Genomic DNA, 224,997 nt, shown 5'->3' on the forward strand with positions numbered 1-224,997 from the left:
GGCGACGCCCTCTCCCCAATTCTATCTTACGGCACCGGCCACCTGCCCCTACTTGCCGAACCAGATGGAGCGGAAGGTTTTCACGCATCTGGTCGGCCCGCGTGCGTCGGAAATGAACGACCTTCTGACCCAGGGCGGCTTCAGGCGTTCACAGAACATCGCCTATCGTCCGGCGTGCGAAACCTGTCGAGCTTGCGTTTCCGTGCGCATCCTTGCCGAACAGTTCCAGCCGACGAAATCGATGCGGCGCGTTCTCTCCATCAACAAGGATGTCGTCGCTACCGTTCATGCCGCTGAGCCATCCACCGAACAGTTCTCACTGTTTCGCCGCTATCTCGACCATCGGCACCAGTCAGGCGGCATGTCCGACATGTCGGCGCTCGACTATGCGATCATGATCGAAGACACGCACGTCAACACCCGCATCATCGAATACCGTGTGCGAGAGCCCGGCTCCGGCATCGATTCCAGCAAACGAGGTGAACTTCTCGCCGTAGCGCTGAGCGATGTGATGAGCGACGGGCTGTCGATGGTCTATTCCTTCTTCAACCCCGATCTAGAAAAGCGCTCGCTCGGCACTTTCATGATCATGGATCACATCACCCGCACACGCGCGCTCGGCCTGCCGCACGTCTATCTTGGCTACTGGGTCGATGGTTCTGAAAAGATGGGCTACAAGACGCGCTACCACCCGCAGGAGCATCTGACACCGCGCGGGTGGGAGGTTTATAAGCCTACGGTAGAAGAATAGTTCGCCAAACAGTCAAAACCGTATGCTAAACTCCATTTAAACTTTGGAGTACTTCAAATGAAAGCAACGATTTGCGAGATTGGCGAAGACGCTGGTATTGTTATACCAAAGGATATGCTTGAACGGCTTGGATGGAAGACAGGCGACGTTCTTGATCTAAGTGTATACGGCAACATGCTTGAATTGCGTGCTGCCGGTGGTCTTGATGAAGAACTGACGGATGATTTTAATCGGCAGCTCGAACACGCGCGGATTGCGATGCGCAAATACCACGTTGCGCTAAGAACGCTCGCCAAGTCCTGAAACAGCGACCATCAAAGACGTCCCGAGTAATCGCTCGGGACGTCTTTCAGCTGTTACCCGCCAAATTTCCCGCTACGCGGAAAGCCCTTCGGTACGGTGCGGCCTACGGTGGCGCGGTCTGCCAGCCATTCGCGCAATTCCTCACCGACCTTGGTGAAGAGGCGCCCGGCCGTGTCGGACCAGCTCAAGCCGTCTGCGAGCGCGAAACATTTCACATCAACGACGCCGCCGTCCTTGTAGCGTTGCAGGCGCACGCCCTTGCCGCGTGACATTTCCGGCACCTGCGACAGCGGGAAAGCCAGAAGCTTGCGGTTTTCGCCAACGACGGCGACATGGTCGCCCGTAACAGGTACGGCGAGCTTGGCTTCGTCAGGCATGGCGACATTCATGATCTGCTTGCCCTTGCGGGTGTTTGCGACCATTTCGCTTTCGGCCACGATGAAGCCGTTGCCGCCAGTCGAGACGAGCAGAAGCTTGCGCGACGGATCGTGAACGAAGGCCGTCAGGATGTCCTGATCGTTCTCCATATCGACCATGATGCGGATCGGCTCGCCATGGCCGCGACCGCCCGGCAGCTTGTCTGCGCCGAGCGTGTAGGCCTTGCCACCGGTGGTCAGCAGCAGCAACTTGTCGGTCGTCTGCGCCGGGAAGGCGAGCTTCGGGCCATCGCCCTCCTTGAAGGTCAGAGCCGACGTATCGGACATATGCCCCTTGAGCGCCCTGATCCACCCCTTCTGCGAGATGACGATGGTGACCGGTTCCTTTTCGATCATCGCCTGCTGGATGGCCTCGATGTCGGCATCCGGCGCATCCGCAAACTGCGTGCGGCGACGGCCGATCTCCGTTGCCTTGGCATATTTCTTTTTGACCTCGCCGATTTCCCAGGCGACGGTCTGCCATTGCTTTTCATCGGAGGCGAGCAGCCCCTCGATTTCAGCCTTCTCGCTGCTGAGTTCGTCGAACTCCTTGCGGATTTCGAATTCCTCAAGCTTGCGCAGATTGCGCAGACGCATGTTGAGGATGGCTTCGGCCTGATTATCGGTGAGTGACCACTTGGCCATCATCACCTGTTTCGGCTCGTTCTCCTCGCGGATGATACGGATCACCTCATCGAGATTGAGATAGGCGACCAGCAGGCCGCCCAGAATCTCGAGCCTGCGATCGATGGCCGCAAGACGATGGCGGGAACGGCGGACCAGCACGTCCTTGCGGTGTGCCAGCCATTCGCTCAGAACCTCGTTCAGCGCCATGACCTTCGGCACCCTGCCAAGCGACAGTACGTTCATGTTGAGCGGCAGGCGGCTTTCAAGGTCGGACAGACGGAACAGCGATTCCATCAGCAGCGTCGCGTCGACGGTGCGGTTTTTCGGAACCAGCACGATACGCACGTCTTCGGCCGATTCGTCGCGGACATCCTCAAGCAGCGGCAGTTTGCGGGCGAGCAGCAGCTCGGCGATCTTTTCGATCAGCCGCGATTTCTGCACCTGGAACGGGATTTCGGTGATGACGATCTGATAGCCGCCACGTCCGAGGTCTTCCGTTTCCCATTTGGCGCGCACGCGGAAACCACCGCGCCCGGTCTTATAGGCTTCGAGAATGTTCTCGCGGCTTTCGATGATCACGCCGCCGGTCGGCAGGTCGGGGCCGGGAATGAATTCCACCAGCTTTTCAACCGTCGCATCCGGATGCTTGATGAGATGCAGAGCTGCGTCGCACAGTTCATGGGCGTTGTGCGGCGGGATGGACGTCGCCATGCCGACGGCAATGCCGGAGGCACCGTTGGCAAGCAGATTGGGGAACGCGCCCGGGAGGACGACCGGCTCCTCGTCTTCCTCATTATAGGTAGCGCGGAAGTCAACCGCGTCCTCGCCGATGCCTTCGAGCAGCAGCGCTGCCACATCGGTCATGCGTGCTTCGGTATAACGATAGGCGGCGGCGCCGTCGCCATCGATATTGCCAAAATTGCCCTGCCCGTCCACGATCGGATAACGCTGCGAGAAATCCTGCGCGAGACGGACCAGCGCATCGTAGACCGACTGGTCGCCATGCGGATGGAACTTACCGATAACGTCACCGACGATACGGGCGCATTTCTTGAAAGCCGAGTTGGGGCGGATGCCCATTTCGCTCATGGCGTGGATGATGCGGCGGTGAACCGGCTTCAGTCCATCGCGCACATCCGGCAGCGCACGATGCATGATCGTGGACAAGGCGTAAGCGAGGTAGCGCTCTTCAAGCGCCGCCTTCAAATCGACCGGATGAATGTTATCGTCTCCGCCTGACGGAGGTACAAGATTTTTTCCCATGGTGCTTGACTAGCGGAAATGCCGATTCCCGGCAAGGAACTCGGGGGTCTCGGCTGTGGACGAAACGACGCCTTTTGTGAGGATTTTTATTAACTGCGTTGCGAATGCCGCAATGCCGCCGTCATACGAATCGATCTAAATCCTGTAGACCTTTGAATAATCGCGAATATAAATGTCACCATTCACATTTAGAACACGGTGCACATCCGCACATTGAGGGAAGAAACACTATGAGACTGAAATCCACCCGGCAGATTCTTTTCGCAAGTGCCGCGCTTCTCGCGCTTTCCGCACCGGCATTCGCACTGGATGGCAACGACGTTCTGAAAAAGATCAACGCCGCCTACGCCGCGCAGGGCGGTGAAATCGCCGCCGGATCCGTCGCCGTCAACGGCGACACGGTGACGCTGAACGGCGTGACCTTCAATGCGGCTGCCGATCCGGCCAAAAAAATTCCGGTCGGCAACGTCACCCTTGAAGGCGTCGAGGAAAACAACGGCGGCTACAAGATCAAGAACGCGCGTTTCGACAATGTCGATTACAAGCAGGAAAACGTGGAGATCAAGGCCAACGACATCTACATGTCGGGTCTCACCATCCCTGCCGATGCGACGACGGGCACGATTGATGCGCTGATGTTCTACGACGAGGCGCATAGCGGTCCGATTTCCGTCTCCATCGATGGCAAGCAGGCTTTCTCGCTCGAGGAAAGCAGCGCAACGATGTCTGTCAGCGACGACAAGGCCTCGATCGGCTTCGATCTCGACGCATCCGGCTTCAAAGCCGATCTCAGCGAAGTCAACGATCCGGCCACGAAGGACGCAATTGAAAAGCTCAATCTGCAGGCCCTTTCCGGCAACATGACCATGAGCGGAAGCTGGGAAGTTGCCTCCGGCACCGTAGACGTCGAGGAATATGCCATCGACCTCGACAAGGTCGGCCGTCTCAACATGTCGTTCGGTTTCTCCGGTTACACACTCGCCTTCATCAAATCGATGCAGGAGACGGTGAAGGCGCAGGCTGCAAATCCGAACAAGGAACAGGCCGAACAGGCAGCGGGCCTTGCCATGCTCGGCCTGATGCAGCAGCTTTCCTTCGTTAATGCCGAAATCAGCTTCGAAGATGCCAGCATCACCAAGCGCGCCATCGACTACGCTGCAAGCCAGCAGGGTATGACCAGCGATCAGCTTTCCCAGACCATCAAGGGCATGGCGCCCATCATGATGGCTTCGCTCAACGTTCCGGAATTGCAGAACATGGTGTCGGCTGCGATCAACGCCTACATCGACAATCCGAAGAGCTTCTCTATCTCGGCCGAACCGGAAAAGCCGGTTCCCTTCCCGATGATCATGGGCGCCGCCATGGGCGCGCCGAACACCCTGCCGACAATGCTCGGCGTGACGGTGACGGCAAACGAATAGCACAACAAAAAGCCCCGGTTACGCCGGGGCTTTTTAATTCCGGTCAGTGGAGCGGGGCTGTCGCTCCATCCTGCTTGTCGTGCAGGGCGAAACGGTCGATCATATGGGCGCTCGCTTCGTTGACGCCGATCACCTCGACCGTCTTGCCGGTCTTGCGGAATTTCAGCACGACCTTATCCAGTGCACCGACAGCCGAGATATCCCACAGATGCGCCTTTGTGACGTCGATGGTGACCGTTTCCACGTCTTCGGCAAAATCGAAGGCGGCAATGAAGCTTTCCGTCGAGGCGAAGAAAATCTGCCCATCGACGCGATAGATGCGATGCCGTCCATCCGCGACAAGCTCTGGACGAACGTGGAAGAGTTTTGAAACCTTCCCCGCGAAAAACACGCCGGAGAGAAGCACGCCGGCGAGCACGCCTTTTGCGAGATCATGGGTCGCCAGCACGGTCCCGACCGTTACCAGCATGACGATGCTGGAAGACGGTGGATTGCGGCTGAGATCGAGAATCGAACGCCACGAGAAGGTGCCGATCGAAACCATGATCATGACAGCCACAAGAGCGGCCATTGGAATGATGCGGACAAGATCATCCAGCACCAGAATGAGGAACAGCAGGAAGGCGCCCGCCACAAAGGTGGAGAGCCTGCCCCTGCCGCCGGATCTGACGTTGATGACCGACTGGCCGATCATGGCGCAGCCGCCCATCCCGCCGATCAGCGCGGAGGCGATGTTGCCTGTCCCCTGCCCGATGCATTCCCGGCTCTTGTTGCTGCCGGTATCTGTCATGTCGTCAACGATCTGTGCCGTCAGCAGGGATTCCAGGAGACCGACGGCAGCCAGCGCTGCGGAATACGGAAAGATGATCTGCAGCGTTTCGAAAGTCAGCGGCACCTGTGGCAGGGCGAAGACCGGCAGCGTCGAGGGCAGCTCGCCGAGATTGCCGACGGTGCGGATATCCATGCCGAAAAACACCGCCACGCAGGTCAAAACGACGATGGCGACCAGCGGCGACGGGATGATTTTCGTGACCAGCGGGAAGAGATAGATGATCGCAAGACCAGCCGCGATCATGACGTAGGTTGCGATAGGCACGCCTATCAGCTCGGGCAATTGCGCCATGAAGATCAGGATCGCCAGTGCATTGACGAAGCCGGTCATGACTGAGCGAGAGACGAAGCGCATCACCCGCCCGAGCCTTGCAAAGCCCGCAGCGATCTGCAGCACACCCATGAGGATGGTCGCCGCAAAGAGATATTGCAGGCCGTGTTCCTTCACCAGCGTCACCATCAGGACGGCTGTGGCGGCGGTTGCCGCGGAAATCATGCCCGGACGGCCACCGGTGAAGGCGCAGACGCAGGCAATAGCGAAAGAAGCAAACAACCCCACCTTCGGATCGACGCCGGCGATGACGGAAAAGCCGATTGCTTCGGGAATGAGCGCGAGTGCGACGACGATGCCGGAAAGCACATCGCCGCGAATATTGGAAAACCACTCACGTCTGTAAGTCTGAAATCTGTTCATTTGATTTTTTCGCAAAGTATGACGCACCGGCCGGAAGCATGTCCGGTAGATTGAAAAAGAATGTCGGTGCTTTGCGTTGTCTGGCGGATCGGCGGCCAGAAGAGCCACCCGGAATTTCACCGGGTCCGTGGTGAGTGGTCCACCTATAGACGGCAAAAAAGCGGGCAGCAAGTTGCATGCCCGCTTTTCGATGCTGGCGATGCGCCTTACGAGGCTTCGCTGCGACCAATATTGGTGTTGTGCTGGGTTGGGCCGGTTCCCGACCAGTCGACCCTGCGGGTTGCGAACATGGTGGCAGCAATGGCGATGAAAGATATCAACGCGCCGGCCAGCAGCGCATATTCATCCTCATTCAGAACCAGATACATGACCCCATAAGCCACCGCCAGAACCGTGAACAGGGCTACCCCGTTCTTGCGGCTACGGGTTGCGCTTCCGAGATAGGAGGAGATCAGGAGCGCTGTCAGAAGCGACGCCGCAGCATAGGCGATGGTGAAGCCCGTCTGTTCCGCAAGTGCGAGCAGCAGCACGTAGAAAACGATCAGCGCCAGCCCCGTCAGCACGTACTGGATCCAGTGCACGCTGCTGCCGCCCCTCAGTTCGACGATGAAGACGGCCAGGAACACCAGAGAGATGAAGCCTATCGAATATTTGAGTGTCCGGGCGATGATCTGGTAGAATTTCACGGGCTCGACGAGGTTGATCCTCATCAGGCTGTCGGTCAGCGGCAGGCGCGAACTCTCGACCACGCGGTCTATGCCCCTTGCGAGATAGGGGATTGTCCAGTTGGCCGTGAAATCCGAGGCTGTGACGGTCTTTTCCTCCGGCAGGAACAGGCCTTCAAAGCCGGGATGCGGCCAGTTGGCCTTGGCCGCCAAACTGGTGGTCTGGCCGGCGGGCGCGACGGCAAAGCTGCCGGAACCATTCAGGGAGAAGGCTATATCGAAATCGAAGCCTTTCTCGACAAGGCCTCTTTCGATCGATCTGTGCACGCCGGCATCGGACCTGATGGACATGTCCTGCGCACCCGTGCGGGGCGCTATGACAGAGATATCACGCATGCCGGGATCGAACGGCAATACGGAACCGCCATCGATCCTGACACCGGCGCTCGAGCGAATGCCGGTCATATCCTGTATGCTGAGAACGAGAATGGCGCTGTCGAGGCGGGGCGTGCCGGAGAAGCGGGCGAGATCCTGAAGGATGCCGGCACCGAACCGGCCTTTGAGGACAAGGTCGCCATTATAGACCGGCAGGCTGTAGATCGACAGCCGCTTCTCCTCGGTCTTCAGATCGGCCGTGACATCAAGCGTTTCCGGCATGACCAGCGCCCATTCGGTCGTGCGATCGACGATGCTCTGGCCGTTCACCTCGCGGCGTCTTTCCACGTCGAAAGGCACGGCGAGATAAGGGCCGTTCACCACCTGATCGCCACCCCAGCCGCTGGCGATACGGCCCGAAACATCCTCGGCCCGCGAGGCGCGCTCTTCCGTCAGCGCCCAGACGAGAAGCAGCGGTACGAGCAGAACCATCGATATGAAACCGATCATCAGAAACTTGGCGCCCGGTGAGCGCAGGCTGACGGCGAAGCCGTTGCGAGGCGGGGCTGGCGGCATCTGCCCACCGGCCGGGGCGAGGTCTTTTTCCGATTCATGTGCCATTCTGAAATCCTTATAAATATGATCGCGCCGCAACCCCAAGCGAAGTTCGGCTGGCGCTGTCCCAAGTTTAAAATCCCCGATAGTCTTTGCGTCCCCAAAATGAGCGCAAAACTATACTGGGATCGGATTCCGGCTGATTACGTTCGGAATTCCGTTAAACTCGCGGTAAAATTGTGACTTTCCCACGTTCGTTGCAGAAACAGAAAGGGCCGGCGTCGCCGCCAGCCCTTTTGTTCAAAACCCGTGGCGGTTGAGATCAGTCCTTCTTGGACGGAACCACGCGCAGCGCCAGCTCGCGAAGCTGGGTCGGCGTTGCCGGGGACGGCGCGTTCATCAGCAGGTCCTGCGCCTGCTGGTTCATCGGGAACAGCGTGATTTCGCGCAGGTTCTTCGCACCAACCAGAAGCATGACCACACGGTCGATACCGAAGGCGCAACCGCCGTGCGGAGGCGCACCGTACTGGAAGGCGCGGTAGAGACCGCCGAAGCGCTCTTCCACGTCGCTCTGCGACAGGCCGACCTTTTCAAAAGCCTTGACCATCAGCTCGGGCGACTGGTTACGGATAGAGCCGGAGGCGATTTCGAAGCCGTTGCAGACCGCGTCATACTGGAAAGCCTTGATGGAGAGCGGATCCTGTCCTTCCAGCGCTTCCATGCCACCCTGCGGCATGGAGAAGGGGTTGTGGGCGAAATCGATCTTCTTTTCTTCGTCGTTATATTCGAAGAAGGGGAAATCGACGATCCAGCACATTTCGAAACGGTCGCGGTCAATCAGGTTCAGCTCGTCGGCGGCACGGGTGCGCGCCTCGCCGGCAAACTTGTAGAACTTGGCGGGATCGCCCGCGACGAAGAAGCAGGCGTCGCCCGCCTCAAGGCCGAGCTGCTGGCGCAGCGCCTCGGTGCGTTCCTCGCCGATGTTCTTGGCAAGCGGACCGGAGCCGGCAACCTTGCCTTCTTCTTCCTTCCAGAAGATGTAGCCGAGGCCCGGCTGGCCCTGGCTCTGCGCCCAGGCGTTCATGCGATCGCAGAATGCACGCGACCCACCGGTCTTGGCCGGGATAGCCCAAACCTGCACCTTGGGGTTGGAGGCGATCATGTTGGCGAAAACCTTGAAGCCCGAGCCATCGAAATGTTCGGTCACGGCTTCCATGACAATCGGGTTGCGCAGGTCCGGCTTGTCGGAGCCGTATTTACGGATCGATTCGTCATAGGGAATGCGCGGCCATTCTTTCGTCACCGGCTTGCCTTCGGCAAACTGTTCGAAAACGGCCGTCATCATCGGCTCCATCGTGGTCCAGACGTCTTCCTGGGTCACGAAGCTCATTTCGACGTCGAGCTGGTAGAATTCGCCCGGCAGACGGTCTGCACGCGGGTCTTCATCGCGGAAGCATGGAGCGATCTGGAAGTAGCGGTCGAAACCGGCCACCATCAGAAGCTGCTTGTACTGCTGAGGGGCCTGCGGCAGCGCGAAGAACTGGCCTTCGTGGATGCGCGAGGGAACGAGGAAGTCGCGCGCGCCTTCCGGCGAGGATGCGGTGAGGATCGGCGTCGTATATTCGGCAAAGCCCAGATCGCCCATACCCTTGCGCATGGAGGAGATGATCTGCGTGCGCTTGACGATGTTCTTGTGCAGGGTTTCGCGGCGCAGGTCGAGGAAGCGATACTTCAGGCGAACATCTTCGGGATATTCAGGCTCACCGAAGACGGGCAGCGGCAGTTCCTTGGCAACGCCCAGAACCTCGATCTCCTGCGCATAAAGCTCGATCTCGCCAGTGGCCATGCCCTTGTTGATGGTGTCTTCGGACCGCGCCTTGACGAGACCGTCAATGCGGATCACCCATTCACCGCGCACCGTCTCGGCAACCTTGAAGGCCGGGCTATCGGGGTCGGCCACGACCTGGGTAATGCCGTAGTGGTCGCGAAGGTCGATAAAGAGAACGCCGCCATGATCTCGCACGCGATGAACCCAACCGGAAAGGCGAACGGTTTCGCCGACGTCGGACTTGCGGAGAGCGGCACAGGTGTGGCTGCGGTAACGATGCATTTTAATATCCTGGAGCGTGTCGTGGGCCAGATGGGCGGCACTGTCGAAATTTGCCGGAAAAGCGCATGACCAGCCCGATTTGTCAAGGCAAAGCACAACAATGTCGCGTTCAGCCTGTCCTTTCGCGCACCTTCGCTTTAGATAGTGCTTATTCAGCCCGCCAAACCGAGTCGGCCCGCAATGAGCCAGATCAGACCTCTTATCCCGCTTCTCGTCACCGCCGGCATTCTGATTGGCGGCAACGGTCTGCAGGGAACCTATATCGCGCTGCGGGGCCTGTCCGAAGGGTTTTCGGCCAGCACCATCGGCCTCATCAGCGCCGCCTACAGCATCGGATTCGCGCTCGGCTGCATTTCGGTGACGCGCCTTCTGCGCAAGATTGGCCATATCCGCACCTTCGCCACCATGGCGGCGGTCGCATCGGCCGCCTCGATCGCCATGCCGCTTGTCCTTCATCCCTTGTTCTGGATGTTGATGCGCTTCGTCATCGGTATTGCGGTCGCCTGTCTTTTCGCCGCGATCGAAAGCTGGATCAATGCGCAGGTGACGAATTCCAACCGTGCGCGCACGCTGTCCATCTATCGTTTCGTCGATCTCGGTTCCGTGACGCTCGCCCAATATATCATTCCCGTCGCCGGCATTGACGGGCCTGTGGTGTTTTCGCTGATCGCCATGGCGCTCACGCTGTCGCTGGTGCCGATCTCGATTGCCGACAAATCCAACCCCGCGCCGCCGAAACAGATCCCGTTCAATCTTTTCGCGGTGTGGCGCATCTCACCGCTTGCCGTAGTCGGCTGCGTGGCTGTCGGCCTCAGCATGGCGGCTTTTCGCAACATCGGGCCAATCTATGCCGAACAGATCGGCCTTTCCGTCACCGCCATCGCCACCTTCATGAGTGCGGGCATCATCGGCGGCGTGGTCTTGCAATATCCGCTCGGCGTCTATTCAGACCGTTACGACCGCCGCATCATCATTCTCGCCACCACGGCGTGCTCCGTGATTGTCGGTCTGTTTCTCGCCCTGTTCGCCGGCTCGGACGAATGGAGCAACATCATAGGCGTCTTCGTGTTCGGCGCCTTTGCCCTGCCGCTCTATTCACTGAGTTCCGCCCATGGCAACGACCATGCCAAAGACGGCGAACATGCGATGGTGTCTGCCGGGCTGCTGTTCTTCTGGTCGGTGGGTGCAACCGTCGGGCCGCTGCTCGCCTCCGTCCTGATCGACCAGTTCGGTCCCAAAGCGCTGTTCAGCTACACGGCCGCGATCCAGATCGTCTTCATCGCCTACACCATATACCGGCTGCGGGTGCGCGAGGGAGTACCCGTTGAGGAGCGGAACTGGCGGTTCCGCCCGCTTTTGCGCACCTCGGCCTATTTTCAGAAGCTGGCCGCCCCTTCACCGCCCAAAAACGACGGGCCGACGCCAAAACCACCAGAGAAAAACGATCCTTGAGCCTTCAAAAGCGGGCTTTGTATTGACATGCGCCCGGCAAAGGGAAAGTAAGACGGATAATTTTCACGAGTGGCCATTTGCAATGATTGAAACGACTGCCGCCCTCGCCGAAGCCTGCACGGAACTGGCGAAATCGGAATTCATTACCATCGACACCGAGTTTCTGCGTGAGACGACCTTCTGGCCCGAGCTTTGTCTCGTGCAGATGGCGAGCCCTACCCTTGAGGTACTGGTCGACCCGCTCGCCAAGGGTCTCGACCTTACGCCGCTGTTCGAACTCATGGCCAATCCCGATGTCGTGAAGGTTTTCCATGCGGCGCGTCAGGATATCGAAATCATCTATCATCTTGGCGGGCTTATTCCGCACCCGATCTTCGATACGCAGGTCGCGGCCATGGTGTGCGGTTTCGGCGATTCGATCTCTTACGACCAGCTGGTCCAGAGGATCAAGAATGTGCAGATCGACAAATCCTCACGCTTCACGGACTGGAGCCGCCGCCCGCTGACGGAAAAGCAGCTGGATTATGCGCTGGCCGACGTCACCCATCTGCGCGATGTCTATCTGGCGCTCAAGGCGCAGCTGGAGCGTGAAGGCCGCTCGCTTTGGCTGACCGAAGAGATGGACATTCTGGAATCGCGCGAAACCTATGACATGCATCCCGACGATGCCTGGCTGCGGTTGAAATCGCGCCTGCGCAAGCCGACTGAACTCGCCATCCTCAAATTTGTAGCAGCATGGCGTGAACGTGAGGCGCGGTCGCGCAACGTGCCGCGCTCACGCGTGCTGAAAGACGATGCGATCTTCGAAATCGCACAGCAGCAGCCGAAGGACACCGAGGCGCTGTCGCGGCTTCGCACCATCCCGAAGGGCTGGGAGCGCTCCTCCTCCGGCACGGCCATCATCGAGACCGTGAATGCGGCGCTGGCACTTCCGAAAGAGGAAATGCCGAAGGCGCCACGTCACAGCCACGCACCGGAAGGCTCCGGCGCTGCCGTGGAGCTTTTGAAAGTTCTCCTGAAGCTAACGGCAGACAAGCACGGCGTCGCAGCAAAGGTCATCGCCAACAGCGAAGATCTGGACAAGATCGCTTCCGAGGGCGAGGCTGCCACCGTGGCAGCGCTGACCGGCTGGCGGCGCGAACTGTTTGGCGATGTGGCGCTGAAGCTCATCAATGGCGAAGTGGCATTGCGTTTCGCCGGCAAGAAGGTCGAGGCGGTTGATGTGGCGGTGAGCGAGGCCTGATCGCCCGCGCCTCGCGCAGTTTTGCGCATTGTCCGGACGCAAAAGCGTCTCTGCTTTTACTGGACCTGCGCCAACCCAAATTTTGCCCGCATCGCGGTCCATCTCTTTGCAGATGGTCTCGCTTTGAGGGTATTTCCATGAAACCTGCCCGTGCTCTGCTGTTGGCCGCATCTATTGCGGCCGCAGGCATTTTCCCTACTCTTTCATCCACGTCAGCGCGCGCCGATGACGGCAAGGTCGATCTTCAGGGCGAATGGACGACCGATTGCCTTGAGATCGGCAAGAACGATCGTCACGGCATCGTCACGCGCATCACCATACGCGGTGGCCGCATGCATGCTGTCTCACAGATTTACGCCCGCAGCAGCTGCCAGCAGCCCACGGTGCAGGTGCGTTACGAAGGCACGCTGGATGGTGGCCTGAAGGACAACGACAGCATGCTCTTTGCCCATACCGTCATCTCGATCGCCATGACACCCAACGACCCCGCGGTTGTCGAGCATTATAATGGCGACCCGAAGGGTACCGGCTGCGGGTTGACTGGCTGGAAAGAGAATATTCCCTTCGATGTCGATGGTCGGACCTGCGCGGCCATCACCTTTGCCAGCAAGGGAGAAACCCTGTTCGACCGGGCATGGATAGACGGCAACCGGCTGCGTTTTGCCGCCTTCCCCGTCACATGGTCGAACCGCTCGCCGGACGACCGTCCGCAATCGCCGCTTGAAACGGTCTATTACAGAACATCCTATTAAGTAGTAGAGCCGGGTGCACAGCCCTTTTGCGGCAACGGGGCAACAGCCTTTCCAATCCTTCATGTGACCTTACCGAATGGTCACTTTTTGCAGCGCATTTTCCACATTAATGTCGCATATGACTTGAACAGAAGCTTCGCCTGACGGGGGCACGACGCTTCCCTTCCCCGAGATCAAGAACCGACATGAGAAAATTGCTGCCCATTCTGGATTACGTGGTGCTCTTCGTTGCCGTGGCCGGCAGCGGGGTGGCCTACGCGTTTCTGGAATATGGCGGCGGCGCGCTCATTGGCGCCACCTATGCGCTGTTCGCCTGTGCGCCAATCCTCGCCTTCGAGCGTGGTTACGTGCTGCCCGGTCTGTCGCGGCAGGTAAGCGCATTGCCGACACCGGCCTATATTGCCGTCGGCCTCATCATCTACGCCGTCCTCGTCTTCTGTGGCTTCGGGCTTGGCGGTACCATTCTGTGGGTTAGCGGCATATTTCCCGGCACCTGGAAACGGGCGGTGCATGCCGAGGTGCAGACACTGATCTTCACCCTCATCGTCTGCGGCATCATCGTTTTCATCATGCGCGTGCGCGAACTGCTGGGCCGTGACATCTTCATCGATCTCATCCTTGGGCGCTATCGCCGTCCAGTCAGCGAAGACCGCGTCTTCATCTTCATCGACCTCGTCGGCTCCACTTCGTTTGCCGAAACCCATGGCGACCTGAAGGCGCAGGAGTTTCTGGGCGAAATCTTCGCGAGCTACGCAGCCCCCGTCAGAAGACATGGCGGCGTCATTGACGACTACATCGGCGACGCGGCCATCATCACCTGGCCCTATCACATGGCGATAAGGCGGGCAGCCTGCGTGCGCTGTGTTTTCGATATCCAGGCGACCATCGAGGACAAGCGCGACATGTGGCTCGCCCGTTTCGGCGAAGTGCCGCGCCTTCGCTTTGCGATTCATGGCGGGCCGGTCATAACAGCCGAAATCGGCGTCGATCACCACAAGATCACCTATTTTGGCGACACGGTGAACACCACTTCGCGGCTCGAATCACTGAGCAAGATGCTCGGCCATCCCGTGCTGATTTCTGCCGATCTCGCCCATCAGCTGGTGCTACCCAAAGGTGTTCGCAGCGAATATCTCGGCGAACATGCTGTCAAGGGACGCGGGCAGACGCTCGGCGTGTGTACGCTCAGCCAATATCAGGCCCCAGCCGCCTGAAAAAACCCCTGAAAACAAACGGGTAGCTTCGTTTCCGAGGCCGCCCGTCATCAAAATTCATCAAAGCTTCAAACTGCAATCACCTGCCTGTCATGTGGCACCCCTATCGCCTCAGTCCTGTCTTCAACAGGCATTGAGGGGTCTCCACCATGAAGCATATTCTTTTCGCACCTTTCGCCGTTCTTGCGCTCGCAACCGCATCCCATGCAGAGCAGGAGTTTCCGGCAAAGCTGGTCTCGCACGCCATTCTGCCCGCCAACACCATCATCGCAGCACCTGCCGATGCGCCGGAATACCTCAAGACATCCGCCAAGTTCACGACGGCCGACCGCAAGCGCGCCGAGGGTCTCGGCACCGTGCCCGGCAAGGATGGCGTTCGCCCGACCGGCCTCTCCATGCCGTTCAACGGCCAGGCCATGCAAGGCTTTTCCGGCATCAAGGCCATGGAGGACGGCAGCTTCTGGAGCCTTTCCGACAATGGTTTCGGCTCGAAGCTCAACTCCAGCGATGCCATGCTGATGCTCCACCACATCAAATTCGACTGGGATGCCGGCAAGGTCAGCGCGCTGGAGACCGTGTTCCTTTCCGACCCGGACAAGAAAGCTCCCTTCCCCATCGTCATGGAAGGTTCGACCAAACGTTACCTGACGGGCGCCGACTTCGACGTCGAATCCATTCAGCCCGTTGCCGACGGCTTCTGGGTGGGCGAAGAGTTCGGTCCCTACATCCTGAAATTCACCCGCGACGGCAAGCTGACCGACGTCATCGCCACCAAGGCCGGCGATATCGAGGTGAAGTCCCCGGATCATCCGACCCTGGCACTGCCCGGCAACCCCACGCAGAAAATGCCCGCCTTCAACCTGAAACGATCAGGTGGTTATGAAGGCATGGCGCTCTCCAAGGACGGCTCGAAGCTTTACGGCCTTCTCGAAGGCCCGCTCTACACCGCCGAAGGTCAGGTCGAAAAGACCGAAGACGGCTCAACCGCCCTTCGCATCATCGAGCTCGATACCGCCAAGAAGGAATGGACAGGCCGCACCTGGCTCTACCCGCTGGCGCAAGGTGGCGAAGCCATCGGCGATTTCAACATGCTGGACGAGAGCACCGCGCTGGTCATCGAGCGTGACAATGGCGCCGGCACCGCCGACAAGGCCTGCGCCGACCCGAAGAAGCCGGACGTAAACTGCTTTGCCGTACCTTCCAAGGTCAAGCGCATCTACAAGATCGAATTCAACGACGCCAATGCTGGCAAGGCGGCGCGCAAGATCGGCTATATCGATCTGCTGAAGATCTCCGATCCTGATAACAGGAAGCGTCAGGGCGGCGGCAACGGTTTCTACGACATGCCGTTCGTGACCATCGAGAATGTCGACCGTGTCGACGCCACCCATATCATCGTCGGCAACGACAACAACCTGCCCTTCTCGGCCGGCCGTGCGCTGGACAAGGCTGACGACAACGAGTTCGTCCTGCTGGAAGTCAAGGACCTTCTCGACGCGAAGTGAGGAAAGGAGTGCCGGAATTCGTTCCGGCACCGTCAGCGCATCGGCGCAATCTCAACTGAACGGAGCGTTCCTGCGGCCTGAAAAAGGAAGCGAGGCGCTCCGTTACTGTACCGACCCAACCTGACCCGGAACCCGGTTCCGAAACAGGAAAGACCCGTCATGCAGGACAATGCCGAACGACTGTATTACGCCCTGAGGAAAAGCTGGTCGCTCGAAACCAGCAGCCTGTGGTCGAGAGAAAACCCAGCCAGGGGGCAAGGCGGCGTTACAGCTCTTGTGGTGCAGGATATTTTCGGTGGCGACCTCGCCAAAACCGTCGTTAGCGGCGCCGACCATTTCTACAATATCGTCAACGGCACCCGCTGGGATTTCACCTTCACCCAGTTCGATATTCCGGTCGGTTACGAGGACAGGCCCGCCACCCGCACGGAGGCGATGGCAAGGGCCACGCCCCTGCAATATGCCTATCTCAGCGCCTGTATCAGGAAGGCGCTGGGGCACTGCTGATCTTTCAGAACATGAAGGTTGGAGCATCTTCAGTAGAAGTACGTGGCGATTTTACGCCCGGAAAATGCATAAAAACAAAGACACAGAACATCTCCGGCGATTCCGTTTAACCGGACGCACTCGGGTTGAGTGTCGGCAGGCCCCGCCAATTTCTGCGGAGAGACCTGCCTCTCGTGGCAATTCGCTGGAAGGGAATTCTACTTCAGGCAATCATCCAGACGCTGCTTGCCACCCCATGCAGCGAATGCCTTCTGAGAAGCACTAATCAACGCATTCTCGTTGTTTGCATCGTACTTTACCGCGGGTACTTTTTTCCCGAAAAATACCCATAAGACGTCCGCTGTATCGACCTGCCCGGCAAACCTATTGCTGCGCGTCACATTATCGGTGATTGGCAAACCAGCGAGCGATCTCGCTAGCGCGGGCGTTCCCTCTCCAATTCTCGGACCGGCATCACCCACGACAAATGGCACCGCAATTTTTGTATCCTTGCGGATGGCAACTCCGAAGGAGCCCATGACAACGCCGTTAGAAGAAAGAATAGCGCTTTCGGGAATGACCGCGGCGGGAATTCTCAAAGGATTGACGTAACGACGCTGAACGGCCTCGTCCTTGATGCTTTGATCGGCAAACTTAGTCGGCGAGACAAAAAAACCGCTTCCGTCCGCTTGCTCTACCGGAACAACCCCGCGAACGGTGCTACCATTCAAAGATACGGTGTCTTTACCGAGTATGCCGTACCAACGTACCACGCCGACGGATTTGTCTTTCCAGTGCGCTTTGCCAATCCGCGCGACATCGGTCATGAACTTGCCGGTACACGTCGCGTTGTTGACAGAGCCGTGGTATTTCGTGCCGTCCGATAAATATACCTGTCCTGCATTGCAAAGGTGAATAAGCGCACCCGCAGCGGCATTTTTCAGGTGGTAAGCTTTACCATATCCGTCAATATTAATATTAATCTTAGAATAACCAAGGACAGTACCGTCGCTGGTTATTTTCCCCGAACTCAAACCCGATACTTCACGGGTCTTTTTACCTTCACATGTTGATTGGGCATCAACGTGACCCGACGATAAAATACAGGCAGCAAACACCGTAACAGCACACAATATTTTCATGAGAAGCCTCCAAAAAAGAGATAATCAGTGAAGTATTGTGTTTAATCTTAAACTTTCTTCCATTGGTTGCAATACAAAAATCAACCTTCGGTTAAGTTGCCGATGATTTAACTTCAAATGACGTGAGACACCTGCCGCGCCCAGCCGAAACTCCGGAAATAGGGGACGAGGATTATCTCGACTCAAGCTGCGGGTTGGCAATTTTGGCCGCCTTATTCGAACACAAACGCCAACCGCTTGCCCGTCAGCTTCGCCAGTTGCTGCAGGCGTCCGTCCAGACGCTCTCCGGCAAAATCGCAATAGGCGTGTGGCACGACGAATTCCAGATCCAGATCCGGATTGGTGGATTTGCGGAATTTCAGGTGATCGACGACACCGGGCATGGAGGCTGAGAAGAGGTAAACGACGCGTAGCAGGCCGCCGAGCAACTTGCCGAGTTCCAGCAGGCGGTCACCCGCCATGGCGGCGAGCGGCTGTGTGGTACCGTTGTCGTTCAGCCCTTCGAAGCGGTAATAATTGGCAAGCGCAATATAGGCGCGGCCCGGATGGGTGATCGCCACGAAGGAGGAGTGGGCGATGATGTTGAGCGCCTGCAGGCCGCGATAGTCCGGATGTGCACGCCAGCTGATATCGGCCAGAAGGCAGGCCGCCTGCCGGTAACGGCTTTCCTCTTCCGTCTCCTCGATGCCGAAGACCGGAAAGGTGCGGCCGCTCCAGTCGGCCAGTTCGCGCGCATGTTCGGGCGAACGGGCACGCAGAATGGCAAGCTCGTCGGCCGTGACCAGCAGCGGGTCGGTATCCCGCTCCGCTTCCGTCAGCAGCGAATAAAGATAACCTTCGCGCACGCCCTGCGCCGAGAAGGCGATCGTTGCAGGCTTCATCGCCTTTAGAACTTCACGCATGGCGATGGCGCCGAACGGCAGAAGCGAACGGCGGTTCTTGGAGACCGCCTGCCAGGCCGGGTCCTTGCTATCCCTGGAGACGATGACTTCTTCCAGAAAATTCAGCATTTCCGCCAGCGGCAATTCATATCCCTGCATCATGTGCAGCGGATAACCCGTGATCTCCATGTGCAGCTTTGCAATGTTTCGCCACGTGCCGCCCACGGCATAAAAGGTACGCCCCTCGCCGGCCGCCAGCAGCTTTGCGAAGGATTTGACGTGCTTGCGGGCAATGGTCGTCGCCTTCTCCAGCGAGCCATCCGATTGCTCCGACAACCGAAGGCCGCCGAGCGGCAGGGTGATGCCCTCGCCGCAGTTCTTGCCCTTGATGTCGATGAGTTCCAGCGAACCGCCGCCCAGGTCGCCTGCAATGCCATCCGGGTCGTGGAAACCGCTGATCACGCCATAGGCGGAATAAAGCGCTTCCTTTTCGCCGGACAGGACCTCGATCTCGCAACCAAGTATGGCTTCGGCTTCACGGATGAAATCCGGGCCGTTTTCCGCTTCACGCGCTGCCGCTGTCGCCAGCACGTAGAGTTGCTGCGCCTGCGCCTGTTCGGAAAGCGCATGGAAGCGACGCAGCGCCATCAAAGCCCGGCTGACGCCTTCCTCATGCATCCGGCCCGTGAGGGCCAGTCCCTTGCCGAGACCGCAAAGGACCTTTTCGTTGAACAGCACGGCGGGCGCGCGGGAAAGACCTTCATATACGACGAGACGAACGGAGTTCGAACCAATATCTATGACGGAAACGGGGGCAAGGCCGGTCAGCCGCCCCTGTGCTTCTGATCGAGTCATTCAGCCTGTTTCTTGCGGGAAGAAATCAACCCGGCAATCAATTTGGGCGCACTTGATTTCAGGGCTTCACCACGTCCGGAAAGGCTGGGATTGGTCATGAAATAGTGCTGCGCGTTGAACGGTTCTTCGCCTTTACGCACCTCGATGCGCCTCGACGTTCCGTCCGCAAGTATCTCGTAGCTCTGCTGGTTGTCAATGAGATTGCCCAGCATAATCTGTGAAAGAACCTGCTCGTGCACGGTGGGGTTGGTGAGCGGCACCAGCGTTTCAACGCGGCGATCAAGGTTGCGCGGCATCATGTCGGCGGAGCCGATATAGACCAGCGCCTTGTCGGACGGCAGGCCGAAACCATTGCCGAAGCAGAAGATTCGGCTGTGCTCGAGGAAGCGGCCGACAATCGATTTGACGCGGATGTTGTCCGACAGACCCGCAACCTGTGGGCGCAGGCAGCAGATGCCGCGCACGACGAGATCGATCTCCACGCCAGCCGCACTGGCGCGGTAAAGCGTATCGATAATCTCGGGATCGACCAGCGAGTTCATCTTCATCCAGATCGCCGCCGGCGCACCGCGCTTGGCGTGCTCGATCTCTTCGTTGATGTGCTTCACGATGCGCGCACGCAGCGTATAGGGCGAAATGGCGAGCTTCATGCCCTCTTCCGGTTCGCCGTAACCCGTGATGAAGTTGAAGATATTCGCCATGTCATGGGCGATCTTCGGGTTGCAGGTGAAGAAGGACAGGTCGGTATAGATCTTGGCCGTGATAGGGTGGTAGTTGCCGGTGCCGAGGTGGCAATAGGTTCTGAGCTTGCCGTCTTCGCGGCGCACCACCATAGACATCTTGGCATGCGTCTTGAGTTCGATGAAGCCGAACACCACCTGCACGCCGGCCCGCTCCAGATCGCGCGCCCAGCGGATGTTCGCCTCTTCGTCGAAACGCGCCTTCAATTCGACCAGCGCGGTAACGGATTTGCCGGCTTCCGCCGCGTCGATCAGAGCGCGAACGATCGGGCTGTCGTTGGAGGTGCGGTAAAGCGTCTGCTTGATGGCGAGCACTTCGGGGTCGCGCGCAGCCTGCAACAGGAACTGCACAACCACGTCGAAGCTTTCATAGGGGTGGTGAACCACCATGTCTTTTTCGCGGATGGCGGCAAGGCAATCGCCGGCATGTTCACGCACGCGCTCGGGGAAACGGGCGTTGTAAGGCTCGAACTTCAGGTCGTCGCGCGGTGCGCGCACGATTTCCGAGATGGTGTTGAGCGCGAGCAAGCCGGGCAGAACGGCAACGCGATTATCAGGCACGCCAAGCTCGTGCACCACGAACTGGCGGAGCGACTGCGGCATTTCGCTGTCGGTCTCAATGCGGATAACCGAACCGCGGCGGCGGCGCTTCAGCGCGCTTTCGAAGAAGCGGACCAGATCTTCCGCCTCTTCCTCCACCTCGATATCGCTGTCACGGATGATGCGGAACGTGCCGAATCCCCGGACGGTATAGCCCGGATAAAGACGATGAATGAACAGGCCGACCACATCTTCTAGCGTGATGTAGCGGATGGCGTTTTTCTCATCCGGCAAACGAACGAAGCGGTCGAGCGCCGTCGGAAGACGCAACAGCGCTGTCATCGGCTCGCGGCCGTTGACGCTGTCGAGTTGCAAGCCCATCGAGAAACCGAGGTTCGGAATGAAGGGGAACGGGTGCGCAGGGTCGATGGACAGCGGCGTCAGCACCGGGAAAATACGTTCCTCGAACTCGGTGCCCAGCCAGGTACGATCCGCTTCGGAAAGTGCGGCAGGCCGCACGATGAAGATTTCTTCCTTGGCGAGATATTGCTGCAGAACCGCAAGCGAAGCCTGCTGCTCCATTTGAAGATTGTCGATTTCCTTCAGAATATCTTCCAGCTGCTCGGCTGGTGTCTTGCCGTCAGGTGTCTTGACCGTAATCTTCTGGCGCACCTGGCCTTCGAGGCCGGCGACGCGGACCATGAAGAATTCATCGAGGTTGGCGGCGGAGATGGACAGAAAACGCAGCCGCTCCAACAGCGGATGATCCGTGTTCAGCGTTTCTTCCAGAACACGGCGATTGAACTGAAGCCAGGAGAATTCGCGGTTGATGAAGCGCGCGGGGCTGTCCCAGAGGTTCTCGCCCTCGGTCATCGGCTGAACCTTGTTGAAGTCGTCCTGCACAATAGCGGCCATGTCCTGTACCATCCCCTGACTTTCCGTCCCGTGATCCTGCTGCATCCCGCGATCGTCCCTCTTGCCCGTATAACAGTTTGACGACGGAACTGTGACAGTCAATCGACCTCCAGCCCGCTACCTCTTGTCCCTTCGCCCATCGCGTTGAGGACTTCCGCCGCCAAGGGACGGGTTATCCTTGTTCCACGCGAGAGCGCCAGCCTGTCGATACGGTCCACAATCGTCTGCGCCGTATCGAGTGAACGCTCCATTCTGTTGACGATGTAGCCTATGAGTTTGTCATCCATATAAAGCTGCCGGTCGGCGAAGAGTTTCACCAGAACCTGTGCCAGAAGAGCCTCGTCGGGCTCGCCTGTCTCCACCACAGTCACGGCTTTCAGGCGTGAGCGCAGGTCCGGCAAGGTCACCGGCCATGCGGCCGGCCATTGCCGGCTGGTCATCAAAAGCGTGGTGCCGTGCTGGCGCACGCTGTTGATGACATGGAAAAGTTCGGTGTCGTCAAAACCGCGGCGATCGGCATCCTCGAACAGAACCGCTCCGGTTTCGGCAAGACGCGCAGCGCCAACACCGGCTTGCGGGTGGATATCCTGCGCGCTGCTGATATTTTTCCAGATATTGGCGAGATGCGATTTTCCCGAACCCGGAGGCCCGGCCAGCACCACCACGGGCGAAGGCCAGTTCGGCCATTCATCCACAAGGCTGACGGCAGCCTTGAGCGAGTCGGACACGAGAAGATCGTCCCTTCCAGAAGCGGACTGGTGTGAGAATGCGAGCGGCAGCTGCTCGGCCTTCGACCGGGCGTTGTCGTTTTTGATTTGGTCAGTCATCGTTAGCCCTGAGAGTCAACCTTGCCGGAGGACGTTTCCTGTTCTTCCCAGGGAAGGTTGGCGGCGTGCCCATGGTAAAGATCGCTTTCAAGATATCGCGACAATGCAAAGCGGACAAGCACGCCAACGGCTGCCGCCGCCGGCACGGCGACCAGAAGGCCGACGAAACCGAAAAGCGCACCGAAGGCGAACAATGCGAACATCAGCCATACCGGATGCAGGCCGACGCTGCTGCCGACGAGCTTCGGCTGCAGGATGTTGCCTTCGATGAACTGGCCGGAAAAGAACACGGCAAGTGTCAGAAATACATAGATATAATCAGGCCAGAACTGCACGATGGCAACGCCGACGGCAAGGATGAGGCCGACCATCGAACCAATATATGGAATGAAGCTGATAAGGCCGGAGAAAAGGCCGATCAGCAGGCCGAAATTCAGGCCCACCAAGGACAGGCCGACAGCGTAATAAACACCAAGGATGAGGCAGAGCGACCCCTGCCCGCGCACGAATCCGGCAATCGTCCTATCCATGTCGCGGGCGATCTGGCGGACCGTATGCACGTAGTCGCGCGGTATCCAGCTATCGACCTTGTCGATCATCCGGTCCCAGTCGAGCAGCAGGTAGAAGGCGACGACGGGTGTGACGACCAGCAGCGACATGACATCGACCAGCGATTTGCCGGAATTCCAGATCTGCGTCAGCAGGGTGCCAATGAAGCCCGCGCCTTCGGTCAGCAGCTTGGAAAAATTCTCCTTCACTGCATTGATCTGGTTGCTCACCCAGTCAGGCAGCAGATTGGCGTCCGCACCGGCGATCAACTGCTGCAGGGACGAGACATATTGCGGGATGCGCGTGATGAATTCGGATGCCTGGGCGGCAATCAGCGGAATGATGATGATGAGCGACAGCGCGAAAATCAGCACGAAGGAGACGAGGATAACGACGGTCGCCATCAACCGGCTGAGGCCTCGGCGCTCCAGCCAGTCGGCAACCGGATCGAGAAAATAGGCAAGCGCCATGCCCGCCACGAAAGGCAGGAGGATGGAGCTGAAGACCATCAGGAAAAAGATAAAGACGGCAAGCACGCCTATCCAGAAAAAAACCTGCCGGCGCAGGCTCGTACCGCTCACATGGGGTTGCATCCGTTCATCCTCTTGTCGCCGTGCCGTCATTGCCCATGATGGAGATAGGATGGGCATATGCACATGGTCAAGGCCGGTGGCCCGGCAGCGATAGACACGGCGGTTGCCAGGTCCGTGCAACGACGACGGGTTTTCAAGTCTGCGCTGCGCATATCGCCGTCGAGAGGCCCGAGGCACACAAAACGTCAAACCGTCGCAAAGCCGTTAAAAACCGGAGCTTTTGCCACTCAAACCCTTGCATCGGGCCCCGTCCCGTGCGAATGGCGACGCCAAAGGAACCAGCGGAGACGAGAGCGATGAGCCAGTCGGGCAAGAACGGTCTTACCTATAGTGACGCAGGTGTGGATATCGACGCCGGCAACCTGATGGTCGAAAAGATCAAACCGGCGGTGCGCTCGACGCGGCGTCCCGGCGCGGATGGCGAAATCGGCGGCTTCGGCGGCCTGTTCGATCTGAAGGCCGCAGGCTTTAACGATCCGGTTCTGGTGGCCGCCAATGACGGCGTCGGCACCAAGTTGAAGATCGCCATCGATGCAAATTTCCATGACACCGTCGGCATCGACCTCGTTGCCATGTGCGTCAACGATCTCGTCGTGCAGGGCGCAGAACCGCTGTTCTTCCTCGACTATTTCGCGACCGGCAAGCTCGACCCGGATCAGGGCGCTGCCATCGTTTCCGGCATTGCAGCCGGCTGCCGCGAATCCGGCTGTGCGCTGATCGGTGGTGAAACCGCTGAAATGCCCGGCATGTATTCCGATGGCGACTACGATCTCGCGGGCTTTGCCGTGGGTGCTGCCGAACGTGGCCAGCTTCTGCCCGCCGGCGATATTTCCGAAGGCGACGTCATTCTTGGACTTTCGTCCTCCGGCGTTCATTCCAACGGTTTTTCGCTGGTGCGCAAGATCGTTTCGATCTCCGGCCTTGACTGGGACGCCCCGGCACCCTTCGCAGATGGCAAGAAGCTTGGCGAAGCGCTGCTGACGCCGACGCGCATCTATGTAAAGCCGCTTTTGAAGGCAATCCGCGAGACCGGCGCGCTGAAGGCGCTGGCGCATATTACAGGCGGCGGCTTCCCGGAAAACATTCCGCGCGTTCTGCCCAAGCATCTCGCCGCCGAGATCGATCTCGACGCGATCGAGGTTCCGGCTGTGTTCTCGTGGCTTGCAAAAACCGGTGGCGTTGAAGCCAAAGAAATGCTGCGCACGTTCAACTGTGGTGTCGGCATGATCGTGGTCGTTTCGGCTGAAAATGCCGCCAAGGTCACCGATGCTCTGACGGCGGAAGGCGAGACCGTGTTCCCGCTCGGCCGCATGGTCGCCCGCGAAGAGGGTGCGCACGGCACGATCTACAAGGGCGCCCTCAGCCTATGATGAGCGCCGCCTCTCGATCTGGCCGCGCACGTGTCGTCGTTTTCATTTCCGGCAGCGGCTCCAACATGGTGTCGCTTGCCAAGGCCTGTCAGGAGACGGATTTTCCGGCCGAGATCGCCTGTGTAATTTCGGACAAGGCGTCGGCAGGCGGGCTGGAAAAGGCACAGGCGTTCGGTATTCCCACGCTCGTTTTCGAGCGCAAGACCTATGCCAGCAAAGCCGAGCATGAGGGCGCCATTCTGGCCGCACTTGGCGAGATTGCGCCTGATATCATCTGTCTTGCCGGTTACATGCGGCTGATCTCCGGGGATTTCATCGCCCCCTATGAAGGCCGCATCATCAATATCCACCCTTCCCTGCTGCCGCTTTTCCCCGGCCTGCACACTCACCAGCGCGCCATCGACAGCGGCATGAAGATTTCCGGCTGCACCGTACATTTTGTAACCGAAGGCATGGACGAAGGCCCGACGATCGCGCAGGGCGCGGTGCCGGTTCTTTCCGACGACACGGCCGAGACGCTGGCGGCGCGGATACTCACCGTCGAACACCAGCTTTATCCACTTGCCCTGAAGCAGCTTGCGGAAGGCAAGGTGCGGATGGAAGGTGGAAAAACAATTTCCAGCGGCGACGCAAGTAAATCCGAGTACCCCAGCCTGATTTCTATTTACTGATAAATATTTCACTAAAGTAAAAAGATACTTAAAGTGGTATTTCCTCTAAAATAAACCGAACGTTTACCATAATCATCTCTAATGCCCGCAACGGCCCCGCATTTTGGAGCCCTCCGGTCATTCAGGAGCGATTATGCTATTTTCGAGGTTTTCCCTGCCGCTTTCGGCCGTTTTACTGTTGGGTACGAGCCTGCCGCTCGCCGCCGAGCAAAGCGGCATCACAGCCTCATTGGATGCCGGCGTTCTAAACATCAAGGCCACCGAGACCTTTTACAACGGAAGCCACAAAAACAGTCAACTCGACTGGAAAACAACAAATGCCATGGCGTTACGCGGATCGCTTGGACTTGAGCTGTCGCCCGAGTGGCGCATAAAAACGGAAGGTCGAATCGGCTTTGCTGGCGATGGCTACATGACCGACTACGATTGGCTGCCTCCCTATTACAGGGATACATCGAAAACTGGATGGAGCGACCGCTCACAGCACGGCGATACCCGCCTCGACCACTACCTGACCGGAAGCATCGAACTCAACAGAACACTGCTGGAAGACCCGCTGCAGCACCTCAGTGCCGGTATCGGCTTTCGCTATACCGACGTGCAGTGGTCCGCCTATGGCGGTGACTACATCTACAGTTGGAGAGGATTTCGCAATAATGTCGGTGAGTTCAACAATCGCGAAAAAGCTATCAACTACCGGCAGCAAATCCCCGTATTTTACGGCAATGTGACCGGTGGGCGCAAATTCGGGAACTGGTCGCTGAATGCCGGCCTCGAAGGCGGCGCAATGATCTATGCGAAAGCCACGGACGATCACTGGATGCGTTCGATCCGCTTCACCGACAAATTCCATGTTGGCGGCATGTTCGGAGCAAAAGCGGGCATCGCCTATGCCCTGACTGAGAATGCCTCCCTCTACCTGGATGGCGCATACGAATATACGAGCTTCGGTCGCGGTGACAAAACCCTCACACCGACTGGCGGAACTACCGGCCTGTTTTATAAAGATACGGCGGGCGGCGATATGCAGTCGCTTTTCGTTGGGGCCGGCGTAAAGGGCAGATTCTGAGTTGAAGGCTTCCGGTTGAGGCGGGAGAAGATGTTATTATCGCACGCAGAACGAAGCTGTGGCATGCCTCGTAAAAGCGATCGATCCTCAATCTCGTCGACACCTCATCTCTGCGATGCGGACAGAACGGTCGCAACGAAAAAAGACAACTCCGGATGAGGTCAAGGCGTGGAAAGAAGAAGGCCGCAAGGAATGGCCTTTGTCGTGGACGCCTCGGTAGTCGCGGCTTGGTTCCTGCCTTACGAGGACGGCACAATCGCCGATCACGTCTCCATCATCCGCCTGGCACGAAACATGCGCTTCCCGCCTATGATGCTGCCTACCTCTCGCTTGCGATTTCGCACAATGTGCCTTTAGCAACACATGATAGGAAGCTTGCGGCTGCGGCAAAGTTGGAAAACGTTGCGTTCGCTTAAGGTTTGCGTAGAGCCGCTCGATTCAACATGGCCCACTGCAACAGAATAATCGTCTTGGAATCGGTGATTTCGCCGGACGCGATCATCGCGAAGGCTTCGTCGAGGCCGTAGGTCAGAACCTCCAGATCCTCGCCTTCGGTTTCCAGACCACCGCCGCTGCCAGCCTGCACGTCGAGATCGATGCGGGCGACAAAGAGGCTGACTTTTTCGGTGAGCGTTCCCGGGCTGGCATACATGTCGAACAGGTATTCGACCTTTTCCACCGCGTAGCCAGATTCTTCCATCGCCTCACGGCGAATGGCGTCGGCGGCGTTGTCGTCATCGAGGAGCCCCGCTGGCACTTCGATCATGAAGCTTGGATCGCCATTCACGAAGACGGCAGGGCGGAACTGGCGCACCATCACCACGCTGTCGCGTTTGGCATCGTATAGAAGGATGGCGGCGGCGCTGCCGTGATCGTGGACTTCCCTGATGATGCGGATTGTCTTGCCATCCGGCATGCGCTGGTCGAAAATGAGCTTCTGCATATGCACGAAGCCCTTCCACACCGTTTCCTTTTCTACCAGCCGGACCCTGCCGGAATCAGTGTCGGCCGGAACGTTTTTCGCTTGCGTCTGTGTCACCGGATATTCCCTTGCCTGTCGCGGAGGTGTTCAGCTTGGCCCTGTTGCGGTGCAATATCAAGCCCTTCAGGCTTCGTCGTCGCGGTGGAGCCACACCTTGTTGTCGTGGAAAGCCGCGCCGCCATAGGGGGCGACGGCATCGGCGCCCGTCAGAACATTGATACCCTCGCCGTCCAGATGCGCCTTGTTGGGCCACAACCCTTCGGCAACCAGAACGCCGGGCCTCGCACCCTCCACGATTTTCGCGTGAAGACGCACTTCGCCGCGGCCATTGCCGATACGCACGATGTCGCCATCGGCTATACCGTTGCGGGTGGCGTCCTCGGAACAGATCATCACTTCCGGACGGCCTTCCTTCTGCACGGAGGTTTTCGTTTCCGCGAAGGTGGAGTTGAGGAAGTTGCGCGCTGGCGATGTCGCCAGTCGGAAAGGATGCTCTCCGTCGGCGGTTTCGATGACATCTACCTGATCCGGGAATTTCGGAAATTGCGCAACCGGCCCCATAACGCCGATATTTTTCGGCGGTTTGTTTGGAGACGGCCCTGTCGCCCATTCGGGGCTGAAACGGAATTTTCCGTCGCCATAACCAAAGCCCTCGAGATAATGCGCCACCTCGAAAGCGGGCTGCGCATCGATCCATTTTTCTTCCGCCAACGTATCGAAATCGCCCCAGCCGCTGACTTTCAGCATATGATCGACATGGTCGCGGGCTGAAAGACCGAAGCCCGGCATATGGTCGATACCAAGACGTTTCGCCAGTTCTTCTATGACGAAGAGATTGGTGCGCACGGTTTCCGGCGGCTCCACCAGCTTGGGGCCAAGCAGAATGTGGTTCTGGCCACCGGCGCGGTAGATGTCGTCATGTTCAAGGAACATGGTGGCCGGCAGCACGATATCGGCCAACTCGGCCGTCTCCGTCATGAATTGCTCATGCACGGCAACAAAAAGATCGTTGCGCAGGAAACCCTGTTTCACCAGCCGCTGCTCGGGTGCGACATTGACGGGGTTGGTGTTCTGGATGAGCAGCGCCGTCACCGGGCCACCATGTCGCAGCGCTTCCGCATCCCCCGTCAGCACGCGGCCGATCTGCGACTGGTCGAGCTGGCGCACGTTGGGGTCGGCATAGGCTGTGCCCATCAGTTCCGCCTTGTTGAGCCGAAAGATATCGCCGTTATTGTGGAAGGCGCCGCCGCCTTCATATTGCCAGGAGCCAAGAACGGTGGCGATCGAAAGGGCGGCATGCATGGCGACCGCGCCGTTGCGCTGGCGCGCGAAACCATAACCGAGCCGGAAGAACGTCTTTTTCGTCGTGCCCACGAGCCTTGCTAAATCCTCGATTTCCTCCACGGAAAGACCGGTGATTTCGGACGCCCATTGCGGCGTCTTCGATTTCAGATGCTCTTCAAGTCCCACCGGATCGTCAGCGAAGCGCGCCATGTAATCGCGGTCGGCATAACCATCGCGGAAGGCAATGTGCATGATGGCGCAGGCGAGCGCCGCATCGGTGCCTGGACGCAGGACGATGCGCATATCGGCCTGTTTCATGGTCGGATTGTCATAGATATCGACGACGACGATCTTCGCGCCACGTTCCTTGCGGGCTTTTACCGCATGGGTCATGACGTTGACCTGCGTGGCGACAGCATTCGTGCCCCAGATGACGACGACATCGGCCTTGCCGATTTCGCGCGGATCGGGCCCGCGCAGCGCGCCTGTACCCATCACATAACCCGTCCAGGCCATGTTGGTGCAGATCGATCCGAAAAAGCCGGAATATTTCTTGGCGTGACGCAGGCGCTCGATGGAATCGCGCTGAACCTGTCCCATGGTTCCGGCATAGAAATAAGGCCAGACGGCCTCGGCGCCGTGCTTTGCCTCGGCTTTGACGAAGGCGTCGGCAACCTCGTCCAGTGCCGCCGCCCAGGATATCTCCTGCCAGTCGCCAGCACCCTTCGCACCCTTGCGGCGCTTCGGGGTCAAAAGACGGCCGGGATGATAGATACGCTCGGAGTAACGCGCCACCTTGGCGCAGATGACGCCGGCAGTGTAAGTATTGGCATTGGCGCCGCGCACGCGGCCGATGCGGCCATCGGCATTGATGTCCACTTCCAGCGCGCAGGCGCTCGGACAGTCGTGCGGACAGACCGTGTGGCCGATGCGCGTGGCACTTTCGGCTTTCGGGGCGGCGTTTTTAGCGGAAATCGGGGTCGCAAGGTTCATGTCTTTTCTATATTGCATCAGCGACGCGGCAAAAAGGCCGAAGTGACGTCCATCAAGAATATTCATCATCCCCATCGGGAAGCGAGACACATCCCATGAACTATCGCCACATCTACCACGCCGGCAATTTCGCGGATGTTCTCAAACACGCCGTTCTCGCGCGTCTCGTCCGTTACCTGCAGAACAAGGACAAGGCGTTTCGCGTGCTGGATACTCATGCCGGCATCGGCCTCTACGACCTGTCGTCGGAAGAGGCGCAGAAGACAGGCGAATGGCAGACCGGCATCGGCAAGCTGATGGACGCCGATCTGCCGGCCCCTGTCGCCGAATTGCTGGAACCCTATCTTTCCACCGTCAGGGAACTCAACCCCGAAGGCGGCATGCAGTTCTACCCCGGCTCACCGAAGCTCGCGCGCATGCTGTTCCGCCCGCAGGACAGGCTTTCGGCCATGGAACTGCACCCGGACGACGCACGCGCGCTGGCGCGTCTATTCGAGGGAGATTATCAGGTTCGGGTGACGGAGCTCGATGGCTGGCTGTCGCTTGGCGCGCATCTGCCGCCGAAGGAAAAACGCGGCCTCATCCTCGTCGATCCGCCTTTCGAGCTTGAAAATGAATATCAGCGGCTGGCGGATGGGTTGAACAAGGCATATCGGCGTTTCTCCACCGGCACCTATTGCCTGTGGTATCCGCTCAAAAAAGGCGCACCGATCAAGGATTTCCACGAGCGGCTGCAATCCTTCGATATTCCGAAGATGCTGTGCGCGGAACTTTCCGTGAAAAGCGACCGGCTGGAAGGCTTGAGCGGCTCAGGCCTCATCGTCGTCAACCCGCCCTACACGCTGAAGGACGAGCTGCACACGCTGCTGCCATTCCTGAAGACGGTGATGGCGCAGGACAGATACGCCTCGCACCGCGCCTTCTGGCTGCGCGGCGAGGAAAAGCCGGAAGAGGATTGAGGGCTTACCTCACCCCTTCCGCGCCTGTGCAAGCTGCGATCGCTCAAAGAACAGGATCACGAAAAGCGCCATGATGAACGGGATGATGAGGTAGAACAGCCGGAACACCAGCAGCGCTGCAATCACGTCAGCCGGGTTCATATCCGGCAGGCCGGTGACGAACACCAGCTCCAGCACGCCAAGCCCGCCCGGCGCGTGCGAGATGAGCGCCGCTGAAAAGGAAATCAGGAAAATCCCGAGAATGACCATGAAACCGGGATTTCCGGCTTCCGGCAGCGCGAAATAGATGATGCCTGCAGCTCCGATCAGTTCGATCGGACCGATGATCAGCTGTTGCGCCACCAGTTTCGGCACGGGATATGGCAGAAAAAACGAACCGATTTTCAGCGGCCGCAGCTTCAAAAGACTGCCGAGCACATAAAGTGCAACGATGGCGAGCAGCAGTACGCCGGTTGTCGTTGATGCTTCCACGGGCAGGATGCCAGTAAAGCGCTCGGTAATGTCCGGTTCATAGACCAGCACCAGACCGATGAGCATGATCGTTCCGATGATGAAGGTGAAGGAACAAAGGCCGACGAGAATGCCGACTTCGGCAGCGCTCAACCCTTTGGACGTATAGGCCCGGTATCGGACGACGGCACCGGAAAACACGGATGCCCCGACATTGTGGGAAAGCGCGTAGGTGGTGAAGGAGGTGAGCGTGATGAAGAACCAGTTTACCTTCCGGCCGAGATGCTGGAGAGCGATGCGGTCGTAACCGGCAAGGGCGGCATAGGCGACAAGCGTCGACAGGCCGGAGCACACCCAGTCCCGCGCGCGAATGGCCGTGAGGCTTTCCCATAGATCATCGAGTGAAAGACCGCGCAGCTCGTGATAGAGCAGCCAGGCCGAAAAACCGATCGTTGCCAGACCAATGACGGGCCAGATGTATTTCTTCAATGTCATGCGGTCATGCCCGCCTATTTCCCCCAGCTTCACCCCAACCCGATTTCCGCACTCCGCAGAAGATTCGTTCGACTCTATTCGTTATGCGGCGAAGCTTTCAACCTTTTTGCCCGTTTGCCTCGTTCACAAATTTATGTAAGACCGCTTTGTCGTCTGCGGGCGATACGAGGTCGTCCATTTTCCGGAGAACGTGCACGAAATGAAGCGTTATGCCGGTTTCATCGCCCTCGGTCTTCTGTCGCTTGCGGCCCTTTGGTTTTCGCGGGAAAATCCGGCCCCAACCGGTTCTGCAACCAACCGGCAGACCCAATCCCAAACGCAGCCCGCCGGCACTTCCAGGCCCGAAACATCCCAGCCGGAAATTGCCCGACGAGACACGGGCAAAAACCCTGTGCCCGCCGGAACAGGCTTCGATTTTTATGTGCTTTCGCTCTCCTGGTCGCCGGCGTTCTGCGCCAGCTCCGAAGGTTCCGGCAATCGCCAGCAATGCGGCAGCAACAGGCGGTACGGTTTCGTCGTGCACGGGCTCTGGCCGCAAAACGAAACCGGATACCCCGAATTCTGCACGAGCAGCGAGCCGGACCGTGTGCCCGACGCAATCGGCCGCACGATGTTCGACATCATGCCCTCCATGGGCCTGATCGGCCACCAATGGCGCAAGCACGGCGCCTGCTCCGGCCTTTCGCAGAAAGATTATTTTTCGGCAACACGAACCGCCTTCGAGGCGGTCAAGCTGCCGGAGACGATTGCCTCCGGCGCTAAAGGCGCCACCCTTTCCACCGACGCCATCGAAACCGCCTTCACCGACGCCAACCCCGGCATGTCGAAACGCGGCGTCTCGATCAGCTGCGACGGAAAACGCCTTGAGGAAGTCCGTATCTGCCTCAACAAGGACATGACATTCCGCGATTGCCCTGAGCTTGACCGCAAGGGCTGCCGCGTCAGCGCTACCGAAATCGTCCCCATTCGCTAATACCCACACATCAACATATGTCAGGACCCGACTATGGAACTGCTCTATTCCGTCACTTCCCCCTACTCCGCCAAGGTGCGCATGGCCGCCCGCCATCTCGGCATCGACATTACCAACGTCGCCGTCGACACCAATGCCGAGCCCGCGACGCTGGTTGACAACAATCCGCTCGGCAAAATTCCGGTCCTGCTTCTGGACGATGGCGGCTCGGTCTATGACAGCGTCGCGATCATGCACTATCTAGACCGCCTTTCGGGCGGCAAGCTCTACCCGAAAAAGAACGGCAAGCGCACCGAAGCGGAAATTCTGGAAGCGCTCTGCGACGGCATCATGGATTGCCTGCTGGCCATCGTTTACGAGCGCCGTTCCCGCCCGGAGGACAGAGTTCACCAGCCATGGATCGACAAGCAGTGGAAAAAGGCGGTGAAGGGTCTGGATCATCTCAACGCCAACCTGCCGAAAACCGGCAAGAAGCTGCATGGCGGACATTTCGCCCTTGCGGCGTTGATCGGTTATCTCGATCTGCGTTTTGCAGGTGAATGGGCCGAAGGGCACGAGGCGCTGGCGCAATGGCCGGAAACATTCGGCAAGCGTTTCGAAGCCTATAAGGACATGAGGGCTGCCGCCTGACGCCAATGTGAGCGCCATGCCTGGCCTGATCGCCGGGCATGGATGCTGTAACTGATGGCAAAAACAAAAAAAGCCGGGGCGTAAACCCCGGCTTTTCTTTTACCGATCCTTGAAGGATCAGAACTTGACGCCGATACCGGCCTTGACGGAGTGGTCGTCGAAGCCGCGCGAGAACGCGCCGGAGTCCAGGCTGTAGTCCTTCTTCTGGTAGTCGCTGTAGCGATATTCCAGACGGGCAGTGATGTTGTCCGTAACCATGGCTTCAACGCCGGCACCAACGGTGTAGCCGAGGGCGGTTGCGCTGTCCTTGGAGGTCGCGTCACGTACCTTGTTGTCGGAGGCTGCGAGACCAGCCGTACCGTACAGCAGGAACGGGTTCATGTCGTAACCGACGCGGGCACGCAGCGAGCCATTGACGCCCTGCTTGCCTTCGACGGCGTTGCCACCAACCGTACCAGCGGAACCGCGCTCGCGGCCGAGGTTAACGTCTGCTTCGGCACCGTAAACGATCTGGCCGTTCTGCATGTTGTAACCGCCGTAGATGCCGCCGCCGGCACCCTTGGCGTCACGGCCGTCGTTGCTGGAGCTGAAACGGCCCCAATCGTAGTTGGCGGTACCACCGAGGTAAGCGCCGGTCCAGTTCTTGACCGGAGCGGGCTGGTCGTAGGCTACCGGTGCCTGCGGCACGTCGTTTACGGCGTCAGCGGCGTGAGCAGCCGAGAAACCGGCGGCTGCAATGGTCGAAGCCATAATGGTTGCTACGAAAATACGCATGTTATTCTCCTTTCAGGACCGCGCCGTACTCAAAACATTGTTTTTAGACGCGGTAAATTCGTCGGGTTAATCGCCCCTCTGAAAATTGAATTTGATGGGAGAATGCGGAGATCAAAGAGCCAAAATGTGAATTGTTTGGGGCAGACACGTGACTAGAATTAGACGTTGCCTAATTGCCACAAGGGTTTTATTAACCCTACCGGAAACTTAATTTCCAATATATCGAATTTAAACTTAGTTATATTCAAATTAAATTTAAATTACATTACCAATAAAAATCCACACAATTCTTTTACGGCCCACGGACAGCTTGCGATTTGCGATTATATCCAGCAAATAGGGCGTGTATGAGCAAATGCAGGTCCGCTGTGAAAGAAAATATACCGAAGACAGTCTTGATAACGGGTGCCGCCCGGCGGCTCGGGCGGGCGATCGCCACGGATTTGGCCTCGCATGGCTTTGCGATTGCCGTCCACGCCAATGCCTCTATGGGGCAAGCCGAGGAATTCGCTAACGAAATAAGGCAAAAAGGCGGCAAGGCCGTTGCCGTTCAGGCGGATCTGACACAATCATCGCCAACAATGGCGCTTGTCGAACAGGCATCTTCGGCGCTCGGCCCGATAGGCGTCGTCGTCAACAATGCATCCATTTTTCTGGACGATTCGGCAGAAACGCCCGATCCGGCAATCTTCGACGCGCATTTTTCCGTGCACGTGCGGGCGCCTTCCCTCATCGCGGCCGCCTTCGTTCAGCAATTGCCTCAGGATAAATCGGGACTGATCGTCAACATCATCGATCAGCGCGTACTTGCGCTTACGCCGCGTTTTTACTCCTATACGCTTTCGAAATCGGCCCTTTGGACAGCCACACGGACGATGGCGCAGAGTTTTGCGCCGCGGGTGCGCGTCAACGCCATCGGGCCGGGTCCCTCCTTCAAAAGCGAAAGACAGGCGCCGGAGGACTTTCAGGCGCAGATCGACGGCCTTATATTAAAGCGCGGTCCGGAACCCGACGAGTTCGGGCGGACGATTCGCTTTCTTTTTGATACGCCGTCGATCACCGGACAAATGATCGCGCTCGATGGCGGCCAGCATCTTGGCTGGGAAACCCCTGATGTGGCGGAGATACCTGAATGAACGGAAAGAAGCTGCCTGACGGCGGTATTCTCTTCGATGAAACCGATGACGAAGACGACGATGCAAACCTTGCCGCGACAGACGCGACCGAGGCACCGCGCGACGTTGCCGGCATGGACTGGAATGCCGGCTGGAAAAACGAATCCGGCCTGAAGGGCATGGATCTTATCGGCGAATTCGTCAAACACCTGCCGAACTCGCCGGGTGTCTACCGCATGTTCAACGAGGCGAACGACGTTCTCTACGTCGGCAAGGCGCGCTCGCTGAAGAAGCGCGTCGGTAACTATGCCCAGGGTCGCGTGCATTCCAACCGCATTGCGCAAATGGTGCGGCTGACCGCCCATATGGAATTCGTCACCACCCGCACGGAAACCGAGGCGCTTCTCCTGGAAGCTAACCTCATCAAACGCTTGCGGCCGCGCTTTAACGTGCTTTTGCGCGACGACAAGTCATTTCCCTATATCCTGATCACAGCCGACAATCGTGCACCGGCGATTTTCAAGCACCGGGGTGCGCGGGCGCGCAAGGGCGACTACTTCGGACCCTTCGCCTCTGCCGGAGCCGTTGGACGCACGATCAACTCACTGCAACGCGCGTTCTTGATCCGCACCTGCACCGACAGCGTTTTCGAAACCCGCACGCGTCCCTGTCTTCTTTACCAGATCAAGCGCTGTTCCGGCCCCTGCACACATGAGGTGAGCGATGAGGGGTATGCGGAACTCGTCAAGGAAGCCAAGGATTTCCTGTCCGGCAAGAGCCAGAGCGTCAAGACCGCGATTGCCCGGCAGATGAACGAGGCGGCCGAGGATCTCGACTTCGAGCGCGCCGCCGTCTATCGCGACCGGCTGGCAGCGCTCTCGCACGTCCAGAGCCATCAGGGCATCAATCCGGCCGGCATCGAGGAGGCGGATGTTTTCGCCATCCATCACGAGGGCGGCATATCCTGCATCCAGGTGTTCTTTTTCCGCACCGGCCAGAACTGGGGCAACCGCGCTTATTTCCCGAAGGCCGACCCGTCCCTGCCCGGCTCGGAAATCCTCAATGCGTTCCTGGCGCAGTTTTACGACGACAAACCGGTGCCGAAGCAGATCCTGCTTTCCGAAACCGTAGAGGAACAGGAATTGCTGGCCGCTGCTCTTGGCGAAAAAGCCGGACATAAGGTTACGATCAGCGTGCCGCAGCGCGGCGAGAAGAAGGACATCACCGACCATGTTCTTGCCAATGCCCGCGAGGCGCATGGCCGCAAGCTGGCGGAAACCTCGTCTCAGGCGCGGTTGCTGAAGGGGTTCGCGGAAACCTTCAACCTTCCCTACGTGCCGCGCCGGATCGAGATTTACGACAACTCGCACATCATGGGCACCAATGCCGTGGGCGGCATGGTGGTGGCGGGGCCGGAAGGCTTCGTGAAAAACCAGTATCGCAAGTTCAACATCAAATCGACCGACATCACTCCCGGTGACGACTTCGGCATGATGCGTGAGGTCATGACCCGCCGCTTCTCGCGCCTGTTGAAGGAAGAGGGCAAGCCCGACCGCGCGCAGACGCTGACGCCCACACCCGAGGAAGCCGCGGACATGCCCTTCCCCGCCTGGCCGGACGTTATCCTGATCGATGGTGGTCAGGGACAGATGACGGCGGTGCGTGCCATCCTCGATGAGCTCGACATTCGCGACAGCGTGATTGCCATCGGCGTCGCCAAGGGTGTGGACCGCGAGGCGGGCCGCGAGCGCTTCTTTGCGGATGGCCGCAGCGATTTTTCCCTGCCGCCGCGCGATCCCGTGCTTTACTTCATCCAGCGCATGCGCGACGAGGCCCACCGTTTTGCCATCGGCTCACACCGGGCGCGACGCAAGAAGGAAATGGTGCGCAATCCGCTGGATGAAATTTCGGGGATCGGCCCAGGACGCAAGCGCTCGCTGCTGCAGCATTTCGGTACGGCCAAGGCGGTTTCACGCGCAGGCCTCAACGATCTGATGAATGTCACCGGCATTTCAGAAGCAGTAGCGCGGCAAATCTACAATCACTTCCATGAGAGCAGTGGCGATTGAAGGCGCACTGTCGCAACGAACTGCTAAAAAAACATAATAACGTGTTGACCCTATGCGTCAGGGGCGGCATCAAGGCAGCTTATCCAGACTGACAGGTTTCCCATGGCTTCGCGCGCATACAGCATTCCCAACCTTCTCACCTATGCCCGCATTCTGGCGGTTCCCGTCATCGTTTTGTGTTTTTACATCGAAGGAAAGCTGGAAAGCTCGGATTTTGCGCGCTGGACGGCCCTCTGGCTGTTCATCGTCGCCTCGCTGACCGATTTTCTGGATGGTTATTTGGCGCGTATCTGGAATCAGACCTCCAATATCGGCCGCATGCTGGACCCGATCGCCGACAAGCTGCTGGTCGCCTCGGTGCTGCTCTTGATGGCAGCCGACGGCACCATTGCCGGCTGGTCGCTCTGGGCCGCCATCACCATTCTCTGCCGCGAAATTCTGGTCTCGGGCCTGCGTGAATATCTCGCGGCGCTGAAGGTCAGCGTTCCCGTCACCCGCATCGCGAAGTGGAAGACCACCATCCAGATGGTGGCCATCGCCTTTCTTCTCGCAGGTCCCGCGGGCGACAAGGTTCTGCCCTACACGACCGAGATGGGAATTACGCTTCTCTGGCTTGCAGCAGCGCTGACCATGTACACCGGCTACGACTACTTCAAGGCTGGTCTCAAGCACATCGTGGACGAAGAATGATGGCGCGGATCGTTTATTTCGCCTGGGTTCGCGAAAAGATCGGCACGGCGGAAGAGGAGCTGGATATCCCCTCCTCCGTTACCACGGCCGGTGAGCTGATCGCCTATCTCTCAACCCTTGGTGAAAACTACGAAGCCGCCTTCGAATTTCCGGATGTGATCCGCGTTGCGGTGAATCAGGAACATGTTGAACATGACGAGAGCATTGCCGGTGCGCGCGAGATCGGCATTTTCCCGCCCATGACGGGGGGATAACCGGATGCAGCCGACGGTCCGCGTGCAGGCACAGGATTTCGACGCTGCGGAAGAAACCCGCAGGCTGACGGAAGGCGACAAGAGCATTGGCGCGGTGGTGGCCTTCACCGGGCTTTGTCGCGATGATGGAGGCACGCTCGCGGCGCTGGAACTCGAGCATTATCCCGGCATGGCCGAAGCGGAAATGACCCGCATCGCGCAACTCGCCATCGAACGCTTCGACCTCCTCGGCCTCACCGCCATTCATCGCCATGGCAAGATCGCCACCGGCGAGAATATCGTCCTCGTCATTGCCGCTTCCCGGCACCGGCAGGCCGCCTTCGACGGCGCAAATTTCGTGATGGACTACCTCAAGACGTCCGCCCCATTCTGGAAAAAGGAACACGGCAAGGATGGCACGAAGGGCGACTGGGTTGCCGCAAAGACGACCGACGACACGGCCAAGGACAAATGGCGGTAACGCTTTGTGTTTTCCCGCACTTCCGGACGAAAACCGGACGCCACCCCTCCTGGAAATGCTCTAGGGCGCTTCCACCCTGCTACGCATGACGATCAGCCAGCCCACCAGAAGTGCCAGAACCGCCGCATCACGCCAGATAACCGGGCCGTAACCGACCCATAGCGTTTCCGCGAACCCGACGGCAGCAGCCCCGAGCGCGCAGACGAGCGGGCTTGCATAACCGCCCGCTGCCGAAATCAGCACGACTTTCAGGCCGAACACCAGACCGGCACCGAAATCCATGGTGCCGTAATAAAACGTGGCGAGGACGCCGGCGATGGCGGCAAGCAGACCCGCTGCACAGTAGGACAGCAGGAACACCCTGCCTGCATTTACCCCGCACAGTGACGCGGCGAAAGCATCGTCCGACACCGCCTTCCAGCGTCTGCCAAAGCCGGAACGCTGGAGGTAGAAAGTGCCTGCGAGAATGAGCAGGCAGAAGACAGCCGTGTTCATCATCTGCATCGACGTCAGAGTGACGGCGAAGCTTCCATCGGCCCAGAATCGCACCGGTTCCGACAAAAGCGGTGGCAGCCATAATTGCCGCGTGCCGGCGGCAAGTCTGGCACTTTCGGTGAGCGCGATCAGCACGCCAATGGAGGCGACCGTCACCGCATTGGGGGAGGCTTTCGCCAGGGGCCGCATCACCGCCCTGCCGATGAAAGCCGCCGCCCACAGACCGCCGAAAAGACCGGCCCCTGCCCCAAGCGCGAGTGTTGCAGGCAAGATCAGCCACAGCCGGTTCCAGCCAAAATCGGCAAACAGCAGACAGGTCTGACCGGCGAAAGCGAAGATCGCGCCATAGGTGACATCGGCCCGTTTCGTGACCGAAAAGGCGATGGCATAGCCGAACGCCAGAACCGCATAAAGCGAGGCTACCGGTACGGCATTCAGCAATTGTTGCAGGAAATAAGCCAATCCGTCCTCCCCATCGCATTATAACTGTTAAAATCCATTTTGATAGTTATAATGTCGCCATGACATTTCGCTGGACAGAACATCGTTTCGCAGGCGGCGCATTGGCCCTCGATGTCGCCAATAGCGTCATCCTGCGCGCGGACGCGGCAAAATCGGTCGACCGTTTTGCTGTGCCTGAGCAGATCGCCACCTTTGCCGAGGCGTCGACCCGACTCGGAGCGGAGCGCGACAGGTTTCCCGCACTCATCGCGCCCGAAGCGGACATGAGGCAGGTATTTCTCGATCTTCGCGAGGCGATCGACGATTATTTCCGCTCTTCGATGACGAGTGGCGACGATGACGACGGTCGGCTGGCCGGGCTTCTCTTCGCATGCGGCACGGCACTACGGTTGTTTCCCCTGCGAGAGAGCCTTGCCAATGCGACCGCCCATTCAGCTCTGTCGCTGCTTGCGGCGGAGACGCGGAAACGGCTGCGGATTTGCGGCAATTGCGGTTGGCTTTTCATCGACCGCAGCAAGAACAGAAGCCGCATCTGGTGCGACATGACGGTGTGCGGCAACCGGCAGAAAGCCAGCCGGCATTATCACCGCAAGAAGGAAGCGCAGGCATGAAAGGAATAACCATTCCGTTGCTGGCGATCACTATGGTGCTCGGTCTTTCCGGTTGTCAGCGGGACGAGCCGCGCGATGTCGCGAAGGTTTCCGGCCGCATGTTCGTCTTTAACTACCGTGTGGCGATTGCCACCTACCTCGTGACCTTGCAGCGCATCGCCCCCATCCGCGACGGCAGCACACTGGAAGCGACCTTCGAAAATCCCCGCGGCGGCACCGAGCTGACGACCAGGGAGAAGATTTTCCCGGCAGATGAAAAGATCGCCGTTCAAAGTCCGCCGGTCGAATGCGTCAAACAGGACCGCCCCTACAAGGTCACGATCCGCATCAAAGGGCCGGAAGGCGATGTATTGCAGACGATAGAGACCACCATCCGCTCCGACACCGACCAGTCGCTCCTTCCCGCCAAACCGCTGACGGTAGGGCCGCTCTACACACCCAATCCGGACGTGTTCAAAGCGGACGGCACGACGGATATGCGGCCTGTCGAGGGGTGTCCGGCGTCGTGACGATCGTCGGAGGAGACGAAGCGAAAATTGAACCTCCCCTCATTCCTGTGCTTGTCACAGGAATCTAGCCAGCCCACGTCCTTGGGCTGGACAGACTATTTCGCCGCGCGGACGCGCGTCGGCTGGATTCCTGTGACAAGCACAGGAATGAGGGGGGGCGGATGCTCGGCACAGGAAACAATCTACCTGCAAATAATACAAAAAAACGGAGCCTTTCGGCTCCGTTTCATCGAGTCTTTTCAGCGGCTTCATGCCATCGCCTGAGAGGGCGATTCAAGCCGTTGATATTTTGAATCAGCCAACGATTTCGGTTTCGGCGAACCAGTAGGCGATTTCCTGTGCGGCGGTTTCAGGAGCGTCCGAACCGTGAACGGAGTTTTCGCCGATGGAAAGCGCGAAGCTCTTGCGGATGGTGCCTTCAGCAGCCTGGGCCGGGTTGGTTGCGCCCATGATTTCGCGGTTCTTGAGGATAGCGTTTTCGCCTTCCAGAACCTGAACGATGGTCGGGCCGGAGGTCATGCCTTCAACGAGTTCGCCGAAGAAGGGACGCTCTTTGTGAACGGCGTAGAAGCCTTCGGCTTCGCGCTTGCTCATCCAGACGCGCTTGGAGGCGACGATGCGCAGACCGTTGTCTTCAAATACCTTGGTGATCGCGCCAGTCAGGTTACGCTTGGTTGCGTCCGGCTTGATCATCGAAAATGTGCGTTCAATCGCCATGTGTCCGTTTCCTTTTCCTATAGAGAAAGTGGGCGGTCTTTACCCGCCCAAAGGCCCGAAAACAAGGGGGATCAACCACATTGCGACGATGGCTGCAGACATTTCACGCCGCTGTCACACTGCGGCCTCTGGCGTCGTGGAGGTCAAGGCAGCCTTCGAACCAGTCACGGACGGGGTCGTTTTCGGAAAACAGATCCGCTCCGGTGGTAATCCTTGCCCATTGCAGCGCACCGAAAACAATGTAATCCGCAAACAGCGGCGATGAGCCGCCGATGAAAGGCTGGAAGCCCAGCATGCGGCGGATCGGCGCCAGGAGCGCTGGGAAGGCCGCGATTTCCGCCTCACGGTTCGCCACCACATCCTCGAGTGTCCGGCCGAGCGCCTTCGTCCTGCTGTCGCGGAAATAAAGGCGGTCAGGCTCGTCAAGCATATTGTGGATATCGAGCACGGCAATGCGGGTGATGGCCGGGTGCAGCACCGTCTGCGACCAGCTTTCAACGAAACGCGCCATCGCCTTGCCGCCTTCCCCGTTAAACAGCGACGGCCGCTCCGGATAGGCCTCATCCAGATAAAGGGCGATCTCGAAACTGTCGCTCACCAGCTGGTCGCCATCACGAAGGATCGGCACGGTCCTCGAAAAACCGTCCTCCACCGTCGGGATGACCGTGAAGGGCAAGGGACGCTCCTCGAAATCCAGCCCCTTATGCGCCAGCGAAAGCACGGTTTTCCAGCAATGGGGAGAAAACGGCCGTGCGCTATCGCTTCCGCAAAGTGAATATAAGGTTCTGGAGGTCGTCATAGGCTGCACCCTCTTCTGCTACATCGATGATGCGATATAAAAACGACCGCCGCCTGAAATCAAATCAGGATTTGTCATACTACTGATCAAAAACCGCATCCGGCGCGCAACCGTCCCCTCCACGAGAATTGGGGTCTCACCGCAATGAAAACCTCGTCAGGTTTAGCCTATTTTAAACCGTTGCTTGTAAGAATAATCGTGTTCAACAATCGGTTATCACCGGTGCATTCATAATTTATTGGTATTGGGGCTGTCAGTGACGTCAACGACGGGCGATAAAAAACGCGAGAAGGCAAGGAACGGTCTCGTCTTTACAAAAATTGCTCAGTTCATCGACAAGATGAATATTGCACCGCTGCCGCGAAACTACGAACTGATCTACGAAATATTGTCGGGGCATAACCCGGCGATGGGACGTGATATTCTCGCCCTTGGCAACGCGCCGCAACAGCATGAAATCGATATTGTCGGCCAGAGACACAATCTGCCGGGTTTTTCGAAGATCGAGGCCGAGCAGATGGCAGCGACGGCTTTTGAAACGCTGAAGCAGATTTCCGCGCGACTGGAAGCCGGCCTGCAACGCACCGAAACATTTATTGCCAGTCTTTCCGGGCAAGATCACTCCGAGCTGCCTGCAACGGAGCGGCTTGCGCAATTGATGGGCGATATTCACGAGGAACAAACGAGTCTCCGGCATTTCGTTTCCATGGGGCTGATGAAAATCCGCGAGGTTGAGAAAAGCCGGACAGATCTTCAGGCGAGTTCCCTGCGTGATGCCTTGACGGCGCTTCCCAACCGGGCGGCTTTCCTCGAGAAGCTCGGCGACCTGTTTTCGGGCGATCAGGGGGCATCAGCCACATCGCTTGTGCTGCTCAACATCGACCATTTCCGCGAAATCAACGGCAAATACGGCCCCACCGCCGGCAACAAGGCGCTGCGCCGGCTAGCAGCGCTTTTCCGCAAGACGATCAAGAAGGACGATTTCGTTGCCCGCATCGGCGGAAACGAGTTCGCTTTTCTGTTCGCCGACGTCTCGCAAAATACAGCTGAAGCAATTGCAGAGCGGTTGCGGCAGAACGTCGAGGCGCTACGTTTCGTCACCAGTGAGGGCGACGGCGAGCATCTGACCGTCTCGATCGGCGTTGCGGCAGTGGACTGCACCGCGACATCAGCGGAATTTTTCAGCCATGCCGAGCTCGCCCTACTGTCCGCACGCTGCGGCACGCGCAATTGCGTCATAGGCTACTCCCGGGACGTGGCTCAACGCAGCCGCAGCAGCTATCTGGCGCAGCTCGGCTGTTGAAGCTGCATATCTGATCTGGTGTGGCGCGCGCGCTCTTGCCTTGGCCACGCAGTTCGGCCAAAACGGCGCCATGATTACGATTACCGATCTCTCCGCCCGCATCGCCGGGCGCCTGCTTCTCGACCACGCCAGCGTGACGCTTCCGGCTGGCGTGAAGGTGGGCCTCGTTGGCCGCAACGGCGCCGGCAAATCCACTCTTTTCCGGGTCATCACCGGTGACTTTTCAGCGGAAAGCGGTTCGGTAACGATCCCGAAACTGGCGCGCATCGGCCAGGTTGCGCAGGAAGCGCCGGGAACGGAAGAATCGCTGATTTCCATCGTGCTTTCCGCCGACAAGGAGCGCAGCGCGCTGCTGGCCGAGGCGGAAACCGCAACAGACCCGCACCGGATCGCAGAAATTCAGGTGCGGTTGGTCGATATCGACGCGCATTCGGCGGAAGCCCGTGCGTCCAGCATTCTTGCCGGTCTTGGCTTCGATCACGAGGCGCAGCTTCGCCCCGCCTCTTCGTTCTCCGGCGGCTGGCGTATGCGCGTGGCGCTCGCGTCCGTGCTGTTTGCCGAACCCGACCTCCTGCTGCTCGACGAGCCGACCAACTATCTCGACCTCGAAGGCACGCTCTGGCTGGAAGACTATATCCGGCGTTATCCGCATACCGTCATCATCATCAGCCACGACCGCGATCTGCTGAACAATGCCGTCAATTCCATCGTGCATCTGGACCAGAAGAAACTGACCTTCTATCGCGGCGGATATGACCAGTTCGAGCGCCAGAAAGCCGAAGCAGACGAATTGCAGATGAAGGCGAAGGTGAAAAACGACGCCGCGCGCAAACATCTGCAAAGCTTCATCGACCGTTTTCGCGCCAAGGCCACCAAAGCGCGCCAGGCGCAGAGCCGTATCAAGGCGCTGGAGCGCATGGGCACCGTCGCCGCCGTGATCGAGGACCACGTCCAGCCGATCACGTTCCCGGAGCCGGAAAAGCAGCCCGCCTCACCCATCGTCGCCATCAATGGCGGTGCGGTGGGTTACGAGCCGGGCAAATCCATTCTGAAGCAGCTCAATCTTCGCATCGATAATGACGACCGCATCGCGCTGCTCGGTTCCAACGGCAACGGCAAGTCAACGTTTGCGAAATTCATCTCCGGCAGGCTTGCGCCGCAGGCGGGCGATCTTCGCATCGCCCCCGGCCTGAAGATCGGCTTCTTTGCGCAGCATCAGCTAGACGATCTCGTGCCGGACCAGACACCGGTCGAACATGTGCGCAAGCTGATGCCGCTGGCATCTGAAGCGCAGGTGCGGGCACGGGTGGCACAGATGGGCCTTGCGACGGAGAAGATGGCGACGGCGGCGAAAGACCTTTCCGGCGGTGAAAAGGCCCGGCTGCTGATGGGACTTGCGGCCTTCCATGCGCCAAATCTGCTCATCCTCGACGAACCGACCAACCATCTCGACATCGACAGTCGTCGGGCGCTGATCGAAGCGCTGAACGATTATAACGGCGCCGTCATCCTCATCTCGCACGACCGGCATCTCATCGAGGCCACTGTCGACCGCCTGTGGCTGGTGGCCGACGGCACGGTGAAGACCTTTGAAGGCGACATGGAGGAATATCGCGACCTCGTCGTCTCTTCCGGAAAAAAGAAGGAAGAAAAGACAGAAGCCGCCGCCGACCAGACATCGAAAGCCGACCAGCGCAAGGCCAACGCCGAAAAACGCGCCCAGCTTGCGCCGCTGAAGAAAAAGATCAATGAAATCGAATCTTTGACGGCGAAGCTTGAGAAAATGATTCAGGCGCTCGACAACGAACTGGCGGACCCTGCTTTGTACGAAAAGGCACCTGCCAAGGCCGCGCAGAAAGTCAAAGAGCGTGGCGAAGCCGCGAGCAAGCTTTCAGACGCCGAGGAGCAGTGGCTGATGCTTTCGAGCGAATATGAGGATGCAATGACGCAGTGATGCGTCATGATGCTGGTGCGAAAATCTAAGCGCACTCCCTGCGAGGCTGTAGCCGCTCCAGCGGCACGGCCGGCGAATAAAGATAGCCCTGACCGAAACGGATTCCCATCTGCATGAGCAGCCTGCTCTGCTCTTCCGTTTCTATACCTTCCGTCACCAGCGTGGCGCCGTAACGTTCGGCGCTTTCGAAGGCGAGCGCGATGGCCTCCCGGAACCGCGATTGTTCAAGCCGGGACGTCATCCAGTGATCGATCTTGACCTCCTCGAAGGGGAACCGCGCAAGCAGGGTGAGTGCCGCATAACCGGTGCCAAAATCATCGAGCGCCAGCCGCACGCCCGCTTCGCTCAGCCTGTCGAAATTCTGCTGCACGATGTCGATGGCCGGTATCCTGCTCATCTCCGTCACTTCGATCGACAGACGGTGCGCCGGGACCCCCATCTCGTTCAAAAAGGCCACAACCCGCTCTCCGAAGCCCGCAGTGGCAAAAGACGTTGCTGAAATGTTCACCGCCAGATGAAAGTCCGGGTCGAGACCCCGCAGGTCGATGAGGTCGCGGACGACGGCTTCGATCGTCGACCATTCAAACTCCACCAGCAGCCGGTGACGCTCGGCAATCTCCAGCACATAATAGGGCGAAAGCGGCTGTCCGCACGCATCCACGGCCCGTAAAAGAGCCTCCGCGCCAATCATGCGGCGATTGTGCATTTCGAATTTCGGCTGATAAAATATCGGCGGCTTGCCGGATCTGATCCAGTTGACCAGCATCTGGCGCACCCCCTCGTCCCGCGTGGCCTTATCGGCAAAGGAGAAGGGGAATATCTGCACCGGATTTTCGCTTCCTCGCAGCGCAAGACTAAGCTGCCGGAGGAAGGAAGCCACGTTCTGCCGGGAAAGCTTATCCAGATTAGCGGCACCGATTTTCAGATGCGGCACCGGTTCTGGATCCGCAGACCGTGAAAATGTACTTAACCCGTCGTGGAGACGCATTATCAGCCTTGTGCTTTCCGACTTCTCGAGCGAAATCCCCGACATGACGACTGCAAGCGTGGTATCGCCGAACATGAAGCTGCGCGGTGCATTGGAACTCGACAGCAGGCCGTTGTCATCGTTACAGATTTCCTGTGCCAGCCTCGGCCAGAAAAGATCGCCCCAATCCTCGCCCTGGCAGGCGGCGACATCGGCCATATTGACGATTTCTATGAGAAGGAGAGCGTGCGGAACGGCCGGCTCCTGCCGCATCACGACTTCGATATGGTCTTTGAGGGCGCGCCTGTTGGGCAGGCCCGTCAACGAATCCGTCCGCGCCGCAGCATCGCGTTTCCTTGCCTCTTCACGCGCCCGCGCCTCGCTGCGCAGCAACAGAAACAGACAGGCGATCATCGGCAACCCGACCAACGAGCCGAAGATGCGCCGTCCGACGTTACTGAGAAAAACGTCCTGGTTTATCATGCTGAGACTGTAGGTCACGCAAACAGCGAACAACGCCGCGAAAATCCTGACCGCGAATACGCCGAAGACCTCGCGGACGCCGAGTTCAGTGAGACTGCGCCGGCGCATCCAGCCATACATTGCCATCCCGAAAGCCGAGATAATGCTCATATCCAGAAAAGCGGCCCCAAAGAGTGCCGGACCACCAAACAAAAATCGCCCTGCGGAGACGAGCGCCAGGCTTATCAAGCCGCCTTGCCAGGACCCCAACACGCCAGCCAGGAACAGCAGGTCAGAGCGGATATAGGGCTTGGAAGGCAGCTTGATGAACTCGGATACCAGTAGCGTCAGCAAGAAACCGGTAACCCCGAAGATGATGCCGTAATAGATTTTATAACGAGCGTCATCGAGAGCGATGTTTCGCTGCAGAAGGATCAGCACCGACACCATGCCGACAAGGGCCGCAGCCTGGAGCAGCAGGAACGGCAACTCGGCGGCTGACGCAGCCGCCTGGGCGGCGATCAATTCCATCATCTCTGCATGTCCCCCGGTCATTACTATTCTTTTGCCGTGGTTCCGGCGTTTGACCTTCACAAATCCCGCGTTTACGCAGGAAAATCAGTACATATAGCCAATCGCTCCACACGACCTGTCGCTCCACCGCGGGCTGCCCCCGGCGAAATCGCCGGACAGGTGCCAACAGCAAGCGACTGACAAGACACGAGTTCGAGTACCTCCTCACCGCCGGCGTCGCACAATGCCGAGCAGGAAAATCAAGAAACGAAGCGAAGCGCCAACCAACAACCGAACGAAAAAACCATCGAGACAGTCTAACTAACGTATTTTACGTCGACACTAAAGAACTTAGTGTAGATAAGATGCGATAATTACGCTTTATGTATTTAGTTGACAATTGCCTTCGTTGAAATCCTGAAAATCCATATAACGATGTATTTTCAATTCTGATTATAATACATTTAATACTTAAATTGAAATTGGTCTACATATATACTATGCATTAATATTTCGGAACTTAACTTCGAGTTCGAATTTTAAAGGCATTAAGTTATAAAAATCAATACTTTTAAATTTGAAACAATATTTTCACATTTCAAATATTAGGCAACATAAAATATGCATACCGATTTTTGCCATGCCGTTACGCACGGAAAAAAGACGGGACCTGCAAGGACGATCGCCTTGCTCCTTTGATCGTTTCTGTTAAAAAACTCGTAAAGTCACACTTTATCCCACGCATCATACAAATGGGTCCCACTTCATGTCAGCCACCAAGCTTGCCATCGTCGGCGTCGGCAAAATCGTTCGCGACCAGCACCTTCCCGCCATCGCAGGCAATCCGGATTTTGAATTGATCTGCACGGCCAGCCGCCACGGTACCGTGGATGGCGTCGCTTCTTACGGCACCATCGAGACCATGCTGGAGGCCGTCGAGGATATCGAGGCCGTATCGCTCTGCATGCCGCCGCAGTACCGTTACGAGGCTGCATACGCGGCGCTGAATGCCGGCAAGCACGTTTTCCTCGAAAAGCCGCCGGGCGCAACGCTTTCGGAAGTTCAGGATCTCGTTCGCCTTGCGGATTCGAAGGGTCTTTCGCTATTTGCAAGCTGGCACTCGCGTTATGCGCCGGGCGTTGAAGCTGCAAAGGCGTTCCTCGCCTCGACAAAAATCGACAGCGTGCATGTCATCTGGAAAGAGGATGTGCGCCACTGGCACCCCAACCAGGCATGGATCTGGCAGGCGGGCGGTCTCGGTGTGTTCGATCCCGGCATCAACGCGCTGTCGATCATCACCCACATCCTGCCCCGCGCGCTGTTCCTGACCAAGGCAACGCTTGAGTTCCCGGAAAACCGCGACGCGCCCATCGCTGCCGAGCTGCATTTTTCCGACGTTACGAAAATGCCCGTGCGCGCCGAGTTCGACTGGCGACAGACCGGCAAGCAGAGCTGGGATATCGTTGCCGAAACGGCGGCCGGGCAGATGGTGCTTTCGGAAGGCGGCGCGAAGCTCTCCATCAATGGCGAGCAGGCGGTGTCGGAACCTGAGCGGGAATATCCGGCGCTCTACGAGCGTTTTGCGGAAATCATCAAGGCCGGACGCTCTGATGTCGATCTTGCGCCATTGACTCATGTGGCCGATGCCTTCCTGCTCGGCCGCCACAAATTCGTGGATTCCTTCTACGACTGAGGAGCCGAAAGGCTTTTGGAAGCCTTCCGGAAGACAGGTGCATCAAAGGGCGCGGCTGACGAAACGGTCGCGCCCTGACTTTTTTGCCTGATACAGTGCCTCGTCAACGCTGCGCAAAAGCGTGGCGCGGTCAGCACCGGCCTGAGGGGCGATGGCGCCGCCAATGCTGAGACGCGCACCGACCGCCTGCCCGTCAACATCAAAGGGTTCACGGAAGGCTGCCAGAAGCCTGTCTGCCAGTCCGTTCATCACCTCAGACCTGCTGGGACGGGGAATGAAAATGGCGAATTCGTCGCCCCCCATGCGCACCACCGTGTCTTCGCTGCGGATCGAATTGCGAATGCGGTCGGCGGCAGCGGTCAGCACCCTGTCACCCGCCGGGTGGCCGAACGTGTCATTAATCGCCTTGAAACCGTCCAGATCGAGATAGAGCACGCCGAAGGCCTCGTTCTCACGCAGAGCCGCGCCAAGCTGGCCATCGACAATCGCCTCCAGCGCCTTGCGATTGTAAAAGCCGGTCAACGGATCAGTCATCACCGCATCCCGCAATTCACGCTCCGCCAGACTCATTGTGAAATTGGCCTTCTGTAAACGCAGGAGTGCGGCCGCCAGCAGTGCAAAGTGCTTCAGATTGTCAATTTCGCTTTGAGAGAATTTTCTCGGCACCGTATCGACAAGGCAAAAGGCGCCGACCACAAGACCCGGTTCCAGCTCGATCGGCGCGCCAGCATAGGAACGCAATCCGGGACCGCCCTTCACATAGGACATGAAGCGGAAATCCGGATGCTGGGTCAGATCGGAAATCACCACGACATCCTGCCTGGCAATTACTCGGTTGCATATCGACAGATCGCGCGGGCATTCCGAAAGTTGCATTCCCGCCTGTTCGGCAATATGGAGCCAGTCCTCGTCGACGATATGGACGGCCGCACGCGGGACGTCAAAGACGCCCTGCCCCAATCGAGACAGCACTTCCAGTTCCGGCATCTCGGCGTTCTTGACGGACATGATTGACCGCACCGCGACCAGACGCTCTATTTCCCCATCGAGCTGTGAAATCGCCTGTCCCATGATGATGTCCTTCTGCTGTTTCGTCTGTGGCAGCCGCCACCGTCCGTCACCTGTCGGCCGGATCAGACAGCTATGTCTGATTCGGCTCATAATGCGAAAACCGGCAGGCTGCGCCACATGCGAATTTTTGCCAGTCTTTTTGTGTGGGAAACTGTGATCAGGCTTTCTTCTGCCAGCGGCCTTCCGGCGACTGCTGCCAATAGGTCAGCGCATGACCTTCGGTCTTCAGCCTTTTCCAGTGGTTCCGCGCCATTTCCAGCTGGTAGGCATCATATCCGTCGAACACGAACACTATCCGCTCATAGCCCTCCACCGCCGGCGGTTCGGCACCGTCGACGAGAAACCGCACACTCGCCTCGTTACCGTTCGCATTCGACGCCGTCAAAAGAATCGGCTGGTTTTGCGGCGCGGCGGAGCTATCCGTTGCGTGCGGCAGAAAACTGTCGTCACGAAAGGTCCACAGATGCGTGTCGAGGAAATCGCGGCGCTCCTCGTCCACCGTCTGGATCGCGACCTTCCAGCCGCGTTCCAGCGATTTTTCGAGCAAGGGCGGCAATGCATCCTCCAGCTTCGATTCCGTCAGATGGTAGAACAGGATTTCAGTCATCTGCGGACTTGCAGCTCCGGTCGCATCAATCTTCGTAATGGGCGCGAACGAGTTCGTTCAGCAACCGCACACCATAGCCGGATCCCCAGGACTGGTTGATCTCGGTCATCGGCGAACCCATGGCGGTGCCGGCGATATCGAGATGCGCCCAGGGTGTTTCGCCCACGAAACGCTTGAGGAACTGAGCGGCGGTGACAGAGCCCGCCAGACGGCCGGAGCTGTTCTTCATGTCGGCGAATTTGGAATCAATAATCTTGTCGTAATCCTTGCCCAGCGGCATGCGCCACAGCTTTTCCGCAGTAACATCGCCCGCCTGCGAAAGACGTTCAGCCAACTCGTCATCATTCGAGAAAAGGCCAGCCTGAAGATTGCCGAGTGCAACCGTGATCGCTCCCGTCAAGGTGGCGAGGTTGATCATGAATTTCGGGTTGAAACGCTCCTTGGTGTACCAGAGCGCATCGGCGAGAACCAGCCGGCCTTCGGCGTCGGTATTGATGATCTCAATGGTCTGGCCGGACATGGAGGTGACGATATCGCCGGGACGCTGGGCGTTACCATCAGGCATGTTCTCCACCAGACCGATAACGCCGATCACATTGGCTTTCGCCTTGCGGGCCGCGAGCGTGTGCATGAGGCCGGTCACGGCGGCAGCGCCACCCATGTCGCCCTTCATGTCTTCCATGTTAAGGCCGGGCTTCAGCGAGATACCGCCGGTATCGAACACGACGCCCTTGCCGACGAAGGCGATAGGCTCATCCTTCTTGGAGCCGCCGTTCCACTGCATGACCGCAAGCCGGGGCGGACGCGCCGAACCCTGCGCCACACCGAGAAGCGCGTTCATGCCAAGCTTCTTCAGCTCCTTCTCGCCGAGAATTTCGACCTCGACACCGAGCTTCTTTAACTCTTCCGCCTTTTCAGCGAACTCGACAGGACCGAGAACATTCGGCGGCAGGTTGACGAGATCACGCGCCAGGACAACGCCGCCCGCGACGGCCTCCGACACGGCAAAGGCCTTTTCCGCCTCCTGATGGACTGCCGTCACGATGACGATTTCTACTTTCTTCGGCGACTTCTCATCATCGGATTTCTTCTTGGTCTTATAGGCATCGAAGCTATAGGCACGCAGCAGCAGGCCAAGCGCAAAATCCGCAGCCGCCTGCGCACCGACATCGACGCCCGGGGCATCTAGATAGACGGCAACCTTGTCCGCCTTCCTGAAATTGGCGGCAGCGGTGCCGCCGGCACGCAACCAGTCATGGGCGACAAGTTTCGCCGGCTTGCCGAGGCCAATGACGAGAAGCCGGTCGGCGCCCGAACCCTGCGGCGCAATCACGTCGAGTGTGGTCATGGACTTTGCGGAAAAGCCCGAAATCTTTGCCGCCCGTTCAAGCACGCCACCCGGATCGGCTTCCGATGCGCCGGCAGCTGCCTGCGCCTCACCCGAGGCTTGCAGCACAACGGCAAGGGTATTTTCAAGCGAGGCGGAATTGGCGAAAGAAATATCGAATTTGGCGGACATGTTTTCCTGCTCTTCGTGGATAACTTGCGTGTGCGCCCGATCATGGCCTTTTCGGCCCCCGGCGCAACCCTGCATTTTTAAAGGCTCACATTCTTTAAAGGCCGACATTCGCTAAAGGAAAGGCATTTTTGTGGAATGGCCGATCGCGTCATGAAACCGACAGCTTGTTCCACAAAAAGACACAGGCGGTGGAAAAATCATCGTGCAAAACATTTTTGTGAGCGTGCCGGAATAGCCAATTGCAAACGATGCGATTAGATAGGCGGAAATCCGGCGAGCGATCGCGCAGAAAAACAATGTCGACAAGGGCAGTATGAAGCTTCTCGAGAACTATATCCTGCGACGGACAACGCAGATGTTTCTGGTCGCGCTGCTGCCGGTGCTGGCCATCATCTGGACCATCCAGGTTCTCCAGAGAATCAACCTCGTCACCGATACCGGCCAGTCGATGGGCTCCTTCATGGCGCTGGCGACGATGATCCTGCCGACGCTGATTCCCGTCGTGTTGCCTTTCGCCCTCGTCATTGGCATCACCCAGACGTTCACGGCGATGAACAACGATTCCGAGCTTGCCATCATCGATGCGGCCGGATCGTCGCGCTCTGTGATGTTTCGCCCGGTTATCATTCTGGCTGCCGTTCTAAGTGCGCTTTCCTTCACCATCACCAACTTCATCGAGCCGCCTGCCCGAAATTCGGCCAGGCAGATGGTGGCGGCTGCCTATGCCGACCTCCTCTCGTCGGTGATCGAGGAAAAGACCTTCCGCGCTGTTCAGGACGGCCTCTATGTGCAGATCGCCCAGCGTCAGGGCCGTATCCTCAAGGGCCTGTTCGTCGCCGATCGCCGCGATCCCAATTTCGATCTTATCTATTACGCCAAGGAAGGCATGATCGATGAAAGCGGCACGTCGCTGACGATGCGCGACGGCGAAGTCCAGCAGAAAACACCTGATGGCAAGGTCTCCATCGTCAAGTTCCTGTCCTATGCCTTCGACCTTTCGACCATGTCGGAAAAGCAGACTTCCGAACCGTCGCTTTCTCCGGGCGATGCGAGCCTCGGTTTCCTTCTCTCGCCAGACGAGAACAACGCGAGTTACAAGCGGTCTCCCGAAAGCTTCCGCAGTGAGTTGCACAAGCGCCTGTCGGACTGGATGTTCGCCTTCGCCTTCGCACTGATATCGCTGGTCATAGCCGCTGATGCGCGCTCGCATCGTGAAGCGCGGATGCATCCGATGGTCGCTGCGCTGGTGACGGCCTTCATGCTGCGCTGGCTCGGTTTTTACGTCACCAACCAGGTCAAGCAGAGCGCGGCCTTCATTCCGCTGGTCTATGCCGTGCCGGGCCTCAGCGGCGCCGCCGCCGCCTTTATTCTCATCACGGGTCGCAAGCCGAGAATGCCGAAGATCATCGCGGATACGGCCAGCCGTCTGCGCCGTCTTTTCTCCAGCCGGCTGGCGCGAAGCTCGGGGAACGGTAACGCATGATTTTCAGCACCCTCGCCCGGTATTTCCTCAAACGGTATCTGATCACGGCCATCTGGTTCCTGCTCGGCGTATCGGCAATTATCTATCTTGCCGATTTCAGCGAAACGGCGCGGCGCATGTCCAGCGTGCCAGGCTATTCTGTTCCAGGCGCACTTGGCCTCACCGCGCTTCGCCTGCCGTTGATCCTGCAGCAGACTATTCCCTTCATCGCGCTCTTCGTCGGCATGACGACGCTGATCTCTCTCAACCGGCGTTACGAGCTCGTCGTCACGCGTGCGGCAGGCGTCTCCGCCTGGCAATTCATCCTTCCTTTTGTCCTTGGTGCGGTGTTTCTCGGCATCCTGTCCGTCCTCGTCCTCAACCCTATCGCCGCCTGGGGGCAAAACCAGTCGCTGTCGATGGAAGCGGGCTGGCGTAACGAAGGCAGCGGCGGCCGCCAGCAGGACATCATTCCCTGGATGCGCCAGTCGAGCGGCGGCCAGGATACGATCATCGGCGCCAAGAGCTTCGAAGACAACGGGACCATGCTTCTCGACGTGGTTCTGATCCACCTCGACAAGGCCGGCAACATCGTCTCCCGGCAGGACGCGAAGTCGGCAAAGTTGGAAGATGGTTACTGGCTTCTTAACGGCGTCGCGGAAACCCGTGCGGGACATGTGCCAGTTCGGCAAGAGAGCACGCGGATCAGTACCAATCTGAGACGGGAATTCGTTCAGGAACGTATGACGCAGACGGAAACCGTTGCTTTCTTTGATCTTTCTCACAAGATCGAAGTTGCAAAGTCTTTTGGACTGTCTTCGAAAGCGCTTGAGACGCAGTATCATTTCCTGCTATCGACGCCCCTGCTTCTGGTTGCGATGACCTTGATCGCCGCGACAGTTTCATTAAAGTTCAGCCGCTTCGCCCAGTCGCGCTCCGTGATTCTGGGTGGAATCGTTTCCGGCTTCGTGCTTTATGTAGTAACCGTGCTCGTAAGGGCATTCGGGAGTGGTGGCGTTGTCCCTCCCACCGTCGCGGTCTGGGTTCCAGTCATCGTGGCGTTGGCTTTGGGGGCAACCATTCTGCTTCATCAGGAGGACGGCTAGTGGCGGTATATGACCGCGGGAATATCAGGCGGCTTTGGACGGCCCTTCTGACAGGTGCCGCTGTGTGCGCATATTTGGCATCCAGCCCGGTCGCTTTCGGCCAGGGTGGTTTGCTTGCGCCCGGAAGCCAAGACGATTCGAAACTCCTGCTTACGGCAAATGAACTGACCTATAATCGCGATTCCCAGCGGGTCATCGCGAAGGGTGTGGTTCGCATGCATTATTCGGGCTACCGTATGGTGGCCCAGCAAGTGGAATATAATCAGCAGACGGGCCGCGTGATTGCGCACGGCAACATCGAGCTGATCGAGCCCGGCGGCAACAAGATCTATGCCGACGAGATGGATGTCACTGACGATTTCGGTCAGGGCTTCGTCAATGCGCTTCGCGTCGAGACTCCGGACAATACCCGCATCGCGGGTGAAAGCGCCGAACGGCTCGAAGGCGACCGCATGGTCCTCAATAACGGCGTCTACACTGCCTGTTTGCCATGCGCCGAACGGCCCGAAAAGGCGCCGCTGTGGCAGGTCAAGGCTGAACGTGTCATTCAGGACGGCAAGACCCATACGATCCGGCTGGAAAAAGCCCGCTTGCAGCTTTTCGGCCATTCGATCGCCTATGTGCCGTTCCTGACGGTTCCGGACAATACGGTGAAGCGGAAGTCCGGATTCCTGTTTCCGCAGATGAGCATTACCGACAACCTCGGTTTCGGCATCGGCGTGCCCTATTTCCAGGTTCTGTCCGACACCTCGGATGTGACCGTTACCCCGACCTATTACACGACGCAGGGTCTGCTTCTGCAGGCGGAACTGCGCCAGCGTTTCGAAACCGGCATGCACACCGTGACCGTCGCCGGCATCAGCCAGCTGAAGTCCGATACATTTACTGCCGGAACCAGTGATGCCCTCAACGACAATCGCGGCATGATTGCCAGCAAGGGTAACTTCTCCATCAATCCGCGCTGGGCGTTCGGTTGGGATGCCATGGTGCAGACCGACAACAACTTTTCGCGTACGTATGGGCTGAAGGGTTACAAGAACGACGTCCAGACCAATCAGATCTATTTGGCTGGCGCAGGCGAGCGGAACAGCTTTGATGCCCGCGGCTATTATTTCAACGTTCAGGATACGGACAACAACGAATCCAACGAACGCAAGCAGGCCATCGTTCATCCGGTTGTCGACTACCGTTATTTCGTACCGGATCCGATCTATGGCGGCGAACTTTCGCTGACCACCAACCTGACCAGCATCACCCGCCAGAAACAGGATGCCTACGCGCTTGGAGGCTATTCGCGGTTCAACGGGCTTGAAGGAAACTATACGCGCCTTTCCACCGAAGCCGAATGGAAGCGCACCTTCACGATGGATAGCGGCCTGCAGATCACGCCGATCCTTGCCGCCCGTGGCGATGCGCTATGGACGGATATGTCGGCGGCAAGCTTTACATCGGGTGGCACGTCCTATGCCTATCAGGGCATGATGCAGGACGATGCGGCGTTGCGAGGCATGGTAACCGGCGGTCTGGAAGTGCGTTACCCCTGGCTGTTCACGGCGCTTAACAGCAACCACGTGATCGAGCCGATTGCGCAGATTTTCGTGCGTCCGAACGAACAATATGCCGGCCGCTTCCCCAACGAAGATTCGCAGGCTTTCGTGTTCGACGCGACCAACCTGTTCGAACGTGACAAGTTCTCCGGTTTCGACCGGATCGAGGGCGGCACGCGCGCAAACATCGGTCTGCGCTATAACGGCACATTCGACAATGGCTACGGCATTCGCGCCATTGCCGGTCAGTCTTTCCACCTGGCGGGCGACAATTCTTTTGCATCCTACGATCTCGTAAATGTCGGCGCGAATTCCGGTCTCGAATCCGACCGCTCGGACTACGTCGCCATGGCAGCCTTCGATGCGCCAATCGGCCTATCGCTGTCATCGAGCCTGCGCTTCGACAAGGACAATCTCGAGATCAACCGTTCCGAGACAGGCGTCAGCTATTCGGACCGCCGCCTCACCGGCAAGCTCAGCTATACGCAGGTCAAGGCGCAGCCGCAGTACGGCTACAATGAAGACCGCGATATCGTTCAGGCGTCCGGTACGCTGCGCATGGACGACAACTGGTCGCTGTTCGGCTCGATCAACTACGATCTGAACGGAAAATTTGCCGCCGAGCGCCGTATTGGCATCGCCTATCAGGATGAATGCACGATCTTGACGGTCAGCTACTCCGACGAGGGCAATATCAATTCCAGCCGGCAGGCCGCCAATGACTGGTCGATCAATGCCCGTCTGGCATTCCGCACGCTCGGCGATGTCAGCATCGGTTCCGCAAACGAGGACTGGGCCGATATGGATATCGGCTGGAAACCGAACAATTACTGAGTTTAAAGGCAGGCCATACAGCATCGTGGCCTGCCTTTTTGCCATCCAGCCAGTAAAAGTCACGGTTTTGCCGCAACAACGCGCCAGGGTCCGTCCGGTATAGAACCATCGGGTTTCTTTCAACAAACCGACACATTGCCGTCTTGCAGATCGCGATGATATATACGTGGCAAATTCGCGGTGCGGATGCACAGGTGCAGATCTGAAAAGCCGGGGTAAGGAATGTTCCCCATTGGCAGACAGAACAGATTGGCGGGACGGGGAAACAGACCCCCGCCCGACGAAAGGGAGAAGGATATGATGAATTTCGGAAAGACGGCTTTGCGTGGCGCTGCTTTCGCCTTTGCGATATTCGCCGTTCCCATGGCCGTTGCGCCCTTTGCCAGCCAGGCCTTCGCCGACAGCACGGTCAAGATCGTCGTCAACAAGACCCCCATCACCAACGACGATATTGCCAAGCGTGTCGCCTTTCTGAAGTTGCAGCGTCAATCCGGCAATCTCGCCGAAAAAGCGCGCGAGCAGCTGGTTGATGAGGCGCTGAAGCGCGAAGAAATCGGTCGCGTGAAAATGTCCGTCAGCACCCAAGAGGTCGATGCGGCTTTTGCGCGCTTTGCTGCCAACAACAAGATGAACCCGCAACAGCTGACGCAGATCCTCGCCAAGGCCGGCGTCGGTGCGGACCATTTCAAATCCTTCATCGCCGTGCAGATGAGCTGGCCGCGCCTTGTGAACGCCCGTTATGGTGCGCGCGGCAAGATGTCTAACCAGGACCTCGTCACCCGCCTGAGGGAACGCGGCGACAAGCCGGTAACGACGGAATATTTCCTGCAACAGGTGATCTTCGTCATTCCGGAATCGAAGCGCAATGCCATCACTGGCAAGCGTAAGGCCGAGGCTGAAGCCTCGCGCAAGCGTTATCCGGGCTGCGACCAGGCCATGACTTTCGCGGCCACCATGCGGGACGTGGCGATCAAGGATCTTGGACGGATTCTGGCGCCCGAACTGCCGGAAGAGTGGAAGCCTCTCGTGGAAAAGACCAAGGAAGGCGGCACCACAGGAACACGTGTGACCGAAAAGGGCGTCGAATATCTGGCAATCTGCAAGCAGCGTCAGGTTTCCGACGATTACGCAGCGGAAATGGTGTTCAAGTCCGAAGACCTGATGAAGGCCAAGGGTGGCGAAAACCCGAACGAGAAGAAATATATGGATGAGCTGCGCAAGAAGGCGCAGATCGTCAACACCTGATACGAGAGCCGGCCTTTCCGTGACACATGCATCCCTGCCGCTTGCCCTGACACAGGGAGATCCAGCCGGTATCGGCCCTGATATCGCCATTGCCGCCTGGGCCAACCGCCGGGAGAACGGCGTGGCGCCATTCATCTTCATCGGCGATCCCGATGTGGTGGCGAGCCGTGCGGCGCTGCTTGGCATACCGGTCAATATCGAGACCTGCGAAGCGGCGGATGCCGTCGGCGTGTTCGACCGTGCTTTTCCCGTTCTTCCTCTTCCCGTCGGTTTCGAGGTTCAGGCCGGCCAGCCGCATGTCGGAGCCGCTCATGCGACGATCAAGGCGATCGAGCTCGCCGTTGCCTTGACGGTCGAGGGCAAGGCTTCCGCCGTCGTCACCAATCCGATTGCGAAATCCGTGCTTTACGAAGCAGGCTTCGGTTTTCCCGGTCACACGGAATTTCTCGCCGATCTGGCTTTGCGCCTGACCGGCAAACAGGTGATGCCGGTGATGATGATTGCCGGACCCAAGGTCCGCGTCGTGCCGGTAACGATCCATATCCCAGTAAAAGACGTGCCTTCGGCGCTGACGGAAGAGCTGATCGTTACGACCTGCCGCATTATCGATGCTGATCTGCGGCAGAAATTCGGCATTGAAGCACCACGACTGGCGGTCGCCGGTCTCAATCCGCACGCGGGTGAAGATGGGGCATTGGGCACGGAGGACCGCGATGTGGTTCACCCTGCGACCATACGGTTGCGGAAAGACGGGATCGACGCTTTCGGCCCACTGCCCGCCGATACGATGTTCCACGATGCCGCCCGCAGGCGCTATGATGTCGCCGTCTGCATGTATCACGATCAGGCCCTTATCCCGGCCAAGGCGCTTGGCTTTGACGATTCCGTCAATGTCACGCTCGGCCTGCCCTTCATCCGGACCTCGCCCGACCACGGCACCGCCTTCGGCATCGCCGGCCAGGGCATTGCCAGCGAAACGAGCCTTGTCGCAGCGCTGAAGATGGCGGCGGAGATTTCTCTTCGCAGCCGGGTCGGCGCATAATGGCCGCCATTGACGGATTGCCGCCGCTACGCGATGTCATTCAGCGCCATGGGCTAGACGCTAAGAAGTCGCTCGGGCAGAACTTCCTGTTCGATCTCAACCTCACCCAGAAGATCGCCCGAACCGCTGGGCCGCTTGACGGCGTGACGGTCATTGAGGTTGGCCCCGGGCCTGGCGGCCTCACCCGCGCCATTCTATCGCTCGGTGCCAAAAAGGTTATCGCCATTGAGCGGGACAGCCGCTGCCTGCCGGCACTTGCGGAGATCGAAGCGCATTATCCCGGACGTCTTGAGGTCATCGAGGGTGATGCGCTGAAGACCGATTTCGAGGGTTTGGTTCCCGCTGGCGAACCGGTGCGGATCATTGCCAACCTGCCTTACAATGTCGGCACGCAATTGCTGGTCAACTGGCTGCTGCCGAAAGAATGGCCGCCTTTCTGGCTCTCCATGACGCTGATGTTCCAGAAGGAAGTCGGCCAGCGCATCGTGGCAGAAGAAGGCGACAACCATTACGGCCGCCTTGGCGTTCTCGCCGGCTGGCGCACGGTTTCGGAAATGGCCTTCGACGTCCCGCCGCAGGCCTTCAGCCCACCGCCTAAGGTTACCTCGACGGTCGTGCATCTGCTGCCAAAGGAAAAGCCGCTGCCCTGCGATGTCGCGAAGCTCGAAAAGGTAACGGAAGCCGCCTTCGGCCAACGCCGCAAGATGCTGCGCCAGAGCGTGAAAAGCCTTGGCGGTGAAGTTCTGCTGGAAAAGGCAGGCATTGACGCGACACGACGGGCTGAGACGCTGTCGGTCGAGGAATTTGTGACGCTGGCGAACTGCCTGTAATTGAAGGCGACGTTTCGGCACTTCTAACGCGGGTGAAAGAATTAGGGGACAAGCGCGTGGAGAGTGCCGGTTTTCACTACAAGCTCCACATGCCCGTCGGATCGCCTGATTGCGCGGTCGTGTTGCTACACGGTTCGGGAAGAACGGAGGAAGATCTCGCTTCGTTTGGCCGTGCCGTTTTTCGCAACGGCATTCTGTATGCTCCGAGAGGCATTGTGCCATGGGAAAATGGCTTTGCGTTTTTTCGCAGAAAGCCCGACAGACAACTCGATATCGACGACCTGAAACATCAAGCCGCCGGGCTTTGCCGGTTTATCGAATTCGTATTTCAGCAGACAGGGCAAAGACCCTTTCTCGTGGAATATTCAAACGGTGCGATCATCGCGGCTGAAACAATCTGCTAGAATCGTCATCTGTCGAGGGGTGCAATTCTGCTTCGACCACTATCCCCACGGAATAACGAGCATTTTCCGAAGCTCACCGGATATCCTGCGCTCCTGCTTGCAGGTGCGCATGATGAGCGGCGGCATCGCGATGATGCGCCCCATTTGGCCGATCAATTTTCGACTGCGGGCGCGGATGTGGTACTGGAGACACTCGACACAGGCCACGGCTGGGCAGCAGACGCGGCAGACGAGCGCCTGTCCCGGCAATGGCTACGTCAGCATTAGAGATAACACGCCGCTTTAACTGCCAAATCAGAGCTGCGGTTCTTCTGCAAGCAGTCCGCGCACGAAATCGAACATGCCGTGGCGGCGGTCGCGGCGCACACGTTCGGCCTTCACTATCGCTTCTACGGCCTCGAAGGCCGCCTGCAGGTCGTCGTTGAGGATGACGTAGTCGTAATCGCGCCAGTGCTCGATCTCGGCGCGGGAATTGAGAAGCCGGGTCTGGATCACCGCTTCGGTGTCTTCGGCGCGGCGGTGCAGGCGCGATTGCAGCTCGGTCATGGTTGGCGGCAGGATGAAGATCGACACGACGTCGGCCTTCATCTTGTCCTGAAGCTGTTCGGCGCCCTGCCAGTCGATGTCGAACAGCATGTCGCGTCCGGCCGCCATCGCCACTTCCACCGGCTCGCGCGGCGTGCCGTAAAAATTGCCGTGAACCTCGGCCCATTCCAAAAGCTCATCGCTGTCACGCAGGCGCTCGAAGTCGCGCTTGGAGATGAAGTGGTAGTGGATGCCTTCAATCTCGCTCTGGCGGCGCGGGCGCGTCGTCACGCTGACGGACAGGCTGATGTTCTTGTCCTTGTCGAGCAGGTTGCGCGCTATCGTGGATTTACCAGCGCCCGATGGCGATGAAATCACCAGCATCAGCCCTCTGCGGGCAATCGTAACAGGGGAATTGTTCACCGGAACCATGGGTCTACTCCAGATTTTGGACCTGCTCGCGGAACTGGTCGATAACCACTTTCAGCTCTATGCCTGCTGCGGTTACCGCACTGGCGTTCGATTTGGAACAGATTGTATTCGACTCGCGGTTAAATTCCTGTGCAAGAAAATCGAGCTTGCGGCCAACTGGCCCGCCATGAGCCAAAAGTTCGCGCGATGCCTGGACATGTGCGTGTAGCCGGTCGACCTCTTCGCGCAGATCCGCCTTGGTAGCAATCAGTGCGGCCTCGGCGTGCAGACGGTCGCGATCGAGCCCGTGCATGCCATCGCCAATCAGGGCAATCTGCTGGGCAAGCCTTGCAGCGATCTGTTCCGGCTGGCGGGAAGGATCGTTTTCGATGAGGTTCACGAGTTGCTCGATCCTGTCGATCTGCCCGGACAGGATGGCAAACAGGGACGCCCCTTCCCGCTCGCGCATGTCCTTCAGCTTCTCAACGGCGGCGGCAAAGCCCGCAAGCACGTCGGCGTTGCGCGCGGCCTGCGCCTCGGCGTCATCTTCCGCCTCGCGAAAATCGACGAGCCCGCGCAGCGACAGTAGCGTATCGAAGCTCAGCGGCTTGTCGTCGACGACGTCGCCCAGTTCTTCCTTGAGAGCGAGAACTGCGGCAAGAGCATCGCGGTTGATCACCGCCTCCAGCCGATTTTCCGCAATCGCCAGCGTCAATCCCGCCTGAATATTGCCACGGGAAAGATGCTGTGCCGCGATTTCCCGCAGGCCCGTTTCCAGCGCTTCCAGACCGTTTGGCAGGCGCAGGCGCACATCGAGCCCCTTGCCGTTCACCGAGCGCAATTCCCACGCCCAGCGGTAACGGCCGGAGGTTCCTTCGCTGCGCGCGAACCCGGTCATCGATTGCAATGTCATATTCAGAAAGCCCCCATCATGCCGTGCAAAAAACCGGGCCTTGCGATGACAAGGCCCGGTCAGAACTATCAGTTATTGGCCGGTTTTTCCGCCTCGGTGCCGCCGGGCTGACCATCCACGACAACATCGGGATTGGCGCCGGAAGCCGCTTTTTCGGCCTCGATCTTGCGCCAGCGGCGCACATTGGCGTTATGTTCGTCCAGCGTCTTTGCAAACACATGGCCGCCGGTGCCATCGGCAACAAAGTAGATGTCATCGGTGCGCCACGGGTTGGCAACCGCCTCGAGTGCGGCCCGGCCCGGATTGGCGATAGGAGACGGTGGCAGGCCCTTGATGACATAGGTGTTGAACGGCGTCTGCTTTTGCAGGTCCGACTGGTAGATGGGACGGTCGGACGGTTTGCCGTCGCCGCCGAAGAGACCGTAGATGATCGTCGGGTCGGATTGCAGGCGCATGCCCTTCTTCAGCCGGTTGTAGAACACCGAAGCGACATGGGCGCGCTCGTCGTCCTTACCGGTTTCCTTCTCCACGATCGAGGCGAGCGTCACGAATTCCTCGACCGTCTTGATTGGCAGGTCTGGGTCACGACGTTCCCAGATCATGTCGATCAGCTTCTCCTGCGCCGCACTCATTTGGTTGATGATTTCCTCACGCTTCGTACCACGGGTAAAGCGATAGGTATCGGGGCGAAGGCTGCCTTCCGGCGGCAGGGTGGCGGGCAATTCGCCATCCAGCACCTCGTCGGCGGCAAGCCGCGCGAACATCTGCTTGACGGTCAGACCTTCCGGCAACGATACGGAATAAAGGATCGATTTGCCCGACTCCAAGAGCATCATGATATCCTTCATCGATGCGCCGGCCTTGATTTCGTATTCGCCCGCCTTCAGCGTCTGGTCCTTTTGCAGGTAGCTGCCCGTCATCAGGCGGAAGACACGGGCATTGGATACGACGTCATTGCGCTCGAGATTATTGGCGATCTCGATGAGGCCTGCGCCGTTGCGCACCGTGAAATGTGTGTTCGTCTGAAGCGGACCGGGCTCCTGGAACGCATTGATCATGTAATAGAAGGCTGCGACAGCAAGCACACAGACGGCAACCGCAAGCGTCATCAGAAAATTCAGGAAGATCACCAGCTGGCCATGGGCCTTGCGGGAGCGCTTCGGTGGAGCCGGCACCTTTTCCGGCCGAAGCGCTTCGGTCGGGGATTTCGGGATGATCGGGCCGCGATTGCCCTCACCCGCGCCGTCTCGTCCGTATGGTCCCTGGCTGTTCTGGTTCGTGTCGCTCACCGTCGGTCCTTTTCAGTTCGGCGTTGTCAGCGCTTTTTGCGCAGGTAATGCGGCAAAAACAGGTTCGGAATGCCTTCCTGCACCACATAGAGACATCGTGAAGACCTGATTGCTTCTTCACGAATCGTCGTTTCCGGCAAAGCCGGTCAAGGAAAGCCATCTGCGGCGGGAAATTCACCCGCAGCAGGAAATCATTCCGAAACCGGCAAACCGTCTTCCGTAAACGACTACAATATCGGCGCGAAAATCGAAATGGCTTTCGCAAGCCGCAATGCGTTCTTCAAAGAAGAGCGCTCTCAGGCACCCGGCGGGAGGGAGCCGCACCGCTTTAGGCGGTTTGCGGCGCCGGGTTCTCGTCGTGATTTATGCTTCGTAGCGACGCAGTACGAGGGAGGCGTTGGTGCCGCCAAACCCGAAGGAGTTCGACAAGGCGACGTTGACCTGCCTCTTGCGCGCCTTGTGCGGCACCAGATCGATCTTCGTCTCCACGTCGGGATTGTCGAGGTTCAGCGTCGGCGGAACGATGTTGTCGCGGATCGCAAGCGTGGCGAAAATCGCCTCGATAGCGCCAGCTGCTCCGAGAAGATGGCCGGTGGCCGACTTTGTGGAAGACATGGAAATCTTCGACGCCGCGTCACCAACCAGCCGCTCGACCGCGCCAAGCTCGATCGTATCGGCCATGGTGGAGGTGCCGTGGGCGTTGATGTAGTCGATATCGTCAGGCGTGAGGCCGGCGCGCTTCAGCGCCATCGCCATGCAGCGATACGCGCCATCGCCATCTTCCGACGGTGCGGTGATGTGATAGGCATCACCGGAAAGGCCGTAACCGACGACTTCGGCATAAATCTTTGCGCCGCGCGCCTTGGCATGTTCCAGCTCTTCCAGAACGACGATGCCGGCACCTTCGCCCATGACGAAACCGTCACGGTCGCGGTCATAGGGACGGGATGCCTTCTGCGGATCGTCGTTATGCTGGGTGGAAAGCGCCTTGCAGGCGGCAAAGCCGGCAAGCGCGATGCGGCAGACCGGCGATTCGGCGCCACCTGCGACCATGACCTCGGCATCGCCGAACGCAATCATCCGGGCAGCATCGCCGATGGCATGCGCACCGGTCGAGCAAGCCGTCACTACGGCGTGGTTCGGACCGCGCAGCTTGTGACGGATTGAGACGTGGCCGGAAACCAGGTTGATCAGACGGCCGGGAATGAAAAATGGAGAAATGCGGCGGGGGCCCTTGTCGCGCAGCGTATAACCCGCCTCGACAATACCTTCCAGACCGCCGATGCCGGAGCCAATCAGAACGCCCGTGGCGATCTGGTCTTCGTCCGTTTCGGGATGCCAGCCGGCGTCCGCTAGCGCCATGTCGGCAGCGGCCACACCGTAAAGGATGAACGGATCGATCTTGCGCTGCTCTTTGAGTTCCATCCAGTCGTCGGCATTGAACGTGCCGTTGGAGCCATCGCCGACGGGAATGCGACAGGCAATCTTTGCGGGCAAGTCTTCGACTTCGAACTCAGTCACGAGACGGGCACCGTTCTGGCCGGCAAGCAGCCGTTCCCAGGTGATTTCCGTTCCGCATCCAAGAGGAGATACCATGCCGGTACCGGTGATAACGACACGCCTCATCGCCAACGCTCCGCCCTTATCCAAATCATCGGTCTTTTTGCAACGCCACACACCATGGAATGGCGGGAACAGGCGCTGCACCATTTTGAATGTCCGCATAATCTTCCGCAGGCCGGAGCCGGTTCGGAAACTTATGCATTCGTCAGGACGCACGTCTTTCAGGCGCGTTCTGTTTCACGATAAAATATTGGCCCGGACAAGCCGGGCCAAGACGGGAGGTTGTTACACCTCCCCAATACAGGTCGATCAGGCCTGGGCCTTCTCGATGAACTTGACAGCGTCGCCAACAGTCAGGATCGAGTCAGCTGCGTCGTCTGGGATCTCGACGCCGAATTCTTCTTCGAAAGCCATGACCAGTTCAACGGTATCGAGCGAATCAGCGCCCAGATCGTCAATGAAGCTTGCGCCTTCAACAACTTTGTCGGCGTCGACGCCCAGATGATCAATTACAATTTTCTTTACGCGTTCTGCGATATCGCTCATGTCGGTTTCCTCGACCTTTATTTTGAAGGGAATGCCTTACGGCACCCTGCCCTGTTAGAAGCCCTCATGCGCCGTTCAAATCCGGCACTGCTGGCAAACCCGTTCAACCCGGTCCAAGCTAGACATCGTCGCGCAAAATCGCAACGGCTTCCTGTCTCTCCGGGACGACTGTTCACAGTCTTGGCCCGATTAACACGGTTTCAACCGGTCGAAAAGCCTGAAAACGCGCTAAGCACAACGTATGACAGGCAATTTCGCCGGAAACCGGCATGGAGGGTCTTGCGGCGCCCGACACCAAACAAGGTGCAGAAACAGCGCCGCAATCGTTTCAAGACGCCTTTCAGGTGGCGTCAGATCATCGCCATGCCGCCATTGACGTGCAAGGTCTGGCCGGTCATGTAGGCAGCTTCATTGGAAGCAAGATAAAGTACGGCCGAAGCGACTTCGGCGCCCGTCCCCATGCGCTTCATGGGAATGGCACCCATGATGGCGTCTTTCTGCTTGTCGTTCAGCTTGCCGGTCATCGCGCTTTCGATGAAGCCGGGCGCCACGCAGTTGACGGTGACGTTGCGGGTGGCGATTTCCTGTGCCAGCGACTTCGAAAAACCGATCATGCCAGCCTTGGAGGCGCAATAGTTCGCCTGGCCGGGATTGCCGGTGACGCCGACGATGGAGGTGATGTTGATGATGCGGCCGAAACGGCGGCGCATCATCGGATGCGTCAGTTCACGCGTCAGGCGGAACATCGCGGTCAGGTTCACCTCGATGACGTTGTCCCAGTCCTCGTCGCTCATGCGCACGAACAGGCCGTCCTTGGTAATCCCGGCATTGTTGACGAGAATGTCGACGCCTTCCAGCTCGGCCTCGGCCTTTTCGCCCAGCGCCTTGACCTCGGCACGATCGGCAAGGTTGGCCGGGAAAATCTTGACGCGGTCGCCAAGTTCCGCCGCCAGGGCTTCGAGCTTTTCAACGCGCGTGCCGTGCAGGCCGACGGTTGCGCCCTGGCTGTGCAGAAGGCGGGCGATTTCCTCGCCAATGCCGCCGGTCGCGCCGGTTACGAGAGCCTTGCGGCCTGTCAGATCAAACATGTTCCGTTCCTTCTTTAGAGCAATTCCGCAAAAGCCTTTTAGCGAAATCGCATCGGGAATTACCGTAAAACAAAAAGCCGATGCGGGGCGAAGCCCGTCTCAGCCGATAAGAGTGGCGAGAAGCTGGTCGATATCGGCAGCGCCGTTGACGGCAACGCCGTTCACCGTCTTGTCGATGCGACGGGCAAGACCCGTCAGCACCTTGCCCGAGCCGATCTCGTAAAGCTGCGTTATATTGTTGGCGGCGAACCATTCCACCGTCTCGCGCCAGCGCACCTGGCCCGTCACCTGCTCGACCAGCAAAGCGGCGATCTCATTGGCGTCGGAAACGGGGGCGGCACGCACATTGGCGATAACAGGCACGACCGGGTTATTCTTTTCGACAGCCGCCAGCGCCTCGCGCATGGCTTCCGCCGCCGGCGCCATCAGCGCGGAGTGGAAGGGCGCGGAAACCGGCAGCATGATGGCGCGCTTGGCGCCCTTTTCGGAAGCGATCGCAGCCGCCTTCTCGACAGCCGCCTTGCCGCCGGAAATGACCAGCTGGCCGCCGCCATTGTCGTTGGCGATCTGGCAGACGCCGAGAATGGCAGCCTCTTCACAGATTGCCGAAACAGCATCGTGCTCCAGCCCGATGATCGCTGCCATCGCGCCCTCGCCCACCGGCACGGCAGCCTGCATGGCATTGCCGCGGATGCGGAGAAGCCGTGCGGTATCGGCAACCGAGAAGGTGCCGGCAGCACAGAGCGCGGAATATTCACCGAGCGAATGGCCAGCGACATAAGAGACGGCGTCGGAGAGCTTCAGACCCCGCGCTTCCAGAACCCGCATGACCGCCATGGACACCGCCATGAGCGCCGGCTGGGCATTGGCCGTCAGCGTCAGCGTTTCTTCCGGGCCATTCCACATGATGTCGGAAAGCTTCTGGCCGAGCGCGTCATCGACCTCCTGGAACACAGCCCGTGCTTCCGGATAGGTATCGGCGAGTTCCTTGCCCATGCCGATGGCCTGGCTTCCCTGACCGGGAAATGTGAATGCAATACCCATGGGATGTGGTCCTTCTTGTCTGGCCTTGCCTTTATTCTTTTCGACTTCCATTCACATTCCGGCCTGCGGAGTCAAGGCTTGAAGCCCTTCGGCACCCCATCGACGCGGTTTTGCCGATCTATTTTCCCCTTTCTTTTCATCATATTTTTTCTTGCACTGCGGCAATTCCCCATTACTTTCATGCCACCTTTCAAATATCTGGCCAAGCACCGGGACATTTCCATGAAACAGAGACTATTGGGCCGCACGGGCATTTCCGTGTCCGAAATTTGCCTTGGCACAATGACGTGGGGCACGCAGAACACTGAAGCCGAAGCGCATGCGCAGATGGATTACGCGCTGGAGAACGGCGTCAATTTCTTCGATACGGCCGAGCTTTACCCCACCACCCCCGTTTCCGCCGAAACGCAGGGACGGACGGAAGACTATATCGGCACATGGTTCGAAAAGACCGGCAAGCGTGACCAGGTCGTGCTCGCCACCAAGGTCGCCGGTTCCGGGCGTGACTATATTCGCGGCGGGCGCGATATCGATGCGAGCGCTATCCGCGAGGCAGTAGATACCAGCCTCACGCGCCTGAAAACGGATTACATCGACCTCTATCAGATCCACTGGCCGAACCGCGGCACCTATCACTTCCGCGGCGCCTGGAGCTTTGATGCTTCCGGTCAGGAAAAGGAGCGCACGCTTGCCGAGATCACCGAAAAGCTCGACACGCTCGGCGAGCTGGTAAAGGCCGGCAAGATCCGCGCTATCGGCCTTTCCAACGAAAGCGCATGGGGTACGCAGAAATATATCGATATTGCCGAGGCCCGTGGCCTGCCGCGCGTCGCAACCATCCAGAACGAATATAACCTGCTCTATCGCAGCTTCGATCTCGACATGGCGGAAGTCGCCCATCACGAAGATGTCGGCCTGCTGGCCTACTCGCCGCTGGCGGCGGGGCTGCTCACCGGCAAGTATCAGAACGGCGCACGCCCTGCGGGCTCGCGCGGCACCATCAACAAGGACCTCGGCGGTCGCCTGCAGCCGCATCAGGAAGCGCCGGTCAAGGCCTATCTTGAGCTAGCCGCACAACACGGCCTCGATCCGGCACAGCTCGCCATCGCCTTCTGCCTGACACGCCCCTTCATGGCCTCCGCCATCATCGGCGCAACGACCATGGAGCAGCTGAAGGTGGATATCGCAGCAGCCGATGTGGCGCTATCGGAAGAGGTCCTGAAGGGTATTGCGGCGATCCATCGGCAGTATCCGATGCCGATCTGACGACAGCGCAGCGCGCTTTTTCGCCTCCGGTCCTTGCATTCCGGGCAAAAATGGGTATAAGCGCGCTGTTCACAACACCCGGTCCAATTGGCTGGTGGCTGAACGGAGGGCTGGTTTCGGTAACGAAACAGCAGGAACCATAAGGTTTTTCCGGCCTCCCGTGTCTCCGCTCTCGACCGTCTCGAACAACGCTTTTCTTGCTTTAAGGCTTCGCAGCCTAACCAGGAGCAGTCGTTGAGGCTTAGCGCCGTTGCCGGGTGAAGGACGAAACGCAAGAAAGGCAAAGCTTAAATGGCTCTTTACGAACACATCTTCCTTGCCCGGCAGGATATTTCTGCCCAGCAGGTCGACGCACTTGTCGAGCAGTACAAGGGCGTTATCGAATCGTTCGGCGGTAAAGTCGGACGCGTCGAGAACTGGGGTCTGAAGTCCCTCACCTACCGCATCAAGAAGAACCGCAAGGCTCACTACGCTCTCATGGACATCGACGCTCCGGCGCCTGCGATCCACGAAATCGAGCGCCAGATGCGCATCAACGAAGACGTTCTTCGCTACATGACCATCGCCGTCGAAGCCCACGAAGAAGGCCCGTCCGCGATGATGCAGAAGCGCGACCGTGACGACCGTCCGCGCCGCGATGGCGACCGTCCGGATCGTGGCCCGCGTGAAGATCGTGGTCCCCGCGCACCGCGCGAAGGTGGCTTCGGCGACCGCGAAGACCGTCCGCGCCGTCCGCGCGAAGACCGTGCATAAGGAGAATTGACCAATGGCTGATACATCCTCTTCCCAGGCACGCCGCCCGTTCCACCGCCGTCGCAAGACGTGCCCCTTCTCCGGCGCAAACGCTCCGAAGATCGACTACAAGGACGTTCGTCTCCTGCAGCGCTACATTTCCGAGCGCGGCAAGATCGTTCCTTCCCGCATCACGGCCGTTTCCCAGAAGAAGCAGCGCGAACTCGCCCAGGCGATCAAGCGCGCCCGTTTCCTCGGCCTGCTGCCTTACGTCGTAGCGTAATGATTTGAAACGAGGCCGCGCTTTGGCGCGGCCTCGTCTTCCACGATGCAACTGACTTTTGATCAGTAGGTTGCGAGTTCAAATCCTTCCGCGTTGGGCGCGGATCGATACCATAAAACCCATGTTGGGGACGACGATCCTGATTGGACCGGTCCTCTAACTGCTCAAGTTTCCAGCAGGACAGCGAAGTGCAAAAGTTGAACCAGACAGTGCTGATCACCGGCGTTCTCGCCGGCATATGCGCCGCGTTTCTAACGCTTGGCGCAACGGCACAGTCGTCCTTTTCCTTCCTGCTTTACGCCGGTTCCGCCATGCCCATCTTCATCGCCGGCATGGGCTGGGGCAATCGCGCAGCCGTCGTTGCGATCATCACCACGGCTATCATCGGCGCGCTCGTCATATCGCCGCTTTTCTCGCTGACCATTGCGATCTTCACGCTGATCCCGGCGGGCTGGCTTTCGCATCTTGCCAATCTGGCGCGCCCGGCCTCGGAACTCGGCGGCCCGGATGACCTGCTTGCCTGGTATCCGCTGTCCGGCATTGTCCTGCATCTCTGCCTTCTGGTTTCGGTTGCCGTCGTCATTCTCGGCTGGATGATCGGTTACGGTCCCGATCTCGTCGCGCGCATGGTCGATCTGATGATGACCTCCGTGCAGAGCCGCGAACCGCTGTTCGAACCCAATGTCGAGGCACTGGCGCAGACGAAGTCGCTGCTGGTTCTGATGCTGCCGATCGTTCAGGGCGGCCTGTGGGTCATCCTTTTGTTTGCTGCCTATTATTTCGCGGCCCGGCTGGTCGGTTCCTTCGGCAAGGGTCTTCGCCCACGCGAGGACATTCCTTCCGCGCTGCGCATGCACCGCAACGCCATCTTCGTTTTTCTCTGCGGCATCGTCGCCATGTTCTTCGGTGGCGTCGCCGCGATGGTCGGCGCAGTCGTCTGCGGCACCTTCGGCGCGGGCTTCCTGATGGCAGGTTACGCCTCGCTGCACAAACGCGCGCGTGGAAAGGACTGGCGTCTGCCGGTTCTCATCCTCGCCTATCTCTCGGCGGTCTTTGTCTTCCCGCTGCTTATCATTCTCGTTTTGGGATTGAGCGACGTGCGCAGCACGATCTCCCTCACCCCAACGCGGAAAACTGACAATACGAACGAAACCAACACATAGAAAGGATCAAGAAGATGGACGTTATTCTTCTCGAACGCATCAACAAGCTCGGCCAGATGGGCGAAACCGTAAAGGTTCGCGACGGTTACGCACGTAACTTCCTGCTGCCGCAGGGCAAGGCGCTGCGCGCCAACGCCGCCAACAAGACCCGTTTCGAAACCGAGCGCGCAACGCTTGAAGCCCGTAATCTCGAGCGCAAGTCGGAAGCCCAGAAGGTTGCCGAAGCACTCGAAGGCAAGTCCTTCATCGTCGTTCGCTCGGCTGGCGAAACCGGTCAGCTTTACGGTTCTGTTGCTGCTCGCGACGTCGTTGAAATCCTCGGCGCCGAAGGCTTCAACATCGGCCGCAACCAGGTTGAACTGAACACGCCGATCAAGACCATCGGCCTGCACAACGTTACCCTGCACCTGCACGCCGAAGTCGAGCTTCAGGTCGAGCTGAACGTTGCCCGTTCTGCCGAAGAAGCCGAGCGTCAGTCCAAGGGCGAAAGCCTCACCTCCGCCGACGCCATCTATGGCGTTGACGAAGACGCCCTGCGTCCGGAAGACTTCTTCGATCCGGAAGCTGACGGCAACGACGACGACGAATAAGATTTGGCCTTGTGGTCATAAGGAAAACCCCGGATGGCGACATCCGGGGTTTTTTTGGTTTTGTGACTGGAGTGTGTGGAGAGGTTACCCCCCTCTGCCCTGCCGGGCATCTCCCCCACAAGGAGGGAGATCAGCAGGGCGATCCCACATCGCTAATAGCCGCAACGTTGAGGTTGTCGAGCGCAAGCCACAACTCGATCTCCACCCTTGTGGGGGAGATGTCCGGCAGGACAGAGGGGGCGCCTCTCGGCAAACTCAGCGCCAGACTACCTCGCCGCCGTCTCCGCCCCCTCAGGCGCCACGCTCTTGTCCACATGCACGACCACCGACATGCCCGGCGACAGATCCGCTGCCAGCGGCTGATCGGCGTCGATTGCGATGCGCACGCCGAGACGCTGGGCGATCTTCACGAAATTGCCGGTGGCATTGTCGGGCTTGATGACAGCGAATTCCGATCCCGTGGCGGGCGAGAACCGCTCGACGCGGCCGTTGAGCTTGCGGCGATGCAGGGCATCCACCGAGATCGTCACCGGCTGGCCGACCTGCATGCCCGCGAGCTGGGTTTCCTTGAAATTGGCGATGACCCAGACATCATGCGGCACAACCGCCATCAACTGCGTTCCGGCCGTCACATACTGACCGGTGCGCACGCCGATTTCGCCGAGCCTGCCGTCCACCGGCGCGTGAATTTCGGTATTGTCGAGATCGATCCTGGCGAGTTCGACCGCAGCCTCGGCATTGGCGACAGCGGCCTGCAGCGAACTGCGGTTAACGATGATCGTCTGCAAATCCTGCCGCGATACCTCAAGTGCCGCTTTCGCCTGCGAGAGCGATGCCCTCGCCTTTTCAAGCGCGGCATGCGCCTCTTCCTGCAGGCTGGAGGTGCCGGCACCGCTTTTGATGAGGTTGTCCTGACGGTCTGATGCCAGTTGCGCCTGTTTCAGAGATGCCTGCGCGCTATCGACAGCCGCCTCGCTGGAACGGATATTGGCGTTGGCGGCGTTTTCCTGCTGGCGGGAATTGTCCAGTGCCGCTTTTTGCGTATCCAGCGCGGCTCCTGCCTGCGCCTGCTTCTGGCGGTAGATGCGGTCGTCTATCTTCGCCAGCAATGTGCCCTGTTTGACCTCCTGATAGTCCTTCACCGGCACATCCACGACATAACCGCTCACCTGCGGGCTCATCGTCGTCACGTAACCACGCACGAAGGCGTTGTCGGTCATTTCGACGGTTGAGAGGAATGGCGGCAGGCGCCATGCATAGAGCACCAGCGCGACGCCGGCGAGGCCACCGAGCAGAACGAGAATGGAAACGGGGGTAAAAATCTTCTTCAGCATATTATCACTCTTGGAGGTTCAAGACTGTGGCGCCGGCGCGGCATCGACATTGTCCCGGAAAAAGCGGGGACGGATGCGCAGCCATGCAAGGTGGAGCAAAAGCGCCATGAGCGCCAGCGCCGCAACGGTGGAAATCAACAGGAACGTATCGTTATAGGCGAGCACATAGGCTTCCTTGGTAACCTGCTGGCCAAGGAGGGAAAGCCCCTCGGCCTTCAGCAGCGCCGGATCGGTGATGACGTGGCTGTAGGCGCCGGAAAGTTGCGACACGCGCTGGGCGACCAATGGGTTAGTGAGCAGGATATTTTCCACCAGAATATTGGAATGGAATTTTTCGCGCAGCGTCACGAAACTGCCGAGCAGCCCGGTCATCAACATCGATCCGGTGATCTGGGTGAACAGGAAGATGGTGATGAAATTCACCAGATAGGGCGCTCCGCGCGCAAGTGCGGCAGCGAACCCCTTTGCCATAACGGGCGGCAGGAACATGGCCGCACCGAAGGCGATCATCATCTGGCTCAGATACATCTGCGCTGGCCGCGTCAGGTTGTTGGACTGGCTGTCCAGAAAAGCGCCGGCCGCAATCAGGGTAAGCGCAATCACATGAGCGGTATCGACATATTTCGTCAGCATCAGCCAGGCACAGGCCGCACCGCCGAGAACCGTCGCCAAAAGCACCAGAGCATAAAGCGTGATCGTCTGGTCGTTCAAAAGGCCAAGCTGCTGGTAGAAACTCACCGCCGTCGAGGATTGCTCGGAGGAAACTGCACGGTAGATGAGCAGGACCGCTATGACATGCAAGTTGGTTTTCGAAAAAATCCAGCGCAGGTCAAGCAGCGGGTTCTTGCGCGGCAATTCGATGACGACCATCAGCGTGAGAAGCGTGATCGATGTGGCCAGAAGCACGCCCAGCCACCATGTTTCGAACCACCAGTAAAACCGGCCAAGCGTGAGCATGACCGCAAGACAGCCAAGGCCACCCGCAAACAGAAGGTAACTCAGAATATCCGTGCGCTCGATGACTTTCGCCCGCGGAGGCGGCGTGACTTTCAACAGGTAGATCAAGGCGAGCGAGATCAGCGCGAAGCCCATTTCCATCGTGTAAAGGGCATTCCAGCCGCCGATTTGCAGCAAGGAAGGCGAGACGATGCGCGCGAGCGGTGCAGACAGCAAGGTTCCGGTGAGCGCGATGCTGAAGCCCAGCGAAAATTTCCGCGCCGGCGGAAAGGCCTCCAGAATGTAGAGAAAGCCGAGCGAAGAAAGAGGTGCCGCCGCCATGCCGCTGAGGAAGCGGATGACGATCGCCGAATGCAAATCTGTCACGAACAGGTTGAGGCAGGAGGCAACCACGAAGACGATGATCGAAAGTTCGGCAAAGGGCCGCAGGCCATATTGCGTTCGCACCTTGAACAGCGCGATGGAAAACGTGGCATAGGGGGCCATATAGGCGGCGGAGAGCCAGGCGACCTCAGCCACCGTGGCGGAAAATTCGCCCTGCAACTGGTATAGATTGGCCATGACGAGGTTCATGCCCAACCCTTGGGTGATGAAGAACGCCAGGCCCGCAAAGATGAAACACAGCCGCAGCCACACTGGCCGCTCCACCGGTTGCGGCGCGGCGGCCGCAGCAGCAGATTCCGGCGCGCTCGCCGGCTTTACCGTCACGTCGGCATTTTCAGAGGCGGTCTCATCTGCCGTTTGCGGCACCACGGTACTCACGATTGCGCCCTCCCGCTTGCCAGATTTTGCAGATTGGCCGAAAGCCTGCGCATGACATCCAGCGCCATCGCCAGATCCTGCGAGGAAACATCGGCGGCGATTTCAGAACGGAGCGATTTTGCCACCGCCTGCACCGTTTCGGAGGTTTTCTCGCCCTCCTCCGTCATGTGGATGCGTTTGGCGCGGCGGTCGGTTTCGTCGGAGCGTCGCTCGATGAGGTTCTGTTTCTCCATGCCGTCCAGCACGCGCACCAGCGTCGGCGTTTCGATTTCCATTTCCTCGGCAAGCTCCGTCTGGGTCAGCGGCCCACGTCGCGACAGCGCGAAAAGCGCACGCGCACGCGCCAAAGTCAGGCCGCTTTCCCCTACCCGCGCGTCAAAAAATGCGCGCAGCTTGCGGGTGAAGGCGGACACCTCGTCCAGAAGCTGTTCCTTGTCGGTTTCGCGGGACATGTCAGCAAGCCTTATAATTAGCACACTACTTATTTTCTGCCTATTTATTTGGAAGCCTGCCGATTTTCAAGTTTCTTTCACGTCGGGTCTGCCATGCGATAAACTCATGGCAGCGAATCACGTTGCCGGGAATTTCCCGCACCTTGTCCCCACCCGCCTGTGGATTGCTGGGGACAACTGAAGATGTGATCCAGCTTCGCAGACAGGACGTCAGGCTGCCATAGAGTGTTGCAACAATATCATTGACTGCCATGGCCAAGGAAGCCAAACCCGAAGTGTAGTGGCAAGGCAAAGGGAGATCGTGCAAACCATGAACGACGCTGTGAGAAAGATCACCCCCGCGCAACCGGCGGAACCGCATTACCGCGAGGCGCCGAACAATATCGAGGCCGAACAGGCGCTGCTGGGCGCCATCCTCGTTAACAACGACGCCTATTACCGCGTGTCGGACTTCTTGAAGCCCGTGCATCTTTACGAACCGCTGCACCGCAAGATTTTCGAAGTGGCGGGCGACATCATCCGCATGGGCAAGACCGCCAATCCGGTGACCATCAAGACCTTCCTGCCCGCAGACGACAAGGTCGGCGACCTGACGGTGGCGCAATATCTGGCGCGTCTGGCGGCAGAAGCCGTTTCGATCATCAATGCGGAAGATTACGGTCGGGCGATCTATGATCTGGCGCTGCGCCGCGCGCTGATCCAGATCGGCGAGGATGTCGTCAACATCGCCTATGATGCGCCGCTGGACATGCCGCCGCAGGCGCAGATCGAAGACACCGAGCGCCGCCTGTTCGAACTGGCGGAAACCGGTCGCTACGATGGCGGCTTCCAGTCGTTCAACGATGCGGTGGCGCTGGCGATCGACATGGCGGGCGCCGCCTTCGAGCGTGACGGCAATCTTTCCGGCATTTCCACCGGCATCCACTCGCTCGACGCCCGCATGGGCGGCCTGCAGCGTTCCGACCTTATCGTACTTGCCGGTCGTCCGGGTATGGGCAAGACCTCGCTTGCCACCAACATCGCCTATAACATCGCGGCGACCTACGATCAGGAAGTTCAGCCTGATGGTTCGTTCAAGGCGAAAAACGGCGGCGTCGTCGGCTTCTACTCGCTCGAAATGTCGTCCGAACAGCTGGCAACCCGTATCATTTCAGAGCAGACGGAAGTGTCTTCCTCGAAAATCCGCCGCGGTGACATTACCGAGGCCGATTTCGAGAAGCTCGTCGCCTGCTCCCAGATGATGCAGAAGGTGCCGCTTTACATCGACCAGACCGGTGGTATCTCCATCGCCCAGCTTTCCGCCCGTGCCCGTCGACTGAAGCGCCAGCGTGGTCTTGACGTCCTGGTGGTCGACTATATTCAGCTGATGACCGGCGCCGGCAAAAGCGGTGAGAACCGCGTGCAGGAAATCACCCAGATCACCACGGGCCTTAAGGCGCTCGGCAAGGAACTCAATGTTCCCATCATCGCGCTTTCACAGCTCTCCCGTGCGGTGGAAAGCCGTGAAGACAAGCGCCCGCAGCTTTCCGACCTGCGTGAATCGGGCTCGATCGAGCAGGACGCCGACGTGGTGCTGTTCGTGTTCCGTGAAGAGTATTACGTCAAGAACATGGAGCCGCGCGATATTTCCGATCCGAAATATGCCGAGTGGGAGGCCCTGTTCGACAAGGTGAAAGGCACCGCCGACGTCATCATTGCCAAGCAGCGTCACGGACCCACCGGCACAGTGAAACTCGCCTTCCAGTCCGAATTCACCCGCTTCGCGGATCTGGCCGACCCGAGCTTCAGCCAGTACGAAGAGCATTGATCTGAACCGAGGGCGAAACCGGGTCAGCGTTTCGCCCTGCCTGCTCTAAATCGAAACTGGGGAATCTTTTCAGAACTTTGGCGGGATTGCCTCACAATCCGATTCCGCGCAAAAGCGCCACGGTGACGACGCCGAGCGTTGCGGCTGGGAGCAGGCTGAGGCGGAGCGCCGCGACTGCCGTCACCGCGCAGGCGATTGTTTCCGCCATTCCGCTTGAGAATGCCGTTGGCGTCACCACAGCCATCAAGACCGCAGGCGGAACCACGCCGAGCGCTTTTTTCAGACGCGGCGTCAGGGTGAAATGGTTGACCAGCAGCAGACCCCCAAGACGCGTAGCGACGGTGGCCGCCATCATGGCGAGGATCGCCAGCAGGGTGTTCGTATCAAGCGTCATGCTGGCTGCTCCACCTCGTCCTCGCGGCCGAAGGCTGCGACGGAAAGCCCCGCAAGCGCACCGGCGGCTATGTACCAGGCGCCTGGGACCAGCGCGTGCGTGACAAAGGCGGCGGCAGCGCTTGCCAGCAGCACCAGGCCGGTTTCCCTGCCCTTCCAGAACCCCATCAGCAGCACGATGAACACGGCCGGAAAAGCGAAGTCCAGACCGATGACCGTCATGTCGCCCATCACCGAGCCTAAAAGCGCGCCCGTGAGCGTGGCGATGTTCCAGACGAGGTAGATTGGCAGCGCAGCGCCGGTGAAAAATGCGGCCGTCAGCCTACCGGCAACTGCCCTGAATTCCGATAGCGCCCAGGATTCGTCCGTCAGCACCAGCATGGCCGCATATTTTCGCCAGCCGGTAAAATCATCGAGCTTGCCAGCGATGGAAGCACTCATCAGCACATGGCGAAGATTGACCAGCAGCGCGGCAAAACCGAGCGCGCTCCAGCTTGCCGGATGCGTCCACAGATCCATGGCGACGAATTGTGAGCCACCTGCAAAGACGAGAATCGACATCAACGAGGCTTCCAGCGGCGACAATCCCTTGCCGACCGCGACCGCACCGAACACGGCGCCGATCGGCACCATGGCGACCAGCAGGGGTGCCGCAGCTCTCAGGCCTGCGCCAAGCTCTGCACGTTTTTCCAGTACGGACATTGCATTCTCCTTTTCAGAGACATGCGATTACGCCTGCAAGTTTTTCCAGTCTTGAATGAAAGTGACGTTGTGCTTCGGAATGGCCACCAAAATCACGCCGTCCGGAATTGTCCCGGCGTGACGCCGGTGCGCGCCTTGAAATGCCGCGTAAAATGCGCCTGATCGGCAAAACCGCACAGCGCAGCCACCTCGGCCGGCATTTCGCCGGAACGCAGAAGACGGCGCGCGCGCCTTATGCGCACATCCGTCAGATAGGCATGCGGGGTGATGTGGAACTCCTTGCGGAAGGCCCGGATGAGATGCGCGCGGCTGAGACCAGCGATGGACGCCAGTTCCTCAAGGCCGATATCGGTCTCGTAATTATCGGAGAGATAGTCGCGGGCGGTATGGACCGCCGTCTTCTCGCGGGTTTCAACGGCCAGTATAATGGCGCTGCCATGCCTGCCGAACAGTGCCGCCAGAACCGAGAACATGCCCTCATCTGCCTCAAGAGCGCCGGACTTGGCCTCCAGCCTGCGATGCGCCATCTGAAAAGCAGCGGCCATCTGCGGATCACGCGGGAGAAACCTTGGAAAGGACGGCATTCCGTGGAAAGCCCTGCCCGTCACATCCTCGATAATATCACGCAGCAGCGCTGCGTCGGGATAGATCATCCGATAACGATAACCGCCGCCACCCGGCGCACCATCGTGAATCTCGTCCGGATTGATGAGATAGAGATGCCCCGGCCCGGTCTGTTCCCTGGTGCCCTGAATGGTGGAAATCTGCGAGCCGCTTTCGATCGCGCCGATCGAGAAGGTATCATGCGCGTGCGGCGAATATTCATGTGTCAGGAACGTCGCGCTCAGACATTCCATGCCGCCAAAACGTGGGTCACGCCAGAAACGCGTCGTTTCCGTCGCTGCAACCGGCATGACGTCTATGGCCTGTTCCTGCGAAACATTGTGCATAGAACGACTTTAAACCAATCGGTCATTACCGTCTTGAACAAAAGTGCTAGGGTCCGAACCGGTTCCAAATCAACCGGACGCATGGCATGACAGACGACTTCGAAGACACATTTCCCGAACACGAAACCGACGCTTTCGAACATGCGCCGCTGAGGCTGACCGTCGATCTCGGCGCGCTTGCCGACAATTGGCGCGACATGAAAAAGCGGTCCGGCAAGGCGCGGACGGCGGCTGTCGTGAAAGCAGATGCCTACGGGCTCGGTATCGAGGATTGCGGCGCGACGCTCTACCATGCCGGCGCACGCGACTTCTTCGTGGCAACGGTGTCCGAAGGTGCGACCTTGCGATCCTATGCGCCGGAAGCGCGCATCTTCGTGCTGTCAGGCATCTGGCAGGGCCAGGAGCGTCAGGTCTTCGACAATGATCTCGTGCCGGTTCTGGCCTCGGAGGAACAGCTCTCCTTCTGGATGGCGACAGTTGCCGAACGCGGCGAACACCCCTGCGCGCTGCATGTGGATACCGGCTTCAACCGGCTTGGCCTGCCGCTGGACGACGCGCTGTTTCTGGCAGACGACGTGACCCGGCCTGCGAGTTTCGATCCGGTTCTGGTGCTCTCCCACCTCGCCTGCGCCGACACGCCGTCTTCGCCCATGAATAAGGTCCAGCTCGAATCATTCCGCAAGGTTAGCGCCGCTTTCGAAGGAATCGAATCAAGCCTTTCCGCTTCTGCCGGAATCTTTCTGGGGCCGGATTATCATTTCGATCTGACCCGCCCCGGCATTGCCCTTTACGGCGGCGAGGCAATCAACGATGTGGCAAACCCGATGCGGCCCGTCGCAAAGGCCGAAGCGCGGATCATCCAGATTCGCGAGGCCGGCGAAGGCCAGACCGTCAGCTATGGCGGCACCTATTTGCTGAAACGGGCGAGCCGCCTTGCCATCGCTTCCGTTGGTTATGCGGACGGCTACCAGCGGTCGCTTTCCGGTTCCGGCATTCCATTGCGCGAAATGGGCCATGGCGGTGCTTACGGCATAGTCAACGGCCACAAGGCGCCGGTCGCCGGTCGTGTGACCATGGATCTCACCATTTTCGACATCACGGACATACCGGCAAACGCTGTCCGCACCGGCGATTATATCGAGCTTTTCGGCCCGAAAGTGCCGCTCGATGAGGTGGCGCGCGCCGCCGGCACTATCGGTTACGAAATGCTGACGGGGCTTGGTTTGCGCTACGAGCGCCAATATCTGATGGCTGACGACTGAACCACGTCTTTAGCTCTTGGAAAGCGGAAGCGACCTGTGCTAAAAGAGAACAAAAGGAGATCGAAATGCCCGAAATCCATTTGAGCGAGCAGGACGAAAAGTTCATCGAAGAGCAGGTGGCTGCGGGTGTCTATAGCGATGCGGACGCCGTTATTCATGCGAGCCTGCAATTACTGAGCAGCGATGAAAGAAAAAGAGTCGCGCTTAAATTGCTGATACAGGGCATTGACGACGCTGAAGCAGGCCGGGTTCACCGCTATGCCTCACAAGACGACTTCCTGAGCGATATCAAACGCGTTTCCGTGCAGCAAAAAACGGGGACCTGTCATTAAAATCCGGACCCCAATCTGGACCACGCGGGCAAGGCGCGATCTTGCCGAAGACCATGGGCCGGGCTTCGCAGTATTGCCTATCGTGGGCGCGTCATCTTCTTTCGTGTTGACGAGGCCGATCTAACCGTTCTGCGCTTGCTGCACGGCCACCAGGACAATTCCGCCAAAGATTTCAAACAAGAAGAAAACTGACATAGATGGCCAAAGCCAAGACCCAATTCGTGTGCCAGAACTGCGGCACGGTTCATACCCGCTGGGCGGGAAAATGCGAAGGCTGCGGCGAATGGAATACCATCGTCGAAGAAGACCCGATGGGCGGCATCGGCTCCGGCCCCGGCAAGACGCCGAAAAAAGGCCGGGCGGTCGCGCTCACGGCGCTTTCGGGCGAGATCGAGGAGGCGCCGCGCATTCCGACCGGTATCAGCGAACTGGACCGGGCAACCGGTGGCGGTTTCGTGCGCGGTTCGGCGGTGTTGATCGGCGGCGATCCCGGCATCGGCAAATCGACCCTGCTGATGCAGGCGGCAGCTGCCCTTTCGCGGCGCGGACATCGCGTCATCTATGTTTCTGGCGAAGAAGCGGTGGCCCAGGTGCGTCTGCGCGCCCAGCGGCTGGGTGCGGCGGAAACCGACGTGCTGCTGGCGGCAGAAACCAATGTCGAGGATATTCTGGCGACGATTTCCGAGGGCAAACGCCCCGATCTCGTCATCATCGATTCCATCCAGACGCTATGGAGCGACACGGCCGATTCCGCTCCCGGCACGGTAACGCAGGTGCGCACCGGCGTGCAGGCGATGATCCGTTACGCCAAGCAGACGGGCGCGACCATGGTTCTGGTGGGCCATGTGACCAAGGAAGGCCAGATCGCCGGTCCGCGCGTGGTGGAGCACATGGTCGACGCCGTGCTTTATTTCGAAGGCGACCGCGGCCACCATTACCGCATTCTGCGCACCGTCAAGAACCGCTTCGGGCCGACGGACGAGATCGGCGTGTTTGAAATGTCCGACCGCGGATTGCGCGAGGTCTCCAACCCGTCCGAACTGTTCCTTGGCGAGCGCAACGAGAAATCTCCCGGTGCCGCGGTCTTTGCCGGCATGGAGGGCACCCGTCCCATTCTGGTCGAGGTGCAGGCGCTGGTCGCGGCCACCTCGCTCGGCACGCCGCGCCGCGCCGTGGTCGGCTGGGACAGTTCGCGGCTCGCCATGATCCTTGCCGTGCTGGAAGCCCATTGCGGCGTGAAGCTCGGTCAGCACGACGTTTATCTGAACGTCGCCGGCGGATACCGCATTTCCGAACCGGCTGCGGATATGGCGATAGCCTCTGCGCTGGTTTCCTCGCTTGCCGGTCTTGCCCTGCCCGCCGATTGCGTCTATTTCGGCGAGATCAGCCTGTCGGGCGCGGTACGGCCCGTCTCGCATACGGGCCAGCGTTTGAAAGAAGCTGAAAAACTCGGTTTCTCCGCCGCACTTCTGCCGTCTGCTTCGGCTGAATTGCCGAAAGCGGGCAAGGGGCGCTGGACGGAAATAGAAAGCCTGCCGGACCTCGTGGCGCGCATCGCCGGTTCCGGCAACCGGTTCAAACAGGTTGAGGACGACTAAGATTGATCCTTTCGCCAAGGGAAACAGTGGTGTAAGAGGATCGCACAATTGGCAAGGCAGCGCCTGACAGGGCGTCGCACCTCCGGAGTTGGTATATGCCCATTACAATTTTCGACGGCATCGTCATCGCCGTTGTTCTTTTCTCCGCCATTCTCGCGATGGTGCGCGGTTTTTCCCGCGAGATTCTGTCCATCGCGAGCTGGGCCGGTTCGGTCGCCGCCGCCTATTATCTTTTCCCGATCCTGCTGCCCTATGCACGCAACTATACCGATGACGACAAGATCGCCATCGCCGGTTCGGCAGGCGTCGTCTTCCTCATCTCCCTCGTCGTCATTTCCTTCATCACCTCGCGCATTGCCGATTTCATCATCGACAGCCGCATCGGTGCGCTGGATCGCACGCTGGGTTTCCTGTTCGGCGCAGCGCGCGGCATTCTCTTGCTGGTCGTCGCGGTTGCCTTCTGGAACTGGCTGGTGGATGTGAAGACGCAGCCGCAATGGGTAACCCAGGCCAAGTCCAAGCCTTTCCTCGACGGGCTGGTGGGCAAGCTGGAAGCGGTTCTGCCTGACGATATAGAGCCGCAGATCCGCGCCCGTATCCTCGGAAAACCGCAGGAACCGGCAGCCGCGCAGACGCCTGCGGAAGATGTACCGGCGACAAATCCGCCGGCAACGAATAATTGACACAGTGTCGCGCCTTGCAATGCATGCAAGGCGCGCTATTTGTGCTAAATATCAAGCACGACACAGACTGGCCGACCGGGAGACAAGCTCACCGGAGAGGTCTTTCGTTTTTCTCGGTAGAGAGCAAGGGCAAGCCGGATGATTGAGCCGCTTTCGCATTCCACTTTCAATGAAGAGATCGACGGCGACACGCTGCACGAAGAGTGCGGCGTGTTCGGCATTCTCGGCCACGCCGATGCCTCCGCCCTGACTGCACTGGGCCTGCATGCGCTTCAGCATCGCGGCCAGGAGGCAGCAGGCATCGTCTCCTTCGATGGCAAGCGCTTCCATCAGGAACGCCATATGGGCCTCGTCGGCGATCATTATACCGATCCGGCAACCCTTGCCCGCCTGCCCGGCTCCATCGCGATTGGCCATACCCGCTACTCCACGACAGGCGAAGTGGCGATGCGCAACGTGCAGCCACTGTTTGCCGAGCTGGAAGAAGGCGGCATTTCGATTGCCCATAACGGCAATTTCACCAATGGCCTGACGCTTCGCCGACAGATCATCGCCACCGGCGCCATCTGTCAGTCGACATCGGATACCGAAGTCGTGCTGCACCTCATCGCCCGTTCGCGTCACAGCTCCACTGCCGACCGTTTCATCGACGCCATCCGCCAGATGGAAGGCGGCTATTCGATGCTGGCGATGACCCGCACCAAGCTGATCGCAGCCCGCGACCCGATCGGCATCCGCCCGCTCGTCATGGGTGAGCTGGACGGCAAGCCGATCTTCTGCTCGGAGACCTGCGCTCTCGATATCATCGGCGCGAAATTCGTGCGTGACGTCGAAAACGGCGAAGTCATCATCTGCGAAATTCAGCCTGATGGTTCGATCACCATCGATGCGCGCAAGCCTTCGAAGCCGCAGCCGGAACGTCTCTGCCTGTTCGAATATGTCTATTTCGCCCGCCCCGATTCCGTCGTCGGCGGCCGCAACGTCTATACGACGCGCAAGAACATGGGCATGAACCTTGCCAAGGAAGCGCCGCTGGAAGCTGACGTTGTGGTTCCGGTTCCCGATGGCGGCACGCCGGCAGCGCTCGGTTTTGCGCAGGAAAGCGGTATTCCGTTCGAATATGGAATCATCCGCAACCACTATGTCGGCCGTACCTTCATCGAGCCGACGCAGCAGATTCGCGCTTTTGGCGTCAAGCTCAAGCATTCCGCCAACCGGGCGATGATTGAAGGCAAGCGCGTGGTGCTGGTGGATGATTCGATCGTGCGCGGCACGACTTCATTGAAGATCGTGCAGATGATCCGCGAAGCGGGCGCGAAAGAAGTGCATATCCGCGTTGCCAGCCCGATGATTTTCCATCCGGATTTCTACGGCATCGACACGCCTGATGCCGACAAGCTGCTCGCCAACCAATATGCCGATGTGGACGCCATGGCGAAATTCATTGGCGCCGATTCGCTTGCCTTCCTGTCGATCGACGGTCTTTACCGCGCCGTCGGTGGCGAGAACCGCAACAATGCGCGTCCGCAATTCACGGACCATTATTTCACCGGCGACTACCCTACCCGCCTTCTCGACCAGAACGGCGAGGCGATGGGCAGCAAGATTTCCGTGCTGGCCAGCAACGGCTGATAATCTTGAAATAACAAGCGGCCACCGGCTTCCGGTGGCCGCTTTTTTGTGGCGGGCGATTGAAACAGTACCCGCTGCGGCGTTTTGATCGCTTGCGGTTGGCGTCAGGGGCTTCATAAAACAAGCGGAATGAATTTCGGAGGGGGCAAAATGACCATCAATCTCAAGGGCAGGATCGCGCTCGTCACCGGCGCGTCGCGCGGTATCGGCTATTTCACGGCGCTGGAGCTTGCCAAGGCCGGTGCGCACGTCATTGCCTGCGCCCGCACGGTCGGCGGCCTCGAGGATCTGGACGACGCCATCAAGGCCGTCGGCGGCACCGCGACGCTGGTTCCCTTCGATCTCGCCGACATGAACGCCATCGATGCGCTGGGCGCCAATATCTTCGAGCGCTGGGGCAAGCTCGATATTCTGGTCGCGAATGCCGGTGTTCTCGGCGTCATCTCGCCGGTCGGCCATATCGAAGCGAAAGTCTTCGAAAGGGTCATGACCATCAATGTCACCGCTACATGGCGGCTGATCCGCTCGGTCGAACCGTTGCTCCTGCGATCGGATGCCGGGCGCGCGTTGATCCTGTCTTCCGGTGCTGCCCATAGCTGTCGTCCCTTCTGGGGCGTCTATTCCACCTCCAAGGCCGCCGTTGAGGCACTTGCCCGGACCTGGGCTGCGGAAACAGATAAAACCGCCCTGCGCATCAACAGCATCAATCCCGGCGCGACGCGCACCGCGATGCGCGCCCAGGCCATGCCCGGCGAAGACCCCGCAGACGTGCCGCACCCTTCTGAAGTTGCCGCCGCCATTGTTCAACTCGCCTCGCCTGAGCTTACCGAAACCGGCAAGCTCTTCGTCGTGCGTGAAGGCAAATTCCTGGATTACCGCCAGCCGGAATAGGCTTTTGGTCAAGGCGATCTCTTAAGGTGCTTCTGGCGCCTGCGAGAAACGCTTGACCGCGAAACACCGGCACGCCATAAGGCAAGGCATGAAAACAACGATCTGCACCTGCTGCTGAATAATTTTTGCTGGTTCACCACCGGCCAGATCGTTTTCGTCTCCCCGCAAGGTCCAACAGACAAACGGTCCGGCCAGGACAATTGACTGCCTTTAGGGAACGCCCGCATGTCCTTGCGCCTGAAACTCCACAACACCCTGACACGCGAAAAGACGGAATTTGCGCCGATCGACGCCGACAATGTGCGCATGTATGTCTGCGGACCAACGGTTTACGATTTCGCCCATATCGGCAACGCGCGCCCGGTCATCGTTTTCGATGTTCTTTATCGGCTGCTGCGCCACGTCTATGGCGAAAGCCATGTGACCTACGCCCGCAACATCACCGATCTCGACGACAAGATCAACGCAAGGGCGCTGCGCGACTATCCGCATCTGCCGCTGAATGACGCCATCCACGCGGTGACGAAAAAGACCGCCGACCAATTCCATGAGGATGTGGCAGCACTTGGCTGCCTGCAGCCGACCGTTGAACCGCGCGCCACCGACTACATCGCCGAGATGATCGACATCATCGAGAAGCTGATCGCGCGCGGCCATGCCTATGCGGCGGGCGGCGAAGTGCTGTTCGACACCCGCTCGATGGCCGATTACGGCCAGCTGTCCAAACGCCCGCTGGACGAACAGCAGGCGGGCGCACGCGTGGCGGTGGAAGCCCACAAGAAGACCCCCGGCGATTTCGTGCTGTGGAAACTTTCCTCTGATAATGAGCCCGGCTGGGAAAGCCCTTGGGGCCGCGGCCGTCCGGGCTGGCACATCGAATGCTCGGCCATGGCCGGTCGCTACCTCGGCGAAGTGTTCGACATTCACGGCGGCGGGCTCGATCTCATCTTCCCGCATCACGAGAACGAAATCGCGCAATCCCGCTGCGCCCACGGCACGCAGGTGATGGCCAATGTGTGGATGCATAATGGCTTCGTGCAGGTGGAAGGCCGCAAGATGTCGAAGTCCGAGGGCAACTTCGTGACCATCTATGAATTGCTGCACACCGAAAAATTCGGCGGCCGCCAATGGCCGGGCGAGGTTCTTCGCCTTGCCATGCTGATGACGCATTACCGCGAGCCAATCGATTTTTCGGTGAAGCGTCTCGAAGAGGCCGAACGTCTGCTCGCCAAGTGGCCGGCGGCCGAAGCCTCCGACGCGGCACCGGACGAAACCGTGCTTGATGCGCTTGCCGACGACCTGAACACGGTTGCCGCCGTGCAGGCGCTTCACGCGCTGGCACATGCCGCCAACACCGATCCTGCCCGCCTGCCCGCCTTTGCGGCCAGCGCCGCCCTGCTCGGCGTATTGCCGAAGAAAGCGGAAGTGGACGAGGCTATCGTTTCGGCAGTCGATGCCCTAGTGCAACTGCGTCTGGAAATGCTGAAGGCGAAAAACTTTGCAGAGGCGGATCGTTTGCGCGACGAGCTTTCCGAGAAGGGCATTCAGTTGAAGGATGGCAAGGATAAGGAAACCGGGGAACGGACAACGACCTGGGAGTTGAAGCGGTAATTTGCTGCTGCGGCTTGGGACTTACCCCCTCTGCCCTGCCGGGCATCTCCCCCTCAAGGGGGGAGATCAGATGCCGCGCGCTAGTGCGATAAGTCCCCGCGCATCCCATAGGCAGCGTGCTAGCCGCTTGTCGATCTCCCCCCTTGAGGGGGAGATGCCCGGCAGGGCAGAGGGGGTGATGCCCCACGACAGGCCCTTGATTTCGTCCACACCATGCTACAATCGCGCGGCAACCGTTCAAGTCGCGAGCATCCCAATGCCCCATGCCAAGGTCAGGCCCCGACATCGGGAACATGCTCGGCAGATGCGCAAGGCCATGACAGGCGCCGAACTCAAGTTCTGGAACGCCGTCCGTGCCCATCGTCTTGCAGGCCTGTCTTTCAGACGCCAGCTGCCTGTCGCAGGATACATCGTTGATTTCGCCTGCCCGTCGCATAAGATCATTGTCGAGTTAGACGGGTTTTAGCATGCGGAAGATGCTGCGGTAGACTATGATCGGCAACGAACGGAGACGCTCGAGCAGTGTGGCTGGCGGGTTCTGCGGCTCTGGAACGAAGATGTTGTGAAAGACATGGACAATGTCTGTCTCCACATTATCCGAACGGTAAAGGAGAGCCAACCATGACCACCTACACCGGCGGATGCCAGTGCGGCGCGATCCGGTTCCGCGCGACCGGCGATCTCAAGGACAGTTCCATCTGTCATTGCCGCATGTGCCAGAAGGCTTTTGGGGCCTATTACGCGCCGCTGGTTTCGGTGCGTGAGGTCGAATTCGAATGGACGCGCGGCGAACCCAAGCGCTTCCAGTCCTCCAGCGTCGTCAAGCGCGGCTTCTGCGCAGAATGCGGTACGCCGCTGACCTATGAGGCGCCGGATGGCATGGCGGTTGCAGCCGGTGCTTTCGACGATCCTGCCGCCTTGCCGCCCACCATTCAGTGGGGCGTGGAACGCAAAATCGATTTCGTCGACAGCATCCACACGCTACCCGCCGTCCCAACCGAAGACGATCTGACCTCGGTCGACTATCTGACCAACCTCGTTTCCTACCAGCACCCCGACCATGACACCGAGAGCTGGCCCCCGGAGAATAAACGATGAGCGAAACAGGCTTTTCCGGCGGCTGCCAGTGCGGCGCCGTGCGGTTTCATGCGGGCAAGATCGGTCGCCCCTCCATTTGCCATTGCCGCATGTGCCAGAAGCATTTCGGCAATTTCTTCGGTGCACTCGTCACCGCCGATCAGGCGCATCTGACATGGACGCGCGGCCAGCCTTCCCTCTTCCGTTCATCTGCGAAAATCCATCGCGGCTTCTGCAACAAATGCGGCACGCCGCTGACCTACCATTATCCTGGCGGCGTAGAGATCGCGATCGGCGCTTTCGATCATCCGGAGCGGATCGAACCGCAGGTGCAGGTCAATATCCACAAGCGCATGCCCTGGATCGAGCAGCTGTTTTCAAAACCTGCGATCGAGCAGAGCGTCGATGAGGCTGATATCACCTCCTTCCAACACCCGGACCACGACACCAAGGTCTGGCCGCCGGAAGACGACCGCGCATGAACGGTTCAGAAAGCTTCAGCGGCGGATGCCAGTGTGGCGCCGTGCGTTACCGGATCGATGGCGGGTTGCGCTATCCGCATCTGTGTCATTGCCGCATGTGCCAGAAGGCATCGGGCAACTATTTCATGCCGCTTGCAGCAAGTACCCGCGCGAAGTTTGAAATGACCCGTGGCGAGGCTTCGTGGTTCCCGTCGTCCGATCACGTGCGGCGCGGTTTTTGCGGACGGTGCGGCACGCCGCTTTTCTATGACATGCCGGACGCCGATTTCATCAACATCACGCTTGGTTCGCTGGACGAGCCGGAGCTGATAAAGCCCGAGGCGCAATCAAATCTCGACAGCAAAATGCATTGGTTCGGGGAGCTTGACGGCTTGCCGGTCGAGCCGGAAGCTGCGCCGGATGAAAACCGGCTACCGGTCAACAACCGGCAACACCCGGATCGTGACACGGCCGAATGGCCACCTGAAGGAAAGTAAGACATGACCGAAGAATTGCGCAGCTTCTATCCCGAGATCGAACCCTTCGAGAGCGGCATGCTCGATGTCGGCGATGGGCACACGATCTATTGGGAGCGGGTTGGTACACGCGGTGCGAAACCGGCGGTTTTCCTGCATGGCGGTCCGGGCGGCGGGGTAAACCCCACGCATCGCCGCGTTTTCGACCCGGCACTTTACGACGTCATCCTGTTCGATCAGCGCGGCTGCGGTCGCTCCACGCCGCATGCGGAACTGGAAGCCAACACCACCTGGCATCTGGTTGCCGACATTGAAAGGCTCCGTGCGCTGTGCGGCTTTGAAAAATGGCTGGTTTTCGGCGGCTCCTGGGGCTCGACGCTGGCGCTCGCCTATGCCGAGACTCATCCCGAACGCGTGAGCGAACTGGTGCTGCGCGGCATCTACACGGTCACCAGGCCGGAACTGGACTGGTATTACCAGTTCGGCGTTTCTGAAATGTATCCCGATCGCTGGGAAAACTTCATAGCGCCAATTCCTGAAGCCGAGCGCGGCGAGATGATGCAGGCCTATAATCGCTATCTCACCGGTACGGACGAAGCCAAGAAACTCGAATGCGCGCGAGCATGGAGCCAGTGGGAAGGCGCAACCATCGCCCTTGTTACCGATCCGGCGCGCGTCGAGGATTTCGGCGAGGATAAATACGCCATCGCCTTCGCACGCATCGAGAACCACTTCTTCGTCAATGGCGGCTGGCTGGAGGAAGGGCAATTGCTGCGCGATGCCGGCAAGCTTCGCAATATTCCGGGCGTCATCGTGCACGGGCGTTACGATATGCCCTGCCCGCTGAAATATGCCTGGCAGCTTGCCAAGGCCTGGCCGAAGACGGATTTCCATATTGTCGAGGCAGCCGGGCATGCGCTGAGCGAACCCGGTATTCTTGACCAGCTGATCCGCGCAACCGATCGTTTCGGGGGGAAATAGGCAGGCCTTTCAGATGCTTGAAGCGGCCTGATGAGACAATGATTCACGCAGATTTTTGTGCGTGGATCATCCGTTTGGTCGCAAAGTCGCCTGTTTCAAGAGCAAATCGCCTTTTATTCATGCAGTTTTTCTCATGAACGCTTCACGGAAATGAATTGGCCCGCGCTACGCCGATCCGTTATGAAGGGCCATCCCTAATAATTGGCGGTACTCCCATGGCACTCGATAAAACGCTTCCGGCCCAAGAGGGCGGCGATAGCGCACGCGGTTTTGCTTTCGCGCTCTCCGCATATCTGCTGTGGGGATTCCTTCCCATCTACATGAAGGCGGTTGCGCATATTTCGCCGATAGAGGTCATCGTGCACCGCGTCATCTGGTCGGTGCCGATCGGCGCCGCCGTCCTTATCGCTCTCGGTCGCACGGCGGAAATCCGCACTGCGCTGAAAACCCCTAAAATGCTCGCCATGGCAAGCCTCACGGCTGCGCTCATCAGCATCAACTGGGGCATCTATATCTGGGCGATCGGCGCGGGCCGCGCACTCGATGCCGCGCTCGGCTATTTTATCAATCCGCTGTTCAGCATCTTCCTCGGCGCGGTACTGCTCAAGGAAAAGCTTTATCCGGCGCAGATCGCCGCCATCGGCCTCGTGGGGCTGGCCGTTGCGATCCTCACCTGGCATGCGGGCAGCCTGCCATGGGTGTCCATTGCGCTCACCGTGTCCTGGGGTTTTTACGCCTTCTTCCGCAAGACGCTGCCAATCGGCGCCACACAGGGCTTCCTGCTTGAAGTCATGCTTCTTTCCGTTCCGGCCGTGCTGGTGCTGGCCTGGCTTGCCATTAGCGGACAGGCGCATTTCATGGCCGGCAATGCGACCGACACCTGGCTGCTTGCGGCCAGCGGCATCGTCACCGCCGTTCCGCTTATTCTTTACGGCAATGGTGCAAAGCTTCTGCGGCTGTCGACTATCGGTATCATGCAATATATCGCGCCGACGATGATCTTCCTCATCGCCATCTTCATCTTCAAGGAACCGTTCGACATGGTGCGGATGGCGGCCTTTGCAATGATCTGGGTGGCGCTGGCGATCTATACCGCATCTAGCCTGATGCGGCTGAAGCGATAACCTTCCGCGTCATGCCAGCTCTCCACATTCCCGTATCTGTAACGGGAATGTGGGTCTTCAATAATCGACCAGCAATTGCGGTGTCGCGTCATAACCGAAGCGCGGTTTGACGCCGAGAAGTCCAGCCGTCTGGGTGATGATTTCACGGGTCATGGGTGCGGCCGTCGAGGCAGCCGTGCGTCCTCCGTTCACGCCGGTTCTGGGCGCGTCGATCATCGTCAGCACGACATATTTCGGCTTGTGCATCGGAAAACCGGCAACGAAGGCGTTGAAATTGATATCCTTGGCATAACGGCCATTGATGACCTTGTCGGCGGTTCCGGTCTTGCCGCCAACGTGAAATCCTTCCACCTGCGCACCCCTACCCGACCCTTTGATGCCGTTCCAGTTGAAAAGGTAACGCATATCGGCGCTCGTCTTTCCGTTGATGACGGTGCGGGAAAGCACTGCCGCATCCTCTCGGGAACGCGGCAGGAAGGTCGGCGAAATAAGGCTGCCGCCATTGATGAGCGCAGCTGCTGCCACCGCCGTCTGCAAAGGCGTAGTGGCAACGCCATGGCCGAAGGAAATGGTGACGGAATTGATCTTCTTCCATGTTCTCGGCTGGGTGGGCGTGGCAACGCCAGGCATTTCCGTGTCCATTCTGGAGAGAAGTCCCAGTTTCGTCAGGAACTGCTGGTGGCCTTCGACCCCGACCTTGTCGGCAACAGCCGCCGTGCCGATATTCGATGAATATTGAAACACTTCCGGGATCGACAGCGGGCGGTTCCGGCCCTTGAAATCCTTGATGGTGAAGCCTCCCATGCGGATGGGTCGCGACGCGTCAACCACCGAGTTGAGCGTTATGGCACCTGCATCCAGTCCCATGGCAAGTGTGAAGCTCTTGAAGGTGGATCCCATCTCGAAGGTCGCATTGCTCATGCGGTTGAACCAGCCCTTTTCATACTCCCTGTCGATGCTGCCATCGGCAAGGGTGCGGGAAGGCTCGTTCGGGTCGTAATCCGGCACCGATGCCATGGCCAGCACCTCGCCCGTCTCCACATCCAATATCACTGAACCGGCAGCCTCCGCCTGATAGGCGGTTTTCGCCTTGAGCACGACCTCACGCACGATATTCTGCACCCGCAGATCGATCGACAACCTCACCGGCTCCAGCGGTGCACCGCTGGCAAGGCCGGTCGCGCGCAAGTCGGCCAGGCCCTGCTGGTCGAGATAACGTTCCATCCCCGCAAGGCCCTGATTGTCGACATTGACGTGGCCGATGATATGCGAGGCTGCGGGGCCACCCGGATAAAAGCGCCGTTTCTCCGGCCGGAAACCGATGCCGGGGATGCCGAGGTTGAGAATATCGGCCTGCTGGCGCGGCGTCAGCTGGCGCCGCAGCCATTGAAAGCCGGTGTCCGAGCGCAATCTGCGGTGCGTCTCGCGCCAGTCGAGATTGGGGATGACGGTTGCGAGCTTCTCGACAACCTCATCCGCGTCCACGACCCGACGCGGATCCGCATAGAGCGACACCATGTTGAGATCGGTCGCGAGCAGAGTGCCGTTGCGGTCGAGGATATCGGGACGGGAGGCGACTGCTGTAGCGCCGGTATTGATCCATGCGGTCGAAATGGGTTCGGCAAGGCCGTATTGGACAAGCCGTGCTGCAACGACGCCATAGATAACGGCAAAGACGGCGATCAATATTCCGAGCCGCTTTTTCGCGTCCACCCGGCGGCGGGCAGCGGAACCGAGGATCGCATCCCTGCCCTGAAACGGACTTCTCTGAATAATAAAATGCGTCCGGCTTTTCAGCCGCACCAAAAAAGCAATCATTCCCCAATGAGCCCCGCTATCATGGCGGCGAAAATCAAATTCCGCGCTCAGACTACGCCTTGTAGACGCTGGCACAGGATCGGGCGCGGAGCCATGAAAACAGCGGGCGGGGCGATGCCGCAGTCAAATCTCTATTAATATACACTTAAAATTGTAACGAACCGCGAGGCGGCTCGTTAACATTTATTCGATGCCTAGAGACGGGAAATTACCGAAGGGTCGCCGTCCGGGTTCTGCTGCGCAAGCGCCCGGTCGATGATGGCGGGCACGATGTCCTTGACCTCATCGATGACCAGCGGGTTCAGAAGATGGGCGCGATGGATGAAACCCTGATCGCGCATATGCTGCACAAGTTCCAGCATCGGGTTCCAGAAGCCGTTGATATTGGCGAAGACAATCGGCTTGGCGTGACGACCGAGCTGCGCCCAGGTCATGATTTCGACGATCTCTTCCAGCGTGCCGACGCCCCCCGGCAGCGTTACGAAAGCATCCGAGCGCTCAAACATCATATGTTTGCGCTCATGCATGTCCTTGGTGACGATAAGCTCGTTCAATTGTCCGAGAGAATGGCGTGTAGCCTCCATATCGACCAGAAATTCCGGTATGATACCCGTTACTTCGCCGCCGTTGGAAAGAACGCCGCTGGCGACCGCGCCCATGATGCCCTTGGTGCCACCGCCATAGACCAGGCGAATGCCGTTTTCGGCAATGGATTTCCCAAGCGCGCGGCCTGCTTCCATGTGAGCCGGGTCACGTCCGGGCTGGGAGCCGCAATAAACGCAGATGGATCGAATCGCTGTATTTTTGTCCGTCATGATGGGAAGGAACTATGCCGGATGCGACACGTCAAGAAAATTTGGGAAATCCCTTGCAAATATGGCCTTTTACGGCCACGCCGCTTGTCTGGGGCAAGGTAAGACGCTAGCAATCTGAACTCGTGTAAAAAGCTTACAATACCCGGAGATTCCAGGATGAAAAACAATAAAGCCGGTTTGCTGGCACTGATCGTGCTGGGCATCGCGTCCCTGCTCATGATCTTTTTCGTCCTGCCTAGAATTTCCAATGACGGCAAACCCATCGGCGATGCCATCAACGAAGCGGGCAACGCGGTGAAGAACAGCGTAGAAATGGGCAGTGACAAGGCGGGCGACATCCTGTCCGACGCCGCTCAGGAGACCGCCAATATCGCCGACAAGGTCGGGCGCCTCGCGGCTTCCGCAACCCAGTCGATCAAGGATCTGACCACGCTTTTCGCCGATAGCAAGGTTCCGTCCGACGCCGACTTTGCGGCAGCACGCAAGAAGGTCGAGGCATCGCTCAAGGAACTGACCAATATCGAAATTCCCGAGACGCTGGATGAAACGACGTCGCGCCTCATCACCACGGCGCGCACTGCGGCCGAACGCACCACCGCTTTCCTGCGCGGTCTGCCGGATAGTGCAGCGGCGGCGGCAGCACAGGTTCGCCGTCTGGCGGGCGTCTTCACCGGCACCGACGATGGTGCTGCACAGCAGACCCAACCCGCCGCTCCTGCCGCCGATGCAGCGCAGTCCACATCGGGCGCACCGACCTTTGACGTGCTTCGCGTCGAGCCCGATGGTTCGGCTGTGGTCGCAGGCAAGGCACAGCCCGGCTCCAAGCTTGAAATTCTCAGCAACGGCAAGGTGATCGCGCAGACGACCATCGACGGATCAGGCGATTTCGCCGCCATTTTTGACAATCCCCTGCCACCGGGCGACCATGAGCTGGTGCTGCGCTCGACCGACGCCAGCGGCAAGGCAACGCAATCCGAAGAAGTCGCAACCGTTTCCGTGCCCAACGGCAAGGCGGGCGAACTCTTGGCAATGGTGTCCAAGCCCGGTGAAGCAAGCCGCGTGCTGGCAATGCCGGAGGCGGCACCTTCAGCACTCCAGCCCCCGCAAGCCGCGCAACCGGGCCAGTCGGCAACAGCTGCCGCCACCACGACGCCCGCGCCTGCCGCTGGTACCCCGGCTCCGTCCGCTGCCGCCGCTCCGTTGACTTCGACCGTTCAGGTAACCGCCGTCGAATTCGAAGGCTCGAAGATTTTCGTTGCGGGTTCCGCGCCTGCCGCTTCGAGCGTGCGCGCGCTGGTCGACGACAAGGAAATCGGCAAAAGCACCACGGAGGCCTCCGGCCATTTCGTCATCGAGGGCAATGTCGATCTTTCCGTCGGCAGCCATATCATCACTGTCGAAGAGCTGAATGCCGATGGCACGGTGAAGGTGCGCGTACGCGTTCCTTTCGAGCGCCCGCAGACCGACCAGGCAACCGTCGCCATGCAGGCACCGTCCGCAACGCCATCCGCCGCCACGACGACCGCGCCCTCTGAAAACCAGAGCACGGCAAGCGACCGCGCTGCATTCGAAAAGCTGCGCACGGATGTCGCCAAGGCCTTCGGCATTCTGTCCAATCTCTACAAGGATCAGGCCACACCGGCGCTCGACCAGGCCATTGCCGGCCGCTCCGCCGTGGTGATCGGCCTCAAGTCGCTCTCCGAGTTCCGCACCGCCGCAGGCACCGAGCCGTCCTTTACCGCCTTTGCCGGCGATATCGCCGCCAAGGCACGTCAGCTGCTGACATCGGTAGAGGCATGGCCGAACGACGTTGCCGGGATCGGCAAGGGCATCGCCACGCTGGCAAGCCGCCTTGCCGACCTCCACATCATCGCGCCGCCCGCACCTGCACCGCAGGCGCCCGCCGGTCCGCAGACCTTCGAGCAGCCGCCGCTTGCCGAAAGCCAGAACAGCGTCATCATCCGCCGCGGCGATACGCTGTGGCAGATTTCCCGCCGCGTTTACGGACAGGGCGTGCGTTACACCACGATCTACCTCGCCAACGAGGATCAGATCAAAAATCCTGACCTGATCGAGCCCGGCCAGATTTTCGGTGTGCCGGAGAAGGCACTGCCGAATGCGGAAGAACTTCATCGCAAGCGTCTGAAGAGCGGTTCCTGATCGTTCAAGACATTGCGGTGACCCCGCAACAACCCTACCTGTGACAAGCACGGCGGCATTCCAGAGCCGCCGCCCTGCTGTCGGCTTCCGGCAGTGCCCGGAGCAAATGATGGCCACCAAGAAAAAAACCATTTCGGCGGATTCCAGCAATCCCACGCAGACCCTCATCAACCTCTGGCCCTACATGTGGCCGGAAGGCCGCCTTGACCTGAAAATGCGGGTGATCTGGGCGACGGCGTTTCTCGTTTTCGCCAAGCTGGTGCTGATCCTCGTTCCCTATTTCTTCAAATGGGCAACGGATGCGCTGAACGGCAAGCTGGACATGGTCGGGCTGGTTCCGGCCTTCCTGCTCGGTGCTGTCGCGCTTGTCATCGCCTATAATCTGACGCGGCTGATACAGGTCGGGCTCAACCAGCTGCGCGATTCGCTGTTTGCCAGCGTCGGCCAGCATGCCGTGCGCCAGCTCGCCTATAGAACCTTTGTGCACATGCACCGGCTTTCCCTGCGTTTCCATCTGGAGCGCAAGACAGGCGGGCTTTCACGGGTTATCGAGCGTGGGACCAAGGGCATCGAAACCATTGTCCGCTTCACCATTCTCAACACCGCACCGACCTTCATCGAATTCCTGCTGACGGCGATCATTTTCTGGACCTCCTACGGCTTTTCCTATGTGCTGGTCACGGTTGTCACCGTCTGGGCCTATATCTGGTTCACCGTGCGGGCCAGCAACTGGCGCATCTCCATTCGCCGCGCCATGAACGACAGCGATACCGACGCCAACACCAAGGCGATCGATTCACTGTTGAACTTCGAAACCGTCAAATATTTCGGCAATGAGGAGATGGAGGCGAAGCGCTTTGACGTCGCCATGGAGCGTTACGAAAAATCGGCGATCTCGATCTGGACGTCGCTCGGCTGGCTGAACTTCGGCCAGGGCGTGATCTTCGGCATCGGCTCCACTGTCATGATGGTGATGTCGGCGATGGCCGTGCAGCGCGGCGAGCAGACCATCGGCGATTTCGTGTTCATCAACGCGCTTCTGCTGCAGCTTTCGGTACCGCTGAACTTCATCGGTTTCGTCTATCGTGAAATTCGCCAGGGATTGACCGACATCGAACAGATGTTCGAACTTCTCGAGGTCGAGGCCGAGGTTACCGACAGGGCGGATGCGAAGCCGCTTGTGGCCGGACCGGGTGCCATTTCCTTCCGCGACGTGCATTTCGCCTACGATCCGGAAAGACCGATCCTGAAGGGCATTTCCTTCGATGTGCCTGCGGGCAAGACGGTGGCGATCGTCGGTCCTTCGGGTGCCGGAAAATCGACGATCTCGCGGTTGCTTTATCGCTTCTACGATATTCAGGAAGGCGCCGTCACCATCGACGGGCAGGACATTCGCCACGTGACGCAAAAGAGCCTGCGCTCGATGATCGGCATGGTGCCGCAGGATACCGTGCTGTTCAACGATACGCTCGCCTACAACATCCGTTACGGACGCCCTTCGGCAACGACCGAGGAGGTCACGGCAGCGGCGGATGCGGCCCAGATCAGCGCTTTCATCGGCAAACTGCCGGAGGGTTACGCCACCATGGTTGGCGAACGGGGCTTGAAACTTTCCGGCGGCGAAAAGCAGCGCGTGGCGATTGCGCGAACCATTCTGAAAGCGCCGCCGATCCTCATTCTCGATGAAGCGACCTCTGCGCTGGACACCCACACGGAACAGGAAATCCAGAGCGCGCTTGATATCGTTTCGAAAAACCGCACGACGCTGGTCATCGCCCACCGCCTCTCCACCGTCATCAGCGCTGATGAAATCATCGTGCTGAAGGAAGGTTTGATCGCCGAGCGCGGAACCCACGCCTCGCTGATGGCACAGAACGGGCTTTATGCCTCGATGTGGAGCCGCCAGCGCGAAGCCATCCGGGCAGAGGAAATGCTGCGCCATGTTCGCGAAACCGACGATCTTGGCGTTGTTGACCGCGGCGAACCCGCGCATTGACGGGCATAAACCCCTGACAACAGGGCGGCACACCAACCGGACCATTGCCGGGCGGGGAGTTTGGCTGTAACCAGCTAAGCGAACTTTGTCGCATGCCCGTATGGATGATGTCGTATCACGACCATATAAAGACGCGGCAGGCGGAAACCGGAGCAAGGAAACTTATGAATCTGTTCGACACCATTCGCAACACCATCGTACCGATCCACAAGGAAGGCTACGTCTTCGTGGCCGCCTTCTTCGTGGCATCGCTGGTGCTCGGCTGGATATCCGAACCGCTGTTCTGGGTCGGTCTGGTGCTGACGGCCTGGTGCGCCTACTTCTTCCGCGACCCCGAGCGCGTGACGCCGCAGGATGACGACCTGATCATCAGCCCTGCCGATGGCAAGGTGTCCGCCATCCAGACCGTCGTTCCGCCGCTGGAGCTGGAACTCGGCAAGGAGCCGATGGTGCGCATTTCGGTGTTCATGAACGTGTTCAACTGCCATGTGAACCGCGCGCCCGTGCGCGGCCGCATCGTCAATGTCGCCTACCGCCCCGGCCTCTTCCTCAATGCGGAAGTGGACAAGGCCTCCGAAGACAATGAGCGCAACGGCCTCGTCATCGAGACAGCGCATGGCAAGGTTGGCGTGGTGCAGATTGCCGGCATGGTCGCCCGCCGTATCGTCTGCTGGGTCAAGCCGAATGAACCAGTTGATGCCGGCGAGCGTTTCGGTCTTATCCGTTTCGGTTCGCGCCTCGATATCTTCCTTCCCGAAGGTTTTCAGCCGCGCGTTTCGGTGGGCCAGACGGCAATTGCCGGCGAAACGGTTCTGGCCGAGTTCGGCTCCGCCAAGGGTCCGGTCCTTAGCCGTCGCGGCTGACGAAAACAGGAAGGGCATGCGCCATGGAAACGCCGATCTCGGAGCCGCAACAGAACGGAAAACATGAGGGCCGCAACGACAGCGGCCGTGGGCCGCGCCTGAGGGAAATTCCCTTTCGCCTCGTGATACCCAACCTCATCACCGTGCTGGCCATCTGCGCGGGCCTGAGCGGCGTGCGCCTCGCCATTGAAGGCCGGTTCGAGCTGGCCGTGGGCATGGTGCTGCTTGCCGCCTTCCTCGACGGCATCGACGGGCGCATCGCCCGGATGATGAAGGCGACATCCAAATTCGGCGAACAGATGGATAGTCTGGCCGACATCGTCAATTTCGGCGTCGCCCCTGCCCTCGTCGTCTATATCTATATGCTCGATCAGGCGCGTTCGATAGGCTGGATCGCCGCCCTCATCTACGTGATTGCCGCAGGCCTTCGTCTGGCGCGCTTCAACGTCATGATCGAGCGCCCGGTGAAGGCGCCGTGGCAGAACGAATTTTTCGTGGGCGTTCCGGCGCCGATGGGCGCCATGCTGGTGCTTCTGCCTGTTTATCTCGGCTTCCTTGGTGTCGAGCCAGGCAAGCCCTTCGCCTATATCGCCGCCGCCTACACCGTGTTGATCGGTTATCTTCTCATCAGCCGCCTGCCGGTCTGGTCGGGGAAGTCAGGTACCAGCCGCATTCGCCGCGATCTGGTGCTGCCGATGATCCTCGTCGTCGTGCTTTACGTCGCGATGCTGATGAGCTTCACCTGGGAGGTACTGGTTCTGACGGTTGCTGCCTATCTCGTGTTCATCCCCATCAGCGCCCGCCTCTGGCACCGCCGTTATGGCACGCTGACGATTGAGGAGGACGCGCATGACGACGCCAATGGCGGCAACGGCCTTGATCGCGGTATTTGAAACCGCAGGTATTATTTTTCTCCCACGAACCGTCGTTTGATGTGACACAAAATGTCGCAGCCCGAAAAGCGGGCTTCGCTTTCTTTCGCCTCGAATCCGTCAAGATTACCCACGAAAGAAGTAGCTCACACGCATCGAAACGGCGATTGACGTGAATTGTGGAGAAAGAGAAATGACGAACGAGACGAAGGCACAGCCGCAGGCGAAGCCCGACCTCAACAGCCACTACCGACCGCTCGGACTGAAGGCCGTTGCGGCCGCAGCCCTGATGCTGAAGCGCAAGCCCGCCGCCAAAACCGCTTGAAACCATTCGCTTTTCTTGAAAGCACAGCATCCAAGGCCTCGCAGACTTTGCGATGGTAACGGTCAATCCGAAAAAAACACCCGGTTAAATGTGCGGCGCTAATATTAGCGCCGTCTCCGTTTGTACGGCCCCCATCAAGAACCGCGTAACCGGCCTGTTTTATAAAACTTCCCGATCTGTAACGAAGCTGCAACCAAAACGAAGTAAAGTATTCGACTTCCACGGGACGACTGTACGGATAGTCTCGCATCGACTACTGAGCATCAAAAAAATTTCTACTTTAGCGATTCTTCCTGCTACAGCGAACAAGGCCGATTTTCGATGCCGTTGACAGGCGGTATCGGACCAATTCGGACGTTGCGGGAAAACCAACGAAGACGGGCCATGGGGGGCTTCATACGGCATGCAGGATAAAATCCTTCTGATTGAAGATTCCGTCGCTCTTTCCATGCTGCTGAAGTCGCGGCTTTCGGAGGAAACGGCAGCCGAAGTGATCCATTGTGACAGCATGGCGCAGGCCGATATCCTGCTGCGCGCCCATGATTTCACGCTGGCACTCACCGGTCTCAATCTGCCCGATGCGCCGAAGGGTGAAATTCTCGCACTTCTTGCCGACCACAAGGTGCCGGCGATCGTCTTCACCGCCACGGTGGATGAGGAGGCGCGCAAGCGCTACGCCGAAAAGAAAATAATCGACTACATCGTCAAGGATGGCCATCGCACCGTTGATGCCGTGGTGAAAACGGTCGACCGGATTTTGACCAACAGACTGTTTTCCGTGCTGGTAGTGGATGACGTGCGGACGGCGCGTTCCGGCCTCGTGGAAATCCTCGAACGGCAGAATTTCAGGGTCAGCGAAGCCCATTCTGGCAAGCAGGCGCTGGAAATCCTGTCGCAGGACCCATCGATTCAGCTCGTCATCACCGATTACCATATGCCTGACATGGACGGCTACGAGCTGACGCGCCGCATCCGCGACAGCCGTTCCTCGGAAGACCTGCGGGTCATCGGCATCTCGTCCTCCACGGACCGGCTGCTTTCGGCAAGCTTCCTCAAGGCCGGAGCATCGGATTTCGTCTACCGTCCCTTCGTGCCGGAAGAATTGCAGTGCCGCATCGACAACAATATCGAAACGCTGAAACAGCTGAAACGGCTGCGTGAACTGGCAGAGCGGGATCATCTGACCGGATTGCCGAACCGCCGCTCCTTCTTCGAGCGTACGCGGGCGCTGATGGACGTCATCAACGACAATGACGAGAACGGCGCAGTCGCCATTCTCGACATCGACCATTTCAAGAAGATCAACGACACGCTGGGGCATGATGCCGGCGACAGGGCGCTGAAGAAGCTTGCCGAACTGCTGCACGACATGTGCCATGAGCAGCGCCACATTCCCGCGCGCCTTGGCGGCGAGGAATTCGCCGTGTTCCTGCGTGGGCTCAATGCGCATGCCGCCTATCAATTCTGCGAAGAGCTGCGCGGCGCCGTCGAAAAGAACGGCCGCCAGCTGAGCGGCAGCAGCCTGGCGCTGACGATTTCGCTCGGCGTCGTGGAAATCGAAAAGGGCGAACCCTTCGACAATCAGCTCAATGCCGCAGACCAGCTGCTCTACCTCGCCAAGGCGAACGGCCGCAACCGCGTCTATTCCGACATCATGATCCAGGAAGGCCTGCAGAAAATCGGGCGGAACGGGTAAGACGGGCGCAGGATGGGCAACTGTGGAGTGACCGTATCGATCCGCGATGACCAGCCTCGAATGCCAGCAAGCACATCAGAACAATGACATCTGGCCATCATCCTTAGGTAGCCTGATTTTCGCGAGCGGCGCGCTTTCCGGCACCGGCTCGATAAGGTCAGCGCCGACATTGGCGACCTTGTTGACCTTGTCCGATACCGGGATCATCTCGAAAAAATCATCCTGAACCGGGCGCATCAGGTCGGCCACCTCGCGCGGTTCCTGCGTCTTGCAATCCAGCCAGCGGCTGAAATCCTCCGGCGCGATTACCACCGGCATACGGTCGTGAATGCGGCGGATCGCGGCGTTGGCAGCAGTGGTTAGGATGGCGCCGGTATCGACCTCGGACCCGTCAGCGGAAGACCACGTCTCCATGAGGCCGGCAAAGGCGACGATGCCGCCGTTCTTCGGGCGGATGAAATAGGGCTGCGGCTTGCCGCCCTCCTCCTTCGGCGCGCGGCGCCATTCGTAAAAGCCGGTGGCAGGCACCAGCACGCGGCGATGGCGCATGGCGGCGCGAAAGGATGCCTTGCCGATGGCCGTTTCCGAACGCGCATTGATGAGCAGGGGAAAATCCTTCGGGTCCTTGACCCAGCCGGGCAGAAAACCCCAGCGCACCAGCATCGCCCGACGGTTGGGCAGGTTACTGCCGCGCTCCTGCCGTTCACCCTCCAGCACGATCAGGATCGGCTGTGTGGGCGCGATGTTGAAACGGGCGGGAAAATCTTCAAGGCCGATCAGGTCAAGATAATCGGCAATCTCTTCCGGTGTCGCTTTGAGCACGAAACGTCCGCACATTGTCTGCTCCTCAGGCCCGGGGACCGAATAAAATGATAGCCGTGCCCGCGAGGCAGACCGCACCGCCAGCGATATCCCATCTATCCGGTACTTGCCCCTCAACACCCCAGAGCCAGAGAAGCGATGCGGCAATGTAAATCCCGCCATAGGCGGCATAGGCCCTGCCCGCGGTCTCGGTCGGCACCAGCGTCAAAGCCCAGGCGAAAGCGGCGAGCGCCAGCATTCCTGGAAGCAATATCCAGCCTGTCTTGCCAAGCTTCAGCCACGCCCAGAAGGAAAAGCAACCGGCGATTTCCGCAACAGCCGCCAGGGCATAAATAAGATAGACCTTCATTCCACCGTCTTCTGCGTGCACAATCGATGCGATTCCCGAATATACCATCGGTATTCCCGGACCAATATAGACAGGCCCAAGACGGCTGAAACAAGCGAAACCATTCATGACCCTTCGTATCAAGCCCCGCCCCGCCTCCTCCGCCATCGTCCGGAATGGAGATCGGCTGCTGCTCGTGCGCCGTATAAATCCGCCGTCGAAAGACATGTTCGCCTTTCCGGGCGGGCGCGGCGAAGAGGGTGAAACGCCAGCCGAGACGGCGCTGCGCGAACTTCAGGAGGAAACCGGTATCGTCGCGCGTAAACCGCAGCTGTTTGCGACCTATGACCTGCCGTCGCGCGACCCCGAAGGTGCGCTGACGAGCCACTATTTCCTCTCCGTCTTTACCGTGGAAACGGATGCGGACCCGGCGGTGACGGCGGCCGACGACGCGGCGGATGCAGGCTGGTTCACATTGTCGGAAATCCGCCGGTTGCCGGCACCGGAAAGCGTCGTCGAATGCGCCGAGCGGCTGCTTGCATGATTGCCAGCCAGGCAGAATCGCTATTATCTAGAGGATGTCGCGCAACACTGTGCAGCAGTTTTGCGATAACGACATGATATAGACCTAAAGCTGACGGGGCGGTCTGAAAGACCGCGATGGCTTTAGGACCAATCCGCCCGCCGGGTGTTCACGAGTATGTGTGGGGCAGAATAAAATTTTGATACGGCCAACCATTTTCCTGTCTTTTTTCCTGACCATGCTTGTACCCGCCGGGCAAGACGGCGTCGCTCATGCGCAGCCTTCGAAGGCTGCTTCCAGTGAGGTTCGCCCGCCGGAAGCACAACCGCCCAAACCCGCTCCCTATGACGACAGGCTGGCACGGCTGTCGGAGATATTGGGGGCGGTGCAATATCTGAGAACCCTGTGCCCTTCCTCCGGTCCGGAGGACTGGCGCAAATCGATGAGCGATCTTCTGGCGGCCGATACGGCCAACGAACCTGAAAGGCGCCAGCGCATGACGGCTGCATTCAACCGTGGATATCGTTCCTTTGCGGCCATCCACAGCAGTTGCACACGCGCCGCCGTCATGGCAGAAGAGGGCTACCGTAACGAAGGGGCAACACTCGCCCAGGAAATTGCGTCCAGGTTCGGAAATTAGCGGATTGTTAACCTCTTTTCGCCGCAGCCCGTGCCGTTTTGATAAAAGGCTGCTAGTGTTGTTAACAGGGTGGTAAGGACTTGCCCGCCCTGTCGAGGATGAAAAATGCAGACGAGCCGTAACGAAATCGACGACATGATCGTGCATGAAAAGATGCAGGTCGCTCTGGAACACCAGAACGAGGCATGGGCTGACGGCATGGCCGACGGCATCGAGCCGGAGATCATCGCCGATGCCGCAATCGCTCTGGCCATGCGCGAAACCATCCGTATGCACGGCGAAGCCGGTGCTGAAGCAATGCTGGAATCGCTGCGCCAGCGCATGCTTGAAGGCGAATTTTCCCCGCAGCGCGTGATACAGTAAAGTCGGGGTCTGTCATGTCTTGCCTGAGCAAGGGGCTTTTGCGCTCTTCCGCCATGCTGTCCATCTTGGCTGCCTTGACCGCCGGGTCCATTGGCTTGCCCAGCCGCGCCTTTGCGCTTTCCGAGCTGAAACCCGCACAAAATACCGAAGGCGAGCCGCAAGCCCAAAGTGGCGAACAGCCGCAACGGCCCCAGGCTCCTGAGCCCGACGAGATCGAAGGTGATTCGGACGGCATTCCCCTGCCCGACCCTCTGGTCGACCGTTCCGCCGGTCAATCGACCCAGCAACCGGCCAAGCCGGGCAACACGCCGGAAATGTCGGTCGTTATCGAGCATGATATTTCAAAGGCGCCGGAAGCTGTGCGCAAGCTTCGCCAGCAGATCATCGACGCCGCCTCTTCGGGCGATATCGAAAAACTGCGGCCTTTCATCGCCGCCAGCGACAAGCAGTTCCGTATCGACGGCAATGACAGCGACGACCCGATCGCAGCGCTGAAAAGCTACTCTGGCGACCCCGACGGTCTGGAAGTGCTGGCGATCATCATCGATCTGCTTTCCACGGGCTATGCCCATGTCGACGCCGGCACCCCGGATGAAGCCTATGTTTTCCCCTATTTCTCCGGAAAGCCGCTCAATACGCTGACCGCGCCGGAAAAGGTCGAGCTGCTGCGCATCATCACGGCGGGCGATCTGGCTGATATGCAGGAATACGGTAATTACAGCTTTTACCGCATCGGCATTTCGCCCGATGGCAAGTGGAAGTTCTTCACCGCCGGCGATTGATCGCGCGGCGGTGCTTGCCGTTCTTTTGCAAAAATCCTAACTGTGCGGCATGAGCAATTCAGCAGAAGCGCGTCGCGGTTCTGCAAATGGAACTGCGCGAAAACAAAAAGAGAGCATTTCTTCAGATTGCCTCGGGCAGCCCACAGCAACCCTGGCCGGAAATGCTTTCGATGAACCGAACGGTGATGCCATGCCTTCCGCCTTTCTTGCCGACCGCCGCCTGATCAGAGTTTCCGGCACGGGTGCCGAAGAGTTTCTGAACAATCTGATCACGGCCGATGTTGAAAACCTGCAGCAAGGCGAGGCGCGCGCCTCGGCACTTCTGACGCCGCAGGGCAAGATCCTGTTCGATTTCCTGATCGCGCGCGATGGGCCGGATTATCTGATCGAATCGGGCGCTGCCGAACAGGATGCGCTGCTGCGCCGCCTGACCATGTACAAGCTGCGCGCGCCCGTCGATCTCAAGGCCGAACCGATAGAAGGCGTCAGCGTTTTCTGGAGCGACAGCGTGCCGGAGGCGGGCGCGAAGGACGGCCGTTTCGCCAAGGCCGGCATCAATCTGTTCCGCGTGCCGGGTGCTTCAGCCTCTGGCGACATAACGGCATATGATGCCCTGCGCATTGAGCACGGAATTGCCGAATCCGGCCGGGATTACGCGTTGCAGGATGCTTTTCCGCATGATGTGCTGATGGATGTAAATGACGGCGTCTCGTTCAAAAAGGGTTGCTTCGTCGGTCAGGAAGTCGTCTCGCGCATGAAACATCGCGGCACAGCAAGACGGCGGGTCGTCACCGTTTCGGCTGAAAGCGCGCTTCCCGCAACCGGAACCGAAATCACCGCCAATGGAAAACCGGTCGGGGCGCTTGGAACCGTTTGCGGCAACACGGGACTTGCCATCGTGCGGACAGACCGCGTTGCCGATGCGCTCGCCTCCGCCACGCCGCTCACTGCCGAGAATGTTCCCGTGACTGTGGCCTTGCCGGCCTGGAGCGGCATCTCCTTCCCCGTCGTCGATCCTGCGGTACAGGCGGAGGAATAGGCGTGGCGCCCGCTAAAAGTCCGCGCGCCTGGCAGCGCATGCTTTCTGGACGGCGGCTCGACCTGCTCGACCCCTCACCGCTCGACGTAGAAATCGCCGATATCGCCCATGGTCTTGCCCGCGTCGCCCGCTGGAACGGCCAGACGCGCGGCGATCACGCCTTCTCCGTCGCCCAGCATAGCCTCATCGTCGAAAACATTTTCTGCCGCATATGTGCGAATGCGACGCCCGACGATATGCAGATGGCGCTTTTGCACGACGCCCCGGAATATGTCATCGGCGACATGATCTCGCCGTTCAAATCCGTGGTTGGCGGCGGTTATAAAACCGTGGAGAAAAGGCTGGAAGCGGCCGTGCATCTGCGCTTTGGCCTGCCGCCGCATGCCTCGGGCGAGCTAAAGGACCGTATCAAGAAGGCAGATACGGTTGCCGCCTTTTTCGAGGCGACGGAGCTTGCCGGTTTTTCCATTGCCGAGGCACAAAAATTCTTCGGCCTGCCGCGCGGCATCACCCGCGATATGTTCGACATTATCCCGCTTCCCTCGACCGAGGCGCAGAAGCGGTTCATTGAACGCTTCGAGGCGATCGAGGCGATGCGCGTGGTCAAAACCGGCAACGCGGCTGGAGGGGTTAAATGACTTCCATCGTCGTATCGCCGCTGTCGCGGATCGCGGAAATGGCCGTGAAGCACAAAGCCCGTGAAATGGTGACGCTGATAGCAAAGGAGCAGACCTTTCACCGCCCGGCGGTGATCTCAGCCGAAAGGCACCTGACCCTTGCGATGAACGACATCAGCTTCAAGGGCACCGGCGATCTCATCGCGCCTGACGATGCGCATGTGCTGCGGCTGATCGATTTCGCCCGCGAATGGGACCAGTCCGCACCGCTTCTCATCCATTGCTGGATGGGCGTGTCGCGCTCTCCTGCCGCAGCCGTCATTGCAGCACTCAGCCTTTATCCGGATCAGGACGAGATGGCGCTTGCGCTCAGCCTGCGCACCGCCTCACCTTACGCCACCCCCAATGCCCGCATCATCGCAATCGGGGACCGGTTGCTTGGGCGGGATGGCAGGCTGGTGGCGGCAATCAAGACGATCGGCAGGGGCGCGGATACGGACGGCAACGTACCCTTCGTGCTGCCTCTCTCCAACTGACGGCTCCGTTTTTGGCGGAACCCCTGCGGCATCCAGTCGTTACCAAAGCAGAACAGCAATAAGAATCACGGGATAATTCATGGAACAACAGGCAACGGATATCATCGTCGCATCGCAGGCAGCGGTACGGCAGGCGAGCACGCTGGCGGTGCAATATTCCTTTTCGATCATCGGTGCGCTGCTGCTTCTGATCATCGGCTGGCTGGCCGCGACTTTCCTGCAGCGCTGGGCTTTTCAGGGCCTGTCCCGCATCCGCGGCTTCGATGCGACGCTTGCCGGTTTCTTCGCGGGTGCCATCCGTTACGTGGTGCTTATTCTGGTGCTGGTCATGGTGCTTGGCCAGTTTGGCGTACAGACGGCCTCCATTCTTGCGGCACTCGGCGCTGCCGGCCTCGCCATCGGCCTGGCGCTTCAGGGCACATTGCAGAACATCGCCGCCGGCATCATGCTTCTGGTGCTGCGTCCCTTCCGGGTTGGCGAATATATCGAGACTGGCGCCGTGAGCGGCACGGTGATCGAAATCGGCCTATTTGCGACCGAGCTTAAAACCAGCGATGGGCTTTACCGCCTTGCGCCAAATTCTACCCTGTGGAACGTGCCGATCACCAATTACAGCCGCTTTCCCTCACGCCGCCACGAATTGAGCCTGACGGTTAAGAGCGACGAGGATCTGGCTGCGGCACAGGACATGCTGATGCGTGTGGTGCGCTCGGAAAGCCGGGTACTGCTGGACCCCGCCCCCGTTACCTTCGTCGATTCGGTCAGCGCCGACAGCGCCACCGTGAAATTGCGCTACTGGGCGCGTAGCGACAATTACTTCGCAACCACGCGTGACGTGACGAAGGCAATGAAGCTCGCTTTCGATGAGCGCAAGGCGGAATTAACCGCACAAACCGCGTGAATTGAGAGCGTCCCAGCCGCTCCCTTCTCCATACAACTTTTTCCCATATGAAAGCCGGCCCTGAGCCGGCTTTCACCATTTTTCGCGCAAGGGTGGCGGCAGGCGCTCTTGCGTCTGGCGAAGGACGTGTTTATACGACCTATGCGTAATGTTATTACATAACTTACCCTTCGATTTATAACCACATAAGGGCCAGAAGAATGCAAAAAACCATCACCCGCGTCACCGGCGCGCTTGCAATCGGTTCCATGCTGCTGATGACAGCCCCGGCACTGGCGGCCGGAAAAGACAAGACGTCCACCGCGCATAGTCACAGCCACGATCACAGCCATGGCCAGACCGAAGCCGAGAAACAGATCTACAAGGGTTACTTCGAGGATGCGCAGGTGAAGCCACGCATGCTTTCAGACTGGGAAGGTGACTGGCAGTCAGTCTATCCCTATCTGCTGAACGGTTCTCTCGATGGGATCATGGCGGAGAAGGCAGCCCACGGCGACAAGACAGCAGCCGAATATCGTGCCTATTACGAAATTGGCTACAAAACGGATGTCAATCGCATCACCATCAAGGGCGACAACGTGGCGTTTTATAAGGAAGGCAAACCAACGCAAGGCACTTATGTCAGCGACGGCCAGGAAATCCTGACCTACAAGAAGGGTAATCGCGGCGTGCGGTACATCTTCAAAAAGACCGGCGGCGATGCGGATGCACCGCAATTCATTCAGTTCAGCGATCACACCATCGCGCCTAAAAAAGCCGGCCATTACCACCTCTACTGGGGCAATGACCGCAAGGCACTTCTGGACGAGGTGACCAATTGGCCAACCTATTATCCGTTCCAGATGGATGGCCCTGAGATCGTCGAGGAAATGGCGGCGCATTAAGATCGCACTCTTCCTGGTTTTCCGCAGCCTGTGGTCAAACCTTGAATTGTCACGATTTCGCCTTCCCCCCAGTGGGGAGAAGGCAACCAATGCGAGTTGATACGGCTCTTTCCCCGCTCACTGCCCCATGGTCGAGCGATGCGCCCAACCTGTCATGCGCTTTTCGAGCCAGGCCATGATCGCATACATGACGATACCTTCCACGGCGAGCATCAACAGACCGGCAAAGACCAGTGGGACGTTGAACTGGCTTTGCGCCGAACTCATCATATTACCGAGGCCATAATTGGAGGCGACGGTTTCCGATACGACCGAGCCGACGAAGGCGAGCGTGATGGCGATTTTCAGCGAGCCGAAGAAGTAAGGCATGGAGCGCGGAATGCCGACCTTCAGCATGATATCCATCTTCCTGGCGCCAAGTGCGCGCAGCACGTCCTCAGTTTCCGGCTCGATGGTGGCCAAACCGGTCGCGACGTTGACGACGATGGGGAAGAAGGAAATCAGGAACGCAGTCAGAACCGCAGGAACAGTGCCGATGCCGAACCAGATGACGAGGATCGGCACCAGCGCCACTTTGGGGATGGCGTTAAAACCGATCATCAGCGGATAAAGTCCGGCATAGATGGTTTTCGACCAGCCGATAAAGAGGCCGATGGCGAGACCCGCCGCGACGGCGATCGCAAAACCGAGCGTGGTGGTATAGAGCGTCTGCAGTGAGTTCTTCCAGATCGGCGACCAATATTGCACGATGGCCTGCCCCACACGCACGGGAGATGGCAGAATGGTTGGCGGCATTTTCAGCGCGTAGACCAGCAATTCCCACATTGCAAACAGCGCCAGCGTATAGAGCCAGGGGGCGGCCTTCACCCAGTTGACCCGGGCGATCAGCGGTTTCGACGGCGCGGTTGCCATGCTGCTTTCCACAAACGCACTCATGCCGCCACCCTCGCCTGCGCTATCTCGCCATGCAGTTCCTGCACCATGTCGTTGAAACCCTTGTCATACATGATATCCAGCTGGCGCGGCCGCGCAAAAGGCACGCGGTGCTCCGCCAGAACGCGGCCCGGCCTTGCACTCATCACGAAAATCTTGTCGGCGAGAAAGGTCGCTTCGCGCAGGTCATGCGTCACCAGAATGATGGTAACCCGCTGCGCCGTATGCAGATCGCGGATGACACACCACAGTTCCTCACGGGTAAAGGCGTCGAGCGCGCCGAAGGGCTCATCCAGCATGAGAAGGTCCGGCTCGTGGATCAATGCGCGGCAGAGATTGGCGCGTTGCTGCATGCCGCCGGAAAGCTGCCAGGGGAATTTCGAGCCGAAGCCTTTGAGGCCGACGATTTCCAGCAGGCGTTCGGCTTTGGCGACATATTCGGCCTTATGCGCGCGCAGACGCCGGCGGTGTTTCTCGACGATCTCCAGCGGCAGCAGGATATTTTCGAGCGTCGTGCGCCAGGGCAGCATCGTCGGGTTCTGAAACGCCATGCCGACAATGGAAACCGGTTCCGTGACCTGCCGCCCGGCCACGATGACATTGCCCTTTTGCGGAATGTGCAGCCCCGTTACCAGCTTCATCAGGGTCGACTTGCCGCAGCCCGACGGGCCGACGACAGCAGCGAATTCCCCCTTGTCGACCGTCAGGTTGAGGCCGGATACAGCCAGCGTTCCGGCCGCCCCGCCGTAACGCATGTCGACATTGTCTATTTCCACGAGATGTGACATCGCAGTCCCCTTTTCAGCCCCCCATGCTATTTAAAAATTGCAAACCGCCCGGACCGGCAAGCGATCCGGGCGGTCGCCGTGACATCAATCAGGGAAGCATGCGCTCTTCCTTGGGCGGCAGGTAAGCCGCGTCGAAGACCTGCTCTGCCTTGACGTTGCCTTTCAGACCCATGGAAACTTTCAGGGTCTCGAGGGAGGCAGCAAGCCGGGCCGGATCGACGCCGCCCATGCCATTTTCCACCACATAGGGCGTCTTGATGTTCATGCTGTTGGCCATGTTGAGGCGTTCCAGCTCAATCGCGCTGTCAAGCGTCTCGTTACGCTTGAGCACGGCCGCCACGCCCTCTTCAGGGGTCTTGACGGAAGCGGCGAAGCCCTTGGCCAGCGCCTTGAGGAAACCCTTGACGGCATCAGGGTTTTTCTCAGCAAAATCAGTGTTTACCAGCACGGCATTGCCATAAAGATTCAAGCCATGCTCGGCCATCAGGATGGTCGAGATATCGTCATCGGCAATGCCCTGTTTTTTCAGGTTGAGGATCACCGAAAAGGCAAAGCCGAAGACGCCATCGACATCACCCTTGGCGAGCATCGGCTCACGCACCGGAAAGCCGATCGATTCGATCTTGATTTTGCTGTCGTCCAGCCCCGCGACCTGCTTGAAGGCTGGCCATTGCGCAAAAGCGCCATCCGGCGGCGGTGCGCCGAGTTTCTTGCCTTCCAGCGACTTCGGGTCGCCAGTCACACCAAGCGACTTGCGGCCCACGACGGCAAATGTCGGGCGTTCATAGACCATGTAAACGGCCTTGACCTTCTGGCTCGGATCCTCATCGAGGAACTTGATCACCGAATTGATGTCGCCGAAACCCATCTGGTAAGCGCCGGTTGCCACGCGCGGAATGGCCTCCACCGAGCCGTTGCCGCTGTCGATCGTCACGTCGAGGCCTTCGGCCTTGAAGTATCCCTTGTCCAGCGCCAGCAGGAAACCTGCTGCAGGTCCCTCGAATTTCCAGTCGAGCGTGAATTTCACCGGCGTTTCGGCATGGGCGCTCGTTACCGGCAGCGACAGCCCGGCAGCGGCACCGACTGCAGCAATGGCCAGAGCTCTCGACAACAACCTACGCGTTAATATCATCTATTCCCCCTGATGGTTATGGTTGGATTGGTTGCATAAGACCCAATTCCAGCCATCAAGGCAAGATAAAATTGCATACAAAATAGTCGTTATTTTGTATGCTTATTTTAAAGGCATTCATGGTCAACCGGCAGGCAAAAAGCCCGATTTTTGCCCATCCCGCATGCAACGAAGCGACAGCAATATCGTTCACGCAGCGAACACAGCGTTCTCACTTGCCGGGGTTGCGGATCAGGCGCAGCGTGGGACAAATAGGGCCACAAACAGCAGGCAAAACGGCGGGGACGGCAAGATGAATTCTGCACTGGGCATACACCACATCACGATGATCACCCGGAAGGTGCAGGCGAATGTCGATTTTTACGCCGGCTTTCTGGGCTTAAGGCTTGTCAAACGCACTGCCGGTTTTGAAGATGCCATGCAGCTTCACCTGCTTTACGGCGACGGAAACGCCTCGCCCGGCTCGCTTTTGACCTTCCTCGTCTGGGAAGACGGTGGGCAGGGCCGCGTGGGTTATGGCCAGACGCTGGAAGTTTCACTGGCGATCGACCCTGCCAGCATTGGTTTCTGGCTGACGCGCGCGCTGAAATTCGGCATCCGCGCCGAGGGCCCATCCGACGAATTCGGAACCCCTGTCATCCGGTTGAAAGACCCTGACGGCCTGATCGTCAAGCTGGTCGGCACGAACGCCTTCGCCGATGCCACGCCGCATGTGACAAACGACATTCCCGCAGAAGACGCCATTCGCCGGATTTATGGCGCGACGATGCTGAGCGAGGTGCCGGAAGAAACCGTGGCGTTCCTTACAAGATATTTCGGATACAGGCAGGAAAGCCAGACAGGCGCGATCCGCCGGCTCATATCGCAAAGCGGCGACATCATCGACGTGCGCGACGCGACCGGCTTCTGGTCCAGCGCCCCGGGCACCGGCACTGTTGACCACATCGCTTTCCGCGCGAAGGATTTGGACGAGTTGAACGCGGTTCTGGCCGAGCTGAAATCGCTGAATTCCAGCACGACGAATGCCCACGACCGGAAATATTTCCACTCGCTTTATGTCCGCGAACCGGGCGGCGTGCTGATTGAAATGGCGACCGACGCTCCCGGCATGACCGTGGACGAACCGCTGGAGGCACTCGGCGAAAATTTGTTCATCCCGCCACTCTTCATGAAGGACGAAGCGGATGTGCGCGTTGCGCTGCCGCAATTTTCTATGCCGGGCGAAGAACGTATCGTCTATCGCGACCTGCCCTTCGTGCACCGCTTCTATACGCCCGAGAAGCCGGATGGCAGCACCATCATCCTGCTGCACGGTTCCGGCGGCAGTGAAACCAGCCTGATGCCGCTGGCGCACCGGGCTGCTCCGGGCGCCACGCTTCTTGGCGTTCGTGGCCGCAGCACGGAGGAAGACATCGCGCGCTGGTTCCGGCGTCTGCCCGATTTCAGCTTCGACCAGAAGGATATCGTCTCGGAAGCGGAAGCCTTTGCCGCCTTCATTGACGGCGCCATTCGGTCCTATGGTCTGGATCGCTCTAAGCTGCGCTTCATCGGCCATTCCAACGGCGCAAATTTCTATGCGGCCTTTGCGGCACTCTACCCGGAGCTTGCCGGGGATGCGCTGCTTTATCGCCCGTTGCCGATTCTCGATAGATGGCCGGAAAGTGATCTTACCGGACGCAACTTCCTGCTCGTAGCCGGAGAACGCGACAAATATCGCGACAGAGCGGCAGATGTGCAAGGCAGGCTTGTGGCCGGCGGCGCGCGGGCAGAAGTGCAAATGATCGATGACGGTCACGATCTTGGGTTTGCCGATATCGAAGCGGCACGGCACTGGCTTGCGGCGTGACATCTGACGATACTGCGTTGCCTCGTGGTTTGTTCTCCCCCGCCGGGCAGAGCCACGGCAGCGGTATAAGGGGCAAAGGCCGTGAGATTGGGCAACGTTTTCCCCTCATCCGACCCTTCGGGCCACCGTCTCCCCGGCGGGCGGAAGAAACAAACGGCAACCTCCCGCATCCCTCAACCAAGCCTTGCATAAATTCGCCAAAACGGCTTTAAAAACAGCTTAGTAATTGGAGAGTCTGTTTGGAAATCCCGTTTCTCATCCTCGCCGTCATCGCAGCCTTCATCTATACGCTGGTCGCAAGCATCCGCAATTCAAGCCGCATCAAGTCGCTGGAGCGTGAGGTTCACGGCCTGAAGCGGCTGATGGCCACAGGGGCGGCCTCTCCTCTTGCCGCACAGGCGGAGGCGGATGCAGCCGCGGAAAACCCGGATTTCAGGGCGGAAGAAGAAAACCGGGCTTTGCCGGAAGAAGAGTTCGTCGAAACGGAGTATCCGTCCGAAACCGAAATGGCCGCGGCCATGGCGCCGGCGGAGAACCTTGCCAACGCGGAAGAGACAAGTGCGCTTTCCACTGAGGCCGCATCCGCGTCAGCCCCGAAGGAAAGCTTCGAAAGTCTGCTGGGCGCACGCTGGGCAGTGTGGGCAGGTGGGCTGGCGCTGGCGCTCGGCGGCATTTTCCTGATCAAATATTCGATCGAGTCTGGGCTCCTGAGCCCGGCCGTGCGGCTTTCGCTCGCCGCCATTTTCGGCCTCGGTCTCGGTCTTGCCGGCGAAGCAATCCGCCGCAGGGCCGTACCTGGTATCGCCACCACCTATTCCAACGCCATGATACCTGGCGTGCTGACGGCAGCGGGTGCACTGACGCTGTTCGGCGTTATCTATGCCGCCTACGGCATTTACGACTACATAAGCCCCACCACAGCTTTCATCCTGCTCGGGCTTGTCGCCTTCGCCACTATTGGCCTTTCACTTCTGCATGGGCAGGCGCTCGCCGGTCTTGGCCTTTTGGGCTCTATGCTGACGCCTGCGCTGATCGCCACCGAAACGCCTGATGTATGGGCGCTGTTCATCTTCCTGACGATCTCCTGGCTCGCGACAGCTGCTGCCGCGCGCAGGCAGCGCTGGACCGTGGCTCCCTCGCTTGCCAATGCCGGTCTCGGCCTCTGGGCGCTCGGCTATATCGCCATCGCCGACACGATCAGTGCCGCACCTCCGGTCCTTGCGCTTCTCGTCATGCTTGCGGGTACGATCTTCCTCTGGCCCGGACGCTATTTCGACGCAGCACCTGCCGAAACGGGAGAAACCGTAACTTCCGGGCGGCGCGCCGTTCGCGCCATGCGGCTTTTGCTGCGCCCGTCGCTTGCCATCAATCTCACCGTCTCAATGACCGTGATCCTGCCGGCATTCAGCTTTCTCGTCATCGGCGCAGGCATCGACCTTCATCCGGCCGTGATTGTCTCAGCGCTCATCGCAGGGCTGGCGGCCCTTGGTGCTTCCCGTCGCAACGCGGTCTGGCCCGCCATTATCGCAGCACTTGGCGCGCAGGCTGCGGTCTCGGTGATGTCTCGCTCCGGGCTCGATTTTATCGGCATCATCAACGATACCTCGATTGCGCTGCCGCCGGTGCGAACCGGCTACATGGCTGAAATCGCCATGGCGCTTGGTCTTGGCGCCATTCTTTTGCTCTGCGGTTTTTCCTTCCTGAAACGCAAGGGCGCGGACGATCCGGATTTCGCCCAGCTCTGGGCGGGCATTGCAGCTCTCTTCCCGGTCTGGCTCGGAACAGCGAGCTTCGTCGAATATGGAAATCTCGGTCGTGACTGGCTGCATGCAGCCTATGGCCTCGGCCTCGGTTTCCTGCTGATCGCCGCTGCCGAATGGCTGCACCGACAAAACAACGAGGCCTATCGCAAGCCGCTCAACATCCTCGTGCTCGGCTCCTTTGCCGCATTCGCGCTAAGCCTGCACACGCTGACTGAGGGGCTTACGACAACCATACTGCTTTCCGTCATCGGTTTCGGTTATGTGCTGGCAACCCGACAGCGCAACTGGGATGTGCTGCCCTGGGTCATGGCGATTGCAAGCGTCGCCGTTCTCGGCCGCATCGCTTGGGAGCCGACCATCGTCGGGCCGCAAAATCTTGGGCTCACGCCGGTCTTCAACGCGCTTCTGCCGGGTTACGGCATTCCGGCGCTGCTAGCTATCGTCTCCGCCTGGATGCTGCGCGACTGGCCGGGCTTCCGGGCAAAGAACTTCCTGCAGGCCATCGCCAGCCTGATGGGCCTGCTGGCGGTCGCAATCCTCATCCGCCATGCGATGAATGGCGGCACACTGGACGAAAGCGTGCCGACGCTTGGCGAACAGTCGATCTATACGCTGCTGACCATCGGTTTTTCAGGCGTACTGATGACGCTCGATTTGAAGAGCCCCAGCCCCGTCTTCCGTTACGGCTCGATGATTGCAGGCGTTATCGCCGTCATCAACGTGCTGGTGATGCATTTCTTCACGCTGAACCCCTATTTCACCGGCGAAAATACCGGCCGCATCCCGTTCCTCAACCTGCTGCTGATCGGTTACCTGCTGCCGGCGCTTGCCTATGGCGGCCTTGCCTATTACGCACGCGGCAAGCGGCCTGCAGCCTATGTCAGCCTGCTGGCCGTGGCGGGTGCCGCACTCGGCTTTGCCTGGGCCACGCTTTCGGTCCGCCGTTTCTGGCAGGGTGAAAACATTGCCAACTGGAAAGGCTTCCTGCAGGGCGAGACCTACAGCTACTCGGTGGTCTGGCTGTTGATCGGCGTATTGCTGCTCATCGTCGGTTCGCGCTTCAATGCCCGCAGCCTGCGTCTGGCATCCGCCGCCTTCGTGCTGATCTCCGTCGCCAAGGCATTCCTGATCGACATGAGCAATCTTGAGGGCGTGCTGCGGGCGCTGTCCTTCATCGGGCTTGGCGTCGTGCTGATCGGCATCGGTCTGTTCTATCAGAAAATCCTCACCCGGCAGCCGAAGACATGATCCCGGCTGAGGCTTTTGCGCCCTATGCGGCGCTTGCGCAGGACCTGATACCGCATGCCGCCGATGCGGGCGACGGCTCACACGATCTTGCCCATATCCACCGCGTCTTCCGCAACGCCATGCGCATCCATGCGGGCGAAGGCGGCGATGGCACGGTGCTTGCGGCCAGCGTGCTCTTGCATGATTGCGTAGCTGTGGAGAAGAACTCGCCGCTTCGCGCGCAGGCCTCACGGCTGGCGGCGGAAAAGGCCTCCGGCATTCTGGCCGGGCTTGGCTGGCGTCAGGCCGATATTGACGCCGCCGCGCATGCCATCACCACACATAGTTTTTCCGCCAATATCGAGCCGCAGACGCTGGAGGCAAAGATCCTTCAGGATGCCGACCGGCTGGACGCCATCGGCATGGTGGGTGCTGCGCGTTGCTTTTATATTGCCGGACGCATGGGTTCGGCGCTCTACGACCCGGCCGATCCGCTGGCAAAGGACCGTCCGCTTGATGATCGCGCCTTCGCCATCGACCATTTCGAAACCAAGCTGTTCAAGCTTGCGGATGGTTTCCGCACCGAAACCGGGCGAGAACTGGCAAAGGACCGCCATGAGCGGCTGAAACAGGTGCTGGACCTGTTTCTCGACGAAATCTGAGGAGACCTGAATGCGTGTGACCGAACTCAACATCTACCCGCTGAAAAGCGCGCGCGGCATTGTCCTCTCGAAAAGCGATGTTTCGGCGGAAGGCCTGCCCGGCGACCGGCGCGCCATGCTGACCGACCCTTCGGGCCACTTCATCACCCAGCGCGAATTGCCTGATATTGCCACGGTTCTGGCACAGCACGCGGATGGCGGCATGGTGCTTTCGCGGGAAGCAGGTGGCGAGATTTTCGCCATGCCTTCCGGGCAGCGCATGGATGTGGCCGTATGGAAATCGATCGTCAGCGCCAATATCGCCGATAGCGAAACCAACGACACATTGTCTGAGTGGCTTGGGCGCGAGGTGAAGCTGGTGTTCTTCGATGACATCGCAAAACGCATCGCGAGCCTTGAATGGACCGGCAACGAAACGCCCGTCACCTTTGCGGACGGTTACCAGATCCTCGTCACCACCACCGCTTCACTTGCAGCCCTTAACGACAATATGCGTGCAAATGGCGAGGACGCCGTTGGCATGGAGCGGTTCCGGCCCAATATCGTGCTGGAAACGGACGAGCCGTGGGCGGAGGATCGCTGGGCGGCGATCGAGATCGGCGGCATCCGTTTCGACTTCGTCAAGCCCTGCGCCCGCTGCATCATGACGACACAGGACCAGATCACCGGCTCCCGCGATGTACCCTCCCCCATGAAGGCCATGGGCCGCATCCGCATGTCCGGCGACCGGCGCGTGCCCGGACCGCTCTTCGGCTGGAATGTGACACCGCGCGGCGAAGGCAGGCTAGCTGTTGGGGATGCGGCAAAGGTAGTCGAGGAACGGCCGGACGGCTGGGCGATCAAGAGGCGTTAAGCTGTCGGGCGATGCATCTCACGATCTCGTATCAAGGCTTCTTCGCACCGACGATCAGGAAAATCGGACGGCGGTCTTCGTGTTTCATCTCCGGCCGCTCCGCCAGCAGGGCGGGATCGGGCCTCGGTTCCGCGAGCCGCGTGATCGCAAAGCCTGAAGTCAGCAGGGCGTTGAGAATGCCTGACACCGTGCGGTGATATTTGACGACATCATCCGCCATCCAGTTGGAATGGCGCACGCCCTCGTTCTGATAGTTATCGAGCGGCCAGTGCAGTATTTCGCCATCTTCGCCGTAGAACCAGTCCTGTTTGTCCAGCGCCGTGAACACGGGGTGCTCGATGGAAAAGACAAAGTCACCGCCGGATTTCAACACGGAGAAAACTCTCGCGAATGCCGCATCGAGGTCGCGGACGTAGTGCAGAGCGAGTGAGCTCAGTACCAGATCGAAGCTCTCCGGCGCAAAATCGATGTCCTCGATCGCGGCGCGGCGATATTCGATGCCGGGGCCGCCGTTTATCTCGGCGGCGCGGCGCAGCATATTTTCCGACAGATCGACCCCGACGACATGCGCCACGCCCTGCTCTACGGCATGGCGGCAATGCCAGCCAAAACCGCAACCGAGATCAAGAACGGTCTTGTCTTTCAGCGTTGGCAACATGGCGCGCAGCTCATGCCATTCGCCCGCCTGACGCAGCCCCTCCAGAGAGCGTGGCATGGCGCTGTAGCGCTCGAAAAACTGCGGGTCGTCGTAAATATTCTGCTTCATCGTTGCCTCACCTTGCCCGATGGCATTTCACCTGAGTGTCTCATCAATCGCACGAATAGTGCCGTCAAGAAAAGTTGCTAGTGGGGCAGCCTTGCAAAAGATAATATTCCTCTCATCAAAGGGGAATTTTGCGGCACAGCGTCCCACGGGGCGAGGTGCTGCATCGGGAGAGTTTCATGTCGCAAGCCACACGCCAAACCATGCCCTGGGCGATCATCGTCGCCGGGTCGCTGATCGCGGTCATGACCTTCGGGCCACGCTCGGCGATGGGCTTTTTCCAGCTACCCATGCTGGCCGATACCGGCTGGGACCGCTCCACCTTCGGACTTGCCATGGCGTTGCAGAACCTGTTCTGGGGTCTAGGCCAGCCATTCTTCGGCGCCATCGCCGATAAATTCGGCACCGGCCGTGTGCTCATGCTTTCCGGCTTTCTCTATGCGGCTGGCCTCATCTGCATGTCCTTCGGCACGTCGCCCTTCTGGCTGCATTTCGGTGGTGGTGTGCTTGTCGGGCTTGGCATTGCCGCTGGTTCGTTCAGCGTCATTCTTTCGGCCTTCGCGCGGCATGTTACGCCGCAGCAACGCTCGCTTGCCTTCGGCATCGGCACCGCGGCGGGATCGGCGGGCATGTTCCTGTTTGCGCCCATCAGCCAGGGCCTGATTTCCACCTATGGCTGGTCGGACAGTCTCGTCTGGCTTGCCGTAATGATGATGCTGGTGCCACTGCTGGCCTATCCGATGCGCGGCAATTCCTCGTCCGGCAGCCAGTCGCAGACGCAATTCAAGCAGACGGCAGGCGAGGCGCTGAGAGAAGCGCTCGGCCACAAGAGCTATCTGCTTTTGACCACCGGCTTTTTCGTCTGCGGTTTTCAGGTGGCCTTCATCACCGCGCATTTTCCGGCCTATCTCGGCGATATCGGCATCGAACCCCGCTATGCGGTCATCGCCATGGCGCTGATCGGCTTCTTTAACATCATCGGATCGCTGGCCGCCGGCGTCATTGCCCAGCGTTACTCGAAACCCTATCTGCTGGCCTACATCTATATCGCCCGCTCAATCGCCGTCACGGCTTTCCTGCTTCTGCCGCAAACGCCGCTTTCGGTCATCATCTTCGCGGCCGTGATGGGCATCCTGTGGCTTTCCACCGTGCCGCCGACCAATGCGCTGGTGGCGATCATGTTCGGCACGCGCCATCTCGGCATGCTGGGTGGCGTCGTATTCCTGTCGCATCAGATTGGCTCGTTCCTCGGCGTCTGGCTCGGCGGCTTCCTTTACGACAAGCTCGGCTCCTACGATCTCGTCTGGTGGCTCGGCGTCGGCATGGGTATTTTTGCGGCCATCGTGCATTGGCCTATTCAGGAACGACCCGCACCTCGGCCAGCAATGGCCTGAGGCTATACCGCCTTATCGAGCGCAGGCAGCACCGCCTTGCGCTCCAGTGCCTTCAACGCCGCCTGCACGAAACCGTCGCGGGCGGCGTTTTCATTGAGGCCGCGTGGATCATAAACATGGCGGTTGAGGAAATGGGCGGTGAGACGGAAGGCGGCCGCGAGGCTGTCGCGATCGGCGGCCTTCGACTGACCTTCGCTCAGGAAAGCCGGAAGCGAAAGCATACGCGCCGCATAGGGCGCCCCCGCCGTACTACAGACCGCCCTGCCCGTTTTGGGCGATACATAGATGAGATCGGTGCGCAGGCCCGTTGCCGCGCATTCCGTAAGATCGAGACCGAAACCGAGATCGTTCAGCACCGCCAGCTCGAAACGCACGAACAGTTCCCCGGCATCAACAGGATCGTGGAGATTGTCGAGAATGACGTCGAGCGCCTGATAGAGATGCGGATGCGGGTCACGCTCCGGCAGAAGTCGCAGCAGCGCGCCCATGGCCTGCACGCCATAAACGGCGGTTGCCGTTTCCATCAATTGCGCTGCCCGCAACTGCAAAGGCTCAATGCGGAATTCGCCGAGATGGTCGTCAAGCCGCGCCCGCCAGATCACATCCACCCGGTTTCCCGCCTGCAGCACCGGCTGCATGCTGCGGGAGCGCCCGCCGCGCACCATCCCCAGATGGCGGCCGCGCAAACGGGTCATCACCTCGGCGATGACGCTGGTCTCGCCATGACGCTTTACGCCGAGAATGATTGCCTCGTCCTGCCACTGCATGAAATCTGTCCGAATTCCGATTCAAGCCCGATCATAACCGATCTGACGGCGAAACGTTATTCTTTTACGGTGTCACGCGCCGCAGCAACGAGCGTCGTCACGAAATCGGCGATTTCGTTTTCACCGAAAGGCTTGCCCAGCAAGGGCGCATGCACGAGATCTTCGGGAAAACCACTCGTGTCGCCATAACCGCTGACGAAACCGAAGGGAATTCCATGATCGCGCAGGTGGCGGGCAAAATCGTAACTCTTGCCGTCGGAAAGGCTGACGTCGAGAAGCACGCAATCGGCGCCATCCCGTCCTAATGCGTCCTGTGCCTGCGCAAGTGTCGTCGCAATCGTGATGGTTTCAACGCCGATGGACTGGAGAACCGCCTCGACGTCAAGCGCCACCAGATATTCATCTTCAACGATGATGCAGCGTTGTGGCACCATGTTTCTTCTTCTTTCAACGTGAAGGGAACCAGACGGATTTGCGCCGCTGTCGCCAATGTGATTTTCAAGCGCCATGTCGACAGAGTTCGCAAATTACGGACCCAACGTCATTTAAAAAAGACATGTCGAAAAAAGATCAGATGAAGGGTCTTGGCCGCTTTTCATCGTTTTGCCAACCGGCAACATGGCTCAGTCCGGCATCGTCCAGCACCAGACAGCCCTTGTCCGTCCAGCGAATCAGACCGCGATCGACAAGCTTTCTCAAGGTCTTGTTGGTGTGGACGATGGAGAGGCCGAGCGTATCGGCAACGTGCTGCTGGGTCACCGGGATCGGCGTTTCGCCCTGCACGAGATTAACCGCCTTTGCCTTGCTGTAAAGGAACGCGATGAGATACGCGGCACGCTCGATCGCGGTGCGCCGGCCGATGCTGAGCAAGTGGTTGTCGAGCATGCGCTCCTCGCTTGCTGCAATCCACGTCAGGTCATAGGCAAGGGTCGGATGATCGGTGAAGAGGTTGTTGAGTCGCGAGCGCTCGAAGACACACAGTGTCACCGGCGACAGCGCCTCCACCGAATGCTGCATTTCCCCCATGACCGTGCCCTGCAGGCCGACAAGATCGCCTGGCATGACATAATTGAGGATCTGCCGCCTGCCGTCTTCCAGTGTTTTATAACGGAAAGCCCAGCCTTGAAGGACAGTGTAGAGATGGGCGCTGTGCGACCCTTCCATCAAAATGACGGAACCGCTTTCGACCGCCAGTTCCCCTGTCTTGAAACGGGAGACGAAATCCAGTTCGGAAGAGGAAAAGTCCCTGAAATGCGGCAGGTCGCGCAAGGGACAGTGCTGACACGGGGTGGTGGAAATTCCGTTCGGTTTTTTTGGCGACATGAATATCCATCATCGAAAAAAAGGTTGCGCCCAATCGTTTTGGAACAACCCACCCGAATGCATTCGGTTCCCGATAAAAGGTTGAAGATATTCAGAATGTTCGTTGTGTGTCGTTCCGTTTCCGGCCGGCACATCCACATTCCTGTGCCTGTCACAGGAATGTGGGACGAACCGGATGTGCCTTATCCCCGCGGAAATTCCAGGCCCATTTCGCGGAAACGTTCGGGGTCGTCGCCCCAGTTTTCGCGAACCTTGACGAACAGGAAGAGGTGGACCGGCTGTTCGAGGATTTCAGACAGTTCCTTACGCGAGGCGGTGGAGATCGCCTTGATCGCGTCGCCGTTCTTGCCGAGAGCGATCTTCTTCTGGCTGTCGCGCTCGACGTAGATCACCTGCTCGATGCGCACGGAGCCGTCCTTGCGTTCTTCCCACTTCTCCGTCTCGACATGCGAGGCGTAGGGAAGCTCCTGATGCAGACGCAGGAACAGCTTTTCGCGGGTGATTTCGGCGGCAAGCTGGCGCATCGGAAGATCGGAAATCTGGTCTTCCGGATAATACCACGGACCTTCCGGCAGGGTATCGACCAGATAATCCATCAGGTCTTCGCAGCCCGAACCGTTGGTGGCCGAAATCATGAAGGTCCGGTCGAAGGTCACGTGCTCATTGGCGGCGGCAGCAAGCTTCAGCAGGTCTTCGCGCTTCACCTGGTCGATTTTGTTAAGGCAGAGGATTTTCTTCTGCGGAACATCCTTCAGCCCCTCGAGAATCGCTTCCGCGTCACCCTTCAGGCCGCGTTCGCTGTCGATCAGCAGCAGGATGAGATCCGCATCCTTCGCTCCGCCCCAGGCCGAAGTGACCATGGCGCGGTCGAGCCTGCGGCGCGGCTTGAAGATGCCGGGCGTGTCCATGAAAACAATCTGCGCATTTTTGTGAATGGCGATGCCGCGCATCACCGCGCGCGTCGTCTGTACCTTGTGGCTGACGATCGAAACTTTTGCACCCACCAGCCTGTTGACCAGCGTCGACTTGCCGGCATTGGTCGGGCCGATGAGGGCCACGAAGCCGGAGCGGGTCGGAAGGGCGATGTCTTCGCCGGCAACGGCGGGGTTTTCGTGATCGGTCATGATATCCATTCAAGGTCTGAGGTATTCAACATGCGGCCACAAGGCTCGCCATGCGCTCGATTTTAGCGCCACTATCTTTCGGGCGCTCAGTTCTAGGTGGAGCTTTTCTGCCAGACGCCTTCGCGTTCCAGCAATCTGGTTGCTGCCACCTGTTCGGCTGCGCGCTTGGAACGCTCGACGCCGGTTTCCGGCTTTACGCCGGGAATTTCCACCGTCACGGTGAAGCTAGGATCGTGATCCGGTCCGGAGCGATCGTCAACCCGATAAGCGGGCGTAACCGCAAATCGGGCATGCGCCCATTCCTGCAATTCAGTCTTGGCATCGCGCCGTCCGGCATCCACGCGCGTTGCGCGGCCCTGCCAGTATTTCAGAATGAACTTGCGGGATGCCTCCAGACCACCATCCAGATAAAGAGTGGCGATCAGGCTTTCGACCACATCGGCGCGCACGTTCAGCATCGCCTTGCCGGTCAGCTTCTTCACATCCGATCCGGTGCGAATGAAATTATGCAGGCCCATTTCGTCGCCGATAGCGGCGCAGGATTCGGCGCTGACAAGCTGGTTGAGGCGAACAGAAAGCTCACCTTCGCTGGCGTTGCGGAAGGTGGAGAACAACAGCTCGGCAACACAAAGGCCGAGAACGCGGTCGCCCAAAAACTCCAGCCGCTCGTAATTGCCCGCCGCAGCGGAACGGGCACTCGCATGGGTCAAGGCCCGGTCGAGCCGGGCCTTTTCCTTGAATTCATATCCGATCAACGCTTCGAGACGGGAAATCTCCGCAATCGACAGCGGCTTGGTCTTGCTCATCCCACAACCTTGAAGAGACGGTCCCAGCGCATGTTGGACGGCCAGTCCCAAATGCGGCTGAACGGCGTGTCATTGCCCAGCGAGAAGAAGATGACGCTGGCGCGGCCGATCAGGTTTTCTTCCGGCACGAAACCGACATCGAAACGGCTGTCGAGCGAGTTGTCGCGATTATCGCCCATCATGAAATAATGGCCTTCCGGCACCAGGAATTCGCGGGTGTTGTCGCCGCGCGAATCGGGCGACTGGTCGAGCGTGTCGAAGGTGACGCCATTATCGAGCGTTTCGCGGAACACCGGTACATTGGCGCCCGGATCGGCACGGTAATCGGAGGTGAAGGTGCCATCAGGCTGCTTCGGAACCGGCTGGCCGTTGATGAACAGCACGCCGTTCGTCACCTGGATGCGGTCACCGGGCAAGCCGACGAGACGCTTGATGTAATCGACTTCAGGATTGGGCGGCAGGCGGAAGACCACGACGTCGCCACGCTTGGGCTTGCTGAATTCGAGGATACGGCCTGAAAACAGGTTCGGCGAAAAGGGCAGCGAATATTTCGAATAGCCGTAGGAGAACTTGTTGACGAAAAGATAGTCGCCTACCAGCAGCGTCGGCATCATCGAACCTGAAGGGATCGTGAAGGGCTGAAACAGCACGGTGCGGATGACCATGGCCAGCAGCAGCGCCTGAATGATGACCTTGACGTTTTCCCAGAGGGCGTTCTGCTTCTTTTCAGCTTTTTCGGACACTTAAAGACCTGCCTGATTGTTTACCGGTTCCTGCGATTTGACGGAGGCGTCCGGGCCGTTGTTGCTCGCGACTGCGGCGGGGTGAAGCAATTTTTCACGCAGCCAGCGACGCTTTCATATTTCTGCGACTTCTCTAGAACCTTTCCAGCCGGAAGGGAAGCGCTTCTGTCATACGCCTGCAAATAGGCCGCCAATGCGGCAGCCGCCGGTCTCAGTCGCTCACGGGAAGCGCCTCGATAATCACAAATGCCTGAGCGTAAGGGTAATCGTCCGTGATGGTCAGATGGATATTGGCGCGGTGACCGGCGGGCAGCATGGCCGCCAGCCTTTCTGCGGCACCGTTGGTGAGCGCCATGGTCGGCTTGCCGCCCGGCAGATTGACGACCCCCATGTCCTTCCAGAATACGCCGTTCGCAAGGCCGGTTCCGAGCGCCTTTGAACAGGCTTCCTTGGCGGCGAAACGCTTGGCGTAGGATGCCGCGCGGTTCTTGCGGCCATCGGACTTGGCGCGCTCGATATCGGTGAAACAGCGGTGCGTGAAACGTTCACCGAAACGGGCGAGCGAATGTTCGACGCGGCGAATATCGATCAGGTCGCTGCCCAATCCAAGGATCATTTCAACATCTCCAGAGACGCGTTTTTATTGGCGGCGCGATGCGCGAGATTTTCCATCTTGCGGCGCTGGAAACCGCTGATGAGGCTGTAGACGGTGATATAGGCGATGACCGCGCTCACGGCCGCGGGCAGAAGCGCACCGACGGTCATGGGTTCCAGCACCGGCCTCCATATCTGCCGGAATTCGAGGTGGCTGAACAGCGCAACGAAATCCACATGCGCAACCCCCGCCTCCTTCTGTCGTCCGAGCAGGAAATGCCCGAGTTCCCAGGTGGACGCCCAGATGAACGGAAATGTCAGGGGATTGGCGAATGTGGTGCCGAGTGCTGCCGCAACGAGATTGACGCGCATGAGGAAACCGAGCGCCATGGCGATAATGATATGCACGCCGAGAAACGGTGTCCACGCCACGCCGATACCGAGCGCGACACCGGCGGCAATCGAATGCGGAGACGCAGACAACCGCAGGAGACGCAGCTTCATATAGCGCAGCGAACGGGTAAATCCCGTGCGCGGCCAAAAGAGGTCACGAATCTTCTCTGAAAAACCAACGGGTTCACGGCGGCGAAACGGCATGGGGGCAGTCTATTTCATCGCCCCGGCTGAGCCAAGAGCATCGTATACGACACGGGGATTTCTTTTGCAGGCATATTTTCCCCGTCATTCCGGCCTTTAGCTGGAATTCCGCCCACGCCACGTGGCATCACCGAGTATACGAACCTTGCCGAACACTCTGACCTCATCCTCAGCCTTGTCCCGAGGATTTGCAAACGATTGATTGAATGCAAGGTTATCAGATCCCTGGGACGAGCCAAGGATGACGTCGAGGAAACAAACACCTCTCGCCGTCAAATTCGTTTCAAAAGTAGCGTGTCCTATCATTTAGACGGGACAGCGGTGAACGCCCGTTCGTAACGCGCATTCACACAGCCTTACGAGACACGAGAAGGAACTGACCAACAACGGTCACCCACCTTCCAAGTCCCATACGCATGGCGAACGGCTGCCATGCGCTGAGTGCATTACCGGCGGAACAGGCCGCGGTCGATTTCGCGCTGGCGGAACTCGAGGTCGACATTCGACACGGAGCCGCTGAGATATTCGAATTCGCGTTCCTGGGTCGTCTTGCCGCGAACTGCACGGGCGATCTTGCGAAGCGGAGTAAACATGATTTCATGTCCTTTCAGTTTGGAAATGGCGTTTCTCATCGGGGTAGGACCACCGGCACGCCGCGTTTTCCGTTTTCAATTTCTGAAAGGAAGATAGTCGCAAACCACATGCGCGACCAGAGACAGTAAAAGGCCGCTGCCATGCACTGAATGCATAACAGCGGCCTTTTGGAATGTGCGAATGATCAAAAATGCCTCAATCGAAGGCACGTTTGACCGTGGATACGCAATCGAGGTCTTTCAGCTGCGACAGCAGCTGGTTGAGTTGCCGCAAATCCCAGACTTCGACATCCAGCGCCAGTTCGGAGAAATCCGTGCCGATGCGGACCATATTCAGGGCGCGTATGTTGACATCCAGCGTTGCGATCGATTGCGCCACGGAGGCGAGCGTGCCGGGTTCGTTCAGCGCGTTGATCATCACCCGCGCCATGAAGCGCGACTTGTTCGCCTCATCAAGATCCCAGCGGACATCAATCCAGCGCTCCGGCTCATCGTCGAAACGCTGCAGCGCCGGCGCCTGAATGGGATAGATGGTGATGCCCTTGCCTTTTTCCATGATGCCGACGATGCGATCGCCCGGAACGGCGCCGGCGGCACCGAAATGCACATCGACATTGCCGGAAAGGCCACGGATGGGCAGCGGGTCCGGTCCGTCGAGCATTTCGGCTGCGCCATCGTCTTCCAGAACGGAGCGCGACTTTCCGGGGATCTTGAAGACCATACCGGAAGCGCTGCGCATGTTGAACCAGCCGTCGTCGCCGGTCATCTTCACCGTCACGCGCTCGTCCTGATAATCCGGATAGACTGCACGCAGCACGTCGAGCGAGGAGACCTCGCCGCGCCCGACGGCGGCGATAGCGTCTTCCACATCCTTCTGCGCCAGACGATGCAGCACAGGTTTCAGCGCGTCACGCGAGAAGGCCTTGCCGGCACGTTCGAAAGTGCGCTCCAGAATACGGTAACCGAGACCCGAATATTGCTTGCGAATGGCCATGCGCGTGGCGCGGCGGATGGCCGAGCGGGCCTTGCCTGTCACCACCACCTCTTCCCATGCGGCGGGCGGAACCTGCACGCCGGAGCGGATGATCTCCACCTCGTCGCCGTTGTTGAGGCGGGTTACAAGCGGCATGATCCGGCCGTTGATCTTGGCGCCAACTGTGGTGTCACCGATATTGGTGTGTACCGCATAGGCGAAATCGATGGGGGTGGCGCCACGCGGCAGCGCAATCAGCTTGCCCTTGGGCGTGAAGCAGAACACCTGGTCCTGGAATAGTTCCAGCTTGGTGTGTTCGAGGAATTCTTCCGGGCTGTCGCCTTCTGCCAGCGATTCGATGGTGTGGCGCAGCCAGGAATAGGCGTTGCTCTCCGGCGAGAGCAGATCGCCCTCCCCGTTTTCGCCGTCCTTATAGAGCGCATGGGCGGCAATGCCGAATTCGGCGATTTCGTGCATGCGCTTGGTGCGCAGCTGCAACTCGATACGCTGGCGCGAAGGGCCAACGATCGTGGTGTGGATGGAACGATAGTCGTTCTGCTTCGGCGTGGAGATATAGTCCTTGAAGCGGCCGGGTACCACGCGCCAGCGGGTGTGGACAATGCCGAGCGCCCGGTAGCAGGAAGGAATATCGTCCACCAGAATGCGGAAGCCGTAGACGTCGGACAGCTGCTCAAAAGAGAGCGATTTCGACTGCATCTTGCGGAACACCGAATAGGGCTTCTTCTGACGCCCCTTGACGCTGGCGCCGAGAAGGCCGTTCGCCACGAGTAGCTCGCGCAATTCGTCCTCGATCTTCTTGATGAGCCCTTCGTTGCGCGTTTCCAGTTCCTGAAGGCGGTTGGTCACCGTCTCATAGGCTTCCGGATTGAGGTAACGGAAGGACAGGTCCTCCAGCTCGTCGCGCATGTCCTGCATGCCCATGCGGCCGGCCAGCGGCGCATAGATTTCCATGGTTTCTTCGGAAATGCGGCTGCGTTTGTCCGCCGGCATATATTCCATGGTGCGCATGTTGTGCAGGCGGTCGGCCAGCTTCACCAGAAGAACGCGCACGTCGTCGGAAATGGCAAGCAGCAGCTTGCGCAGGTTTTCGGCCTGCTTGGCCTTGCGCGTGACGAGATCGAGTTTCTTGAGCTTGGTCAGCCCCTCCACCAGTCTGCCGATATCCTCGCCGAACAGCTCGTCGATTTCAGCGCGGGTAGCGGTGGTATCCTCGATCGTATCGTGAAGCAGCGCCACCGCGATGGTCGATTCGTCGAGATGCATTTCCGTCAGGATGGCGGCAACTTCCAGCGGATGCGAGATATAGGGGTCGCCATTGGCCCGCTTTTGCTGGCCATGTTTCTGCATTGCATAAACATAGGCCTTGTTCAGCAGGGCCTCATTCGCATCCGGTTTATATTTTTGAACCCGCTCAACGAGTTCGTATTGCCGCATCATGCGATATTCCACAAAAAGAAAGCGCGCCAACCTTGGGGTCGGCGCACAATGCTGCATCAATAGGGATCAGATTATGACGGCAAATATTGACAGACGGTAACCACCGCCTGCCAATGGCGTCATAAAGTCAGATCAATAGTCGTCATTTTTTTCCGGCGGCACAAGGCCTTCGATACCGGCCAGCAGTTCTTCTTCCGACATCTGGTCGAAAGTAACGGTTTCCGGCTGGTCGTCCTCTTCGCCATCGGCAGTAGCGGAGGCTGCCAGCGTAACCGGATCGGGCTCGGGCTCGTCCACTTCCACATGCTTCTGCAGCGAATGGATGAGGTCTTCCTTGAGGTCGTCGGGCGAAAGCATCTCGTCGGCGATTTCGCGCAGAGCGACGACCGGGTTCTTGTCGTTATCGCGGTCAACTGTGATGGACGAGCCCTGGGAAATCTGGCGCGCACGGTGGCTGGCGAGAAGGACCAGCTCGAAACGGTTGTCTACTTTATCAATGCAATCTTCAACTGTGACGCGGGCCATTGCCTGTCCTTTGCGAGTCGTAATGTCGTGGATCAGAGCGCCGTGCTTTCTTGAGGATGCACAAGGGATGCTCTAACCTATTGAATCTGCGCTTCGTGCCTTGCGAAAAACGCTTTGGATTCCTCGCGACGAAGCCTTCCAGCTTCCGATACAGCCATTGGCCGCGGAATTCAAGTTTTTCCTGTCTTTGGCGTCTTTTGGCACCTTATTGCCCTTGTTTGGCGTCTGATGAACAAAATGTCTAGAAGAATTGTCTTGGAATACGGGTGAAGTTACCTTACTTAAAACGCAACGGCGCTACGCAAAATTCGTTGATACGACATGATTTTTCGCATTTGCGACCGGAAATAAAAGCCAGATAATGGCCTTTCCAAAAAAGGAATGGGATGGAATGTTCGATCCACGGGAGAAAATTGCGCTCTTTATAGATGGAGCCAATCTTTATGCAGCATCTAAAAGCCTGGGGTTCGATATCGACTATCGCAAGCTTCTTAAGGCGTTTCAGAAGCGCGGATACCTGCTGCGCGCCTACTATTACACCGCATTGATCGAGGATCAGGAATATTCCTCGATCCGCCCTCTGATCGACTGGCTGGATTATAACGGCTACAAGGTCGTGACGAAGCCGGCGAAGGAATTCACCGACGCGCTCGGTCGCCGCAAGATCAAAGGCAACATGGATATCGAACTTGCTGTCGATGCCATGGAACAGTCCGAGACCGTCGACCATCTGGTTCTGTTTTCCGGTGACGGCGATTTCACCAAGCTGGTGGACGCGCTTCAGCGCAAGGGCCGCAAGGTTTCCGTGGTGTCCACCATGGCAACGCAGCCCGCAATGATCGCCGACGATCTGCGCAGACAGGCAGATCACTTCATTGATCTCATGACCTTGAAGGCCGAAATCGGGCGTGATCCGAACGAGCGCCCTGCCCGGCACGTCGAAAGCCCCGAGACGATCTGATACCGGTTTTTAAGCCGCCGACCTAATGAGAACGCGTCCGTCTGCAAGGCGGGCGCGTTTTTGTTTGGCGTCACAACCGTGTATTCGTGCCGGAAAATTCCTCTTAAAATTAACAAACATCAAATTCGGCCAGTCAAAATTATATCTTGGTTAATTTTAGACGTGTCTAAATCACCCAACGGCACCAACGACATGATTTCGGTGTCAAATCAGGATGTTCAGACATGCATGGCCAAGTAAAAACCAATCAACAACTCGACGAAAGACTTAATTTTCTGGGGCTTGGCCAGGAGCAACGACAAAACCTTTCGGACATGAAGGGCGTCATTACAGGCTCTCTCGACGCCTCTCTCGATCGGTTTTATGCGAAGGCGCGCTCCGTGCCGGAGACGGCGAAATTCTTTGCAAGCGACGCGCATGTCCAGCATGCCAAAGGCATGCAGATGAAACACTGGGCAAGAATTGCCTCCGGCACCTTCAACTCGGACTATACCGATGCCGTGACGGCCATCGGCCGTACCCATGCAAGGCTGGGGCTGGAGCCGAGATGGTATATTGGCGGTTACGCGCTGATGCTTGATGGCATCGTCAAAGCCGTCGTCAATTCGGAACTGAAGGGCCTTTTCCAGGAAAAGAAGGCCAAGAAGCTGAACGACGCCCTGACGGTAACGATCAAGGCCGCCCTTCTCGACATGGACTATTCGATCTCCGTCTACCTCGACGTGCTTGCCGCCGAGCGGCTGAAGGTCGAGGAACAACAGGCGCAGATGAAGAGGGAGCAGGAGCACGTTCTCGAACTGCTCAACAACGCCCTGAACAAGCTGGCGAATGGCGACCTCACCTCCAGCATCAATGAAAAGACTGCACCGCAATTCGAGGGGCTGATTGCCAATTTCAACGCTGCGGTCGGCAATCTCGCGGGTGCATTCTCGCAGATCGTCGAGGAAGCCAACAAGATATCAGGCAATACGCGCGAACTGACATCGGCTACCGACGACATGGCCCGCAGAACGGAGCAGCAGGCAGCAGCCCTTGAGGAAACCGCCGCCGCCGTGGAGGAAATCACCACCATTTCCAAGCTTTCGGCGCAGCGCTCCGAAGAAGCCAAGGCCATCGTCGAAAGCTCGGCCGCCGAAGCGGCGCGGTCACGGGATGTGGTGACGGAAGCGGTAAAAGCGATGGGCGCCATCGAGGAATCGTCGCAGAAGATCACCCAGATCATTTCCGTCATCGACGAGATTTCGTTCCAGACGAACCTTCTGGCGCTGAATGCCGGTGTGGAAGCCGCGCGTGCCGGTGAAGCTGGCAAGGGTTTTGCCGTCGTCGCCCAGGAAGTGCGCGAGCTGGCACAGCGTTCAGCCAACGCCGCCAAGGAGATCAAGACCCTCATCACCAAATCCTCGGAGGATGTGATGCAGGGCGTATCGCTGGTCAATAAAACCGGGCAATCGCTGAATACGATTGGCAACAAGGTGGATCATATTCAGGAACATATCACCTCACTGACCAAGGCGGCCCAGGAGCAGTCCGTCGGCATTCAGGAAATCAGCGCCGCCATCAACAGCATGGACAATCTGACCCAGAAGAATGCGGCCATGGTGGAAGAAACCAACGCGGCCACGCACAATCTGAGCGATGTCAGCGCCAATCTGGCGGCACTGGTCAGCCGGTTCAGTGTTTCGGGGTCCACGTCCTATGTGGAGCGGACTTATAGGGCGGCGTGAGAGCTGTCTATTCAAGAGGCGAAAGCATCCCCACTCTCATTTCTGTGCTTGTCACAGCAATCTAGCCAGACCAAATCCTTGGGCTGAAAAGAACTCTCTCGCCGCGCAGACGCGCGGCGGCTTGATTCCTGCGACAAGTGCAGGAATGAGGCATGAGCTCTAGGCGTTGTTGCCCTTCAGCAGCCGCGACTTCTGCCGGTTCCAGTCGCGTTCCTTCTCTGTCTCGCGCTTGTCGTGCAGCTTCTTGCCCTTGGCCAGTGCCAGTTCCAGCTTCGCACGGCCCTTTTCGTTGAAATAGACCTTCAGCGGCACCAGCGTCATGCCTTCACGGTTGATGCCGGCGCGTAGTCGGTTGATCTCGCGCTTGTTCAGCAGCAACTTGCGACGGCGGCGCGGCTCGTGGTTGAAGCGGTTGGCCTGCAGATATTCCGGCAGGTGGGAATTGATGAGCCAGATTTCATCGCCCTCGTCCGATGCGTAGGACTCGGCGATATTAGCCTTGCCTTCGCGCAGCGCCTTGACCTCGGTGCCGGTCAGCACCAAACCCGCCTCATAGGTGTCGATGATTTCGTAGTTGAAACGAGCCTTGCGGTTTTCCGCAACGATCTTGTTCACCACGCGCTGGCTGCCTTTGGGGGCCATGATATTTCAATCCCTTGTTTTTCTTATTGCGCCTGCGGCTTGTCCGCCACGAGCGGTTTTCACGTTTCTATTTAGTATCGTCGTTACGAAAAGAAAAGGCGCGCGAACCGGCTTCTGTCGCGAAGCAGTCCCATTGCGCGCCTTTCGGGTTTCAGGTGTCCGTTAGTTCATCAGGCCGGCATGCTTCAGTGCCGCGTCGATTGCCGCTTCCGTTGCCGGTTCCAGCGTGCTCATCAACGGCGAGCGGACCTTGCGGTTGCCGCCACGGGTCTTCGAAAGCGCATATTTTGTGCCGCACACACCAGGTTCCATGAAGATGGCCCGGTGCAGAGGCATCAGGCGGTCCTGATACTCCAGCGCCTTGGCGTAGTCGCCTGCAAGCATGGCCGCCTGGAATTCGGAACAGAGGCGTGGCGCAACATTGGCGCTGACCGAAATGCAGCCGACGCCGCCATGGGCGTTGAAGCCGAGTGCCGTGCCATCTTCGCCGGACAGCTGGATGAAATCTTTGCCGCAGGAAATCCGCTGTTCGGAGACGCGGTCGAGCTTGCCCGTCGCATCCTTGACGCCGACGATGTTCTTGTGCGCCTTCACAAGCGCACCCATGGTTTCCGGCGACATATCCACCACCGAACGCGGCGGGATGTTATAGATGACGATCGGCAGTTTAACTGCTTCCGCAACTGCGGAAAAATGGGCGAAAAGCCCCTTCTGCGTCGGCTTGTTGTAATAGGGGGTGACCACCAGCAGCGCATCCGCGCCCGCATCCTGCGCGTGCAGGGCAAGTTCTATCGCTTCATCGGTATTGTTGGAGCCAGCGCCCGCGATGACCGGAACCCGTTTCGCCGCTACCTCGATGCACAGCTCGACCACACGTTTGTGCTCGTCATGGGACAGGGTTGGAGATTCCCCCGTCGTGCCCACAGGCACAAGTCCGTTGCTGCCTTCGGCAATCTGCCATTCCACATGGGCGGCAAATGCCTGTTCGTCCACGGCACCATTGTCCGTGAACGGGGTAATGAGGGCGGGAATTGATCCCTTGAACATACAAAGCTCCTGGCGCCGAGCCGGTTCATGCTTCGGCCGCATTCGATGGTTAAAACCGGCACACATTAGTGCCAGCCCTTGGCGCCGACAAGCGCAAAGGCAGCCTATTTTGTCCGAAATTGTCGGAAGTGTGACAGTCGCGGAAGCTCACGCGGCAGGCAAAAAACGAGGCGGTGGAATTTTACGCCGCTCGCAGACCGGTGAATAAAAGTTGATTGGAGTGCAGAGCGGAAAGTAAGGTTTCGTTAAGCACAGTCTCCGTAGATTCCAGAGCGGGATCTGAGGCGAAACTCATAGGTGCAACGCACTGGCGCATTTCGCAATCCCGCTGCAATGAAACGACAATACAAGAAGGTCGATTGTTTCCGTCCAGTGATGAAGAGCGGTATGAAAAAGACAGTTTGGGGATTGATGGCGGCAGGTCTTGCCGCGACCGTTTGGAACGCGCTGGCCGGCCCCGTGCCGGAAGCTGCCGTGCCGCTTCCCTATGTGAAGCCGAATGCGCCTGCTGTTCCCGCCTTCATGCCGGCCTCGCCCGAAATTACCGGCGCCATACCACGCCTTAACCGGCCTGACGATGCGAGCCAGCTTAAAGCCGGACTGGATGCGCTTTCCAGCCGCGACACGACACGCGCCATCGCCCTTCGCAACGCCATGCAGACAGGCAGTCTCGACCGGCATATTCTTACCTGGGCGATTGCCATTTCCGGGCAGAAGGACGTGCCTTCCGCCGAAATCACTTCAGCCCAGAGCGAACTGGCGGGGTGGCCGGGTGCGGCGACGCTGCGCGCCAATTCCGAAAAGGCGCTTTACCGCGAAAATCCACCGGCACCCCAGGTGCTTGCCGCTTTTGGCAGCGGCCGGCCGGAAACAGCCGAGGGCACCGTTGTGCTCGCCAAGGCCCTCACCTCTTCCGGCAAGGCTTTGGAAGCACAACGCCTCATTCGCCAGCTCTGGGTGAGCGAAGGCATGGACAAGGACATGGAAGACCGTGTTCTTGCCGAGTTCCCCACTTATCTGACGCCCGCCGACCACAAGGCGCGGATGGATTATCTGATGTATCGCAGCCGAATCGGCCAAGCGAAACGTTTCGGTGATCTCGGCAAGGCGCAGTCGCTCTACAATGCCTGGGCCGCCGTGCTGCAGCGCTCAGGCAATGCCGTGGCGCTGCTGGGCAAGGTCGACGCCAACTTGCGCAGCGACCCTGCTTTTCTCTTCGCGCGCATCGAAAATCTCCGCAACCAGCAGAAATATCCGGAAGCCGCAGCACTTTTAAAGCAGGCGCCGAAGGACACGGCAAAACTCGTCAATCCCGGCGAGTGGTGGAACGAGCGGCGAATCATCGCGCGCGGCGTCGCCGATCTCGGCGATTTTGCCGAAGCCTATCGCATCGTTGCCAATCATTCGGCCACATCAGCCGTCGATGTTGCCGATGCGGAATTCCATGCTGGCTGGTATGCGTTGCGGGCGCTGCGCGATCCCGCCACGGCCTCACGCCACTTCAACACCCTTTTGCAGACCTCGAACCGGCCACTTTCCGCCTCGCGGGCCTATTATTGGCTGGGGCGGGCGGCGGAAGTGGGCGGGCCGGGCAACGCCCGCGATTTCTTCACCAAGGCGGCTGCCCATTCCGGCACCTTTTACGGCCAGCTTGCCGCCGCACGAATCGATGCAAAGACGCTGAACGTCACATACCCTGCTCCGAGCGCTGCCGACCGTGAACGATTTGCCGGCCGCGAAGCCGTGCGGGCCATCGACAGGCTGGAAGCCGCAGGCTACGGCTGGCGGGCCGACAGCCTCTACAGGTCATTGGCAGATCAGCTCGACAGCCCGGGCGAGCTTGCCATTCTGGCAGCAAGGGCGGAGGGCAACGGCAACCATCAGGTATCACTGCAAATCGGCAAGACGGCCTTCAGCCGCGGCATCGATGCGGCCGCCCTTGCCTATCCGATCGGTGTCATTCCCGCCAGTGCCAATATTGCCGGCTCCGGCAAGGCGCTTGCCTATGCCATCGCCCGGCAGGAAAGCGCCTTCAACCCGGCCGCCGTCTCCGCTGCCAATGCTCGCGGTCTGCTGCAATTGCTGCCGGGAACTGCCAAGGGCGTGGCCGGACGCCACGGCCTGCCCTACACTCAGGCGATGCTGACTAGCGACGCCGGATATAACGCCACGCTCGGCGCACATTATCTTGGCGAACAGATCGACAGTTTCGGCGGCTCCTACATCCTCACCTTCATCGCCTATAATGCCGGCCCGAAACGTGTACCGGAATGGATCGCCCGCTATGGCGACCCCCGCGGCAAGCCGATCGACGACGTCGTGGACTGGATAGAGCGCATCCCCTTCCCTGAAACCCGCAATTACGTGCAGCGGGTGATGGAGAATTATCAGGTCTACAAGACGAGGCTGGGGCAACAGGCCGATATCGTCGATGACCTGCGTCATGGCCGGGCGGGATAGAAGTCGAGATCATCGGCTGATCGGTTTCAGAACATCGAAGCACCGGCTATTCCGGTGCTTTTTTGTTTCCGCATCCGAGCCACGCGGTTTTCCGCTTCGGCAGATATTCAAACGAAAAAGCCCGGCTCGAGAGCCGGGCTTTCCATCACTGACAATGTCAGATCAGATTAGAACGTACGCTGAAGGCGAACGAAGCCAGTGACTTCATCGTCACGACCATCTTCGTCGTAGTAGTTGGCGGTGATCTTGGTGGCCAGACCTTCGGTGATCTTGTAGTCAACCGTCAGACCAGCAGTCCAGGCGTCACGGTCGCCAACGAAGTCGCCGTCAACAGGGTTGACGTCAAGCTTGCTGAGATATTCGAAGCCGGGGGTAAGCGTCAGACGATCCGTAGCCTTGATCGCGTACTCAACGGCAACAGCCCATTCAGACTTTGCGTAGTAAGCGTTGTCGCCCGAAGCCCATACACCGGCAAGGCCGAAGGTGCCCGGACCAATGTCAGCGAACAGGATGCTGCGGATAGCAACGTTTTCTGCATCGAAGTCGTAGCTGGCGATCAGGTTGGCGGTAACTGCGCCGAACTTGCCGCCGATCATGCCGCCGATGCCGACGTTGTTGTCTGGACCGTACTGGTACTGACCGTACGAACCTTCAAGCTCGTCAACCGAGAGAGCAGCCTGGAAAGAACCAGCGTCGTAGGTGTACTTGATCGAGTTGAACAGGGTGTTCGTGGACAGAATGTCGGTTTCGCCATTCAGATCGTCATCCCACCAGCTGTAAAACTTACCGACCTTCAGGCCGCCGAGTTCGATGAAGGCCTGGTCAACGAAAACGCTGGAACCAGAAGCAGTGCCGTTGTCGGCATTGCCACGGAAGCCGATGAAGCCACGCAGAGCACCGAGTTCGGTGTCGGTGCGGGTGTCAACTTCGAACTGAGCGCGTGTAAACGAGTTCCAGTCAGAAGTACCCTTGGCGTCGCGGCCAAAGTTGGTCTGGAAACGGATGTAACCGCCGAACTTCAGGCAGGTTTCGGTGCCGGGGATGTAGAAGAAGCCGGTGCCGAAAGCGTCGCAAACGCGAACGTATTCCAGGGGCTCAGGCTCAGCAGCGACGATAGCGTCGGCAGCGTGAGCGCCGGATACTGCTGCGAGAGCCGCAGCGGAGCCGATCAAAAGGCTCTTGATGTTCATGGTTGACCTCCAGTCAAACGCTTAATCTTCTAAGCAGCGAGTGGGAAACACAAATCGATGCGTGCCGCTTATGGAGATGATTAGAGCCAAAACCGGCCGGACAGGCAATCGCAATCGTGACAAAAGGAAGACAGTAAGGTGCCCTTAGTTTTGCATTGTTGCGAAATAGCTACAATTCTAATTTCCCCAACTCCAATTCTTAATGAGTCGTTAATTTCTTATTTATTTCACATACTTACGAGGAATGGCAAAATTTCCTCCCGAGCTAGACTCGGCCCGCAAGCAGGATACCGACGCAATCAGGCCACGCGAGATTGTCAAAAGAGCGATTTACGGGGCTGTAGATTCGGACACGCTCGGCGCTCGGAACCGCCTCACCGCCCCGCTTGATATATTGCGCCCAAGCAAGAGATGCTGAACGAATCGGCAGCCATGGACGCCGTCTGACGTCAGTCAGAGAAAATGGACTCGGAGCGCTGCAATCAATCGTGGCTGACCACCTTTGCAGTGATGCGTCACACGCGCCTTCCGAGGGCAGATTGACAGAAAATGAAAAAGCCCGGCTCAAGAGCCGGGCTTTCCTTCACTGACAATGTCAGATCAGATTAGAACGAACGCTGAAGGCGCACGAAACCGGTAACCTGGTCGTCACGGTTGTCGATGTCAACGTAGTTAACAGCGATCTTCGTGGAGAGGCCCTGGGTGATCTTGTAATCAACCGTCAGACCGGCCTTCCAGCCGTCGTCGTTCGAGAAGTCGTCGAAGGAAACGAGGCCGTAGTTGCCATAGTACTGCGCGCCGGGGGTGATCGTCAGCTTGTCAGTTGCCTTGATGGCGTATTCAGCTGCAACAGCCCACTCGGAGACGTTGTAGTAAGCGTTTGCGCCAGAAGCCCAAACACCGGCCAGACCGAGCGTGCCCGGACCAACGTCAGCCGTTGCGATCAGGCGAACGGAGCCGTTTTCGCGGTCGGTGTCGTAGCCGCCGATGAGCTGGAAGGAAGCAGCGCCGAGCTTGGCGCCAACGCCGAGAGCAACACCAACGTTGTTGTCGGATTCGTTGAACGGACCAACAGAGATGCCTTCGAGTTCGTCAACCGAAGCGCCTGCCCAGAACGAGCCAGCGTCGTAGGTGTAACGAATGGAGTTGAACAGAGCGTTGGAAGACAGCTCGTCCGTTTCGCCAGAAAGGCCATCGTCCCACCAGCTGTAGAACTTACCGACCTTCAGGCCGCCGAGTTCGATGAAAGCCTGGTCAACGAAAACGCTGGAACCAGAAGCAGAACCGTTGTCGGCATTGCCACGGAAGCCGATGAAGCCACGCAGAGCGCCGAGTTCGGTGTCGGTGCGGGTGTCAACTTCGAACTGAGCGCGCGTGAACGAATCCCAGTCGGAGGTGCCGGACTTGTCGCGACCGAAGTCGGTCTGGAAACGAACGTAGCCCTGGAACTTCAGGCAGGTTTCGGTGCCGGGGATGTAGAAGAAGCCGGTGCCGAAAGCGTCGCAAACGCGAACGTATTCCAGGGGCTCAGGCTCAGCAGCGACGATAGCGTCGGCAGCGTGAGCGCCGGATACTGCTGCGAGAGCCGCAGCGGAGCCGATGAGAAGGCTCTTGATGTTCATGATTGACCTCCAGTCAAAGTTTTTAAGTGGGTCTGGGTACTTTTGCCGAAGGACAGCATTCCCTGCCCCATTCCCGTGTTCTTAGAAGCCAAACGATCCACCGCCTCGCTTCTGGTCGTGAAAATACAAAAGGTTTCGCCGCTTGCAATCGCCAACATCCGATAAAGCGCATTTACGTACATGCTTCATTTCGGTTTGTTGCTGAAACAGCACACAGTGGGCACACGGCCCACAGGCGGCTTTACCATGCGTTAAGAAATGACTTGAAAATCCGTTAGTTAGCGCGGTTAACAAGGTCTTTCTAAACTATAGGCCTTTTCGGAGATCCCTTGCCCCGCAGGGGAAGGGCGACGGAAACTTTTGCCCCGTTCCGGCCCCACACTTAGTATGGCTCCCCGGTGCGCACATAGAAACAACAGTGAAACCCGAGCGGTTCGCCACCGATTCCCCGATCAACGATTCGGCTCGCAGGCTCCGGCACTTCAATTGTTTGGCCGATTGCGTCCGCAAGCGTTACGGGACGAGTCGCGAAAACGGCGCGGGATACGAGTGTGTGTCACTTGGGTAGAGAGTGCTTTATAACTGCCTGCAAGAAACGAGGGGCAGAATCGCGTCGGCGCATTAGCTCTCTCCACTATCCTGCGGTTTATCTCAGGGGTCCGGAGTTTCGCGAAACGCGCTGAAGAACGAACTGGCATGCGGAAACGCATGCTTTGGGTGTCTGCTTGGAAGAAGTAGCTGTTTAGGGAGATTTATAATTTCAGGCTGCGTGCCGAAATGGCGGAGAGGATGTCCGCCACGCTTCGTAAGCTATTGAAATTATTGATACGATTTCGTTGACAATGGCCGTATTTGCCATAATTTCATGCATAAAGTTATGACAACGGGCGAAGCATGGCGCGCAATAAGCTTTCAGAGACCAAGATAAAGACGCTCACAAAGCCGGGCATTTACGGCGACGGCGACGGCCTTTTCCTTCGCGTGCGCGCCGGCGGCAGCCGCCAATGGGTCTTTATATACAAACGCGCAGGCAAGCGCGTCGAGATAGGGCTTGGCGGGTATGGTCAGGGCACCGCACCGGTGCCGCTGGCCTTGGCTCGGGAAAAGGCGGATGAGGTTCGCGCACGGCTGGCGCGCGGCGAGGATCTGTCTACGCGCAAGACATTCGCCGACGTCATGGAAGACGTCATTGCGGTAAAGGAAGCCAGCTTCAAAAATGAGAAGCATAAGGCGCAGTGGCGCATGACGCTCGATGAGTACGCAAAGCCGCTCCACAAGAAGGCGGTTGGCGACATCACCCGCGACGACGTGGTTGAAGCCCTGAAACCTATCTGGACTACCATTCCTGAGACCGCAGATCGAACCAGAATGCGAATCGCGGCGGTAATGGATCACGCGCGGGCACGCGGGCTATTCACCGGTGATAACCCGGCCAGTTGGCGCGGTGGCCTGAAAGAGCTCCTGCCCGCACGCAGCAAACTGACGCGCGGCCACCATGCAGCGGCGGCATACAAAGACATGCCTGCAATCATGGCGAAGCTGAGGGCCAGTGACGCCGTTTCTGCTCGAGCCGTTGAATTTACCGCCCTCACCGCTTCACGTTCTGGCGAAGTCCGCGGCGCCGTCTGGTCTGAGATTGATTTCGCCCAGGCAGTCTGGATTGTGCCGGCCGAGCGTATGAAGGCTGGCCGCGAGCACCGCGTTCCCCTCACCGGCCGAATGCTGGCTATCCTTGAGGCGCGTAAGCAGGTGGCAACCGGTGACTTGGTATTTGAAGGCGGCAAGGAAGGCACAGCGATTTCAGACACGGCCATGGTGAAAAGTCTGCGGGCCGCGTCAGAGGACAAGTCCATTACGCTGCACGGTCTGCGCTCATCCTTCCGCGACTGGGCAGGCGATACCACCGGCCACCCCCGCGAGGTTGCGGAAGCTGCCCTTGCCCACGCCGTGGGTGATGTCGTTGAGCAAGCATATCGCCGGAGTGACGCGCTTGCGAAGCGGCGCGCCATGATGGAGGACTGGGCCGAATACTGCGAAAGCAAGGTTTCAACAGTTTCCAAATCTTGACAAATTTGTAAAATCGGTCTATTAAATGAGCGTCGCAATTGTGGTGGTTGCGGCAATCGGCGGGGTGGTGCCCGCCAAAAAGCAGCGCCGGGAAAACCGGCTCATTGGCGCCCAGCGCCCCTAACCGTCACCGTTATCAGCCGACAACCGAACCTTCTCAAAAATCTTCGTTCCATTTCACGCCATGACTCTGTCTTGGCTTCGAGGAGACACCATGACCATTCCAGCGAATGACAACAAGCCGCGTCTGATGACGCCGAAAGAAGCGGCCGCCGCAACAACCATGTCGCGCGTGCTGCTTGCCCGCATGTCTAAAGAAAGCCGATTCCCCCAGCCCGTACAGATAGGCTTGAAGCGCATCGCTTACGTCCGGGCCGAGGTTGATGCTTGGATTGAAACGGCCATCGGCGCGAGGGCGACGGCATGAGTAGCGTCGTTATGTATGCGCGAGACTTGGTGCAGGCCTTGAAGGGTGAGACCTACTGCCTTGAAGATCGCAACGTCGATGAGCGGGATATGACACGCCAGCAGCTAGAAACACTGGCCGCTGGTTTCGGTCGGGTTGCCGAGATGGCATCGAAACATCAGGCACGCTTGTTGGAGAGGATCCAGCCGATCAACAGCACCGATGACCCATTCAAACAGTACGGCATCGGTGACGCGGTCGTGTATCACGCGGTCACGGGCGTCAAGATAAGGGGCAAAATCACCAATTTTGTCGACGGTAATCCCGAGCTCACGTTTAGGGATGGATCAACCGCCGTGTGCGCCGCTTCGCGCGTGAGTCTGGCCTCAATCGACCTAAGTTCGAAAGAGAAACGGGAAGCGCTCTTGGATCACCTGACCGGCAGCGCCGCCTAATCGTTCACAGCCAATACCAACCAGATTCAAGCGTCCGGCGCTGCCGGCGACAGGAGAAGCTATGCCGAAATCGCACAAGAACTACGTTGATATTACCGTCGACCTAGACGCCCTTCGAAACGCCGCGGCTCAAATGCCCGGTTTCATAAGGATTGAAACAATAACTCAAGGTGCACGCGTGCACTTCATTTCAAGTAACAGGACAAACGCCGAGCGCGAAAAGCTTGCGAAGACCCTTTCGGAAAATATGACGCAAGCAATGGCGCCGACCTAAGCACCACAGCCCCACACCTTCACCAACCGCCAGTCACCACCTGCCGACCCTCGACGGCAGGTGCGCATTCGTGCGCTCTCCAGAAAGGATTGAGATGGACCACCAATCGCTCAGTGACGACGATATCGAGCGTCTGACCGACTACATGACCGCTGGCGCCTATGTGCTCAAGACAAAGAACGGTTTCCGAATTCCCGCGCTGGTCGTGGAGCAGTGGCGCGAACATGGTTTTGCCGTCCTGCGCACCAATGCCTTGGCAGCGCGCTACGGCGTCGGCCGCAAAACCATGTGGAACACGATCAAGGGCGCGATCGATGCCGGTTTCATAAGAGAGGTCGGGCGCACCGAGGACGGCCGCGCAATGTACGTCCCTGTCGTAGAGCGGGGCGATGAATGGCGGGCGGCACATGACGCAAGGATGGCAAAATATGAGCAAGCCTGATCACGCTGGCGGTCCCGTCGACCGTATCGAGCTTCTTGGAGCTATCATTGACGATGAGCGCGTGCGGCTCATCCACATCAAGACCGCGCGCCACATTTTAAAGCGCTATTACCAGAAGCACGGCAACGCGCGCGCCAGTGTCAGTTTCTTGCAGCAAGCCACTGGCCTAACAAGGGGCAGCGTCGCAAGCGCAACAGAGGATCTTGTAGCGTGGGGCTATTTCACCCGCGTGATGGGTTCTGGCAAACGGCCCTCCGAATACCACCCGAATTTTAGCGTCCTACCGTCGCCGGACACTAATAGCGTCCTACCGTCACAGGACGATAAAAAATCAAGCGTCCTACAGCCACAGGACGAGATCGTCCTAGGGTCACAGGACGCTAAATCGGCTAGTGTCCTACAGCCGCAGGAGCAAACTCATTTACTTGTCTCGGCTACAGCCAGAGACAAAGTAAATAGCACATCCGCAGCGGGCACGGGGTCGGGCCTGTCGGCCGCCCCGGCCCGTGCGTCTGAGGACCGCGTGATGACCATTGTATCGAGCCACATTGAGCACGACGAAGACGACGGCTCGGACTGGCTTCGGCTGGATATGGAGACCGACGACGGCCTAACAGAGCCGTACGCCATCTGCGTCCAAAGCGACGAAGATCAAGGCATGCAGGAACGCGGTATGAAAAAGCTCGAACGACTGGCGATCGCTCTCGGCATCGACCAGATCAACAAGCCTGGCGACGTGATAGGCATTCCGCTGCTTCTTACGGCAAGCGACGATTTTCTTCCTCTGGAGGCCGCATGAACCTAGCCAACGATTTTCACGCGCTGGACCTTTCATGTTGTGAGGTGTCCACATCGTCAAACAATAAATGGAGCAGATCAAAAATCCGCAAAACAATCTGCCAGCGTTTTTTTGTCCATTAGGATAAAAACCTCTGCATTATTCCTTGACTCATGTATCCCTGTTTACCAACTTAATCCGTAAGGAGTGAGCATGTCCAAATCGCATCCATCATCTGGAAAATTCTTCACTATCTCGAAAAGAGACGTTCGGGCTGGATCCGGCATGTTTGTAGAGAGATCGTCGAAAGATGGCAGCTTCTCTACCAAGTCGATGGACGGCAAAGTTTTCGACGGAGCGCGTAATGCTGCTGGTTCAAAACTGCGCGAGGTGTCAGGCAAGTTCCTTTCCTCCCCCGGCCATAAGAAATGACAGAGAGTGCTGCGCAACAGCAAACGTCTGCGAACGTAGCGTCCGAGTACAATAGGGTTTTCGAAAAGTTCGTTGGAGAAAGCCCTGACGGTATGTCGGATATTGTCGGTATAGTCGCATATGGAATTTACAAAAACGCAAAACGCGAGTGGGCGACCGACTTCCGGGCTGCCTATGGCCGAGCTCCGTCTCAAGATGACCTAAGGGCATATCACGCGACATGGACGCCAGCCCAAATTCAAAGCGCACGTAACAGTGCAGCGCAAGTGATGGCTGAATACGCTGACACCGTGATATCCGAGGAAGAGCCAAGAATATTGCGAGACGCAGTAAAGGGCAGATTTTGGCCGTCGATCTTCACGTCCATGTTTGCGAACGCCTGCTACACTCTCATTCTTATTTTCATTGCCGTTATCTTGGCTAAGGCGGGTATAGATCTGATCGGGCTGATTTCGGCTGCCGACAAGTCTTAACCTGCGCTGTGCTTTGCTCTCAGCTTGTTCTTTTGAATGAATGCCCGCAAATTACCCAACGTCGTTTTGCCGTGGATAGCATTCTCAACAAGCCCGGTTAGATCTTCATTGTCCTGAATCGCCTCCAGAACATCAATCAAAAGGAGGCGCGCAACATTACCAGTCCTCCCCGACGCGGCGCCGTCCAGGATAATTGCAGAAGCCAACTCAAGCTCATTAAGAAGATCCCTGAACGCAGCCTCAAACTCGGATATTTCGCCGGTAGCAGCTTGGTGGCTTTTAGAACCAATTCCCTTCAACTCGTTACGAACGTTTGTGCATATCGATAGAACTACCGCGGCCGACGCGTTCCGTCCGTCTTTTCTCATTTGGTAAAGAACTATGCCAACACCGACGACCGTGGCGATGTTGGCAGCGATAGAAATCCATTCCACGGTGTTACTTTTTCTCACCCTGTCCAGCTGGTTTGTTGCTCTGCGGTGAATTTGTAGCGGGAGCCTGCGCCGGCACCTTAAGCTGGCTCGTTAAATGCTGGGTAGACAGCCCTTTCTCCACCCACCCTCCAGCAAGGTTTTTCGTCAAATGGGTCGTCGATAGAGAGTCACCAACAAACACACGGGTTGTTTTTTCTTCGCTCATTCCAAATCTCCACGAAACAAAAAAACGGCGGGATTGCTCCCGCCGCCGTTACAGTCATCATTTCTTTTTTGTGTCGCCGTATCCAGGCTTGGGAACCCTCTCCACCTGGGTGGTAGTTGGGCGGCTCTTCGCCTCCTGAACCGTGATGAACTGACCTGTGCTTGAATCGCGCCCACGGGGCGTCGTCTTACTGGTCATTTGTTGCAGTCCCTCTGGCCTTGTCAAATCAGCCTTTGGGCGCTATTTACGGTGTTGCGACACTACCGCTTCGGGCGCACGGCTTGCTTCTCGGCAAGCCAGGCAACCGAGGCAAACACACAAAAGCACGTCGATTCGTCGACGTGCTTTTTTATTTGCCTGATGCACTCAGACATTGCAAGAAGTAAATGATTTATTAACGGGGTAACGCCAGTTATCCCCGCTTATACGCCAAAAGCCACTCAAGTCAACCGATCGCGTTAATAATAGTTAACGAGATTCCCTTGCGGATTGATAAATTTCCCTTGATGACCACCTGCCCGCGCTCTTAGCCCAAAAATTATTTTTTCTCAAATCCACTACCCGTTTTCAGCCCGTTCTCGGAAAGTATGCGTACCCGACGGCTTGTCGGTATGCAGCCCTATCCCCCTCTTTCATAAGGTGACGGCCTAATGGAAAAAGACACTCCGGTTTTTGACCGGCGCGACACGCCGACTGCAATTTCTCTCGATGCTGGCGAATGGTCGCTAAGACGCGCGCGCACGAAGCGCGGAGACGTCGTGCTCATAGCAGGAGATCCCTTACCGAAAATTTTCTTGTCGGTTGCGCCTCACGACGAGGTGGAGCGGTTTCGCGCGAACGGAACCGCCTGGTACGCCTCCAATGGCTTCGACGGCCAAGCGGCCAATGACAATGCCGATTGGCCGCTGCAGAAGCTTTTGCGAACCGAAGGCAAAGACTACTTCCTTTCGCTTGCGGTTCGGTATCGAGACCTGCACGACACCGCGTCGCGGCCTACGCAGTTGTTCGGCAAGGAATGCGAAAACCTCTTCTTCGTAGAAAACCAAGATGCAGAAGGCCGGTCAAAAGGCGTCAAGGTCGTGACAGGCAAGAAAGCGAACGCCGACACCTCGCCAACCAGGAAGACGTCTGCCAGAAAGACCACCCGGAAGCTAGCGGCACCGGTTCCCAAAAAATGGAACGGCGACTGGCCAATTCTTGCAGCGATCGATGCAAAGCGAGAACTAGCGATCCTTCGCGCCAAGCTGGCTTATGTCCCGGCCATCCTTGAAGCTTTCGAGTGGTCGGTCGTCGACGGCATGACGCTCGACGAAATCGGCAAGCGGCTCGGCGCAGGGAGCAAAGGAGCCAAAGGTGAGGCGCGCGCCAGGATATTCGACGGCCTCGGGATTGTGGATCGCCATTGGCGTGCTCAAGACAGGCTCGCCGCATAGGGGTACCCCATTTCCCCGCGCCACAGGTTATAAGAGAGAGAGGCTCGCAGCGATGCGGGCCTTTATCATTTCCGGCAGCCGTCACTGCCGTGATGGTGGGTTGCCGCGCGCGGTAGCTCACCCCAGTTTCCAATCATGGTGCGCACGGATGTACTGCCACCTTGAAATCCCGCGAGTTGTATCGCGGTTCGATCGCGCGCTCTGCCGACGTCTGTCTCCTCGACGACCGGCAGAGCGCCTGCGATTTTTTAAACACCCAAAACATTCATTTCCAAAAATGAAAGGAGGCGACCGTGCGAAAAGCTGCGGCATGCTTTGCCATTTCAAAGACCCTCGGCATTGGCCTAGGTCGCGTCACTTCATTGGCGCAACGCGCTGCGGATGCCGGCGTTCTGCCCAAGGCCGTAGGACGCACCTATCCACCCCTCTCCGCTGACCAGATGGCGCGGCTACTTATCGCCGTGCTGGCCGACAACGGTCTCGGCTCAGTAGGCGAAAGCGTCGACAAGTTTGCCCGTATCCATTCCCCAACGCTCTGCATGTCGCTCGTTGAGGCTATTGCAGCCGCGTTCGACGGCGGCCGGACAAACCCGTTTTTCCCGGTCATCAAGAGCATTGTGCTGCGCAATGATCTGGAAAACCCGGGCGTCGATATTCTCGCCAATGTATGCGGGCAAGGCGTTCATGCTGTTTTCGGTGCACCGCAAACAACCGGCGCCGTGAAGCAGGCTCTTGTTGCCGGTCCCGCATTCGATGCACTGGCGAAAGAATGGCGGGCTGCGCAATGACGTCTGAAGTTACGCGCCTGCTCGCAGAAATTCGAGCGGAGGCAGCGACAAAGAAGGCTGAAGTTTCAGCCAACCCCGTTGCCGCTGCAATCGAAGAAGCCATCCAAAAGCACCGGACACCCGAACAGATCGCTGCGCATCGCGATCTATACCGACAAGCCAAGCGGCACGTCGTCGAAATCGACGCATGGAATGCCGCCAACACAGACAAACCCGCACGAACGTATCTGCCGCGCATGCTGGCCTACATCGGTGCGTTTTCCTATGTCGAAAAGGACACCTGAATGACTGACAATATCGCCACCAAAATCGAGCAACTTGGCTCTGCTTTCAATACCGCCACAACCGACCTGTCGGAGCGAATTTCCGGACTTGAAAAGAGCTTCGCCCGTATGGATGGACACGCCAACGACAACTTCGCCGCCGGCGAAAGCCTAGCTGCAGCTCTGGTCAACACGCCGGCCTTCAAGGAGTTGAACGGTGGCGCCAATCGTGGCCGCGCTTATGTCGAATCTGCCGCCATCACATCAGGAAACACGACCGTCGGCACTGGTCGCTCGCAGGGCACTTCTCTTGTCCCTGCCGATCGCCGCCCCGGCATAGTCACACCAGCCCAGCGTGTTCTCACGGTGCGTGACCTCATCGCGCCAGGCAAGACCACTGCCGGCTCGATCGAATTCGTACAGGAAACCGGCTTCACCAATAACGCGGCACCTGTCGCCGAGACTACGCAGAAGCCCTATTCTGACATCACGTTCGACCTGAAGACCGCGTCGGTTCGGACCATTGCGCACCTCTTCAAACTCTCCAAGCAGATGCTTGATGACGTCGCCGGGCTGGTCTCCTATCTGGATCTGCGTGGCACAACCGGCTTGAAGCTGGTCGAGGAGCAGCAGCTTCTGTTTGGTAGCGGCACTGGCCAGAATATCCTTGGCCTTATTCCCCAGGCGACCGAATTCGACGACAGCCTACGCCATACCGGCGACACTCGCGTCGACACCATTCGCCGCGCCATCCAGCAGGTGCGTCGCGCCGAGTATACCGCAACCGGCATCGTCATGAACCCAGACGATCTGGCCGAGCTCGAGCTGACGAAAGACGCCGGCGGCAACTATATCATCGTTGACCCGGTGGAAGGCGGCTCGGGCCGCATCTGGCGCCTGCCGATTGTCGACACCACCGCCATGCCAGCCGGCCAGTTCCTTGTGGGTGCACTCGCTACTGCCGCACAGATCTTTGACCGGCAGCAGGTGACGTTTGAAATCTCCACCGAGAACGCTGATGACTTCGAGAAGAACATGGCAACTGCGCGCATTGAAGAGCGCCTGGCTCTTGCGGTCTACCGACCCGAGAGCCTGATCACAGGCACGTTCGCCGCCTAACACAATCAGATAGTGGGGTCTGATTCCGCCCCACTATCACCGGCCAGCCGTATTAGCCCCCTGCGGCTGGCCACCCCCTTTCCCAAACGTCAGGAGGACCGCAATGGCGTCCGGAAGAATTATCAAGTGGTTCAATGGCCGTGGCTTTGGCTTCATTCAGGAAGACGGCGATCGCGGCAACGCAGGCGAATTCGTACACATCACCAGCATGCCAGACCATGAGGCCCCACGTATTGGACAGCGCTTCGACTACGACCGCGTGACCGGCATGGATGGCCGCACCAAAGCGGTGAACGTCCGTGAGGTGACCACATGGGGCGAAGCTGCCTATTATCTGTAGCGCGACAGGGAGATGAGCGTGAACAAAGAACTGCTGACTGCCATCCTTGCTTGGAGTGATGATGAAGAATTCGGCCTAGCTGAAGAGCCGATTACCCCCCCTTGACCGGCTCGCAGTGCTAGGCAAGTGGGATGATCTGTATGTCGTGGAGAACGATTACAGCGGAGGCAACTTCAGGGGCTTTGAGACTCACCGAGAAGCAAGGCTTGAAGCCGTAAGGCTATGGTTGAATGGCGAGGTTTCGCAAATCAGGGACCACACCGCCATGAGCGCAGGCTGATCGACCCTCCGGGGGTGGTCAAAAAGTCCAGGCCCCCCTCAGCCACGGACCGTGGGGTCCGAACAACGTTAATGCAAACACAGTTTTTTGCCTCCCGCGTGCGCAAACGCGCGCGCGAGAAATCATTACGTTTTTTCGCCTGATACGGGGCTATCTGCAAGTCTATACTTGCGCCTGGGCAGGGAACGCCGGGGGTCATTCGCGTGCATTTTTCCAATTGAAAATATGACCCCTAGTTTTCGATTGGGCTTTCCTCATCCTCATTAGGGACCGTTTCTAGGTCTTTGCAAAGCGCCCGCGCCTGCTCTGCCAATGCAGCCAGCTGCGCAGTGATCTCTGCCAGCGGCACAACCTCAACCCGATCTTCCATTGCATCCCTCCTGCCTGTTCGTCGTCGACGAACGCCGAAGGCTGCGCATTTGTTCCAAGGACACCAACATGAGAGACGATTTCGATCGCGCAACAGAGAGAGCCCAAACCTGCGTGGATTCAATTCTCGAAGAAGGCGTACCGCCTGTCATTGCCGCAGACGCTGTTATAACCCAAGCTCTAGCCGTGTGGGCGGCGGATACCGGACGCCATGAAGACGCGCGTGCATTCCTCCGCTCATGGACCGTAGTGAGGGATGCTTAGATATGGCGCAAGATTTAGAAAAGCTTGTCGTACAGCTCTCAGCCGACATCAAAGGGTTCGACAGAGCGATGAGTCGCGCCGTTGGTGTTACCAATCAGCGTGCGCGTGCCATCGAAAGCCGCTTCTTGTCTATGAACAAGCGCGTCGCGGCGGGATATCAGGGCCTTACCGCGAACGCGGCGAAGGCCTTCGCCCTTATCGGCGGCGCCCAGGGCTTCCGGCAGCTGTCGGACAGCGGAACGCGCATCACCAACTCCCTAAAGGTTGCGGGCCTCGCTGGCGAAGAACTTGAAGGCGTGTATCAGAAGCTGTTTGCGGCTGCCCAGAAGAACGCGGCGCCACTCGAAACATTGGTGCAACTGTACGGCCGCGTATCGCTGGTGCAAAAAGAGCTGGGTGTCTCGTCAGACGAGATCATCAGCCTTTCCAGCAACGTTGCCCTTGCGTTGCGTGCGTCTGGCCAGTCCAGCCAGGAAGCATCCGGCGCACTTTTGCAGCTTTCGCAGGCCCTAGGCGCCGGCGTAGTTCGCGCCGAGGAATTCAATTCAATCCTCGAAGGCGCTCCGACTATCCTGCAGGCCGCTGCCGCTGGCATCAAGCAGGCCGAAGGCTCCGTTGCCAAGCTCCGCAATATCATGCTCGAAGGAAAGCTTTCCTCAAAGGCATTCTTCGACGGCATCAATGCCGGCGCACCGGTCCTTGAGCAGAAAGTTGCCGGTGCCGTTCTGACGGTTGACCGGCGGCTCGAAAATCTCCGGACCGCCCTTACGAACGCCGTCCGCAAATTCAACGATTCCACGCAGGCCGCCAACACGTTCGGCGGCGCGATCGACAACATGGCGAACTTCGTCAACAGCGTCGACATGGATGGTCTGGCTTCTGATATTCAGTACATCATTGACAAGCTGAATACTGGTGCTGATGCCGCACAGAACCTTGGCGTGCAGATCGGTAAACTTAGCGGTCTCGCAAACATTGGCCAGGGCATCATCGGTGCGCTCGACAGCGATGGCGACGGCAAATTGTCAGCGTTCGGCGGTGCTTTGACTGTCGAATCCACTATCAAGGGCAGCCAGAAGCTCGTCGACAACACCCAGAAGCGGCTAGACCTCGAAAAGCAGATTGCTGAGATCAAGGCCAATCCGGCCAACGTTCTCGGCCAAGCTGAAATCAGGCAGCTTGAGGGGCAGATCAAGGCCCTACAAGAAGCGCAGACCAGAACCGCGTCCAGCATCATTCAAGACGTGCTGAATGACAAGCCGCTGAAATATCCCACCAGTGCGCCCTCGATTGTGGGGGGCAGCGGAGAGACCCAAACCGTCAACGGCAAGAAATTCACGCCCGTCGACATCACCGACAAGAAATATCAGGTCACAACCGACAAAGACGGCAAATCCAGCAGGAAGCGAGCCGACGAATATGCGCGCGAAGTCGAGCAGATCACGAAGCGCACCGCGGCGCTAAATGCTGAGACGGCTGCGCAGGCCGGCCTCAATCCTCTCCTGAACGACTACGGGCATTCCATCGAGTTCGCCCGTGCCAAGCAGGAACTCCTGACCGCGGCGCAAGAGGCGGGCGTAAAAATCACGCCTGAACTGACGGCCAGCATCGAGGATCTAGCAGCAGGCTACGCGAACGCTGTCGTCGAGTCCGAGCGGCTTTCCGAAAAGCAGGATGAGATCCGCCAGCGCGCTGAAGAGGCTATGGAAACCGCCAAGGATGTAACGCGAGGCATGATTGACGGCTTCATTGAAGGCGCCAGCGCGGCAGACATTCTGGCCGACAGCCTCAAGAAGATCGGCAACGCCCTTCTCGATGATGTTCTCAACAACATCTTCAAGATCAACAACGCCGGTGGCGGTGGCGGTGGGTTCCTGAGTGGTTTGTTCAGTCTCTTCGGGGGCGGTGGCGGTAGTTTAGGAACGAACTACTTCCCCGCCGCACCAACAGGCAGTCTCTACGCAGACGGTGGCAACACCGGATCTATCTCTTTCTCAAACACTCCGGAGGTCCTCGCGTGAGTGCTATCGCAGCAGTTATCCAGCCCGACGCCGTTCACATCCTGTCCGATGGCGCCTTCTACGACCCTGAGACGGGGATTGTCACCGGCCTTGGATGCAAGGTCAGAAAGATCCCGAACGTCCCTGCAGTCTATTCCAGCCGGGGGGCATCTATCGCCTTCCCCATCTTTGAGAGCATCTGCGAGACCAGTCAGTTTCGCAAGTTTGACGAGGTCGTGGCGGTCCTTCCAGCGTTGCTCAACCTGCATGATTCTTACATGAAGCTGTTTGGCAAGGAAGGGTCAGAAATCGTCGTTGCCGGTTGGTCAGAGAGCCGCAATCGTGGCGAAATCTACGCACGACAGTCGCACAGCGATACTGACCAGCTTGCGCGTGGTGAGTGTTACAAGTGGACCGAAGGTCGGGTTTGCTTCGGCGTTGACTGGGAAGACGTTCCGGATCCACAGTATTTCACGCCTGCGGGTGCAGTCGAAGCGTTCCAGCGGTTCCGCGAGACGCCGCACGATCTGCATTGCGGCGAGCGTGAGGAGCCTAACCTGGGATATTCGGTAGGCGGCGGCGTATACCACTGCGAGGTGACAACGGATGGCGCCAGTGACACATCAAAGGTTCACGAATGGCCTGAAGACGTTGTGGGACAGAAAATTGAGCCATTCAAAACAATGCGATGGCTCACAGGCAAAGAGGCTATGGACGCTGCCCTGACGAGAGTGGGATCAGAAGCCCGGCAAACGAGTGTTGATCACGAACCTCTGCGGTCCATCAAGCACGCCGCCTAGAAACGCCACGTCAACTTCTGTTCCATCTTCCATTCTCAATTTAACGTCGCCGCATTCTTGTATGGCCATGATATCGGGTAGTTCGATACCATGAGCAACACCATCTGCCCCGATTCTATCAGCGCTACGTGAGACAACGACCTTATAGCTGGCGGGGAATTCATTTCCTTTTGCGAGGAATTCTCCCTGGCCCTCTAGGCGCTTCAAGACGATCATACGTTTCTCCCTTGCGTTAACGTGCATAAGCAACCACAAACGCAATTAAGAGTCGAATTGGTCGCAGATTCTATCCACAACGTCATTCGGCTCCCATCAGCTTTTTTTTACAACTCAATGGCTACCGATACGGCAGAGTTGTTTCGCATCCCACAGTATCGCACTTTAAAAGTATGGTTCCGTTTTCTGCGAACGCGCGCATGCCTTCATTGCAACGTGGGCAGGAAGTGCCAGTTTGAGGGGGCACAAATCGCTTTCCACTCTTTTCGTTAGCTTTTCGAGCGGCTGGTTGCGGTTGTGAGCTATTGCTGCGCTGTGAATGCTCGGTTTGCGAACTGCTGGACGGGCCGTTTTCTTTCCTTTTTGCAACAAGAACACCAGCACCAATTGCCAGACCAAGGCTGGCAATAAAGCGAAGAAAAGCGGGTGTCCGATCGACCCCACCATTATGGGAGCAAGCCCCTTGTCTGCCAATCGATGGTGATTTCCATCCTGACTTGCAGGTTGTTGGCCCCATAAACGTGGAGATCGTGATTATTGCCGCGATGAAAGTGAGGATTCCCACACCAAATGGATTCTTTAATATCGCGGCCACCTACTTTCCCCATTCCCAGTCATACGGCGCGGTTTAGTTGCAATTTTCGCTTAACGCAACTACATAAATTGCTCTAAGGCCACCAATGCGCGGTGCCGCCGTCTACCATTGCGGTAGCAAAACCGATGCCGTCGTTTATCAGGTGACTACCATCGTCGTATTTTTGACCGTCAGGTTTCCTAAAAACAGGGTAGTAGCCTTCATCGAGTATCATCTCAAGGATTTTACTACCTATTCCCTGCCTCCTATAGGGGGCTTGGAGTTCCATTCCTGTGACGAGCGCAAGTCGATTTCCATCTCCGTCATCATCGATGTAAGATAGCGAGAAGCCTCCGATCTTTTTTGGAGGTTTCAACACAGTCCAGACTTCGTAGTCGCAGTCGCAATCACTTATTTTGACATTACCTTGGTTTTTCGTCGAAAAAATCACTTTACCTCCGGAATATGAATTGCTCGCAATTCAAGCTCTAGTGTCAATTGGTTGTAAAACTCCTTATCTACACCAATCAATCCGCTGCTTAGTAGGCCATGGCCTTGCCAGCCCCTTAGACATGAGGATTTTGCCAACCTCTCGATCATCGGCAAGGTAGATATTGATCAACGGCCAGCGGCTTGAGGTTCTATCCCTTGCGCCGCTGTCCTCGATACGAGGGCACGCCAGACAGCAGCAGTTTTTTCAATCGGGCTGTCGCTTTCATCGCCAGCAGTCGCTCCGCCTCACACTTGGCGCGGCTGCCCATCTCTGGTGAGTCAACACCAGACTTGAAAGGCACGCCACCGCCAAGCGGCCATCTTCCGCATCGCGTTTGCGGCCAATTCAGCGCGTCCGCCGAGATAGTGCAGGTCCAGTATCGTCTCTACGTCTTTGAGGCTGTGCACGGTGACAGCTGCTATCTCAGGCACAGTGCATCCGGCGAGGTCCATCCTCGTAACTGCAGTCCCTCGTAATTCGTGGAATGTAAAGTCCGCAATCCCGGCCGCCTCGCAAACTTTCCTCCATGATGTGCTGAACCCATGCCTTGTCCATGCGGCGCCGCGACTAATTGTCACGAAACGGGCCGCCGGTGATCCGAAACAGTGTTTCACTATAGGGTAGTCGCAGCAGGATTTTACCATTCTCAGCTATCGCGCCGAGGGCTGCGGCTCGACAAAGAAGGCTTACTCCGCCTTGTTGCCTGTTGCACATGGCATCTGGGCTATCAATCAATCGAACGTTGGCCAGGCCAGCAACCACTATTGTTGTGCCTTCGGGAAGCGCGCCGATCGGCTGAACAACAATAATCCTAACGCCACCCAGCCATACGCCTATTGATGCGATAACTATCACCGCGAGCGCCAATAGTAGTTTCATTCTTGCCCCCCGACCTTGAGGAGCAACATGGTTTAGCCTGGCGGGATGGTCAAGCGGTCCGACCCGCGTGTCCTAGCGAAGAGCTATCCCTTCATGCAGGTTAGTTGCCACTGGTCGCGGAACTCGCCGATTGCTCGATCCTTGCTTTCTTGCATGTTAAAAAACGGGACTTCGTAGGCGTCCATTATCATCTTCCGAAAGCCTGGGCCGACCTTTTCATCGCCCTTGGGTATAACGACGTCCATGGTGCTCTGCAGCGACTTGCCGCCCTGTCTGCGCTCCATGACCTTTTCCGCTATCCTCCCGACAGCGGCGCATTCTTCGTCTGTCTCAGCCAATGCTGCGGTGCTTAACCCGCTCATCGCAGTGAGCAATATCGCAACGGTGCTGATTGTCTTGTTCATAGCCTGCCCCCAATTCAGGGTAGCAAGATGATCGAGGGCTGTGGTCCGGTCAAGCCCGCCGCTAGATTGGTTTATGGACAACCGCACCACGTTCGGCGTCTGGATCGCCACCAAGGCGTATGCGCACACCACCTGGTTCAATGAACTCGGCAAAACGCCATTTGCCAGGCTCGATCTCTTCGCCAATTTCTAGCGCCGTCTGAAGAAGGTGGACCGTGGAAGTCTTCGCGTCTGAACCGTTCTCAATCCGCGTGACTGTGTTGGCGGTAATACCCGCTTTTTCAGCCAGGTCTCGCACGCCCCAACCAAGCCCGACGCGAGCCATTTTTAGCTGAGTTGCATTCATTTTTGGTACCCTGTACAATTACATGTTGACACGGTTAATTTCGTGTGGCTTCATGTGTACACAGTACAAATGCAACGCCACAAAAGCAACAAGGAACGGCCGATATGGTTAGCGAATCCTCAACAGACGTAGTTAACGAATCATTCGTTTCACGCATGACCCGCCTCTACGTCGAGCTCAACACGATCGGCGAGCGCGTCGGCGAGATGCCTGATGACGCAATGGATTGCATCACCGAGGCGGCGAGCATTGTCAGGCAGGCAGTCATCAAGGCGCCTGTAAAAAGCGAAAGCGACATCGCGTGTAAGTTTCGCTTCGCTGCCATTCTGGTCGAAAACCCTCACGGCGTCCTCTACGACGAGGAGGAAGCGGCAGCGATCGCGGTTCGCGAGCTATTCAAGTTCCGTGAGGAGCAGTGGGCCGAATTGCGCCGGGAGGCACGGTCATGATCACCCCAATCAGGACATACGCAGAGTCACGCGAGCTTGTGCGCGCAATGACAACATTCACCGATGGCATGCCTGCAAGGTTCGTCGTCAAGGTGGGTCCGGGCGACATCCGCACCATCGGCGCGTTCGAACCTGAGAACCGCATTTTCCCACTATCCGCTCAGGGTGAGATCGTGGGTGTTGTGACGGAATGGAATCTGACCCTGTTCGTCATGTACGGAGAGGTCAGTGTGGCCTGACAAGAAGTTTCCCAGCTGGCCTTATGACATGCAAGGCCAGCCACCTTGCCGGTGGCGCTCTGTAGCTGCCCCGGCCTTTTATTCCGAATGCCACCACAGCGCCAAGAATGGTCGTAGGATTCACCACCCTGCGAGCCTCGTTTATTGCTTGTCGCTAGTCATGTTCTTTTTCGAACGCAACCGCATCCTCTGTTTGAATTTCCCCTCCGATTCAATCGAGTGGGCGGAGTTTAGGTACAATTCGAGGTCGGATAGATCCTCGAAAGTGTCTTCGATCTGCTGATTGTTCGGAAACCACTCAATCAACTCGAGAAGATACTGCAACACGACCGTGCGCTCTTGATCAGAAAGTTCATCTTTCCGCTTCTGGTCGAGCTGCTTGACGACCGAAAGAATTTCTACTCGAGGATAAAGACCTATCCTTATCAGCCTGAATGCCGCTGATAGAGAGTATATGGAATGCGAAATAGTAATCGCGATTATGATATGGGGGGTGAGCCACCATAAGTAATCAGAACGCAAACCAGTTCCTGCCGCGGCTAAGCTCATAACACCTGCGTATGCAGCGATTGTGGCAACGTGGCGCAAAACGTCTAGGTGCACGACCCCTCGATGAACCAAGTCCATCTCGGTGGTGAGCCGGCTTAACCGCTTAATCACCCACTTCTTTCGGCGGAGTGTAAACGAAGCACCGTACCGCCTAGTGATCCTTTCCCTCACAGGAAAGAAAAGAATCGCAAGAATGGCCGTGGTGATTGCTGTCTTGAGGTTATCTGAGAACGCCCACTGGATCGATTCCCAAAGAAACTGGATCAAATTCGGTCCCCAACCATAGCGCCCGCGGGATAAGAACACCTCGCCAAGTTATGACAAGCGGCAAAATAAGACAAATTATGCAATGAAAACAAGGGTTATGGCGGAGAGGATGGGATTCGAACCCACGATACGCTTTTGACGTATACTCCCTTAGCAGGGGAGCGCCTTCGACCACTCGGCCACCTCTCCGGTGCGGCCTGATTATTGCTTTAAAAAAATGAATGCAAGGGTTTTTCGCCAAGAAGCCGAAAAACCTGTTGGCCGAACACCCGCCAGCGAAACTTTGCGGGCCATTGGGGAACTTCTTCTCTTCCGGCACGTTCTGGCTTCGGTAACAAAAAGAGGTGTTCTAATGGCTCAGACCAAACTGAATGTTGTCGAAGATACGATCGAAAACCAGATTGCGGAGTTGCGTTCGCAGATTTCGTCTCTCTCCAAGTCCGTTTCCGCTCGTGCGGAAGGCGTTGGTGAAGATGCATCCGAATTTCTGGATGAGGCTCGTGGCCGCGTTCGCAAGGCGGCAAGCAATGTGCGCGCCCAGGGCCAGAACGTTGTGGAAGCAGTCAAGGAAAACCCCGGCACTGCAACCTCACTGCTGACGATCGTCGGCGCACTCGGCTTTGCGATCGGTTATGCGGTCGGCGCTGGTACGCAGCAGAGTTCTTCGAACAGCAGCCTTTATCGCTGGCGCTGATTGCCGCATTAGAGGCTAGAATTCAGGCAAGGCGGGATACGTTCCGCCTTGCCTGTTTGCATTTATTTCAGAGAATTGACGAACAGGGGGCGGAAATGGTGTTCAGCAGCGATCTTGAAGAAGCATTGTCGGATTTCGCGAGAGATCACGGCATTGACAGGGATGAGGCTATCCAGCGCATCGTCCGCGCCGCACTCATCAATAACGGTTATCTCGCTTCCGGCGAAGAAGGCATTCCGCCGGAAAAGCTGAACGCCAGCAACGATGACTAAGACTTAATATCCGGATTTGGATGGCGCAGGCGCTGCCCCGCCCTTGTAGCGGCTGGAAAGCGCACGCAGTGTATTGGAAAACTCCGTAACATCGGCGCCAACAGCCACGAAAGATGCGCCGAGTTCCAGATAACGGCGATTGAAGGTCTCGTTGAAGGTAAGAATGCCCGCAGCTTTGCCGGCCGCGACGATCTTGACGATCGCTGCCTCGATTACGGCCTGCACTTCCCGCTCGTCCAGCCTGCCGAGATAGCCCATATCCGCAGCAAGATCGGCCGGGCCGATGAAGATGCCGTCCACGCCTTCCACCGCAAGAATATTGTCGAGATCATTGATCGCGGCGCGCGTTTCCGCCTGCACCAGCAGGCACACGCTGTCGGACGCACTGTCGGCATAATCGGTTATGGTGTTAAAGGCTGAGGCGCGGGCAACCGCCGCCCCCATGCCGCGAATACCGCGCGGCGGATAGTGCATCGCGCTGACCAAAGCTTCAGCCTGCGCCGCCGAATCGACCATGGGCACCAGAAGCGTGCGGGCGCCTGCGTCAAGCAGCTGCTTGATCATCCAGCTTTCGCCAACAGGCACACGCACCACCGGTTCGGCGGGCGATGTGGCGAGAGCGCGCAATTGGTCGATGATGCTGCGAAGATCGTTCGGGCCATGTTCACCATCGATGACCAGCCAGTCGAAACCCGCTGTTCCGGCAATTTCCGCCGTGATGGCCTCACCCATATCGAGCCAGAGGCCGATTTGCGGACTACCAGCGTGGATGGCTGTTTTGAAACGATTTTCGGGAGCGGGCATGATGTCCTCAGGAAAGCAGTAATTTCAGATCGGCGGACGGGTCCGCCAGGATGGCGCGATCCGGCTCAGCGCCGGTATCGAGCAGTTTTTTGCCAGAAACATAAGCCTTGGCATCGTTGACGGCATCAACCGCCACGAATCGCCCGTCGCGGAAATACCAGACTGACCAGCTGCCTTCGCGCGCGCCGGGCCGCAGCACCGTCTCGTCATAACCGAGGTTGAAGCCGGCGATCTGCAGCTTTACCTCGTATTGATCCGACCAGAACCAGGGTTTGGCATCATAGGCGACTTCAGCGCCTGCCAGTACGTGAGCGGCGGCCTCGGCCTGATCAACCGCGTTCTGGACTGATTCGAGACGCACAAGCTGGCCCCGCCACGGCAGCAACGCGCAATCGCCCACCGCGTGGATATCCTTGTCCGAGCTGCGGGTGTGTTCATCCACCACGATGCCATTGCCGACATCGAGGCCCGATTCGCGGGCAAGGCGATCGTTCGGGGTTACGCCAATGCCGACAATGACGAAATCCACGTCAAGCACCGAACCATCGGAAAGCTCGGCAGCGGCCACCCGGGCATCCATGCCGACGAGCCGCACGAGGCCGGTCTTTTCGCGGATGGAGACGCCGTGCTCCTGATGGATGCCGCGCATGATATCGGCGGTTTCCTTTGCCGCCACGCGCTGGAGAATGCGGTCGGCCATTTCGATCAGCGTGACCTCGAGACCGAGCTTGCGGGCGACGGCTGCCGCTTCCAGACCGATATAACCACCGCCAATAACCAGCAGCCTGCGGCCGGGTTTCATTTCCTCAAACAGCCGGTCAGCATCGCGCTTGTCGCGGACGGTCAGAACCCCTTCGAGATCGCCGCCGATGCTGGCGGGCAGCTCGCGTGGTGCAGCACCGGTCGCCAGTACCAGCTTATCGTAGGAAAGCGTGCTGCCATCCTGCATGCGAACGGATTTGGCAGCGCGGTCTATCTCCTCCACGAAGGTGGAGAGCCGGATATCGACATTGTTTTCCGCGTACCACTCCTCAGGGCGGAACATCAGCCGGTCGAAGCTCATCTCACCTAAAAGGTATTTTTTCGACAGTGGCGGCCGTTGATAAGGATAGGCATCCTCCGAGCCGATGATGGTGATGGGGCGCTCATCCTTCAGCGCCCTGAGCTTTGCCGCCAGCGCGAAAGCGGCCTGCCCCGCCCCGACGATTACCAGCCTTCCCGCCACATTCCACTCCCAGAACAATCGCCAATGGGCAGATTTGCCGCACCCTGCGAAGCCATATTCCGGGATCAGGCGTAACGCCAAGTACGGCCCGCGTCAACAGTACAGCGCCACCAGCCCGGTGCAAGCATGACACATTATCACCCCAGACTGCGACACCCTTGCAACCGGAAGGAGCCGGATGCATTTCCTCAAGGGAAACATCGGCTTCCGACAGGCGGTCTGGCCCATGTCGAGACGCACAACAGACAATTGCGCGGATTTCCTTCACGCACTGGCAAGGAAGCCGCGTTAAAATCGGCATCAGGAAAAGGCAATCCGGGAGGTTGTCATGGCTTTACATATTGATCACCGTCAAAGCGTCCCGCAGGACGAGCAATACGAGAAGTTTCAGATCGACCGGCCCGGAAAGATCACCTTCATCGGGCATCACCTCAGCGCCAAGGATACCATGCGCTGCCTGGTGCGCAGCATCTCGCTTTATGGCGCAGAGATCGAGGTCAGCCCGCATCTGGAGATGCCCACCAATTTCTATCTGGAAATTCTCGGCATTCGCGATGAGATCGGCTGCAACCTGATCCGCAGGGAAGAGGAAAATGTCACCATCGGATTCAACATGTTGATCGACGCGGAATTCCTGCACCATGTGCGCAGGCTGAGTTTCGAGACCAGCGTCTGAGCCGCATCGACCGATTAGCGGCCGAGTTTTTCTCTCACGGCGCGACGGTGGAAAAAACTGTTCCAAAACAGGCATCCGGCAACCGGGCGCGACTTGCGTCCGGTTTTTTTGCACCTATTGTGTGCCGGGTTTTCAAACAGGTACTGGAAATCTCAGCCAATGTCCGCTTTCTCACGTCTTACGCCGCTAGCCGTCTCTCTTCCTTCAACCGTTCCCTTCGTCGGCCCGGAAGCCATCGAGCGGGGCCGCGGCCTGAAGGTGGAAGCGCGGATAGGCGCCAATGAAAGCGGGTTCGGCCCTGCCCCATCCGTGCTTATGGCCATGCGGGATGCGGCGGCCGAGACCTGGATGTACAGCGATCCGGAAAATTTCGAACTGAAGGAAGCACTCGCCATCCACCACGGCGTTTCGCGTGGCAATATCGCCATTGGCGGCGGTGTCGATGGTTTGCTGGGTGAGATCGCCAGGCTAATCGTTGAGCCGGGAACGCCGGTGGTCACCTCGCTCGGCGGTTATCCTACCTTCAACTACCATGTGAACGGCTTTGGCGGAAAACTCGTGACCACGCCATATGTCGACGATCACGAGAACCTCGACGGGCTTCTCGATCTCGTCATCCGGGAAAATGCACCGCTGGTCTATTTCGCCAATCCCGACAATCCGATGGGAAGCTGGTGGGAGGCAAGCGAGGTCGTGGCCTTTGCCCGTGCGCTGCCGGAAACCTGCCTGCTCATTCTGGACGAGGCCTATTGCGAGACCGCACCTGCCAGCGCCGTGCCAAGCATCGACGCCCTTATCGGCCAGCCGAACATCCTGCGCATGCGGACTTTCTCGAAAGCCTATGGGCTTGCCGGCGCCCGCGTGGGGTATGCCATCGGCACGCTCGGCAATGTCGAAGCCTTCGACAAGATCCGCAATCATTTCGGCATGGCACGCGTTTCGGTCGCCGGCGCATTGGCGGCGCTGAAGGATCAGGCCTATCTGCATGACGTCGTTGGAAAAATTGCGGTGGCTCGAGATCGCATTTCCGCGATTGCCCGCAATAACGGCCTCTCGCCCCTGCCGTCGGCAACCAATTTCGTCACCATCGATTGCCAGCGCGACGGCACTTACGCCCGCGCCATCGTCGACGGCTTGATGGAACATGGCGTGTTCATCCGCATGCCGGGCGTGGCGCCGCTCAACCGCTGCATTCGTGTGAGTGTGGGACCTGATGACAAGCTTGATCTTTTTGAACAGGCATTGCCGAAGGTCATCAAGGCGCTGGGTTGAGGTTTCGCGTGCCTTCTCATTCCTGTTCTTGTCACAGGAATCCAGCCAGCCCAAGTCCTTGGGCTGAAAGGAATCTTTCGCCATACGGACGTCTGCCGGCCAGATTCCTGTGAGAAGCAAAGGGATGAGGGTGGCGAGCCAGGCGGCATATGGTGCGATCGACCATTGCGTGCATCGATTCAACATCCTCTGACAAACCACTGTTCGCGAATCGTTTTCCATCAACCGACATCGCCAGACATAAGAAAACCGCGCCGGCCTTGTTCCTGCCGGTCGCGGTTTGATGTGTCAGCGCAAAAGCTCCTTTTCAAAGCCCTCGCCGCATTCCCCTTCGGGTTTACTTTCGTTTGTACCGGTCATCGGGACTGGAGGGAACCGGACCGGAAATTCTGTCGCGGATAAGGTGCGTCAGTGCATCGTCATCCAGTCGCGTGCGGCACGCAGCGCTTCGGCCAGTTCCGCCTTGGTCATGTTGCGAGCAAGATCTGCTCGCAGCGAAGCGGCTCTTTCCGATCCGCGGATCGCGGCGATGTTGAGCCATTTGTGGGCCGCGACCAGATCCACCTTGCATCCCCGGCCGGTCGCATAGACCAGGCCGAGATTGCAAAGGGTGTCGGCGCGGGTTTCGCCACCGGCAACTGCCATTTCGATATCGCGAATTTCAAAGCGTGCCATCGTTTTAATCCCTGTCTTCTCGCCTGTTTCATCAATTGCCTTCTTGTCGAGGCTAACCTTTGGAACTGCCGTCTTTTGCGGCTTTTTTGTTCTTCCGGCCGGCAGGTTTTCCCTGCGCTTTTGATGACCCCAATATGTCATGAGGCTTTCAACGGGCGCTTAAAAGGCATGATTAATGGGCCGCAAACAAACTGCAAACGATTGGTAAAATTGGGTTTTTGTTAAATATCACGAGGTGCGGAAATTAAGGACTTTCGAGCGAATTTTACGAAAACTTTAGAATTGGATTTCAACCCTTCATTCACCACGATCCAAACAACGGTTTTTCGAATTGCCCCTCTCCCACTCTCCTGACCGACGCAAATGCCGTCTCGCAGCTGGAATTTTCTGTTTCCTTTTACGTGAACGTCAAATACTATCCGCATGCCCGTGCGGAGGACGAAACGGGCAAAGAAAGCGCGACATGGACGGAGGAGTTTTTATGAAGCGTGTGATGATGATTGCCGCAGGCCTGCTGATCGGCAGCAACCTTGCTTTTGCTGCTGAGCCCATTGAAGGCAACTGGAAGACGGCGAGCGGCGAGACAGCCGTAATCGGCCCCTGCGGCGCAGCTTTCTGCGTGACGCTGAAGACAGGCAAACATGCGGGAAAACAGATCGGCAAGCTTTCCGGCAAGGGAAACAGCTATTCGGGCGATATTACCGATCCCGCCAATGACAAGACCTATAGCGGCTCCGGCACCGTTTCCGGCAATTCGCTGAGCATGAAGGGCTGCGTGCTGAAAATCCTGTGCAAATCCCAGACCTGGACGCGGTTGTGAGATAAGATGCGGCGGACAGGCTTGTAACAGCCTGTCGGTCGTCGCAGACGGACGTCATGTGTAACGCATATATCCGCTGATGTATCGTCGCGGCCCGAACGAACACTCTTAAGAGCGACGCATGCCTGCCACCCTTTCCATAATCCTGATTTCGGGTACGTCCCATGTCGGCAAAAGCACCCTAGCCGGCCTGTTAAGCGAAAAACTCCACTGCGAGGCAATTTCAACCGACAGCCTGGCACGCCACCCCGGGAGGCCATGGCCGGGCATACCCGCGCCTGTGGAGGAATATTACAGGCAGCTGTCGGCAGAAACGATCCATTGGTTTCTGAAGGTGCATCACCAGAATATCTGGCCGCTTGTGCGCGGGCTGATCGACAGCAAGACAGGCACTGGCAATATCGTCATCTTCGAGGGCGCGGCCTTGCGGCCGGAATTTATAGCGCCCCTGCTGGGCAGCACGGTTGCCGGGGTTTATCTTCACGCACAGAATGACTTTCTCTCCGACAGAATGCGCGCGCATGCAGGATATAAAGATGCGACAGCGGGCCAGCGCCGGACCATGGACGCCTTCATTGAGCGGTCCTTGCGCGAAAATACCGAAATGCTGGCATCCGCGCGACACCATCACGTCCCGATCGTCGACATCGCCAATCCCGAAGCATTCGATGGCCTCGTCAACGAACTTACAGCCCGTGCGGTAGCCTCTCCGGCGTGATGCAAAAGCAGGCGATTTGAGGCCGCTGAAGCCAGCCACCGCCCTAATTCACACTGGAAGTATCCCGTTAATCTCCCTGAACACCATATGAACCGGGGTCTCAGGGTCCGTTCAGTCCGAGTGTGGCAAAACTCTGTCCATCAACTCCAATAAAGGGGAATGGACATGACAAAGTTGATCAGCCGGCTGGCAATCTTCGCGTTTCTCATGGCGATCTTCGCCATGTCCTTCGCCTCGCTCGTCGTTAATCCCAACCGCAGCTTTCAGCGGGTGAATGCGGGTGCGGCGCTTGCCTGCCAGCACAGCCCGGCACCCGCCGCCAATTGCCCCGTCGTGCTGTGAGGACCGGCCGATGACGACGAGCTTTTCCAACGGCCTGTTTTCCGCACTGAGACTGGTGCTGATGGCATCGATCTTTCTAGGCCCGGTGGCGGGGCTTGCAGTTTACAAGGCAGATCCCCGCCCGGCATCAAAGGGCGCCGGTTTCGTGCTGCTGATGAGCCTGCAACGCGGCGCGCTCGGCTGAGATTTCACCGCCTGCCCTTTGCCGCAGCCATTTTTCCGTTTCTTTTCAGTTTCTTCGTATTTCTGTCGCTTGCCTGTCGAAATAGGCCTCCTATAATGGGCCATGACAATAGCAAAACGAACGATTCCGCCCTTCTCCTTCATCAGCCCCGAGCCTTTCGCGCCGCAGACGTTCACGGACCCGAAAGAAGCTGTTGAGGCTTTGACCGCGCTTTACGAACGCAATACGGCGTTCCTCATCAACTCCTTCACCGAACTTGCCAAGGGTGCGCCGATTACCGGCCGCTACCGCGCCTGTTATCCGCAGGTCAGCCTCGAGACATCCACTTTCGGTCATGTCGATTCGCGCCTTTCCTATGGCCATGTCACCTCCCCCGGCGTCTACACGACGACGATCACCCGGCCGGAGCTTTTCCGCCACTACCTGAAAGAGCAGCTGGGGCTTCTGATCAAGAACCACGGCGTTCCGGTGACGGTTGCCGAATCGGCCACGCCCATTCCGCTGCATTTCGCCTTTGGCGAAGGCGCTTATGTCGAGGCGGCGGCGGCATCCTCGCTGTCCGACGTGCCGTTGCGCGATCTTTTCGACACCCCCGATCTCAACAACACCGACGATCTCATCGCCAATGGCGAATATGATCAGGTGCCCGGCGAACCCGCGCCGCTTGCGCCGTTCACCGCACAGCGTATCGATTATTCGCTGGCCCGCCTCAGCCATTATACGGCAACGAGCGCCAGCCATTTCCAGAACTTCGTGCTGTTCACCAACTACCAGTTCTATATCGACGAATTCGCCGCATGGGCGCGGCAGTTGATGAAGAATGGTGGCGAAGGCTACACGGCCTTCGTGGAGCCGGGCAACATCATCACCCCCGCCGGTTCCGACAGGCCGGATACGGATGCGGTGCTTGGCCGCCTGCCGCAGATGCCAGCCTATCACTTGAAGAAAAAGGGCCATGCCGGCATTACGCTGGTCAATATCGGTGTCGGCCCTTCCAACGCCAAGACGATCACCGACCATATCGCCGTGCTGCGCCCGCATGCCTGGCTGATGGTTGGCCATTGCGCCGGCCTGCGCAACAGCCAGCGCCTTGGCGATTATGTGCTGGCACACGCCTATGTGCGTGAGGACCACGTTCTGGACGACGACCTGCCGGTCTGGGTGCCGATCCCGGCTCTGGCGGAAGTGCAGCTGGCGCTGGAAGGTGCGGTTGCGGAAGTCACCGGTTACGAGGGCTTCGAGCTGAAGCGCATCATGCGCACCGGCACCGTCGCCACGATCGACAACCGCAACTGGGAGCTTCGCGACCAAGCGGGCCCGGTCAAGCGCCTGTCGCAATCGCGCGCCATCGCACTCGACATGGAATCGGCCACCATCGCGGCCAACGGCTTCCGGTTCCGCGTGCCCTACGGCACCCTCCTCTGCGTCTCCGACAAGCCGCTGCACGGCGAATTGAAGCTGCCGGGCATGGCGACGGAGTTCTACCGCACGCAGGTTGCCCAGCATCTGCAGATCGGCATCCGCGCCGTGCAGAAACTCGCCGCCATGCCAACGGAAACGCTGCATTCGCGCAAGCTCAGAAGCTTCTACGAGACGGCGTTCCAGTAAATTTGCGCATCCATGTCCTCAAGGTGGTGATGTTGCTAAGACACCTTGAGGCGCTGCAAAGGCTGGAAACCTCTCCGTCGTCATCCTCCGGCTTGACCCGAGGATCCACCACCGGTCGACTATGGATCCTCGGGTCAAGCCCGAGGATGACGTTGAATTCGGGCCTAGCAAAATAATCCGCTACGCGCGCTGGGGAAGCACCTACATCCGTCTCAAACTACCTTCACCGTCCCCTCCACACGCACGGGAAAATTCACCGACCGGGCGATGAAGCATTTGTCGTGGGCATCGTGGTGCAGCTCATCAGCCCGCGCAAGATCACCCTTCGAGATGGTGATGACTGGTTTCAACACTACCTCGCTGAATTGCCCGGCGCCGTCCTTTTCCATAACCAGCGTGCCTTCGGCATTGTCGACATAGTCTTCAACGATGATGCCGTTGACGGAGCAGAAATGCAGGTACCATAGCTTGTGGCAGGCTGAGAGCGAGGCAACAAGCAGGTCTTCCGGGTTCCAGCGGGAGGCATCGCCGCGAAAGGCGGGATCTGAAGAGCCGGCGATATCCGCTTTTCCGGACGTGGAAATCGTGTAGTCGCGTTCATAGTCACGGTAGCCCGAGGTACCCTTGCCGCGATTGCCTGTCCACTTCACCTGAACGGCATAGTGATGTTCCTGTCCTGCCATTTCATTTCTCCCTTAGAGTTTTTTGTCGCATTTCCCGGACGTAAAACAACTATGCGCTTCTATTGGAAATGCTCTGGTGTATCGCGCAGGTGATCGAGCCCCTTGCGCAGAGTCTCGATGATCTGGTCCACCTCCGAGCGGCTGATCGTCAGCGCCGGTGATGCCAGCATGCGGTCGCCGGTGGCACGCATGACGAGGCCGTTTGCCAGGCAATGGTTGCGCACGGCGGTGCCGATGTCATCCGGCTTGGCAAAACGCCTGCGGGTCGCCTTGTCGGCCGCAAGCTGCAGGCCACCCATGAGGCCGACATTCACTGCCTCACCCACCAACTCGTGGTCGGTGAGGCTTTTCCAGCCTTGCGAAAAATAAGGGCCGATATCATCCCGCACCCGTTCCACCAGCCCCTCATCCTCGATGATACGAATATTTTCCAGAGCAGCCGCAGCGCAGACGGGGTGGCCGGAATAGGTGAAGCCATGGTTGAAATCACCGACCTCGGACAACATCACCTCCGCCACCCGGTCGGAAACGAGGACGCCGCCAATCGGCAGATAACCGGATGACAGGCCCTTGGCGACGGGCGCGAGGTCCGGCTCCACGCCGAAATGCTGGTAGCCGAACCAGGAACCGAGGCGGCCGAAACCGCAGATCACCTCGTCGGACACCAGCAGAATGTTGCGCGCCTTGCAGATGCGGGCGATTTCCGGCCAGTAGGTTTCCGGTGGCACAATGACCCCACCGGCGCCCTGAATGGGTTCCGCCACGAAAGCCGCGACATTCTCTTCACCGAGCTCTTCTATCTTCGCTTCCAGTTCGCGGGCCACCTTCAGGCCGAATTCCGCGGGTGAGAGATCGCCGCCTTCCGCATACCAATAGGGTTGGCCGATATGGGTGATACCCTCGATCGGCAGATTGCCCTGCTCGTGCATCCACTTCATGCCGCCGAGCGAAGCGCCGGCGACCGTAGAGCCGTGATAGCCGTTGCGGCGAGCGATCACCTTGGTCTTCGTCGGATGGCCGAGCGCCTTCCAGTAGACCCGCGCCATGCGGAACCAGGTGTCGGTGGCTTCCGAACCGGAATTGGTGAAGAACACATGGTTCATCTTCGGCCCGGCACGGGAAGCGATCTTCTGAGCCAGAAGTGTCGCTGATGGTGTCGTAGTGCCGAAAAAGGCGTTGTAATAGGGCAGTTCGTTCATCTGGCGCTGCACGACATCGGCGATCTCGCGGCGTCCGTAACCGATATTGACGCACCATAGTCCGGCAAAGGCGTCGAGATACTTCTTGCCGGTGCTGTCATAGATGAAGACGCCTTCTGCACGCTCGATGATGCGGGTGCCGCTCGCGTTCAGCTTACCCATATCGGAAAAGGGGTGCAGGTGATGGGCGGCATCGATGGCGGCAAGGTTGGACACCGGCTTGGAGACTTCATTCATGACAGATCGCACTCCCGCAAAGACGACGGCGCCTTCCGGAGCCGCACCCGACCGAACATGGCCGGGCGGCTTCGATTTGGCAAGACTGGCGTTTTTTGGGGGATCGAGACGATGGGTCGGCCTTGCCGCTTGTTTCTTCTCCCCCGCCGGGGAGAAGAAATGCGCCGCTACCTTTAAGCAGGTTCGATTGCACCGTTATGGAGGTGGTGCGCTACGCCAAGACCCCTCGCCCCACCAGCACCTTCAATTCGCCGGCATGGACTTCAAGTGCCACGTCGCGCTCCATCGGCAGCAATTCGCCATCGATGACGCAGCGCACGTCATGGCGCTTCTTGGGGAAATGAAGTTCCACACCCGTGACGGTCGTGGCCGTTACAGCAGCGTTTTCCTTCAGCTTGCCGCGCAGGATGTCGAAAGCGAGCCTTGCCACGCCCGAGGGGCGCAGGGGATCGGTGAGATAGAAGCCGAGATGGCCGCCCGAGACATTATCCGCGACCAGAAGCGAGTTCTGCCCGAATTCATTGTTGGAGACGGAAATTGCTGACACCTTGCGGCGCTGCGTCTTGCCATTGACCGTATATTCCACCTCGAAGACCGGCGGATTGAGAATGACGCTGATGGCGGCGCGGACGCTTGCCTTGATCTTGCCAAGGCGGGAGGCGAAGGCGAGGTTGTTGCGATAGCGCACCATGCGCGAATGCAGGCCTGCGGAAAACTGGTGGACGAAAAGACGGCCGTTGGCGCTGGCGATATCGACATTGGCGATCTCGCCATTCGCCAGTGTCTCCAGGACCTGGCGGATATCGAGCGGCAGCTTCAGCGAGCGGGCGAACAGGTTCATGGTGCCGGCCGGTACGATACCGAGCGCGATGCCGTGTTTCCAGGCGATACCGGCAGCGGCCGAAATCGTTCCATCACCACCGCCGGCAATGATGCCTTCGATATCAGGCTCATCGGCGGCGCGTTCCATCTCCTCGACGACTTCCTTGCCGGAGACCACGCGGCAGTCGATCGTGTGGCCGGCGCGGGAAAAGACCTCGCGGGCGTGGTCGCAATAGGCATCCATATCCGTGGTGCGGAAGGTGCCGCCGTCACGATTGAAAATTGCAATGAGCTTCATATTTCCAACCTGATCCTGTGAGGCAGCCGCGCGTAAATGCTTGGGGTTATATAGGGTTCCAAACACCATCGCGTGAAGATGCTCTTTTGCCGAGAATCGCTCTACCGCAATGCATCATTTCATGTTAGATATCACTTAAGGTCATTTTCATGACCGCGCATCTCCAGTCAGGGCAGGCCGTTCCCATACGGTCTTGCCCTTTTTTCTGTGGGGTCCTCCCCCTTTTCAGGTCGCAATGAGCCATTCGAATTTGTCGGAAGCCCGCCTCGAGGCGGAGAGTGAAACCGTTGTTGCGGCAAGGCCTGCCGTGGCACTGACGCCGTTTGCCGTCGCACTCATCGAACTGGCGCTTGCCGCCGGCGGTTTCGGCATCGGTACCGGCGAATTCGCCATCATGGGCCTGCTGCCTGACGTCGCAACGACCTATGGCGTCACGGTGCCCCAGGCAGGTTACGTCATCACGGCCTATGCGCTGGGTGTCGTCATCGGCGCTCCCATCATCGCGGTGCTGGCTGCGCGCATGACGCGGCGCACCCTGCTTCTCGGCCTCATGGGACTTTTCGCACTCGGCAATATCTTGAGCGCCGTCGCACCTGATTTCCTGAGCTTCACCGTGCTGCGCTTCATCACCGGCCTGCCGCACGGCGCCTATTTCGGCGTTGCAGCGCTGGTGGCCGCCTCCATGGCGCCAATACACAAGCGTGCCCGCGCCGTTGGCCGCGTCATGCTCGGCCTCACCATCGCCACACTGCTTGGAACGCCGCTTGCCACTTTCTTCGGGCAGATGCTTTCCTGGCGCGCGGCCTTCATGCTGGTCGGCGGCATCGGGCTGTTGACCGTTGCCCTGCTGTGGCTGTTCCAGCCGCGCGACAGGGTAGAGGAAGGTGCCAGCGTTTGGCGTGAACTCGGGGCTTTCCGCCGCGTGCAGGTATGGCTGACGCTCGCCATCGCGTCGGTCGGTTTCGGCGGCATGTTCTCGGTTTTCAGCTATATCGCCAAGACCACCACCGATGTCGCGATGATGCCGGTTTCCACCGTCTCCATGGTCCTCGCCCTCTTCGGCATCGGCATGAATGTCGGCAATGTGGTCGGCTCGCGGCTGGCCGATATCTCGCTCAACGGCACGATCGGCGGCATGCTGGCCTTTAACGTGGTGGTCATGGCCGTGTTCGGCATGACGGCGCATGACCCGTTCATGATGTGTCTCTGCGTCTTCCTGATCGGCTGCGGTTTTGCCGCCTGCCCCGCCGTGCAGACGCGGCTGATGGATGTGGCAGCGGATGCGCAGACGCTTGCGGCTGCCTCCAACCACTCCGCCTTCAACATCGCCAACGCGCTCGGCGCATGGCTTGGCGGCATGGTCATCGCCATGGGCTATGGATATGCCTCCACCGGTTATGTGGGCGCTGTTCTTTCGCTTCTCGGGCTTGGCGTTTTCCTTGTGTCCGTCACCGTCGAACGGCGCGCAAAAGCCGGCTGAAAGCCGGTTTTTCAGCGGCCGGAACACCCGTTCCGGCACCTGCAATAAACCTTACGGAAATTTCACGATCGGCTCGCTTGACTCTTTTTGGTTTCGGGCGCAACACGGCGTTACGCGCAGGCCGTGACCCGGCACAGCGTGGATTTTAACGGAGCATCATTTGATGTCTAGCGACAGTAGTAGTCGATTGCCTTTGCCGAAAGCGGCGAACGGGAACTGATCCGGCACCTGTCGGCTCACCACCGCGTTCGTCGTAATCGGCGAATCGACGGAAAGGTGAGCAATCATGAACTTCCACACCCTCTCCCAGAGAGCCAGCAAGGCCGCACGTCTTCTCCGCAGCGGAAATGCCGGTTCCACCACCATTGCAGAACGCGTCGAGCACCTCAACACACTCGATACGCATGAGGCAGTCGCCGCCCTGCTCGCCATGCCGCAGGCAAAGGCCGTCGCCATTCTCGACCGGCCGGAACTGCATGACGCAGCCGCCATCATTGCCGGTATTCCGCTTGACCAGGCCGCCCGCTTCGTCAACCTGATGTCAGACGACCGCGTTGCCGACGTCATGGCGGAAATGGACGAAGAGCCGCGCGCAAAGCTGTTCTCCCGGCTGGACCGCACGACCGCGCTCTCCATCAAACATCTGATGGGTTATCCGCCGCGCACCGCCGGCTCGATCATGACCACGGAATTCGTCAGCGTGCCGGATAGCTGGACGGTGGAACAGACCCTTTCGCACATCCGCGTCGTCGAGCGGTCGCGTGAAACGGTCTATGCCATCTATGTGCTGGCGCAGGACGGAACGCTGTCCACCGTCGTGACGCTGCGTCGCCTGCTGACCGGCGAGGCCGGCGCCTCCATTCTCTCCGTCGCATCGAAGGAAGGCATCGTCTGTGCCAGCCCCTTGATGTCGCAGGAGGATGTTGCCCGGCTCATCCGCAAGCACGACCTTCTGGCGCTTCCCGTCGTTGACGATCACTCGCATATCCTCGGCATCGTCACGGTCGACGACGTGATCGACACCATGATCGCCGACACCACGGAAGACGCTCACAAGTTCGGTGGTATGGAAGCACTCGGCAAGCCCTATATGGCAATGGGTTTTCCGGACATGATCCGCAAGCGCGCAGGCTGGCTGGCCGCCCTGTTCCTGGGTGAAATGCTGACGGCAAGCGCCATGCAGCATTTTGAAGGCGAGCTGGAAAAAGCCGTCGTGCTGACGCTGTTCATTCCGCTCATCATGTCATCAGGCGGCAACTCCGGTTCGCAGGCCACCTCGCTGATCATCCGGGCGCTGGCGCTCGGCGAACTGAAGCTTTCGGACTGGTGGCGGGTGCTGCTGCGGGAAATCCCGACGGGCCTGACGCTCGGCTGCATTCTCGGCGCCATCGGCTTCCTGCGTCTGACCATCTGGCAGCAGGCAGGCTTTTATGATTATGGCGACCACTGGCTGCTGGTGGGCGCCACCGTCTTTGCCGCACTCGTCGGCATCGTCACCTTCGGCTCGCTGGCCGGCTCCATGCTGCCATTCCTGCTGCAGCGTCTGCGGCTGGATCCAGCCAGCGCATCTGCGCCGTTCGTCGCCACGCTGGTGGATGTCAGCGGCCTCGTCATCTACTTCTCGGTGGCGCTGGTGATCCTCAGCGGCACGCTGCTCTGAAACACAAAAGGCCCGCTCGAAAGAGCGGGCCTTTTCATTTGCAGCGTTTTCGACAGGGCAAGCACCCCTCAACCGCCAGCGCTGATAACGCCCGTTCCGAGAAGTCCCAAAAGAATGACACCGATGACCACCCGGTACCAGACGAAGGGCATGTAGCTCTTGGTGGAGACCAGCTTGAGGAAGACAACGATCACGGCGTAACCGACGACGAAGGCGATCAGGGTTGCGAGCCCCGTCTGGCCCCAGCCTACAGGGTTCTCCTCGCCGATGCTTTTGAACAGCTGGTAGAAACCGGAACCGAAGACAGCGGGAACGGCGAGCAGGAAGGAATATCGTGCGGCCGCCTCGCGCGTGTAGCCTAAGAGCAGGCCGGCGCTGATGGTGCCGCCCGAGCGCGAGACGCCGGGGATGAGCGCCATGGCCTGCGCGAAACCGAACAGGATGCCATCACGCCAGATCAGCTGGTTCAGCTTGTAGCGCTTCTTGCCGATCCTGTCGGCGACGCCGAGAATGATGCCGAAGACAATCAGCATTACGGCGGTGATATAGAGATTGCGCAGCGAATGCTCGATGGCATCCTTAAAGAACAGGCCGAGCAGCACGATCGGCACCGAGCCGACAATGATCAGCCAGCCAAGCCGCGCATCGGACTTGTCATAGGGTCCGAGGCGAAGGTTCTGCCGGAGCCAGGCGGCGGCGATCCGCATGATATCGGACCAGAAATAGACCAGCACCGCAGCTTCCGTGCCGATCTGCGTAATCGCCGTGAAGGCGGCGCCCGGATCCGCACCGGAGGGCAGAAACTCCCCGGCTATCCTCAGATGCGCGCTTGAAGAAACCGGAAGAAATTCCGTAAGTCCTTGCAAAAGGCCGAGAAATCCGGCCTCCAACCAACCGATGCTCATGTGATTTGGTGTCCCTGCTGCGAATCGAATTCGCAGCATTATGCATCAAACCGGGCAAATCCGTGTTGCATCGCACCATGAAAAAGAAGTGCGGGAGGGCTTGGTTTTACCCGTTATTTTTCAGGCTGCTTTCTCCGCAGCCTCAGGATGAAGGGTGTATTTCGCGCCGTTCTTGCACACAACATGGGCGTCGCCCCAGCTTTTCAGCGCCGAGATCACCGGCTTCATGGTTTCGCCAAGTGGCGTCAGCGCATAGTCCACGCGCGGCGGCACCACCGGGAAGACGGTGCGCGAAATCAGGCCCGCCTCTTCCAGTTCCCGCAGCTGCTTGGTGAGCATGCGCTGGGTGATGCTTGGAATGTGGCGGCGCAACTCGTTGAAGCGCAGGGTGCCCTCGTTGATGAGGTGATAGAGGATCACGCCTTTCCATTTGCCGTCGAGAAAACTCAAGGCAGACTCCACCGGGCAGCCCGGAAAATTGCCGGTAAGCTTGGCGCGCGGTCGCGACATCACAGTATCCTTTTTGTATGTATCATCACAAAATGTGCATTCTTGCGATCGATGTTCATATGTATCAAGTAAGAGGCACGCAAACAAGCAAAGGAGACTGTTCATGCGCGCCATCGGTTACAAGACGAGCCAGCCCATCACCGCAACGGATGCCCTTATCGACCTCGACCTGCCGCAGCCGGAGGCGACGGGGCATGATATTCTGGTGGAGGTGAAGGCCGTTTCGGTCAATCCTGTTGACACCAAGGTTCGCCGCAACCAGGCGCCGGAAAACGGTGCTGCCCGCGTGCTGGGCTTCGATGCGGCGGGCGTGGTGAAAGCCGTCGGCGACAAGGTATCGCTGTTCAAGCCCGGCGACGAGGTGTTTTACGCTGGTGTCATCAACCGCCCCGGCTCCAACAGCGAATTCCATCTGGTCGATGAGCGCATCGTTGGCGCCAAACCGAAGTCGCTGAATTTCGAGGAAGCAGCGGCACTGCCGCTGACCGCGATCACGGCCTACGAGACGCTGTTCGACCGGCTGCGGGTGACAGAGCCCGTTCCGGGTGCGGCAAATGCCGTTCTGGTGATCGGTGGCGCCGGCGGCGTCGGCTCGATTGCCATTCAGCTTCTGCGCGCACTGACCGATCTTACCGTCATTGCCACGGCTTCGCGGCCGGAAACGATGCAATGGGCCAAAGACCTCGGCGCGCATCATGTCGTCGATCACAGCAAGCCGATTGCCCCGCAGGTGGAAGCGCTTGGCCTTGGTGCACCGGGCTTCGTATTCTCGACCACCCATAGCGACATTCACGCCGCAGACAGCGTGGCGACCATTGCGCCGCAGGGCCGTTTTGCGCTGATCGACGACCCGGCCGGCGGTTTCGACGCCATGGCGTTCAAGCGCAAATGCGTTTCAATCCATTGGGAAATGATGTTCGCCCGCGCGGTATTCCAGACACCCGACATGATCGAACAGCACAAGCTGCTCAATCGCGTTGCTGAACTGGTCGATGCCGGCAAGATCAAGACGACGTTGACCGAGGTTTTCGGCACCATTAACGCCGCAAACCTCATCAAGGCCCACGCCTTGATTGAAAGCAACACGGCCAAGGGCAAGATCGTGCTTTCGGGCTTTTGATCTACACGTCACACGAAGTGGAAGGTGCGCGCCTGATAAAGCGCGCCCTTCCCGGTCAATCGTCTTCCGGATCTTCCGGGCATGGCCATGCGGCAGGCGTCGTCAGGCCGCTCGGCAGTTTTGTCTTGGCGTCGCCGCAGGCGATGTCGATCTGTTTCTGCTCAAGGCCGGTGGCGGCGGAAAGATCGACCCCCTCTATGCGGGTCAACAGCAGGAAGGCGTTGGCAAAATCCACCGCGCCGCCGAGCTTTGCGCCCTGGAAGCTGGCACGCGACAGATTGGTCAGCGAAAATTTCGAGCCGGACAGGCTGGCATCTTCAAACTCGGCACGCCCGAGTTCAGCCTTGGTAAAATCCGCGCCGTCCAGTTTGGCCTTGTTGAAATTGGTCCGCTGCATTTCCGCATTGATGAATTTTGCGCTGGTGGCGTCGGCGGCGGAAAAGTCACTGCGGTAGGCTTCCACCTTCGTCAGGTTGGCGCCCTGCAGGTTCGCCTCTCCAAGAGCCGTCCGGATGAGTTTCGCCTTTTCAAGATTGGCGCCCTTCAGCGAGGAGCCGCGCAAATCCGTATAGGTGAAATCCGTGCCGTAAAGCATCGCCGAATCGAGGTTGCTGCCGCCCAGCATCAGGAGCCGCTTGTTGCATTCGCGCCAGTCGATGCCGGCCATGGCGTCGGCGCGGCAGCTGGCGGCCATCAGCGGGCTGCCACTGAGCGAAACGGCAACTACCATACCTGCCGCCAGACCGGCGACGATCCTTGTATTCCGCACGATATTCAGCCTCTGAAAGCCGGACATTCCATCACTCCTGCCGCCGGGCGACGGCCCAAACGCAACATATGCACATTCAAGGCGTTACCGCATTCCTGGCCCACAATCCATGGACCATGCAAAGCGACAACACCCCAACATCCTATATGTAAGAAATCGAAGGGCAATCCACAAATACTAGGGGGGACGAGACTTTCGATGCCTCGCGCACGCGACGTCATCCTTTCGCTTGTCGCCAGGATCCAACCACGTATCGTGAAATCAATCGGTTGCAGATGCCCGGGGCAAGCCCGGGCAAGACGAAGGTTGCCGGCAGACCGGCATCACCATCACATATTGGCGTAAACCGGCCCTTCGCCACCCTGCGGCGGCACCCAGTTGATGTTCTGGTTGGGGTCCTTGATATCGCAGGTCTTGCAGTGCACGCAGTTCTGCGCGTTGATCACGTAGACTTCCTCGCCGTCCTTCTCCACCCACTCATAAACGCCGGCAGGACAATAACGTGTCGAGGGACCGGCATAGACGTCGTGTTCGGAACGCTTCTGCAAGTCCATATCCTTCACCTGAAGATGCACCGGCTGGTCTTCCTCATGGTTGGTGGAGGACAGGAAAACCGATGACAGCCGGTCGAAGGTCAGAACACCGTCCGGTTTCGGATAGGCGATCGGCTTGTGTTTGGAGGCCGGCTCAAGGCTCTGCGCATCCGTCTTGCCGTGTTTCAGCGTGCCGAAAACGGAGAAACCGAACAGCTGGTTGGTCCACATGTCGAGACCGCCAAGGCCGACGCCAACAAGCGTGCCGAACTTCGACCACAGCGGCTTGACGTTGCGCACCCGCTTCAGGTCCTTGCCGATATCGCCGTCGCGCCATTCCGCCTCGATCTCGGCCACTTCATCATGGGCGCGACCGGCGGAAATAGCCGCGGCGATCTTTTCCGCCGCCAGCATGCCCGACAACACCGCATTGTGGCTGCCCTTGATGCGCGGCACATTGACGAACCCGGCCGAACAGCCGATCAGCGCGCCGCCGGGAAAAGTCAGCTTCGGCACCGACTGGTAACCGCCCTCGGTAATCGCGCGCGCGCCATAGGAAATGCGCTTGCCGCCCTCGAAAGTGTCACGGATGGCCGGATGCGTCTTGAAGCGCTGGAATTCCTCGAAAGGATAAAGATAGGGGTTCTTGTAATTGAGATGCACCACGAAGCCGACGGCAACGAGATTGTCCTCCAGATGATAGAGGAACGAGCCGCCGCCGGTCTTGAAACCGAGCGGCCAGCCGAAGGAGTGCTGCACGAGGCCCTGTTTGTGGTGTTCCGGCTTGACCTGCCAGAGTTCCTTGATGCCGATGCCGAATTTCTGCGGTTCGCGATCTTTCGAAAGGTCAAACCTGGAAATCAGCTGCTTGGCGAGCGAACCGCGCACGCCCTCGCCGATCAGCACATATTTGCCATGCAGCTCCATGCCGCGCGTGAAGGCGGGGCCGGGTTCACCGTTCTTCTCGATACCCATATCGCCGGTGGCGACACCGATCACTGCGCCTTCTTCATTATAAAGCACTTCGGTGGCGGCAAAGCCCGGATAGATCTCGACGCCGAGCGCTTCCGCCTTTTCCGCCAGCCAGCGACAGACCAGCCCAAGCGAGACGATATAATTGCCGTGATTGTTCATGAGCGGCGGCATCATGAAGTTCGGCAGACGGATGGAGCCGGCCGGGCCTAAGAACATGAACTGGTCGTCCTTGACCTCGGTCTTGAAGGGATGCCCCTCTTCCTCACGCCAGCCGGGCAGAAGCCGGTCGATGCCGATGGGATCAACCACGGCACCTGAGAGAATATGCGCGCCGACTTCAGCACCCTTTTCCAGAACGACGACCGAAAGCTCCGGCTCGACCTGCTTCAGACGGATCGCGGCGGCAAGGCCCGCAGGACCCGCACCGACGATCACAACGTCGAATTCCATCGCTTCGCGTTCCGGCAGTTCCATCGCTTCCGTCATCTTGTCCTCTCACCTCGCCGGTCCCATCCGGCTGTTGTTATATCCGCTTCCGGCATTCGCACCGTGTTGCCTGCACTGGCCGAAAAGCCAGTCTGCGACAACACATTCGCCCTAGCCTGTCTTCGCAAAGCACGACGCCTTTGTCGAGCTTCCATAGCGGCAAAACATGTCGCACGCCACTCAATTGTCAGACAACCTGATGAGTATTTTATTACTTTTACGTGCACGTAATATTGAGAATAGGAGTTGCGTGGGTGGGCGTCAAGGTTTGTCATTATGTGGTGGCAACGGGATTGCCAATTCCAAGGATTGCACCGAGCCTAAGTCGCCAGGGCGGTCAGGACACTTCCCGCCGTTCATTGCAGCTCGCACTCGCAGCCATCCGGTCGGCCGAAAACTCGAGCTGCAAAGTGTTTTTCCGCCAAGGCCGACCCAGCCGGGCTAACGCCGCTCTTCCGACTCTGACCTCAACAATGACGAGATCAGGTCAGTACAAGAGTTGCTTTCAGGCAAAAACGCGTGCGCTGTTTTCTAAGTCTCCAGCCACTTTGATGTATGGCGTGGGGCCAAAACTGATCCGGGCCACACCAAGGTCTGCCAGCTCTCGGATATCTTTCAGGTCGCCCGATATCATAACATTGACCGGTAAAGTCGTGCGGTCGCATATTTCTTTGATCAGCTTTTTGTCTTTTAGCCCGGGCACGAAAAAACCGTCTGCTCCTGCCGCCTTATAGGCTGCCCCGCGAGCGAGCACCTCATCCAGCAAGACCGCATGATCGATGCCCTCATCTGCCTTGAGAAACACGTCCGTTCTCGCATTGATGAAGACCGGGACACGGTGGTCTTCGGCAGCGCTGCGAATAGCTCGAAGCCGGTCCACCTGATAATCGACATCATAGAGGCCCGTCCCGTGCACCACCTGATCCTCGAAGTTCAATCCGATGACACCGAGGGTGAGCAGACGACCTACGTTGCGCCTGACCGTTGCAGCATCACTCGAATAACCGCCTTCAAAATCCACAGTGAGAGGCAGATCGATGCATTTCATTATTCGAGCGACGACCGCCAGTGCGTCATCGAGCGGCATCTCTTCGCCATCCGAATAGCCTTGCGCGGCAGCAACGGACCAGCTTCCGGTTGCAATGGCCTTCGCACCGCTGCGGGCAACGGCCATCGCGCTTCCTGCATCCCAGATGTTGTAAAGGACGATGGGATCGCCCGGAATGTGCAAGCTTCGAAACTTTTCTGCACGTTCAATCTGATTGCTCATTTTGGTGTCTCCCGTGTGCTATCTTTGAGCTTTCGCTCATTTCGATCAGCCGTCGCCTGTTCTAAAGGCCGCAGCCGTTACCTGGAAACGACTAGCACCGGGAAAATGCTCAGAACGCCGATTTTCGGGCACCTATTTCTTTTTGTCTAAAATTTCGAAAGTCCTCTACTTGCGAATCAGGATGAGTATCGCAAGCAGCTAAAATCAAACATCCCGTTCAAACCGCCCATTCCTCATCCGTCGTAAACACAATCGTCAGCCACCGATCCGTCCCCTCGCCGCCGAGTGCATCGCCGATCTCGTCACGGATCGCGTCCCATTCTTCGAGACGCCGGGGTGGCCAGTTTTTCGGGACGATGAAGAAGAGTTCGATCTGGCGGCCTCGGCCCACGCGGGCGACATAGGAATAGTGCGAGGCGAAGCCGAATTTTTCGACGGCTTCGGCCGCTACCCTGTCCACATGCTGCTTGAATTCAAACGGCGTCACCAGAAGGATGTCGGCGAGCGCCTGCTTCACATTGCCGAGCGGCATGGGAATGATGATGAGACAGACCAGCGCCAGAACGGCGGGGTCGATATAGGGCGCGATCCACTGATGCGCCGTTCCCGTCAGCCCGTAGCCGATGGCGAAGGCGAGGAACAGGGCCGCGCTCAGGAGCGCGCTCATCAGCCAGCTTTTGGCGTCCAGCGCCACGAAGGCCGATTTCAGTCTGCGGTTCTGGCGTTTGACGAACCATGCCATGACGAGCGAAACGGCAAAGCTGACGAAGGTGACGATGATGGCGTAATCGAACTCGATCGATCTGCCGCCGTCCATCAGGCTGTCGATGGCGTTGATCAGGGCATAGATCGCAGCGCCCATCAAAAGCGTGCCGTTGAGGCCGAGGACCATCGGCTCCAGATGCCAGAAGCCCATGGTGAAACGCTCTGCCAGCCGGCCACCGGGCCGTGGGGCGGCGGAAGCCGCGATCAGCCGCGCCACCAGTAGCGCCAGCACCGTCATGAAGGCATCCGTCAGGGCATAAACGCCATCGAACACCACCGCGAAAGAGCCGGAAAACAGGCCTGCACCAATGCCGAACGCGGCCAGAAGAACCGTGATGGCAATTGAGAATTTCAGCAGAGATTGTTCGGTCATGACGCGTATTTAACCTTCAAAAGCGGGCGCCGCCTTCCTATAAACAGCACAGATGGAGCGGGATAGCGAAAACTGTGGACGGTTTTCGCCTGTAGTCACGCTTCGATTCTTTGATCTGCTGCAAACAAGACAGGACAAAACCCATGGATCTCGGCATTTCCGGCAAACGCGCCCTCGTTCTCGCCTCCTCTCGCGGCCTTGGGCTGGGCATCGCCACGGCGCTGGCGAATGAAGGCGTGCATGTTCTTCTCGTTGGCAGAAGCAGCGAAAAGCTGGACGCGAACTGCAAGACGATCAATGCACTCGGCAAGGGCAAGGCCGACTGGGTGCGGGGCGATCTTGGCGACGACAATTTCGTCGAGGCCATGGTTCAGGCCGTGAACGACAAGCTCGGCGGCATTGACATTCTTGTCAACAACACCGGTGGCCCGACGCCGGGTCTTGCGCAGGAGATCACGACCGAGAAGCTGGAGAGCTTCTTCCAGTCGATGGTGCTGCGCGTCATCACGCTCACCAATGCGCTGCTGCCGCAGATGAAGAAACAGGGCTTTGGCCGCATCCTGACCGTTGCCTCCTCCGGCGTGTTCGAACCCATCCCCAATCTGGCGCTCTCCAATACGCTGCGTGGGGCGCTGGTGGGCTGGAGCAAGACATTGTCGAGCGAAGTGGCCGGTTTCGGCGTCACCTCCAACCTTCTTCTGCCCGGCCGCATCCATACCGACCGCATCGACGAGCTGGATGGCGCCAATGCCAAGCGCCTGGGTAAAAGCATGGAGGAAATCCGCGAGGCTTCGGTCAAGAGCATTCCGGCAGGCAGGCTTGGCACGGTGGAAGAATTCGCCGCCGCCGGGGCTTTCCTCTGCTCGGTTCCGGCAAGCTACATCACCGGCACAATGCTGCGGGTGGATGGCGGCGCGGCGAAATCGAACTGACGCCGGTTAGACGCCGGAGCGGTCAAGAGGCCGCTCCGTAGACTACGAAGCGGTTTCTGCCGGTATTCTTGGCTTCGTAGAGTGCCGTGTCGGCGCGGCGCAGCACATCGCTCGCGCTCTCGCCGGGATCGGCAAAGGCAATGCCGGCCGAACAGCTGTAACGGAAATCCGGCACATCGCTCAGCGGCGATGCCTCGGTCAACGTCGCCAGCAGCTTCTGCATGGTGCTTTCCGCGCTCAGCATTCGCGAACCGCTGAGAACGAGCAGAAACTCCTCACCGCCGATCCGCCCCAACAGATCGTCCCGGCCGATGGCGGCGGAAAGCCGGGTGGCGAAATCCTTAAGGACGAGATCGCCGCAGGCATGCCCGAAACGGTCGTTCACCGCCTTGAAGTGGTCGATATCCATGATGATCACCGCAAGCGCCTGCGCCTTGTTGGGGCCAAGCATCTGGTTGAGGATATCCATGGCATAGCGGCGGTTGCCGAGGCCCGTGAGTTCGTCGCTCAGCGCCGATTTCAGCGCCCTGTCGCGCTCCTGCCGCAGATCGCGCAACTGGATGCCAAGCTCGGAAACATCGGTCACGACACACAACATCCAGCCGCCCGGCAGCGTCGTTTCCGTCGTCAGCATCCAGCGTCCATCGTTCAGGCTGGTTTCGATGGTGCGGTAAGGCAACTTGCCGCGCCTTGTCCGCGCCGAGCGCAACCACAGTTCGAAATCGGTGGTTTCGACCGCCGTTCCTGTCGAGCTGCGATACCCGCCGCGCATCAGCTCCATCCAGTTCGGAAAACCGTCCGGAGCCATGCCCAGCGCCTCGCGGAAGGCCGCATTGGCAAAGCGCAACTCATCGCTGCCATCGAAAAGGGCATAACCCTGCTGCGATGACGCCATGAGGTTCATAAGCTGAGAATGGAACATTTCCACGTCGCCGCGAATGAGGACCTCCGGCCCGGGCGGCACATCTTGGAGGGCGGAACATGCCTGCTTGCGGGACATCTGGACTTCCGGGTTACAACGCGACAGCTACAATTAAGAAAGCTCCCTGAGGATATAGCCTTTATCTATACTTTGCGATTGCGAAAAAATATTTAATTTGCATCGCAAAACTGTATTTATAACGGAAAATTACTTTATTCTAATGTTTTAATAAACCGAGAACTGGCGCTTGCCATTCTGCCGGGCCTGTGCAATCAACCGCCCTCCTCTGACATCGGGATGCCAAATGCGTCCCTTATTCTCACGCCGGGCCGCCTTTGGGCCGGGCGAGCATTTCTATCGGCGACAAGGATATGGCGATGACGCAAAAGCGGGCACTGGGCCTCGATTTCGGCACGACCAACACGGTCATGGCTCTTTCCGACGGCGGCGGCGAAAGCCGCTCCATGCAGTTTACCAGCAGCGCGGGCACGGATGACAGCATGCGCACCGCGCTCTCCTTCATGAAGGATTCGGGCCTTGGTGCGGCTGCCCTGCACGTGGAAGCGGGCCACGCTGCCATCAGGCAATTCATCGACAATGCGGGCGATTGCCGCTTTCTGCAGTCGATCAAGACATTTGCGGCCTCGCCGCTCTTCCAGGGCACGTTGATCTTCGCCAAGCGCCAGAGCTTCGAGGATTTGATGGACGTGTTCCTGCGCAAGCTGAAAACCTATGCGGGCGCAGAGTGGCCAAGCGACGTCTCGACCGTCATCGCCGGTCGCCCCGTGCGTTTCGCCGGCAGCAATCCGGATGAGACGCTGGCGCTCTCCCGCTACAACGAAGCGCTGACGCGTGCCGGTTTTCCGGAAATCCACTATGTCTACGAGCCGGTGGCGGCCGCCTATTATTTCGCCCAGAGCCTGAAGAAGGACGCCAATGTGCTGGTGGCGGATTTCGGCGGCGGCACCACCGACTATTCGCTGATCCGCTTCGAGACCCATGCCGGCAAGCTCTCCGCCACCCCCATCGGCCATTCCGGCGTCGGTGTCGCCGGTGACCATTTCGACTTCCGCATGATCGACAATCTGGTCTCGCCGGAAATCGGCAAGGGCAGCAAGTTCAAGAGCTTCGACAAGGTGCTGGACGTGCCTTCCGGCTACTACGTGAATTTCGGTCGCTGGAACCAGCTGTCGATCTTCAAGACCTCGAAGGAATTCACCGATCTGAAATCGCTGGTGCGCTCGGCGCTGGAGCCGGACAAGCTCGAACTCTTCATCGATCTCGTGGAGCATGACGAGGGTTATCCGCTTTATCAGTCGATTTCCGCCACCAAGATGGCGCTGTCCTCGGCCGAAGAAGCGGAATTCAACTTCGCGCCGCTCGGCAAGGCCGGCCGCAAAATGGTCAAGCGCAGCGACTTCAACAACTGGATCGCCGACGACCTCGCCAAGATCGAGGGCGCGCTGGACGAGGTTCTGGAGAAGACGCAAGTCGCGCCTGAGGCAATCGACAAGGTGTTCCTCACCGGCGGCACCTCCTTCGTGCCGGCGGTGCGCGAGCTTTTCACCCGTCGTTTCGACGCGGACCGGATCGAAACCGGCGGCGAGCTGCTCTCGATTGCCCATGGTTTGGCCATGATCGGCGAAAGCGGTGACATTCAGCGCTGGACAGCGTGATTTACGGGTTCCCCGGGCGGGGAACATGGGATAATTTCACCCCATGATCGCCGCTCACGACCTCTCCCCGGCCGAACTCGCCGCGCTTCTGCATTTCCATGCGGATGCGGGCGTGGACTGGTTGCTGGAAGACGGACCTGTTGACCGTTTCGCCGAATTTGCCGCCTCCCGCCCTGCCCGACCGGCAGTGCGTCAGGAAAGCTCTGCGCCCGCACACCAGATGGACGGCGGCGCGGAGCGTCGTGCCGATGCTCCGCAGCGGCAGACGACAGGTCGCAGCGCGCCGACGAGAGGCGCGCCGCCTGCTCCGGCACTTCAGCAGAATGTTGCCATGCCGGACGAACAGGCCGTGGCGGCTGCCCGTTTTGCGGCTGAAAGCGCAAGGTCGCTTTCCGAACTGAAAATCGCGCTTGAGGGTTTCAGCGGCTGCAACCTCAAGAACAGCGCCCGCAACACGGTATTCACCGAAGGCGACCCTGCTTGCGCCGTCATGGTGATCGGCCCGATGCCGGATGCGGATGATGACCGCGAGGGCCAGCTTTTTGCCGGCAAGACCGGGCTGCTGCTCGACCGTATGCTGGCCGCTATCGGCCTTGACCGCGCACGCATCATGCTCGGCAATGTCGTGCCCTGGCGTCCACCGGGCAACCGCCCGCCGACTCAGGCCGAAATGGATATTTGCCGCCCCTTCATTGAGCGCCAGATCGCACTTGCGGAGCCGAAACACCTGTTGCTTCTTGGCAACTTGACCGCGCGTTTCTTTTTCGGCGGCACCGGAACGATCCATACGCTGCGCGGACAGTGGCGTGATGTCGCAGCCGGGCACCTGGTTTTACCGGCGCTGGCGAGCCTGCATCCGCAGGAACTTCTAAACGCACCTGCCAGCAAGTCATTGGCATGGCAGGATTTATTGGCGTTTAAGGCAAAAATCTCCGAAGGCTGATTGCCTGATTCTTACTCAGAGTAAACGAAGTATGAAAAAAGCCATGCGTATTACGCATAACAGCGGCGCGCTGACCCGGCTTGCCGAATCCATGCTGCACTGCGATAAGCCAGCCTGTGTCTTGGGAGGAATTCGGTTTAAGGAACCAAGGCAATGACCACTCGCTTCCGTCCGGTACATTCCGGCTTTGAAACGCTCAGACTGGCGGGCCTCGGCCCTCGCTCCAGTCAGGGTTACCATCGTTTCGGCGCTGCCGCTAACGAACAGATGACCGCACGTGCTGCCATGCAGCAGGTTCGCGTCACACGTCCTGCAGCTGTCTTTGCGGATTTCCGCGAGCGCTGAGAGCACTCAGGCCGGTGTAAAACCGGTCCATATCTTTGATTGCGCGCTGGCGTCTTTCTTCGGGAAGGCGCCTTTTGCATTTGCGGGACTAGGCGCCGACACGACAACGGCTCTGGCATCGACGATGCCGCATGTTTGCGACCTCCGCCAAATTTGGTGCGTCACCCCTGCGGCGTGGAGGCCTTGCGTGCCGCGCGTCTCGCCAGGCCCAGCTGGTGCTCGCGGAAAATGATGAAGATGCCGGCGAAAATCACGATTGCCGTGCCGATCAGCATGGTGAGCGTTGGAATGTCTCCGAACAGGATATAGGAGACCGCTATCCCGAAAACGATGGAGCTGTATTCGAAGGGCGCGATAGTGGAGACCTCCGCGTGGCGATAGCTCTCCGTCAGGAAGATCTGTGCGACGCCGCCACAAATGCCGCTGGTGATCAACAGCACGGCCTGCTTGGTATCCAGAGCGCTCCAGCCGAAGGGTACGCTGACGAGCGACAGCAAGGTGGCCGTGAGCGAGAAATAGAGAACGATGGTCGGCGTCTTTTCCGTTTCCACCAGTTGCCGCACCTGGATCATTGCGAGACCACCAAGTGCTGCCCCGCAGAGCACGGCGATCGCGCCCAGCCCCTCGCCCGCAGCAAAACCGCCTTCGCGCAACAGGGTCATCTTCGGCCACAGGATAACCAGCACGCCCATCATGCCAACGAAAACCGCGCTCCAGCGGTAGATGCGCACCTTCTCGCGCAGGATGAAGGCGGCGAACACGACGGCCAGCAGCGGTGAGGCATAACCGATGGCGATGAATTCCGGCAACGGCAGCAGCGTCAGCCCGTAAAACCCGCAGGCCATGGAGAGAATGCCGAGAAACCCGCGCTTGAAATGGCCGATGAGATTGTTGGTGTGCAGCGCGCTCGTCAGCGCATGCAGCCAGGCAAGATAAACGACGATGGGGATGATGGCGAAAGTGGAGCGGAAGAAAGTGATCTGACCGGCAGGCACATCGGGACCGGAGGCCTTGATACAAGTCTGCATCACCAGAAAAAAGCCAACCGAAATCAGCTTCAGGCTTATCCCCCGAAAGGGATTTGTCGGTTCGGCGTTCATCGGCAGTTACTCATATCGGCTGCGCAAACACGCCATCGGGAGATTGTTCATGCGGGGGAGGACGACGCGGGGGAATTGGATTTGCCCAAGGCTAGAGCATTCCCGAAGCGCTTTACAACAAAAAATGTTATTTACCCATGAATTCCGTTGATCTGGTGAGGCGCAGGATTGCTTTCCCCGGCTTGGGGCCTCCTCACCCCCATTGTTCAGACCTTCGGCCCTGATGGCGACGTGAGAATCAGACCAAAAGCGACACGCGCTAAAATTTGAAGAAAATAAAATACAATTTCAGCAATCGTTCAACATTTGCTGGCATGGTCCGCAGGTCCGGCAGCGGCAGGATCGTCTGCAGGGCCGGCAAAGCCTTCCATGGCAGGACAGAACGTCCTCCCGATGCGCACATGATTGTGACGAATACTCTACCTATTTTACATCCGGGCCTTATGACGACATGATGCCCGGAGGACAACGACAAAGTTATTCAGGAACAGTCATGCGAACAGACACGGGCCAGATCGTTCACCTGGCAGGTTACCGCCCCACCGATTTCGTTCTGGAGCGGGTGGATCTCACCTTCGAACTCGACCCCAAGAATACCAAGGTCGAAGCCCGTCTGATCTTTCATCGCCGAGAGGGCGTCGATGTGTCAGCGCCGCTCGTTCTCGATGGCGACGAGTTGACGCTTTCGGGCCTGCTGCTTGATCAGGTGGACATTCCCGCAAGCCAATATGACGCGACGCCCGATAGCCTGACGATCCGCGATCTGCCTGCGGAGACGCCCTTCGAGATCTGTGTCACCAATTACATCAACCCGCAGGTCAATACGCAGCTGATGGGGCTTTACCGCACCAACGGCGTTTATTGCACCCAGTGCGAGGCGGAAGGTTTCCGCCGCATCACCTATTTCCCGGACCGGCCCGATGTTCTGGCACCCTATACGGTGACGATCATCGCCGCGAAGGAGGGCAATCCGCTGTTGTTGTCGAACGGCAACTTCCTCGGCGGCGGCAATTACGATGAAGGCCGCCACTTTGCAGCTTGGTTCGATCCGCACCCGAAACCCAGCTATCTCTTTGCGCTTGTCGCCGGCGATCTCGGCGTGGTGGAAGACACGTTCACCACCCTTTCCGGCCGCGAAGTGGCGCTGAAGATCTATGTCGAGCATGGCAAGGAGCCGCGCGCGGCCTATGCCATGGATGCGCTGAAGCGCTCGATGAAGTGGGATGAGGAACGCTTCGGCCGTGAATACGACCTCGATATCTTCATGATCGTCGCCGTGTCCGATTTCAACATGGGCGCGATGGAGAACAAGGGTCTCAACGTCTTCAACGACAAATTCGTGCTGGCCGACCCCGAAACTGCGTCCGATGCGGACTACGCCAATATCGAGCGCATCATCGCGCATGAATATTTCCACAACTGGACTGGCAACCGCATCACCTGCCGCGACTGGTTTCAGCTGTGCCTGAAAGAAGGCCTGACGGTCTATCGCGACCAGGAATTTTCCGCCGACATGCGCTCGCGCCCGGTCAAGCGCATCGCCGATGTGCGTCACCTGAAATCGGAGCAGTTTCCAGAGGATTCCGGTCCGCTGGCCCATCCGCCACGCCCCGATACCTATCGCGAAATCAACAACTTCTACACGACGACCGTTTATGAAAAGGGCGCCGAAGTTACTCGCATGATCGCCACGATCCTTGGGGAAGACGACTTCAAGAAAGGCATGGACCTTTATTTCGAACGTCATGACGGCGAAGCGGCGACTGTTGAGGATTTCGTCAAGAGTTTTGCCGATGCCAGCGGCCGCGACCTGTCGCAGTTTTCGCTGTGGTACACCGAGGCCGGCACGCCGCTCGTCTCCGTTTCCTCCGCCTACGATGCCGCCAAGGCGACCTTCAGGCTGACGCTGGAACAGACCGTCGCACCAACGCCCGGCCAACCGGTGAAGCAACCGCGTCATATTCCGCTTTCGCTGGCGCTGATTCTCGACAATGGCCAGATCGCCGAGCCGCAGGCTGTTACGGGCGGCGAATACCGTGACGGCGTGCTGCATCTGACCGAACGCAACCAGACATTCTCCTTCTCCGGCATTTCATCGCGCCCAGTGCTGTCGCTCAACCGCAGCTTCTCGGCGCCGATCAACCTGCATTTCGAACAGAGTGCTGCCGATCTGGTGCAGGTCGCCCGGCACGAGACGGATATGTTTGCCCGTTTCCAGGCGCTTACCGATCTCGCTTTGCCGGCGCTGATTGCCGCCACCAGGGCCGTGCAGAACGGCCAAGAAGTACGCTCGGACGCCGACCTTATCGCAACGCTGATCGAAATCGTCGGCGATGCTTCGCTTGAACCCGCTTTCCGCGCACAGGCGCTGGCGCTGCCGAGCGAAACGGACATCGCTCGCGAACTGGGCGGCAATACCGACCCGGACGCCATCCACAAGGCACGCAACGCGACGATCAAGGCCATTGCCACGGCCGGTCTCGAAACGCTCCGCCGGCTCGCCGACAGTGACGGCAATGGTGAAGCCTACAGCCCCGATGCCGACAGCGCCGGACGGCGTTCGCTTCGCAACGGCGCGTTGAGCTTCCTTGCTTTTGCCGAGGGAACGCCCGACAGGGCGGCAAAGGCCTATGCCAGCGCCACCAACATGACAGATCTTGCGCATGCGCTTGGTGTGCTGACCCAACGTTTCCCCGACAGCGCGGAGACAAAGGAGGCGCTTGCCGCCTTCGAAGCCCGCTTTGCCGACAATGCGCTGGTTCTCGACAAATGGTTCTCGCTGCAGGCCGCCATTCCTGGCGACGGCGCGCTGGAACGTATCAAGGCGCTGATGACGTCGAAACACTTCATCGCCTCCAATCCCAACCGGGTACGGTCGCTGGTGGGCACGCTCGCCTTCTCCAACCCGACCGGTTTCCACCGCGCCGATGGTGCCGCCTACCGGTTCCTCGCCGAGCAGATCATAGCCATCGACAAGCGTAACCCGCAGCTTGCCGCGCGCATTCTCACCTCCATGCGCTCCTGGCGGTCGCTGGAAGCAAGCCGCGCCGAACACGCCAAGGCAGCACTTTCGACGATCGCCGAAGCAAAAGGTCTTTCGACGGATGTCAGCGATATCGTCGGGCGTATTCTTAAAGGATAATACCCGGCGAACATTCGCCAACTCCCCTATTCCGGACAATGCCTGTGCGCCGTCTTGATTTCCGTCAAGGCGGCGCAACGCATTGCGCGACACAATCGTCAGCGACAGGTCGGAACGCGGCCGCAAGCGGAAAGGGACTTCAAATGACGGATATTTCCAACACCAGCAATTCGTTCCAGCGTTTCATCACCGAGGCCCCGGCCCATCAGGCTGTATGGCTTCAGGCCGTGCAGGGGTTGGGTGCGGCGTCCACGCTGGATGCCAAGACGCAATGCCTGGTCTATATCGGCATTCTCGCCGCACTGCGGCTTGAAGGCGGTGTGGCATTTCATGTGCTGGAAGCCAAAGCGCATGGCGCAAGCCGTGACGATATCATCAGCGCGGTGCTGACCGGGCTTCCTGCCGCCGGAAACGGCGTTCTCGGCGCACTTGGACCTGCTCTCGAAGCTTTCGATAAAGCTTGAGAACCACCGGCCGGAACACACCGGAACGTCCCAGACCGGCCATCCGGGTGTCGGTTTTTCCAATGCCTGGTGCCGCTGTGCAGACCGTAACGCGCTGTCCCGAAAAAATACGGAGTCGGTTCAAGGGGTTAAAATTCTTTTAACTTTTGCCTCTGGACACGGCGAATCGCATTTGATTCACTATGCATATTCGAGCGGCGGCGCTTCGAATCAGTGGGGATATCTTGAAGGCGGGACAATGACGAACGTGCGGCGGGCGACTGCGGGCGATGAGCGGCCGTATGCCAAATTTTCTGATCTTGCGGCCTGGGGCGAAAGGCTTTCCAGCGACCTGATGGGTTTGATGAACGGCTCCGACCGCCCGATGCCGCAGGTCGAGACCCTGCTGAAGCGCCTCATTCCCATTCTCATTCTTGCATTTCTCGTCGTCATCGCGGCGTCACGCATGCTGGGCATCGTTGCCGAATATAGCCGCATGGAAGAGGCAGCCCGCCACTCTACCGCACTGACAGCGCTGACGGCCAAAGCAGCCCTTATCAACAACGGTATTGTCTTTGCCTCGCAAGAGCGCACCCGCGCAGAGGCGAGCCTTGCCGCAGCGCTGCCTTCGGGCAGCCTTGCTGATGGCACCATGGTGCTTCTGTCGGGCAGCAACGGCCGGATTTTCGCCGGCGCCGGCAAGGGCGCCACGCTTTATATCGGCACCTCCCTGCCGGCTTTGCTTCCCGAAATCGCCATTGTTCAGCGTTTTCCCGGCGCGCCCGGCACCATCGAAACGAATATCGACAACCAGCCGCATTATGCGACGATGATCCCCTTCGGCGACGATGGCGGCATGGTCATCGCGGCGCGCTCGCTTGAGCCGATCCGTTCTTTCTGGCGCAGTGAAATCGCCATGAACGTGACGCTGTTTGCCGGAATCTCCTCGATCCTTCTCGTCGTGCTCTACGCCTATTACATGCAGGTCAAACGCGCCCGCGATGCCGACGACATCTTCGCCGAATCGAACCTGCGGGTGGAGACGGCGCTGTCACGTGGCCGCTGCGGCCTGTGGGACTTCGATCTTTCCACGCGGCGCATGTTCTGGTCGGGCTCGCTCTACGAAATCCTCGGCAGACCGCCGAAGGCCGCACCGCTGTCCTTTTCGGATGCGGCACGCATGATGCATTCCGAAGATGGAAACCTCTACGAGCTTGCTCGTGCTGTCGGCTGCGGTGATCTGCGCCAGATCGACCAGATCTTCCGCATGCGCCACGCGAAAGGCCACTATGTCTGGCTGCGCGCCCGTGCCCAGGTCATCCGCACCAATAACGGCCCGCGCGTCATCGGCATCGCCATGGACGTGACCGAGCAGCACCGCCTTGCGCAACGTTATGCCGAGGCAGACCAGCGCCTTGCAGACGCCATCGAATCCACCTCGGAAGCCTTCGTGCTATGGGACAAGAATGACCGTCTCGTCATGTGCAACACCCATTACCAGAAGGCTTACGGCCTGCCGGACAGCGTTCTGGTAGCGGGCACCGAAAAGAGCGCCGTGCAGGCGGCTGCGGCGCGCCCGGTCGTGGAGCGGCGCGTTGCGGACCCCGATCAGTCTGGCCTTTCGCGCATGACGGAAGTGCAGCTTGCCGATGATCGCTGGCTACAGATCAATGAACGCCGCACCCGTGACGGCGGCCTCGTCTCCGTCGGCACCGACATTACGCTTCTGAAGCGCCATCAGGAGCGCCTGCGTGACTCCGAACGCCGGCTGATGGCCACCATCGGCGATCTTTCCGCCTCGCAGCATAAGCTGGAGCGGCAGAAGACGGAGCTTTCAGACGCCAACGCCAATTATCTCGCCGAAAAAGAGCGCGCCCAGGCGGCAAACCTCGCAAAGTCCGAATTCCTCGCCAATATGAGCCATGAGCTGCGCACGCCGCTCAACGCCATTCTCGGCTTTTCCGACATCCTGCAAAACGAGATGTTCGGGCCGGTTGGCTCGCCGAAATATTCCGAATATGCCCGGGATATCCACGACAGCGGCAAGCACCTCCTAAACGTCATCAACGACATTCTGGATATGTCCAAGATTGAAGCCGGCCATATGCGGATCAACCGCGAGACAATCGATCTCGCGCCGCTGATCGAGGAAACCCTGCGGCTGACCGCCATCCAGGCGGAACAGAAGAACATCACCGTGCAGCAGAAGGTCTGCGCCGGGCTGACGATGCAGGGCGACCGCCGCGCCATGAAGCAGATCATGCTCAACCTTCTGTCCAATGCCGTGAAGTTCACCGGTAATGGCGGCCGCGTAGCGCTGCGCACCCATGTGCATCAGGCCGCCATGATCCTCACCATCGCCGATACCGGCATCGGCATTCCCGCCGAGGCGCTTGACAAGATTGGCCAGCCCTTCGAGCAGGTGCAGAGCCAATACGCCAAAAGCCAGGGCGGCTCGGGCCTCGGGCTCGCCATCTCGCGCTCGCTCGTCAGGCTGCATGGTGGCACGATGAAAATCCGCTCCTGCGAAGGCAGAGGCACGGTGGTGACGATTATCATCCCGCATGCGGCAGGGTGCTGTGGCACGGTGCATTGAGGAATATTGGGCTATGCCCGCTGCGTTGCAGTAAGTGACGGCAGAACGCGCGATACCCACTATCACCCGCCATTCTTCACCGTTGCCACAAACGCCTTCCTGACAACCTTCGCCAGCCGCTTCACCTCGCCCTCCAGCGTGGAAATATCCGGGCAATCCCCGGCCCGGCAAACCAGATCGATAAGACCGGCAGGCGCTTCCTTCGGATTGAAAGCACCGTCGATGCACAGCCGCACGATCTGCGATATCTCGGTGTAAAGCGCCGTCGCCGCCATGCAGTCGTCGAAGGATTGCTGCTCCATCACCGGGGCGGCCAGCACCTGCAATGCCTCTGCCGTGTTGCGACCCGGTTCGTGCGGCTGGAGACCCTTGGCGGGACCGACCAGCGCCAGATATTGGGCGATGAATTCGAGGTCGATCAGCCCACCATTGATGAGCTTGAAATCCCAGATGTTTTCCGGCGGCTTTTCCTGTTCAATGAGGCTTCGCATTTCCAGCACATCGGCTGAGACTTTCGCCACATCGCGCTTCTGGGACAGTACCGAGGCGATGATGCCGCGCGCATCTTCCATCAGCGAGGCTTCGCCACAGATCAGGCGAGCGCGGGAAAGCGCCATATGTTCCCAGGTCCAGGCTTCCTCGCGCTGGTATTTCTCAAAGGCGGAAATGCGCGTCGCCACCGGCCCCTTGTTGCCGGAGGGGCGAAGCCGCATGTCCACCTCGTAAAGCACGCCTTCGGCCGTGGGCGCCGATAGTGCGGCAATCAGCCTTTGGGTGACGCGAGTGAAATAACGCACCACATCGAGCGGTTTTGCGCCGGTCGATTCATGGGCGGCATCGTTGTAATCGTAGAGGAGAATGAGGTCGACATCCGAACCCGCGGTCAGCTCGAAGGAGCCGAGCTTGCCCATGCCCATCACGGCCACGCGCCCGCCCGGATATGGCCCATGTGCCGTCTCCATCTCCGAGAGAACGGCATTCAGGGCCGCTTCAATAACCAGATCGGCAAGATGGGTGAAGGCGCGGGCGGCGATCTCGCCACGGATCGCGCCTGTCAACAGCCGCACGCCGATGAGAAAGCGCTGCTCGGCGGCGAAAATACGGAGCCGGTCGAGAATATCCTCGTAGTGGCGGGCATTGGAAAGGAAATTGCCCATGCGCTGGGCAAGATATTCGCGCGTCGGCACGTCACTCATCAGCGCCGGGTCGAGCATGCCGTCAAAAACATGCGGGCGGGCGGCGATGATTTCGGCAAGGCGCGGGGCCGACGACATGATCGTCACCAGCAGCGACAGCAGCGCCTGATTGTTGCCGAGCAGCGAGAAGAGCTGGATGCCCGCCGGTAGCCCGGAGAGGAAATTATCAAAGCGCAGCAGCGCCTCATCCGCCCGCTTGCTTTCGCCAAAGGCGCGCAGCAGATCCGGCGTCAACTCCGTCAGCCGCTCGCGCGCCTCGACCGATTGCGTTGCCCGGTACCGGCCATTGTGCCAGGTGCGGATGACGCGGGAAATATCCTCCGGCCGCTGAAAACCAAGTGCTGAGAGGGTTTTCAGCGTATCTGGATCGTCCTTCTGGCCAGTGAAGACCAGATTGCCTGCCTCACCGGAGAGTTTCGTCTCCTGTTCGAACAGCGCCGAATAACGGCGCTCCACCAGCCGCAGCACCTTTTCCAGCTTCTCGGAAAACGCCTTGGTATCTTCAAAACCGAGCATGAAGGCAATGCGCTTCAGTTCGGTTTCGGTGTCGGGCAGCACATGGGTCTGCTCGTCGCGCACCATCTGAATGCGGTGTTCCACTTCGCGCAGGAACCAGTAGGCTTCAGTCAGGCTATCGCGCGTTTCGGCATCGATCCATTTCGCTTCGGTGAGCGCCGCCAGTGCCTCCTGCGTCGCGCGGACCCTGAGCGCCGGCATACGGCCGCCGGCGATCAGCTGCTGCGTCTGCGCGAAGAACTCGATCTCGCGAATGCCGCCGCGTCCGAGCTTGACGTTATGGCCCTTAACCGCAATCGCGCCATGGCCCTTATGCGCATGGATCTGCCGCTTGATGGAGTGAATATCGGCAATCGCCGCGTAATCGAGATATTTGCGGAAGATGAAAGGTGTCAGTTCGCGCAGGAAATTGTCGCCGGCCTTCAGATCGCCCGCCACCGGCCGCGCCTTGATATAGGCGGCGCGTTCCCAGTTCTGGCCCCTGCCCTCGTAATAAAGCAGCGCCGCTTCCACGGGAATGGCGAGCGGCGTCGAGCCGGGGTCTGGCCGGAGCCTCAAATCGGTGCGGAAGACGTAACCGTCTGCCGTGCGTTCCTGCATGATACGCACGAGGCGGCGCATCATGCGGCCGAAATTCTCTGTCGCAGCATAGGGATCATCGATAATGCCAGCAGAGGGTTCAAAGAACACCACTGCGTCGATGTCCGAGGAATAGTTGAGTTCACGCGCACCTACCTTGCCCATGCCAAGCACGATCAGGCCGGAACCTTCGCTTGGCGCGGCAACGTTCTTAAGTTTGAGCTTGCCGGTCTCATGGCCGACAAGCAGCAGGTGGTCGATGGCGGCCGACAGCGAAGCATCCGCCATGTCGCTCAGCCAGCGCGTGGTATCGCGGGCGGTGAAGATGCGCGCAAGATCGGCAAGCGCTGCGACGAAGGAAAGCCGACGCTTGGCGATCCTCAAGCGCGACATCACCTCGTTTTCGACGGGCACGCCGCCCTCTTGCCCCGGCTTCCAGCAATCACGCGCTTCACGGACGAGATCGGCTAGTAGTGGCTCCAGCGGTTTTGAAATCGCGAGCGTCAGCAGCCCCTCATCCGCCGCCGCCATATCGCGTAGATAGGGCGACAGCGTGAAAGCCGCAGCGATGAAGTCCTTCAGCGGGCTTTCGGCGGCAAGAAGCGCGGCCACAGCTGGCTCGCCCTTGGCGATATCCTTCAGCGTGGAGAGAACGGATTTCAGTTCCGTCTGCGTATAGGGGCGGATAACTCCCGGCAGAACCTCGCTCAGCCGCCTTTCAGCGGTTTCCCGTTTCGTCACTGTCTCTCTCCCTCTCCCAAGCGACCCATCCTTGCGCTTCGACCGTGCCTGATTCTCAGGAAGGATCGCTCCCCGCAAAATCGTCCTGCCGCCACGCATTGTCGAAGCTTCCGGGCGCATACACTCCGCGTTGTAACAAATGCGTGGCGCTTTGCGATCAGGAAAACCGCTTTTGCCGATCTTTTCCGAGGTCTGGCCTGAGGAAGCGCCATTTCAGTCGTGGCCGGCAATCTCGCGTAATGTCTCCGCAATTATGCCCACGTAGCGTCCTGCTCAACGAAACCCGACTCCCAGGTTTTGCAACGCTTGATGCTGCAACGGATATGATCATGAAACAGATTTTTACAGTGAAATGGCAAAAGAACCTGCGTGCAATGGCGTTGTGCCTGACCGCGCTGCCCCTGGCGCAAGGCATCTGCACGCCCGTCCTCGCTGCCGATCTCGGCAAATCGGACAGGTTCGCCGAACCGCAGGGCAATTTCGACAATGCCCGCTACAGCAGTTCCAGTGAGTGGAAAATCACACTTGGCGTGGGTGCTGCCTACGCTCCCAAATATGAGGGCTCGGACAAGCTGGAAGCAGGCGCGGTTCCCCTGGTTTCCGTTGAGTATGGAGATACGCTGAGCATCGATTTCAGCGGCGTCACCGTCAACCTGCTGAACAGCAACGGCTTCAGACTGGGCGTCAAGGGCGGCTGGGAAGCCGGGCGCAAGGAAAAGGACGACAAGAAAAATCTTCGCGGAATGGGTGACATCAAGGCGGGCGGCGTGGTCGGCGGTGTTATCGCTTATGGCATCGATCCCTTCGAGGTCTATGCGAAGGTGGACAAGACCATCAGCGGCAGCGAAGGGTTGACCGCAACCGTCGGCGCCAGCGTTTCGCACAAAGTCGACCAGTTCATCCTTGGCGCGGACCTCTCCGCCACCTGGGCGGACGACAAGCACATGAAATCCTATTTCGGCGTCACCTCGGCCCAATCCGCCCGTTCCGGCCTGCGCCGCTATGACGCCAAGGCAGGCTTCAAGCGCATCGACGCCAGCGCCTCCCTCACTTATCTTATGACCGAGAACTGGTCGATCACCGGCGCCGGCGGTGTTGGCTTCCTGCTGGGCGATGCCAAGGACAGCCCGCTCTCCAAGAAGGACATCCAGCCCTTCGCGATGATTGGCGTGGCTTATACGTTCTGAGCCGATGGCGATGTGGCATTGCGGGGATGCGTAACCATCTCCGCAACGCCGTCACGTGTCTGTCCCGCCGCCTGAAATTGTCGCCTGCCCTGGGCGGAGGATCGTCGCTAAGTTCAGAGAATCCTGTCCCTGTATTCCGGCGGCTCCACCCAGCATTGCGCACGTTTTCCGAACCAACGGTAGCGATTGCGGGCGACAAAACGATAGACGGGATCGCGCAGAAATGCGGGAATTATGCGCAACATGCCAAGCAGCCGCCAGGGCATGCCAAGCGCCTCATAGATCGCAAGAACACCGTCGCTGTCCTGTCGCACCCTCTCGCCATCGACGAGGAGCAGGCTGACCGGATTTTTGGGGTCCATTCCGTGCCGACGGTAGATTTCCGTGCCGACGGCTCCCTGCATGGAGGCCAGCCGGAAATATCCGGCCTTGTCATGCCGCAGTACGAATTGCGCATTCACCGAACACAGCACACATTCGGCATCGAACAGAATGATCGGTCCATGGTGGTCGCCGACCAAGGGGGCCATGTTTGCCATCAATCATAAGTCCTTTTGCCGATCGCGATGCGATCCCCTCATAAAGTGCAGCTGTAGAACCTTATAAGATATTCTTCCGATCATCTTTCAATTCAATCTCGAGAGACGATTATTTCTCGGAGGTGAACGAATTTCCGCACAAATAGCGGTGACCAGCCGGTGCTGGTGTCAGCGGCGTTGGACAGCGCGGCTTACTGGGTCGAAACGGGAAAGATCATCGAGACGGTCAGGCCCGGGCAGACGGAATTTGTAGTGTCGGTGTCCGACAGCGCGAGCGATCCGCCGTGCAATTCCATCACGGCCTCCACCAGCGACAGGCCGAGCCCCGTGCCGGGTTTGGAGCGGCTTTCGTCCAGCCGCACGAAACGTTTCAGCACCTCGCCGCGCTTGTCGGCGGGGATGCCGGGGCCGTTATCGGAGACGGACAGCACGATGGCGTCCGTTTCGCTCACCAGACGCACGATGAGTTTTTTGTCGCCCTCGCATTCGCAGGCATATTTCATGGCGTTGTCGATGAGGTTTGAAAGCGCCTGGCCGATCAGCTCACGGTTGCCCTGCACCGAAAGACCGGGTTCGATCTCGGCCTCAAGCGTAAGTCCCGCGTCCTCGGCCACCGGTTCGTAAAGTTCGGCGCTGTCGGCGGCGATTGCCGACATGTCCACATCGGTCATTTCGGCGGCGATGGAGCCGGCCTCGACGCGGGAAATCATCAACAATGCATTGAAGGTGCGGATCAACTGGTCGGATTCGGCGATGATGCCTTCGAGTGCCGCGCGCCGTTTCGTCTCGTCGTTGTCATCCAATGCGGCGGCCGCCTTGTTGCGCAGCCGCGTCAGCGGTGTCTTGAGGTCGTGGGCGATGTTGTCGGACACCTGCCGCAAGCCCTCGTTCAGCTTTTCGATACGGCCGAGCATGGCATTGAGCGAGCCGGACAGCCGATCGAACTCGTCGCCGGAGCGGCCCTGCGGCAGGCGCTGCGAAAGATCGCCGGCCATGATCTTCTTGGTCGCTGCCGACATGCGGTCGATGCGTTTCAAGGCATTGCGGCCGATGCCGAACCAGATGAGCAGCGCACCGGCGCTCATGATGGCAAGCGCCACCATCAGCGCATTGCGCACCAGCGCCCGGAATTTGGTGGGTTCGCCGAGATCGCGGCCGATCAGGATGCGCAGGCCGTTGTCCAGCATGAAGACATTGGCGGTCGCCATATGCTGCACGCTGTCGCCGCTTTCGGAATAACGTTCGTAACGGAAGGGGAAACCCGTCCAGCCCTCCTTGTCAAACACGCCGGGCTGCACGGAAGCGACGTTGCCTGCAAGGATTTCGCCATTGGGGCCGGCGATGATGTAAAGGCTCGCCCCCGGCTGGCGGGCACGGCGCTCCATCATCCGCAGCAGCGGGTTGATGCCGCCGCGATTGTAGATGCGCTGCACGTCCGACACTTCCTGCAGCACCGCGTCACGCGTCTGCTGGTTCAGCAGCCGTTCGGAAAGGGCGGTGACATAAAAGACCAGAAAGGCGGCGCAGAGCGCAAACAGCAGGATATAGAGCGCAGAAAGGCGCACCGCTGTTGACCGGAACAATATTCTGAGGCGGACCATTTTCGCCAATCAGCCCTCGTCCTTCATCATGTAACCCGCGCCGCGAATGGTCTTCAGCAGCGGCTTTTCGAAGTCCTTTTCGATCTTCGAACGAAGGCGGGACACATGCACGTCGATGACATTGGTCTGCGGGTCGAAATGGTAATCCCAGACGTTTTCCAGAAGCATGGTGCGGGTCACCACCTGGCCGGCATTCTTCATGAGATATTCCAGCAGGCGGAACTCACGCGGCTGCAACAGGATTTCCTTGCCACCGCGCCGGACATCGTGGGAAAGCCGGTCAAGTTCGAGATCGCCGACACGGTAGACCATATCCTGTTCGGGTTTGCCCTTGCGGCGGCCCAGCACTTCGATGCGTGCGAGAAGTTCGGAAAAGGCGTAGGGTTTGGGCAGATAATCATCGCCGCCGGCACGCAGGCCGGTCACGCGGTCGTCCACCTGCCCAAGCGCCGAAAGAATGAGAACCGGCGTTTCGATGCCGCGCCGGCGCAGCTCGCTGATGACGGAAAGTCCGTCGCGGCGCGGCAGCATGCGGTCGATCACCATCACGTCATAGGAATTCTCGCAGCCCATGAACAGGCCGCTTTCACCATCGCTCGCGTGGTCGGCAACGATACCGACTTCCCGGAACGCCTTGGTCATATAGGCCGCAGCCTCGAGATCGTCTTCAATAACAAGAATCTTCATGTGCGGGACAATAGCGCCCTCGCCCTTTTCCGCACAACCGGAAACAGATGCGACAGACATTTCCTGAACCTTGTTTTCCATGAGATTTCCTCCTCGGTGCTGACTGGACCGGCTTTGTGGGTCCTTGTCTTCTCCCCCGCCGGGGGGAAGGTGGCCCGAAGGGTCGGATGAGGTAGCAAGGGCGCGGTCTATCGCTGGCCTTGCCCTTGATCCCGCTGCCGCGACCTTCTCCTCCCTAGCGGAGAAGAAACAAGCGGCACGCGCGTTCCACATACTCTGTCCCGCCCTCAAGGTGAGAGACAGTCCCGAGCGACGCCGGCTCGAAGACGAACCGGCGTCGCATCTCAGATTATCAACCCTGGTCGATATCCAGTGCGATGAAGCGGCTGCCGCTGTCCGTCTGGATCTGGAACAGCGCCTTGGAGCGTCCGTCCTTCTTCGCCTGCTCGAGAACCTTCTCGATATCGGCGGCAGAAGCCACCTGCTGGTTGTTGACGGAGGTGATCTTCTCACCCGTCTTCAGGCCACGGGCAGCGGCGTCGCTGTCCGGATCGACATCAGTGATGGCAAGGCCGTTGCCGTCGTCAGCGGGCGCAACCGTCAGGCCGAGGCTCGACAGCACCTTTGCGCTGGAAGGTTTGCTGCCACTGTCGTTTTCCTGGCCCGGCGTTGCTTTGGAGGCATCGTCGCTTGCGAGATCGCCAAGCGTCACGGTGACCGACTGCGACTTGCCGCCGCGCCAGAGCGAGATTTCAACCTTGCTGTTTGGCGTCATGCTGCCGATGCGGCGCGACAGATCGCGGGCATCCTTGACCGGGTCGCCATTGACGGCAGTGATGATGTCACCCTGCTTGATGCCAGCCTTGTCGCCCGGCGAACCGGACTGCGGCGAGACGACGAGCGCGCCCTTCGCTTCGGCAAGACCAAGCGACTCGGCAATGTCCTTGCTGACGGGCTGGATCTGCACGCCGAGCCAGCCGCGTTCGACCTTGCCGTCCTTTTGCAGGTCGGCGATCACGTCCTTGGCAACGGACGACGGGATGGCGAAAGCAATACCGACATTGCCGCCGGAGGGCGAGAAGATCGCGGTGTTGATGCCAACGACTTCACCGTTGAGATTGAACGCGGGACCACCGGAGTTGCCGCGGTTCACGGCGGCGTCGATCTGCAGGTAATCGTCATAGGGGCCGGAGCCGATATCGCGGCCACGGGCAGAAACGATGCCCGAGGTTACCGTGCCGCCGAGGCCGAAGGGGTTACCGACGGCTACGACCCAGTCACCTACGCGAATCTTGCTATCGTCGGCAAACTGCACATAGGTGAACTTGCGGTTCACATCGACCTTCAGCAGCGCCAGATCGGTACGCGGATCACGGCCAACGAGCTTGGCTTCGAGTTCGGTACCGTCATTCATCACCACCGTGTAGGCGGAGCCGTCATCGACAACGTGGTTGTTGGTGACGACATAACCGTCTTCGGAGATGAAGAAGCCGGATCCTTGAGCGACGGGGCGCAGCGGACCCTTGCCGTCACGGTGACGGTTCGGACCACGGTCGGGACGGTCCTGGTTGGGGCCGCCGAATTCCTTGAAGAAGCGCTTCAGGGGATGGTCGTCCGGCAGCTGGTCGAGACCACGGCCGCCGAAATTGAAGGAAAAGTTGCTGGAATCATCGGAAGCGGGCTGCACGTTCGACTGGACGCGAACGGAGACGACGGCGGGCGAAACCGCCTCGACCACATTGGCGAAGCTCGGAACCTGCGGCGCAGTCACCTCGACCGGAGCGGCAAAGGAATGAACGATCGGTGCGGCGATGCCTGTGGAAAGCATCAGCGCGGCAAGACCGCCAACGGTCGTTGCCTTCAGAACCGTCTTCAGCGAGGAGCGTCCGTTTTGCGAGTGAGACATGGTGTACCTTCTTTCTTCATTCAGACTGGAACCCGTTTGACCGGGGGAGAAGCGGTGGATGATGAAGATATAGGAGGCGACACCTTACAGCGAAGTGTCTGACGAATGAAAAAACCGTAATGTTGAAAAAGAACCGAGGACGGATATGAAAATCAGTTATTTTTCAATGAGATTACGAATTCTCTCTTCTTCGTCCGCGCTCAGTTTTTCCGGCCGCTCCTGGGTGGCGCGCCGACGCGAAAAAACGAGGATGGCGAATATTCCCGCAAGCGCCAGAACGATGGGCGCGCCCCACAAAAGTGCGGTGCGCATGCTGAAACGCGGTTTCAGCAGCACGAATTCGCCGTAACGAGACACGACGTAGTCGACAACAGCCTGATCGCTATCGCCTGCCACCAGCCTGTCCCGCACCAGAACGCGCAGGTCCCGTGCCAGTTCGGCATTGCTGTCATCGATCGACTGGTTCTGACAGACCATGCAGCGCAGTTGCGACGTGAGATTGCGGGCGCGCTGTTCCAGTGCGGGGTCTTTCAGCACCTCGTCCGGGTTGAAGGCGAAGGCCGGCCATGACGTAAACATGAGAACGAGAAGGAGCGTGAGCCCCGACACAACCTCCCTCATTCCGCCGCCTCCGGCATCGCGGCCGTTTTTGCCGGCTTCGCCTTGCGGCTCGGTGCGCCCACCCTCAACCGTCTGTCGGAGAGCGATATCAAACCGCCGGCCATCATGAACAGCGTGCCGCCCCAGATGCACAGGATGAAGGGTTTCCACCAGATGCGCACTACCATGCCGCCATCCGCCATCGGGTCACCGAGCGAGACGTAGAGCTGGCTGAGGCCGAACGTCAAAATGCCCGCTTCCGTGGTCGGCATTCGCCGTGCGGTGTAGAGCCGCTTGGAGGACCAGACGTCGGCCACTTCCACACCCGCCTTGCGTATGGTGAAATGGCCGCGATCCTCGGTAAAATTAGGGCCAACGGCATGGCGGATGCCATCGAAGGTGAGACTGTAGCCGCCCGCCTTCGCCTCCATGCCCTGCTTCATTTCAAGAACGGTTTCGGTCTCGAAGGTGGTGACGGTGACGATGCCAAGCACGGTGATGCCAAGCCCCATATGGGCAAGTGCGGCGCCGAAGGCCGAACGCGGCAGGCCCTTGAGGCGTCGAAAAGCGATGCCGAAGGCCAGTTTGCCGAAATTGGCCCGATACCAGAGATCGGCAAGCGCCCCGAAGATCAGCCAGAAACCGGCTGCGATGCCAAGTGCGGCGAGCACCGGGCCGCCGTTCTCCACGTACCAGAGCGTCAGCCCGGCAAGGGCAGCAATGGCGGCCGCCACATAAAGCCGCTGGAAAGCGCCGAGAAGATCGCCGCGCTTCCAGGCGAGCATCGGCCCGAAGGGCGTGACGATCAACACCGGGATCATCAGGAGGCCGAAGGTGAGATTGAAGAACGGCGCGCCGACCGAGATTTTTTCGCCTGTCAGCGTTTCGAGAATGAGCGGATAGAGCGTGCCGATCAGTACCGTTGCGGTCGAGACCGTCAGGATCAGATTGTTGAGGACCAGCGCCCCTTCGCGTGAGATCGGCGCGAACAATCCACCCACCTTCAGCGAGGGCGCCCGCCATGCGAACAGCGCGAAAGCTCCGCCGATGAAAACGGTAAGGATGCCGAGAATGAAGATGCCGCGGCTCGGATCGGTGGCGAAGGCGTGCACGGAGGTCAAGACGCCGGAGCGCACGAGGAAGGTGCCGAGCAGCGACAGCGAGAAGGTCATGATCGCCAGAAGCACGGTCCAGATTTTCAGCGCTTCGCGCTTTTCCATGACGAGTGCCGAATGCAGCAGTGCGGTGCCCGCAAGCCATGGCATGAAGGAGGCGTTTTCAACCGGATCCCAGAACCACCAGCCGCCCCAGCCGAGTTCGTAATAGGCCCAGTAAGATCCCATGGAGATACCTGCCGTCAGGAAGGTCCATGCGGCGAGCGTCCATGGCCTTACCCAGCGCGCCCAGGCCGCATCGATCCGGCCCTCCAGAAGTGCAGCGACGGCGAAGGAGAAACAGACGGAAAAGCCGACATAACCGAGATAAAGCAGCGGCGGATGTATGGCGAGGCCGAAGTCCTGAAGGATAGGGTTCAGGTCCTGCCCTTCGGCCGGCACCCGCTCCAGACGCATGAACGGATTGGAGGTGAGCAGGATGAACAGCAGGAACGCGACGGAAATCCAGGCCTGCACGGACAGCACATTGGCTTTCAGCGTTTCCGGCAGGTTGCGACCGAAGACGGCAACGAGCGCGCTGAAAAACACCAGGATCAGCAGCCACAACAGCATGGAGCCCTCATGGTTGCCCCAGACGCCGGTCAACTTGTAGAGCATCGGCATCAGCGAATGGGAGTTTTCCCAGACGTTGCGCACGGAGAAATCCGAAACCGCATAGGCCCGCGTCAGCGCCGCAAAGGACAAGGCCACGAGCAGGAACATCACGACGGAGCCGAGCGAGGCAATATCCATCAGCGCCCGGTCGTTGCGGCGCGCGCCGATCACCGGCAGCGTCGAGACGATCAGCCCCACGGCGAGTGCCAGAACCAGAACGTAGTGGCCGATCTCATTGATCATTTTATCGCTCCGGTCTTGTCGGCTGAAGCCCCCGCAGGAGAAGGCGCTGCGCCGGAAGGTTGCCCGCCCTCTCCGGTGTTCTGCCACAGGCCCTTGTCTTTCAGCCGGTCGGCCACTTCCTTCGGCATGTAGTTTTCGTCATGCTTGGCCAGAACGCTGTCGGCAACAAAGCCATGGGTCGCGGCATCGAAAACGCCTTCCGTCACCACGCCCTGCCCCTCGCGGAAAAGATCGGGCAGAATGCCGGTATAGCTGACGGGCACGTTTGCTTCACCGTCAGTCACCGTGAAGCTCACCGTGCGGCCCTCCCCGCGCTTGACGGAGCCTTCCGCCACCAGCCCACCTAGGCGGATGCGGGTGCCGGGATTGACCGGCGTCTTCTCCAGATCGGCCGGCATGTAGAAATAGGCTATGGACTGGCCGAAGGCGAACATGACGAGCAGCACGGCCGCGACGATGAAGCTCATGCCGCCGCCGATGATTGCGAGCCGTTTCTGTTTGCGGGTCATTGCGTCACTCCCTGCGGCATCGCGCGCCCTTGCCCGTCCATGCGAACGGGTCCGGCGGAAACTCCCAATTCCTTCGCCAGCGCCAGAAGCTGCTTACCCTCTTCGCCCTCAGGCGGGAAAACCTGCAAACCGGCTCTCAGTGCCTCGCCCGCCTTCGCTGCATTGTTCAAGACGGAGTAGGCGCGCACGAGGCGCATCCAGCCTTCGAAATCACCCGGATTTTCCTTGAGCTTGGCGTCGAGGCTCGCCACCATGCCCTCGATCATCGCCTGCCGGTCGGCGGGCGTCATGTCTTTCGCCGCCGCCACGTCGCCTGCGGTCGGGCCGGGCGCTGCCTCGCCGCCGGTTCTGGCGATATGTTCCCGCACCAGCGGCAACCATGGCGCACCGGCTGGTGCATCCGCCGCCAGTGCTGCAAAGGCCGCACGCGCCTCCTGCGCCTTGCCCGCCTGCTCCAGCGACAGCGCCAGATAAAAGCGGGCGCGTGGATTGCCGGGTTTCAGCCGCTCGGCTTCGGCAAAGGCCTCACGCGCAGCCTCGATGACGATGCCGTCATTGCTCGCCACCAGTGTTTCGCCAAGTCCCGTCAGCCGTTCTGTGCTCGGCCCTTGCAGACGAAGCGCGTTGCGATAGGCAAGCTCGGCATCGCCAAGCCGCATCGTCTTGAAATAGATCGGCGCCAGGATATCCCAGCCTGCACCGTCGTCGGGGTTTTCGGCCAGGTGCCGCTCGGCACGGGCGACCAGAAGGTTCATGTCGTTACCGGGTTGCTCCAGACGTGCCTCGAGCGGCATGTCCGGCACTTCCGGACTTCCCTTCCAGATGTAAAGACAGAGGCCAAGTGCGGGCAGCAAAACGGTAATCAGGGTTACGGCGAGATTGTGCCGCAGCGGCCGGGCGCTGCTTTCAGCGTCTTGACGGGTATCGGCTGCGGCAAGCAGCCGGCGGCCGATTTCGGCGCGGGCATATTCCGCCTCCGTGTCGCCGATCAGGCCGGCGGCACGCTCGCGGTCCAGTTCGGCAAGCTGGTCGCGATAGACTGCAACCTCGCCGTCGCGGCGCGTCTGCGACACCTCGGTCTTCCGCATCAGCGGGTACATCAGGACGATGGCGACAGCCGCCGTCAATATCGCAACGACAATCCAGAACATAAGGCTCAATTACTCGAATGCACGGCACATGGAAACATGAAGCGCGGAGATGACGCGAATTTGAGACATCACGCCGCACCGCCCGGCGTCCAGCTGCACCGCTATAGCCCTTCCTGTCACTCGGAAAGGTCCATGACCTTGATTTACGTCAAAGGAGACCAGCTGCCATCGGCATTGCGACAGGCCGCACCGCGAACCCGGGTTTCCTTTTCATCGACAGTCAGCGTGTGGGAATATTGCCGGCAATTCTGGTTGCCCACCTGATAGGGCGCATTGGCAACCACCTGGCCGCTGGCATCGTCGCCGGTCCATGTCACCGGCGTACCGACCGGGGCGGTTTCCAGTGCGCGATATTCGGCCTCGAGCGCTTTGGTGCGGTCACCCTTTTCGAGCTGCAGACCGCTTCGTCCGACAATGCCGCCCTGCATGTTGGCAAGGAACGGCGTTGAAGGTTGTGCCGAACCGCCGAACAGACTGCCACCGGCCGAGCGGGTGCCCGTGGTGGTGCAGGCGCTCAGCATCGATACGCACAGGATCGAGAGAAGTGCCGGGCGTGACACCAGCGAACGCATCGTCACGGAGCGGCAGCCATCATACACGTCAACCAAACCCTGTCCTCTTTTCCTTACCGCACCGCGCGTTATATATCGGCATTGAATTTCTTGCCTTTTTTCTTGCCTCACGCAAGCTCTTTCGAGAGGCCAGGCAAAATCAAATCGGCTTTCAGGCCACCTATCCCGCTGCGCGAGAGGGAAAAGTGGCCATGGTACTCAGACACCACTTCGGAAACGATCGACAATCCGAGGCCGGTGCCCGGACGGCTTTCGTCCAGCCGCCTGCCGCGCTTCATCGCTTCACTTATCTGCCCGGGCTCCAGCCCCGGCCCGTCATCCTCCACGATCAACTCCACCCATGAGCGCCGGCCCATTTCGGGGTCGGAGGACGGGTGAGTGCCGGTCGCAAGCGTGACGACGACTTTGGTCTGTGCAAAACGCGCGGCATTCTCGAGAAGATTGCCGACGATCTCCTCCAGATCCTGCTGTTCCATGCCCAGCACCGCCCCCGGATGCTCGAAATTCAGCTCGAACTGCTTGTCGGGGTTGAGGCGGCGCATGACGCGCACCAGCCGTTCCAGCGCCGGCTCCGCTTCCACACGGGCAAGAATCGAGCCGCGCTGGGCGGCAATGCGGGCGCGCGAAAGATAAGACTGCACCTGCGCCTGCATGGCGTCAGCCTGCGCGCGCACCAGATCGCCATGCTGCGGCTCCAGCGTGCGGGCCTCGTTCAGAAGCACGGCAATCGGCGTTTTCAGCGAATGTGCGAGATTGCCGACCTGCATGCGGGCGCGCTCGACGATGCGCCGGTTGCTGTCGATCAGCGCATTGACTTCGTTCGCCAATGGCTGGATTTCGCGCGGGAATTCGCCTTCGAGGCTTTCCGCCTCCCCGCCCCTGATCTTTCCGAGCGCCAGACGGGCCTGATCGAGCGGCCGCAAACTGTAGAGAATCGCAAGGCCATTGACGACCAGACTGCCGACACCGAAGACGGCGAGCGCCAGATAAAGGCTGTTGGAGAAATTGCGCACATCGTCTTCAACGACATTGAGGTTGCCGGAAACGCGGAAACGCGCCGCACGGCCTTCACCATCCAGCACGACTTCCGTTTCTGCCACCCGCACCTTGTTGCCCGCCTCGTCGGTCACGGCATAAAACCGCTCGTATCTGTTATCGAAGGGAGCATCGATAATGCTCGGCACCGGCAAGGACGCGACGCCGAGCGAAGAGGAGACCAGCGGTGCGGTCTGGAAATTGCCGAGCGGCTCCACCACCCAGTACCAGCCGGTATCGGGCTGCGAGAACCGGAGATCGCCGAGCTGCGGGCTGCCGGCCAGCGTATTCTCGTTCGAAATCGTCACGGAATTAATGACGTTATAAAGCTGCGCCCGCAGAAGATCGGTGAAGCTCCGCTCTACGCCCTGCCGGTAGAGCGTCGAGATCACGACGGCAATGACCACCAGCGCCAGCGCCGACCAGGCGGAGGCGAGAAGAAGAACGCGGGCGGTAAGAGAGCTACTTCGCATCTGCCGGCGCTTGCATCCGGTAACCGAGGCCACGGATGGTCTCGATCAGATCAACCCCGAGCTTCTTGCGCAAACGTCCGACAAACACCTCGATCGTGTTGGAATCCCTGTCGAAATCCTGATCGTACATATGTTCGACCAGCTCCGTGCGCGAGACGACCTCGCCCATGTGATGCATGAGATAGGAAAGCAGGCGGAACTCATGCGAGGTGAGCTTCAGCGTCACGCCGTTGACCGTTGCCTTGGAGGATTTGGTATCGAGCTTGACCGGTCCGCAGACGAGTTCGGAGGAAGCGTGGCCAGCGGCGCGGCGGATGAGCGCACGCACGCGGGCAAGAACTTCCTCCACATGGAAGGGCTTGGTCACGTAATCGTCGGCACCGGCATCGATGCCCGCCACCTTGTCGCTCCAGCGGTCACGGGCGGTGAGAATGAGGACCGGCATGGCCTTGCCCGCCGCGCGCCATTTCTCGACGACGGTGATGCCGTCCATCTGCGGCAGGCCGATATCGAGAACGATCGCGTCATAAGGTTCGGTATCGCCTAGATAATGGCCTTCCTCGCCGTCAAATGCCTGATCGACAACATAACCGGCTTCTTTCAGCGCGTCGGTCAGCTGACGATTGAGATTGGCATCGTCCTCAACCACGAGAATACGCATTATCCGCCCTTTCCTTACGTCCCGGCCCGCGCGCGCGTCGCCGGTCATGCTAACTGTGTCGGATTGTTTTCCGATATTTCGGCGATGCGGGCAAGGCTACATCGGCACGCGCATCGTTACCTTGCGCGGGCGCTCGCCATTACCCTGGACGAGAACGGTAACTACACAGGACTGACCGTCACCGGAGGGATAGACCGAAAGAAGCTGGCCACCGGTTTCGCGCACCACGCGGGCAACGGCCGCGCCGCAATCGCTTGCAGCCAGAATGTAATGGCCCTGCAAATCAGCCTCGGGCGCCGTGAAACCGGAAAGCCCGGCTGCAAGCGTCGCGATGATGAGAGGTGATGCCATTGCACAAATCTTCCAAAAAAATCGGCTGCGTCTCGAACCGTATTGTGACCGAATATGTAGCGCAAAGCGTCTGAATGGCAAATGAATGCCGCCCCCGACGCCACGACGCACGGCGGGGACGGTATGGGCGCTAGTGGCGTCAGCGGATGGCACGGGTTGCCGAAAGGCGGCCGTAAAGTGCGACGAGGCCGCCAATTCCGCCCGCAACGGTCACCAGTCCCTCCGCCAGCTCGCCGTGCAGGCCGGCGGGAAGATCAAGACCAGCGACGCTGAAAAGCGGTGCGAAAACCGCAACCAGGGCGCCCCAGATAGTGCGCGATTGATACCATGCCTTGGTACTCTCCATAATCTCGTCCTTTGCGTTGTTTTTCAGGTGGTTGTCAGAGTGGGAGAACGGCGTGCGCCGCCACTCCCAGAGGCACCGCACGGCCGAGCTGACGGACACGCACGGAAATGTGATCCCGCAAGGTCGGGAAATCTGTGAGTTCGCCCGCTTTGGGGTACAGCCAGAAGGGTTCGGAGACCTCTGCCGTGCGTCGAACGGCCTCGCGATCCAGCACCTCCACGCGGTAACGCTCGAACGGCTCTTCCAGCGGTATCTCGCTCGCGTCCCAGCCATCGGCCTCCATCCGGCCTCGGCGCACCCAGCGCAGCAAAATGCCGTCCCTGCGCCGCTCGGCCGCAAGATGCACCGGCGCAAGCGGCGTTTCAGCCCGCAAGCCACCCTCGAAGACAAAAGGACCGGCGGGGGCGCCCGCCATTCCCGCAGCCTCGACGATCCAGTTCAGCCACCGTCCGCGTTCGGTCGCGGCGAGACCGAGCGGCTGCACCGCCGCGTCCAGCACCACAACAGGGGCGCCCACCGGCGCGCCAATGGCCAACGCATCTTCAGTGCCGCCAAGCCCACGCAACAAAGCGGAAAGCCGCCAGCGCGCGGGCACAATTTCCTCTGCGCGCGCGAAAGCGATGATCTCCCAAACACCGTTTGCGGCCCTCACCGCCATGCGGTTCTCGCCGTTCAGCACCGAAAGCTCCGTGGCCGAGGAAAGCTCGCCGGATGGCAGATCGATCAGGATGGTGTTTTGCCGGTCGAAACGGCCGGAGGGGCCTGATGTCAGCGGCATGGCCAACGTGCCGATCATCGCGGGCCGGTCAAGCACGGCGCGCTGCCGGTAGCCTTCCGTGCCTGCGGAGGACGAAACGACGATTGGCCGCCATGGCCGTGCAAAAACGGCAATCTGCGCCGAATTTTCAGACGCTGTGCCGTCATGGCGCGGCAGGTCGAGAAACAGCACCTCCGGGGCAAAACCTTCCGCGCCGTTTGCCCCGCCAACACGACGCTCATCCACAGCGCCCGAAAAAGCAGCGGATGCGGCGGAAAAGGCGCGCGCCTCCACCTGCCGTACAGTACCGTCCTCAATCCGGCTAACCAGGAACCTCCCTGCCGGAGCCTCCGAAAACACATTCTGCGGGAGACGGATGCAATCGCCGGGTTCCAGAGCGATATCTGCGGGCGGCAGGGCAAAACGCAGCGTGCGCCGTGCCTGCCTGTTGTCACGCAACAGGGCCTCAGCCGCGGCTTCCGCTGTTTCCGCCGGGAGTGCGGCGTTAAGGTCGAGCCGCATGACGCGGCTGCCGGCATTGTCGATACGACGCGAACGCACGCTCGCCTGCTCGTAGTCCAGCGCCGGATTGAACGAGGTCAGCACGGCCTCTGCGGCGAAATCGCTGTCATGGCCGCGATTTTCCGACGACAGCGGTTCGTCGTCCAGATCGGCCAGCACGGCAGCGTCACGCACGGGCAGAACCGCCGTATTGCGAGAGCGGAAGCGCAGGGTTCCGCCGTCCTCGGCCACATCCACCTGAAACGCCGACATCAGCGGCTCCAGGAGGTTGCGGGCCGAGGTCACGTCGCCCTGCACATACCCCGTCAGATCGCCACTGACGGCGGAGACGTCGAAGCCAGAAAATCCATGGTCCGTCAGGATCGCGGCGATGGTATCGGCAAGCGTGGCAGTCCCAAGCCGGCCGTTCAACCAATGGCCGGTACGCCAGTTGGCCCCATCGCTCCAGGCCGCGCCGTTCTGCGGAAAGGCGGGGAACGGCCGCGCATCCCAGGTCCACATATAGACGCGGTTCGGATCCACCATCGCCGCATCGCCCTTCCCCCTCCAATGGTCGAGATGCGCCTCCAGAAACCGTCGCTGCTGGCTATCGGCGCGGCTTCTGCGGGAAAAATAGGGATAAGCGTTTTCCGCCGATTTCGGATCGGGAAAGACATTCGGGCGCGTCGCACTCTTGTCCACCGCCGGGCAGCCGAGTTCGGTGAACCAGATCGGTTTCGACCCCGGCACCCATGCGGTTGGCGTCAATTTCTCTGCACCGCGCACCCGGTCAAAATGGGCATTCTGCCACCAGCTTCGCAGGTCCTTGTAGCGGAATACCCACGGCTTGCCCCTGAGACCATCAGTGATGGGCTTGCGCCGCCGCGCCGCGCGGTCGGCATGGCTGGCGTAATACCAGTCGAAACCCTCGCCCGCCGTGATGGCAAGACGGAAGGCGTTAGCATCGTCCGGGCCGCTCATACCATCAGGATTGCCGTTTGCGGCATCCTCGTCGCGCCAGTCGGAAAGCGGCATATAGTTGTCGATGCCGATGGCATCGATATCAGGGCTTGCCCACAGCGGATCTAGATTGAAGAAGACGTCGCCGGAACCGTCCGCCGGCTGATAGCCGAAATATTCGCTCCAGTCCGCGCCATAGGTCAGTTTCGTTGCCGGCCCAACAACGGCGCGCACATCCGCCGCCAGCCGCACCAGTTCCTCCACGAAAGGAAAGGCGTCGTTATGGTCGCGCAGGCTTGTCAGCCCGCGCAGCTCCGAGCCGATCAGGAAGGCATCCACCCCACCCGCCTGCGCCACCAGCGCCGCATAATGCAGCACCATGCGGCGATACCCCTCAGTGCGGTTGCAGAAGGTGGAAATCTCCGTGCGCGTGCCTGCACTGCGGTCGGGCGAACCTGCCAGGCCCGGTGCCGGAAAACAGGTGATGCGTCCGCGCCAGCCATAGGCGTCCTGCTCGCCTTTGCCGTAGGGGTCCGGCAGGCCGTTGCCGGCTGGCACATCCATCATCACGAATGGATAAAGGCAGACCTTCAGACCACGCGCCTTGAGGTCGGCTATCGCCTGCACAACGCTTTGATCATCCGGCGTGCCACCATAGGCCGGGCCGCCGCCGTGATGGCTGACGAGATGCGCTTGCCCGCGCGAAACACCGGCGACGGACCATGCTGCACTTTCCCTGTCGCGACCCGCCACTTCCACACCCGGCAGAATGCGGCATTCGCCCGCGCGCATGTCGGTGCCGAACCAGCTCACCACCAGCGCCACGCTTTGCAGATTGGGGCACAGCGCCTGCAATTCGTCGATCGCGGCCTGCCAGTCGGTCAAGGCCGTCAGGCAATTGCGGTTCATGATGCGGCTTTCACCCATGCCGGTGCGTTCCGAAACCTGCGCCGTGGCGTAACCGTGTTCCGTCGCACCGGGAATGACGGTGATGGCACGGATGGCTTTTTCCAGCCGGCCGACCGGTCGCACCGCCTCGAACTGCATCAGCGGAATGCGGTTGCCATAGCTGTCAAGCGGCAGGCGTTCGAACACGACATAGGCCAACCCGCGAAAGGCGGGTGCATTGCCTGCGCCCTGTTTTGCCTCGATCAGCGGATCCGGTAATTGCGTCTCGCTGCCGGGATAAAAGCGCATCTCGATGGCGCTCAGGTCCAGTTCCCGCCCATCGGCCCAGACGCGCCGCAGCATGGCCGCCTCGCCCTCGCACAGCCCGACGGCGAGATTGGCGAAATAGCGAAAGGACGCGACCTTCGGGCCGCGATTGCCCTTGCCGCCGCGACGTGTCACCTCGACGCTTTCCTCGAAACGCGTCGCCCAGATCAGCGTGCCGCCGATCCTCGCCGTGCCGTAAAGCCGGTTGATGGCCGCGCCTTCGTCCGCACCCGGAATACGCGCTGTGGAAAGCCGGGCGCCGGACACCGTCCGCCCGTTCGAAAGCAGCGCGCGGTCGACGGCATTGCCCGCCAGCGCGCCAGCCGCGCGGCCGATGATGGCACCCACGGGGCCGAAAACGCCGCCGAGTGCTGCACCAGCCGCCTGAAAGAGAATGGTCGCCATGGTCGCCTCGAAAAATGTCAGGGTTCGGGAAAACGGAAGACGCCGGCAATACGTCGCTTCCAGCCGGGCACCAGCGCCGAGCGCACCACTGCCGCCTGTTCATAGGCATGGATGAAATGCTGTGGCCCGGCGAGGATGCCGAGATGTTTCGCCGCTGCATCGGCCCGCCAGCGGAACAGCAGCAGGTCGCCCGGCATCGCCTCTTCCATATCAGGCACCGCCGAAAAATAACGTGTCGCGGCATCCAGCAGCCGGTCCTCGCCGCCCCGCTCGGCCCAATCTGGTGCGTAGGGCGGCGGCAGTTCCGGTTCCTCGCCGTAAAGCGAGCGCCAGATGCCCCTGACAAGGCCGAGGCAATCGCAGCCAACGCCTTGCAACGACGCCTGATGCCGGTAGGGCGTGCCGATCCAGCCTTGCGCGAGCGCCAGCACTTTTTCTGAGGTACTGCTCATGGAAACAGCGCCTCGCCGTCATGGGTCTGGCCGCCGCTGGCGTAGGAATAGGCGAAATCCGCCCCCGGCAGATGCGGAAAGCCACGAAAGTTCAGGTAATTGGCGAATTTCGCCTTGCAGGTCGCAAAACTCTTGTCGCAACCGGCGATGACGGAAAAAACATCACCCGGCTGCGGCGGTTGCTCCGGAGCGAGCCACAAGGACAGAAGCGTGCCGCCATCGCGTTTCTCGTGGCCGTCGAGATCGAAACCCTTGCCGGCAAGTTGGCCGCTCAGAAACTGCAATTTCCCACGGCTGAAGAAACCATCGGCGAAAGCGTCCAGCCCTGTCACCAGCAGGTTGCCCGCCGCGTCCGTGCCCGCAACGCTGCCGGTGCCGGTAAATCGCTTGAGATCGACGCCGCATCGCCGATCACCAAGGGCGGCATCGCAGCGCCGCCCATAGACCCTGCCCTGCGGCTGGGAAAGACGATGGGCGATGCTGCGCAGCTCGGCACGAAACGCTCCGCCCGCCCGTGTCACCTCGCCGATTTCGCGCATGTTCAGCAGCACATGCTGTTCCGGCGCCTGCCAATTGACGAGGTAGAGCGCCACCTGCGCACCATCGAAACGTCCGGCGGCCAGATCGCTTTCGGAAATCGCCTCACTGGCAAAGCCGCCCGTCACTTCGCCCGCACTCGCGCCAAGTCCGGCCTCGCTGTCGCTGTCACTCGCACCAAAGCCGCTTGCGGCCAGATAGGCAGTACCGGCGAAGGAAAGGGTCCCGTCATGGTCGGTAAAACCGATGACCTCGCCGTCCTTCAGCGTCACTTTCCAGCAATGGCAGGTGGTCGTGGCCTCTCCCGCCAGATGTTCGGCCAAAGCGGCAGGAATGGTCTTCATGGCAGGATTTCCATCAATGGAATGGAGGGAATGCGGCCCGCCTCGAAGGCGGTAAGGTTCACGTCGATGCGGTCGATTGCAAATCGCACCGGCACGTCGAATTCGAAACCGGCCCGGATTGCGGCACCGGCAGGCGGCGCCTTACCGGCGCGAAACGTCACCGTACCGGTCGCGTGGTCGACCGAAAAATCCGACAAAACGGCTTTCACCCCATCGACTGAGATGATGACCGAAGCCTCGACCGGCTTCGCCACCCGCCGGGTGAAGGAACCGCCCGCATCGGCATAGGTCTTCACCAGCTGAAAAGCCGTCGTCGTGCCGTCACCGGTGCCAATCGTCTGGTCGCTTGCAGCAGGTGTCTGGCCCGGCGGACATGATTTGAAATCCACCGGGTCGCGAAACCGAAAACCATGGAGTTCACCGCGCCGCGCCTCGAAAAAGGACAGCACCTCGTAAAGATCGGCAACGGAGCGAATGCCCGATCCTGCGTCATAGGCGCGTCTGGCATTCTTCCAACGCTGGTTGCGGTTCTCCCGCCCATTGGAAAGGTTGACGATATCGGTTCTCCTTACCGGCCCGCCGCTTACGCCAAGCGCCAGCCTGAGCGGAAACCGCACTTCATGAAATGCCGCCATGTCGTTGTTCCTGGATTCGTTTTGATAGTCTGGGAAAGATGGAAGGGTCACGCTCGACACAGAGGTCTTGCAGGGAGGAGGTTCAATCCGTCACAGGCCGCGCTGGCCACGCCCGACGCTGCGCGCCAGCATGGCGGCGATCTGGCCTTCACTTTTTCTGAAGCTCGCCGCATCCGTCGCCGTCACATTGAAAACGATCTGCGCGCCGCCGCCACCCGCCGGTGCGGCAACACCGAGCGCCCCATCCGAACCACGCTTCAGCGGCAGGATCGCCTCGGCACCCGCTTCGCCCATCAGGCCAAGCCCGCCGCCCATCGGGAAGAAGGCCGGGCTTGCGACCACACCGCCATCGGCAAAGGGCGTGATACTGCGTCCGGGCACCCCGCCATCGGCAAAGGCAAACAGCGAACCGCCGCCATTCAAAAGCCCGCCCACAGCATTGCCGATCATGTTCTCAAGCGGCTTCAGCCCGGCGGAAAGCGCAATGCCGGAGAGCCGTTCGCCAAGCCCGCGCAACAAGTCATCCAACCCCTTGCCGCCCGTCACCGCGGCCTGCATGGCAGAAGTCAACGCCGCCCCGAACCGCTCGGAACGCCGTTCGAGATCACCCATCACCTCCGAGAGCGCTTCCGCTTCCTCGCGACTGTCCGCAATCGATACTTCGCCTGCCATCACGCTTGCCTTTCTGATTCAAAACAGAGCCGTAGATGTTTGAATTGCCTGGTCGTTTTCACGAAAGATGCACGTCCCCCAAAATGGCAAACCACACTCACCCATCCGGAAACCGCCGCATCATCGCATCCATCGCCGGGCGGTCGAGGGTGTGGAAAGCGGGGCGGATACCGCCGGTCATGGCAAAGAATTCCCTTGGCGTCAGCCGCCAGAAGGTTTCGGAGGAAAGCCGCAGCAGGTGGAAACCGGTGTGTATTACCGCCCCCCAAGGAAAAGGACGCGGCGTTAGATCGCCCACCTCACCTGCTGCGGCACTCAAGGGTCCGGCGGCGTGCCCCTCGAACTGGCAAAGGTGGCTGTCAGGAGATCGGCGACGATGGCGGCGTGGCCGACAACGCCGCCTTCCACCGTGGCTGCGGCCACGTCCTCATCGGAAAACACGTTGCCCGCGCCGCGCAGACCTGCGCCGATCACCCGTATCATATCGGTTGCCTTCATACGTCCGGCTGCGAAACGTTCGGCGAGCGCGGTGAGATCATCGGCCTGAAAGGCGGTTTCGAGTTCGGCGAGAGCGCCGAGCGTCAGGCAAAGAACGCGCCTTTCGCCATCGATCAGCGCCTCGATCTCGCCGCGATGGCGGTTCGCCCGCCCGTAACGTAACCCTTGCGGCATCACAGTGCTCCGAAATTAAGGGAACCGGCCGATTCCAGCGCGGTCTCGAATTGCACTTCGCCATCGTGGCGACCGGAATATTCGAGCGCGACGATCTGGAACGGCCCGGTGATCGTGCCAAAGTCAGGAATGACGATCTGCCAGCCCGGAATGGAGCCGGCGAAAAATGCGCCACGCACCAGGGCATCGCTTGCCTGATCCTTGAAGATGCCCGACGCCGTCAGCGATGCCCGCTGCACGCCGGCGCCGGCCAGAAGCTCGCGCCAGCGCCCGGCGCTTTCGCCGTCGGTAATATCAACCGCCTGCGCGTTGAAGGCCAGACGCTTGGTTCTGAGCCCCGCCACGGTCACATAGGAGCCGGCGTTGTTGAACTTCAGCAGCAGGTCCTTGCCCTTCTGCGCCACCATGGTGTTCTCCCTCTCGTTTCGATTGATGTCGTCTCGTTTGATGTTGCCGGGTCGCAACTGGCCTGCTACCAAAAGCATTCCCGCATCTCGCACCCGCGATTTTCATCATGTCTGATGCCACCCCCTTCACGTCTCGCGCGCGCCTTATCGGCGTGCTTGCGGTTGGGCAGGTCGTCAGCTGGGGCACCGGTTTCGACATGCTGGCCATACTGGGGCCACGCATCGGACAGGAACTGGCCATCGCAAACGAGATCGTTTTTGCCGGTCTCACCGTGATGATGACGATCAGCGCCCTCTGCGGCCCGCTTCTGGGAAGAACGCTGGTGCGCCGTGGTGCCGCCCCTGTTCTTGTGGCGGGTTCGTTGCTCTTCACGGCGGGTTTTGTCGTGCTCGCCTTTGCGGGCGGCGTGATCAGCTACGTCCTCGGCTGGATCGTGATGGGTCTGGCCGCGACCTGCGGCCTGACGACGGCGGCCCATACCGCTGTGGTGGAACGTGTCGGCGCGGAAAGTGGCCGGTCGCTGACGCTTCTGATGGTGTTTACCGGACTTTCGGCAGCGGTTTTCCTGCCCGTCACCACCGTCGTAGATCAGCACCTGGGCTGGCGCGGCACCCTTTTGGTATATGCCTGTCTGCAGATATTCGTGCTTCTGCCACTCTATGTTTTTGTCCTTCCCGGACGAAGGACGAGCAATACTCAGGGCACTTCGAAAGGCGCTGCGGTCTCGACATCGCCTGTTGATACGCGGCGCGCCTTTCTGCTTCTGGCGGCAATGACGACACTTAGCGCCTTCACAGCCTTTGGCTTTTCGCCGCTCCTGCCTCTGCTGCTGGTCCATGCCGGCGCATCGCAATCGCTCGCCGTGCAACTGGCAGCCGTGCGCAGCGTGCTTGCGATCATGGCGCGCGGGCTGGATTTTCTGCTTGGAAAACACGGCAATCCCTTCGTCACCTGCATGATCGGCTTAGGTATGCTGCTCGCATCCTTCGTGCTGTTGCTCGTTTTTGCCCCGGCCATGCCCGCTTTCATCGGTTTCATCATTTTCTTCGGCTTTGGCGCGGGCGTGCTCACCGTCAGTCGCGCGGTGTTGCCGCTCGCAGTATTTTCACCGGAACAATATGGCCTTCAGGCCGCGCGTATCTCCCTGCCGCAGAACCTTGCCATTGCCGTGGCGCCCGTCATTTTCACGCTGGCGCTGGATCGCGGCGGGGTGGCGGCCATGCTCACCATCGCCGCCGTGCTGATCAGCATTTCGTTTCTGCTGCTGATCGTGCTCTGGCGCACCGTGCGCAAACAGAATTCCTGAACCGACCCTATTCCGTTACCGCCCTGAAACGCATTTCTGCGAGGAAGTTCCGTGTCTTCGGATCCCGCCGCGAACGGCTGGAGAGAAGCTGCAGATTGACGAGCGAGATACCGACAAGTGGAAAGGTGGCATCGTCGAGCAGGGTTTTCACCCGCCCGGCAATCTCACCCGCGCACCTGCGGCCATTGGCATCGCTCCAGATGTCCAGCGACAGAAAATGTTCTTCGGCCTTTTCCGTCGCCGTCGAGTAATCGCGGCTTTCAAGTTCGCCGATAACGATCAAGGGCAGGATGGCGCGCGGCAAAAGCCGGTCGACGATACCGCCGGGGATGAGCGCCATCAGAGCAGCGTCGCCGGAAAGTTTTGCGAAAATCGCCTGTAGAAGCACATTTGCGGCACTCACGGGCTTTCCTCCTCACAGCGGCAGACGATGAAACGGCGGGTCTCGTCCGGATCCATCACGGCCCGGATCGCCAGAATGCGCCGTCCCTTGCGAAAGCGCATTCCGGCAGCAATGTCGCTGCGCCAGACCAGCCAGACGCGGTGGGTGATTGTTACGCCCTCAGCCGAGGCCCGCTCATGCGAGGCATTCGAAACAGGTTCGATAGCCGCCCAGAGCGAACGCAGGAAACTCCAGCTTTCCGCGGCCCCACCCTGCCCGTCCGGTACCTCACTGCGCACCTCCAGCTCCAACCGCGCCGTAAGCTTGCCGGGGTCGAGAAAAACGAGGTTCATGGCTCAGAGCCCCACACGGCAGAACGGCGACACCAGCCGCTCGTAACCGGCCGGAACCGCTGCGGGTTGATTTTCCAGAGCAACGGCACCGCGGAAGGCGAACATCTGGGCCACATGCATCAGCATGGCGCGTTTCAGCGTATCGGGCACATCGGTTCCCGCCTCACCGTAACCGGCAATGAAGTCGATCTCGATGCCGTTCATCACCCGTCCGGGGGCTGGCGGGTCGCGCAGCCACAGCCGCGCCGGGCGCGCCTCGCCGTCAAGCAACCTGTCGGCGGCTGTGATGTCGGCCACGCGCCCTTGGCCGTCAAAAACCAGAATCGTTTCGATGGTTTGCACCGGTCCCTTACCAATCAGAATCATGCCACTCGGCGGCCACCGGTCGAGATAGAGCCGCCAGGTCTGGCGTATCAGGCAAAGTCCCGTCGTACGTTCCAGATGTTCGCGGGCGGTACGGATCAGCGCAGCCAGCAGCGCATCCTCGTCGCCGCCGTCGAGACGCAAATGCGCCTTCACCTCGGCAAGCGTCAGCGGCTCCGCCTGCGGCGGATGAATGAGGGCATAGGTCATGGGGTCTCCGGATATGGGACAGAAAGAATTCCGGCCGAAAGCGTTTGGCGAAAATGTAGCATCCGCACGCCGTCACCCCCGACTTGGTCCGGGGTGACGGGGAAGATTGTGGTCAATTCACCCCGAACTTCACCAGCTTGATCGCCTCGAAGTTCTGCACGCCGCCGCCCACGCGCTTGGTGGTGTAGAACAGCACATAGGGTTTTGCCGAATAGGGATCGCGCAGGATGCGTACGCCGGTGCGGTCCACCACGAGGTAACCGGCGCGGAAATCACCGAAAGCGATGGCGAAGCTGTTTGCCGCGACATTCGGCATGTCTTCGGCCTCCATCACGGGAAAGCCCATCAGCGAGGCGGGCTGCCCGGCGGCAGCGGGCGGATGCCAGAGATAGGCGCCGCTGGTATCCTTGAAGCGGCGCAGCGCGCCTTGCGTCTTGCGGTTCATCACGAAGTTGCCGTTCTGGCGGTGGCCTGCCTTCAGTCCATAGACGGCATCCAGCAGCACATCCATTGGCCCCGCGGAGGCGAAGCCACCCGCAACACCGGTGGCGACATAACCGATATTGCCCCAGCTCCAGCTGTCATTGGCGACGGCCGTATAGGAGAGGAAACCCTTCGGTTTGTTGGTGCCGTCGCCGGCGATGAACGCCGCTGCCTCCTGTTCGGCAAAGGCAATGTCCACTTCCGAGGCGATCCAGGCCTCGATATCCACGGCCGCATCATCCAGCAACCCCTGGGTTGCGGCAGGCATGGCGTAGAGTTCCATGGTCGGGAAGGAAAGTTCGGAGAGCTTCGGTGTCGTCGTCTCGGGGCGAGCCGCCGTTTCAGAAACCCAGCCGGTGGCAAATCCACCCGGCGAAAACGGCTTCTTCAGCACGGCAGTGGAAACCTGCCGCACGGTCGCAAGCGACCGGATCGGTGAAATCGCCGTCATGCGGCGGCCGATCTCGCCATCCGTTTCGGTGGGCAGCAGATAACCACCATCGGCGCCTGTCGATCCGGCAAAGGCCTTGGCCTCCAGATCGCGCAGCGCGCCCTCCTCACCCCGGCGGATATAGGCCTCGAAGGCGGCCTTGTGCTCATCCGTATCGAGGGAATGCGCCTGCTTGCGGCCGAGCGCCGGGCGCGCTTTCTTGAGCGCCAGATCGTCCATGATCTTCCGGTTGTCATCGAGCGCCTTGTCGATGCGGTCGAGCTTGTCGCGGGTCACGACGTCGGACCCCATCTTGCGTTCGATATCGGAAAGCCGCTGGTCGTTGGTGTCGCGGAAGGCCTCGAAGGCCTCCATGAACTCGTCGAAGGCCGCCGTCATCGTATCGGGCACGGCCTTCACCTGCGGCGCAACCGTCATTGCGGCCGGTTTGGTCATCTGGTCTGTCATGTCGCCATCCTTGTTTTCGGAAGTGTTTGTGAGGAAGTCAGCGTTTGAAGGCTGTGTCGAAAAGCGAACGCGCCGCGCGGCGCATGGTGCGCACCAGCTCGGTTTCGCGGTCGCGGAAGAAGCGGGCGTGTTTGACATCCGATACCCGCGCGGACGGCAGCATCGGAAAGGTCACCACAGAGATTTCCCAGAGATCGGCCTCCAGAATGCGCCTGACGCCAGAGCGTGCCGCCTTGCCGGAGCGCCCCTCCTTGCTGGAACGTACCGTGCGAAAACCGATCGAAAGCCCGTCCAGCGCGCCTGTCTTCATCAGCGAATGGACCTCGCGCGAACGGGCGACGCCGGGGGCGAGAACACCTTCCACGTAAAGCCCGCGCTCATCCTCGCGGATGGTACGCCATGCGCCGATCGGCTCGGCCGGATCGTGCTGGTAGAGCATCCGGATACCGCCCGCACCGCGTTCCTCGATGGAGCGGCGGAAAGCGCCGCGCTCGATCACGTCGCGGCCGAGATCGACCTCGCCGAAGACGCTGGCATAACCGGAAAACGTGCCGTCGCCAGCTATGCCGCGCAGTTCCAGATTGGCGAATTTGCGCGTGGCGGGGCGCGGCCCGCGATAGACGTGCATGGGAAACTCCTGCGATGTGAAAAGGGGGTGCCGCGTGGAGGCTAAGCGCGCGGACGGGCGTTGTAACGGTCGGCCACGCGCACCAGCAGGCCAAGCCCCCACCAGGCCACCATGCTGGCAGCGGCGGAGCCCGCCACCATGATTTCCCGGCCGGAAAGCGCGCCGGCAATCTCGAGTTGCTGCACGATCCACAGGCCCACGGGGCCGCCGAAGATCATGCCGCAGGAGACGCCGGTCACGAAACGGCTCGCCGCCTCGCGTTTGCTTTTCGGCAGGAGGTAGACGAGCGACACACCCGCGCCTGCGACGGCACCGGTGATGCGGGCGGCCCAGATGCCGCCTTCATTGGCGAATTCAGACATGGGTAATCATTCCGGTTTAGGATGTGAAAAATCGGACAGACGCGCCGCGTCGCCCGCAGGTCGGGTGTGCAGTTTCAAAACGCCATTTCGCGAGTCTTCAGAATCGCTTTAACGGCGAACCTCACAAAACGATTCCGCTGGTTCAGAAATTGGTCGAAGACGCAGCCCGGTGGCTCAAGCACGGTGGCTAATACCCCACCGCCTCCCGCTTTTCCTCGTCGGTCAAAAACGACGCTGCGCCGATCCTTGTCCACAGAGCGTCCCGCTCACCGGCAAGACCGGCGATCCTGTCGAGATCCGGTTCCAGCCGCAGCCCGGAGCCGAAAATCGGCGACAGCCAGCCGCAGAGCCGTGCCGCCGTGCGGTTGACGAGCGGCAGCACGGTGAGACGATAAAAAGCGCGGTTTGCTTCCTGGTAATTGGCATAGGTATTGTCACCGGGAATGCCGATCAGCATCGGCGGCACGCCAAGTGCAAGCGCGATGTCGCGTGCCGCACCGTTGCGTGCTTCCAGAAAATCCATGTCGCGCGGCGAAAGCCCCATGGCCTTCCAGTCGAGACCGCCTTCCAGAAGAAGCGGCCGGCCTGCATTCATCGCGCCCTGATAACCTTCCTCCAGCTCGCGCTTCAGCCGCTCATATTGCTCGGTGGAGAGATTGCCACCCTCCTTTGGCTGATAGACCAGTGCACCGGAAGGGCGAGCGGAATTGTCGAGCAGACGTTTGTTCCACTGGCTTGCGGCATTGTGCAGATCGAGAGCCGCGCCCGCCGAAGCAAGTGGCGCGAACCCGGCCCGATCGTCCAGTGGATGAAAAAGCTTCAGGTGCAGCAGCCCCAGCCCGTCACGTTCAGAGGCAATGCGCCTGATGGCGCGGCCCTCGGCACGATAATCGTAACCCACGGGCCAGCCATCCGCGCCTTCGATTATGCTCACCCGGTCCGGCCGCAGAAGATGCAGCTCGCGCAGTCGTTCGCCGACTACTAGCGGCTCGATATAGGCGTTGCCAGCCAACATCAGATGGCCATACAGCGTCTCGAAAAAGTCCGGCCCGCCCATATGAGCGCTGGGCTTGCCTAGAAGTGCGAGCAGCGGATGATCGCCGATCTCCTCATCGCCATCGTAAAGCAGCCAGCTCACCGATGCGGAGGCTTCTGCCACCATGCGGGCGGCGCGGTGCGCTATCGGGTTTCTCATGAAGCCCTCGCGGGCGAGTGCGGCGTAGGAGCGGCCGGTCCAGAATGCCTGACCACCCTGCGGCGCAACCGCCATGAAGCCGCCCGCCGCTGTCTTGCGTTCAGGCACGGCTCTGCCATCCGCCGGGCGCCGCCACGGCAGGGAAAACGGAAATCGCATGGAATTGTCCTTGTTTTAATGCGGGCTCAGTTTCCCGCCAGGCCCTCATCCCTGTGCTCGTCACAGGGATTCAGCCAGCCCAAGTCTTTGGACTGAAAGCACTCGTTTCGCCGCGCAGACGCGCGTCGGCTGGCTTCCTGTGAAAAGCACAGGAATGAGGGTGGAGGGCCCGAGTCTTGACGAAACTTACCGGATTGGCGCTTTCACTGCCGTATCGCTGTTGAAATCAGCGGCAACCCGCGTCTCGCGCAGCGGCTTCACCGTGCGCGTAGAAAGATCATAAGCGGGGTCGGCTTTGTAGGCCGCGAGCGCCGCCTCGTTTTGGAACTCGCCATAGACGATGAAATCGACCGAATTGCCCCATTGGTCCTTCTTCACATTCTCGCCGATTTCCAGCTTCAGCGAATGCGGTATGGCGGTGAGGCCGGAGAGCCCCTTGCGCA

221 protein-coding genes, 1 tRNA gene, 2 pseudogenes and 1 other annotated feature (2 of these 225 running past the window's edge) are annotated in these 224,997 nt (G+C 59.2%); of the genes and pseudogenes, 112 read left to right on the plus strand and 112 right to left on the minus strand.

Annotated features, from left to right (window positions below; genetic code table 11):
• Together ACQZ5Y_RS00300 and ACQZ5Y_RS00305 are read left to right on the plus strand one after the other, a co-directional pair.
• Nucleotides 1–751: the 3' portion of an arginyltransferase gene (locus ACQZ5Y_RS00300; RefSeq protein WP_025593035.1), read on the plus strand. 11 nt of this gene lie to the left of the window's left edge; only the last 751 of its 762 coding nucleotides appear in the window; its start codon lies off the left edge, out of view; its stop codon occupies nt 749–751.
• 57 nt (nt 752–808) lie between these two features.
• Nucleotides 809–1,054, plus strand: a complete 246-nt coding sequence (locus ACQZ5Y_RS00305) for an AbrB/MazE/SpoVT family DNA-binding domain-containing protein (RefSeq protein WP_174049333.1) — start codon at nt 809–811, stop codon at nt 1,052–1,054.
• Nucleotides 1,055–1,107: 53 nt separating this feature from the next.
• On the opposite strand, the gene parC is transcribed toward ACQZ5Y_RS00305, so the two are convergent.
• Nucleotides 1,108–3,360, minus strand: coding sequence for a DNA topoisomerase IV subunit A (gene parC / locus ACQZ5Y_RS00310; protein WP_174049332.1), 2,253 nt, complete (start codon nt 3,358–3,360; stop codon nt 1,108–1,110).
• Nucleotides 3,361–3,590: 230 nt separating this feature from the next.
• Between parC and ACQZ5Y_RS00315 the strand changes: the two genes are divergently transcribed.
• Nucleotides 3,591–4,781, plus strand: a complete 1,191-nt coding sequence (locus tag ACQZ5Y_RS00315) for a hypothetical protein (RefSeq protein WP_003512485.1) — start codon at nt 3,591–3,593, stop codon at nt 4,779–4,781.
• Between the two features lie 43 nt (nt 4,782–4,824).
• Here the strand turns inward: ACQZ5Y_RS00315 and ACQZ5Y_RS00320 are convergent, their stop codons facing one another.
• The 3 genes from ACQZ5Y_RS00320 to aspS form a co-directional block, all read right to left on the minus strand.
• On the minus strand, nt 4,825–6,306 hold the full coding sequence (locus ACQZ5Y_RS00320; protein ID WP_174049331.1) for a SulP family inorganic anion transporter: 1,482 nt from the start codon (nt 6,304–6,306) through the stop codon (nt 4,825–4,827).
• A 74-nt stretch (nt 6,307–6,380) separates the two neighbouring features.
• Nucleotides 6,381–6,436, minus strand: a sequence feature (sul1 is cis-regulatory element that is thought to sense ions involved in sulfur or methionine metabolism; They are found in Alphaproteobacteria).
• Between the two features lie 76 nt (nt 6,437–6,512).
• Nucleotides 6,513–7,967: a cell envelope integrity protein CreD gene (creD, locus tag ACQZ5Y_RS00325; protein ID WP_174059795.1), complete on the minus strand. Its 1,455-nt coding sequence runs from the start codon at nt 7,965–7,967 to the stop codon at nt 6,513–6,515.
• Nucleotides 7,968–8,223: 256 nt separating this feature from the next.
• Nucleotides 8,224–10,011, minus strand: coding sequence for an aspartate--tRNA ligase (gene aspS / locus ACQZ5Y_RS00330; protein WP_003512477.1), 1,788 nt, complete (start codon nt 10,009–10,011; stop codon nt 8,224–8,226).
• Between the two features lie 180 nt (nt 10,012–10,191).
• Here aspS and ACQZ5Y_RS00335 point away from each other — a divergent pair, with 180 nt between their 5' ends.
• From ACQZ5Y_RS00335 to ACQZ5Y_RS00360, 6 genes are all read left to right on the plus strand, one after another.
• Nucleotides 10,192–11,463 carry an MFS transporter gene (locus ACQZ5Y_RS00335; protein ID WP_174049329.1) on the plus strand — a complete coding sequence of 424 codons (1,272 nt, stop codon included), beginning with the start codon at nt 10,192–10,194 and terminating at the stop codon, nt 11,461–11,463.
• A gap of 82 nt (nt 11,464–11,545) precedes the next feature.
• Nucleotides 11,546–12,706, plus strand: coding sequence for a ribonuclease D (gene rnd / locus ACQZ5Y_RS00340; protein ID WP_003512471.1), 1,161 nt, complete (start codon nt 11,546–11,548; stop codon nt 12,704–12,706).
• Nucleotides 12,707–12,843: 137 nt separating this feature from the next.
• Nucleotides 12,844–13,458, plus strand: coding sequence for a hypothetical protein (locus ACQZ5Y_RS00345; RefSeq protein ID WP_174049328.1), 615 nt, complete (start codon nt 12,844–12,846; stop codon nt 13,456–13,458).
• A gap of 185 nt (nt 13,459–13,643) precedes the next feature.
• On the plus strand, nt 13,644–14,672 hold the full coding sequence (locus ACQZ5Y_RS00350) for an adenylate/guanylate cyclase domain-containing protein (protein WP_003512469.1): 1,029 nt from the start codon (nt 13,644–13,646) through the stop codon (nt 14,670–14,672).
• A gap of 149 nt (nt 14,673–14,821) precedes the next feature.
• Entirely contained in the window at nt 14,822–16,177 is a 1,356-nt protein-coding gene (locus tag ACQZ5Y_RS00355; protein WP_174049327.1) for an esterase-like activity of phytase family protein, read from the plus strand.
• A 159-nt stretch (nt 16,178–16,336) separates the two neighbouring features.
• Nucleotides 16,337–16,684 carry a YunG family protein gene (locus ACQZ5Y_RS00360; RefSeq protein WP_013635874.1) on the plus strand — a complete coding sequence of 116 codons (348 nt, stop codon included), beginning with the start codon at nt 16,337–16,339 and terminating at the stop codon, nt 16,682–16,684.
• 197 nt (nt 16,685–16,881) lie between these two features.
• On the opposite strand, the gene ACQZ5Y_RS00365 is transcribed toward ACQZ5Y_RS00360, so the two are convergent.
• The 5 genes from ACQZ5Y_RS00365 to ACQZ5Y_RS00385 form a co-directional block, all read right to left on the minus strand.
• Nucleotides 16,882–17,805, minus strand: a complete 924-nt coding sequence (locus ACQZ5Y_RS00365) for a hypothetical protein (RefSeq protein WP_149909778.1) — start codon at nt 17,803–17,805, stop codon at nt 16,882–16,884.
• Between the two features lie 212 nt (nt 17,806–18,017).
• Nucleotides 18,018–19,541, minus strand: a complete 1,524-nt coding sequence (gene ppx / locus ACQZ5Y_RS00370; protein WP_003512464.1) for an exopolyphosphatase — start codon at nt 19,539–19,541, stop codon at nt 18,018–18,020.
• Nucleotides 19,538–21,736 (minus strand): RNA degradosome polyphosphate kinase, encoded by a 2,199-nt coding sequence (locus tag ACQZ5Y_RS00375; RefSeq protein WP_112290000.1) that lies wholly within the window; start codon nt 21,734–21,736, stop codon nt 19,538–19,540. The genes ppx and ACQZ5Y_RS00375 overlap by 4 nt, the downstream gene beginning before the upstream one ends.
• Before the next feature lie 98 nt (nt 21,737–21,834).
• Nucleotides 21,835–22,563 carry a DnaA regulatory inactivator HdaA gene (gene hdaA, locus ACQZ5Y_RS00380; RefSeq protein ID WP_112674509.1) on the minus strand — a complete coding sequence of 243 codons (729 nt, stop codon included), beginning with the start codon at nt 22,561–22,563 and terminating at the stop codon, nt 21,835–21,837.
• Between the two features lie 2 nt (nt 22,564–22,565).
• A complete protein-coding gene (locus tag ACQZ5Y_RS00385) occupies nt 22,566–23,705 on the minus strand; it encodes an AI-2E family transporter (RefSeq protein WP_003512458.1) in 1,140 nt (379 codons plus the stop codon).
• A 296-nt stretch (nt 23,706–24,001) separates the two neighbouring features.
• On the opposite strand from ACQZ5Y_RS00385, the gene purM reads away from it, so the two are divergent.
• The 3 genes from purM (at nt 24,002) to ACQZ5Y_RS00400 (ending at nt 26,815) form a co-directional block, all read left to right on the plus strand.
• Entirely contained in the window at nt 24,002–25,075 is a 1,074-nt protein-coding gene (gene purM, locus ACQZ5Y_RS00390; RefSeq protein WP_003512456.1) for a phosphoribosylformylglycinamidine cyclo-ligase, read from the plus strand.
• On the plus strand, nt 25,072–25,746 hold the full coding sequence (gene purN, locus ACQZ5Y_RS00395; protein ID WP_174049326.1) for a phosphoribosylglycinamide formyltransferase: 675 nt from the start codon (nt 25,072–25,074) through the stop codon (nt 25,744–25,746). Before purM ends, purN begins: the two co-directional genes overlap by 4 nt.
• 133 nt (nt 25,747–25,879) lie before the next feature.
• The gene (locus ACQZ5Y_RS00400; RefSeq protein WP_174049371.1) at nt 25,880–26,815 is read left to right on the plus strand and encodes an omptin family outer membrane protease; all 936 of its coding nucleotides are present in this window, start codon (nt 25,880–25,882) and stop codon (nt 26,813–26,815) included.
• Nucleotides 26,816–27,227: 412 nt separating this feature from the next.
• On the opposite strand, the gene ACQZ5Y_RS00405 is transcribed toward ACQZ5Y_RS00400, so the two are convergent.
• Nucleotides 27,228–27,854: an NUDIX domain-containing protein gene (locus ACQZ5Y_RS00405; protein ID WP_025593009.1), complete on the minus strand. Its 627-nt coding sequence runs from the start codon at nt 27,852–27,854 to the stop codon at nt 27,228–27,230.
• A gap of 66 nt (nt 27,855–27,920) precedes the next feature.
• Complete coding sequence (locus ACQZ5Y_RS00410; RefSeq protein ID WP_174049325.1) at nt 27,921–30,140, minus strand: molybdopterin-containing oxidoreductase family protein; 2,220 nt, start codon at nt 30,138–30,140, stop codon at nt 27,921–27,923.
• Between the two features lie 29 nt (nt 30,141–30,169).
• On the opposite strand from ACQZ5Y_RS00410, the gene ACQZ5Y_RS00415 reads away from it, so the two are divergent.
• Entirely contained in the window at nt 30,170–31,033 is an 864-nt protein-coding gene (locus ACQZ5Y_RS00415; protein WP_003512446.1) for a 23S rRNA (adenine(2030)-N(6))-methyltransferase RlmJ, read from the plus strand.
• Between the two features lie 9 nt (nt 31,034–31,042).
• On the opposite strand, the gene ACQZ5Y_RS00420 is transcribed toward ACQZ5Y_RS00415, so the two are convergent.
• On the minus strand, nt 31,043–31,978 hold the full coding sequence (locus tag ACQZ5Y_RS00420) for a lysylphosphatidylglycerol synthase domain-containing protein (protein ID WP_174049324.1): 936 nt from the start codon (nt 31,976–31,978) through the stop codon (nt 31,043–31,045).
• Nucleotides 31,979–32,177: 199 nt separating this feature from the next.
• Here ACQZ5Y_RS00420 and ACQZ5Y_RS00425 point away from each other — a divergent pair, with 199 nt between their 5' ends.
• Together ACQZ5Y_RS00425 and ACQZ5Y_RS00430 are read left to right on the plus strand one after the other, a co-directional pair.
• Nucleotides 32,178–32,951, plus strand: coding sequence for a ribonuclease T2 family protein (locus tag ACQZ5Y_RS00425; RefSeq protein WP_113157607.1), 774 nt, complete (start codon nt 32,178–32,180; stop codon nt 32,949–32,951).
• 33 nt (nt 32,952–32,984) lie between these two features.
• On the plus strand, nt 32,985–33,581 hold the full coding sequence (locus tag ACQZ5Y_RS00430; RefSeq protein ID WP_003512441.1) for a glutathione S-transferase: 597 nt from the start codon (nt 32,985–32,987) through the stop codon (nt 33,579–33,581).
• Nucleotides 33,582–33,698: 117 nt separating this feature from the next.
• Here ACQZ5Y_RS00430 and ACQZ5Y_RS00435 read toward each other — a convergent pair whose 3' ends face one another.
• Nucleotides 33,699–34,355 (minus strand): outer membrane protein, encoded by a 657-nt coding sequence (locus tag ACQZ5Y_RS00435; protein ID WP_003512439.1) that lies wholly within the window; start codon nt 34,353–34,355, stop codon nt 33,699–33,701.
• A gap of 347 nt (nt 34,356–34,702) precedes the next feature.
• Between ACQZ5Y_RS00435 and ACQZ5Y_RS00440 the strand changes: the two genes are divergently transcribed.
• The 5 genes from ACQZ5Y_RS00440 to ACQZ5Y_RS00460 all read left to right on the plus strand — a co-directional run bounded on the left by ACQZ5Y_RS00440 (nt 34,703) and on the right by ACQZ5Y_RS00460 (nt 38,943).
• Entirely contained in the window at nt 34,703–35,491 is a 789-nt protein-coding gene (locus ACQZ5Y_RS00440; RefSeq protein WP_003512437.1) for an SDR family oxidoreductase, read from the plus strand.
• Entirely contained in the window at nt 35,488–37,539 is a 2,052-nt protein-coding gene (uvrC, locus tag ACQZ5Y_RS00445; RefSeq protein WP_003512435.1) for an excinuclease ABC subunit UvrC, read from the plus strand. Before ACQZ5Y_RS00440 ends, uvrC begins: the two co-directional genes overlap by 4 nt.
• A gap of 102 nt (nt 37,540–37,641) precedes the next feature.
• Entirely contained in the window at nt 37,642–38,229 is a 588-nt protein-coding gene (gene pgsA, locus ACQZ5Y_RS00450) for a CDP-diacylglycerol--glycerol-3-phosphate 3-phosphatidyltransferase (RefSeq protein ID WP_003512433.1), read from the plus strand.
• On the plus strand, nt 38,229–38,483 hold the full coding sequence (gene moaD, locus ACQZ5Y_RS00455; protein ID WP_019565410.1) for a molybdopterin converting factor subunit 1: 255 nt from the start codon (nt 38,229–38,231) through the stop codon (nt 38,481–38,483). The genes pgsA and moaD overlap by 1 nt, the downstream gene beginning before the upstream one ends.
• Before the next feature lie 4 nt (nt 38,484–38,487).
• A complete protein-coding gene (locus tag ACQZ5Y_RS00460) occupies nt 38,488–38,943 on the plus strand; it encodes a molybdenum cofactor biosynthesis protein MoaE (RefSeq protein ID WP_013635855.1) in 456 nt (151 codons plus the stop codon).
• A 60-nt stretch (nt 38,944–39,003) separates the two neighbouring features.
• On the opposite strand, the gene ACQZ5Y_RS00465 is transcribed toward ACQZ5Y_RS00460, so the two are convergent.
• A complete protein-coding gene (locus tag ACQZ5Y_RS00465) occupies nt 39,004–39,900 on the minus strand; it encodes a branched-chain amino acid ABC transporter permease (protein ID WP_174049323.1) in 897 nt (298 codons plus the stop codon).
• 59 nt (nt 39,901–39,959) lie between these two features.
• On the opposite strand from ACQZ5Y_RS00465, the gene ACQZ5Y_RS00470 reads away from it, so the two are divergent.
• Nucleotides 39,960–40,511 (plus strand): CGNR zinc finger domain-containing protein, encoded by a 552-nt coding sequence (locus ACQZ5Y_RS00470; protein WP_013635854.1) that lies wholly within the window; start codon nt 39,960–39,962, stop codon nt 40,509–40,511.
• Entirely contained in the window at nt 40,508–41,020 is a 513-nt protein-coding gene (locus tag ACQZ5Y_RS00475) for a hypothetical protein (RefSeq protein ID WP_013635853.1), read from the plus strand. Before ACQZ5Y_RS00470 ends, ACQZ5Y_RS00475 begins: the two co-directional genes overlap by 4 nt.
• Nucleotides 41,021–41,314: 294 nt before the next feature.
• Here the strand turns inward: ACQZ5Y_RS00475 and ndk are convergent, their stop codons facing one another.
• Both ndk and ACQZ5Y_RS00485 read right to left on the minus strand, forming a co-directional pair.
• Entirely contained in the window at nt 41,315–41,737 is a 423-nt protein-coding gene (ndk, locus tag ACQZ5Y_RS00480) for a nucleoside-diphosphate kinase (RefSeq protein ID WP_003502118.1), read from the minus strand.
• A gap of 103 nt (nt 41,738–41,840) precedes the next feature.
• Nucleotides 41,841–42,536, minus strand: coding sequence for a glutathione S-transferase family protein (locus ACQZ5Y_RS00485; protein WP_038490568.1), 696 nt, complete (start codon nt 42,534–42,536; stop codon nt 41,841–41,843).
• 256 nt (nt 42,537–42,792) lie between these two features.
• Here ACQZ5Y_RS00485 and ACQZ5Y_RS00490 point away from each other — a divergent pair, with 256 nt between their 5' ends.
• Both ACQZ5Y_RS00490 and ACQZ5Y_RS00495 read left to right on the plus strand, forming a co-directional pair.
• Nucleotides 42,793–43,839, plus strand: coding sequence for a GGDEF domain-containing protein (locus ACQZ5Y_RS00490; RefSeq protein ID WP_174049322.1), 1,047 nt, complete (start codon nt 42,793–42,795; stop codon nt 43,837–43,839).
• A gap of 70 nt (nt 43,840–43,909) precedes the next feature.
• Nucleotides 43,910–45,793, plus strand: a complete 1,884-nt coding sequence (locus ACQZ5Y_RS00495; protein ID WP_174049321.1) for an ABC-F family ATP-binding cassette domain-containing protein — start codon at nt 43,910–43,912, stop codon at nt 45,791–45,793.
• A 25-nt stretch (nt 45,794–45,818) separates the two neighbouring features.
• Here the strand turns inward: ACQZ5Y_RS00495 and ACQZ5Y_RS00500 are convergent, their stop codons facing one another.
• A complete protein-coding gene (locus tag ACQZ5Y_RS00500; RefSeq protein ID WP_174049320.1) occupies nt 45,819–47,756 on the minus strand; it encodes an EAL domain-containing protein in 1,938 nt (645 codons plus the stop codon).
• A gap of 745 nt (nt 47,757–48,501) precedes the next feature.
• Here ACQZ5Y_RS00500 and ACQZ5Y_RS00505 point away from each other — a divergent pair.
• Nucleotides 48,502–49,428 carry a Gfo/Idh/MocA family protein gene (locus tag ACQZ5Y_RS00505; protein WP_003512408.1) on the plus strand — a complete coding sequence of 309 codons (927 nt, stop codon included), beginning with the start codon at nt 48,502–48,504 and terminating at the stop codon, nt 49,426–49,428.
• Nucleotides 49,429–49,470: 42 nt separating this feature from the next.
• Here the strand turns inward: ACQZ5Y_RS00505 and ACQZ5Y_RS00510 are convergent, their stop codons facing one another.
• From ACQZ5Y_RS00510 to ACQZ5Y_RS00520, 3 genes are all read right to left on the minus strand, one after another.
• Entirely contained in the window at nt 49,471–50,499 is a 1,029-nt protein-coding gene (locus ACQZ5Y_RS00510; RefSeq protein ID WP_174049370.1) for a sensor domain-containing diguanylate cyclase, read from the minus strand.
• A gap of 157 nt (nt 50,500–50,656) precedes the next feature.
• Complete coding sequence (locus ACQZ5Y_RS00515; protein WP_174049319.1) at nt 50,657–51,106, minus strand: DNA polymerase III subunit chi; 450 nt, start codon at nt 51,104–51,106, stop codon at nt 50,657–50,659.
• Nucleotides 51,107–51,131: 25 nt separating this feature from the next.
• Entirely contained in the window at nt 51,132–52,625 is a 1,494-nt protein-coding gene (locus tag ACQZ5Y_RS00520) for a leucyl aminopeptidase (RefSeq protein WP_041694360.1), read from the minus strand.
• A gap of 313 nt (nt 52,626–52,938) precedes the next feature.
• Here ACQZ5Y_RS00520 and ACQZ5Y_RS00525 point away from each other — a divergent pair, with 313 nt between their 5' ends.
• The 7 genes and pseudogenes from ACQZ5Y_RS00525 (at nt 52,939) to ACQZ5Y_RS00555 (ending at nt 61,362) form a co-directional block, all read left to right on the plus strand.
• Nucleotides 52,939–54,108 carry an LptF/LptG family permease gene (locus tag ACQZ5Y_RS00525; protein ID WP_174049318.1) on the plus strand — a complete coding sequence of 390 codons (1,170 nt, stop codon included), beginning with the start codon at nt 52,939–52,941 and terminating at the stop codon, nt 54,106–54,108.
• Nucleotides 54,105–55,193, plus strand: a complete 1,089-nt coding sequence (lptG, locus tag ACQZ5Y_RS00530; protein ID WP_003512400.1) for an LPS export ABC transporter permease LptG — start codon at nt 54,105–54,107, stop codon at nt 55,191–55,193. Before ACQZ5Y_RS00525 ends, lptG begins: the two co-directional genes overlap by 4 nt.
• Complete coding sequence (locus ACQZ5Y_RS00535; protein ID WP_003512398.1) at nt 55,193–57,574, plus strand: LPS-assembly protein LptD; 2,382 nt, start codon at nt 55,193–55,195, stop codon at nt 57,572–57,574. Before lptG ends, ACQZ5Y_RS00535 begins: the two co-directional genes overlap by 1 nt.
• A gap of 297 nt (nt 57,575–57,871) precedes the next feature.
• The gene (locus tag ACQZ5Y_RS00540) at nt 57,872–58,819 is read left to right on the plus strand and encodes a SurA N-terminal domain-containing protein (RefSeq protein WP_065661158.1); all 948 of its coding nucleotides are present in this window, start codon (nt 57,872–57,874) and stop codon (nt 58,817–58,819) included.
• Between the two features lie 19 nt (nt 58,820–58,838).
• Nucleotides 58,839–59,861, plus strand: a complete 1,023-nt coding sequence (pdxA, locus tag ACQZ5Y_RS00545; RefSeq protein ID WP_065688186.1) for a 4-hydroxythreonine-4-phosphate dehydrogenase PdxA — start codon at nt 58,839–58,841, stop codon at nt 59,859–59,861.
• Nucleotides 59,861–60,691: a 16S rRNA (adenine(1518)-N(6)/adenine(1519)-N(6))-dimethyltransferase RsmA gene (rsmA, locus tag ACQZ5Y_RS00550; RefSeq protein ID WP_003512392.1), complete on the plus strand. Its 831-nt coding sequence runs from the start codon at nt 59,861–59,863 to the stop codon at nt 60,689–60,691. Before pdxA ends, rsmA begins: the two co-directional genes overlap by 1 nt.
• A gap of 56 nt (nt 60,692–60,747) precedes the next feature.
• Nucleotides 60,748–61,362, plus strand: a pseudogene (locus tag ACQZ5Y_RS00555) (alpha/beta hydrolase).
• A gap of 27 nt (nt 61,363–61,389) precedes the next feature.
• On the opposite strand, the gene gmk reads toward ACQZ5Y_RS00555, so the two are convergent.
• From gmk to fabD, 7 genes are all read right to left on the minus strand, one after another.
• A complete protein-coding gene (gmk, locus tag ACQZ5Y_RS00560; RefSeq protein WP_003512388.1) occupies nt 61,390–62,052 on the minus strand; it encodes a guanylate kinase in 663 nt (220 codons plus the stop codon).
• A gap of 4 nt (nt 62,053–62,056) precedes the next feature.
• The gene (locus tag ACQZ5Y_RS00565; protein ID WP_003512385.1) at nt 62,057–62,944 is read right to left on the minus strand and encodes a YicC/YloC family endoribonuclease; all 888 of its coding nucleotides are present in this window, start codon (nt 62,942–62,944) and stop codon (nt 62,057–62,059) included.
• Nucleotides 62,945–63,012: 68 nt separating this feature from the next.
• Nucleotides 63,013–64,233 carry an endolytic transglycosylase MltG gene (mltG, locus tag ACQZ5Y_RS00570; RefSeq protein ID WP_003512383.1) on the minus strand — a complete coding sequence of 407 codons (1,221 nt, stop codon included), beginning with the start codon at nt 64,231–64,233 and terminating at the stop codon, nt 63,013–63,015.
• A 363-nt stretch (nt 64,234–64,596) separates the two neighbouring features.
• Nucleotides 64,597–65,859 (minus strand): beta-ketoacyl-ACP synthase II, encoded by a 1,263-nt coding sequence (gene fabF / locus ACQZ5Y_RS00575; protein ID WP_065661575.1) that lies wholly within the window; start codon nt 65,857–65,859, stop codon nt 64,597–64,599.
• Nucleotides 65,860–66,105: 246 nt separating this feature from the next.
• Nucleotides 66,106–66,342, minus strand: a complete 237-nt coding sequence (locus ACQZ5Y_RS00580) for an acyl carrier protein (RefSeq protein WP_003502080.1) — start codon at nt 66,340–66,342, stop codon at nt 66,106–66,108.
• Nucleotides 66,343–66,692: 350 nt separating this feature from the next.
• The gene (fabG, locus tag ACQZ5Y_RS00585; RefSeq protein ID WP_003512379.1) at nt 66,693–67,430 is read right to left on the minus strand and encodes a 3-oxoacyl-[acyl-carrier-protein] reductase; all 738 of its coding nucleotides are present in this window, start codon (nt 67,428–67,430) and stop codon (nt 66,693–66,695) included.
• A 99-nt stretch (nt 67,431–67,529) separates the two neighbouring features.
• Nucleotides 67,530–68,474: an ACP S-malonyltransferase gene (fabD, locus tag ACQZ5Y_RS00590; protein ID WP_174049317.1), complete on the minus strand. Its 945-nt coding sequence runs from the start codon at nt 68,472–68,474 to the stop codon at nt 67,530–67,532.
• Between the two features lie 222 nt (nt 68,475–68,696).
• Here fabD and ACQZ5Y_RS00595 point away from each other — a divergent pair, with 222 nt between their 5' ends.
• The 5 genes from ACQZ5Y_RS00595 (at nt 68,697) to rplI (ending at nt 72,508) form a co-directional block, all read left to right on the plus strand.
• Complete coding sequence (locus ACQZ5Y_RS00595) at nt 68,697–69,740, plus strand: aldo/keto reductase (RefSeq protein ID WP_025592963.1); 1,044 nt, start codon at nt 68,697–68,699, stop codon at nt 69,738–69,740.
• Between the two features lie 291 nt (nt 69,741–70,031).
• The gene (gene rpsF / locus ACQZ5Y_RS00600; protein ID WP_003512373.1) at nt 70,032–70,493 is read left to right on the plus strand and encodes a 30S ribosomal protein S6; all 462 of its coding nucleotides are present in this window, start codon (nt 70,032–70,034) and stop codon (nt 70,491–70,493) included.
• A 13-nt stretch (nt 70,494–70,506) separates the two neighbouring features.
• Nucleotides 70,507–70,755 carry a 30S ribosomal protein S18 gene (gene rpsR, locus ACQZ5Y_RS00605; protein WP_003496832.1) on the plus strand — a complete coding sequence of 83 codons (249 nt, stop codon included), beginning with the start codon at nt 70,507–70,509 and terminating at the stop codon, nt 70,753–70,755.
• 188 nt (nt 70,756–70,943) lie between these two features.
• Nucleotides 70,944–71,918, plus strand: a complete 975-nt coding sequence (locus ACQZ5Y_RS00610) for a YybS family protein (protein WP_025592960.1) — start codon at nt 70,944–70,946, stop codon at nt 71,916–71,918.
• 14 nt (nt 71,919–71,932) lie between these two features.
• Nucleotides 71,933–72,508 carry a 50S ribosomal protein L9 gene (gene rplI / locus ACQZ5Y_RS00615; protein ID WP_003512362.1) on the plus strand — a complete coding sequence of 192 codons (576 nt, stop codon included), beginning with the start codon at nt 71,933–71,935 and terminating at the stop codon, nt 72,506–72,508.
• A gap of 266 nt (nt 72,509–72,774) precedes the next feature.
• On the opposite strand, the gene ACQZ5Y_RS00620 is transcribed toward rplI, so the two are convergent.
• The 4 genes from ACQZ5Y_RS00620 to ACQZ5Y_RS00635 are packed head-to-tail and all read right to left on the minus strand — an operon-like array spanning nt 72,775 to nt 76,266.
• Nucleotides 72,775–73,842 (minus strand): HlyD family secretion protein, encoded by a 1,068-nt coding sequence (locus ACQZ5Y_RS00620; protein ID WP_003512361.1) that lies wholly within the window; start codon nt 73,840–73,842, stop codon nt 72,775–72,777.
• A gap of 18 nt (nt 73,843–73,860) precedes the next feature.
• The gene (locus ACQZ5Y_RS00625) at nt 73,861–75,561 is read right to left on the minus strand and encodes an MFS transporter (protein ID WP_013635833.1); all 1,701 of its coding nucleotides are present in this window, start codon (nt 75,559–75,561) and stop codon (nt 73,861–73,863) included.
• Entirely contained in the window at nt 75,558–76,013 is a 456-nt protein-coding gene (locus ACQZ5Y_RS00630; protein WP_003512359.1) for a MarR family winged helix-turn-helix transcriptional regulator, read from the minus strand. The genes ACQZ5Y_RS00625 and ACQZ5Y_RS00630 overlap by 4 nt, the downstream gene beginning before the upstream one ends.
• A 40-nt stretch (nt 76,014–76,053) precedes the next feature.
• On the minus strand, nt 76,054–76,266 hold the full coding sequence (locus ACQZ5Y_RS00635) for a hypothetical protein (RefSeq protein ID WP_127966030.1): 213 nt from the start codon (nt 76,264–76,266) through the stop codon (nt 76,054–76,056).
• Between the two features lie 57 nt (nt 76,267–76,323).
• On the opposite strand from ACQZ5Y_RS00635, the gene ACQZ5Y_RS00640 reads away from it, so the two are divergent.
• Nucleotides 76,324–77,820 carry a replicative DNA helicase gene (locus ACQZ5Y_RS00640; protein ID WP_003512358.1) on the plus strand — a complete coding sequence of 499 codons (1,497 nt, stop codon included), beginning with the start codon at nt 76,324–76,326 and terminating at the stop codon, nt 77,818–77,820.
• 91 nt (nt 77,821–77,911) lie between these two features.
• On the opposite strand, the gene ACQZ5Y_RS00645 is transcribed toward ACQZ5Y_RS00640, so the two are convergent.
• The 3 genes from ACQZ5Y_RS00645 to ACQZ5Y_RS00655 all read right to left on the minus strand — a co-directional run bounded on the left by ACQZ5Y_RS00645 (nt 77,912) and on the right by ACQZ5Y_RS00655 (nt 79,865).
• Nucleotides 77,912–78,214, minus strand: a complete 303-nt coding sequence (locus ACQZ5Y_RS00645) for an AzlD family protein (protein ID WP_003512357.1) — start codon at nt 78,212–78,214, stop codon at nt 77,912–77,914.
• Nucleotides 78,211–78,915, minus strand: a complete 705-nt coding sequence (locus tag ACQZ5Y_RS00650) for an AzlC family ABC transporter permease (protein WP_065688179.1) — start codon at nt 78,913–78,915, stop codon at nt 78,211–78,213. Before ACQZ5Y_RS00650 ends, ACQZ5Y_RS00645 begins: the two co-directional genes overlap by 4 nt.
• 92 nt (nt 78,916–79,007) lie before the next feature.
• The gene (locus ACQZ5Y_RS00655; RefSeq protein WP_035251674.1) at nt 79,008–79,865 is read right to left on the minus strand and encodes an AraC family transcriptional regulator; all 858 of its coding nucleotides are present in this window, start codon (nt 79,863–79,865) and stop codon (nt 79,008–79,010) included.
• A gap of 86 nt (nt 79,866–79,951) precedes the next feature.
• Here ACQZ5Y_RS00655 and alr point away from each other — a divergent pair, with 86 nt between their 5' ends.
• From alr to rarD, 13 genes and pseudogenes are all read left to right on the plus strand, one after another.
• Nucleotides 79,952–81,127 (plus strand): alanine racemase, encoded by a 1,176-nt coding sequence (gene alr / locus ACQZ5Y_RS00660; protein WP_013635829.1) that lies wholly within the window; start codon nt 79,952–79,954, stop codon nt 81,125–81,127.
• A gap of 65 nt (nt 81,128–81,192) precedes the next feature.
• Entirely contained in the window at nt 81,193–81,459 is a 267-nt protein-coding gene (locus ACQZ5Y_RS00665; RefSeq protein WP_065658079.1) for a type II toxin-antitoxin system ParD family antitoxin, read from the plus strand.
• Nucleotides 81,460–81,656: 197 nt separating this feature from the next.
• On the plus strand, nt 81,657–83,057 hold the full coding sequence (gene radA, locus ACQZ5Y_RS00670; protein WP_003512347.1) for a DNA repair protein RadA: 1,401 nt from the start codon (nt 81,657–81,659) through the stop codon (nt 83,055–83,057).
• A gap of 95 nt (nt 83,058–83,152) precedes the next feature.
• A complete protein-coding gene (locus tag ACQZ5Y_RS00675) occupies nt 83,153–83,740 on the plus strand; it encodes a CvpA family protein (protein ID WP_003512345.1) in 588 nt (195 codons plus the stop codon).
• A gap of 138 nt (nt 83,741–83,878) precedes the next feature.
• Nucleotides 83,879–85,372, plus strand: a complete 1,494-nt coding sequence (gene purF, locus ACQZ5Y_RS00680; RefSeq protein ID WP_003512343.1) for an amidophosphoribosyltransferase — start codon at nt 83,879–83,881, stop codon at nt 85,370–85,372.
• A 150-nt stretch (nt 85,373–85,522) separates the two neighbouring features.
• Nucleotides 85,523–86,263, plus strand: a complete 741-nt coding sequence (locus ACQZ5Y_RS00685) for an SDR family NAD(P)-dependent oxidoreductase (RefSeq protein WP_019565381.1) — start codon at nt 85,523–85,525, stop codon at nt 86,261–86,263.
• Between the two features lie 225 nt (nt 86,264–86,488).
• Nucleotides 86,489–87,874, plus strand: a complete 1,386-nt coding sequence (gene cysS / locus ACQZ5Y_RS00690) for a cysteine--tRNA ligase (protein ID WP_013635827.1) — start codon at nt 86,489–86,491, stop codon at nt 87,872–87,874.
• Between the two features lie 256 nt (nt 87,875–88,130).
• Nucleotides 88,131–88,499, plus strand: a pseudogene (locus ACQZ5Y_RS00695) (endonuclease domain-containing protein).
• A complete protein-coding gene (locus ACQZ5Y_RS00700; protein WP_080798881.1) occupies nt 88,496–88,972 on the plus strand; it encodes a GFA family protein in 477 nt (158 codons plus the stop codon). Before ACQZ5Y_RS00695 ends, ACQZ5Y_RS00700 begins: the two are co-directional and overlap by 4 nt.
• Nucleotides 88,969–89,433, plus strand: coding sequence for a GFA family protein (locus tag ACQZ5Y_RS00705; RefSeq protein WP_003512324.1), 465 nt, complete (start codon nt 88,969–88,971; stop codon nt 89,431–89,433). The genes ACQZ5Y_RS00700 and ACQZ5Y_RS00705 overlap by 4 nt, the downstream gene beginning before the upstream one ends.
• On the plus strand, nt 89,430–89,909 hold the full coding sequence (locus ACQZ5Y_RS00710; RefSeq protein ID WP_174049316.1) for a GFA family protein: 480 nt from the start codon (nt 89,430–89,432) through the stop codon (nt 89,907–89,909). Before ACQZ5Y_RS00705 ends, ACQZ5Y_RS00710 begins: the two co-directional genes overlap by 4 nt.
• A 3-nt stretch (nt 89,910–89,912) precedes the next feature.
• Nucleotides 89,913–90,869, plus strand: coding sequence for a prolyl aminopeptidase (pip, locus tag ACQZ5Y_RS00715; RefSeq protein ID WP_174049315.1), 957 nt, complete (start codon nt 89,913–89,915; stop codon nt 90,867–90,869).
• 215 nt (nt 90,870–91,084) lie between these two features.
• The gene (gene rarD, locus ACQZ5Y_RS00720) at nt 91,085–91,993 is read left to right on the plus strand and encodes an EamA family transporter RarD (RefSeq protein ID WP_003512314.1); all 909 of its coding nucleotides are present in this window, start codon (nt 91,085–91,087) and stop codon (nt 91,991–91,993) included.
• Nucleotides 91,994–92,050: 57 nt separating this feature from the next.
• Here the strand turns inward: rarD and ACQZ5Y_RS00725 are convergent, their stop codons facing one another.
• Nucleotides 92,051–93,811 carry a peptidoglycan D,D-transpeptidase FtsI family protein gene (locus ACQZ5Y_RS00725; protein ID WP_174049314.1) on the minus strand — a complete coding sequence of 587 codons (1,761 nt, stop codon included), beginning with the start codon at nt 93,809–93,811 and terminating at the stop codon, nt 92,051–92,053.
• Between the two features lie 194 nt (nt 93,812–94,005).
• Nucleotides 94,006–94,626, minus strand: coding sequence for an LOG family protein (locus ACQZ5Y_RS00730; RefSeq protein ID WP_065688176.1), 621 nt, complete (start codon nt 94,624–94,626; stop codon nt 94,006–94,008).
• A gap of 156 nt (nt 94,627–94,782) precedes the next feature.
• Between ACQZ5Y_RS00730 and ACQZ5Y_RS00735 the strand changes: the two genes are divergently transcribed.
• The 6 genes from ACQZ5Y_RS00735 (at nt 94,783) to ACQZ5Y_RS00760 (ending at nt 102,538) form a co-directional block, all read left to right on the plus strand.
• Entirely contained in the window at nt 94,783–96,786 is a 2,004-nt protein-coding gene (locus ACQZ5Y_RS00735; protein ID WP_174049313.1) for a LysM peptidoglycan-binding domain-containing protein, read from the plus strand.
• Nucleotides 96,787–96,895: 109 nt separating this feature from the next.
• Nucleotides 96,896–98,782: an ABCB family ABC transporter ATP-binding protein/permease gene (locus tag ACQZ5Y_RS00740; RefSeq protein WP_174049312.1), complete on the plus strand. Its 1,887-nt coding sequence runs from the start codon at nt 96,896–96,898 to the stop codon at nt 98,780–98,782.
• Nucleotides 98,783–98,946: 164 nt separating this feature from the next.
• Nucleotides 98,947–99,645: a phosphatidylserine decarboxylase gene (locus ACQZ5Y_RS00745; protein ID WP_003512305.1), complete on the plus strand. Its 699-nt coding sequence runs from the start codon at nt 98,947–98,949 to the stop codon at nt 99,643–99,645.
• Between the two features lie 23 nt (nt 99,646–99,668).
• Nucleotides 99,669–100,538 (plus strand): CDP-diacylglycerol--serine O-phosphatidyltransferase, encoded by an 870-nt coding sequence (gene pssA / locus ACQZ5Y_RS00750; protein WP_003512304.1) that lies wholly within the window; start codon nt 99,669–99,671, stop codon nt 100,536–100,538.
• 172 nt (nt 100,539–100,710) lie between these two features.
• Nucleotides 100,711–100,842 (plus strand): hypothetical protein, encoded by a 132-nt coding sequence (locus tag ACQZ5Y_RS00755; RefSeq protein ID WP_003496883.1) that lies wholly within the window; start codon nt 100,711–100,713, stop codon nt 100,840–100,842.
• Nucleotides 100,843–101,245: 403 nt separating this feature from the next.
• Entirely contained in the window at nt 101,246–102,538 is a 1,293-nt protein-coding gene (locus ACQZ5Y_RS00760; RefSeq protein ID WP_065688173.1) for a GGDEF domain-containing response regulator, read from the plus strand.
• 75 nt (nt 102,539–102,613) lie between these two features.
• Here the strand turns inward: ACQZ5Y_RS00760 and ACQZ5Y_RS00765 are convergent, their stop codons facing one another.
• Both ACQZ5Y_RS00765 and ACQZ5Y_RS00770 read right to left on the minus strand, forming a co-directional pair.
• Nucleotides 102,614–103,375 (minus strand): SOS response-associated peptidase, encoded by a 762-nt coding sequence (locus ACQZ5Y_RS00765; RefSeq protein WP_174049311.1) that lies wholly within the window; start codon nt 103,373–103,375, stop codon nt 102,614–102,616.
• A gap of 10 nt (nt 103,376–103,385) precedes the next feature.
• Nucleotides 103,386–103,709, minus strand: coding sequence for a YnfA family protein (locus ACQZ5Y_RS00770; protein ID WP_026330795.1), 324 nt, complete (start codon nt 103,707–103,709; stop codon nt 103,386–103,388).
• Between the two features lie 106 nt (nt 103,710–103,815).
• On the opposite strand from ACQZ5Y_RS00770, the gene ACQZ5Y_RS00775 reads away from it, so the two are divergent.
• The 9 genes from ACQZ5Y_RS00775 to ACQZ5Y_RS00815 all read left to right on the plus strand — a co-directional run bounded on the left by ACQZ5Y_RS00775 (nt 103,816) and on the right by ACQZ5Y_RS00815 (nt 109,973).
• Nucleotides 103,816–104,232, plus strand: coding sequence for an NUDIX hydrolase (locus ACQZ5Y_RS00775; protein ID WP_003512297.1), 417 nt, complete (start codon nt 103,816–103,818; stop codon nt 104,230–104,232).
• Nucleotides 104,233–104,410: 178 nt separating this feature from the next.
• Nucleotides 104,411–104,851, plus strand: a complete 441-nt coding sequence (locus ACQZ5Y_RS00780; protein WP_003512294.1) for a TIGR02301 family protein — start codon at nt 104,411–104,413, stop codon at nt 104,849–104,851.
• 105 nt (nt 104,852–104,956) lie between these two features.
• Entirely contained in the window at nt 104,957–105,214 is a 258-nt protein-coding gene (locus ACQZ5Y_RS00785) for a hypothetical protein (protein ID WP_003496894.1), read from the plus strand.
• A gap of 14 nt (nt 105,215–105,228) precedes the next feature.
• Nucleotides 105,229–105,996, plus strand: a complete 768-nt coding sequence (locus tag ACQZ5Y_RS00790; RefSeq protein ID WP_026330794.1) for a hypothetical protein — start codon at nt 105,229–105,231, stop codon at nt 105,994–105,996.
• 190 nt (nt 105,997–106,186) lie between these two features.
• Nucleotides 106,187–107,035, plus strand: coding sequence for a CAF17-like 4Fe-4S cluster assembly/insertion protein YgfZ (gene ygfZ / locus ACQZ5Y_RS00795; protein WP_174049310.1), 849 nt, complete (start codon nt 106,187–106,189; stop codon nt 107,033–107,035).
• Nucleotides 107,036–107,037: 2 nt separating this feature from the next.
• A complete protein-coding gene (locus tag ACQZ5Y_RS00800) occupies nt 107,038–107,673 on the plus strand; it encodes an HD domain-containing protein (RefSeq protein WP_065658088.1) in 636 nt (211 codons plus the stop codon).
• On the plus strand, nt 107,670–108,188 hold the full coding sequence (locus ACQZ5Y_RS00805) for a tyrosine phosphatase family protein (protein ID WP_019565367.1): 519 nt from the start codon (nt 107,670–107,672) through the stop codon (nt 108,186–108,188). The genes ACQZ5Y_RS00800 and ACQZ5Y_RS00805 overlap by 4 nt, the downstream gene beginning before the upstream one ends.
• A 79-nt stretch (nt 108,189–108,267) precedes the next feature.
• The gene (locus ACQZ5Y_RS00810) at nt 108,268–109,089 is read left to right on the plus strand and encodes a mechanosensitive ion channel family protein (RefSeq protein ID WP_019565366.1); all 822 of its coding nucleotides are present in this window, start codon (nt 108,268–108,270) and stop codon (nt 109,087–109,089) included.
• Between the two features lie 200 nt (nt 109,090–109,289).
• Nucleotides 109,290–109,973 carry a metal-binding protein ZinT gene (locus tag ACQZ5Y_RS00815; RefSeq protein WP_038490476.1) on the plus strand — a complete coding sequence of 228 codons (684 nt, stop codon included), beginning with the start codon at nt 109,290–109,292 and terminating at the stop codon, nt 109,971–109,973.
• Nucleotides 109,974–110,090: 117 nt separating this feature from the next.
• On the opposite strand, the gene ACQZ5Y_RS00820 is transcribed toward ACQZ5Y_RS00815, so the two are convergent.
• The 3 genes from ACQZ5Y_RS00820 to ACQZ5Y_RS00830 form a co-directional block, all read right to left on the minus strand.
• On the minus strand, nt 110,091–110,909 hold the full coding sequence (locus tag ACQZ5Y_RS00820; protein WP_003512280.1) for an ABC transporter permease: 819 nt from the start codon (nt 110,907–110,909) through the stop codon (nt 110,091–110,093).
• Nucleotides 110,906–111,694: an ABC transporter ATP-binding protein gene (locus ACQZ5Y_RS00825; RefSeq protein ID WP_003512279.1), complete on the minus strand. Its 789-nt coding sequence runs from the start codon at nt 111,692–111,694 to the stop codon at nt 110,906–110,908. Before ACQZ5Y_RS00825 ends, ACQZ5Y_RS00820 begins: the two co-directional genes overlap by 4 nt.
• A gap of 88 nt (nt 111,695–111,782) precedes the next feature.
• On the minus strand, nt 111,783–112,826 hold the full coding sequence (locus ACQZ5Y_RS00830) for an ABC transporter substrate-binding protein (protein WP_174049309.1): 1,044 nt from the start codon (nt 112,824–112,826) through the stop codon (nt 111,783–111,785).
• A 292-nt stretch (nt 112,827–113,118) separates the two neighbouring features.
• Between ACQZ5Y_RS00830 and ACQZ5Y_RS00835 the strand changes: the two genes are divergently transcribed.
• The 4 genes from ACQZ5Y_RS00835 to ACQZ5Y_RS00850 all read left to right on the plus strand — a co-directional run bounded on the left by ACQZ5Y_RS00835 (nt 113,119) and on the right by ACQZ5Y_RS00850 (nt 119,177).
• Nucleotides 113,119–114,672: a VOC family protein gene (locus ACQZ5Y_RS00835; RefSeq protein WP_111803706.1), complete on the plus strand. Its 1,554-nt coding sequence runs from the start codon at nt 113,119–113,121 to the stop codon at nt 114,670–114,672.
• Nucleotides 114,673–114,911: 239 nt separating this feature from the next.
• On the plus strand, nt 114,912–117,683 hold the full coding sequence (locus tag ACQZ5Y_RS00840; protein ID WP_174049308.1) for a DUF2339 domain-containing protein: 2,772 nt from the start codon (nt 114,912–114,914) through the stop codon (nt 117,681–117,683).
• A complete protein-coding gene (locus ACQZ5Y_RS00845; RefSeq protein WP_013635802.1) occupies nt 117,680–118,324 on the plus strand; it encodes an HD domain-containing protein in 645 nt (214 codons plus the stop codon). Before ACQZ5Y_RS00840 ends, ACQZ5Y_RS00845 begins: the two co-directional genes overlap by 4 nt.
• Nucleotides 118,325–118,334: 10 nt before the next feature.
• Nucleotides 118,335–119,177 (plus strand): MOSC domain-containing protein, encoded by an 843-nt coding sequence (locus ACQZ5Y_RS00850; protein WP_111783193.1) that lies wholly within the window; start codon nt 118,335–118,337, stop codon nt 119,175–119,177.
• Between the two features lie 31 nt (nt 119,178–119,208).
• Here the strand turns inward: ACQZ5Y_RS00850 and ACQZ5Y_RS00855 are convergent, their stop codons facing one another.
• Nucleotides 119,209–119,943 carry a class I SAM-dependent methyltransferase gene (locus ACQZ5Y_RS00855; protein WP_174049307.1) on the minus strand — a complete coding sequence of 245 codons (735 nt, stop codon included), beginning with the start codon at nt 119,941–119,943 and terminating at the stop codon, nt 119,209–119,211.
• Between the two features lie 176 nt (nt 119,944–120,119).
• Here ACQZ5Y_RS00855 and ACQZ5Y_RS00860 point away from each other — a divergent pair, with 176 nt between their 5' ends.
• On the plus strand, nt 120,120–121,334 hold the full coding sequence (locus ACQZ5Y_RS00860; protein ID WP_174049306.1) for an MFS transporter: 1,215 nt from the start codon (nt 120,120–120,122) through the stop codon (nt 121,332–121,334).
• A gap of 2 nt (nt 121,335–121,336) precedes the next feature.
• Here the strand turns inward: ACQZ5Y_RS00860 and recO are convergent, their stop codons facing one another.
• The 11 genes from recO to rpoZ form a co-directional block, all read right to left on the minus strand.
• Nucleotides 121,337–122,101 carry a DNA repair protein RecO gene (gene recO / locus ACQZ5Y_RS00865; RefSeq protein ID WP_025592903.1) on the minus strand — a complete coding sequence of 255 codons (765 nt, stop codon included), beginning with the start codon at nt 122,099–122,101 and terminating at the stop codon, nt 121,337–121,339.
• A gap of 56 nt (nt 122,102–122,157) precedes the next feature.
• A complete protein-coding gene (locus ACQZ5Y_RS00870) occupies nt 122,158–122,535 on the minus strand; it encodes a response regulator (protein WP_025592901.1) in 378 nt (125 codons plus the stop codon).
• Nucleotides 122,536–122,671: 136 nt separating this feature from the next.
• The gene (locus ACQZ5Y_RS00875; RefSeq protein WP_003512249.1) at nt 122,672–123,424 is read right to left on the minus strand and encodes a Crp/Fnr family transcriptional regulator; all 753 of its coding nucleotides are present in this window, start codon (nt 123,422–123,424) and stop codon (nt 122,672–122,674) included.
• A 182-nt stretch (nt 123,425–123,606) separates the two neighbouring features.
• Nucleotides 123,607–124,557: a GTPase Era gene (gene era / locus ACQZ5Y_RS00880; RefSeq protein ID WP_013635798.1), complete on the minus strand. Its 951-nt coding sequence runs from the start codon at nt 124,555–124,557 to the stop codon at nt 123,607–123,609.
• Between the two features lie 83 nt (nt 124,558–124,640).
• Nucleotides 124,641–125,354 (minus strand): ribonuclease III, encoded by a 714-nt coding sequence (rnc, locus tag ACQZ5Y_RS00885; RefSeq protein WP_003512245.1) that lies wholly within the window; start codon nt 125,352–125,354, stop codon nt 124,641–124,643.
• A complete protein-coding gene (lepB, locus tag ACQZ5Y_RS00890) occupies nt 125,351–126,097 on the minus strand; it encodes a signal peptidase I (RefSeq protein WP_003512243.1) in 747 nt (248 codons plus the stop codon). Before lepB ends, rnc begins: the two co-directional genes overlap by 4 nt.
• A gap of 211 nt (nt 126,098–126,308) precedes the next feature.
• Nucleotides 126,309–126,713 (minus strand): holo-ACP synthase, encoded by a 405-nt coding sequence (acpS, locus tag ACQZ5Y_RS00895; protein ID WP_112752889.1) that lies wholly within the window; start codon nt 126,711–126,713, stop codon nt 126,309–126,311.
• Complete coding sequence (locus ACQZ5Y_RS00900; RefSeq protein WP_003512239.1) at nt 126,710–127,288, minus strand: DUF2062 domain-containing protein; 579 nt, start codon at nt 127,286–127,288, stop codon at nt 126,710–126,712. The genes acpS and ACQZ5Y_RS00900 overlap by 4 nt, the downstream gene beginning before the upstream one ends.
• A 446-nt stretch (nt 127,289–127,734) precedes the next feature.
• Nucleotides 127,735–127,881, minus strand: coding sequence for a hypothetical protein (locus ACQZ5Y_RS00905; RefSeq protein ID WP_003496944.1), 147 nt, complete (start codon nt 127,879–127,881; stop codon nt 127,735–127,737).
• A gap of 196 nt (nt 127,882–128,077) precedes the next feature.
• Nucleotides 128,078–130,312, minus strand: coding sequence for a RelA/SpoT family protein (locus tag ACQZ5Y_RS00910; RefSeq protein ID WP_003512236.1), 2,235 nt, complete (start codon nt 130,310–130,312; stop codon nt 128,078–128,080).
• Nucleotides 130,313–130,444: 132 nt separating this feature from the next.
• Nucleotides 130,445–130,837, minus strand: coding sequence for a DNA-directed RNA polymerase subunit omega (rpoZ, locus tag ACQZ5Y_RS00915; RefSeq protein WP_003512234.1), 393 nt, complete (start codon nt 130,835–130,837; stop codon nt 130,445–130,447).
• Between the two features lie 391 nt (nt 130,838–131,228).
• Here rpoZ and ACQZ5Y_RS00920 point away from each other — a divergent pair, with 391 nt between their 5' ends.
• A complete protein-coding gene (locus ACQZ5Y_RS00920) occupies nt 131,229–131,798 on the plus strand; it encodes a LabA-like NYN domain-containing protein (RefSeq protein WP_013635795.1) in 570 nt (189 codons plus the stop codon).
• A 224-nt stretch (nt 131,799–132,022) separates the two neighbouring features.
• Nucleotides 132,023–133,522 (plus strand): methyl-accepting chemotaxis protein, encoded by a 1,500-nt coding sequence (locus ACQZ5Y_RS00925; protein WP_111803595.1) that lies wholly within the window; start codon nt 132,023–132,025, stop codon nt 133,520–133,522.
• A gap of 159 nt (nt 133,523–133,681) precedes the next feature.
• On the opposite strand, the gene smpB is transcribed toward ACQZ5Y_RS00925, so the two are convergent.
• Together smpB and dapA are read right to left on the minus strand one after the other, a co-directional pair.
• On the minus strand, nt 133,682–134,164 hold the full coding sequence (gene smpB, locus ACQZ5Y_RS00930; protein ID WP_003512228.1) for an SsrA-binding protein SmpB: 483 nt from the start codon (nt 134,162–134,164) through the stop codon (nt 133,682–133,684).
• Between the two features lie 162 nt (nt 134,165–134,326).
• A complete protein-coding gene (dapA, locus tag ACQZ5Y_RS00935) occupies nt 134,327–135,211 on the minus strand; it encodes a 4-hydroxy-tetrahydrodipicolinate synthase (RefSeq protein ID WP_003512226.1) in 885 nt (294 codons plus the stop codon).
• 387 nt (nt 135,212–135,598) lie between these two features.
• Between dapA and ACQZ5Y_RS00940 the strand changes: the two genes are divergently transcribed.
• Nucleotides 135,599–137,671, plus strand: a complete 2,073-nt coding sequence (locus ACQZ5Y_RS00940; RefSeq protein ID WP_174049305.1) for a lytic transglycosylase domain-containing protein — start codon at nt 135,599–135,601, stop codon at nt 137,669–137,671.
• Nucleotides 137,672–137,838: 167 nt separating this feature from the next.
• On the opposite strand, the gene ACQZ5Y_RS00945 is transcribed toward ACQZ5Y_RS00940, so the two are convergent.
• Both ACQZ5Y_RS00945 and ACQZ5Y_RS00950 read right to left on the minus strand, forming a co-directional pair.
• Nucleotides 137,839–138,861 carry a porin gene (locus tag ACQZ5Y_RS00945; protein WP_174049304.1) on the minus strand — a complete coding sequence of 341 codons (1,023 nt, stop codon included), beginning with the start codon at nt 138,859–138,861 and terminating at the stop codon, nt 137,839–137,841.
• Between the two features lie 605 nt (nt 138,862–139,466).
• Nucleotides 139,467–140,483, minus strand: a complete 1,017-nt coding sequence (locus ACQZ5Y_RS00950; RefSeq protein WP_174049303.1) for a porin — start codon at nt 140,481–140,483, stop codon at nt 139,467–139,469.
• Nucleotides 140,484–141,377: 894 nt separating this feature from the next.
• On the opposite strand from ACQZ5Y_RS00950, the gene ACQZ5Y_RS00955 reads away from it, so the two are divergent.
• The 8 genes from ACQZ5Y_RS00955 (at nt 141,378) to ACQZ5Y_RS00990 (ending at nt 145,810) form a co-directional block, all read left to right on the plus strand.
• Nucleotides 141,378–142,550: a tyrosine-type recombinase/integrase gene (locus ACQZ5Y_RS00955; RefSeq protein WP_174049302.1), complete on the plus strand. Its 1,173-nt coding sequence runs from the start codon at nt 141,378–141,380 to the stop codon at nt 142,548–142,550.
• 214 nt (nt 142,551–142,764) lie between these two features.
• Nucleotides 142,765–142,977, plus strand: a complete 213-nt coding sequence (locus ACQZ5Y_RS00960) for a helix-turn-helix transcriptional regulator (RefSeq protein WP_236762837.1) — start codon at nt 142,765–142,767, stop codon at nt 142,975–142,977.
• Entirely contained in the window at nt 142,974–143,411 is a 438-nt protein-coding gene (locus ACQZ5Y_RS00965) for a hypothetical protein (RefSeq protein WP_174049301.1), read from the plus strand. The genes ACQZ5Y_RS00960 and ACQZ5Y_RS00965 overlap by 4 nt, the downstream gene beginning before the upstream one ends.
• A gap of 61 nt (nt 143,412–143,472) precedes the next feature.
• The gene (locus ACQZ5Y_RS00970; RefSeq protein WP_174049300.1) at nt 143,473–143,685 is read left to right on the plus strand and encodes a hypothetical protein; all 213 of its coding nucleotides are present in this window, start codon (nt 143,473–143,475) and stop codon (nt 143,683–143,685) included.
• 94 nt (nt 143,686–143,779) lie between these two features.
• Nucleotides 143,780–144,127: a hypothetical protein gene (locus tag ACQZ5Y_RS00975; RefSeq protein WP_113082231.1), complete on the plus strand. Its 348-nt coding sequence runs from the start codon at nt 143,780–143,782 to the stop codon at nt 144,125–144,127.
• A complete protein-coding gene (locus ACQZ5Y_RS00980; protein WP_113082232.1) occupies nt 144,114–144,926 on the plus strand; it encodes a hypothetical protein in 813 nt (270 codons plus the stop codon). The genes ACQZ5Y_RS00975 and ACQZ5Y_RS00980 overlap by 14 nt, the downstream gene beginning before the upstream one ends.
• Before the next feature lie 192 nt (nt 144,927–145,118).
• Nucleotides 145,119–145,337: a hypothetical protein gene (locus tag ACQZ5Y_RS00985; RefSeq protein ID WP_162729524.1), complete on the plus strand. Its 219-nt coding sequence runs from the start codon at nt 145,119–145,121 to the stop codon at nt 145,335–145,337.
• A 92-nt stretch (nt 145,338–145,429) separates the two neighbouring features.
• Nucleotides 145,430–145,810, plus strand: a complete 381-nt coding sequence (locus ACQZ5Y_RS00990; RefSeq protein ID WP_162729525.1) for a hypothetical protein — start codon at nt 145,430–145,432, stop codon at nt 145,808–145,810.
• Here ACQZ5Y_RS00990 and ACQZ5Y_RS00995 read toward each other — a convergent pair.
• Nucleotides 145,807–146,244, minus strand: a complete 438-nt coding sequence (locus ACQZ5Y_RS00995) for a hypothetical protein (protein WP_113082234.1) — start codon at nt 146,242–146,244, stop codon at nt 145,807–145,809. The two genes, ACQZ5Y_RS00990 and ACQZ5Y_RS00995, sit on opposite strands and share 4 nt — an antisense overlap.
• Nucleotides 146,245–146,248: 4 nt before the next feature.
• The gene (locus tag ACQZ5Y_RS01000; RefSeq protein ID WP_174049299.1) at nt 146,249–146,449 is read right to left on the minus strand and encodes a hypothetical protein; all 201 of its coding nucleotides are present in this window, start codon (nt 146,447–146,449) and stop codon (nt 146,249–146,251) included.
• 650 nt (nt 146,450–147,099) lie between these two features.
• On the opposite strand from ACQZ5Y_RS01000, the gene ACQZ5Y_RS01005 reads away from it, so the two are divergent.
• From ACQZ5Y_RS01005 to ACQZ5Y_RS01025, 5 genes are all read left to right on the plus strand, one after another.
• On the plus strand, nt 147,100–147,882 hold the full coding sequence (locus tag ACQZ5Y_RS01005) for a hypothetical protein (protein WP_174049298.1): 783 nt from the start codon (nt 147,100–147,102) through the stop codon (nt 147,880–147,882).
• Between the two features lie 293 nt (nt 147,883–148,175).
• Nucleotides 148,176–148,670 (plus strand): hypothetical protein, encoded by a 495-nt coding sequence (locus ACQZ5Y_RS01010; RefSeq protein ID WP_162729528.1) that lies wholly within the window; start codon nt 148,176–148,178, stop codon nt 148,668–148,670.
• Nucleotides 148,667–148,954 (plus strand): hypothetical protein, encoded by a 288-nt coding sequence (locus ACQZ5Y_RS01015; RefSeq protein WP_149909745.1) that lies wholly within the window; start codon nt 148,667–148,669, stop codon nt 148,952–148,954. Before ACQZ5Y_RS01010 ends, ACQZ5Y_RS01015 begins: the two co-directional genes overlap by 4 nt.
• Nucleotides 148,955–150,052 carry a phage major capsid protein gene (locus ACQZ5Y_RS01020; RefSeq protein ID WP_113082238.1) on the plus strand — a complete coding sequence of 366 codons (1,098 nt, stop codon included), beginning with the start codon at nt 148,955–148,957 and terminating at the stop codon, nt 150,050–150,052.
• Between the two features lie 103 nt (nt 150,053–150,155).
• Entirely contained in the window at nt 150,156–150,392 is a 237-nt protein-coding gene (locus ACQZ5Y_RS01025) for a cold-shock protein (RefSeq protein ID WP_174049297.1), read from the plus strand.
• A 512-nt stretch (nt 150,393–150,904) separates the two neighbouring features.
• Here ACQZ5Y_RS01025 and ACQZ5Y_RS01030 read toward each other — a convergent pair.
• On the minus strand, nt 150,905–151,042 hold the full coding sequence (locus tag ACQZ5Y_RS01030) for a hypothetical protein (RefSeq protein WP_174049296.1): 138 nt from the start codon (nt 151,040–151,042) through the stop codon (nt 150,905–150,907).
• 265 nt (nt 151,043–151,307) lie between these two features.
• Between ACQZ5Y_RS01030 and ACQZ5Y_RS01035 the strand changes: the two genes are divergently transcribed.
• Together ACQZ5Y_RS01035 and ACQZ5Y_RS01040 are read left to right on the plus strand one after the other, a co-directional pair.
• Nucleotides 151,308–153,326, plus strand: a complete 2,019-nt coding sequence (locus tag ACQZ5Y_RS01035; protein WP_174049295.1) for a tape measure protein — start codon at nt 151,308–151,310, stop codon at nt 153,324–153,326.
• A complete protein-coding gene (locus ACQZ5Y_RS01040) occupies nt 153,323–154,105 on the plus strand; it encodes a hypothetical protein (protein WP_174049294.1) in 783 nt (260 codons plus the stop codon). The genes ACQZ5Y_RS01035 and ACQZ5Y_RS01040 overlap by 4 nt, the downstream gene beginning before the upstream one ends.
• Here ACQZ5Y_RS01040 and ACQZ5Y_RS01045 read toward each other — a convergent pair.
• The 6 genes from ACQZ5Y_RS01045 to ACQZ5Y_RS01070 form a co-directional block, all read right to left on the minus strand.
• Nucleotides 154,043–154,321: a hypothetical protein gene (locus ACQZ5Y_RS01045; RefSeq protein ID WP_149909740.1), complete on the minus strand. Its 279-nt coding sequence runs from the start codon at nt 154,319–154,321 to the stop codon at nt 154,043–154,045. The two genes, ACQZ5Y_RS01040 and ACQZ5Y_RS01045, sit on opposite strands and share 63 nt — an antisense overlap.
• A 165-nt stretch (nt 154,322–154,486) precedes the next feature.
• The gene (locus ACQZ5Y_RS01050) at nt 154,487–154,795 is read right to left on the minus strand and encodes a hypothetical protein (RefSeq protein WP_149909739.1); all 309 of its coding nucleotides are present in this window, start codon (nt 154,793–154,795) and stop codon (nt 154,487–154,489) included.
• A gap of 194 nt (nt 154,796–154,989) precedes the next feature.
• Nucleotides 154,990–155,346 (minus strand): GNAT family N-acetyltransferase, encoded by a 357-nt coding sequence (locus ACQZ5Y_RS01055; RefSeq protein WP_174049293.1) that lies wholly within the window; start codon nt 155,344–155,346, stop codon nt 154,990–154,992.
• A gap of 609 nt (nt 155,347–155,955) precedes the next feature.
• On the minus strand, nt 155,956–156,267 hold the full coding sequence (locus ACQZ5Y_RS01060; RefSeq protein WP_149909736.1) for a hypothetical protein: 312 nt from the start codon (nt 156,265–156,267) through the stop codon (nt 155,956–155,958).
• An 83-nt stretch (nt 156,268–156,350) separates the two neighbouring features.
• The gene (locus tag ACQZ5Y_RS01065; protein WP_149909735.1) at nt 156,351–156,671 is read right to left on the minus strand and encodes a hypothetical protein; all 321 of its coding nucleotides are present in this window, start codon (nt 156,669–156,671) and stop codon (nt 156,351–156,353) included.
• A gap of 61 nt (nt 156,672–156,732) precedes the next feature.
• Nucleotides 156,733–157,017, minus strand: a complete 285-nt coding sequence (locus tag ACQZ5Y_RS01070; RefSeq protein ID WP_149909734.1) for a helix-turn-helix domain-containing protein — start codon at nt 157,015–157,017, stop codon at nt 156,733–156,735.
• A gap of 104 nt (nt 157,018–157,121) precedes the next feature.
• On the opposite strand from ACQZ5Y_RS01070, the gene ACQZ5Y_RS01075 reads away from it, so the two are divergent.
• Nucleotides 157,122–157,466, plus strand: coding sequence for a hypothetical protein (locus ACQZ5Y_RS01075; RefSeq protein ID WP_149909733.1), 345 nt, complete (start codon nt 157,122–157,124; stop codon nt 157,464–157,466).
• Nucleotides 157,467–157,513: 47 nt separating this feature from the next.
• Entirely contained in the window at nt 157,514–157,705 is a 192-nt protein-coding gene (locus tag ACQZ5Y_RS01080) for a hypothetical protein (RefSeq protein WP_174049292.1), read from the plus strand.
• A gap of 141 nt (nt 157,706–157,846) precedes the next feature.
• On the opposite strand, the gene ACQZ5Y_RS01085 is transcribed toward ACQZ5Y_RS01080, so the two are convergent.
• Both ACQZ5Y_RS01085 and ACQZ5Y_RS01090 read right to left on the minus strand, forming a co-directional pair.
• Nucleotides 157,847–158,521, minus strand: coding sequence for a hypothetical protein (locus ACQZ5Y_RS01085; protein ID WP_174049291.1), 675 nt, complete (start codon nt 158,519–158,521; stop codon nt 157,847–157,849).
• A gap of 98 nt (nt 158,522–158,619) precedes the next feature.
• Nucleotides 158,620–158,710: transfer RNA gene (locus tag ACQZ5Y_RS01090), tRNA-Ser, on the minus strand.
• A 163-nt stretch (nt 158,711–158,873) separates the two neighbouring features.
• Between ACQZ5Y_RS01090 and ACQZ5Y_RS01095 the strand changes: the two genes are divergently transcribed.
• Together ACQZ5Y_RS01095 and ACQZ5Y_RS01100 are read left to right on the plus strand one after the other, a co-directional pair.
• Nucleotides 158,874–159,215 (plus strand): hypothetical protein, encoded by a 342-nt coding sequence (locus ACQZ5Y_RS01095; protein ID WP_003512218.1) that lies wholly within the window; start codon nt 158,874–158,876, stop codon nt 159,213–159,215.
• Between the two features lie 95 nt (nt 159,216–159,310).
• Nucleotides 159,311–159,487 carry a hypothetical protein gene (locus ACQZ5Y_RS01100; protein WP_013635788.1) on the plus strand — a complete coding sequence of 59 codons (177 nt, stop codon included), beginning with the start codon at nt 159,311–159,313 and terminating at the stop codon, nt 159,485–159,487.
• 3 nt (nt 159,488–159,490) lie between these two features.
• Here the strand turns inward: ACQZ5Y_RS01100 and ACQZ5Y_RS01105 are convergent, their stop codons facing one another.
• Together ACQZ5Y_RS01105 and ACQZ5Y_RS01110 are read right to left on the minus strand one after the other, a co-directional pair.
• Entirely contained in the window at nt 159,491–160,291 is an 801-nt protein-coding gene (locus tag ACQZ5Y_RS01105; RefSeq protein ID WP_174049290.1) for an aldolase/citrate lyase family protein, read from the minus strand.
• A 7-nt stretch (nt 160,292–160,298) separates the two neighbouring features.
• Nucleotides 160,299–161,516 (minus strand): NAD(P)/FAD-dependent oxidoreductase, encoded by a 1,218-nt coding sequence (locus tag ACQZ5Y_RS01110; RefSeq protein ID WP_121556947.1) that lies wholly within the window; start codon nt 161,514–161,516, stop codon nt 160,299–160,301.
• Nucleotides 161,517–161,844: 328 nt separating this feature from the next.
• Here ACQZ5Y_RS01110 and ACQZ5Y_RS01115 point away from each other — a divergent pair, with 328 nt between their 5' ends.
• Nucleotides 161,845–162,192: a hypothetical protein gene (locus ACQZ5Y_RS01115; RefSeq protein WP_065658111.1), complete on the plus strand. Its 348-nt coding sequence runs from the start codon at nt 161,845–161,847 to the stop codon at nt 162,190–162,192.
• Between the two features lie 159 nt (nt 162,193–162,351).
• Nucleotides 162,352–163,464 (plus strand): pyridoxal phosphate-dependent aminotransferase, encoded by a 1,113-nt coding sequence (locus tag ACQZ5Y_RS01120; RefSeq protein WP_111783198.1) that lies wholly within the window; start codon nt 162,352–162,354, stop codon nt 163,462–163,464.
• A 408-nt stretch (nt 163,465–163,872) separates the two neighbouring features.
• Here the strand turns inward: ACQZ5Y_RS01120 and ACQZ5Y_RS01125 are convergent, their stop codons facing one another.
• A complete protein-coding gene (locus tag ACQZ5Y_RS01125) occupies nt 163,873–164,139 on the minus strand; it encodes an SEL1-like repeat protein (protein WP_003496982.1) in 267 nt (88 codons plus the stop codon).
• Between the two features lie 481 nt (nt 164,140–164,620).
• Here ACQZ5Y_RS01125 and ACQZ5Y_RS01130 point away from each other — a divergent pair, with 481 nt between their 5' ends.
• The 5 genes from ACQZ5Y_RS01130 to amn all read left to right on the plus strand — a co-directional run bounded on the left by ACQZ5Y_RS01130 (nt 164,621) and on the right by amn (nt 167,811).
• Nucleotides 164,621–164,959, plus strand: a complete 339-nt coding sequence (locus ACQZ5Y_RS01130) for a DUF2147 domain-containing protein (protein ID WP_013635782.1) — start codon at nt 164,621–164,623, stop codon at nt 164,957–164,959.
• Nucleotides 164,960–165,080: 121 nt separating this feature from the next.
• Nucleotides 165,081–165,677: a hypothetical protein gene (locus ACQZ5Y_RS01135; RefSeq protein ID WP_174049289.1), complete on the plus strand. Its 597-nt coding sequence runs from the start codon at nt 165,081–165,083 to the stop codon at nt 165,675–165,677.
• Between the two features lie 159 nt (nt 165,678–165,836).
• Entirely contained in the window at nt 165,837–166,019 is a 183-nt protein-coding gene (locus ACQZ5Y_RS01140; protein ID WP_013635780.1) for a hypothetical protein, read from the plus strand.
• Nucleotides 166,020–166,029: 10 nt separating this feature from the next.
• On the plus strand, nt 166,030–166,203 hold the full coding sequence (locus tag ACQZ5Y_RS01145) for a hypothetical protein (protein ID WP_003509979.1): 174 nt from the start codon (nt 166,030–166,032) through the stop codon (nt 166,201–166,203).
• Between the two features lie 102 nt (nt 166,204–166,305).
• Nucleotides 166,306–167,811, plus strand: coding sequence for an AMP nucleosidase (amn, locus tag ACQZ5Y_RS01150; RefSeq protein WP_003512205.1), 1,506 nt, complete (start codon nt 166,306–166,308; stop codon nt 167,809–167,811).
• A 212-nt stretch (nt 167,812–168,023) separates the two neighbouring features.
• On the opposite strand, the gene ACQZ5Y_RS01155 is transcribed toward amn, so the two are convergent.
• From ACQZ5Y_RS01155 to ACQZ5Y_RS01165, 3 genes are all read right to left on the minus strand, one after another.
• Nucleotides 168,024–168,494, minus strand: coding sequence for an OsmC family protein (locus tag ACQZ5Y_RS01155; RefSeq protein WP_025592887.1), 471 nt, complete (start codon nt 168,492–168,494; stop codon nt 168,024–168,026).
• A gap of 59 nt (nt 168,495–168,553) precedes the next feature.
• The gene (locus ACQZ5Y_RS01160) at nt 168,554–169,930 is read right to left on the minus strand and encodes an aspartate aminotransferase family protein (RefSeq protein WP_174049288.1); all 1,377 of its coding nucleotides are present in this window, start codon (nt 169,928–169,930) and stop codon (nt 168,554–168,556) included.
• Nucleotides 169,931–170,141: 211 nt separating this feature from the next.
• The gene (locus ACQZ5Y_RS01165; RefSeq protein WP_003512196.1) at nt 170,142–171,050 is read right to left on the minus strand and encodes a diacylglycerol/lipid kinase family protein; all 909 of its coding nucleotides are present in this window, start codon (nt 171,048–171,050) and stop codon (nt 170,142–170,144) included.
• Between the two features lie 235 nt (nt 171,051–171,285).
• On the opposite strand from ACQZ5Y_RS01165, the gene ACQZ5Y_RS01170 reads away from it, so the two are divergent.
• Both ACQZ5Y_RS01170 and mgtE read left to right on the plus strand, forming a co-directional pair.
• Nucleotides 171,286–172,530, plus strand: a complete 1,245-nt coding sequence (locus tag ACQZ5Y_RS01170; protein ID WP_013635774.1) for an MFS transporter — start codon at nt 171,286–171,288, stop codon at nt 172,528–172,530.
• Nucleotides 172,531–172,816: 286 nt separating this feature from the next.
• Nucleotides 172,817–174,190, plus strand: coding sequence for a magnesium transporter (gene mgtE / locus ACQZ5Y_RS01175; RefSeq protein WP_097171704.1), 1,374 nt, complete (start codon nt 172,817–172,819; stop codon nt 174,188–174,190).
• A gap of 68 nt (nt 174,191–174,258) precedes the next feature.
• Here the strand turns inward: mgtE and ACQZ5Y_RS01180 are convergent, their stop codons facing one another.
• Nucleotides 174,259–175,095: an undecaprenyl-diphosphate phosphatase gene (locus ACQZ5Y_RS01180; RefSeq protein WP_003512187.1), complete on the minus strand. Its 837-nt coding sequence runs from the start codon at nt 175,093–175,095 to the stop codon at nt 174,259–174,261.
• Nucleotides 175,096–175,215: 120 nt separating this feature from the next.
• The gene (locus tag ACQZ5Y_RS01185) at nt 175,216–175,605 is read right to left on the minus strand and encodes a winged helix-turn-helix transcriptional regulator (RefSeq protein WP_174049287.1); all 390 of its coding nucleotides are present in this window, start codon (nt 175,603–175,605) and stop codon (nt 175,216–175,218) included.
• Nucleotides 175,606–175,708: 103 nt separating this feature from the next.
• Between ACQZ5Y_RS01185 and ACQZ5Y_RS01190 the strand changes: the two genes are divergently transcribed.
• On the plus strand, nt 175,709–176,725 hold the full coding sequence (locus ACQZ5Y_RS01190; protein ID WP_174049286.1) for a zinc-binding alcohol dehydrogenase family protein: 1,017 nt from the start codon (nt 175,709–175,711) through the stop codon (nt 176,723–176,725).
• Between the two features lie 55 nt (nt 176,726–176,780).
• Here the strand turns inward: ACQZ5Y_RS01190 and ACQZ5Y_RS01195 are convergent, their stop codons facing one another.
• The 4 genes from ACQZ5Y_RS01195 to ACQZ5Y_RS01210 all read right to left on the minus strand — a co-directional run bounded on the left by ACQZ5Y_RS01195 (nt 176,781) and on the right by ACQZ5Y_RS01210 (nt 181,896).
• Nucleotides 176,781–177,521: a pentapeptide repeat-containing protein gene (locus ACQZ5Y_RS01195; protein WP_003512182.1), complete on the minus strand. Its 741-nt coding sequence runs from the start codon at nt 177,519–177,521 to the stop codon at nt 176,781–176,783.
• Between the two features lie 302 nt (nt 177,522–177,823).
• Nucleotides 177,824–179,488, minus strand: coding sequence for an electron transfer flavoprotein-ubiquinone oxidoreductase (locus tag ACQZ5Y_RS01200; protein ID WP_003512172.1), 1,665 nt, complete (start codon nt 179,486–179,488; stop codon nt 177,824–177,826).
• Between the two features lie 505 nt (nt 179,489–179,993).
• Entirely contained in the window at nt 179,994–180,758 is a 765-nt protein-coding gene (locus tag ACQZ5Y_RS01205; protein WP_065658115.1) for an isocitrate lyase/PEP mutase family protein, read from the minus strand.
• A gap of 217 nt (nt 180,759–180,975) precedes the next feature.
• Entirely contained in the window at nt 180,976–181,896 is a 921-nt protein-coding gene (locus tag ACQZ5Y_RS01210) for a cation diffusion facilitator family transporter (protein ID WP_174049285.1), read from the minus strand.
• A 143-nt stretch (nt 181,897–182,039) separates the two neighbouring features.
• Between ACQZ5Y_RS01210 and ACQZ5Y_RS01215 the strand changes: the two genes are divergently transcribed.
• Nucleotides 182,040–182,828, plus strand: a complete 789-nt coding sequence (locus ACQZ5Y_RS01215; RefSeq protein WP_174049284.1) for an SDR family oxidoreductase — start codon at nt 182,040–182,042, stop codon at nt 182,826–182,828.
• 22 nt (nt 182,829–182,850) lie between these two features.
• On the opposite strand, the gene ACQZ5Y_RS01220 is transcribed toward ACQZ5Y_RS01215, so the two are convergent.
• Nucleotides 182,851–183,828, minus strand: coding sequence for a sensor domain-containing diguanylate cyclase (locus ACQZ5Y_RS01220; protein ID WP_174049283.1), 978 nt, complete (start codon nt 183,826–183,828; stop codon nt 182,851–182,853).
• A 299-nt stretch (nt 183,829–184,127) separates the two neighbouring features.
• On the opposite strand from ACQZ5Y_RS01220, the gene ACQZ5Y_RS01225 reads away from it, so the two are divergent.
• From ACQZ5Y_RS01225 to ACQZ5Y_RS01235, 3 genes are all read left to right on the plus strand, one after another.
• Complete coding sequence (locus ACQZ5Y_RS01225; RefSeq protein ID WP_003512167.1) at nt 184,128–185,426, plus strand: Hsp70 family protein; 1,299 nt, start codon at nt 184,128–184,130, stop codon at nt 185,424–185,426.
• A 43-nt stretch (nt 185,427–185,469) separates the two neighbouring features.
• The gene (locus ACQZ5Y_RS01230; protein ID WP_111798952.1) at nt 185,470–186,369 is read left to right on the plus strand and encodes a uracil-DNA glycosylase; all 900 of its coding nucleotides are present in this window, start codon (nt 185,470–185,472) and stop codon (nt 186,367–186,369) included.
• A gap of 153 nt (nt 186,370–186,522) precedes the next feature.
• Nucleotides 186,523–186,714, plus strand: coding sequence for a hypothetical protein (locus ACQZ5Y_RS01235; RefSeq protein WP_003497027.1), 192 nt, complete (start codon nt 186,523–186,525; stop codon nt 186,712–186,714).
• A gap of 161 nt (nt 186,715–186,875) precedes the next feature.
• On the opposite strand, the gene ACQZ5Y_RS01240 is transcribed toward ACQZ5Y_RS01235, so the two are convergent.
• Complete coding sequence (locus ACQZ5Y_RS01240; RefSeq protein ID WP_149909723.1) at nt 186,876–187,814, minus strand: DMT family transporter; 939 nt, start codon at nt 187,812–187,814, stop codon at nt 186,876–186,878.
• Between the two features lie 493 nt (nt 187,815–188,307).
• Between ACQZ5Y_RS01240 and pepN the strand changes: the two genes are divergently transcribed.
• The 3 genes from pepN to ACQZ5Y_RS01255 all read left to right on the plus strand — a co-directional run bounded on the left by pepN (nt 188,308) and on the right by ACQZ5Y_RS01255 (nt 193,995).
• On the plus strand, nt 188,308–190,956 hold the full coding sequence (gene pepN, locus ACQZ5Y_RS01245; RefSeq protein WP_174049282.1) for an aminopeptidase N: 2,649 nt from the start codon (nt 188,308–188,310) through the stop codon (nt 190,954–190,956).
• A gap of 143 nt (nt 190,957–191,099) precedes the next feature.
• Nucleotides 191,100–191,420 carry a carboxymuconolactone decarboxylase family protein gene (locus tag ACQZ5Y_RS01250; protein WP_003512161.1) on the plus strand — a complete coding sequence of 107 codons (321 nt, stop codon included), beginning with the start codon at nt 191,100–191,102 and terminating at the stop codon, nt 191,418–191,420.
• 238 nt (nt 191,421–191,658) lie between these two features.
• Entirely contained in the window at nt 191,659–193,995 is a 2,337-nt protein-coding gene (locus tag ACQZ5Y_RS01255) for a PAS domain-containing sensor histidine kinase (RefSeq protein ID WP_019564062.1), read from the plus strand.
• 62 nt (nt 193,996–194,057) lie between these two features.
• Here the strand turns inward: ACQZ5Y_RS01255 and ACQZ5Y_RS01260 are convergent, their stop codons facing one another.
• Nucleotides 194,058–197,027 carry a bifunctional [glutamine synthetase] adenylyltransferase/[glutamine synthetase]-adenylyl-L-tyrosine phosphorylase gene (locus tag ACQZ5Y_RS01260; protein ID WP_174059794.1) on the minus strand — a complete coding sequence of 990 codons (2,970 nt, stop codon included), beginning with the start codon at nt 197,025–197,027 and terminating at the stop codon, nt 194,058–194,060.
• Between the two features lie 323 nt (nt 197,028–197,350).
• Here ACQZ5Y_RS01260 and ACQZ5Y_RS01265 point away from each other — a divergent pair, with 323 nt between their 5' ends.
• Complete coding sequence (locus ACQZ5Y_RS01265) at nt 197,351–198,214, plus strand: MipA/OmpV family protein (protein ID WP_025592866.1); 864 nt, start codon at nt 197,351–197,353, stop codon at nt 198,212–198,214.
• A gap of 113 nt (nt 198,215–198,327) precedes the next feature.
• Here ACQZ5Y_RS01265 and ACQZ5Y_RS01270 read toward each other — a convergent pair whose 3' ends face one another.
• The 21 genes from ACQZ5Y_RS01270 to ACQZ5Y_RS01370 form a co-directional block, all read right to left on the minus strand.
• Nucleotides 198,328–198,753 (minus strand): thiol-disulfide oxidoreductase DCC family protein, encoded by a 426-nt coding sequence (locus tag ACQZ5Y_RS01270; RefSeq protein WP_174049280.1) that lies wholly within the window; start codon nt 198,751–198,753, stop codon nt 198,328–198,330.
• A 191-nt stretch (nt 198,754–198,944) separates the two neighbouring features.
• On the minus strand, nt 198,945–200,354 hold the full coding sequence (locus ACQZ5Y_RS01275; RefSeq protein WP_113472890.1) for a sensor histidine kinase: 1,410 nt from the start codon (nt 200,352–200,354) through the stop codon (nt 198,945–198,947).
• Between the two features lie 9 nt (nt 200,355–200,363).
• A complete protein-coding gene (locus ACQZ5Y_RS01280) occupies nt 200,364–201,122 on the minus strand; it encodes a response regulator transcription factor (RefSeq protein WP_013635754.1) in 759 nt (252 codons plus the stop codon).
• Between the two features lie 271 nt (nt 201,123–201,393).
• Nucleotides 201,394–202,947 (minus strand): Do family serine endopeptidase, encoded by a 1,554-nt coding sequence (locus tag ACQZ5Y_RS01285; RefSeq protein WP_003512147.1) that lies wholly within the window; start codon nt 202,945–202,947, stop codon nt 201,394–201,396.
• A 156-nt stretch (nt 202,948–203,103) separates the two neighbouring features.
• Nucleotides 203,104–203,568: a cytochrome c-type biogenesis protein gene (locus tag ACQZ5Y_RS01290; protein ID WP_019564066.1), complete on the minus strand. Its 465-nt coding sequence runs from the start codon at nt 203,566–203,568 to the stop codon at nt 203,104–203,106.
• A complete protein-coding gene (locus ACQZ5Y_RS01295) occupies nt 203,565–205,559 on the minus strand; it encodes a heme lyase CcmF/NrfE family subunit (protein ID WP_003512142.1) in 1,995 nt (664 codons plus the stop codon). The genes ACQZ5Y_RS01290 and ACQZ5Y_RS01295 overlap by 4 nt, the downstream gene beginning before the upstream one ends.
• Nucleotides 205,556–206,068 carry a cytochrome c maturation protein CcmE gene (gene ccmE, locus ACQZ5Y_RS01300; RefSeq protein WP_003512141.1) on the minus strand — a complete coding sequence of 171 codons (513 nt, stop codon included), beginning with the start codon at nt 206,066–206,068 and terminating at the stop codon, nt 205,556–205,558. Before ccmE ends, ACQZ5Y_RS01295 begins: the two co-directional genes overlap by 4 nt.
• Nucleotides 206,065–207,219: a c-type cytochrome biogenesis protein CcmI gene (gene ccmI / locus ACQZ5Y_RS01305; protein ID WP_162701104.1), complete on the minus strand. Its 1,155-nt coding sequence runs from the start codon at nt 207,217–207,219 to the stop codon at nt 206,065–206,067. The genes ccmE and ccmI overlap by 4 nt, the downstream gene beginning before the upstream one ends.
• A gap of 143 nt (nt 207,220–207,362) precedes the next feature.
• Entirely contained in the window at nt 207,363–207,791 is a 429-nt protein-coding gene (locus ACQZ5Y_RS01310) for a membrane protein (RefSeq protein WP_025592860.1), read from the minus strand.
• A gap of 107 nt (nt 207,792–207,898) precedes the next feature.
• Complete coding sequence (locus ACQZ5Y_RS01315; protein WP_003512137.1) at nt 207,899–209,299, minus strand: sensor histidine kinase; 1,401 nt, start codon at nt 209,297–209,299, stop codon at nt 207,899–207,901.
• Nucleotides 209,289–209,960, minus strand: a complete 672-nt coding sequence (locus tag ACQZ5Y_RS01320) for a response regulator transcription factor (RefSeq protein ID WP_003512135.1) — start codon at nt 209,958–209,960, stop codon at nt 209,289–209,291. The genes ACQZ5Y_RS01315 and ACQZ5Y_RS01320 overlap by 11 nt, the downstream gene beginning before the upstream one ends.
• A gap of 96 nt (nt 209,961–210,056) precedes the next feature.
• A complete protein-coding gene (locus ACQZ5Y_RS01325; protein WP_003497070.1) occupies nt 210,057–210,311 on the minus strand; it encodes a hypothetical protein in 255 nt (84 codons plus the stop codon).
• 139 nt (nt 210,312–210,450) lie between these two features.
• Nucleotides 210,451–210,657, minus strand: a complete 207-nt coding sequence (locus tag ACQZ5Y_RS01330; RefSeq protein ID WP_003512133.1) for a hypothetical protein — start codon at nt 210,655–210,657, stop codon at nt 210,451–210,453.
• A 34-nt stretch (nt 210,658–210,691) separates the two neighbouring features.
• Nucleotides 210,692–214,495 (minus strand): baseplate multidomain protein megatron, encoded by a 3,804-nt coding sequence (locus tag ACQZ5Y_RS01335; protein ID WP_174049279.1) that lies wholly within the window; start codon nt 214,493–214,495, stop codon nt 210,692–210,694.
• Between the two features lie 17 nt (nt 214,496–214,512).
• Nucleotides 214,513–214,947, minus strand: a complete 435-nt coding sequence (locus ACQZ5Y_RS01340; protein WP_013635747.1) for a C40 family peptidase — start codon at nt 214,945–214,947, stop codon at nt 214,513–214,515.
• Nucleotides 214,944–215,828: a DUF2163 domain-containing protein gene (locus ACQZ5Y_RS01345; RefSeq protein WP_174049278.1), complete on the minus strand. Its 885-nt coding sequence runs from the start codon at nt 215,826–215,828 to the stop codon at nt 214,944–214,946. The genes ACQZ5Y_RS01340 and ACQZ5Y_RS01345 overlap by 4 nt, the downstream gene beginning before the upstream one ends.
• Nucleotides 215,825–216,463, minus strand: coding sequence for a phage distal tail protein, Rcc01695 family (locus ACQZ5Y_RS01350; RefSeq protein WP_174049277.1), 639 nt, complete (start codon nt 216,461–216,463; stop codon nt 215,825–215,827). The genes ACQZ5Y_RS01345 and ACQZ5Y_RS01350 overlap by 4 nt, the downstream gene beginning before the upstream one ends.
• 90 nt (nt 216,464–216,553) lie before the next feature.
• Nucleotides 216,554–217,135, minus strand: a complete 582-nt coding sequence (locus ACQZ5Y_RS01355; protein WP_174049276.1) for a phage tail tape measure protein — start codon at nt 217,133–217,135, stop codon at nt 216,554–216,556.
• Nucleotides 217,136–217,232: 97 nt separating this feature from the next.
• Complete coding sequence (locus ACQZ5Y_RS01360) at nt 217,233–217,454, minus strand: rcc01693 family protein (protein WP_173992440.1); 222 nt, start codon at nt 217,452–217,454, stop codon at nt 217,233–217,235.
• Nucleotides 217,451–217,807, minus strand: a complete 357-nt coding sequence (locus ACQZ5Y_RS01365; RefSeq protein ID WP_174049275.1) for a gene transfer agent family protein — start codon at nt 217,805–217,807, stop codon at nt 217,451–217,453. Before ACQZ5Y_RS01365 ends, ACQZ5Y_RS01360 begins: the two co-directional genes overlap by 4 nt.
• Nucleotides 217,807–218,214, minus strand: a complete 408-nt coding sequence (locus ACQZ5Y_RS01370; protein ID WP_174049368.1) for a phage major tail protein, TP901-1 family — start codon at nt 218,212–218,214, stop codon at nt 217,807–217,809. Before ACQZ5Y_RS01370 ends, ACQZ5Y_RS01365 begins: the two co-directional genes overlap by 1 nt.
• 107 nt (nt 218,215–218,321) lie before the next feature.
• On the opposite strand from ACQZ5Y_RS01370, the gene ACQZ5Y_RS01375 reads away from it, so the two are divergent.
• The gene (locus tag ACQZ5Y_RS01375) at nt 218,322–219,521 is read left to right on the plus strand and encodes an MFS transporter (protein WP_174049274.1); all 1,200 of its coding nucleotides are present in this window, start codon (nt 218,322–218,324) and stop codon (nt 219,519–219,521) included.
• Nucleotides 219,522–219,528: 7 nt separating this feature from the next.
• Here ACQZ5Y_RS01375 and ACQZ5Y_RS01380 read toward each other — a convergent pair whose 3' ends face one another.
• From ACQZ5Y_RS01380 to ACQZ5Y_RS01415, 8 genes are all read right to left on the minus strand, one after another.
• Nucleotides 219,529–219,924, minus strand: a complete 396-nt coding sequence (locus tag ACQZ5Y_RS01380) for a DUF3168 domain-containing protein (RefSeq protein WP_111783217.1) — start codon at nt 219,922–219,924, stop codon at nt 219,529–219,531.
• Nucleotides 219,921–220,256, minus strand: coding sequence for a phage head closure protein (locus ACQZ5Y_RS01385; protein WP_065658132.1), 336 nt, complete (start codon nt 220,254–220,256; stop codon nt 219,921–219,923). The genes ACQZ5Y_RS01380 and ACQZ5Y_RS01385 overlap by 4 nt, the downstream gene beginning before the upstream one ends.
• A gap of 3 nt (nt 220,257–220,259) precedes the next feature.
• On the minus strand, nt 220,260–220,829 hold the full coding sequence (locus ACQZ5Y_RS01390; RefSeq protein WP_174049273.1) for a head-tail connector protein: 570 nt from the start codon (nt 220,827–220,829) through the stop codon (nt 220,260–220,262).
• A gap of 112 nt (nt 220,830–220,941) precedes the next feature.
• The gene (locus tag ACQZ5Y_RS01395; RefSeq protein ID WP_041694343.1) at nt 220,942–222,210 is read right to left on the minus strand and encodes a phage major capsid protein; all 1,269 of its coding nucleotides are present in this window, start codon (nt 222,208–222,210) and stop codon (nt 220,942–220,944) included.
• A 37-nt stretch (nt 222,211–222,247) separates the two neighbouring features.
• Entirely contained in the window at nt 222,248–222,838 is a 591-nt protein-coding gene (locus ACQZ5Y_RS01400; RefSeq protein ID WP_065661221.1) for an HK97 family phage prohead protease, read from the minus strand.
• Between the two features lie 41 nt (nt 222,839–222,879).
• Complete coding sequence (locus ACQZ5Y_RS01405) at nt 222,880–223,200, minus strand: DUF6107 family protein (RefSeq protein WP_003512100.1); 321 nt, start codon at nt 223,198–223,200, stop codon at nt 222,880–222,882.
• A 187-nt stretch (nt 223,201–223,387) separates the two neighbouring features.
• Nucleotides 223,388–224,554, minus strand: a complete 1,167-nt coding sequence (locus tag ACQZ5Y_RS01410; protein WP_113157848.1) for a phage portal protein — start codon at nt 224,552–224,554, stop codon at nt 223,388–223,390.
• Nucleotides 224,555–224,740: 186 nt separating this feature from the next.
• Nucleotides 224,741–224,997, minus strand: the 3' portion of a protein-coding gene (locus tag ACQZ5Y_RS01415) for a Dabb family protein (protein ID WP_236762836.1). 67 nt of this gene lie beyond the right edge of the window; the window shows 257 of its 324 coding nt (coding positions 68–324); its start codon lies beyond the right edge, outside the window; its stop codon occupies nt 224,741–224,743.

It is taken from the genome of Agrobacterium sp. A3-95 (assembly GCF_053521785.1).

Excerpts from the sequence above, each read along its gene's own strand:
- ACQZ5Y_RS00305 (WP_174049333.1), top strand. The coding sequence starts at position 809 with ATGAAAGCAACGATTTGCGAGATTGGCGAAGACGCTGGTATTGTTATA.
- parC (WP_174049332.1), bottom strand. The coding sequence starts at position 3,360 with ATGGGAAAAAATCTTGTACCTCCGTCAGGCGGAGACGATAACATTCAT.
- ACQZ5Y_RS00315 (WP_003512485.1), top strand. The coding sequence starts at position 3,591 with ATGAGACTGAAATCCACCCGGCAGATTCTTTTCGCAAGTGCCGCGCTT.
- ACQZ5Y_RS00320 (WP_174049331.1), bottom strand. The coding sequence starts at position 6,306 with ATGAACAGATTTCAGACTTACAGACGTGAGTGGTTTTCCAATATTCGC.
- creD (WP_174059795.1), bottom strand. The coding sequence starts at position 7,967 with ATGGCACATGAATCGGAAAAAGACCTCGCCCCGGCCGGTGGGCAGATG.
- aspS (WP_003512477.1), bottom strand. The coding sequence starts at position 10,011 with ATGCATCGTTACCGCAGCCACACCTGTGCCGCTCTCCGCAAGTCCGAC.
- ACQZ5Y_RS00335 (WP_174049329.1), top strand. The coding sequence starts at position 10,192 with ATGAGCCAGATCAGACCTCTTATCCCGCTTCTCGTCACCGCCGGCATT.
- rnd (WP_003512471.1), top strand. The coding sequence starts at position 11,546 with ATGATTGAAACGACTGCCGCCCTCGCCGAAGCCTGCACGGAACTGGCG.
- ACQZ5Y_RS00345 (WP_174049328.1), top strand. The coding sequence starts at position 12,844 with ATGAAACCTGCCCGTGCTCTGCTGTTGGCCGCATCTATTGCGGCCGCA.
- ACQZ5Y_RS00350 (WP_003512469.1), top strand. The coding sequence starts at position 13,644 with ATGAGAAAATTGCTGCCCATTCTGGATTACGTGGTGCTCTTCGTTGCC.
- ACQZ5Y_RS00355 (WP_174049327.1), top strand. The coding sequence starts at position 14,822 with ATGAAGCATATTCTTTTCGCACCTTTCGCCGTTCTTGCGCTCGCAACC.
- ACQZ5Y_RS00360 (WP_013635874.1), top strand. The coding sequence starts at position 16,337 with ATGCAGGACAATGCCGAACGACTGTATTACGCCCTGAGGAAAAGCTGG.
- ACQZ5Y_RS00365 (WP_149909778.1), bottom strand. The coding sequence starts at position 17,805 with ATGAAAATATTGTGTGCTGTTACGGTGTTTGCTGCCTGTATTTTATCG.
- ppx (WP_003512464.1), bottom strand. The coding sequence starts at position 19,541 with ATGACTCGATCAGAAGCACAGGGGCGGCTGACCGGCCTTGCCCCCGTT.
- ACQZ5Y_RS00375 (WP_112290000.1), bottom strand. The coding sequence starts at position 21,736 with ATGGCCGCTATTGTGCAGGACGACTTCAACAAGGTTCAGCCGATGACC.
- hdaA (WP_112674509.1), bottom strand. The coding sequence starts at position 22,563 with ATGACTGACCAAATCAAAAACGACAACGCCCGGTCGAAGGCCGAGCAG.
- ACQZ5Y_RS00385 (WP_003512458.1), bottom strand. The coding sequence starts at position 23,705 with ATGCAACCCCATGTGAGCGGTACGAGCCTGCGCCGGCAGGTTTTTTTC.
- purM (WP_003512456.1), top strand. The coding sequence starts at position 24,002 with ATGAGCCAGTCGGGCAAGAACGGTCTTACCTATAGTGACGCAGGTGTG.
- purN (WP_174049326.1), top strand. The coding sequence starts at position 25,072 with ATGATGAGCGCCGCCTCTCGATCTGGCCGCGCACGTGTCGTCGTTTTC.
- ACQZ5Y_RS00400 (WP_174049371.1), top strand. The coding sequence starts at position 25,880 with ATGCTATTTTCGAGGTTTTCCCTGCCGCTTTCGGCCGTTTTACTGTTG.
- ACQZ5Y_RS00410 (WP_174049325.1), bottom strand. The coding sequence starts at position 30,140 with ATGAATATTCTTGATGGACGTCACTTCGGCCTTTTTGCCGCGTCGCTG.
- ACQZ5Y_RS00415 (WP_003512446.1), top strand. The coding sequence starts at position 30,170 with ATGAACTATCGCCACATCTACCACGCCGGCAATTTCGCGGATGTTCTC.
- ACQZ5Y_RS00420 (WP_174049324.1), bottom strand. The coding sequence starts at position 31,978 with ATGACATTGAAGAAATACATCTGGCCCGTCATTGGTCTGGCAACGATC.
- ACQZ5Y_RS00425 (WP_113157607.1), top strand. The coding sequence starts at position 32,178 with ATGAAGCGTTATGCCGGTTTCATCGCCCTCGGTCTTCTGTCGCTTGCG.
- ACQZ5Y_RS00430 (WP_003512441.1), top strand. The coding sequence starts at position 32,985 with ATGGAACTGCTCTATTCCGTCACTTCCCCCTACTCCGCCAAGGTGCGC.
- ACQZ5Y_RS00435 (WP_003512439.1), bottom strand. The coding sequence starts at position 34,355 with ATGCGTATTTTCGTAGCAACCATTATGGCTTCGACCATTGCAGCCGCC.
- ACQZ5Y_RS00440 (WP_003512437.1), top strand. The coding sequence starts at position 34,703 with ATGAGCAAATGCAGGTCCGCTGTGAAAGAAAATATACCGAAGACAGTC.
- uvrC (WP_003512435.1), top strand. The coding sequence starts at position 35,488 with ATGAACGGAAAGAAGCTGCCTGACGGCGGTATTCTCTTCGATGAAACC.
- pgsA (WP_003512433.1), top strand. The coding sequence starts at position 37,642 with ATGGCTTCGCGCGCATACAGCATTCCCAACCTTCTCACCTATGCCCGC.
- moaD (WP_019565410.1), top strand. The coding sequence starts at position 38,229 with ATGGCGCGGATCGTTTATTTCGCCTGGGTTCGCGAAAAGATCGGCACG.
- ACQZ5Y_RS00460 (WP_013635855.1), top strand. The coding sequence starts at position 38,488 with ATGCAGCCGACGGTCCGCGTGCAGGCACAGGATTTCGACGCTGCGGAA.
- ACQZ5Y_RS00470 (WP_013635854.1), top strand. The coding sequence starts at position 39,960 with ATGACATTTCGCTGGACAGAACATCGTTTCGCAGGCGGCGCATTGGCC.
- ACQZ5Y_RS00475 (WP_013635853.1), top strand. The coding sequence starts at position 40,508 with ATGAAAGGAATAACCATTCCGTTGCTGGCGATCACTATGGTGCTCGGT.
- ndk (WP_003502118.1), bottom strand. The coding sequence starts at position 41,737 with ATGGCGATTGAACGCACATTTTCGATGATCAAGCCGGACGCAACCAAG.
- ACQZ5Y_RS00485 (WP_038490568.1), bottom strand. The coding sequence starts at position 42,536 with ATGACGACCTCCAGAACCTTATATTCACTTTGCGGAAGCGATAGCGCA.
- ACQZ5Y_RS00495 (WP_174049321.1), top strand. The coding sequence starts at position 43,910 with ATGATTACGATTACCGATCTCTCCGCCCGCATCGCCGGGCGCCTGCTT.
- ACQZ5Y_RS00500 (WP_174049320.1), bottom strand. The coding sequence starts at position 47,756 with ATGATGGAATTGATCGCCGCCCAGGCGGCTGCGTCAGCCGCCGAGTTG.
- ACQZ5Y_RS00505 (WP_003512408.1), top strand. The coding sequence starts at position 48,502 with ATGTCAGCCACCAAGCTTGCCATCGTCGGCGTCGGCAAAATCGTTCGC.
- ACQZ5Y_RS00510 (WP_174049370.1), bottom strand. The coding sequence starts at position 50,499 with ATGGGACAGGCGATTTCACAGCTCGATGGGGAAATAGAGCGTCTGGTC.
- ACQZ5Y_RS00515 (WP_174049319.1), bottom strand. The coding sequence starts at position 51,106 with ATGACTGAAATCCTGTTCTACCATCTGACGGAATCGAAGCTGGAGGAT.
- ACQZ5Y_RS00520 (WP_041694360.1), bottom strand. The coding sequence starts at position 52,625 with ATGTCCGCCAAATTCGATATTTCTTTCGCCAATTCCGCCTCGCTTGAA.
- ACQZ5Y_RS00525 (WP_174049318.1), top strand. The coding sequence starts at position 52,939 with ATGAAGCTTCTCGAGAACTATATCCTGCGACGGACAACGCAGATGTTT.
- lptG (WP_003512400.1), top strand. The coding sequence starts at position 54,105 with ATGATTTTCAGCACCCTCGCCCGGTATTTCCTCAAACGGTATCTGATC.
- ACQZ5Y_RS00540 (WP_065661158.1), top strand. The coding sequence starts at position 57,872 with ATGATGAATTTCGGAAAGACGGCTTTGCGTGGCGCTGCTTTCGCCTTT.
- rsmA (WP_003512392.1), top strand. The coding sequence starts at position 59,861 with ATGGCCGCCATTGACGGATTGCCGCCGCTACGCGATGTCATTCAGCGC.
- gmk (WP_003512388.1), bottom strand. The coding sequence starts at position 62,052 with ATGGTTCCGGTGAACAATTCCCCTGTTACGATTGCCCGCAGAGGGCTG.
- ACQZ5Y_RS00565 (WP_003512385.1), bottom strand. The coding sequence starts at position 62,944 with ATGACATTGCAATCGATGACCGGGTTCGCGCGCAGCGAAGGAACCTCC.
- fabF (WP_065661575.1), bottom strand. The coding sequence starts at position 65,859 with ATGAGGCGTGTCGTTATCACCGGTACCGGCATGGTATCTCCTCTTGGA.
- ACQZ5Y_RS00580 (WP_003502080.1), bottom strand. The coding sequence starts at position 66,342 with ATGAGCGATATCGCAGAACGCGTAAAGAAAATTGTAATTGATCATCTG.
- fabG (WP_003512379.1), bottom strand. The coding sequence starts at position 67,430 with ATGTTTGATCTGACAGGCCGCAAGGCTCTCGTAACCGGCGCGACCGGC.
- fabD (WP_174049317.1), bottom strand. The coding sequence starts at position 68,474 with ATGGGTATTGCATTCACATTTCCCGGTCAGGGAAGCCAGGCCATCGGC.
- ACQZ5Y_RS00595 (WP_025592963.1), top strand. The coding sequence starts at position 68,697 with ATGAAACAGAGACTATTGGGCCGCACGGGCATTTCCGTGTCCGAAATT.
- rpsF (WP_003512373.1), top strand. The coding sequence starts at position 70,032 with ATGGCTCTTTACGAACACATCTTCCTTGCCCGGCAGGATATTTCTGCC.
- rpsR (WP_003496832.1), top strand. The coding sequence starts at position 70,507 with ATGGCTGATACATCCTCTTCCCAGGCACGCCGCCCGTTCCACCGCCGT.
- rplI (WP_003512362.1), top strand. The coding sequence starts at position 71,933 with ATGGACGTTATTCTTCTCGAACGCATCAACAAGCTCGGCCAGATGGGC.
- ACQZ5Y_RS00620 (WP_003512361.1), bottom strand. The coding sequence starts at position 73,842 with ATGCTGAAGAAGATTTTTACCCCCGTTTCCATTCTCGTTCTGCTCGGT.
- ACQZ5Y_RS00630 (WP_003512359.1), bottom strand. The coding sequence starts at position 76,013 with ATGTCCCGCGAAACCGACAAGGAACAGCTTCTGGACGAGGTGTCCGCC.
- ACQZ5Y_RS00635 (WP_127966030.1), bottom strand. The coding sequence starts at position 76,266 with ATGGCAGTCAATGATATTGTTGCAACACTCTATGGCAGCCTGACGTCC.
- ACQZ5Y_RS00640 (WP_003512358.1), top strand. The coding sequence starts at position 76,324 with ATGAACGACGCTGTGAGAAAGATCACCCCCGCGCAACCGGCGGAACCG.
- ACQZ5Y_RS00645 (WP_003512357.1), bottom strand. The coding sequence starts at position 78,214 with ATGACGCTTGATACGAACACCCTGCTGGCGATCCTCGCCATGATGGCG.
- ACQZ5Y_RS00650 (WP_065688179.1), bottom strand. The coding sequence starts at position 78,915 with ATGTCCGTACTGGAAAAACGTGCAGAGCTTGGCGCAGGCCTGAGAGCT.
- ACQZ5Y_RS00655 (WP_035251674.1), bottom strand. The coding sequence starts at position 79,865 with ATGCACAATGTTTCGCAGGAACAGGCCATAGACGTCATGCCGGTTGCA.
- alr (WP_013635829.1), top strand. The coding sequence starts at position 79,952 with ATGACAGACGACTTCGAAGACACATTTCCCGAACACGAAACCGACGCT.
- ACQZ5Y_RS00665 (WP_065658079.1), top strand. The coding sequence starts at position 81,193 with ATGCCCGAAATCCATTTGAGCGAGCAGGACGAAAAGTTCATCGAAGAG.
- radA (WP_003512347.1), top strand. The coding sequence starts at position 81,657 with ATGGCCAAAGCCAAGACCCAATTCGTGTGCCAGAACTGCGGCACGGTT.
- ACQZ5Y_RS00675 (WP_003512345.1), top strand. The coding sequence starts at position 83,153 with ATGCCCATTACAATTTTCGACGGCATCGTCATCGCCGTTGTTCTTTTC.
- purF (WP_003512343.1), top strand. The coding sequence starts at position 83,879 with ATGATTGAGCCGCTTTCGCATTCCACTTTCAATGAAGAGATCGACGGC.
- ACQZ5Y_RS00685 (WP_019565381.1), top strand. The coding sequence starts at position 85,523 with ATGACCATCAATCTCAAGGGCAGGATCGCGCTCGTCACCGGCGCGTCG.
- cysS (WP_013635827.1), top strand. The coding sequence starts at position 86,489 with ATGTCCTTGCGCCTGAAACTCCACAACACCCTGACACGCGAAAAGACG.
- ACQZ5Y_RS00700 (WP_080798881.1), top strand. The coding sequence starts at position 88,496 with ATGACCACCTACACCGGCGGATGCCAGTGCGGCGCGATCCGGTTCCGC.
- ACQZ5Y_RS00705 (WP_003512324.1), top strand. The coding sequence starts at position 88,969 with ATGAGCGAAACAGGCTTTTCCGGCGGCTGCCAGTGCGGCGCCGTGCGG.
- ACQZ5Y_RS00710 (WP_174049316.1), top strand. The coding sequence starts at position 89,430 with ATGAACGGTTCAGAAAGCTTCAGCGGCGGATGCCAGTGTGGCGCCGTG.
- pip (WP_174049315.1), top strand. The coding sequence starts at position 89,913 with ATGACCGAAGAATTGCGCAGCTTCTATCCCGAGATCGAACCCTTCGAG.
- rarD (WP_003512314.1), top strand. The coding sequence starts at position 91,085 with ATGGCACTCGATAAAACGCTTCCGGCCCAAGAGGGCGGCGATAGCGCA.
- ACQZ5Y_RS00725 (WP_174049314.1), bottom strand. The coding sequence starts at position 93,811 with ATGATTGCTTTTTTGGTGCGGCTGAAAAGCCGGACGCATTTTATTATT.
- ACQZ5Y_RS00730 (WP_065688176.1), bottom strand. The coding sequence starts at position 94,626 with ATGACGGACAAAAATACAGCGATTCGATCCATCTGCGTTTATTGCGGC.
- ACQZ5Y_RS00735 (WP_174049313.1), top strand. The coding sequence starts at position 94,783 with ATGAAAAACAATAAAGCCGGTTTGCTGGCACTGATCGTGCTGGGCATC.
- ACQZ5Y_RS00740 (WP_174049312.1), top strand. The coding sequence starts at position 96,896 with ATGGCCACCAAGAAAAAAACCATTTCGGCGGATTCCAGCAATCCCACG.
- ACQZ5Y_RS00745 (WP_003512305.1), top strand. The coding sequence starts at position 98,947 with ATGAATCTGTTCGACACCATTCGCAACACCATCGTACCGATCCACAAG.
- pssA (WP_003512304.1), top strand. The coding sequence starts at position 99,669 with ATGGAAACGCCGATCTCGGAGCCGCAACAGAACGGAAAACATGAGGGC.
- ACQZ5Y_RS00755 (WP_003496883.1), top strand. The coding sequence starts at position 100,711 with ATGACGAACGAGACGAAGGCACAGCCGCAGGCGAAGCCCGACCTCAAC.
- ACQZ5Y_RS00760 (WP_065688173.1), top strand. The coding sequence starts at position 101,246 with ATGCAGGATAAAATCCTTCTGATTGAAGATTCCGTCGCTCTTTCCATG.
- ACQZ5Y_RS00765 (WP_174049311.1), bottom strand. The coding sequence starts at position 103,375 with ATGTGCGGACGTTTCGTGCTCAAAGCGACACCGGAAGAGATTGCCGAT.
- ACQZ5Y_RS00770 (WP_026330795.1), bottom strand. The coding sequence starts at position 103,709 with ATGAAGGTCTATCTTATTTATGCCCTGGCGGCTGTTGCGGAAATCGCC.
- ACQZ5Y_RS00775 (WP_003512297.1), top strand. The coding sequence starts at position 103,816 with ATGACCCTTCGTATCAAGCCCCGCCCCGCCTCCTCCGCCATCGTCCGG.
- ACQZ5Y_RS00785 (WP_003496894.1), top strand. The coding sequence starts at position 104,957 with ATGCAGACGAGCCGTAACGAAATCGACGACATGATCGTGCATGAAAAG.
- ACQZ5Y_RS00790 (WP_026330794.1), top strand. The coding sequence starts at position 105,229 with ATGTCTTGCCTGAGCAAGGGGCTTTTGCGCTCTTCCGCCATGCTGTCC.
- ygfZ (WP_174049310.1), top strand. The coding sequence starts at position 106,187 with ATGCCTTCCGCCTTTCTTGCCGACCGCCGCCTGATCAGAGTTTCCGGC.
- ACQZ5Y_RS00805 (WP_019565367.1), top strand. The coding sequence starts at position 107,670 with ATGACTTCCATCGTCGTATCGCCGCTGTCGCGGATCGCGGAAATGGCC.
- ACQZ5Y_RS00810 (WP_019565366.1), top strand. The coding sequence starts at position 108,268 with ATGGAACAACAGGCAACGGATATCATCGTCGCATCGCAGGCAGCGGTA.
- ACQZ5Y_RS00815 (WP_038490476.1), top strand. The coding sequence starts at position 109,290 with ATGCAAAAAACCATCACCCGCGTCACCGGCGCGCTTGCAATCGGTTCC.
- ACQZ5Y_RS00820 (WP_003512280.1), bottom strand. The coding sequence starts at position 110,909 with ATGAGTGCGTTTGTGGAAAGCAGCATGGCAACCGCGCCGTCGAAACCG.
- ACQZ5Y_RS00825 (WP_003512279.1), bottom strand. The coding sequence starts at position 111,694 with ATGTCACATCTCGTGGAAATAGACAATGTCGACATGCGTTACGGCGGG.
- ACQZ5Y_RS00830 (WP_174049309.1), bottom strand. The coding sequence starts at position 112,826 with ATGATATTAACGCGTAGGTTGTTGTCGAGAGCTCTGGCCATTGCTGCA.
- ACQZ5Y_RS00835 (WP_111803706.1), top strand. The coding sequence starts at position 113,119 with ATGAATTCTGCACTGGGCATACACCACATCACGATGATCACCCGGAAG.
- ACQZ5Y_RS00845 (WP_013635802.1), top strand. The coding sequence starts at position 117,680 with ATGATCCCGGCTGAGGCTTTTGCGCCCTATGCGGCGCTTGCGCAGGAC.
- ACQZ5Y_RS00850 (WP_111783193.1), top strand. The coding sequence starts at position 118,335 with ATGCGTGTGACCGAACTCAACATCTACCCGCTGAAAAGCGCGCGCGGC.
- ACQZ5Y_RS00855 (WP_174049307.1), bottom strand. The coding sequence starts at position 119,943 with ATGAAGCAGAATATTTACGACGACCCGCAGTTTTTCGAGCGCTACAGC.
- ACQZ5Y_RS00860 (WP_174049306.1), top strand. The coding sequence starts at position 120,120 with ATGTCGCAAGCCACACGCCAAACCATGCCCTGGGCGATCATCGTCGCC.
- recO (WP_025592903.1), bottom strand. The coding sequence starts at position 122,101 with ATGCAGTGGCAGGACGAGGCAATCATTCTCGGCGTAAAGCGTCATGGC.
- ACQZ5Y_RS00870 (WP_025592901.1), bottom strand. The coding sequence starts at position 122,535 with ATGGTGCCACAACGCTGCATCATCGTTGAAGATGAATATCTGGTGGCG.
- ACQZ5Y_RS00875 (WP_003512249.1), bottom strand. The coding sequence starts at position 123,424 with ATGTCGCCAAAAAAACCGAACGGAATTTCCACCACCCCGTGTCAGCAC.
- era (WP_013635798.1), bottom strand. The coding sequence starts at position 124,557 with ATGGATATCATGACCGATCACGAAAACCCCGCCGTTGCCGGCGAAGAC.
- rnc (WP_003512245.1), bottom strand. The coding sequence starts at position 125,354 with ATGAGCAAGACCAAGCCGCTGTCGATTGCGGAGATTTCCCGTCTCGAA.
- acpS (WP_112752889.1), bottom strand. The coding sequence starts at position 126,713 with ATGATCCTTGGATTGGGCAGCGACCTGATCGATATTCGCCGCGTCGAA.
- ACQZ5Y_RS00900 (WP_003512239.1), bottom strand. The coding sequence starts at position 127,288 with ATGCCGTTTCGCCGCCGTGAACCCGTTGGTTTTTCAGAGAAGATTCGT.
- ACQZ5Y_RS00905 (WP_003496944.1), bottom strand. The coding sequence starts at position 127,881 with ATGTTTACTCCGCTTCGCAAGATCGCCCGTGCAGTTCGCGGCAAGACG.
- ACQZ5Y_RS00910 (WP_003512236.1), bottom strand. The coding sequence starts at position 130,312 with ATGATGCGGCAATACGAACTCGTTGAGCGGGTTCAAAAATATAAACCG.
- rpoZ (WP_003512234.1), bottom strand. The coding sequence starts at position 130,837 with ATGGCCCGCGTCACAGTTGAAGATTGCATTGATAAAGTAGACAACCGT.
- ACQZ5Y_RS00920 (WP_013635795.1), top strand. The coding sequence starts at position 131,229 with ATGTTCGATCCACGGGAGAAAATTGCGCTCTTTATAGATGGAGCCAAT.
- ACQZ5Y_RS00925 (WP_111803595.1), top strand. The coding sequence starts at position 132,023 with ATGCATGGCCAAGTAAAAACCAATCAACAACTCGACGAAAGACTTAAT.
- smpB (WP_003512228.1), bottom strand. The coding sequence starts at position 134,164 with ATGGCCCCCAAAGGCAGCCAGCGCGTGGTGAACAAGATCGTTGCGGAA.
- dapA (WP_003512226.1), bottom strand. The coding sequence starts at position 135,211 with ATGTTCAAGGGATCAATTCCCGCCCTCATTACCCCGTTCACGGACAAT.
- ACQZ5Y_RS00940 (WP_174049305.1), top strand. The coding sequence starts at position 135,599 with ATGAAAAAGACAGTTTGGGGATTGATGGCGGCAGGTCTTGCCGCGACC.
- ACQZ5Y_RS00945 (WP_174049304.1), bottom strand. The coding sequence starts at position 138,861 with ATGAACATCAAGAGCCTTTTGATCGGCTCCGCTGCGGCTCTCGCAGCA.
- ACQZ5Y_RS00950 (WP_174049303.1), bottom strand. The coding sequence starts at position 140,483 with ATGAACATCAAGAGCCTTCTCATCGGCTCCGCTGCGGCTCTCGCAGCA.
- ACQZ5Y_RS00955 (WP_174049302.1), top strand. The coding sequence starts at position 141,378 with ATGGCGCGCAATAAGCTTTCAGAGACCAAGATAAAGACGCTCACAAAG.
- ACQZ5Y_RS00960 (WP_236762837.1), top strand. The coding sequence starts at position 142,765 with ATGACCATTCCAGCGAATGACAACAAGCCGCGTCTGATGACGCCGAAA.
- ACQZ5Y_RS00965 (WP_174049301.1), top strand. The coding sequence starts at position 142,974 with ATGAGTAGCGTCGTTATGTATGCGCGAGACTTGGTGCAGGCCTTGAAG.
- ACQZ5Y_RS00970 (WP_174049300.1), top strand. The coding sequence starts at position 143,473 with ATGCCGAAATCGCACAAGAACTACGTTGATATTACCGTCGACCTAGAC.
- ACQZ5Y_RS00975 (WP_113082231.1), top strand. The coding sequence starts at position 143,780 with ATGGACCACCAATCGCTCAGTGACGACGATATCGAGCGTCTGACCGAC.
- ACQZ5Y_RS00980 (WP_113082232.1), top strand. The coding sequence starts at position 144,114 with ATGAGCAAGCCTGATCACGCTGGCGGTCCCGTCGACCGTATCGAGCTT.
- ACQZ5Y_RS00985 (WP_162729524.1), top strand. The coding sequence starts at position 145,119 with ATGTCCAAATCGCATCCATCATCTGGAAAATTCTTCACTATCTCGAAA.
- ACQZ5Y_RS00990 (WP_162729525.1), top strand. The coding sequence starts at position 145,430 with ATGTCGGATATTGTCGGTATAGTCGCATATGGAATTTACAAAAACGCA.
- ACQZ5Y_RS01000 (WP_174049299.1), bottom strand. The coding sequence starts at position 146,449 with ATGAGCGAAGAAAAAACAACCCGTGTGTTTGTTGGTGACTCTCTATCG.
- ACQZ5Y_RS01005 (WP_174049298.1), top strand. The coding sequence starts at position 147,100 with ATGGAAAAAGACACTCCGGTTTTTGACCGGCGCGACACGCCGACTGCA.
- ACQZ5Y_RS01015 (WP_149909745.1), top strand. The coding sequence starts at position 148,667 with ATGACGTCTGAAGTTACGCGCCTGCTCGCAGAAATTCGAGCGGAGGCA.
- ACQZ5Y_RS01020 (WP_113082238.1), top strand. The coding sequence starts at position 148,955 with ATGACTGACAATATCGCCACCAAAATCGAGCAACTTGGCTCTGCTTTC.
- ACQZ5Y_RS01025 (WP_174049297.1), top strand. The coding sequence starts at position 150,156 with ATGGCGTCCGGAAGAATTATCAAGTGGTTCAATGGCCGTGGCTTTGGC.
- ACQZ5Y_RS01030 (WP_174049296.1), bottom strand. The coding sequence starts at position 151,042 with ATGGAAGATCGGGTTGAGGTTGTGCCGCTGGCAGAGATCACTGCGCAG.
- ACQZ5Y_RS01035 (WP_174049295.1), top strand. The coding sequence starts at position 151,308 with ATGGCGCAAGATTTAGAAAAGCTTGTCGTACAGCTCTCAGCCGACATC.
- ACQZ5Y_RS01045 (WP_149909740.1), bottom strand. The coding sequence starts at position 154,321 with ATGATCGTCTTGAAGCGCCTAGAGGGCCAGGGAGAATTCCTCGCAAAA.
- ACQZ5Y_RS01060 (WP_149909736.1), bottom strand. The coding sequence starts at position 156,267 with ATGAAACTACTATTGGCGCTCGCGGTGATAGTTATCGCATCAATAGGC.
- ACQZ5Y_RS01065 (WP_149909735.1), bottom strand. The coding sequence starts at position 156,671 with ATGAACAAGACAATCAGCACCGTTGCGATATTGCTCACTGCGATGAGC.
- ACQZ5Y_RS01070 (WP_149909734.1), bottom strand. The coding sequence starts at position 157,017 with ATGAATGCAACTCAGCTAAAAATGGCTCGCGTCGGGCTTGGTTGGGGC.
- ACQZ5Y_RS01075 (WP_149909733.1), top strand. The coding sequence starts at position 157,122 with ATGGTTAGCGAATCCTCAACAGACGTAGTTAACGAATCATTCGTTTCA.
- ACQZ5Y_RS01080 (WP_174049292.1), top strand. The coding sequence starts at position 157,514 with ATGACAACATTCACCGATGGCATGCCTGCAAGGTTCGTCGTCAAGGTG.
- ACQZ5Y_RS01095 (WP_003512218.1), top strand. The coding sequence starts at position 158,874 with ATGGCTCAGACCAAACTGAATGTTGTCGAAGATACGATCGAAAACCAG.
- ACQZ5Y_RS01100 (WP_013635788.1), top strand. The coding sequence starts at position 159,311 with ATGGTGTTCAGCAGCGATCTTGAAGAAGCATTGTCGGATTTCGCGAGA.
- ACQZ5Y_RS01105 (WP_174049290.1), bottom strand. The coding sequence starts at position 160,291 with ATGCCCGCTCCCGAAAATCGTTTCAAAACAGCCATCCACGCTGGTAGT.
- ACQZ5Y_RS01115 (WP_065658111.1), top strand. The coding sequence starts at position 161,845 with ATGGCTTTACATATTGATCACCGTCAAAGCGTCCCGCAGGACGAGCAA.
- ACQZ5Y_RS01120 (WP_111783198.1), top strand. The coding sequence starts at position 162,352 with ATGTCCGCTTTCTCACGTCTTACGCCGCTAGCCGTCTCTCTTCCTTCA.
- ACQZ5Y_RS01125 (WP_003496982.1), bottom strand. The coding sequence starts at position 164,139 with ATGGCACGCTTTGAAATTCGCGATATCGAAATGGCAGTTGCCGGTGGC.
- ACQZ5Y_RS01130 (WP_013635782.1), top strand. The coding sequence starts at position 164,621 with ATGAAGCGTGTGATGATGATTGCCGCAGGCCTGCTGATCGGCAGCAAC.
- ACQZ5Y_RS01135 (WP_174049289.1), top strand. The coding sequence starts at position 165,081 with ATGCCTGCCACCCTTTCCATAATCCTGATTTCGGGTACGTCCCATGTC.
- ACQZ5Y_RS01140 (WP_013635780.1), top strand. The coding sequence starts at position 165,837 with ATGGACATGACAAAGTTGATCAGCCGGCTGGCAATCTTCGCGTTTCTC.
- ACQZ5Y_RS01145 (WP_003509979.1), top strand. The coding sequence starts at position 166,030 with ATGACGACGAGCTTTTCCAACGGCCTGTTTTCCGCACTGAGACTGGTG.
- amn (WP_003512205.1), top strand. The coding sequence starts at position 166,306 with ATGACAATAGCAAAACGAACGATTCCGCCCTTCTCCTTCATCAGCCCC.
- ACQZ5Y_RS01155 (WP_025592887.1), bottom strand. The coding sequence starts at position 168,494 with ATGGCAGGACAGGAACATCACTATGCCGTTCAGGTGAAGTGGACAGGC.
- ACQZ5Y_RS01160 (WP_174049288.1), bottom strand. The coding sequence starts at position 169,930 with ATGAATGAAGTCTCCAAGCCGGTGTCCAACCTTGCCGCCATCGATGCC.
- ACQZ5Y_RS01165 (WP_003512196.1), bottom strand. The coding sequence starts at position 171,050 with ATGAAGCTCATTGCAATTTTCAATCGTGACGGCGGCACCTTCCGCACC.
- ACQZ5Y_RS01170 (WP_013635774.1), top strand. The coding sequence starts at position 171,286 with ATGAGCCATTCGAATTTGTCGGAAGCCCGCCTCGAGGCGGAGAGTGAA.
- mgtE (WP_097171704.1), top strand. The coding sequence starts at position 172,817 with ATGAACTTCCACACCCTCTCCCAGAGAGCCAGCAAGGCCGCACGTCTT.
- ACQZ5Y_RS01180 (WP_003512187.1), bottom strand. The coding sequence starts at position 175,095 with ATGAGCATCGGTTGGTTGGAGGCCGGATTTCTCGGCCTTTTGCAAGGA.
- ACQZ5Y_RS01185 (WP_174049287.1), bottom strand. The coding sequence starts at position 175,605 with ATGTCGCGACCGCGCGCCAAGCTTACCGGCAATTTTCCGGGCTGCCCG.
- ACQZ5Y_RS01190 (WP_174049286.1), top strand. The coding sequence starts at position 175,709 with ATGCGCGCCATCGGTTACAAGACGAGCCAGCCCATCACCGCAACGGAT.
- ACQZ5Y_RS01195 (WP_003512182.1), bottom strand. The coding sequence starts at position 177,521 with ATGTCCGGCTTTCAGAGGCTGAATATCGTGCGGAATACAAGGATCGTC.
- ACQZ5Y_RS01200 (WP_003512172.1), bottom strand. The coding sequence starts at position 179,488 with ATGACGGAAGCGATGGAACTGCCGGAACGCGAAGCGATGGAATTCGAC.
- ACQZ5Y_RS01205 (WP_065658115.1), bottom strand. The coding sequence starts at position 180,758 with ATGAGCAATCAGATTGAACGTGCAGAAAAGTTTCGAAGCTTGCACATT.
- ACQZ5Y_RS01210 (WP_174049285.1), bottom strand. The coding sequence starts at position 181,896 with ATGACCGAACAATCTCTGCTGAAATTCTCAATTGCCATCACGGTTCTT.
- ACQZ5Y_RS01215 (WP_174049284.1), top strand. The coding sequence starts at position 182,040 with ATGGATCTCGGCATTTCCGGCAAACGCGCCCTCGTTCTCGCCTCCTCT.
- ACQZ5Y_RS01220 (WP_174049283.1), bottom strand. The coding sequence starts at position 183,828 with ATGTCCCGCAAGCAGGCATGTTCCGCCCTCCAAGATGTGCCGCCCGGG.
- ACQZ5Y_RS01225 (WP_003512167.1), top strand. The coding sequence starts at position 184,128 with ATGACGCAAAAGCGGGCACTGGGCCTCGATTTCGGCACGACCAACACG.
- ACQZ5Y_RS01230 (WP_111798952.1), top strand. The coding sequence starts at position 185,470 with ATGATCGCCGCTCACGACCTCTCCCCGGCCGAACTCGCCGCGCTTCTG.
- ACQZ5Y_RS01235 (WP_003497027.1), top strand. The coding sequence starts at position 186,523 with ATGACCACTCGCTTCCGTCCGGTACATTCCGGCTTTGAAACGCTCAGA.
- ACQZ5Y_RS01240 (WP_149909723.1), bottom strand. The coding sequence starts at position 187,814 with ATGAACGCCGAACCGACAAATCCCTTTCGGGGGATAAGCCTGAAGCTG.
- pepN (WP_174049282.1), top strand. The coding sequence starts at position 188,308 with ATGCGAACAGACACGGGCCAGATCGTTCACCTGGCAGGTTACCGCCCC.
- ACQZ5Y_RS01250 (WP_003512161.1), top strand. The coding sequence starts at position 191,100 with ATGACGGATATTTCCAACACCAGCAATTCGTTCCAGCGTTTCATCACC.
- ACQZ5Y_RS01255 (WP_019564062.1), top strand. The coding sequence starts at position 191,659 with ATGACGAACGTGCGGCGGGCGACTGCGGGCGATGAGCGGCCGTATGCC.
- ACQZ5Y_RS01265 (WP_025592866.1), top strand. The coding sequence starts at position 197,351 with ATGATCATGAAACAGATTTTTACAGTGAAATGGCAAAAGAACCTGCGT.
- ACQZ5Y_RS01270 (WP_174049280.1), bottom strand. The coding sequence starts at position 198,753 with ATGGCAAACATGGCCCCCTTGGTCGGCGACCACCATGGACCGATCATT.
- ACQZ5Y_RS01275 (WP_113472890.1), bottom strand. The coding sequence starts at position 200,354 with ATGGTCCGCCTCAGAATATTGTTCCGGTCAACAGCGGTGCGCCTTTCT.
- ACQZ5Y_RS01280 (WP_013635754.1), bottom strand. The coding sequence starts at position 201,122 with ATGGAAAACAAGGTTCAGGAAATGTCTGTCGCATCTGTTTCCGGTTGT.
- ACQZ5Y_RS01285 (WP_003512147.1), bottom strand. The coding sequence starts at position 202,947 with ATGTCTCACTCGCAAAACGGACGCTCCTCGCTGAAGACGGTTCTGAAG.
- ACQZ5Y_RS01290 (WP_019564066.1), bottom strand. The coding sequence starts at position 203,568 with ATGAGGGAGGTTGTGTCGGGGCTCACGCTCCTTCTCGTTCTCATGTTT.
- ACQZ5Y_RS01295 (WP_003512142.1), bottom strand. The coding sequence starts at position 205,559 with ATGATCAATGAGATCGGCCACTACGTTCTGGTTCTGGCACTCGCCGTG.
- ccmE (WP_003512141.1), bottom strand. The coding sequence starts at position 206,068 with ATGACCCGCAAACAGAAACGGCTCGCAATCATCGGCGGCGGCATGAGC.
- ccmI (WP_162701104.1), bottom strand. The coding sequence starts at position 207,219 with ATGTTCTGGATTGTCGTTGCGATATTGACGGCGGCTGTCGCCATCGTC.
- ACQZ5Y_RS01310 (WP_025592860.1), bottom strand. The coding sequence starts at position 207,791 with ATGCGTTCGCTGGTGTCACGCCCGGCACTTCTCTCGATCCTGTGCGTA.
- ACQZ5Y_RS01315 (WP_003512137.1), bottom strand. The coding sequence starts at position 209,299 with ATGCGAAGTAGCTCTCTTACCGCCCGCGTTCTTCTTCTCGCCTCCGCC.
- ACQZ5Y_RS01320 (WP_003512135.1), bottom strand. The coding sequence starts at position 209,960 with ATGCGTATTCTCGTGGTTGAGGACGATGCCAATCTCAATCGTCAGCTG.
- ACQZ5Y_RS01325 (WP_003497070.1), bottom strand. The coding sequence starts at position 210,311 with ATGGCATCACCTCTCATCATCGCGACGCTTGCAGCCGGGCTTTCCGGT.
- ACQZ5Y_RS01330 (WP_003512133.1), bottom strand. The coding sequence starts at position 210,657 with ATGGAGAGTACCAAGGCATGGTATCAATCGCGCACTATCTGGGGCGCC.
- ACQZ5Y_RS01335 (WP_174049279.1), bottom strand. The coding sequence starts at position 214,495 with ATGGCGACCATTCTCTTTCAGGCGGCTGGTGCAGCACTCGGCGGCGTT.
- ACQZ5Y_RS01340 (WP_013635747.1), bottom strand. The coding sequence starts at position 214,947 with ATGAGCAGTACCTCAGAAAAAGTGCTGGCGCTCGCGCAAGGCTGGATC.
- ACQZ5Y_RS01345 (WP_174049278.1), bottom strand. The coding sequence starts at position 215,828 with ATGAAGACCATTCCTGCCGCTTTGGCCGAACATCTGGCGGGAGAGGCC.
- ACQZ5Y_RS01350 (WP_174049277.1), bottom strand. The coding sequence starts at position 216,463 with ATGGCGGCATTTCATGAAGTGCGGTTTCCGCTCAGGCTGGCGCTTGGC.
- ACQZ5Y_RS01355 (WP_174049276.1), bottom strand. The coding sequence starts at position 217,135 with ATGGCAGGCGAAGTATCGATTGCGGACAGTCGCGAGGAAGCGGAAGCG.
- ACQZ5Y_RS01365 (WP_174049275.1), bottom strand. The coding sequence starts at position 217,807 with ATGCCGCAAGGGTTACGTTACGGGCGGGCGAACCGCCATCGCGGCGAG.
- ACQZ5Y_RS01370 (WP_174049368.1), bottom strand. The coding sequence starts at position 218,214 with ATGGTGGCGCAGAAGGGCAAGGACCTGCTGCTGAAGTTCAACAACGCC.
- ACQZ5Y_RS01375 (WP_174049274.1), top strand. The coding sequence starts at position 218,322 with ATGTCTGATGCCACCCCCTTCACGTCTCGCGCGCGCCTTATCGGCGTG.
- ACQZ5Y_RS01385 (WP_065658132.1), bottom strand. The coding sequence starts at position 220,256 with ATGAACCTCGTTTTTCTCGACCCCGGCAAGCTTACGGCGCGGTTGGAG.
- ACQZ5Y_RS01390 (WP_174049273.1), bottom strand. The coding sequence starts at position 220,829 with ATGACCTATGCCCTCATTCATCCGCCGCAGGCGGAGCCGCTGACGCTT.
- ACQZ5Y_RS01395 (WP_041694343.1), bottom strand. The coding sequence starts at position 222,210 with ATGACAGACCAGATGACCAAACCGGCCGCAATGACGGTTGCGCCGCAG.
- ACQZ5Y_RS01400 (WP_065661221.1), bottom strand. The coding sequence starts at position 222,838 with ATGCACGTCTATCGCGGGCCGCGCCCCGCCACGCGCAAATTCGCCAAT.
- ACQZ5Y_RS01405 (WP_003512100.1), bottom strand. The coding sequence starts at position 223,200 with ATGTCTGAATTCGCCAATGAAGGCGGCATCTGGGCCGCCCGCATCACC.
- ACQZ5Y_RS01410 (WP_113157848.1), bottom strand. The coding sequence starts at position 224,554 with ATGCGATTTCCGTTTTCCCTGCCGTGGCGGCGCCCGGCGGATGGCAGA.